The following is a 193,392-nucleotide window of genomic DNA, read 5'->3' on the forward strand; positions in this document are numbered from 1 at the left end:
CGCCTTGGTCGACAGGGCTTCGGCGAGGTCGATCCGACGCACGTCGAGATTCGCCACCTCGTTGGCGAGCGTCCGGCTGAAGGCCCAGACACCGGCCTCCACCGATCCGGTCGGGTCTCCACCGTCGCGGGTCGCGCCGGGACAGACCACCCAGAGTCGGGTCTGACGGTTGCCGAGATGCTCGACGCAGCGCTTCAGGCTGAGACAGCGCTCACGCAGACGATCGGCCGCCGCGCCATCGTGATTGAAAGCGCCGGCAAGGAACACGACCGTATCGGGTGTCTCGCGCTCGAGTTCGAGCAGCGACTGCTCGGAATCGAGAATGATCGAGACGTGGACGCCGCTCGCCACGAGGAGTGTCGCCAGCGAAGACGCCGTCTCCGCCGCGACGGCATCGTGCGAGCCGATCACGAAGGCGAAGGTCTGCCCCGGAGCCGGCCGTGCCCGTACGGGAGCCTCGGCGAAGAACAGGAGATCGTCGCCGTTGCCAGAGACGGCGCGATCGACCGCCACCCGAACCAGTCCGGTATCGCTCAGGGCGCGCTGCCAGCCGGTGATGTCGTCGAGGCGGCCCACCGGCATGTCGGCGGCGATGTCGAACCAGTCCGGCGTCAGTCCGAAGACCAAGTCGCGGAACAGCGAGGCACCGGGCTCGACGGCGACGAGGAAGCCACCGGTGGCCAGGGCATCGGCGATCTTGCCGAGAAGCGGGCGCTCGAACCGGTGCAGAACGTTGCTCGCCAGAATCGCATCGAAGCTCCCGGACGCCAGTTCCGCCGCATCCTCGATGACGGTGACCCCGCGCGGCAGGGCAAGACGTGCCCGCTCCGCCAAGCGCCGGTCGGCCTCGAACACGGTGAGTTGGGCCTCGACGGTTCCGGCGAAGGCGGCGGCCTGGGCCGAAAGCGGGCCGAAGCCGACCTGCAGGACCCGGAGCGCGCGGTCACGGGGCAGGGCCTCACGACCGGACTCGGCGAGGGTCGCGATGACATCGGCCGAAGCCCGAGCCGTCGCACTGCGCAGGATGAAAGCGTCGAGGGCATTCTGCGACAGGGTCGGCGCCTCGGCCAAGTCACCTGCGAGCAGGCGGCCGACGACGGCCCCGATATCCGCGGTGAGCACGAGTTCGGCCGACAGCTCGGGATGATCCGCCGCGATCCAGCGCATGATCTCGTCGGGCGCCGGAAGGGTCACGTCCTTGCGCAGGATCCAGCGCTCGCCGTCGAGGGTGGCGAGATCGCTGCTCTCCAGGGCGAAGAGCGCATTGAGGAGCCAGGGGCGCATCGCCTCCGGGACCCGATCGTCGATCGCCACGGTGCCGGAGCGCTGCAGGCCCTCGGCGAGGCGGTAGGCCATTGAGGTGGCCCATCCTTCGAGGAGGAGATGGCCGGGCGCCAAGGGAGCTTCCGCCGGAGCGACGGACGCCTTGAAAGCCGGACGCACCGCATCCGCGATGCGCTGCCCGCGCACCATCGGAATCGCCGTCGGCTCGGTGGCCAATTCGGGCCGCTGTGCGATGGCGTAGGCCGCGAGATCGCTGCCGTTCTTGGCGCGCAGGGCCTGGAACCGCCCCTCGCGCAGGGTCGCGACGACAGCGCCGTCCGCATCCACGAGGGTGAAGTCGGCCAGGATGCTGCGCTCGTTGGCGCGCCGGGTCTTGATCATCGCTCGGGCAACGACGGCACCGGGCTTCACCAAGCGGATCTCGCCGAAGCGAACCGGGACATAGGCCTTGGTGGAGCCTTCGCCCATCAGGCCGGCAAACAACAGGATGAGGCCATGGAAGCAGGAATCGAGTCGCGCCGGCACCAGTCCGAAGCGAGGATCGGCGTCCGCCGGCACCAATTCCGAGACGATGGTGGTCTCGTCGAGGCGTGCGCTGATCGCGACTTGGCGGAAGCTCGGACCGAAGCCGAGGCCGGAGGCGGCCGCCAGTCGGTACAGGGCAGCCCCGTCGACCGCGTGTTCGGCCGGAACGTGGATATCCACCGGCGCGGGCGCCGGGAAGCTGCCGTCGATGATCTTGGCTGCGGCATGGATCTGCCACGCCGCCTGGGTCAGGCGCGGGCGGCTGAGGATCTGAATCGCATTGCCGGACCCGGCGACGCGGACCGCGACCTCGCGCAGGGATTCTTCGCCGAACACCATCGGCGACTGGATCTCGAACTCGGCGAGAACCACAGTGTCGCTCTTCATCACCTCACGGGCGACGCCGAGCGCCATCTCGATGAAGGCCGCACCAGGCAGGATCGCCTGCCCATCGATGCGGTGATCGTCGAGATCCGGCACTGTCGCGATGTCGACGTGACCGTGCCATTCCAGGCCGTCCGGTGCGACGCGGGAGCCGTAGAGCGGGTGATAGGGGCGGGGGGTGGCGGCGCCGACGCCTTCGGTGGTCTCGGCGAGGCGGAACGGGCGGCGCTGCCAGGGATAGAGCGGCAGCGGGACGTCGCCCTTCGGATTGTGGCCGAATACCGTATCCTCGTCGACGGCAGCCCCCTGGACGAGGGCGGCCGCCACGGTGCGGGCAATCGGATCGCCGCCAGCCGGCTTGCGGTGCAGGACGCCGATGGTGGCGTTCTCGATACCCAACGGCTCGATCGCGTCACCGATATGCGACAGGAGGGTCGCGCGCGGGCCGACCTCGATGAAGACGCGGGCACCCTGGCGGGTCGCCTCCTGCACGGCCTCGCTGAAGCGGACCGGCTCGCGGATGTTGCGCCACCAGTAGCCGGCCCCGAACTGGTCGCCCGCCAGCACCTTACCGGTGACGGTGGAGACCATCGGAGTCGTAGCGGCCTGCGGCTTCAACCCGGCGAGGTCGCGCAGGAGCGGCTTCTCGGTCGGGTTCATCAGGCGACCGTGGAAGGGATATTCCAGGTCGAGCTTGCGCCCGCGCCGGCGCTTGCGCGACAGCGCCTTCATGGCGGCGTCGATATCCTCCACCGGCCCCGCCACCGTGATGGCCTTGGGGCTGTTGTAGGCGGCGATGTCGAGACTTGGATAATCCTTCAGGAACAGCTCGATCTCGTCGGCCGGCGCCAGCAGAACCGCCATGGTGCCGAAGCCGCGCGTCGTCTCCTGGTGCTTGCTGCGATAGAAGATGACCTTCACGGCCTGTTCGAGGCTGAGGATGCCGGCGGCCTCCGCGGCGGCGATTTCGCCGACGCTGTGGCCGAGGACGTAGCTCGGCTTCAGGCCACGCGACCGCAGCGCCGTCGTGGACGCGCTCGAAATCGCGAAGATCAACGGCTGGGACACGCGGGTGAGGACGAGGCGCGCGTCGAGATCCTCGGCGAACAGTGCCTCCTTCAGCGACCAGTCGGACAGCTTGAAGAACAGACCATCGATCCGGTCGAAGGCGTCGCGGAACGCGCCGTTCTCCTCGTAGGCCTCGCGGCCCATGCCGGCCCACTGGCTGCCGTTGCCGGAATACACGAAGGCGACCTCGGCCGCGCGGTCTACCGCGGTCCCCAGGAGAGCGTCCGGCGCGTCTTCCGCCTCGCCGACGGCGCGCAGGATGGCGGGAAGGTCGGCATCGAGGGAGACCGCCAGGCGCGAGGACAAGCGCTCGCGGCGGTGAGCGGCGGCGGCGGCGATCCGGGCGATGTCGCCCTTGTCGGCGCCGTCGAAACGCTCGGCATAGTCGAGGGCGAGTTCATTGAGCGCGGCGCGGCTCTGGGCGGAGAGCAGCAGCACCTCGGGCATCCGCACCGTCTCGGGCGCACCCGCATCCGTACGTACGGGCGGAGCATCGGTGAGGACGACGTGCGCGTTCGTGCCGCCGAAGCCGAAGGAGTTCACCCCGGCGAAGCGGACCTTGCCATCGCGTGCCAGCGGCAGGGGCTTGTTCGTGACCGAGAGATTGAGATCCCGGAACGGAATGTCGGGGTTGAGCTCGGCGGCATGCAGCGAGGTCGGGAACAGATCATGCTCGAGAGCGAGGCTCGCTTTGAGCAGGCCGGCGAGACCCGAGACCGGCTCGGTGTGACCGATATTGCTCTTGATCGAGCCGATGGGCAGGGGCTCCCTGCGTGGCCGACCGAGCTTTCCACCGATGGCGCTGGCCTCGATCGGGTCGCCGACGGGCGTACCGGTGCCGTGCGCCTCGACGAAAACGACCGAGTCGAGATCGATCTCGGCCTCACGATAGACCTGCTCCAGCAGCGCGCCCTGCGCGTAGCCGGAGGGTAGCGAAATGCCGGTGGTGCGACCGTCCGAGTTGACGCCGCTGGCTGCGATCACGCCGCGCACCGTGCTGCCGTCGCGCAGGGCCGCCTTGGCGGATTTGAGCACGAGGACGACACCGCCTTCGGAGCGCACGTAGCCGTCGGCGCTCGACGAGAAGGCTTGGCACAGACCCGTCCGGGAGAGCATCTGCGCGTTGGAGAAGCAGATGAAATTGAACGGGCTCGCCAGCAGGTTGACGCCGGCGACGACGGCGGTGTCGATCCGGCCGCTGGCAAGGGCTGCCACCGCGGCATCGAGCGCCACGAGCGAGGACGAGCAGGCCGTATCGACCGTGAAGCTCGGGCCCTTCAGGTCGTAGATGTAGGAAATGCGGTTGGAGAGGATCGAGAGCGTGTTGCCGGTGGCCGCATAGGCATCGCCCGAAGAGGTATCGAGGACGCGCAGGTTACCGTAATCCAGCGAGGAGGCGCCGACGAAGACGCCAATCGGGCTGCCGGCCACATCCGAGGGACGCAGGCCCGCATCCTCCAGGGCCTCCCAGGTCAGTTCCAGCAGCAGGCGCTGCTGCGGGTCCATCTGCTCCGCTTCGCGGGGCGAAATTCCAAACACGCCCGGATCGAACGACCAGATGTCGTCGAGGACGCCGGCCGACCACGTGTAGCTTTTGCCGCGCTCCTGCGCCCGCGGATGCCCGAACCGCTCGAGTGACCAGCGATCATCCGGAATGCGGCCGACCGCGCATCGCGCTTCGGTGAGGAGCTGCCAAAGACCTTCGACACTGGAGGCGCCGGGGAGCCGGCAGGCGCGGCCGACGATGGCGATGTCTGTTCGTTGTGTCACGTTCGGTTCGCACACGCTCTTGAACGGGGGGTAGGATCGACTGGTCGCACCGGGGCATCCAACCGATTCCTTAGTATGGCTCCAGGCTAGTGTCCAACCTGCGAGCCCCAAACCGACGGGATCAACGCTCGGTAACATCGACCCTGTTGCACGTATTCATCAATCAATCTGAGCAGTTGAACGCTTCAAAGGCCCCAAGGACCGTCAGCCGTCCTCTCGCTCCACCGCGATCTATTTCCCACAATTACCACATTCCCGGTGGCCGGGCGAAGTTCACACCAAGTCTCGGCAAGAACGACTCACGGCAACCTGGACACCGCACGTCCGTCGCTCCGGCGCCAGACCCTACCACCGGGAGCGGATCAGGCATGAACATTGAGTTTCGATGTCGAAAGACGCGCCTCGCCACTCCGGCGTAGGCACAGCGGACGCCGCTGCGGCATGAGGCCATCGGGATTAAGCGGCTGAATACGGCGACTTTGCGGTGCGACGCGCTGTCGCCGCGTCGCAGCATCAGAGGCGGTAACGCGCCGCATCCCGCGACAGATTGGGATTGTAATAGGGATCGGCCCGCAACTCCGGTCCCCAGCGGTCCTGCATCACCCGGACCTCGCTCTCGAAGCGCGCTCGCTTCTCGGGCGTATCCTCGGGACCGCGGCTCTTCGATTCGTGGTGAATCAAACGGGCATGGGGCGTCCAAACGTTGCGATATCCCTGCCTCCGCAGGCGCAGGCAGAGATCGACGTCGTTGAACGCCACGGCGAGGCGTTCGGCGTCGAAGCCCCCGCTCGCGGCGAAGACCTCCGTCCGCACGAGCATGCAGGCACCGGTCACGGCCGAGACCTCCTGGGTCAAGACCATGCGGGCGAAGTAGCCGGGATCGCCGTCCGGCAGTCCGGGATGGCTGTGACCGGCGACGCCGCCGATCCCCAGCACGATCCCTCCATGCTGCAGCGTCCGATCGGGATAGAGCAGCTTGGCCCCGACGGCGCCGATATCGGGCGTGAGGGCGATCGACACCATCTCGCGGAGCCAGCCCGGCTCGATCACCTCGATATCGTTGTTGAGGAACAGCAGGAGGGCGCCGCGGGCGTCTGCCGCCCCTCGGTTGGACAGGGCGGAGAAATTGAACGAACCCGGCACCGGGAGCACGCGGACGCGGACATCCCCGGCATGGCGTGCGAACAGGGCGCGCGTCCGCGCATCCTGGCTGTCATTGTCCACGATGAGGATTTCGAGCGCCGAGTACGTGGTTCCGGACAGAAGCCCATCGAGGGCGACGGCCAGCAGATCCGCGCGGTCCCGGGTCGGAATGATCACGGAGACCAGGGGAGCGGGTTCCGGGACCGGACGGACCAGCCTGTTGAAGCCCAGAGGCCCGCGCGTCGCAGTCGCCCCCGTGGGCGCGACGACTTCCGCGAGGGCTCTCAGGCGCGCCACTTCCGTTCGCTCCGACGCCCGGTCCGAGAAGGTGCCCGAGCCACCGGCGGCACGCCAGTGATAGAGCACGCGCGGGATGTGCCGGATGCGTTCAGGTGCCAGCCGAGCGCCGACCCGCAGGAGGAGGTCGTGATCCTGGCTCCCTTCGAACCCGGGTCGCAGACCGCCCGCCGCCCGGATCGCGTCGACTCGGATCACCGTGAGATGGTTGATGTAATTCTGGCCATAGAGGAGTTCGCGGTCGAACCCCGATTTGAAGTGAGGCTCGAACCGGCGCCCGCGTCCATCGATCTTGTCCTCGTCGCTGTAGATCACCACGAGGTCCGGCGCAGCGCGGATCGTACCGGCCACGTGGTAGAGCGCCGCCTCGGCCAACACGTCGTCGTGATCGAGGAAGGCTACGAACTCTCCGCTCGCCTCCGCGAGGGCGTCGTTGGTCGCACGGGCGATATGCCCGTTCTCGGGCCGGCGGCGGACGCGAATACGCGGATCGTCCGCGGCATGGCGGGCGAGGAGGCGGGGAATTGCCGGATCGGTCGAGGCATCGTCGGTGATGCAGAGATCCCAGTTCGGATAGAGCTGAGCCCGAACCGAGCGGATGGCGGCGTCCAGAACGCGCGGCGCGGGGTCGTGGACCGGCATCACCACCGAAATCCGCGGCGGGTCGACCCAGGCGGCGATCTCGTCACGAATGCGGCTGCGGTCGGCATCCGTCAGGGTGTCGAAACGGGCGACCCAGGTCTCATAGCCGGTCTCGCACCGGTCGTTCAGGGCGCGCAGAAGCAGGGCGCGGCCGCGGACCTTGAGGCCGAGGGCGCGCCAGTACGCGGCGCGGGCCGCCAGAGCCGGGTTCCGGCGCAAGCCAAGGGCGAACAGGGCGAATGGGCTCCTGCGCCGAATGGTCAATCCGTCGAGCCGAAACGGCGTCTCGCGTGACAGGGGCGACAGCCGCAGAGCGCTCAGACCGTCGGGCAGACGCCCGGTCCAGGAGAAGCGGTCGCCGCCCTCGGCGTCCTCGGACAGAGCCACGAGGCCGGTCTGTCCGTCGGGACCAACGAACCGCGCACTGAGAACCAGACGGCAGACACCAGCGCTGCCCACATCACGGAAACGGATCGTCGCCCAGACACCCCCGAGATCGGCCGCCCCCAAATCAAGGTCGAAGGCAGGTCCGTCGGGCACGAGGTCACGCATGACCGGGGGCATGAGGGCGCATATGAGCCAGCCCGTGCCAGGCCGGGGGAGGGCGGCTGCAGGCGGCATCGCGCCCATGGTCAGCGATCCCATCCCCGGCTCACCGCATCCCGCACCGCGTCCGTCATGGCGATGTCGAACACCAACATCTCCTGGGCGAACTTCAGGTGACGCAGGCGCTCGGCGAGGGCCAGCGTCTCGGTCGGGATCGGCGCGGGCATGGGGATCGGGGCATCGACCCCGAGGCGATCGAACAGCGTGGCGGCGAAGGCCTCGAAATAATCGCGATGTCCCACGATGCCGATGCGGGCGAGAATCTCGATTGCCACGATCGAATTGCCGGGCAGCAGGCGGTCATCCGGCAGCTTGGTGCCGAATTGCCGGGTGAGGGGATTGTAGAGCAGCCGGTAGGCGCCTTCGGGAAGCATCCGGAAGAAGCGCTTGAGGCTCTTGCCATCCGCGAAATCGTAATCGGCGGTGAAGGCGGCAGCCTCGGCCATGATCCCCAAGCGCCAGGCCTGCGCCGGATCCGCGCCGATCGCAGTCCGCGCCTTCAGCCAGCGCAAACGGCTCGCCATCTCGATGAAGGGGTCGTGGACCAGGGCGGTGGTGAGGAAGTTCACGCCGCTGAAGAAGCCCTCGTAGCGCGGCACGACGATCGCGCCCGACAGGAATGACGAGGTCAGCCAGGGGCTCTCGAACAGCACCCGCAAGACCTCGTCCGAGAGCTTGCCGATGCTGAAGTAGCTCTGCTGGAACCGTTCGAACAAAATCGACTGGAGGGCGCTGTCGCTGTTGATGCTGGTATCGACGAGGAGCACCTTGCCACGGATAACGTCCGGGCGCGGCGCGCGTCGATAGACGAGCACATTGGTGTCGGCATCGTAGATCTCCACGCGCTGCGCCGCGCTGATCCCCGGAACTTCGGCCTCGGTGGCCTCGAAGATGCAGCGGCCGGTGGCGTGCCAGCCCTGTGCGCGGATCGATTCATCCGTGATCGTGGCCTCGAGGTCGGTGACTCGACGGCCGTCGACGACCACACGGACGCGGCTGATCGCCATGGGGTTGTCAGGCACGACCCAGCCCCTGACGAGGTGCCCCAGATCATAATCGACGTAGAACCGCATTCCCCAACCGTTATCCCGAAGCTTGACCTGGCGCGGAACTCTCCCTGACCCGGAAGCAGAATCGCACGATGCGACCCCGATCTCCGAGGCGACGTCCCCGTCGCTCCCCGGGTAGGCGCGCCGGCTTACCGCATTTTTGATGCCGGTGCAGCGCCCTCGGCTGAACACGGCCCAACTCTCCGAATCCCCCGCGAGATTCCACTCCGCAGGGGCCTTGCGCCCCCCGAAACCCCACGCTATAGCCCCCTCCATCGGCGCCGGACGGCACCGGTGAGGGCGCGTAGCTCAGCGGGAGAGCACTACCTTGACATGGTAGGGGTCACAGGTTCGATCCCTGTCGCGCCCACCATCTATCTCCTTCATGTCACAGGTTTTTGCCTGCCGGGAGATAAACCTACGATAAGTGAGCGTAGGTTCTGCGAACCCGATTGAGGTTCGGTATCAGCCATATCTAGGTTCGTAATCACGCCCGAACCCCTTCGTCTCCCGTCGCCCTGGCAACTCGTCAAATTCGCCGAAGCATCGGGGATTGAAGACGCACGCGGGATCGCCGTGAGCATGGCGCGGTTGGCCCGAATGCTTGAAACTGGCGAGAACACGCCCGTGTGTAATCCGCCCGATCGCTCAGCGCCTGTTATCTAGACGTATTCGCCACGCGGATGAACGCCGGAATGGACGGACGGTTCTGCGGGTGGAGCCGCCACGCATCGCCCGCCATCGTGAACCCGCATCGTGACCAAAAATCTCGGCACAGCAGGTTTGATGGCGTCTCTTTGAACGTAGCCGTTACCGCCTCGTCGCCGGGGATAGCGGCCAGGATCGTAGCGAGGGCAGCCATCTCAACGTCGAGGCCGTTCACTCGGCAGCTCATCACGAACTAGTCGATGTTCCGCCTCGATTGCAGGCATACCCCCACCAAGCCATAGCTGGTCAGACGATCGCGAACCTCGAAGGCGTCCAAGGTCATGCCGGCGTCCATCGCCGCCTTGATCGCATCGGCCGACCACCGCCGTCCCGTCGTGTTGAACTGGTTGGTTTTATTGATGAGTTCGAAAGCCCTCGCGAACCGAGCCGAACCATAGGACACTGGGAATACCGAAACCTCAATCTCCAGCGTAGCGAGGAACACGGATCGGGGCAGCGTCGCCCGGGCTTCCTCGCGCACGACCTGGGATTGGATCATCTGCGTTCGACGGCCCGACTCGTCGGTGATGCTGGCGACCTGGGTTTCCGGTGCCCACGCGAGTGTCCGCCGGAGATAGAACGGATAGCGGCCCAGGACCCGTATGCCAGGATAGGCGTGGGCCATCTCGGCGCGCTCGACCGGGTTATCATCGACGTAGACCACGGAATGGGGGAGCACGTTCACTGCGCGTAGGATCGCAGCCATGTTCTCGGATTTGGGAGTCCAATTGATCCGTACGACGGCAAAATCGTCGAGCGACATGTGCGATCCGAAGATGCGCGGCCAGATCGAGCGGATGCGGGCCTCGTCGTTCTTGCTGATGATGCCGAGCATCACGCCGCGCTTTTTCAGGTGCATCAGCGTCTCGATGATGCCGAGGGGCCACCCTTCGATCATCTCGGGGCCAATCACCGCGTCGTCGCCGCTCACACCGCGCCAGAGCGTATCGTCAAGGTCGACGACCACCAGCTTGACGGCATCGGCCGCCCGGAGGGTCCGGTAGGACGCAGCAATCTCGCGCCAAAGAGCGCTCATGAACCCGCGAACTTCTGTGTGATAGTGCTCGTAGACGTGAGCCATCGGCTCGATGCGGACATCGTGATCCGGGTCCATCGGCATGAGCGAGCCGTGGGCGAACCAAAAGACTCCGTCATCCTGCGCATATCGGCGCCCCACCGAAGCCGAGACCTTGTCGACGTCGAGCAGGTAGACGTTGGTGTATTGCTGAATTGTCCGGCCTATATGCCGGTTCAATTCCTCGACGAAATACATCGTGTTGCGCAGATCGTACCTGGGCAGAAGGCGTCCCGTCAGGTCAGATTGCGGCACCATAAGATTGCACACGAGGGTCGGGATGCCGTGGGCCAACGTCCACTTGAGATTTTCAGCAACGTAGTCGTCGATCATCCGACACGCGTGCTCGAACACGCGGTGATGGCTCGCCTCGTCGTCATAGTCGAGCGACCAAATCGCATTCGCAGGCAGCAGGCCACGAAACGGGATTTGCAGGACGATCAAGTCGTAGTCAGGTGCCGGATGCGGCATTGCGTCGGGGAGCTTGGCGTGAAAGTTCGCGAGCCAGAAATCGCGCGTTCCATCCAGCGCATCGGACGCGTGTCCGGCGATCGGCTCAAGAAAGCATGACCCAATCAGCAGGATTCTGTTGGCACTCACTCTGGTGACGGCGAGGTCACCGGGCGTCAGGTAATGCTCTCCCCCGTGGACGTCGCGCATCGCCCGAAATTGAGCCGCGGCCTTGTCCGAGTCGGCACCGTTCGGTTTTCGCCCCTCGTCTTTTCCGAACAAAACGTAGTGCTGATAGGCGCCGGCCAAGTGTCCCGCCGCAATAGCAGTGGCAACGTCCGGGTATTCGTTCGCGTACCAATCCGCGTCGAAATCAGCAGGAGGGGTCGACTTCCAACGCATGGATCATTCCGAATCGTTCAGGCGAAGAGACAACCATTCCGCTCGTCTTAAGGCGTGCGCGCAGCCTGCGATATTGCCTGGACGCAACAGGCCGTCTGAGCGGACGTGGCGCCTGCCAAAAGCCTTCCCGTGCGGGCGGCTCTCCAGGACTGCGTCAAGCACCTTCTTACAGGTCGCCCGTACCTCGTTCTGGATCAACGAAATCAGCCCGCAGAGCCGGCCCTCAAGCCGGGGGATGGCGTCTCCGATCAAGGATGGGCAAACGACCTCAACCTCAAAGGCGTTGCGCTCCTGGCCCTGCCGCTCCAGGCCGAGTTTCACGTTCACTAGGCCGGGTTGCAGCGGCGAGACCGCGGCTCTGGTCCCCGACGTGAACCGAGACATGAAGCAGCTCAACCCTTGAGACGCGCGACAACAGCTGCCGCAACCCAACGAACGCCGGTCAGGTCATCGTGGCACCGGAAAGGAGTGAAATGTCCATCATGAACCGCTTCCGGGAATGAAGGCCTGCCAGTGTTTGGTCGCGCGGAAGAGAATCAGCGCGACCGGTCGCGGTGTACGCTGGCGATTCAGACACGCTCCGAGTGCCACAGGAGGATTTTGCCCGGTCGAGGCCCCCGGCCTCCGTGATAAACCGAACCCGGTAGTCACCGGACAGCGCCCCGTCAGGGATTTCGGGGAGGGCCGTTGCGAGCACTCGGCCACGCAGTCGGGGACGGATGCCAACGTCACGCGCACGCTTTGCCTAGTGGCGCTGGAGTGCTCGCAGCCGGCGAGCATTCTCGCCCGAAGTGCAGCGATGATCCTGCTCCGGGTCCCGAGCCAAGTTTAGGCCCATGTCATCGAGAAGGTTCCGCAGTTTCAGGTTGTTTGCGTCTACGGCGGTGAGGTCTCGAATGGCCTGGCCGACGACGCACTCGGTGATGCTCTTCGCGATCCGGGTGCGGTCCGACGAAGCACAACCGCATACGGAGCCGGGTCCTAAAGGAATTCCAGCGGAAGGCATCGGGCAAGCATCAGTTCGGCCCGCTAAGCGGCGGACCGCCGTTGCGGTGTAGAATTCGGCAGCAAGGATCGGGATGCGGTCCGGCTCGGATCGGGGCTAAGGTCCGAGCGTCGGGGGGACGCCGCTTCGGGTCACTCGCGGAGAACGGAGCACGCATCGTCATGCAGCGGGTCAAAGCGGAGTCCACACCGACGCTTCCCGAGGTCGAGGATGCGGCGCGATGGACGGCTCTGGCGACCCGCGATGCCCGGGCTGATGGCCGTTTCGTGTATGCGGTCCGCACCACCGGCGTGTATTGCCGCCCGAGCTGTGCCGCACGCCCAGCGAAACCCGGCAACGTCAGCTTTCACGCGACCTACGCCGAGGCCGAAGCGGCGGGGTTCCGCCCCTGCCGGCGCTGTCGGCCCAATGAGGCGGCCTTGGCCGACCGGCAGATCGAGGCCGTCATCCGGGTCTGTCGGATGATCGAAGCGTCGGACAGCATCCCCTCCCTCGACGTGCTGGCGAAGGCGGCCGGAATGAGCGCGTTTCATTTTCACCGGGTGTTTCGCGCCAGCACCGGGATCACCCCGAAGGCGTACGCGGACGCGAAGCGCGTGGAGCGCTTGGCGCGAAGCCTGCCGCAGGCCGGTTCGGTCACCGAAGCCGTGTTCGAAGCTGGGTACAATGCGGCGAGCCGCTTCTATGCGCAGGACTCGCAGCGGCTCGGCATGAGCCCGTCGACCTACCGGAAGGGTGGGACCGGCATCGCGATCCGGTTCGCGGTGGGGCAATGTTCGCTCGGGGCGATTCTGGTCGCGGCCACGCCCCGGGGAGTCTGCGCGATCCTCCTCGGGGACGATCCCGAAGCCCTGATGCGGGACCTGGAGGACCGGTTTCCCAAGGCCACGCTGTCGGCCGGCGATCCCGAGTTCGACGGCTGGGTGGCGCAGGTCGTTGGCTTCGTCGAGGCGCCCGGCCTCGGGCTGGAGTTGCCCCTCGATATTGGCGGCACCGCCTTTCAGCAACGGGTCTGGCAAGCCCTACGGGCGGTGCCGGTCGGTACCACGACAACCTATGCGGAGGTCGCCCGGGCCATTGGATCGCCCAAGGCCACGCGTGCGGTGGCACTGGCCTGCGGGTCCAACCGGCTGGCGGTCGCCATCCCGTGCCATCGCGTGGTGCGGTCGGATGGGTCGCTCTCCGGCTATCGCTGGGGCGTTGGCCGCAAACGCGATCTCCTGGACCGTGAGAGGAGCGCATGCGTGGGCGATCCCGGCGATTGTGACGACGCCGCGTCCTGAAGAGGCCACGGCCATCCATCTGCCGGCGTGATGCATGCGCCACACTCCGCTGCATGCGCTGTCGCCACAACCGAATCAGGGGTTACAACACACCTCCATACTTTAGGATGTGCCTGCCGGCCGAACACCCGTTCGAATCCTGGCCGCGACAGCCCGCGTTTCCCCGCCGACCCACACGGCGCGGCGTCACCCGCGGGCCCTTGGTGGTCGAGACACAACATGGCCGCTCTCTCCCCTGACTGCCGGTGCCCGGCGATGCCGCCCGGTGCCATCGGGGGAGCCGCATGGCTCGCGGTGCTGACAGCGGTGCCGACCCTGATCTTGCAACCGGTCGTCGTCCTGGCCGAGGCGGCGGCCGACGGTATCGTCCTGGAGGAACTCGCGGTCGCGGGTGAGTCCCGTAACGCCGTGCCGTTCGCCGGGTCGGCTCCGCCCGGGTCAGCGCTGGGCGTGATCGAGCAGCCGGCGGGAGCGGCCGCGAACCGCATCGCGGGGCCCGGCACCATCGTCGAACGTGCGGCGACCAGCATTGGATCGGTGCTCCTCGACAGCCCGGGCGTCAGCGTGCGCCAGGGCAATGGCGGCCGCGACGTCGTCATCTCCATCCGCGGCAACAATGCCCGGTCCACCGGCGTCATCCGCAACATGGTCGTGCTGGAGGACGGATTCGTTCTGACCCAGCCGGACGGCGCCTCGCGCTTCGACCTCGTGGACCCGCGTGCCTACGGACGCATCGACGTGTTCCGGGGGCCGCAATCGGCCCTGTTCGGCAACTACGCCACCGGCGGCGCCCTCGCCTTCCGCACCCGGACCGGGCGGGAGATCGACGGTTATGAGATCGGCACCGATGCGGGCAGCTTCGGCTCCCTGAGCAACGCCTTCACCGTCGGCGGCGTCAGCGGGCCCATCGAGATCAGCCTGTTCGCCAGCAATGTGCGGGCGGATGGCTATCAGGACCACAGCGCCTACGACACGCAGACCATCAATGTGCTGGCGAGCTACACCCCAACGCCGGACAACCGCTTCACGCTGAAGGTGATCAACAATCAGCTCAGAACGGAGCTGCCCGCCCGCTCCTCCCTCGACCAGTACCGGCTCAACCCCTATCAACGCGGCTGCGCCGTCGCTGCGACGGCGGCGCCGGGCTGCACGCTCACGAACCTGCTGCGCAACGGGGCCTTCGGCGCCACCGTGCCGGTCACCGCCCCCGAGGGCGCGTTCGGGCGCGACGATCGACGCACGGTCGTGGCTCTGCGCTGGGAGCACGATTTCGAGGGTCAAACCACCTGGCGGACTCAGCTTGGCTTCGACGAGCGCAACTTCGATCAGCCGTTCTACACCTCGGCCTTTCGCGGGTCCTATCCGTCCCTGACCGTCCTCACCGATCTGACGAGCCGTTACGATCTGATGGGTCGACCGGCAATCGGATACATCGCCTTCAACACTGATATTCTTGTCAACCATCTCACCACCTTCAACCGCACTCTGGGGCAGGGTCCCGCCCTGGGAGCGCAGATCGGCGATCTCCGCGGCGACCAGAGCAATCTCGGCGGCCGCGCCCGCACGGAGGTGGCCCTGTCCGAGTCCTGGATCGGCATTCTCGGGTTCAGCGCGACGAACACCACCATTACCGGGCGGAACGTCGCCTACGGTTACAGTGCGACCGGCCGCACGGCGGCGGTGATCGACGCCTCGCGGAGTTTCCTCAACGTCGCACCGGAGCTTGCTCTGGTTTTCCGAGCGGGGGAGCCCTGGAGTATCCGCGCCCGGGTCGCTTCGGGCTACGCGACGCCGACGGGCAGCAATCTCTTCGTCACGAGCGCCGGCCTCCCTGGCAACAACACCCAACTCCAGGCACAGGAGAACCTCGGCTTCGATCTCGGGGCCGACTGGACGCCGGCGGCATCCCTGCGCGTCAGCCTCACGGGCTTCTACGAGTTCTTTCGCAACGAACTCCTGTCGCAAGCTCCGGGCGGCGGACGGTTGAGCTCCTTCGTCAACGCACCGGCCTCCGAACATCGCGGGCTCGAACTCGGCGGCGAATGGGCCTTCGCCCCCGGTTGGCGCGGAACGCTGGCCTATACCTTCGACAACCAGATCTACACGCGCTTCTCCGAGTCGGTGAGCACGGGAGCGTTCGCGGCCCGCCTCAATCGGGCCGGAAAGTTCATTCCCGGAGTTCCGCAGCACCAAGTCCTGGCCCGGGTGGGGTACGAGCAGGTCGGCGGCCTCTTCAACGGGGTCGGGGCCTTTCTCGAAACCGTGGTGCAGGACGGCGTCTTCATCGACAATGGAAACCAACTCAGGGTGCCGGGCTACGCCCTCCTCAACGCCAATCTTCACTACGCGACGGACTTGGCGGGCGGCTACGCCAAGCGCCTCAGCCTCTATCTTGAGGTTCGCAATCTGCTCGACAGAACCTATGTCGCGTCGGCCCAGAACCTTGCCAGCTCGCTCAATCGCGTCACAGGTTTGGAGAGCGGCGCGGATGTTCTCTCGGCCACCACGGGCTCGATCTTCGCCGGAGCGCCGCGCAACGTCGTCGGCGGGATGAAACGGTCGTTCTGACGGTCCGGATCTGTGGGCCCCAGCATCGACAGAAATGCTTATTATTGAGGCACTTGCTGCGCCTAAATGGCCGGATTGCGCTTGGGCTCCGAAATTTTGAGCCGGATCGGAGCCATACAAGCGCCGTACCGACGGGGTTGCCTCCTACCTGAGCAACCTATCGCGACGTCTGAATGAGCAAGTGCCGAAGACGGCGTCACGGTCGATCGTCCTCACGACTCCGCGGACGTCAGACGGGTTGGCCGGCGGTTTGCATTCACGGCTTCGTCAGCCGCTGGCTCCCCCAGGAAACCTCCCGTCGCATGTTTGCTCCAGTCTCTCGTTGGTCGAAGTCCCGCCTCCTCGCAGCGGCCCTGCTGTCCGGCGCGATGATGCCTGCCGCTCTGGCCCAGGGCGTCCTCAAGATCGGCATGACCGCCTCAGATATCCCGTTGACGACCGGTCAGGCCGACAATGGCGGCGAGGGCATGCGGTTCATGGGCTACACCGTCTATGACGGGCTGATCAATTGGGACCTCTCCTCCGCAACGAAGCCGTCGGTGCTGGTGCCGGGCCTCGCCACCAGCTGGACCGTCGATCCCGCCGACAACACCAAGTGGACGTTCAAGCTGCGCGAGGGCGTGACCTTTCATGACGGCTCGCCCTTCACGGCGGAGTCGGTGGTCTGGAACCTCGACAAGCTCTTGAAGACCGACGCGCCGCAATTCGATCCGCGCCAGTCGGCCCAGGGACGCTCGCGCATCCCGGCCGTCGCCAGCTACCGCGCCATCGATCCGACCACCCTCGAGGTCATCACCAAGAACCCGGACGCGACGCTGCCCTACCAGATCGCCTGGATCATGATCTCGTCGCCGGCCCAATGGGACAAGCTCGGCAAGAGCTGGGACGCGTTCGCCAAGACCCCCTCGGGTACGGGTCCGTGGAAGCTGACCCTATTCGCCCCACGCGAACGCGCCGAAATGGCGCCGAACAAGGAGTACTGGGACAAGGCACGGGTGCCGAAGCTCGATAAGCTGGTGCTGGTGCCGCTGCCCGAGGCCAATGCCCGCGTCGCAGCCCTCCGGTCCGGTCAGGTCGACTGGATCGAGGCGCCCCCGCCGGACGCCGTCGCCTCGCTCAAAGCTGCCGGTTTCGGCATCGTGACCAACGCCTACCCGCATAATTGGACCTGGCACCTCTCACGCGTCGAAGGCTCGCCCTGGAACGACATCCGCGTCCGCAAGGCGGCCAACCTCGCCATCGACCGGGAAGGCATGAAGGAGTTGCTCAACGGTCTGATGATCCCGGCGCAAGGCTTCATGCCGCCGGGCTCGGCCTGGTTCGGCAAGCCCACCTTCAAGCCGACCTACGATCCGGAGGCCGCCAAGAAACTGCTGGCCGAGGCCGGCTACGGCCCCAACAAACCCATCGTCACCAAGATCCTGATCGCGCCCTCGGGCTCCGGCCAGATGCAGCCTCTGCCGATGAACGAATTCATCCAGCAGAACCTCGCGGATGTCGGCATCAAGGTCGAATTCGAAGTGGTCGAGTGGAACACGCTGATCAACCTGTGGCGCGCCGGCGCGAAGTCCGACATGTCGCGCAAGGCGACGGGCATCAACTTCTCCTACTTCATCCAGGATCCCTTCACCGGTTTCATCCGGCACCTGCAATGTAACCTGGCGGCGCCGAGCGGTACCAACTGGGGCTATTACTGCGACCCTGAGATGGACAAGCTGTTCGATCAGGTCCGCACCACCTTCGATCCGGCCGAGCAGACCAAGGTCCTGGAGAAGGTCCACGAGAAGTACGTCAACGAAGCTCTGTTCCTGATGGTGGCCCACGACACCAACCCGCGCGCCATGAGTCCCAAGGTGAAGGGCTTCGTGCAGGCGCAGAACTGGTTCCAGGACTTCTCGCCGATCTCGATGGGCAAGTGATGCGACGGGTCATGGGCTGAACACGCCTCCCTCCCCCTTGCGGGGAGGGATTGAGGGTGGGGGTGGTTGGGTGACCCTCACGGTGCGAAGGCCGGCGGAGCTACCTCCACCTCCAACTCCTCCCCACAGGGGGAGGAGTGCCGCGTAACCCGAGAGGAAATTCGGATGCGCTCATGCTGAAATTCATTGTCCAGCGCCTGCTCACCGTCACGCCCGTGGCACTCGGTGTGAGCGTCGTCTGCTTCATGCTGGTTCACCTCGCCCCCGGCGACCCCTTGAGCGCCGTGCTCCCGGTGGACGCCACGCAGGAGACCATCGACGCCATGCGGGCGGCCTACGGCTACGACAAGCCGTTGCCGGTGCAGTACGTGATCTGGCTCTGGCACGTGCTCCAGGGCGACCTCGGCACCTCCATCGCCACCGGCCGTCCCGTGGTGCAGGAAGTCGGCCGGGCGGTGGTCAACAGCCTGATTCTGGCCTCCGTGGCGACGCTGATCGGCTTCACCTTCGGCTGCCTGTTCGGCTTCGTCGCCGGCTATTTCCGCAATTCGATCCTGGACCGGCTCGCCTCGGCGGTCTCGGTCTTCGGGGTGAGCGTGCCGCATTACTGGCTCGGCATGGTGCTGGTGATCGTGTTCTCGGCCCAGCTCGGATGGCTGCCGCCGACCGGCGCCGGCCCGGATGGCTCGGGTAACTGGCGACCCGATTTCGACCATCTGCGCTACATCATCCTGCCGGCCCTCACGATGTCGGTGATCCCCATGGGTGTCATCGCCCGCACGATCCGCGCCCTGGTCGGCGACATCCTCGCCCAGGACTTCGTCGGCGCGCTCCGGGCCAAGGGCATGAGCGAGTTCGGCGTGTTCAAGCACGTGGTGAAGAACGCCGCGCCGACGGCACTCGCCATCATGGGCTTGCAGCTCGGCTACCTCCTCGGCGGCTCGATCCTGATCGAGACCGTGTTCGCCTGGCCCGGCACCGGCTTCCTCCTGAATGCCGCGATCTTCCAGCGCGACCTGCCGTTGCTTCAGGGCTCGATCCTCGTCCTGGCAATGTTCTTCGTCGCCCTCAACCTCATCGTCGACGTCGTGCAGACGGCACTCGACCCGCGCATCGAGAGGGGCTGATGGCACTCGCGACACAGGCCGCAGCGCCGGTCCTCGACATTGCCGGCGGAGCCGCCCCGGCCCCGGCCGCGGCGGACGCCTTCGTGCCCTCGCGGGGGTTCTGGGGACAGGTCGGCCACAAGCTCCTGCGCGATCCCGTGGCGATGGTGGCCGCCTGCATCATCCTGGCGATCATCGCCATCGCGGTGCTCTCGCCCTGGATCACCCCGATGGACCCGTATCGCGGCTCGATGCTGCGGCGGCTGAAGCCGATCGGTGATGCGACCTACATCCTCGGCTCCGACGAACTCGGCCGCGACATGCTGAGTCGCCTGATGCTGGGCGGCCGCCTGTCGCTGTTCATCGGTGTGACGCCGGTCATCCTGGCGTTCATCATCGGGTCCGCCATCGGGATCCTGGCTGGCTATGTCGGCGGCTGGGTCAACACCGTCCTGATGCGCACGGTGGACGTGTTCTTCGCGTTTCCCTCCGTGCTGCTCGCCATCGCGCTGTCGGGGGCGCTGGGGGCCGGCATCTTCAACTCGATCGTATCGCTGACCTGCGTGTTCGTCCCCCAGATCGCTCGGGTGGCCGAGAGCGTGACGACTCAGATCCGCGCCCGGGACTACGTCGACGCGGCCCGGCTGTCGGGCGCCTCGACCCTGACGATCCTGCGCGTGCAGGTCCTCGGCAACGTGCTCGGGCCGATCTTCGTCTACGCCACCAGCTTGATCAGCGTATCGATGATCCTGGCCTCGGGCCTGTCCTTCCTGGGCCTCGGGGTGAAGCCGCCGGAGCCCGAATGGGGCCTGATGCTCAACACCCTGCGCACGGCGATCTACGTGAATCCGATGGTCGCGGCCCTGCCGGGACTGGCCATCTTCATCGTCTCGATCTCGTTCAACCTGTTCTCCGACGGATTGCGGTCTGCCATGGAGGTGAAGGCATGAGCATGACCATCGGCAGCCCCACCGTTCCGCTCGCCCGCGACCGGGGGGGGCCGGCTCAGCCGCTTCTCACGGTCGACGGCCTCGTGAAGCATTTTCCGGTCAAGAAGGGCTTTGGCGGCGCCAAGGCCGTGGTACGCGCTGTCGACGGCGTCGATTTCGCGATCCTGAAGGGGGAAACCCTCGGGGTGGTCGGCGAATCCGGCTGCGGAAAATCGACCACCGCCCGGCTGATCATGGGCCTGATCGCACACGATCAGGGAAACCTGCTGTTCGACGGCGAGCGCATCGGCAGCCGTGCGCTTCCGCTGCGCGACTTCCGCGCTCAGGCCCAGATGGTCTTCCAGGACAGCTACTCCTCCCTCAACCCGCGCATGACCGTCGAGGGCTCGATCGCCTTCGGCCCGCGGGTGCACGGGGTGCCGAAGCGGCAGGCCATCGAGCGCGCCCGCAGCCTGCTCGCCCGGGTCGGGTTGGAGCCGGCGCGCTTTGCCGCGCGCTATCCGCACGAACTCTCCGGCGGCCAGCGCCAGCGGGTGAACATCGCCCGCGCACTCGCTCTCGAGCCGCGTCTCGTGGTCCTCGACGAGGCCGTGTCCGCCCTCGACAAGTCGGTGGAGGCACAGGTGCTGAACCTGCTGATGGACCTGAAGCAGGAGTTCAACCTCACCTACCTGTTCATCAGTCACGACCTCAATGTCGTGCGCTTCATCTGCGACAGGGTGGCGGTGATGTATCTCGGCCAAGTGGTGGAGATCGGGCCGGCGGACACGGTGCTGGCGGCCCCCGCCCACCCCTACACGGCGGCCCTCCTGTCCTCGATGCCCTCGATGGACCCGGATGCGCGCACGCAAGTGGCGCCGCTCGCCGGCGACCCGCCGAACCCGATCGACCCGCCCGCCGGGTGCCGCTTCCATCCGCGCTGCGCGCTGGTGGAGCCCGTCTGTCGCGGCACGGTTCCGCCGTTGGACGCCCTCGATTCCATCCATCGGGTCGCCTGCCTCGCTCGCCAGCCGAATTCGGGGCATTCCCTGGCACAAGCCCGGAGGGTCGCCGCATGAGCGCATCCGAACCCGCGGTCGCGATCCGGGGTCTGACGGTCGTATTCGGCGGCGTGGTCGAGGCCGTCGACGGCGTGGACCTCACTCTGGAGCGCGGCCAAGCTGTAGCGCTGATCGGTGAATCCGGCTCCGGCAAGAGCGTGACCCTGCGGGCGATCATGCGCTTGAACCCGGAGCGCAAGACCAGGATCGGCGGCGAGATCCGGGTCGGTGGCGCGGACGTCATGGCGATGTCGCCCAAGGCCCTGCGGGCGTTGCGCGGCCGCGCTGTGGCGATGATCTTCCAGGAACCGCTGCTGGCCCTCGACCCGGTCTATACCGTCGGCCAGCAGATCACCGAGGCAATCCGCCAGCACGAGCGGATCAGCGCCGGGGCGGCACGCCAGCGTGCCTTGCAACTGTTCGAGCGGGTGCGCATTCCGAGCCCGGAGCGGCGCCTCGACGCCTATCCACACGAGATGTCGGGGGGCATGCGCCAGCGCGCGATGATCGCCCTGGCGCTCGCCTGCCGACCCCAGGTCCTGCTCGCCGACGAACCGACCACGGCGCTGGACGCCACGGTGCAGATCCAGATCCTGCTGCTGCTCCGCGAGTTGCAGGCCGAACTCGGCCTCTCAACGATCTTCGTCACGCACGATCTCGGCGCCGCCGTGGAGGTCGCCGACCGGATTGCCGTCATGTATGCCGGCCGCATCGTCGAGGAAGGCTCCGCCCGTGACGTGGTGCTGAATCCACACCATCCTTATACGATCGGCCTCCTGCGCAGCCGCGCCGACGGAGCGCTCGCCAAGGGCACGCGCCTCAAGACGATTCCGGGCAGCCCTCCCGATCTGGCCAATCGCCCGCCGGGCTGCCCCTTCGCGCCGCGCTGCTTCCTGGCGGAGGAACGTTGCCGGATCGAGGCGCCTGCTTACGTGGACGTGAAGCCCAGCCACCGCGCCGCCTGCTGGCGCACGGACGTGGCGCACGCGGCCTTCCAGGCGGACAAAGCACCGGTGCTGGAAGGGGTTTCGTAACGCGAACTTGAGGTCACAGGCCTGCCGTCTCTGGGCAGGCGGCGTTTGCAGGCAGAGAGAGAGCTTCGTGCCAATGCGACCGTGAAACATGGCGCATCGTCATTCCGCGGCGGCGCAGGCGAGCCCGGAATCCAGAGCCGCCGACGGCGTAAAATCTTGCACGACCTGCGTTTTTGGATCCCGGGCTCCGCTCCGCGGGTCCGGGATGACGTAGCGCTACGCGTAGGTTTCGACAGGCAAATCGGTCGATGCGATCGCTGATCCCGCGTGAGGAACGCCGCGGCGAATGTCAGTCTGCGAGGGCGATCCGCCCCGGACCTCCGACGTCACCCCAGCCGCAAGCCAGCCCTCGCCTTGCGCCGCTGGAGGTATAGGCTTGTCCCCAGCGCCAGACTGATCACTGCCAGCGACATGCCGGTGGTAAGGGTGCCGAGCGCATAGATCTCCGGCGTGGTCACGGTGGTGGTGAGGCCCTGCAGTTCCAGCGGCAGAGTATTGCGGCCGCCGATGGCTTGGCTGGTGCGGGCGAGTTCATCGAAGGACAGGGTAAAGCCGAACAGGGCGACGCCGACCAGGGACGGCCCCAGGATCGGTACCACCACGTGGCGCAGGGTCTGGGAACCGGTGGCGCCAAGATCACGGGCGGCCTCTTCGTAGGCCGGATCGAACCGGTTGAAGACCGCAAACATGATCAGAAGACCGAAGGGCAGCGTCCAAGTCAGGTGCGCGCCCAGCGCCGAGGTGTAGAGCCCCATCAGGGTGCCGTGCTCCTGCAGCCAGCCCCAGCCGGTCGCGGCCGCGGCCCAGTTGACGGCGTCGTCGAGGAGACGGAATTCCAGGCCGATGCCGAGGGAGACCACGATGGACGGCACGATCAGGCTCGCCACGGCAATCGTGAACAGCATGCCCTCACCCCGGAAGCGCTTGCGGAAGGCGAGGCCGGCGTAGAACGCGATCACGACGGTCAGTCCCATCACCACGAGGCCGAGGCGGAGCGAGCGCCACAGCGCCCCCCAGATGTCGACGATGCCGAGGCCCGCCCAGAGCTTTCCGAACCAGTGCGTCGAGACGCCGTTCATCGGAAAGGTCAGGCCACCCTGCGGTCCCTGAAAGCTGAGGACGAGGATGGTCAGCGTCGGCCCGTACAGAAAGGCGACGAACAGGGCGAAGAACGCCGCTAACGCGTAGAAGGCCGGGGAGCGGGGCCGGTCGCTCAACTCAGAGTTCCTTCCGGAGGTCGATCAGGCGGGTCATCGCCACGATCATCAGCATCACGGCGCCGAGCAGCACCACGGCATTGGCAGCCGCCGCCGGCAGCTGCAGCGCGGACATCTGGACCTGGATGACCTTGCCGACCGAGGCGATCTGCTGGCCGCCCATGACGCCGACGGTGACGAAATCGCCCATCACCAAGGTGATCACGAAGATCGACCCGATGGCGATGCCGGGTTTGGCGAGCGGCACTACCACGTTCCAGAGAGTCTGCCATCCGGTGGCCCCGGAATCATAGGCCGCCTCGATCAGCGAGCGGTCGATGCGCGCCATGCTGTTGAAGATCGGCACGATCATGAAGACCGTGTTCAGGTGGACGAAGGCGAGCACCACCGAAAAGTCGGAATACAGCAGGCCCTCGATCGGGGCCCGGATCAGGCCCAGTCCCATCAGCGTGTCGTTGACGAGGCCGTTGCGGCCGAGCAGTGGAATCCAGGAGATCATCCGGATCACGTTCGAGGTCCAGAACGGAATGGTGCAGACGAGGAACAGCGCCATCTGCATCGTCTTCGAGCGGACGTGGAAGGCGACGAAATACGCCACCGTGAAGCCGATCACGAGGGTGCAAGCCCAGGTCAGGGCGCAGAACTTCAGGGTCGACAGGTAGGTTCGAACGGTGGTGCAGGCATCGGCCGTGTTGAGGCAGCCCTCGAACACGTCGATGTAGTTCTGCACCGTGAAGGCCGGGATGATCTCGTATTCGTTGTACGACCAGAAGCTGACGATCAAGGTCAGCGCCAGCGGCACCACGAAGAAAACCAGGAATACCAGCGCCATCGGGGCGGCCTGAAGATAAGCCAGCACCCGGCGCCGACGCATCTTGGCCGTGAGGCTTGTGGTCGATGCCGATTCGGTCGCGGTGTTCGCGATGGCGGGGAGGGCGATGTCGGTCATGGCTCAACCCTCGTGAGACACCGATCCCTCACCCCTTGCGGGGGGAGGGGGCCTGCGGAGCAGGCGGGAGAGAGCAACGTCACACGCCCCGCTCACGCGGCGATGAACTCGTTCCACTTGCGGACCATGTAGGTGTTCTCGTCCATGACGGCGTTCCAGCAGGCGACCGAGCCCATACGGGTCTCGAAGGAGCCGCCGTCGCGGGTGGCGCCGGCCTTCTCCAGCACGCTGCCATCCGGCCCCTTGATGTCCTTCTCGGCGGGCTTCCCCTCCATCCAGTAGGCCCACTCGTAGGGTTCCATGTTCGCCTTGGCGGTCTCCAGCACCGCCGAGTAATAGCCCTGGCGGTTGAGGTAGGCGCCGGCCCAGCCGGACAGGAACCAGTTGATGAAGTCGTAGGCGGCGTCGAGCTTGCGGCCGGTCAGAGTCTTGGGCAGGCCGAAACCCGTGGCCCAGGCGCGGTAGCCTTCCTTGAGGGGCTGGTAGGTGCAGGCCACGCCCTGGGAGCGCACCTTGGTGACGGCGGGCGACCACATCGACTGGATCACCGTCTCGCCCGACGCCATCAGGTTCACGGATTCGTTGAAGTCCTGCCAGAAAGCGCGGAACTGACCGGCGCGCTTGGCCTCGATCAGCACCTTGATGGTGCGATCGATCTCGGCCTTCGTCATGTTGCCCTTGTCGGGATAGGTGTAATCGCCGGTCGCCTCGATCACCATGGCGGCGTCCATGATGCCGATGGACGGGATGTTGAGGATCGAGGCCTTGCCCTTGAACTCGGGGTTCAGAAGTTCCTTCCAGCTCGAGATCGGGCGCTTGATCAGGTCGGGTCGAATGCCCAGCGTGTCGGCGTTGTAGGTGGTCGGGATCAGCGTGATCCACTCGGTGGCCGAACCGGCGAAATTCTTCGAATTTTGTCCCTCGAGGTAGAATACCTTCTTGGGGGCCGTACCCTGGTCGCCGATCTTTTTGCCTGCGACTTCTCCCTTGGTGAAGACGGGCGTGATGTTGTCAGCCTGCTTGATCCGGCGGGCATCCATGCCCTGGATGTTGCCCGACGGGATCAGCTTCTTCAGGCTGAAGAATTCGGTATCCAGCAGGTCGAAGGAGTTCGGCTGCGTCACCACGCGCTTCGTCACCTCGTCGGTGACGACGGGGATGTACTCGATGGTGATCCCGAGATCCTCCTTCACCTTCCGGGCGATGTCGCCCGACTGGTTCACGGCGGTGCCGAGGTAGCGCAGGGTCACCGGCTCGGCGGCGATCACGTTGGGAAAGCCCGTGATCGGACCGGCACCGAGTGCCAGTCCGGTGGCACCCGCACCCTGGAGGAGGGTGCGGCGGCTCAGCTTGATCGTGGTCGTCATGCAGGGTCCTCTACGGAACGGAGATCGGGTCAGGCACCCAACCGGTGGGCGGCATCGGCATCCCAGCCGAGCGGCACGGTCTGGCCGAGGGCGAGGGGGTGCCCAGCATAGGCCGCATCGTCGATGACGGCCGTGAGCGGCGTGGCGCCGGTGCCCCCGACCCCGTCCGCCTCGAAGCCCACATGCACGCTGGTGCCCTGATACTCGACCGAGACGACGCGGGCCGGCACAGCCTCCGGACCGGCATCCGGACCGAGGCGCATCCGGTCGGCGCGCACGGCGACCTCGGTCGCATCGGGCAGGCGGATGATGTTGTGGCCGCCGATGAAGCGGGCGACGAAGGCAGTGGCGGGGCGCTCGAACACGTCGCGCGGGGCCGCCGCCTGCTCGATGCGCCCGCCATTCATCACAACAACGATGTCGGAGAGGGCCATCGCCTCCTCCTGGCTGTGGGTGACGTGGATGAAGGTGATCCCGAGTTCGGCCTGTAGCCGCTTGAGCTCGGTCCGCATCCGCACGCGCAGGAACGGATCGAGGGCCGACAGGGGTTCGTCGAGGAGCAGAACCTTTGGTCCGGTGACCAGCGCGCGGGCGAGGGCCACGCGCTGCTGCTGGCCACCGGAGAGCTGGGCCGGCAGACGTTCGGCCAGATGCGCCATCTGCACGAGGTCCAGCATCGCCAGCGCCTTGGCGCGGCGCTCGGCCTTGGCGACGCCCCGCATCTTCAGGCTGAAGGCGACGTTGTCGCGGCAATTGAGGTGGGGGAACAAGGCGTAGCTCTGGAACATCATCGCTGTGCCCCGCTCGGCCGGCGTGGCATCGCCCACGGCGCGCGGACCGATGACCACGTCGCCGCCGGACACGGTCTCGTGGCCGCCGATCATCCGCAGGGTTGTGGTCTTGCCGCAGCCGGAGGGGCCGAGCAGGCAGCAATAGGCGCCCGAACGGACCTTCAGGTCTATGCCATCCACCGCAACGGTGTTGCCGTAGCGTTTGGTCAGGCAGATCAGCTCGACGTCCATGTTGGCCTCCCGATGCGTGTCCAGCAAGCCGCGGGCCAGACGCTATCTGATTCGCCCCGGATGTCGCGGCGTTCGATCAGGACAACGGCGCGGATTGAACAGCCCGGTCGATCACCCGGCCTTGCCCGAAAGCGCCGGTGATCCGCCCATCCTCGGCGACGATCTCGCCGCGCGCGATGGTCATCACTGGCCAGCCCGTCACCGCGAAGCCCTCCCAGGGCGTGTAGTCCGAACCATGGTGGAGGTTCGCCTGCCGGATCGTCTCGCGGCGGTTCGGGTCCCACAGCGTCAGGTCGGCATCGAACCCGACGCCGATCGAGCCTTTGCGCGGGTAGAGACCGTACAGTTTGGCGTGGTTCGTGGCGGTCAGTTCCACGAAGCGGTTGAGGGAGATGCGGCCGGCCGAGACCCCCTCCGAAAACAGGATGGGCAAGCGGGTTTCGATACCCGGGATGCCGTTCGGAACGTAGCGGAAGGAGGTCCGGCCCTTCGCGGTCAACTTGCCGGCCGGATCGTCGTAGCGGAACGGGCAATGGTCGGACGAGACCACGTCGAACAGGCCGGACTGGATGCCGCGCCAGATCGCCGCCTGGTTGGAGGCCTCGCGCGGGGGCGGCGAGCACACGTATTTTGCCCCCTCCATCGGGTCGTCGGAGCCGAGACCCTTCATGTGGTCGGCCGTCAGCGTCAGGTACTGCGGGCAGGTCTCGGCGTGGACCTTCAGGCCGCGCCCCCGAGCCCAGGCAATCTGCTCCATCGCCTGCTCGCCTGAGACGTGGACGATGACGATCGGCAGGTCGACAAGTTCGGCATGGGCGATCGCTCGATGCGCCGCCTCGCGCTCGACCAGTTGCGGCCGGGACAAGGCATGGCCGAAGGGGCGGGTCTCACCGGCCTTCTCGAGCCGCTCGGTCATGTACCGGATGGCGTCGTAGCCCTCCGCGTGGACCATGACGCGCGCGCCCTCGCGACGGGCGAGGTCGAAGACGTCGAGGATCTGGCGGTCGTTCAGGACGAGGTCGTCATAGGTCATGAAGACCTTGAAAGACGTGTAGCCCTCGGCGATCAGGGCTGGCAGCTCCTGCCCCAGCACCGCGGGGGTCGGGTCCGAGACGATGAGGTGAATGGCCACGTCGATGTGACACTGCCCTTCCGCCAGCGCCCGGTAGGCGTGCGTCGCCTCCCGCAGCGATGCACCGCGCGGCTGAAGCGCGAACGGCATCACGCAGGTGTTGCCGCCGGCCGCCGCCGCCCGGGTCGCCGAGGCGAAATCGTCCGCCATGACGATACCGGGGCCAGATGCCTGCGCGATGTGGACGTGGCTGTCGATGCCGCCGGGCAAGACGAGGAGGCCGGAGGCGTCGAGGGCGCGGGCCGCATCGGTGATGCGCTCGGCCACCGCCGCGATGCGCCCATCGCGGATCCCGAGATCCGCGCGAAACGTGTCGCTGGCGGTGACCAGGGTGCCGCCCCGGATGGCGAGGTCGAACGCGGGCATGTCTCAGGTCCTCACGCGGGCGATGATCGCCACCGGCCCGCCGCCATCCGGGCCCTGGTGCTCGGCGCCGCCCGAGACGAAGAGGTCGGTCCGCCCGATCGCAGCGGCGGCAACCCCACCCACGAGGGCGCGGGCGTGCCGCGTGGCGTTGATGTCGCTGTCATCGTTCATGATGTGGCGCCGCCCGCGGATCAGCCCGTCTCGTGAGGGTTCGGCCTTCGCCAACAGGGCGACGACGCGCTCGGAATCCTCGGAACTCAGTTGGCCCGCAGCGCCGAACCCAAGATCCGCCAGCACGCCGAGGATCGCAGAGACATCGATGCCGTCGCGCATGACCCGGTGGGCGATGGCGTAAGGGCCGGCCCAACCCAAGGCGTTGCCGAGGACGATGATCTCGTTGCGCATCAGCTCGATGCCGGCCGAGGCGCTGGCACGGCCTGAGAACAGGTCCGGCCGCACGCCGATGACCGCGTCCGACAGATGTTCGGCCGCCACCTCGCCGAGGGCGAGCGCGATGCCGAGCGCCGAGGCGCCGCGCGACAGCCCCATCGACGCATAGGTGTCGTGGGTGGCGACGTCATGGCCGCGCGCCGCGGCGGCCTGAATGCGCGCACTGGTGAGGAGCGGGCATTTAACCTGGACGAAATGGACGTCGTCGGGACCGTCGATCCCGGCCCGGGCCATGGCCAGAGCGACAGCATCGGCCGTCGCCCGCACTTGCGCCATGCGGCCGATCTCCTCGGGCCGAAAATCGGCGGTGAAGGCGGTACCGACGGCGAGCGCCGTCGCACCGGGGATCGGGGCATCGCCGCGACGGCCGAGAACCAGCAGGTGAGGGGACAGGCCGCCCTCCGTCCCACCCGACATCACCAGGGCGATACGCGCGCCGACATCGTCCGGCGAGCAGCCGATGGCGCCGGCCAGAGCGGTTTCCAGCGCCATCACGGCGAGCTGGCGGGTGAAATCGTTGACGCAGCCGTTGCCCTCGGTCTTGCCGAAGATCGCAACGATCTCCGACGCCGCGAGGGCTCCGGACGCGATGAGGTCCATCACACCCGAGACATCGGCGGGATGCCGCGTCGGCACGCGGAAGACGAGACATTCGGGCATGGGACGATCGGATGAGAGCGGGAACGGACCCATAGGCTAGGCCGACCGAACGACCCACGCGAGTGCTGGTTTGCGCACGCCGCGCTCCCGAACCGGCAACGGCGATCGGAGCCGGAACGGTATGGCTCTTGCCGATACGGCGGAGCCGGGTGCGATCGGCGCTCGATGCAAAGCGGGGCGAAGCCCTGGGGCTGGGGGCATCGGTCGTGCGCGGTTTGTGGCTTTCGAGGCGGCACTGATGGCGCCGGTTTGTCCGATCTGACCATGCGGGCGGCAATCCATCCGTTCCTTCGTCCGAATGACCGATCTGTGGGATTTGTTGGCATTGGTCTTGCCACGTCGGATTTCGAGGGGTCCCAACGCCGCCCGGCGGACGAGACCTCCCGGCCGCAATGCCATGGAGCGCGTACGCATGACCCATTCGACGATCAGCCGACGTGGCGCGCTCAAGCTGGGGACCGCCGCTGCCGCAAGCGCGGTGGCCATGCCGTTCTTCGCGCGCAACGGCCTCGCCGCCGGTGAGCCGATCAAGCTCGGGAGCCTCCTCGACGGCAGCGGCGCCCTCGGCCTGGAAGGCAAGCGGATGATCGAGACCACCGAATACGCGGTGGACCTGATCAACAAGGCTGGCGGCCTACTGGGTCGGCCGATCAAGATCTTTGCCTACGATACGCAGTCGAGCATGCAGCTCTACACCCAGTACGCCCAGCAGCTGGCGTTGAAAGAGAAGGTCGACGTCATCCAAGGCGGCATCACCTCGGCGTCGCGCGAGGCCATCCGGCCGATTTTCGGTCGTTCCAAGACCCTGTACTTCTACAACACCCAGTACGAGGGCGGCGTCTGCGACCGCAACGTCTTCTGCACGGGAACCACGCCGGCCCAGACGGTCAACCACCTCGTCGACTACGCGCTCAAGACCTGGGGCAAGAAGGCTTACATCATCGCGGCGGATTACAATTACGGGCACATCACCGCGAGTTGGATGACGAAGTTCATGAAAGAGGGTGGCGGGTCGGTCGCCGGCACTGACTTCTTCCCCCTCGACGTGACGAACTTCTCCTCCGCGATCAGCCGGATCCAGCAGGCCCAGCCGGACCTCGTGCTCTCGGCCTTGGTCGGCGCCAACCATTCGGGTTTCTACCGTCAATGGGACGCTGCCGGCATGAAGAGCCGGATTCCCGTCGCCAGCTCGGTCTTCGGGCTGGGCGACGAACTCACCACCATGGACGCCTCGACCACCAACGGCATCGTCACCTGCTACGGCTGGTACAACGACCTGCCGGACGCCCGGAGCGTCGAATTCGTGAAGGGCATGCAGGCGAAGTTCGGCGCCGATGTCACGGATCTCAGTGAACTCGACACCGCCACCTATGACGGCATCATGCTCTGGGCCGAGGGCGTGAAGAAGGCCGGCTCCCTCGACCGCGACAAGGTCCTCGCCGCCCTTGAATCCGGCATCTCCTACGAGGGGCCGACCGGCAAGGTGACCATGGACGGGGCGACCCATCACACCATCCGCAACACCTACCTGGCCCGGCCGAAGGACAAGAAGTGGGAGATTCTCGCGAGCTTCCCGGAGCAGTTTCCCGCCGACACGGCCGGCGCCTGCGACCTCCTGAAGAATCCGAAGACCAACAAGCAATTTACCCCTGACCTGAAGGGTTGAGAGCCGAGCATGGCGCCCGATCTCGTCGGCCTTTTATCCTTCAACGTCCTGGCGGGCATCGCCACGCTGGCGCTGATCACCCTCGGCCTCGGGGTGATCTACGGCATGATGCGGATCATCAACCTCGCCCATGGCGAGTTCATGATGCTCGGGGCTTACACAGCGGTCGCCGCCACCGATGCCGGCCTCAACATCTGGGTCGCCATGCTGGTGCTGCCGCCCCTGGTGGTCGGTCTCATCGGCCTCGTCCTCGAGCGCACCGTCATCCGCTTTCTCTACGGGCGCATGATGGACACGATGCTGGCGACCTGGGGCATCAGCCTCGGGCTCATCGGCCTCGTGACGTCGGTCTACGGCAACGTCGTTCGGGGCGTGTCCACGCCGGTCGGCAGCTTCGAGATCGGACGCTACGGCGCGAGCCTCTACAGCCTGGTCATCGTGGCGGTGGCCTGCGCGGCGCTGGCCGGATTGTACCTGCTGCTGCGCCTCACGAAGTTCGGACTGATCCTGCGCGCCACCATGCAGAACCCGCGGATGGCCGCTTCCCTGGGGGTCTCGCCGGACCGGATCTACATGGCGACCTTCGCCCTCGGGGCGGGCCTCGCCGGTCTCGCCGGCGGCGTGCTCGCACCGATCTCCGGCATCTCCCCGGCCATGGGGGCGGCCTACATCTCGCGCGCCTTCATCACCGTGCTGGGCGGCGGCCCGGCGATCATCACCGGCACGGGGCTCGCATCTACCCTGTTCGGGTTCATCAACGAACTCGTCTCGTTCAAGACCACCCCCGTCATCGGCGATGTGGCCCTTCTGGTCGCCGCAGTCCTGCTCATCCGGGTGCTGCCCCAGGGGATCACCGGCCGCTACCTGAGGCGCAGCCTATGACCCGTCCCCCGTCGCCGCTCCGCGCCCTGGCTCGTCCGGCGGCCCTGAGCTTCCTCGCCATGGTCGCGTCGGGTGCCGTCATCCTCTTCGGCGCACCGCACGTCCTCGACACCTTCGGCCTCGTGCAGATGACGAGCTTCGTGGCCCTGGCGATGTTCGCCCTCAGCCAAGGCTTCATCTGGGGCTATGGCGGCGTGATGTCGTTCGGACAGGCCGCCTTCCTGGGGCTCGGAGGCTACGCCTATGCCATCGCGGTCCTGAACCTGGGCGACTCGACCCTGCCGGTCCTGCTCGCCATCGTGGTGCCGATGCTGTTCGCGGGACTGCTCGGCTACTTCATGTTCTACGGCCGGATCTCGGACGCCTATATCGGGGTGATCACCCTGACGGTCTCGGTCATCCTGTTCCAGCTCGTGAACACCACCTCGGGCAGCCAGTACCGGATCGGAGAGGCCGAACTCGGGGGCTTCAACGGCATCCCGGCCATTCCCGCCCTGAACCTGCCGGGCGACGCGGGAAACCAGCTTGATCCGGAAGGCATCTGGTACGCCGCAATGGGCAGCCTGATCGTCGTCTACGTGGTCCTGCGCGCCATCCTGGCGAGCCGGTTCGGCCGGGTCGTCGTGGCGATCCGCGAGAACGAGACCCGGGCGCAGCTCATCGGCTACGACCCGCGCCTCTACAAGCTCCTCGCCTTCATGATCTCGGCCGGCATCGCGGGCCTCGCCGGCTGCCTCTTTGCCAACTGGGGCGGCTTCATCAGCCCCACGGTGTTCGGCCTGACCATGTCGGCCCAGGTCATCATCTTCGTGCTCGTGGGTGGGCTCGGCACCCTCCTGGGGCCGATCCTCGGGGCGGTCCTGATCCAGTGGCTGACCATCGAGGCCGGCTCCCAGAGCGTCATCGATTCCAATCTTGGCCTGGGCGCCATTCTCGTCATCTTCGTGCTGCTCATCCCGCAGGGGCTGGTCCCGGTCGCCCGCAACCTCCTCCAGCGCGCCGGCGCCTCTCTGACCGGACGACGACTGAGGACCAAGCCGATCGGACCGGCTCCGGGTGCGGCGCTTGCCGGGGAGGTCCACCGATGAGCATGGCGCCCATGCCGAACCCCATCCGCCCCCTGCTGGAAGCGAAGGGCGCCACCATGCGCTTCGGTGGCGTGACCGCCGTCAACGCGGTCGACTTCGTTCTCGGCGAGGTCGAGCTGCGCTGCCTGATCGGCCCGAACGGCGCGGGAAAGAGCACCTTCTTCAAGATGCTCACCGGCCAGCTGACCGCCAGCGCGGGCAGAATCCACCTCCGCGACACCGACATCACAGCCGCGCACCCGCACGAGATCGCGCGCCTTGGGGTCGGCATCAAGACGCAGGTGCCCAACGTCTTCAACGGCCTCTCGGTGCGCGAGAACGTGTTCGTCGCCGCCGGCCGCAAGAAGTCCCTCGCGCGCACCCGCGCGATCGTCGAGGAGACGCTGACCCGCCTGAAGCTCACCGAGATCGCCACGCGCCTCGTCGGCCAGCTCGCCCACGGCCAGCGCCAATGGGTCGAGATCGCCACGGTGCTGGCCCAGGAACCCGAGCTGATCCTCCTCGACGAACCCGCCGCCGGGATGACCAAGGAGGAGGTCGAGCGCACCGCCGCCCTGATCCGCGAGATCAACCGGACCCACGCGGTCATCGTGGTGGAGCACGACATGCCCTTCATCCGAATGATCGCCAAGACCGTGACGGTGTTCAACCAGGGCCGGATCCTGATGGAGGGGGATGTCGACGCCGTGCTGGCCGACACCCGCGTCCGCGACGTCTACCTGGGCAAGCAGGCCGCATGACCGCTCCGCTCCTGAACGTCCACGACCTGCATGCCGGCTACGGCCGCATTCCGATCCTCGGCGGCGTCTCGCTGCATGTCGGCGAGGCCGAATTCGTCGGCATCCTCGGCCATAACGGCATGGGCAAGTCGACCCTGCTGCGGACGCTCACCGGCAACCTGCCCGCCACCGCCGGATCGATCACCTTCGATGGGCGCGACATCACGCGCCTCTCGCCAACGGCCAGAGCCCGAGCCGGAATCGGCTACGTGCCGCAGGGGCGCGAGATCTTTCCGGCGCTCAGCGTCCACGAGAATCTGCGGATGGGGTGCCTTCTCGGTCCGGAGAAGGAGGACGCCACGATCATCGACATCCTGACTCTCTTTCCCCGCCTGAACGCCTATCTCGACCGGCCGGGCGGCGCCCTCTCGGGGGGCGAGCAGCAATTGCTGGCGCTGGCCCGCTGCCTGTGCGGATCGCCCCGCATCATCCTCCTGGACGAGCCCACGGAAGGCATTCAGCCCTCGATCATCGAAGAGATCATCGAGACGCTGCAGGCGATCGGTCGGCAGCGCGGACTCACGGTACTGCTGGTGGAGCAGAACCTGAACTTCATCGCCTCGCTCTCGCAGCGCGTGCTCATCCTCCAGAAGGGCCGCATCACCCGCGAGGTGCCGCCCGACATCGCCCGCGACCGGACGATGATCGACGAGTTCCTGGGCATGGCCTGAGGCCTGCCCATCTGCCTTGGACCGCTGCCTCTTCCGCCACAGGAGACATCCGGCATGGATGCCAAGACACCCGCTCCCTTCGACGTGATCGAGATGACACTGGCCGATGCGGCCGAAGCCTTCGCCAGCGGCGTCAGCGCCGAGGCGTTGACGCTGGCCTTCCTCGACCGCATCGCGACCCACAATCCACGCTACAATGCCCTCATCATCATGAACCCGGACGCCCTGTCCGATGCCCGGGCCATCGACGCGCGTCGCGCCGCCGGCGAGGCGCTGGGTCCCCTGGCGGGAGTACCCGTGGTGATTAAGGACCCGATGGACATGGCGGGGCTGCCGACGACAGCGGGCTGGCGCTGTCTCAGCGCCCGGGCCGGCGGGGTCGATCTCATCCCGGAAACCGACGCGCCCGTGGTGGCGCGGATGCGAGCCGCCGGCTGCGTCATGCTCGGCAAGACCAACGTGCCGGTGCTGAGCGCCACCGGCAGCCACGCCAATGACAGCTGGGCCGGCCCGACCCTGAACTCGGCCGCCCCCGGGAGCCTGCCCGGCGGCAGCAGTGCCGGGACGGCGACGGCCGTCGGCGCCAGCCTCGCGGTGCTGGGCCTCGCCGAGGAGACCGGCGGGTCGATCCAGAACCCCGCCTCGGCGCAAGGGCTGGTCGGCATCAAGCCGACCTTCGCCCTGGTGCCCAATGCCGGCGTCGTGCCGCTCGCCGGCAGCACCCGCGACGTGGTCGGCCCAATCGCCCGCTGCGTCCGCGACGCCGCACTCACCCTCGACGTGCTGGCCGGCTACACCCCCGCCGACCCCAAGACCGTGGCGGGCATCGGCAAGCGGCCGAAGGGTGGCTACGCATCGCGCCTTGATACTGAAGCGCTGAGAGGCAGACGCCTCGGCCTGTACGGACCGGGCTGGCGCGACCTGCCGCTCTCGGCCGAGGCGACGGACCTCTATGCGCACGCGCAAGGAGAGATAGCCGCGCGCGGCGCCACCCTGGTGGCCGATCCCTTCGTGGAGACCGGCTTTGCCGCGCTCGCTCGTCCGACCCCGGGCCTGAACCACTTCGATGCGCGCGGCATGGAATCGGTGCCCTACGATCTGCACCTCTACCTCCAGCGCCTCGGTCCCAGCGCCGCCCTCCGCAGCGTCGAGGCCTTCGCCGATGCGACGAAGGACGAGGATGCCTTCGGCCCGAACGGCGTGCTGCGCCATCTGCACGCCATTCCGGCCTTCGCGCCGATCCTCGCCCACCCGACCTCTCCGCCCGATCTCTCGGCCTTCCTCACCCTGCGCGAAGCCTACCTGGCGATCTTCGACGCGGTCCTCGAGGCGAACGCCCTCGATGGCCTCGTCTTCCCACAGATGCGCGACGAACTCCCGCCCCTTCACAGCGGGCAGGCGATCAACGAGACCACGGTGTGCGAGATCAATATCGCGGGCCTGCCCGGCGTGACGGTACCGGCCGGCTTCTACGCCTCTGGCGCGCCGTTCAACCTGATTTTCGTCGGCCGGATGTGGAGCGAGGCTGACCTCCTCGGCTACGCCTACGACTACGAACAGGCGACGCATCACCGGCGCGCCCCCGCCCTCATCGGCTGAGGCACCCGGCGCGATCTGCCTCATGCCCTCCGCCGTAGGCGGAGGTTCGTATCAGACCGTCACGACGTCACCGATCTGCAGGTCTCCGTCGTTCAGCACCTCCAGATATACGCCGAGGTCGACATGCCCGAAATGCTGGCGGATCGCCCGCGGCAGGTTGGCGTCGCGCTCGGCGGTGACCGAATTCACGTTGACGGCCGCGCAGCGGGGTGTGCGCGCGAGCCCGCGGAAGCGGACGCCCCCGATCCGCACCGGGCGGTCGACCCAGTTCAGCTCAACCCAGGGCTCCAAGCCTTCGAGGTGGATGTTGCCGCGAAAACGCAGCGGGTCCAGGGTCCGGCCGGTTGCAGCCTCCAGGACTCGGACCGAAGCGAGGTTGATCACCGAGACGGCGCGCATCATCACCGGCGACAGCACGCTCGCATCGGTGAACTTGTGGCCATCCGCTCGTACCACGCGCGGAGGCCCCTTGGTCGCCGCCCCGAGATACGCCGCGAAATAGGCCTCCGTGTCCGCGCGGCCCTCCGGCGTGGACAGGTCTGCGCTGAAAGACGGATGCGCTGCGCGCTCGATCGTCAGGCGATGCGTGTCGGGATCGACGCGCGTCCGCAGGGCCGCCAGTGCCTCGTTGTTGCGCAGCATCAGGAAAGCCCCCTTGTCGAGGGGTTCCGGCCGCTCCGGATCGAACGCCGTCGTGCCCAGCGCCAAGGCATAGACGCGGTCGAACGGCAGACCGTGCGCGGCGCTCAAGGACATTGCCGTGAGGGGTTCGGGCGAGAGGCCCTTGACGGGGTAGCGATAGAGATCGGTGATCGCAGCCATGCATCCTCGCCGGCGTTAAAGTGGAATCGCACGTTCGTGCGGGGCCGGGGCCGGCAAGGCCATACGCGTTTCTGCGTAGGCGCAGAGACCTGGAATATCCCGTGGGCACGCCTGCCTAGATCGCGAGCAGAGCGCCGCGATTTTAAGCACTTAAACCACAAATCCCACAAAAACCAAAAAATCCAGATTGACGCTGTCGATCAGGACCGGCGTAGATAGTCCCATGATTTCTGCGCGATCCTCGATCGTCCGGCCGGACCGCTGGGCTCCAGGAAGATACCCGGTGGGTGTGGGTTCTGACCGATCCGGCACACCTATGCGGAAGGCTGACCCGAGCGTTTCCGGGCCGCTCGGTTGCACTACAACGCAAACGAGCACGGGATACCGCGTCCCGCCCCTACATTCCCGCGCGACCGCAGGCATGGATCACCGCTATCATCGGGACGACGGTAGGACGGCCATCGAGCATGCTGACGGATCATCGCCACCAGGAAATCCTGTCCCGCGTCCATGGGATGGGCCGGGTCGGTGTCGCGGATGTGGCCCTGTTCCTGAAGGTCTCGGAGGAGACCATCCGGCGCGACCTAAAGATGCTGGAGGAGCGTGGCCTGCTCCGGCGCATCCACGGGGGGGCCGTTCCGCCTCGGCTGGACCAGGAACGCCCGCTGCAGGAGCGTGGCAAGCTCAACACCCGCGAGAAGGGACGCGTAGCCGTGGTGGCCGAGGCCCTGGTGCTCGACGGTATGTCGATCTTCATCGACACCGGCACCACCACGCTGGCGCTGGCGCGCCGGCTGACGGGGCGCAATCTGACGGTGACCACCAACTCCGTCGATGTCGCACTGCATCTCGGCGGAGGCCCGGCGCGGGTCAACCTGACGCCCGGTACCCTGCGGAGCAACGACAACGCGCTGGTGGGCTACGAGACGGTGGCCTACGCCCAACGCTACTTCTTCGACATCGCCTTCATGGGGATCGCCGCCTGCGACCTCGATCACGGCTGGATGGATTACGAGGAGCACGAGTCAGTCCTGCGGCGTACCCTGAGGGCCCAATCGCGCCGCGCCGTCCTGCTCGCCGATTCGCGCAAGTTCGGGCGCCAGGCCAATCTCTGCACCTTCGGGCTGCGCGAGACGCTGAGCGTCGTCACGGACAAGCCGCCGCCGGAGGCATTCCAGGATGCGTTCGCCCGGCATGACATCGAGGTCCTTCACACCTGAGGTCGACGGGCCGCAACGTCTCGAAGAGCTGCTCGCCCGGTTCTCAGCCTGCGGCGCCACGCCCGGCGGTGGGGTGACCCGGCTCTGCGCCAGCCCCGCGGACGGTGCGGCACGCGACATTTTCGGAGACGAGGTTCGCGCCGCCAGCGGCAACCTGCGCGTCGATGCGGTGGGCAACCAGTTCGGGCTGTTCTCGCTGGCGGATCAGGCGGATGCGCCGCTGGTCATGATGGGCTCCCACCTCGACAGCCAGAGCCGCGCCGGCCGCCTGGACGGCACCTACGGCGTCGCCGCCGCCCTGTGCGTCGGTGCGGGGCTGATGCGGGCGCGGCGCGCGGGCCGGCGCTTCACCGCCGATTTCTGCGCCGTGAACTGGACCAACGAGGAGGGCGCGCGCTTCCGGCCGAGCCTCCTCGGCAGCGGCACCTATCTCGGGCGGCACGCCGTCGCCGAGGCTTTGTCCTGCCGGGACGAATCCGGCACCACCTTGAGCGAGGCGTTGGATGCGATCGGCTATCGCGGCGGCGATTCGCCCCCTCCGCGTCCGGCCTGCTACCTCGAGGTGCATGTGGAGCAGGGGACCGTCCTTGAGGAGACGGGACGGACCATCGGCATCGTCACCCGGAACTGGGGAGCGACCAAGATCGAGGCCGCGTTCCTCGGGGTCCAGGCCCATACAGGTCCGGGCAGGATGGAGGTTCGGCGCGATGCGCTGCTCGCCGCCGCCTATGCCATCGCGGAGATCCGGGCGCTGGCAGATGCGTGGCCGGGGCTGCTGTATACCGCAGTGGGTCGCGTCGCGGTCACACCCAATTCCGCCAACGTGGTGCCGGCACGCGTCGAACTCTCGGTCGAGTTGCGATCCGCCGACGACGCGGTCCTGGCCGAGGCCGGGCGGAGGGCCGACCGGCTCCTCGACGCCGCGGCGGTGCGAGCCGGAACCGGCCTGACGATCCTCGCCCGGAACGAGCGTCCGATCCGGGCCATGCCGGAGGCGGTCTGCGACCTGGTCGCGGTCTGCGCCGAAGCCCGGGGGCTCGGGGCCCTGCGGATGGACACCGTGGCGGGGCACGATGCCCTGAGCTTCCTCGGGATCTGCCCGACCGGGCTGGTCTTCGTCCCGAGCATCGGCGGCATCGCCCACAACGAGGCCGAGGCCACCGACCCGGCGGATCTCGCCGCCGGCCTTGCGCTGATGCGGGAGGCGGTCGACCGCCTGTGCCGAAGCGGTGGCGATCCCGTCCGGGCCGCCCGACCGGAGCATGCAGGATGACGTCTCCCGAACCGGCTTTCGAAGATCGGATCGCGGCAGCCCTGGGGCGGATGCCGGACTGGCAGGCCAGGATGACCCGCATCGCCTGTGCGGCCCCCCCTGTCGCATCCCCGACCCACCGGGCGGTCGCCTCGGACTGTGCGCGGGTGTGGCTGGAGGGAACCGGACCGGTCTTCCTGAAGGTGCGCCACGCCGACATGGCCACCGACGTGCTGCCGGCCATGCCCGAGGCGACCCGGAAGGCCGGCGCCCTCGGGCTCGGGCCGGCGGTGCTGGCGCAGGCCGAGGGGACGATCATCCTCGCCGACCTGGCCGAGCCCTGGGCCTACGCCCGGGTCGGCGATCTGCAGGACGGGGATACCATGGCGCAGGTGCTCGGCGCCCTGCGCCGGCTGCACGGGGCCGAGCCCCTCGGCCAGGCCTTCTGCCCGTTCGACCGGATCGCGGCCCTGGCGGCGGAGGCCAGGGCCTGCGCCGCGCCGCTGCCGGACGATCTCGACGGCCTGCTGGCGAGCGCCGACCTGATCCGGGCGGCGATCCGCGCGGTCGGCTTCGACCGGGCGTTCTGCCGCAACGACGGCACGGCCTCGAATCTCATGCTGCTTCACCGGCCCGGGGGCGGCCTGGCGCCGGACGGCGTCCGCCTCGTCGATTTCGACCTCGCCGGCGATTACGATCCCTGGTTCGAGATCGGATCGCTGCTCAACGAGGCCTACGTGTTCGAGGCCGAGCGCCGGCAGGCGATCGAAATCTATGCCGGCCGCTGCACCGAGGCGTTGTTTCACCGCTGCCGCCTCTACGGCGCGGTCGACGACCTGATGTGGGGCCTGTGGGGCATCACCCGGGCGATCACGTCGCGCCGGCCCGGCATCGAATTCTTCAAGTACGGCCAGTGGCGCCTGCTGCACGCGCGCACCACCATGGCGGCGCGCGATTTCGAACTCTGGCTGCGCCGGCTGTGACGGATCGGGCGGGTGACGGGCCGGAGCCCGGCGTGAGGAGGGGGCGATGAGCTGGACACGCAGGGGCGAGGGCGCGAGTCCGCCCGAGCAGGCTCTGGAGGCGATCCTCGCCCGAATTCCCGGCTGGGCGGACGCGCCCCTGCGCTACCGGCCGGTCTCCGGCGGAATCAGCAACACCAACTGGCGTGTCCAAGCGGGGAGCGGAGCGGGAGACGGAACAGGCGCGGACGTCTTCCTCAAGGTGCCGGGGCGCGGGACAGAGATGTTCATCACCCGGGCCGCCGCTCACGAGGCGAGCCGGCGGGCGGAAGCCTGCGGCTTCGGCGTGGCGGTGCTCGACTACCTGCCCGAGGACGGCGTCGAGATCTTCGCCTTCCTGGAAAGCTTCCGCGCCTCCTCGAACCTCGATTTCCTGCGCTCCGGCGTGCGCCACAACGCGGTGCGGGCGCTGCGTGCCTTCAACGATTCTCCGGCCCTGACCCTGACCAAGACGATCTTCGACATGATCGAGGAACATGTCCGCCAGGTGGATACGGTCGGCGGCCGGGTGCCCCAGGATGCGGCCTTCCTGATGCGCCGCTACGGCGAGGCCAAGGCCGCGCTTCTCGCCTCCGGCCTCGACCTCGTGCCCTGCATGAACGACACGCTCGCGGGCAACTTCATGCTCGACGCCGCGGATCAGGTCCGCCTCGTGGATTTCGAGTACGCCTCCAACAACGAGCGCGCCTACGAGCTTGCCCTGTGGTTCGACGAGATGGCCTTCCCGGCCGATGTCGAGCGCGAAATGATCGAGGCCTATTGGGGCCGTTGGGATGTCGGGGTCGCCGCCCGCACCCAGGTGTTGAAGGCGCTCGGCGATCTCAAATGGGCGACCTGGGCGATGATCCAGGACAGCGTCTCGACCCTCGACTTCGACTATTACAAGTACGGGACCTGGAAGCTGTCGCGGGCCCGGACCCTGTTCCACCATCCCGACTGGCCGCGCTGGCTGAGGCTGCTGTGAGCGGCTCCGTCCAGGGCGCCTCCGTCCGGTTCCGGATGCCCCCTTTCCCGCAATTCCCCCTTCCAGCAAGGCCCCCTTCCAGCAAGGCCCCCGCCATGATTCCGACCTCCACCGCGCCGGTGACCTTCGACGCCAGCGCCGACGGGTTGATGGCCTTCGCCCATCACCTCGCCAACACCGTGCGGCCCCTGGCGCGCCGGCATTTCCGCACGCCGCTCGCGGTCTCGACCAAGGCCGACACCAGCCCGGTTACCGAGGCGGATCGGGGCATCGAGGCCCGCCTGCGCGCCGAGATCCGGCTGGCTTATCCGGATCACGGCATCCTGGGCGAGGAGGAGGGCGGCGACTTCTCGCGCGACCTGACCTGGGTGGTCGATCCGATCGACGGAACCCAGAGCTTCATCACCGGGATGCCGCTGTTCGGCACTTTGATCGCCCTGGTGCGGGACGGGCGGCCGCTCCTGGGCCTGATCGACATGCCGGCGCTGGCCGAGCGCTGGCACGGCAACGGCACAGGCGCTTGGTTCGGCGGCAAGCCGATCCGCACCAGCCGGCGGTCACTGCGGGAGGCCCGTCTGTTCGCCACCTCGCCGGACCTGTTCCAGGGCACCGATGCGGACGCTTTCGCATCCTTGAGCGCCGCCGTGGGGATGCGACGCTTCGGCGGCGACTGCTACGCCTACGGGCTTCTCGCCTCCGGCCATTGCGACCTCGTGGTGGAAGCCGGCCTGAAGGTCTACGATGTGATGGCGCTCGCCCCCGTGGTGGAGGGCGCCGGCGGCGTGATGACCGATTGGGCCGGGCGTCCGCTCACCCCGGATTTCGATGGCCGCGTGGTCGCCGCGGCCAATGGGGAGCTGCATGCGGCGGCCCTGCGCCACCTCGCGGGCTTCGCCTGACCCCGCCGGGCGGCCGGAGCCCTAAGGCCGCGCGCCGGAGGCCACCACCGGCGCCGCGTCCGAGCCATCGGCCGGAGCCGCGCGGAACAGACGTCGGCCGGGCTTCTCCACGAGGCGAAAGGAGGCCAGCGACAGGAGCACGGTCACGGGGATCAGGATCGCGGCCGACATCAGGTGCGGATGCGCCACCTGCGCGCCCTCGAACAGCGCCGCGAGCCGGGGCTCCAGGTGGGTGAGGATCGGGAAATGCACCAGGTAGATTGAGTAGGATAGAACCCCGAGCCGGTGGATCGGCGCCAGCGCCAGGATCTGGGCGGACAGGCTCGTCCCCGTCGCCAGCGCCATGATCAGGGCCGGGAACAGCAGGATCAGGATCAGGTCGCTGCTCGGAACCGCCATCAGCAGCAGCACGCACAGCACCAGGGTATCACCCGTGCCCCGCCACGCCATGACGCGCCGGCACACCGGGAGGCTCGTCAGCCGCCAGGCGACGACCCCGAGGCTGAAACCGACCAGGCATCGCAGCAGGGGATAGGCGGTCTCGCCGATATACAGATCCAGGGGACCGAAGCGGACATCCTGGTGGACGGCCTGATCCGGCAGCCGGCCGAGGGTCCACAGCAGGGCGGCCGCCAGCGCCAGGAAGGGCGGGATCGCGCGCCGGGGGCCGTGCAGCAGGCCGAAGGCCAGAATGGGAAACACCAGGTAGGCGAAGAACTCGGTGCTGATCGACCAGCCCGGCCCGTTGAGACTCGGGCCGATGGCCCAGGACTGGACCAGCACGACGTTCGACGCGATCGTCAGCAGGGACGGCGCCGGGATCCGGTCGTGCACGGAACCATCGACGAGCCAGAGCGCCAGGCAGGCGAAGCTGGTGACGATGTAGAGCGGATAGATGCGGGCGAAGCGCTTCGTCAGAAAGCGGCGGAACGGCGCGAGCGCGTATCCCGATGGAAAGTCCCGGCCGTGGCTCAAGGCCATCACGAAACCGCTGAGCACGAAGAACAGGTCGACGGCGAGGTATCCGTGCTTGATGAAGGCTCCGCCGAGGCCCGATCCCGCCCCCAGGGCCAGGTAATGATACACGACCACCAGGATGGCGGCCGCGCCCCGAATCCCGGTCAGAGCTCGGATCTCCTGCTGTGACGGCATCGCTGCATCGGGTCTCGCGGTCCAGACCGAACCATAGGCGGGACCGCGTTAAGGCTTGGTGCCCGGCCGATCCTGGCACGACACCGGACGGACGATCCCGGTCGACGTCCGCACCGATCCCCGGCACGCCCACAGGACGACCCGCGCCCGACCCGACGTCTCCGCGAGGCCGGCGTTTTCGCGAAGCCGGTGTCGCCGCGAGGCCGGTGTCTTCGCAAGGCCGGTGTCGCCGCGAGGCCGGATCACGTTGAGGACGGGCCGGAGGACGGCCTGTGGGCCGCGCCCCGGCGACGCCGTCGCCCCGAAGGGCGGCGGCCTACGGGCGATCCGAGAGGGACGGTGGCCCTCACACCTTGACGAAGTTGATGGCCGCCAGGGGGCCGAAGGGCAGTTCCGCCAGCGGGCCGCCGGTGTCGAGGGCGCCGAGATCGACGGGGAAGAACTGCATGGCCTCGATCAGCGCGCGGATCTCGGCCTTCGCGGCTGCGTCGTCGCCGGAATAGAACAGCACCCGCTGCCCGCCGGAGAGTTGGGGCTGGGGCAGGGCGTTGACGTCGAGGTGGTTGAAGGCCTTCACCACGCGCGCCCCGGGGACGAGGGCGCGGATCAGGCTGCTCGACGCGCGGCCGCCGAGATCGACCGCCTTGATGCCGTAGGCCGCCAGCGGGTTGGCCGGATCGTTGGCGTCGGGCGAATTGGGGTCGAGGAACTCGACCGGATTGGTGCCGTCGACCACGATGCGGTTGTTCCAGGCCGGTAGGCGGCTCAGCACGGCCTCGGTGTCGGTCCAGCGCACGGCGACGAAGACGATGTCGGCGCTGGCCGCCTCGGCGACGGTGCCCGCCGTGATGGAGGGGCCGAGTTCCGCGACGAGGCCCGCCAGCGAGGCCGGACCCCGGCTGTTCGCCACGGTGGCGGCGATGCCGTTGCGGGCCAGGGCCCGCGCGAGGTTGGAGCCGAGGCCGCCGGAACCGAGAATGCCGATGCTCATGGTGTCACTCCTGTTGTGAAGGGTTGATGCCGGGGCTTGATGCCCGGAGCCTGATTCCGGGGGCTTGCGTCTTCGAGCCGTCCGCGCCCCCGCGGCGAACGGTTCGCATTCGGTACCGACCGCATCCATCTCGACTGTTGCTATGTCGACGACGCGATGACACTTCAGGGCGAAGAAGGATTACCAGGTGAGGGGGATCGTGAACTTGCCGAGTCGCGCCACCTCGGCGGCGACGTCTGCGACGGTGACCTTTGCCAACTCCGCCTCCAGGGCCTCTCGAGCCCGCCCGAGGATCGGGCTCAAGGCGGCCTGAATCTGCCCACCGACCGCGCAGGTCTCGCAGGGCGGCGTTCGATGCAGGGTGAACAGCGCCGTATCCTCCACCGCCCCATAGATGTCGAGGAGACGGATGCGTTCGGCCGGTCTGGCCAGCAGCGCTCCACCGCCCGCCCCCATCTGCGAACGGGTCAGCCCCGCCTCTCCGAGACGGGACAGGAGTCCCCGGATCACCACCGCGCCCGTGTTGACGGAATAGGCGAGATCCTCGGACCGGAGCGGCTTGCCGCCGCTCACCGCCAGGGCGGCGAGGATATGGACGGCGACGGCGAATCGGGTGGTGGTGGGCATGTCCAATTCCGCTTGTGTGTTGACGACACTACGACATATTTTCCGTGTGTCAACGGGTTTGTGCGCGCTTTCATGCCTGCACTGTCGAGGCCCATAGCAAAAAGGCCGGCTCCGCGCGAAGCGGAGCCGGCCTTTTTGAGGGTATCACGCGGGCGCTTGCGCCGGATCAGGCCGGATCGGGCGGACCCTCGCCCTTGCCGACGAAGGGGATGCCCTCGATCGGACATTCCTCGGTGCCGACGCTCGGGCGGGTGATGGCCCGCACGGCGTCGCGGGTGCCGTCGGGGTCCTCGATCCAGCGGCGGTAGAAGTCGTAGGGGCATTCCGACAGGCCGTGCCGGTTCTCCTTCGAGGCGATCATGCCGGTGTAGCCACGGTGGAGCAGCTTGAAGAGGTGGTTCTCGGATTGCCCGTGGGCGCGGGCATCGCGGATCAGGAACTTCGACAGGGCCGCGTACTGGATGCCCATCTCCTCCTCGCCGCACTCGCCCAGCGTCCGCCCGTCGAAGCCGATGATCGCCGAGTGGCCGAAATAGCTGTAGACGCCATCGAACCCGGCGGCGTTGGCCACCGCCACGTAGGTGTTGTTGGCGAACGCCATCGCCTTCGACATCAGGACCTGCTGCTCCTTGGCCGGATACATGTAGCCCTGGCAGCGGATGATGAGTTCGGCGCCCCGCATGGCGCAGTCGCGCCAGATCTCCGGGTAATTGCCGTCGTCGCAGATGATGAGGCTGATCTTCAGGCCCTTGGGGCCGTCGGAGACGTAGGTCCGGTCGCCCGGATACCAGCCCTCGATCGGAGTCCAGGGCATGATCTTGCGGTACTTCTGCACGATCTCGCCCTGGTCGTTCATCAGGATCAGGGTGTTGTAGGGCGCCTTGTTCGGGTGCTCCTCGTGGCGCTCGCCGGTGAGCGAGAACACGCCCCAGACCTTCGCCTTGCGGCAGGCGGCGGCGAAGATGTCGGTCTCCGGCCCCGGGATCGAGGTGGCGGTCTCGTACATCTCGGCCGCGTCGTACATGATCCCGTGGGTCGAGTATTCGGGGAAGATCACCAGGTCCATGCCGGGCAGGCCGGACTTCATGCCCACGACCATGTCGCCGATCTTGGCGGCGTTCGCCAGAACCTCGTCCCGCGTGTGCAGACGGGGCATCTTGTAGTTCACGACGGCGACGCCGACGCTGTCGGCGCTGGACGAGATGTCTCCGTGCATCATGGCGCGATCCTCCGGTTTCTTGAGATGGGGCGCGTGCCGCCGCGTTGGGCGGCACGCGCGGGTCAGCCCGCCCGGGCGTCAGCCCGGCGCGAGACCCAGGAGGGTTCCGAGGGGAACCACGAGGGTGAAGCCGCCGTAGACGCCGTCCTTCGGGCGCCGGGCGGTATAGGGATTGAAGAACGAGTTCGGATTGACGACGTACTGGACCACGGGCTCGAGAATCACGCCGGCGCCGATGTCGATGTGGGCGTTGGCCTCGAAGATGAACTTGTCGCGCGAGAACGGTGCGCCCGAACCGCCCGAGATGAAGTTCGCGTCCGCCAGGAAGTCGGCGTAGTTGGCGTTGATCCGCTGCCAGTTCGCCTTCAGCCCGTAGGTGTCGTTGGGCCGGGACTGGTCGGGCGATTGCAGCAGGATGCCGGCGAAGGAGTTGAACCGGATCGGGATGGTGGGATCGAAGGCGTAGCCGGTGCCGGTATAGACCGAGACCGAGGCCGGGTGCGGGTTGTCGGCTTCGCGCCCGCCATCGGCACGCCACACCGTCTGCGAGGCGGTCAGCACCACGCCCGAGGTGCCGGATTTCTGCAGGACCGGATCGCCGGGGAACAGCCCCTTGGAGCGCCCGAGCGCCGTCTTGAAGTTATCCTCGTGGTCGGCGGTGTTGTAGAAGCCGGTCAGGGAGACGCGGCCCGGATAGGCCTCCTGCGTGAAATCGGTCTTGCGGCCGATCTCGGTCATCACCACCGCGCCGGCGAGGCGCTCGTAGCCGAAGTCGTAGCCCGACAGCCCGTTGGTGTTGGGGTTCACGCTGAAGGCGCCCGCCTGGATGTAGGTGGTCGGCGAGAGCTTGTAGGCCACGTTGGCGCCCCAGACACCGTAGAGCGGCGAGGTGAAGCCGGCGTTGAAGTAGAACATGTCCTGGAAGCAGGAATTGATCGAGTTGCACGGCGGCAGGCCGTAGTACCGGTCCGGATGGGTCCGGCCGACCTCGACCACGAGGCGGTCGTCGAGCAGCTTCTGCTGATAGGTGAACAGCGAGAGCCGGGCGAAATCGGGGTTGTAGGGCGGCTGATACCCGACCGTGGTGTCGCCGATGTCGGCGGCCATGTTCAGGTTGCGCACCAGGCCGAAGAAGGTCTGGGTGAAGTTGATCGTCCCGCCCGAGATGCCGGCGATCTTCTGCATGTCGGCCGTCATCGACAGCACGAAATAGGCCGAATTCGACTGCTCGCCGGGTCGTAGGCCCATGGTCGGGTTGGCTTGGTAAAAATCGTAGATGTTGACGTCGAAGGTGATGCCGCGGGCCGCCATCTCGGTAGCCCAGAGGGCCAGCGGTCCGACGCGGACCGGGTCCGCCGGCTTGGCGGCGACGGCCGGATCGGTGCGCGGCTGCGTCTGGTCGTTGAGCTGGCCCACCGGAGAGGCCGTCTGCGCCTCGGCCGAGGCGGCGGCCATCAGGAACGCCGCCGAAGCGGCGAGGCCCCGAAGGGCGGGTCTCCGGTGGCCCGGCACCGGCCTGATCGTGCTTGTCGGTCTCATCATGCACCCCCGCATCCTAGCATTGATCCTGCCTGAGCCCGCCCCATCCACTTTTCCTGTGGAATTATATCTCGTTAGGCCCAGACAATAGGCAGATCACCCGCCAAGCAATACTTTGCAATTAGGATGCCAGTGCTGAAATCAATGACTGATCATCCAGGGACGCGCGGAAGGAAAGCTTTTCACGGCCGGACTTGCTTGCGATTTGGTCTTCGCCGATCCGCTGCAGCATCCGCATCCGGCACCGTGACCCGAGACCTTGCGCGGGGCGTGGCGGCTGCGCTCGTTGGTGGCGTGTGCCTTGCGCAATCCGGCATCCATGGAAGCGAGGTTCGGCGCTGTGAGGAAGGCGCGGCCACAGGACGATCCGCAATCCGGGCAGTCGTGGGGGTCGCGGAACTCGGCCATCGGGCGCAGCACCGTGAACGGGCCGCAGGCGTCGCAGGCGTAATCGTAGACGGGCATCGGGGCCTCTCGGTGATTTCTGCGTGATGAGAGGGTGGGGCGGCACGGCCCTCCTCCCCAGCGGATCCCGGGCCTGCCCGAGATCCGTCGAACTGGTGGAGAGGAGTGGGAGGTGGGGCAGGTCCGCCAGCCTCCGCATCCTGAGGATGGCCAATCACCCCCAACTCCTGCTCCCTCCCCACAAGGGGGAGGGGGCTTCGCGCCGATTCGGGCGCGACCCGGCCCTCAAAGATCGGGCGAGAGCGGCATCTGGATCGAGCCGTCGAGAAACTTCGTCGGACCGTCCGCACCCGGATTGATGTCGAAGTCGAAGATCTTGGTCGGAATCCACAGGGTGGCGCAGGCGTTCGGGATGTCGACGACGCCCGAGATGTGGCCCTGCACCGGCGCGGTGCCGAGGATCGAGTAGGCCTGGGCGCCCGAGTAGCCGAACTTCTTCAAGTACTCGATGGCGTTGAGGCAGGCCTGGCGATAGGCCACCGTCACGTCGAGGTAATGCTGCTTGCCGTACTCGTCGACGGAGACCCCCTCGAAGATCAGGTGGTCGTCGAACTTCGGTGTGATCGGCGACGGCTTGAAGATCGGGTTCTTGATCCCGTACTTCGACATGCCGTCCTTGATCAGGCTGACCTTGAGGTGGACCCAGCCCGCCATCTCGATCGCGCCGCAGAAGGTGATCTCGCCGTCGCCCTGGCTGAAATGCAGGTCGCCCATGGAGAGGCCGGCCCCCGGCACGTAGACGGGGAAGTAGATCTTCGAGCCGCGCGACAGATCCTTGATGTCGCAATTGCCGCCATGCTCGCGGCCCGGCACCGTGCGGGCGCCCTCGGCGGCCGCCTTGTCACGGCCCTCGCCCTTGAGTCGACCCATATGGGCGGTGGGCGCGAAGGGGAGGGTGGCCAGAGCCGGCACCCGGTTGGGGTCGGTGTCGAACAGGGCCTTCTCGCGGGTGTTCCAGGTCCCCAGCATCTTGGGATCGGGCAGGCAGCCGATCAGCCCCGGATGGATCAGGCCGGGGAAGCGCACGCCGGGGATGTGGCGCGACTGGGTGAACATGCCCTCGAAATCCCAGATCGATTTCTGGGCCTGGGGGAAGTGTTCGTCGAGGAAGCCGCCGCCGTTCTTCTTGGAGAAGAAGCCGTTGAAGCCCCACTGGCTCTCGGGCTTGGCGCCGATGTCGAGGAGGTCGACCACCAGGAGGTCGCCCGGCTCGGCGCCCTCGACGCCGATCGGGCCGGACAGGAAGTGCACGATCGACAGGTCGATGTCGCGCACGTCGTCGGCCGAATCGTTGTTCTTGATGAACCCGCCGGTCCAGTCATAGGTCTCGACGATGAAGTCGTCGCCGGGCTTCACCATCGCCACCATGGGGATGTCGGGGTGCCAGCGATTGTGCACCATGTCGTTGTCGTAGGCCGATTGGGTCAGATCGACCTTGATTAGGGTCTCTGCCATCGTCACGTGCTCCCTTCCCTGGGTGAGGACATGCGTCCCCGTTCGCGCCGGCGGTCCGATCCTCCGGCGTGCGATGTGGCGGTGATCGTTGGGCCGGTCCGGCCCCGGTCTCCGTCAGCGTGCGAGCAGCTCCTTGAGGGCCGCATCGAGTGTGGCGATGTCGTCGGGGCTGGTGCCCGGCCCGCCGGCGAAGTGGCCCCACCAGGTCTCGATGACGCGCAGCTCCGCGTTCGGCATGGCCGCCGCCTCGATGGCGTTGTCCTCGGGGGGAAAGTACAGGTCGGTTGAGGCCGGCATCAGGATCGCCCTGGCGCGGATGGCCCCGAGGGCGGCCTTGAGATCGCCGTTGAAGCGGTCGTTGGCGCTGATGTCGCCGTTCTGCCAGGTCCACAGCATCGCCAGCAGGTCGTTGGCGTCGCGGGTGTAGAACAGACCTTCCCAGAACCCGATCAGAAAATCCTCGAGCGAGGCGTAGCCCATATGCGTCTTGTCGGCCTCGATCCGGTAGAACGTCTGCGACAGGCCCCAGCCGGCATAGACCCGGCCGAAGGCGCGCAGGCCCCGGTTCGGCGGGTTTGTGTACCAGCCCTCCGCGTAGGCGGCGTCGGCCTGGAGCGCGGCCTTGGCGCCTTCGAGGAAGACGAAGTTGTGCCGGGAGCACTTGGCCGAACCCTGAAACGGCAGGATGCGGGGCACCATGTCGGGGTAGAGGGCGCCCCAATGGTAGGTCTGCAGGGCGCCCATCGACCAGCCGGTCACCAGCACCAGCGTTTCGATGCCGAAATGCTCGGTGACGAGGCGGTGCTGGGCCGTGACGTTGTCGTAGGCCGTGACGTTGGGGAATCTTGGCCCGTTCCAGGGCGCCGGCGTATTGCTCGGCGAGGACGACAGCCCATTGCCGAACATGTTCGGGATGATGATGAAGTACCTGTCCGGGTCGAGGGCCTTGCCGGGACCGATCAGCCATTCGTTCTCGGTGTGCTGGCCCGAGTACCAGGTCGGGTAGACGATGGCGTTGTCCTTGGCGGCATTGAGCGTGCCGAAGGTCTTGTAGGCGAGCCGGGCGTTGCGCAGCGTCTTGCCGCACTGGAGGACGAAGTCACCGAGCTCGAAGATCTCGTAATCGACCATTCCGACCTCCGTCAGACCGAGAGGAAGCGCGCGACCTGGGCCTCGTCGATGTCGGCGCGCAGGGACTCGTGCACGATCACGCCGTTCTCGATGACCAGAACCCGGTCGGCGACGTCGAGGGCGAAGCTCAGCACCTGCTCGGAGACCACGATGGAGAGGCCTCGGTCGTCTCGGATCTTCTTGAGGGTGCGGCCCATCTCGCGGATGATCGAGGGCTGGATGCCCTCGGTCGGCTCGTCGAGGAGGAGAACCTTGGGCCGGCTCGCCAGCGCGCGGGCGATGGCGAGCTGCTGCTGCTGGCCGCCCGAGAGATTGCCGCCGCGCCGGCCCTTCATCTCCAGCAGCACCGGGAACATGGTGTAGAGATCCTGCGGCACCCGGCGCTCGTGGGTGACGGTGAGCCCCGTCTCGATGTTCTCCTGCACGGTCATGGCCGAGAAGATCATGCGGCCCTGCGGCACGTAGGCGAGACCGCGTGCCACGCGCTGGTGGCTCTTCAGGGCGCCGACATCCGCACCGTCGACCCGGATCGAACCGGATTTCACCGGCACGATCCCCATCAGGGTCTTCATCAGCGTGGTCTTGCCCATGCCGTTGCGGCCCATCACGGCGACGATCTCGCCGGGCGCCACCGCGATGTCGAGGCCGTGCAGAACCTCGCTCTGGCCATAGGCCGAATGCAGGTCGCTGACCGCCAGCATCGGCTGGACGCCGCCCTGACGATGAGGCGCGGGGGAGGAGGCAGGCGCGGTCTGGAGCATGAGCCTGTTTCCCTCAATGGCCGAGATAGACTTCGATGACCTTGGGGTCGTTCTTGACCCGCTCCATCGACCCTTCCGACAGGACCTTGCCCTGGTGCAGCACGGTGACCCGGTGGGCGATGTCCTCGACGAACTTCATGTCGTGCTCGATCACCAGGACCGAGCGGCCCTTGATGATCTCGTTGAGGAGTTCGGCGGTCTTGATGCGCTCCCCGACGCTCATGCCGGCCACCGGCTCGTCGAGCATCAGCAATTCCGGGTCCTGGATCAGCAGCATGCCGATCTCGAGCCACTGCTTCTGGCCGTGGCTGAGGAACTCGGCCCGCTCCAGGAGCTGATCCTTGAGGAAGATCATGCTGGCGACCTCCTCGATGCGGTCGCGGACCTGGGCGTCGCGCTTGAAGGTCAGCGCCCCGAACACCGAGCGGCCGCGCGGATAGGAGATCTCCAGGTTCTCGAACACGGTGAGGTCATCGTAGATCGACGGCGTCTGGAACTTGCGGCCGACGCCGGCCAGCACGATGGCGCTCTCGGACAGCTTGGTCAGTTCCTGGCCCTTGTACTTGATCGAGCCGGAGCTGGCCTTGGTGCGGCCGCAGATGAGGTCGAGCACCGTGGTCTTGCCGGCGCCGTTGGGGCCGATGATGACCCGGATCTCGTTGGGATCGACGTAGAACGAGACGTCGTTGACCGCCTTGAAGCCGTCGAACGAGACGGTGAGGGATTCCACCGCCAGCAGGAAGTCCTTCTCGGCCGGATCGGCGCCGATGAGGTGCGAGGGCAGGGTGGCTGCGTTCATCGGAGATCCTACTCGGCCGCGTGGGACAGGGCGACGGCGGGCGCGGGCTCGAGAGCCTTCACGCGCCGGGTCAGGCGGGGCTCGACATAGGTGCGGTAGATGCCCGCCAGACCGTTGGGGAAGGCCAGCACCACGAGGATGAACAGGCCGCCGAGGCCGAACAGCCAGAGTTCCGGGAAGCTCTCCGAGAAGGTGGTCTTGGCCCAGTTGACCAGGAGCGTGCCCCAGACCGCGCCGAACAGGGACAGGCGCCCGCCGACGGCGGCGTAGATCACCATCTCGATCGACGGCACGATGCCGACGAAGGAGGGCGACATGAACCCGACCTGGAGGGTGAACATCGCGCCCCCGATGGCGGCGAACACAGCCGCGAGGCAGAACGCGAAGGTCTTGAAGCTCGCCACCTGGTAGCCCGAGAACCGGACCCGGTCCTCCTTGTCGCGCATGGCGAGCAGGATGCGCCCGAGCTTCGACTTCTTCACGGCCTGCGCGAACAGGATGCAGGCGACAAGCAGGCCGGCGTTGACGAAGTAGAGGATGTTGTGGGCGCTGTCGGTGCGGATGTCCCAGCCGTGCAGGGTGCGCAGATCGGTGATGCCATTGATGCCGCCGGTGTAGCCCTGCTGGCCGACGATCAGGATCGTCAGGATGGCGGCGATGGCCTGGGTGATGATGGCGAAGTAGGTGCCGCCGACGCGGCGTCGGAACATCGCCGTGCCGATGACGAAGGCAAAGAAGGCCGGCACCACCAGCACCGCGATCAGCGTGAAGGGCAGGCTGGTGAAGGGCTTCCAGAACCACGGCAGTTCGGTGATCTGGTTCCAGTCCATGAAGTCGGGAATGCCCGGGGTCGACTGGATCTTGGTATTCTCGACGCTGGACGCTTCGAGCTTCAGGTACATGGCCATCAGGTAGCCGCCGAGGCCGAAGAACACGCCCTGGCCGAGCGAGAGGATGCCGCCGAAGCCCCAGCAGATGACCAGGCCGAGGGCCACGAACGAATAGGTCAGGTACTTGCCGACGAGGTTGAGCCGGAAGGCGTCGAGCAGCATCGGCAGCAGGATGAAGATGACGCCGACGAGGAGCGCCAGGCTCACCCATTCCATCGGCTTCATGAACGGGTTGTCGTTGACGATCGTCTTGGGTGTGGAGCGGGTCATGACGTTCAGGCTCCTCAGCGCCGGACCTTGAGGGTGAAGAGGCCCTGGGGCCGCAGCATCAGGATGCCGACCACCGCCAACAGCGTGAGCACCTTCGCGGTGGAACCCGAGAGGAAGAATTCGAGGGTCGATTGCGTCTGCGAGATCGAGAAGGCGGACGCGATGGTGCCGAGCAGCGAGGCGGCGCCGCCGAACACCACGATCAGGAAGGTGTCGACGATGTAGAGCTGGCCGGAGGTCGGCCCGGTCGAGCCCACCATGGTGAAGGCCGAACCGGCGATGCCCGCGATGCCGCAGCCGAGGCCGAAGGTGAGGCGGTCGACCCGTTCGGTGTCGATGCCGACGGCGCCCGCCATGGCGCGGTTCTGCACCACGGCGCGAACCTGGGCGCCGAAGCGCGAGCGGTACATCAGGAGGGCGACGCCGACGGTGATCAGCGTCGTGATGGCCATGACGAACATGCCGTTGATCGGGATCTCGATGGTGTCGGTGACCTGCACCGAGCCGATCAGCCAGGACGGCAGCTCGACGCCGACCTCACGGGCACCGAAGATCGAGCGGTAGGCCTGCTGCAGGATCAGCGACAGGCCCCAGGTGGCCAGCAGCGTATCGAGCGGGCGCTTGTAGAGGTGGCGGATCAGGGCCCATTCCACCAGCATCCCGAGCGCCCCCGAGGCCAGGAAGGCGAGCGCCATCGCGATGAAGAAGTAAGCCGGGAACAGGGCCGGCAGTTGGGTCTGGAAGAAGTTCGAGCAGAGATAGGTCATGTAGGCGCCGAGGATCATGAACTCCCCGTGCGCCATGTTGATCACCCCCATTTGGCCGAAGATGATCGCCAGCCCGAGCGCCATCAGCACGTAGACCGAAAACAGGATCAGTCCGGCAAAGCCCTGCATCGCGAAGATCGCGCCGAGATCACCGAGCGAGTAGTCACCGAACATGGGTCCGTTCTCCGAAGGATGCCGCGCGTGTCGTGCAAGCATCAGGCCGTCGCGGACAGACGCGCCCTCTCATGAGACGCGCTCCCTCCCCCTCGTGGAGGGGTAGGGGTGGGGGTGGCGCCGCCAGCCTCCGCCGGTCGAGGGTCACCCAACCACCCCCACCGCCAACTCCTCCCCACAAGGGGGAGGAGGGCACGTTGGAGCCCTACTGGTAGCCCTTGGGGAACGGGTCGGGCTTGATCAGTTCGGGGCTGGTGTAGACGATCTCGAACTGGCCATCCGGCAGGGCCTTGCCGACGCGGGTCTTCGACCAGAGGTGGTGGTTCGGATCGACCCGGACGTAGCCTTCCGGCGCGTCCTTGTATTCGAGGCCCGGCGAGGCGGCGACGACCTTGTCGACATCGAACGAGCCGGCCTTCTCGCAGGCCATCTTCCACAGGTGGGGCCCGAGATAGGCGGCCTGGGTGACGTCGCCGATGACGGTCTTCTCGCCCCACATCTTCTTGAAGGCGGCGACGAAGGCCTTGTTGTTCTCGTTCTCGATCGACTGGAAGTACTTCATGCAGGAATAGGCGCCGGCGATGTTGTCGCCGCCGATGCCGTCGATCTCGTCTTCCGTCACCGAGATCGTCAGGAGGATCTGCTTCGACAGGTCGATGCCGGCGGCCTTGAGTTGCTTATAGAACGCCACGTTCGAGCCGCCGACCACGTCGGCGAAGATCACCTTCGGCTTGGTGAGCTTGATCTTGTTGATCACCGAATTGAACTGGGTGTGGCCGAGAGGGAAGTACTCCTCACCGACGACCTTGCCCTTGAGCACGTTCTCGACGTGCTTTCGGGCGATCTTGTTCGAGGTGCGCGGCCAGATGTAGTCCGACCCGATGAAGAAGAACGAATCGCCGCCCTTCTCCTTGTGGACCCAGTTGAGGCCGGCGAGGATCTGCTGCGTGGCTTCCTGGCCGGTGTAGAAGACGTTCTTGGACTGCTCCAGGCCCTCGTAGAAGGTCGGGTAGTACAAGAGGCCGTTATACTGCTCGAACACCGGCAGCGCGGCCTTGCGCGAGGCCGAGGTCCAGCAGCCCATCACGGCGGCGCAATGGTCGTTGACCAGGAGCTTCTTCGCCTTCTCGGCGAAGGTCGGCCAATCGGAGGCGCCGTCCTCCTGGATGATCTTGATCTTGCGGCCGAGCACGCCGCCCGCCTCGTTGATCTGCGAGATCGCGAGCTTTTCGGCCTGAATGGAGCCGGTCTCGGAGATCGCCATGGTGCCGGTGGCCGAGTGCAGGATGCCGACCGTCACCTCGGTGTCGGTCACGGCGAGGCCGGTGGTGTTCACCGCCGACGTCGCCGGTCCCGCCGCGAAGCTCATGCGCGGCATCAGGGCGATCGCCGGAGCGCCGGCGAGCCCCATCAGAAGCCTGCGCCGCAGCGCCGATTGCAGGCCCTTGCCCTTGTCCTCTGCCATCGTGCCCAAACCCCTGTCGGTCGTCGCGCGGCGCTCGGGACGGCCGCGGATCGACGGAGCGGAGGCTAGGCTGCAGGGTGCCGTGCGGCCTATACGCTGTATTGCGTATGTCGGAGCCCGGCGCACAGGCCCATGCTGGTGAACTTGCTCGCGCGAGTCCGTGGCCCGGACCGCGCCGTCCGAAGCGCCGGGTCGCGCCCGGCATCGGGGCACGGTCCTTGCTAAGCTGGGGACGACGGACCGCCATCGTCACGGACGGGCCGGGATGCCGCGCCATCCCCCGTGCCGCATGATACCGTCCACCCCGAAGACGATGACCGAGCACCAGCGTATCCTGCCGATCCGGCGCGACTACAATCGCCTCGTCGCCGACGAGACGCTGGAGGATTATGCGCTCCGCTTCACCGCCAAGAAGGCGCGGCGGTGGTCGGGCTTCCGGGTCGCCCAGACGGCGCTCGGCTCCCTCTCGTTCCTGGCCCTGGAGGCGATCGGCGGCACCCTGGTGCTGAGTGTCGGGTTCACCAACACCCTGGCAGCACTCCTGCTGGTGAGCGCGATCATCTTCGCCACCGCGACGCCGATCAGCCTCTACGCCGCGCGCTACGGCGTCGACATCGACCTCCTCACCCGGGGCGCCGGCTTCGGCTATATCGGCTCGACGGTGACCTCGCTGATCTACGCGAGCTTCACCTTCCTGTTCTTCGCCATCGAGGCCGCCATCATGGCTCTGGCGCTGGAGCTGTGCTTCGGGCTGCCGCCGAGCCTCGGCTACCTCGTCAGCGCCCTCGTGGTGATCCCGCTGGTGATCTACGGCATCGCGATGATCAGTCGCTTCCAGCTCTGGACGCAGCCGGTCTGGATCGTGCTTAACCTCGTGCCGCTCGCCTGCATCGCCTTCGCCGGGGACGCGCCGGTGGCGACCTGGCTCGACCATCCAGGCAGCGACGGCCTCGGCGGCTTCGATTGGCCCCGCTTCGGTCTCGCCTCGGGCATCCTGCTGGCGCTGCTGGCCCAGGTCGGCGAGCAGGTCGACTTCCTGCGCTTCGTGCCGGAGCGCGAACCCGGCCGTTCGGCCCGCTGGTGGGCGGCGGTGCTGAGTGCCGGCGGCGGCTGGATCCTGCCCGGGATGCTCAAGATCCTGCTCGGCTCGTTCCTCGCCGTGCTCGCCCTCGCGCACGGGGTGCCCGCCGAGCATGCCGCCGAGCCGACGCGGATGTACGCGGTGGCCTTCGGCTACGTGGTCTCCCCCGGGGCCGGCGCCGTGGCGCTGATGACGCTGTTCGTGGTGGTGTCGCAGCTCAAGATCAACGTCACCAACGCCTATGCGGGCTCCATCGCCTGGTCGAACTTCTTCTCGCGCCTGACGCATAGCCACCCGGGCCGGGTCGTCTGGCTGGTGTTCAACGTCGCCATCGCGCTCCTGCTGATGGAGCTCGGCATCGACAAGACCATCGCCAGCACGCTCTCGCTCTACGCCGTGGTGGTGTCGGCCTGGGTCGGCGCGCTCGCGGCGGACCTCGCCATCAACAAGCCATTCGGCCTGTCCCCGCCCGGCATCGAGTTCAAGCGCGCCCATCTCTACGCCATCAATCCCGTCGGCACCGGCGCCATGGCGCTGGCGATCCTCACGGGGTTCGTGGCCCATGCGGGCTGGATCGGGGCGATGGCCGTGCCGTTCGCGCCGCTGCTGGCGCTGACCGTCGCCGTCGCGGGGGCGCCCGCGATCGCGCTCGCCACCGGCGGGCGCTACTATCTCGCCCGAACTCCGCGGACCGACTGGCACGGTGCGTCCGAGATCACCTGCCGCGTCTGCGAGCACCCGTTTGAGCCGGAGGACATGGCCCAGTGCCCCGCCTATGCGGCTCCGATCTGCTCCCTGTGCTGCTCGCTCGACGCCCGCTGCGGCGATCTCTGCAAGCCGCACGGGCGCCTGGAGGCCCAGGCCCAGGCGGTGCTCGCGCGCGTCGCCCCGGCCCGCACCGCCGCCTGGATCGGCGCGCCCCTGGGGCGCTACCTCGCGCTGATGCTGACGCTGGTGGCGGCGATCGCTCTGATCCTCGGTATCGTGCATGCGGGCGCCAGCGCCGAGCATCCCGAGCACCGCGCGGTGCTCGGCGCGGCGCTGACCAGCGTGTTCCTGATCCTCATCGTGATCCTGGGCATCGTCGCCTGGCTGTTCGTTCTGGCGCAGGAGAGCCGGCGGGTCGCCCTCGAGGAGACTGCGCGCCAGACCGGGCTCTACCAGGCCGAGATCGAGGCCCATAAGATCACCGATGCCAAGCTGCAGCAGGCCAAGGAGACGGCGGAGGCCGCCAATCTCGCGAAAAGCCGCTACGTGGTCGGCATCAGCCACGAGTTGCGCACGCCCCTGAACGCGGTGCTGGGCTACGCGCAGCTGCTGGAGGGCGACCCCAGCATCCCGGCCCCGCGCCAGAACGGCATCCGGGTCATCCGGCGCTCGGCCCAGCACCTGTCGGGCCTGATCGACGGCCTCCTCGATATTTCCCGGATGGAGGCGGGTCGCCTCCAGATCCACCGCAACGAGGTACGTCTCGCCGACTTCCTCGACCAGATCGTCGACATGATCCGGCTCCAGGCGCAGGGCGCTGCCCTCGATTTCCGCTTCACCCGACCCGAGGCCCTGCCGGCGGTGGTCGCCACCGATGAGAAGCGTCTGCGCCAGATCCTGCTCAACCTCCTGTCGAACGCGATCAAGTTCACCCCCGCCGGCACGGTCACCCTGGATCTGACCTACCGCAATCAGATCGCGGTGTTCACGATCAGCGACACCGGCCTCGGCATCCGCCGGGACGATCTGGAGCGCATCTTCGAGCCGTTCGAGCGCGGCTCGCTGGCGGCCGCCCGCTCGACGCCCGGCACCGGCCTGGGGCTGACCATCGCGCACCTGCTGGCCCAGGTAATGGGCGGCGAGATCACCGTCGAGAGCGAGGTCGGGCGCGGCACCCGCTTTCGCGTGCGCCTGATGCTGGCCTCGGTGGCCCGGCCGAAGCCCGTTCTGGCCGCGCCCGCGAGCGCGCCGGTGCGGGCCTATGCGGGCGCCCGGCGCACCATCCTGGTGGCCGACGACGATGCGGCCCATCGCGGGCTGATGCGCGACATCCTCGAACCCCTCGGCCTGGTGGTGTGGGAGGCCGGCGACGGCCCGGCCTGCCTCGCCCTGGCGGAGACCCGGCCGCCGGACCTGTTCCTCCTCGACATCGCCATGCCGGGCATGAGCGGCTGGGTGCTGGCCAGAGCGCTGCGGGAGGCCGGCCATACCGCCCGCATCGCCATGATGTCGGCCAACGTCCACGAGATCAGCCCGGTGCGGGGTGACGACGCGCCCCACGATGCGATCATCGCCAAACCCTTCGACCTGCGCGACTTCCTTGAATGCGTCACCGGCCTGCTCGGCCTCGCCTGGACCGCGCAGGAGCCTCCCGGGATCGACGCCGCCGCACCGATGCCGGAGGCGTCCCCGGCCCCGCCGCCCGGGCAGGTGGCCGATCTCCTGCGCCTCGTGCGGATCGGCCACGTGCGCGGGATCGAAGCCAAGCTGGCCGAGATGGAGGCCGAGGCGGACGCCCCGACGGCCTTCATCGTGCAGATGCGGGGCCTCGCCGCCGCCTTCGACCTGCGCCGGGCCCGCACCGTGCTGGAAGCCCTGAGCCCTCCGCAGGACGTGGCGGAAGGCGTGTCGGATGTCTGAAGCCCAGCGCGACATCGTCCTCGTGGTGGACGATTCCCCCGAAACCCTGAGCTTCCTCACCGAGGCGATCGAGCGCTCGGGCGCCACCGTCCTGGTGGCGGTGGCGGGCGACCTCGCCCTGGCGCTGGTCGACGAGATCACCCCCGACGTCATCCTGCTCGACGCGATGATGCCCGGCATGGACGGGTTCGAGACCTGCCGTCGCCTCAAGGCGAAGGGCCATCTCGCCCACGTGCCGGTGATCTTCATGACCGGCCTGTCGGAGACCGAGCACATCGTGAAGGGCCTGGAGGCCGGCGGCGTCGACTACGTGACGAAGCCGATCGCCCCCGACGAGATCCTGGCCCGCATCCGGGTCCATCTCGCCGGCGCCCGTGCGGCCCAGAGCGCGCGGGCGGCCCTCGACACCACCGGCCGCACCCTGTTCGCGGTGGACCGCGACGGCGCGGTCCGGTGGTGCACGCCCCAGGCCGCGCGCCTGCTCGGCGGGGTCACCGAGCCCGGCGCGCCCCTGGGCCTGCCGCCGCAGGGCGGGGCCTGGCTGAAGGCCTGCCTGGGGGGCGCGTCCACCGCCCCTCTGAGCCTCGTGGACCGGGCAGGCACCGCCTACACTCTGAGCTTCATCGGCGGCACCGGCGACGAGATCCTGCTGCGGCTGGCCCGGGACGGTACCCAGGCCGGTCTGGAGCGCCTGCGCCTGCGCCTGCGCGTCACCGGGCGCGAGGCGGAGGTGCTGCTCTGGCTCTCGCGGGGCAAATCCAGCCGCGACATCGGCGAGATCCTGGGCTTGAGCCCCCGCACGGTGACCAAGCACCTTGAGGGCATCTACGAGAAGCTCGGGGTCGAGAATCGCACGGCTGCGTCAGTCATCGCCGCACGCCACCTGCAGGATCTCGATTGAGGGTCGCCCGGTCGGGCCGTGGGCCGGATATTTGTGTGGTCGGCCCTCGCTTTGGCGCGGCGGCACCCGATCTATCTCATGAGAGACAGCTGGGAGCTTCGCAATGAACTGGATGACGTGGTTGGTCGGCCGTTGCGTGGATCTCACGGAGCGCGTCGTCCCGGGTCTCGACCGGCGTGAGCCGGGCCGAACGGGTGGGACCCAGAGCCTGCGGGGCCGGGTCCGGGGTTCAGGCTCGGAACCGACTGTGATTCAGCCGGCAATCGGAGCCCGGCCGGATTGACGGGCGGCGCGTCCGCTCAGGCGAGCGCCCGGGCGGCGGCGCCGGCCTTGCGCACGGAGCCGTCGACATCGTGGGCGGCCTGGGCGATGCCGTCCATGCTCTGTCGGACCTGCTCGACGCTCCGAGCGGCGGTCTGCATGTTCACCGACATGTCGCGTGTCACCGCCGCCTGTTCGGTGACCGCCGACGAGACGCTGAGTGAGATCTCGCTGAGATGCGCGATGGTGCGGGCGATGGCCTCGATGGCGTTCACCGCCTGGCTGGTAGAGGTCTGAACCGCCGCGATCTGGGTCCCGATCTCCTCCGTTGCCCGCGACGACTGGTTGGCCAGGGCCTTCACCTCGCTGGCGACCACCGCGAAGCCCCGGCCGGCCTCGCCGGCGCGGGCGGCCTCGATGGTGGCGTTGAGCGCAAGCAGGTTGGTCTGGTCGGCGATCGAGCGGATCACCGAAACCACTTCGCCGATCTTGGTTGCGGCCGAGGTCAGGCCCGCGACGATCCCGCCGGCCTCTTCCGCCCGGATCACGGCCTCGTCGGAAGCGGCCTTCGCCTCGACGGCGTGGCGATTCAATTCCTCGATCGAGGCCGAAAATTCCTCGGCACCGGCCGCCACGGCCTGCACGTTGCCCGAGGTCAGGGCCGCGGCCTCGGCGGTGGTGCTCGCCTGGCGGCTGACCTCGGCGATGGAGTCGGTGATGCCGCCGAGGTCCCGGTCGATGGCGCGCTGGCCCTCGAGGCGGCGGAGGCGATCGGCGACCTGATGGGTCACGTCGTTGGCGAACTTGACCACCGCCACGGGCTTACCGTCCGGGCCGAGGACCGGATTGTAGGCCCCGTAGATCCAGACCTCGCGTCCGCCCTTGGCCATGCGGCGAAACTCGCCGGCCTGGTACTCGCCGCTGGCGAGCGCCTTCCAGAAGGCCGCATAGGCCGGCGTGTCCCGGTCCTCGGGCGCCATGAATTGGCTGTGGTGCCGACCCTTGATCTCGTCCAGGGTATAGCCGAGCGCGGCGAGGAAATTCGGGTTGGCATCGGTGACGAGGCCGTCGGGCGTGAAGTGGATCACCGCCTGCGAGCGGTTGATCGCCGCGATCTGGCCCTCGTAGGCCGCGTTGCGCCGGGTCTGCTCGGTGATGTCGGTCGCGAACTTGACCACCTTCACGGGCTTGCCGTGCCGGTTGAGGATCGGGTTGTACGACGCCTGTATCCACCGGCTGCGCCCGTCCTTCGCGATCCGGCGAAACTCCCGGCTCTGGAACTCACCCCGGCGCAGGCTGTCCCAGAACTGGCGATAGGCGACGGTCTCTCGCTCCTCGGGCGCGACGAACAGGCTGTGGTTCTGGCCACGGACCTCGTCCAGCGTGTACCCGACCAAGTCGAGGAAGATCTTGTTCGCATCGCGAACCGTCCCATCCATTTCGAACTCGATCCGACCCTGCGATCGATCGAGTGCGGCCAAGGTGGCGCGAAGACTTGATCCCAGCATGTGGTCTTCTCTTACCCGGTCGGCGAAGCGAAAGGCGTCGCCAAATCTATCCCCGGCGCACCGTACCATATGGGAATTATAATTGTAAAATTCGTATTAAAAACAATAATCATTCCGCTGTTCTCGGCGTATGAGCTGTCTTTCGTTGAAATTCGACATTGCCTGGCCCAATCCCCCACCCGCCGACGATAGGGTCGGTTGCAGGTGCGGGCTTGTAGTTGGGGGGCATTTCTCGGCGCGGGGCTTGCCGGTTCCCGTGCCAAGGCTGGCCCGCGTCCGGGGCCGTGACATCCGGCCGGACCTGCAACCGCGGCGTTTCGGGATGAACCTTGCCGGGATGAACCTTGCCGGGATGAACCTTGCCGGGATGAACCTTGCCGGAATGAACCTTGGCCGCCCCCTCGTGCGTTAGGCCGTCGATGACCCATTCCGATTCGCGCCGCACGAAGAGTCGATCGATGCCCCGCCGCACGTCCGTTTCCGTGACGATCAGATCCGCAGACGCCCGGCGGAAAGGCGAGTTCCTGCGCACCGCGCTCTGCGCCGTCGCCCTGGCGAGCACGCTGACAGCATCGCCAAGTCGGGCGCAGACCGCGCCGGTTGCACCCGCCCCAACTGCCTCAACCCCGACTGCCGCGACCCTCACCAAGGTGGCGAGCTTCGAGCATCAGGTGACCGGCGTCACCGTCTCGAAGGACGGACGCATCTTCGTCAACTTTCCGCGATGGACCGAGGACACCGAGGTATCGGTGGCCGAACTCAAGGATGGCAAGCTGGTGCCGTTCCCGGACGCGGCCTGGAATTCCTGGCGCAACGCCAAGAAGGACGAGGTCACGGCCAAGGACCATTGGGTCTGCGTCCAGAGCGTGGTCGCCGGTCCCAACGGCAATCTCTGGGTGCTCGATCCGGCCGCTCCCGCCATGGCGGCCCTGGTGCCCGGCGGTCCCAAGCTCGTCGAGATCGACCTGAAGACCAACCAGCCCGCGCGCACCGTCGCGTTCGACGACAGCGTGGCGCCCCAGGGCTCCTACCTCAACGACGTGCGCTTCTCCCCCGACGGCAAGACCGCCTACCTCACCGATTCCGGCGCCCGGGGCGCCCTGGTGGTGGTCGACCTCGACAGCGGCCGCGCGCATCGGGTGCTCGACGGCGATCCCGCGACGCAGCCCGACCCAAGCGTCACCGTGACCTATGACGGCAAACCCCTGCGCCGCCCGGACGGGCGCGGCGTCGAGTTCGCGGCCGATGGCATCGCTCTCTCCCCCGACGGCAAGACGCTCTACTGGCAGGCGATCAAGGGCAAGACGCTCTACAGCCTGCCCACCGAGACGCTCGCCGGCGGCATCACCACGGCGCTGATGCCGGCGGCCCTCGCGGACAAGAGCGTGGCCGGCCGGATCGAGACCGTGGGCGAGAACGGCCCGGCGGACGGGCTGATCATCGCCCGCACCGACGGCCGGATGTACGTGACGTCGCCGCAGGATGATTCGATCAAGGTCCGCGACCTGTCGGGCAAAGGGAACAGCCTGAGCACCGTCGTGCAGGACAAGCGCCTGCGCTGGCCCGACACCTTCGCGGAAGGACCGGACGGCACGCTCTACGTCACGACCTCGCACATCCAGGACTCGGCCTTCTACAAGCCGGACGCGCCGGCAGCCCTGCCGACCGAGTTGTGGAGTTTCAAACCCAAGGCCATGGAGGCGACCGGCGCGACAGGCGCTCCCGCGACCCCCGCCCAGCGCTGAGACCTGTCACCCCCGAGGCTTATCCAATCCCAGGCTTGGCGCACGCCGAGGCCCGGCGCATCGGCCGGCGCAAGCCGGTGCGTCCCCTTGCCCTCCCAACCGTTCCGGAACCGGATGCCGACGATTCGACGACGCACGTTCCTCGGCACCGCTCTGGCGGCGGTTGGCCTGTCGGCCACCCGCGTCGCGGCTGCGCCGATCCTGCGCAGCGACGACCCGCGCTTTTCCGCGGTGGTCGCGCCTGACACGCCCCTGCGCACCCTCTACGCGGCCGGGCGCTGGTGCGAGGGCCTGTGCTACGCACCGGCGCTCGGCGGCCTGATCGTCAGCGACGTCCGGGCCAACCGGATGCTGCGCATCGGCGACGATGGCGCAACGCAGGTCTTCCGCGATCCGTCGAACAACGCCAACGGCAATACCCTCGACGGCGAGGGCCGTCTCGTCACCTGCGAGCACCGGGGCCGGCGCGTGGTGCGGCGCGAGCCGGATGGGCGCCTCACGGTGCTGGCGGAGACCTATGAAGGGCGGCCGCTCAATTCCCCCAACGATGCCGCCCTGGCGCCGGACGGCGCGATCTGGTTCACCGATCCGGTCTTCGGCATCACCATGCCGGACGAGGGCCTGATGGCAGCACCCGCCCAGGCAGCCCGGCGGGTCTATCGGATCGATCCCGGCTCCGGGCGGGTCGAGGCGATGACCGACGCGGTGGGGCAGCCCAACGGGATCGTGTTCAGCCCGGATGGCACGCGCCTCTATGTCAGCGACACCAGCGCGGCCCTGAAGAACCCAGAGGGCGCCCGGACGATCCTGACTTTCCCCGTCGAGCGGGGGCGCCAGCTCGGCAACCCCCGGGTGTTCGCCAGCGTGGAGGCCGGCGTTCCGGACGGGCTCGCGGTCGATGCCGGGGGCCGGCTCTACGCGGCCTGCTTCGACGGCGTGCGGGTGTTTGATTCCGACGGGACCCGGCTCGGCCGCATCGCCACCGCCACCGATGCCGCCAACGTCGCCTTCGGGGGACCAGACGGCAACCGCCTGTTCATCGGCGCCGGCCCGATCGTCCACGCCATCGACCTCGCGGTCCGCGGCCCCGCCCGGGGCTGACCCGTCTCATCTCCCGTCCGAACCGGAACCCCGCCATGACACTCGCTCGCCGTGATCTCCTTGCCGCCGGCCTCACCGGCGCGGCGGCTCTCTCCCTTGGATCCGAAGCGCGGGCGGCGGCGGAGGCGCCGGTCACCACGGAACGCGCCATCGGCGGCCTTGAACTCGCCTTCACGGCGGATGCGCCCTCGACCCCCACGGGCCTCGCCATCTCGGCGCAGGGCCGGCGCTTCGTGATGATGCCGCGCTTCAACGCGACGGTGCCCTACACGCTGGGCGAAGTGCTGCCGGACGGCGCGGTCCGGCCCTATCCGGACCTCGCCACCAACCAGCCCGACCCGGATCAGCCGCAGGCGTGCCTGTTCCACGTGCCCAACGGCGTCTTCGACCGCGACGATACCCTGTGGTGCCTCGATGCCGGTCTGCCGGACGGCTCCGGCCCGCCGGTGAAGGGCGGCGCGAAGCTCGTGCAGATCACCCTCTCGGACAACCGTATTCGTCGGGTGGTGCCGCTGGACGCGGGTATCACCCCGACCTCCTCGCTCAACGACCTGCGGGTGGACATTCGCGACGGGTACGCCCGGGCCTACATCACCGATCAGGGCCAGGACGGGGAGGGCGCCATCCTGGCGGTCGACCTCGCGACGGGCCGAGTGGTGCGACGCCTCGCGGGCCACGCCAGCACCAGGTCGCAGAAGGGACTCCTCAAGATCGTCGAGGATCGTGCCGTGGTGCAGCGGAAGGGGGACGGGCCGCCGCGCCCGGTCCAGGGCGGCGCCAATGGCATCGCCCTCAGCCCGGACGGTCGTCGCCTTTACTACGCGCCCCTGATCGGACGCCGACTCTACGCAGTGGAGACCGCCGCGCTCCTCGATCCCGAGACCAGCGATGCCGGGGTGGCGGCCGGGGTCGAGGACCTTGGCGAGAAGGGCATGACCGGTGGTCTCACCACCGATTCGAAGGACCGGGTCTACCTCGCCATGCAGGAGTTCAACGCGGTCGGCCGCCGCGATCCCGACGGCACCGTCACCCTCATCGCCTCGGACCCGCGCCTGATCTGGGCCGATACGTTCTGGATCACGCCCGATCGCTGGCTCCACATCTCGTCCGCCCAGGTGAATCGGCGCCCGGAATACAACGGCGGCCAGGATCTCCAGAAACCGCCCTACGCCATCCTGCGGATGCGCATCGACGCCGACCCGGCCTGACCGCCCAAGGCAGTCCCTCGGGATGGCGAAGCCGGCGAGTAAAACCAGTCGGGCGCAATGCACTCATGGGTTGCAACACACCCTTAAGACTCATCCCTTATCACGGACTCGTGACACAGGCGGCAGGGTCGGGAGATGCAGCAGCGAAGCACGACGATCGACGCAGTCCGGGGGATCTGCCTCGTCAACATCTTCGTCAATCACATCGAGAACGGCTATCTTACCAACCTGTCACCTTCGGGGCTCGGATTCTCCGACAGCGCAGACATCTTCGTGCTGCTCAGCGGGATTTCTGTTGCGTTGGCAGCCCGGCAGACCGAAGCACGCTGCTTTGGGGAGATCGTCGTACACCTCTGGCGGCGCGCAGCTTACATCTATGGGTTTGAGGTCCTTCTCGTTCTGGCAACCCTGGGTCTCCTCTCGGCGATCTTTGCCCTCCGCGGCGTGGAAGGGATTCATGCCCCGGAGACGCGTCTGCTTCGGGATTACGGCCTTCGCGACCTCCTCTGGCACGCGCTGACGATGAGGCAGACGGTCGGATACTCGTCCGTCCTGCGCCTCTACGTCGCCCTGATGCTGCTGGCGCCTTTCCTGCTCCGTCTGGCCGCCTGGCGTTTCTGGGCACCGCTGCCCCTGGGGCTCCTGATCTGGATTCCGGCCGGTCACTTCGCATGGGTCATCCCGAACAGCCTGACGGGTGCGCCTTTCACCCTGACAATCTTGCCCTGGACCCTGCTGTTCGCGATCGGGATCGTGGTCGGTCAGGGTATGATCCGCGGCATCGTCCTGCCACACAGCCGGCTCATCACCTGCGTCGCCTTCGCCTTTCTGGCGACCTACCTGATTATCGTCGTTGTGCTGGGCAACATCTGGCCTGCCGTTCACCAATGGGTCACGACGCGCAACGACCACTTCTGGCTCGGCGCGAGCAAGACCTATCAATCCCCTCTCCGGGTCCTGCACGTTCTGGCGCTCGCCTACCTGGTGATGGCATTGCCGAACGCGCCGCTGATTCGCCTGCTGCATCAGATGCCGCGCAACCACCTTCTCGCCCGTCTCGGCTGTCGATCTCTGCCTGTCTTCACCGGTGGCGCTCTCGGGAGCGTCATCGCCAGTGAGGGGCTTGATCTCGCGGCGATCCCACTCAGTGGTGCATGGCTTCCAATGCTCCTCCTTGAGGCCTCAGCGATCGCCCTGTTCGTCGCCCTCGCGCTGCAGCGCGATGGTCACCGGGGCAGGATCTTACAGTGGTTCGCCATCCTACGCCCGCGTCGCGATCGATGCCGTACCGAATCAGCTTGCAGGGAAGAGCCGTCCGCACCGATTCGACCGCAGTTCGTCCTTGGCTGAACGCAGACGCCTATTCCGACCAGCGCAGGGCCGCGGCGGCGGCCAGGGTCCCGATCACGCCCGCGATCAGGCTGAGGGCGCACAGAATGGCGAGCGGCGTGGTGAAGGGTACGGTACCACCGAGGGCTGCTTCGCTCGCCGAGACGCCGAAGATCAGCGTTGGGATCATCAGCGGCAGCACCACCACCGCCAGGATCAGCCCGCCGCGACGGATCGAGGCGGTGAGCGCAGCGCCGACCGCGCCCACGAAAGTCAGCGCCGGGGTTCCCACGAGGAGGGTCAGGGCGGTCGCCGCCATCGCCCGGCCGTCGAGGGCGACGAGGAGGCCGAACAGGGGCGAGGCGAGGGCGAGCGGCAGGCCGGTGGTCAGCCAATGGGCCAGCACCTTGGCGAGCACGATGCCCTCCAGGGGGGCCGGCGAGCCGGTCATCAGGTCGAGGGAACCGTCCTCCTCGTCGGCCTGGAATAGCCGGTCGAGGCCGATCAGGGTCGAGAGCACGGCGGCGAGCCACAGGATCGCGGGGCCGATCCGAGACAGCAGGTTGAGATCCGGGCCGAGGGCGAACGGCACCAGAGCGACGATCATCAGGAAGAACACGAGGGAAAGCGCCCCCGACCCACCGACCCGGGCGGCCAGCGCAAGGTCGCGGGCGACGAGGGCCTTCAGCGCGCGCATCACCACCACACCTCGTCGGCTGCGACCGTGGACCGGGCCGCGCCCGGTGCGGTGGTCCGGGGCGCCTCGATTCGCAATTCCTGCGCGTCCTCCAGGCCGAGAGGCTGATGAGTCGCCGCGATGACGAGGCCGCCCTCGGCCCGGTGGCGTGCCATCATCCCGGCGAGGACCGCCTGAGAGGCCGTATCAAGGGCGGCCGTCGGCTCGTCGAGGAGCCAGAGCGGGCGCCGGCAGACGAGGAGGCGGGCCAGGGCCACGCGCCGGCGCTGGCCGGCGGAGAGATAGCCGACCGGCAGCCGCAGGGCGTGGCCGAGGCCGAGTTCCTCCAGGGCGGCGCGGGGGCTCGCGGTCGGTGCGCCGAGGAGGTCGCGGGCGAAGGCAAGGTTCTCCTCGGCCGTGAGCGGACCCTTCAGGCCGTCGCGATGGCCGACCACGTGCAGGCATTCCGACAGGGTCGCCTCGCCGACCTCCCGCACCGTGACCGTTCCGGACTCGGGCTTGAGCCGGCCGGCCAGCACCGCCAGCAGCGTCGACTTGCCGGCGCCGTTGCGGCCCGTGACCATCAGGGCCGCGCCGGGGCCGAGTTCGAAGGACAGGTCCGAGAAGATGCGGCGGCCTGAGCGGCGGACGGCGAGATCTTGGGCGGTCAGCCGCACGGGGGGTCCTGCATCATGAGCCCGGGATTTTGAGCCTCGTCGAACCGGCTACCGGTCGACGTCGCGCCGATGGCCGATCTTCATCACGAGGATGCGCAAGGCGTCGTCCGCGATCGTGGCAATTCCGCGAAAGTCACCGATCGGTATTTTCAGATGTTGCCCAACCGAGAGCCCTTCAGGGCTTCGCCAATGGCACGCGAATCGTCCAGTGGCGAGACCCGGTGGCGCAGAAAGCCCAGGATGCGCCTGACCGCCTCACGGTCGAGCTTGGCGAGTTCGCGTTCCACGGAACGCGCGAACGCGATCCGCCACGCCCTAGCGCGACAGCAGGTCTTCGAGAGGCTATGGTGTCGCTTTCGCCGCTTCGGACGGCCGCGGGGTGCTGCTCGGCGGCCTTGAGGTTCTCCAGGTGCGCGAAATTCTCAAAGTGCTCGAGGATGGCGTCGCGCGCGTGGTCGTCCTTGCTCCGGCCGGTATGCCGCGCCAGGGCCTTCAGGCGGTCTTCGATCTCGGGCGGCCGGCGCAGGGCGAGCATCGGAGGCTCCTTCGCGGGATCAAAGTCCAGCGTGGGCGCCCTCCGCTGGCGAAGGTACGACCGAACAGAACCGTAGCACTGTCAGCCCCCCGGTAGCGGCCAGTTTCGAAGTGTTCTATAACGCGCGCAGGCTGCGCCGCGCGAGTTTCAGGGCGTCCAAATCGCCCTTCGCGCATCATCCTCACTCGGGCACCCCCGGGGCGGCGCGCGCTTCACAGCGCTCCCAGCCGAACACGTGTTTTCGTGGCGCAGGTTATGCCTGCGCGTGTTCGACCAACCGCTCGCGAGGAAATATAACGCCGTGGCATCGCTCGACAGCTTCCAGTCCCGCCAGACCCTGACGGTCGGCGACAAGGCCTATACCTACTATTCGATTCCGCATGCCGAGAAGGCCGGCCTCGCCGACGCCACCGCGTTGCCCTTCTCCATGAAGGTGCTGCTCGAGAACCTGCTGCGCTTCGAGGACGACCGCTCGGTCAAGAAGGACGACATCTCGGCCACCGTCGCCTGGCTCGGCAACAAGGGCAAGACCGAGACCGAGATCGCCTTCCGCCCCTCCCGTGTCCTGATGCAGGACTTCACGGGTGTGCCGGCCGTGGTCGACCTCGCCGCCATGCGTGACGCCATGGTCGCGCTCGGCGGCGACCCCCAGAAGATCAACCCGCTGGTGCCGGTCGATCTCGTGATCGACCACTCGGTCATCGTCGACGAGTTCGGCACCCCGAAGGCGCTGGCCGACAACGTCGCGCTCGAATACTCGCGCAACGGTGAGCGCTACACCTTCCTCAAGTGGGGCCAGTCGGCCTTCGACAATTTCTCGGTTGTCCCGCCCGGCACCGGCATCTGCCATCAGGTCAACCTGGAATACCTGTCGCAGACCGTGTGGACGAAATCGGAAGACGGCACCGAGCTGGCTTATCCGGACAGCCTCGTCGGCACCGATTCGCACACCACCATGGTCAATGGCCTCGCCGTGCTGGGCTGGGGCGTCGGCGGCATCGAGGCCGAGGCCGCGATGCTCGGCCAGCCGCTCTCCATGCTGATCCCGGAAGTCGTCGGCTTCAAGCTGTCGGGCAAGCTGCCCGAGGGCACCACCGCCACCGACCTGGTGCTGACGGTCACGCAGATGCTGCGCAAGAAGGGCGTCGTGGGCAAGTTCGTCGAATTCTACGGCCCCGGTCTCGACGACATGGCGGTGGCCGACCGTGCCACGATCTCCAACATGGCCCCGGAATACGGCGCCACCTGCGGCTTCTTCCCGATCGACCAGAAGACCATCGATTTCCTCACCGTCACCGGCCGCGCCGACGACCGGATCGCCCTGGTCGAGGCCTACGCCAAGGCGCAGGGCATGTGGCGCGACGCACAGACCCCCGATCCGGTCTTCACCGACACGTTGGAGCTCGACATGGGCGACGTGCGCCCATCGCTCGCCGGCCCCAAGCGCCCGCAGGACCGGGTGCTTCTCGACGGCGCCAAGCCCGGCTTCGCCGCCTCCATGGAGACCGAGTTCAAGAAGGCGGCGGACATCGCCCGGCGCTACCCGGTGGAGGGCGCCAATTTCGACATCGGCCACGGTGACGTGGTGATCGCCGCCATCACGAGCTGCACCAACACCTCGAACCCCAGCGTGATGATCGGCGCCGGCCTGCTCGCCCGCAACGCGGTGGCCAAGGGCCTGCGCTCGAAGCCCTGGGTGAAGACCTCGCTGGCACCCGGCTCCCAGGTGGTGGCCGAGTACCTGGAGAGCGCCGGCCTGCAGACACCCCTCGACGCCCTGGGCTTCAACCTCGTCGGCTTCGGCTGCACCACCTGCATCGGCAACAGCGGCCCCCTACCGGCCCCGATCTCGAAGGCGATCAACGACAACGACGTCGTCGCCGCCGCCGTGCTGTCGGGCAACCGCAATTTCGAGGGCCGGGTGAATCCCGACGTGCGGGCGAACTACCTCGCCTCGCCCCCCCTGGTGGTCGCCTACGCGCTCGCCGGCTCGATGCAGATCGACATCACCACCGAGCCGCTGGGCACGGGCTCGGACGGACAGCCCGTCTACCTGAAGGACATCTGGCCCTCGACCGCCGAGGTGCAGGAATTCATCGAGGCCAACATCACCTCGACCCTGTTCAAGTCGCGCTATGCCGACGTGTTCGGCGGCGACGATTACTGGAAGGCCGTCGAGGTCACCGAAGCCGAGACCTTCAAGTGGGATTCGACCTCCACCTACGTGCAGAACCCGCCCTACTTCGTCGGCATGCAGAAGACGCCGGCCCCGGTGGAGGACGTCATCGACGCCCGCATCCTCGGCCTGTTCCAGGACTCGATCACCACCGACCACATCTCGCCGGCGGGTAACATCCGGGCGAATTCTCCGGCTGGCGCCTACCTGCAGGAACACCAGGTTCGGGTGCAGGACTTCAACCAGTACGGCACCCGCCGCGGCAACCACGAAGTCATGATGCGGGGCACCTTCGCCAACATCCGCATCAAGAATCAGATGGTGCGCGACGCGTCCGGCAACGTGGTCGAGGGCGGCTGGACCCTGTTCCAGCCCACCGGCGAGCGGATGTTCATCTACGACGCCGCGCAGAAGTACCAAGCCGAGGGCACGCCGCTGGTGGTTTTCGCCGGCAAGGAATACGGCACCGGTTCATCGCGCGACTGGGCGGCGAAGGGCACCAAGCTGCTCGGCATCCGCGCCGTGGTGGCCGAGAGCTTCGAGCGCATCCACCGCTCGAATCTAGTCGGCATGGGCATCGTGCCCCTGGTCTTCCAGGGCGAGACCTCCTGGGCCTCGCTGGGCCTGAAGGGCGACGAAACGGTCTCGATCCGGGGTCTGTCGGGCGAATTGAAGCCGCGTCAGACCATGATCGCCGAGATCACCTCCGCCGACGGCACGAAGCGGGAGGTGCCGTTGACCTGCCGCATCGATACCCTCGACGAGCTCGAATACTTCCGCAACGGCGGTATCCTCCCTTACGTGCTGCGCTCGCTCGCGGCGTAAAACTCTCCAGATCGCGATGACGAGGCCTCGCCCGTTCGGGCGAGGCCTTTTTCATGTTGGAGCAGCGCGTTCGGACAAAGGAGATCACAGCTTACGCGCAGCGATTACACGCATTCCCCCAATGGCTCCGTCGTGATCGACGACAAAGCCGATTCCCGCCAATTCCTGCGTGACTGATGCCGAGTCGAGACGTAATTTTCTGTAGCTGCTCTTGTGAAGCGTCCACCCATTCTCCGCATGGATATGAATCAGGTCTGTCACCACAACACGATCGGGCTCGTACTCCAACGCGCACGTCATGATGCGCTGATCATCAGCGCGAATGGGAAGGAAGCGATCGAGTCCGGTCAGCTCGGTCGAAAGATCGCGGAATGTCAGGGCCAAACGCCCATCCGAACGCAACACCTCGTGCGCGTCTTGGAACAGCGTCCAGACGTCGGACAGGTCGTTCAGATGGGTCAGAGTATCTCCCATACAAACAACAGCATCGACGCTGGTTTTCTCGACAAACGTCGGAAAATCACGCAAGTCGGCCAGTATCGCTCGGATCGGATAACGGTCGTTCGCCGCCTCCAGCTCATCTAGGAGAGGACGGCTGGTATCCAACGCTAAGATCGTTTCAAAGCCAATTTCGCCCAGGGCGTGGGCTTGATAGCCCGGACCGGCGCCGAGATCGATGGCCAGTCCTTTTGACCCCATGCCGATGCCAAGGCTAGTCAGAAGTGCCCGTTGCTCGGCAACCTTCTCCTCGAACGGCATCCCGTTCATCCAGGAATAGTGAGCGGCGAGCAGGTTACAATAGTGATCTTGGACTTGGCTCATCCTGACCCCTTGCAGTTCCTCTATGCGCTATACAACCTTTGGTTTCGCAATGTCGAGGCGCCATGTATGGAAGCTGCTTGTGGCGATCGAGATCGGCCGGCCTGCCGTTTCGGCAACATCCGACCCACCCCGGATCTGATTGGACGGCCATTGTTGCTTGACGCCGCGCCGCGCGCAGTCGAAACGCGGGCGCAGTTCTAAAGCCGCGACGGAGCAAGGATTCTCAGGTGCCTCGCTTATCCGATGATCTCATCCCGTCCGCGCCGTGCCTGAAGCCTTCCGTCACTGCGGGTCGAGGGTAATGAGCGTGCGCCCCATCCTCCTGACCAACGCCACCTTGTGCGATCCGGCCACGGGCCGGCAGGCGCCCGGCCACGTCCTCGTCCGCGACGGCCTGATCCACGATGTCGGCTGGGGGCCGCTGGCCGGAGTGCCGGACGAGGCCGAGACGATCAATTGCGGCGGCCACGTTCTCAGCCCCGGCCTGATCGATCTGCGCGCCTTCGTGGGCGAGCCCGGCGCCGAGCATCGCGAGACCCTGGCGAGCGCCAGCGCGGCGGCCGCGGCTGGAGGCGTCACCACGCTGGTCTGCATGCCGGACACCAATCCCATCATCGACGGGCCGGCCATCGTCGACTTTGTCCTGCGCCGGGCGCGCGACACCGCCAGCGTCCACGTCCTGCCGGCCGCCGCCATCACCAAAGGCCTCGCCGGCCAGGAGATGACCGAGTTCGGCCTGCTGCAGGAGGCCGGCGCCGTGGCGTTCACCGACGGTCTCAAGGCGGTGGCGAACGCCCAGGTCATGCGCCGCGCGCTCACCTACGCCCGCGATTTCGGCGCCCTGCTGATGCAGCACGTGGAGGAGCCGGACCTCGTCGGCGACGGCGTGATGAACGAGGGCGAGATGGCCTCGCGGCTCGGACTGCTCGGCATCCCGCGCGAGGCCGAGACGGTGATGCTGGAGCGTGACATCCGCCTCGTGCGCCTCACGCAAGCCCGCTACCATGCGGCGATGATCTCCTGCGCCGACTCGGTCGAGATCGTGCGCCGGGCCAAGGCGGACGGGCTGCCCGTCACCTGTGGCGCCTCGGTGAACAACCTCGTCCTCAACGAGGGCGACATCGGCCATTACCGCACCTTCTGCCGGCTCTCGCCGCCCCTGCGCCACGAGACCGACCGGCTCGCCCTGGTGGCGGCCCTGAACGACGGGGTGATCGACGTCATCGTCTCCGACCACAACCCGCAGGATGTGGAGACCAAGCGCCTGCCCTTCGCGGAGGCCGCCGACGGCGCCCTCGGCATCGAGACCCTGCTGGGCGCGGCCCTGCGGCTGGTCCATACCGGCGATGTCGGCCTGCCGCGCCTGCTCGCGGCCCTGACGGCGAACCCCGCCCGCCTGCTCGGACGCCAGGCCGGACGGCTCGCGGCGGGCGCCCCCGCCGACCTTGTGCTGATCGACCCCGACCTGCCCTACGTGCTCGACAAGCGCCAGCTGAAGTCGCGCTCGAAGAACTCGCCCTTCGACGAGGCCCGCCTGCAGGGAGCCGCCATCCTGACGATGGTCGAGGGACGGATCGTCTTCCGCGCCCCCGCCGAGACCGAGGCCGCCGCGTGAGCCCGATCGATTCGCAACTCTGGCCTGTCCTGCTGGCGGCGCTCGCGGGGGGCTACCTCCTCGGGTCGATCCCGTTCGGGCTGATCTTCACCCGATTTGCCGGGCTCGGCGACGTGCGGGCGATCGGTTCGGGCAATATCGGCGCCACCAACGTGCTGCGCACCGGGCGAAAGGGGCTGGCCGCCGCCACCCTTCTGGGGGATGCGCTGAAGGGTACCGTCGCGGTCCTCCTCGCCGGGCGATTCGGAATGGAGGCGGGTCTCGTGGCAGGTCTCGTGGCAGGTTTCGGCGCCTTCCTCGGGCACCTGTTCCCGGTCTGGCTCGGGTTCAAGGGCGGCAAGGGCGTCGCGACCTTCCTGGGCGTCCTTCTGGCCCTGAGCCCGCTCGGCCTCCTGGCCTTCGCGGCAATCTGGCTCGGCCTCGCCTTCACGCTGAAATACTCGTCCCTCGCGGCTCTGGCCGCATCGGCCCTGACGCCTCTGGTGCTATGGACACTCGGACAGCCCTCGGTTGCATTTTTGTTTCTCGTGCTTGCAGCCCTGCTATGGTGGAAGCATGCGCCCAACATTCGCCGGCTGATCGACGGAACCGAGGGGCGCATCGGGCAGAAGGGCTGAGGCCGGCTGCCCGCTCCGGAGGGGGAGGGCAATGCAGCTCACCGATGCCCAGCGTCTCGACTGGCTGCGCCTGATCCGCACCGAGGGCATCGGCCCGCGCAGCTTCCGCACCCTGATCAATCGCTTCGGCGGGGCCGGTGCGGCCCTCGAAGCCCTTCCGGGCCTGACCGGCCGCGGCGGCCAGCGCATCGTGCCTCCGGGCCGTGCGGAAGCCGAGGCCGAGATTGCCGCCGCCGGCCGCCTCGGTGCACGCCTCGTTGCCCTGGGGGAAGCCGATTACCCGAAGCTGCTGCAGGCGGCCGATTCGGCTCCCCCCCTGATCGCGATCCGGGGGCCGGCCGCGATCCTTCACCGCCCCGCAATCGCCATTGTGGGATCGCGCAACGCCTCCGCCGCGGGGCTCGCCTTCACCGAGCGCCTCGCGCGCGGGCTCGGCGAGGCCGGGCTGGTCGTGGTCTCGGGGCTGGCGCGCGGCATCGACGCGCGGGCCCACAAGGCCGCGCTGGTACCGGGCACCGTCGCGGTGCTGGCCGGAGGGCAGGACCGGATCTACCCGACCAACCACGCCGCCCTGGTGGATGCGATCCTGGAGGCGGGGGGCGCCATCCTGGCCGAGATGCCGATGGGCTGGGTGCCGCGCGGACGTGACTTCCCGCGGCGCAACCGCATCATCTCGGGCCTCGCCTACGGCACCATCGTGATGGAGGCCGCCCGCCGCTCGGGCTCGCTGATCACCGCCCGCTTCGCCCTCGAACAGGGCCGTGAGGTCTTCGCCGTGCCGGGCTCGCCCCTCGACCCGCGGGCGGAGGGCACCAACGACCTGATCCGCCAGGGCGCCACCCTGGTCTCCGAGGTCGCGCACGTCACGGAGGCGATCGCACCGCTGCTGGAGGAGGGCGGCGCGGGCGGACGGGACGCCCTGGCGGTCGACCGCCCGGACCTCGCCGACGCCCCGATCTTCTGGGACGAGCTCGATGTCGACGGAATCGTCCTGCCGATGCCCGCCGAGGAGATCGAGGCGCCCGACGCCCGCGATGATCGCACCCGGCTCATCGGGTTCCTGAGCCCGACGCCGATCGGGACCGATGAACTGGCGCGCACCGCCGGCCTCAGCGTCCGCGTCGTCCAGACGACCCTGCTCGAACTCGAGCTCGACGGGCGCATCGAGCGCCACGGCAGCGGGGCGGTGTCGCTGGTGGGATAGGGCGGCTCAGGGTTCGTCGCCGGACTCCGCGTCGTCGGCAAGGGCGCCACGCATCTGGTCGAGGCAACCCTGCAGGATGTAGGCGGCGGCCAGCATGTCGACGACCTCGCCGCGCTTGGCCCGCGAGGCATCCGCGGCGATCAGCGCGCGGGTGACGGCGGCGGTGGACAGGCGCTCGTCGCAATAGAGGACGGGCAGGGGCAGCAGCGGCTTCATGTTGCGCACGAAGGACCGGGTCGACTGCACCCGCACGCCCTCGCTGCCATCCATGTTGAGGGGCAACCCGATCACGAGGCCGCCGACGCCGTGCCGTTCGCACAGGGCCGCGAGGTGCTTCACGTCCGGGGTGAACTTGACCCGGCGGATGGTCTCGAGCGGCGAGGCGATCTGGCGCCCGACATCCGACAGGGCGAGGCCGATCGTCTTGGTGCCGAGATCGATCCCGATCAGGCGGGGCCCGCCTTGCGAGGCCTCCGCGAAGGCCCGCATCTCGGCCACGTCCATGTGCCATCCTCTCCTGTGCGCCCGCTCCTCCTGATCGATCCGGCGCGGAACGGCAAGGAATCCCGATGCGGGGCGCCGGTGGCCATGCCGGCTTAGTGCAGGCCGGCCGCGCCCGCAGTGCCGTCGCCGACGAAGCTGGCGGGGAGGGGGGCTGCCCCCATGCCGAGGATGCCACGCACCGCCGGTCCCTGGCTCCGGCGCATCAGGTCGACGAGATCGGCGCCCCCGAATCGAACCGATTCGAGGTCGGCGCCCAGCACCCAGATCTCGTACTCGTCGCGGCCCGGCACCACGTCCCAGAACAGGAACTCGCCGGCCTCCGAGCGCCCGAAGAAGCCGGCCCGCTCGACGACGGCGGGATCGTCGCCCTCGACCTCGAAGCGATGGTCCGGTCGCTCGCCGATGACGGAGGCGATGCTGTGCGCGATCAGTTCGGAATTCGCGAGGAGATCGGTCTCCGGATCGTCGCTCGGGACGGCGACGCGGAAATAGCCGTTGGCGAGCCCTGCCCCGAGGGTCCGGCAGAAGGCGCGATAGCTCTCCGGCAGGCCGTATCCGAGCTCGGCCTCGGCCCGTTCGAGGGCCGCCTCCGTCGCCACCGGCCCCGGCGCACAGGGCGAGAAGACCGCTTCCCACATGTGAATGACCCTCCTGGTCCGCATTAACCTTAAAGAAGTGTTGTCATAGCCTTGCGCGGACCCCGTGAGCCAGAGCATCGTTAACGCATCGTTAAGATCCTGGATGCGGCCCGAATGACTCCGACCTTTTCCGATGCCCCTCCCACACTTCTTGCTCCTCGCGCGCGTCCTGCCTCCGCGGCGAGCCCTGCGCGGCGTGCGATGCCCCTGCGGCACAAGCTGATGCTGGCCCTGGCCCTCGAAATCCTGGTGCTGGGATTCCGGCAGGCGGAGCCGAACGCAGCCCGGTCCGGCATCCTCATCGAATCCCCGTTGCTGCCCCACCACATCATCACCTGACGGGTGCGGGGCTCGGGCGGAGCGACCCGGCGTTGCGAGCGCGGGAAGGCGGGTGCTATAGCCCGCCCGAGGCCCCATCGCCCGCGAGCCTCGCGGGCCGGCGCAGGGGTGCCTGAGGATCTGAAGACAGCATGTCGGTCGACGCAACGACGGTGAGGCGCATCGCGCACCTGGCGCGCATCGCGGTGAGCGAGGACGAGGTCGCTCCCCTGCAGGGTGAACTCAACGCGATCCTGGCCTTCGTCGAGCAACTCGGCGCCGTCGACGTGACGGGCGTGGAGCCGATGACCTCGGTGACCCCGATGGCGATGAAGAAGCGCCGGGATGTCGTCACCGACGGGGCCAAGGCCGACGCCATCGTGGCCAACGCGCCCGAGACCGAGGACCATTACTTCCTGGTCCCGAAGGTCGTCGAATAGGCGCGCGATCCGCCCCCTAGCGAACGAGGCCGCCCCGAGCGACGGTCCGCCCGGCGCCCACGGGATGGCGACGGCGGAGCATCGGGGCTCAACAGGACGAGCGCCCATGACTGCCTCCGGTACGACGATTCTGAATGAACTCACCCTGGCGGAAGCCCGCGACGGGCTGAAGGCCAAGGCCTTCTCCGCTGCCGACCTGACCCGGGCGCATCTCGCCGCCATGGAGAAGGCGCGCGGCCTCAACGCCTATCTGGTCGAGACGCCGGATCAGGCCCTGACGATGGCGCAGGCCGCGGATGCGAAGATCGCCGCCGGCGAGGCCCGCCCGCTCGAGGGCATTCCCCTCGGGATCAAGGACCTGTTCTGCACCGAGGGCGTGGCGACCACCGCCGGCTCGAAGATCCTCGAGGGCTTCACGCCCGCCTACGAATCGGCCGTGACCGCCAACCTGTGGCGCGACGGCGCGGTCCTGCTCGGCAAGCTCAACCTCGACGAATTCGCCATGGGCTCGTCCAACGAGACCTCCGCCTATGGCGACGTGGTCTCGCCCTGGCGCAGGGCCGGATCGGACACCCGGCTGGTACCGGGCGGCTCGTCCGGCGGCTCGGCGGCGGCGGTGGCCGCGCATCTCTGCCTCGGCGCCACGGCGACGGATACCGGCGGCTCGATCCGCCAGCCCGCCGCCTTCACCGGCACCGTCGGCATCAAGCCGACCTACGGCCGGGTTTCGCGCTGGGGCACGGTGGCCTACGCCTCCTCCCTCGACCAGGCCGGGCCGATCGCCCGCACGGTGCGCGACTGCGCCATCCTGCTCGGCTCGATGGCGGGTGCGGACGCGCGCGACACCACCTGCGCCGACCTGCCCGTGCCCGACTTCGAGGCGGCGGTGGCCCGCGGCGTGAAGGGCCTGACCATCGGCATCCCGAAGGAGTACCGGGTCGAGGGCATGTCGGCCGAGATCCAGGCGCTGTGGGACCAGGGCGCCGCGATGCTGAAGGATGCCGGCGCCACGATCCGCGAGATCTCGCTGCCGCATACATCCTACGCTCTGCCGGCCTATTACATCGTCGCCCCGGCCGAGGCCTCCTCGAACCTCGCCCGCTACGACGGCGTGCGCTACGGCCTGCGGGTGCCCGGCAAGGACATCGCCGGAATGTACGAGAACACCCGCGCCGCCGGCTTCGGCCGCGAGGTCAAGCGCCGGATCATGATCGGCACCTACGTGCTCTCGGCCGGCTACTACGACGCCTATTACGTGCGGGCGCAGAAGATCCGCACCCTGATCAAGCGCGACTTCGAAGAGGCCTATGCCGCCGGCATCGACGCGATCCTGACGCCCGCCACCCCAGCGGCGGCCTTCGGCGTCGGCGAGAAGGGCTCCGGCGACCCGGTCGAGATGTACCTGCAGGACGTGTTCACCATCACGGTGAACATGGCGGGCCTGCCCGGTATCTCGGTGCCGGCCGGCCTCGACGCGCAGGGGCTGCCCCTCGGACTCCAGCTCATCGGCCGACCCTTCGACGAGGAGACGCTGTTCGCCGCCGCCCAGGTCATCGAGGACGCGGCCGGGCGGACCCGGCTGCCGCCCGCGTGGTGGGCATGAGGCGCAGCCGATGACCGTCCCGGTCTATCCCTTCGACGTCTGGATCTGGGCCGCCTTCGATCCCGTCCTGATCGCCATCGCGCTGATCATGGGCTGGAAGTCGGACCAGTTCGTGAAGATCATCCTCGTCTCGCTGATGGCGTTCGCGGTCTCGGTGCTGGTGTCGTGGGGCGTCACCGCGATCGGCATCCCGTGGCCGGCGCCGGTGAGCCACGACGGCCCGACCTTCTTCCCCGTGCGCTGGATCGCCGCCTTCCTGTGGGGCGCTCTCGGTTTCCTGGCGCACCAGCTCTACCGCCTGCGCGCTTGACCGCGCCGGCCGGCACTTCCACCCTTCAGGCGCGCATTCGCGCCCCGCAACGCTGAATCCGGGCCATCATGACCGCTGCCGTGAACCCCAAGAAGCTCATCAAGGGCGGCCTGCACGACTGGGAGGTCGTGATCGGCATGGAGATCCACGCCCAGGTCACCAGCCGATCCAAGCTGTTCTCGGGCGCCTCGACCGAGTTCGGCGGCGAACCGAACGACCACGTCTCTCTGGTCGATGCAGCCATGCCCGGCATGCTGCCCGTGATCAACGAGGAGTGCGTGGCCCAGGCCGTGCGCACCGGTCTCGGGCTGAAGGCGCAGATCAATCACCGCTCAGTGTTCGACCGGAAGAACTACTTCTATCCGGACCTGCCGCAGGGCTACCAGATCAGCCAGTTCAAGGACCCGATCGTCGGCGAGGGCGAAGTGCTGGTCGACTTAGCCGAGGGCGAGACCATCACCGTCGGGATCGAGCGCCTGCACCTGGAGCAGGATGCCGGCAAGTCCCTGCACGACCAGAACCCGACCCAGAGCTTCGTCGACCTCAACCGCTCGGGCGTCGCCCTGATGGAAATCGTGTCCCGACCCGACCTCCGCTCGTCGGAGGAGGCGCGGGCCTACGTGACCAAGCTGCGCACCATCCTGCGCTATCTCGGCACCTGCGACGGCGACATGGAGAAGGGCTCGCTCCGCGCCGACGTCAACGTCTCGGTGCGGAAACCCGGCGCCCCGCTCGGCACCCGCTGCGAGATCAAGAACGTCAACTCGATCCGCTTCATCGGTCAGGCCATCGAGACCGAGGCGCGGCGCCAGATCGCCATCATCGAGGATGGCGGCACCATCAGCCAGGAGACCCGCCTGTTCGATCCCGGCAAGGGCGAGACCCGGTCCATGCGCTCGAAGGAAGAGGCGCACGATTACCGCTACTTCCCCGACCCGGATCTGCTGCCGCTGGAATTCGACCAGGCCTATGTCGACGCCCTGGCGGCCGGCCTGCCGGAGCTGCCCGACGCCAAGAAGGCGCGCTTCATCGAGACCTACGGCCTCAGCTCCTACGATGCGGGCGTGCTCATCGCCGAGCGCGCCTCGGCCGATTACTTCGAGGCGGTGGCCACGGGCCGCGATGGCAAGGCCGCGGCGAACTGGGTCATCAACGAGCTGTTCGGGCGCCTCAACAAGGAGGGCCACAGCATCGAGACCAGCCCGGTCTCGGCGACCCAGCTCGGCGCCATCGTCGACCTGATCGGCGAGGGCGTGATCTCGGGCAAGATCGCCAAGGACCTGTTCGAGATCGTGTGGTCCGAAGGCGGCGACCCGCGCGAGGTCGTCGAGTCACGCGGCATGAAACAGGTGACCGACACCGGCGCCATCGAGGCTGCGGTGGACGCGATCATCGCCAAGAACCCGGACAAGGTCAGCCAAGCGCGCGAGAAGCCCACCCTGCTCGGCTGGTTCGTCGGCCAGACGATGAAGGCCACCGGCGGCAAAGCGAACCCGGCGGCCGTGAACGCCCTGCTCAAGGCGAAGCTCGGCATCGAGTAGCCTCCTGCCGGACGGACGAAGGGGATGCGGTTCATGGGTTCCATCCGCAGGCTTGAAACCCGGGATGCGGCTGCGTTCCGAGCCCTTCGCCTCGACGGCCTCGCCCGACACCCGGAGGCCTTCGGCGCCTCCTGGGAGTCAGAGGCCGAACAGCCGCTCGAGTGGTTCGGCGCCACGCTGAAGACCCACGCCGTATTCGGCGCCCCGGATGGAGACGGGCTCGTCGGTGCAGCCGGGCTCTTCATGCCGGACTCACCGAAGCTTCGGAACAAGGGGACGCTCTGGGGCGCCTATGTCAGGCCAGACGCGCGCGGCAAGGAAATCGGAACGGCGCTTATCTCCGCCGTGATCGACCAGGCGACGAGCCGCGTTGAGGATCTCAACCTGTCGGTTGGGGCAACCAACACGCGTGCGATCCGGCGTTACGAAGCAGCCGGTTTCAAGCCATACGGCCTGGAGCCACACGCCTTGAAGGTCGGTGAGCAATACTATGCGGAAGTCTTGATGATCTTGAATCTCAACCAAAGCGGTTGAGTTCGCGTGATCGGCGGCGGAAGCGGCCGAGATGGAGCCTGGTGCATGTCTGAAGTCGTGCCGTTCCGGCCGCTTCTGCGCTCCTGAGACCGCTTCCGTCCCGATATTCGCGTGTGCGCTGCTCAACGTCCGGGTCGAATCAACCCCGGATGATCGCCGCAGCTGCCTGCTGGGGTGGCGTCATTCCCATATCTCCTGCTTCTCGTTGGTCATGATCGTCGGACGATCAAGCCTCCTCGTTGCTTGAGCTGTGCTTTGCCGTCGAAGCACCACAACAAGGTGCGACCCAATCGAAGATGCGTCAAGACCCTATTTTCGCGATTTCGCGACAGTCCTCCTTCCCATCGCCACAGCCTGAAGAATCCCTGCCGGGGCGCCTATCGCTCAGGGGGTCGGCGCAGCCGCGCCGCTGAAGCGGCCGCGCAGGCGGGCGAGCCAGTCGTCGCGATGCCGGCCGGGCTCCCCCACCGAGACGGTGGCGGTCATGCCGGCGACCAGGGTGACGCCCTCGGGTACGCGCGCGATGCGGATCCGCACCGGCACGCGCTGGGCCAGCCGCACCCAGGTGTAGACCGGGTCGACGTTGGGCAGTCCCTGGGTGCTCGCGGTGGCATTGGCGGTGCTGATGCCCAGCGTGATGCTCTCCACGATGCCGTGGATCAGCGGGTCGTAACCGAGGAGTTCGGCCGAGACCGGATCGCCGACATGGATGTGGGCCATCTTGGTCTCCTCGAAGTAGCCGTCGATCCAGAACGAGTCGGTGTCGATGACGGCGATGTTGACGGTGCCGGTGGTGGCGTAGTCGCCCGGCCGCAGGAGCAGGTTGGTTACCCGCCCGTTCACCGGCGCGCGCACCTGGGTGCGCTCCAGGTTGATCTTGGCCTGGGAGAGCTGTGCCTTGGCCGAGGCGAGGGCTGCCTCCGCGATCTTGGCGGTGCCGGCATATTGCTGCTTCTCCTCCACCGAGGTGGAGAGGGTGGTGAGGGCCTCGCGGCGTGCGGCCTGGGTGCGCTTGACCTGAAGGTCGGCCTCGCGGTTCTCGAGTTCGGCCTGGGCCGACGCCACCGAGACCTCGAAATCGAAGGGGTCGATGACGTAGAGGATGTCGCCCTTCTTCACCTGCTGGTTGTCGGCGACGCGGAGCTCCGTGATCTGTCCGGAGACCTGGGGGGCGACGGCGGCGACCTGGACCCGCACCCGCCCGTCCCGGGTCCACGGGGCGGTGACGTAGAACTGCCAGACGAGGGCGGCCGCCACCGCCGCGCAGGCCAGGATGATTCCCGTCACGACGAGGCGCAGGAGGCGGCGGCCGCGGCCGGACCGGCGCGGGCTGGTGTCCGGTCCGCGTACCTGCGGGGCCTGCTGGGGCGTATCATCGGGTTTTTGGTCGGCCATCGTCACAGGAACACGATCAGGAGGGCGAGGATGCAGACGTAGAGGCCGGCCTCCGCAAGCGGTGGATTGGCGACGTAGCGGCTGACGCGGAAGCGCGCGAACAGGAGACGCAGGAGCACGAGGATGGCCAGGGCCCCGGCGGCATAGGTCACGAAGGGCGAGATCAGGATGCCGCCGACATTCAGGTCGCTGCGCATCAGGCGGCCCCGATGCCGAGGCGGCGCAGGAACCGTCCCTGGCTCTCGATCACGTGCGCGGCGGTGGTCAGGTCGCTCACCGCGCGGGCCAGATGCATCCGCGTCGCCGGCACGGCATCGCGTCCCGCCGCCAGCAGCGCTCGGGCGGAGGCCCGCATCCCGGCGGCATCCACGGCCGTGATGGCGGCGGCCGCCAGCACGGCAAGGGCGGCGAGCGACGGGTCCTGCGCCAGACCGCGCAATTGCGCGTGGGCGCGGGCGGCGGCCGATTCCATCCGCGCCAGGTCGAAGGCCCGGTTGAGGCTGGCGGCGCGCACGGCGCTGCTGCCCGAACTCCAGTGGGCGAATTGCAGCAGGCGGTCACTGTTGAGGCTGGTCCGCGTCGTGGCGTCGCCGCCGCGGCCGGCGAGCGCATCCACCAGGGCGCGCCGGGCCGAATCGAGGGCAAAGATCCGGTGGCGACCGGCGGAGATGGGCAGGATGATCCGAACGGTGAAGAACAGGATCAGCGCCGCGACGATGACCAGGAAGGCGTTGGTGAGGAAACCCTGCGGATCGTAGGTCTGCGGGTTCGAGGGGGAGAGCAGCACGGGGAAGAACACCAGCAGGATGAAACCGATGCCGAAGGTCGGCGGATTGAGGCTGAGGAAGCAGGCCGTGAACACCACCGGCGCCATGGCGATGGCCAGCAGGGGGAAGCCCTGCACCCCCGCGAGGGCACCGTACAGCACGAGGCCTGCGCAGAGGGCCGCCAGCGGCATGCCGATGAGCACGCCCTTGGCGAAGGCTCGCGGGTCCGGCGTGATCGACGACAGGGCACAGGTGGAGGCGACCTGCACCAGCGCGAAGGAGGTCGCAGGCCAGCCGGCATGGATGAGGAGGAGGGCGCTGAGGCCGAAGGCGATCGCCACCCGCATCGCCCCCCGAAGGGCTTCCGGCACGTCGCGGTGCGTCGGGAGGGGAACGTCTCGACGTGGCCGTCCGCCCTCGGCCAGGGATCGGTAACCGTCCTGCGCGAAACCGGCCGCACGGGCGAAATCGAGGGCGCGCTGCAGGGCCAGGATCGCATCGAGCGGCACTGCGCCGTCGCGCATCGCAGACTCGACGAGGTCGGAGAGCCGGTCCACCGCCCGGTCCGGATCGCCCTCCGGCTCGGTGAGTTCGAGGCAGAGGCGGCGCGCCTCCTCCAAGGCGGCCGACGTTTCGTCCAGGCGCGCCAGGGCGGCCCGGAGATGGCGGGCGGCGGCGGCCATCACGTAGAGGCCCGCGATGGCGCTGCGGGCGCCGGCGGCTCGATCCGGGCCGTCATCGAGTTCGCCCGCGATGGCGCTGGCATCGCCCCGCATGGCAGCGATCCTGCGGATCAGCGCCGCCGCGCGCTCGGAGCCGGGATCGCCCCGCATCAGGGTCTCACGGGCGAAGGTCCGGGTTTCCCCGATGGCGCCCGCAAGCGCGTCGCGCACCGAGCGCCAGATGCTCGGAGATCCGAGGGCATCGTTGATGAAGGTGATCGCCACGATGCCGAGGGTGATCGCCGCGACGCGGTCGACGGCGGCATCGAAGGTGTTCTGCGGACTGTCGATATGCGCAATGGCGATGATCGCCACGGTGTAGCCGGACAGCATGGCGCCGTAAGCGCGGGTGTCCTGGAGGAAGTGGGCGGTGAAGACGCAGAGGCCGAGCCAAGTCGCGAAGGCCACGAGGAGCACGACACGGTCCTGCGCGAACAGCGCCATCAGGACGATTGCCACGACCGCGCCCACGAGGGTGCCGAGGAAGCGGTAGACCGCCTTCGAGAGCGCCTGGCCGCGGGTCGGCTGCGCCAGGATGGCCACGCAGACGGCGGCCGAGGATGCGCTGGAGAGCTGCAGCCAGAAAGCCGCGTACAGAGCCAGGATCATGGCCAGCCAGATCCGCACGGCGAAGGCCCAGGCGCTGGGCTTCGGGACGAAGCGCTCCAACAGGGCGAGGCCCCGATCCACCGGGCGGAGGCGTGCCTCGGCGAGGTCGCTCACCCGGCGGCCCTGCGCGATGTGGCCTGACGGGCCAGCCCCTCATGAGAGAGGTCTCGATGAGTGAGGTCCGGACCGGACGGGTCGGCCCCATACCGCGCCGCGACCCGGGCCTGCCACAGGCAGAGCAGGGGCGTGACAACCAGTTCGACCGCGAGGGCGGCCAGCATCAGGACCGACGGCAGCCCGGTCAGCGCCCACCCGAGCAGGCGGGCGAGCCCGCCGAGGGCCACCACCAGCGTGAGAAACCGAAACAGCGTCGTCTTCGCCGCGATGCCGGGCACGCAGGTCCAGAACAGGATGCCGATGCCCATGTGCAGGCCGGACAGGTAACGGAAGTGGCTGTCGGCGGACACGTCGACGAGCCCGGTACGGCCGAGGCCGTTCACGCCGAACAGCACGCCGTAGAGGCCGGAGGCCACCGGAACCAGGGCCACCAATGCCACCGCACGCTGCAGCGCCCGCCGCTCCCGCATCGTTCCATCCCGCCACCGCATCACCCGACCGCTTCGGAAACCGGTGCGGTCAGGCTTGCGTTCCTTACACGCTCAGGAAAGCATCAGGTCGGCGAAGGGAAACGGGCGTCGACCCCCTCAGGCCTTCACCTGCTTCAGGCGCTTCACGCACTTGCTATAATATTGCGGCCATTTCGGTCCCTGGGCGGCCTTGTCGGCGACCGAGAGAGCGCGCCACTCGGCGCCGCACTTCTTCTGGCGCTCGCGCGCGGCACTCTGGCCGACGCTGAGTTCCTTCGCGGGCTTCGGCGCGGCCTGCGCCAGCGCACCGCCGGTGATGACGGGACTCGTCAGGATGAGGGGACTTGCCAGAAGCCCGAAGGCCGCGAACAAAGCAGCGGTGCGACGCGAACGGAATGACAGCATGACGACCCCCGGGACGCTTGGGCGCCGCCGTGCAGCGGGCCGGCCGCATCACAGCCACAACCCTGAGCGGTGGCAAGCACCATTCTCGCGGCTTCCCGGGCGATCCACTGCTCGTGTCGCCGCCTGTGCCACGGCCCCGTGTCCATGGCACGGAGTCTGCAACCTTCCGCCCGCATCCCGGATTGTTTCGGCGAATCGAGCGGGCCTGAACTGGGCTGGATAAGAACCGCATGGCACACGCGCCGGGAAAACCCATCGACGTGCACACCTGGAGCACGCCGAATGGCTGGAAGATCCCGATCATGCTGGAGGAGTGCGGGCTGCCCTACCGGGTGGTGCCGGTGAACATCGGGCGCGGGGATCAGATGGCCCCGGACTTCCTGAAGATCTCGCCGAACAACAAGATCCCGGCCATCGTCGATCCCGACGGGCCGGGGGGCGAGCCCATCACGGTGTTCGAATCGGGCGCCATCCTGCAATATCTCGGGCGCAAGACCGGATGCCTGTATCCGGCCGACGAGCGGGCACGGGTGGCGGTGGACGAGTGGCTGTTCTGGCAGGTGGCTGGCTTCGGGCCGATGCTTGGCCAGGTCCACCATTTCCGCATCTACGCACAGGAGAAGATCCCCTATGCCATCGAGCGCTTCACGACGGAGGCCCAACGCCTCTACGGCGTGCTCGACCGGCACCTCGCGGAGCGGGACTACGTGGCGGGCGATTACTCGATCGCCGACATCGCGATCCTGCCCTGGGCTAAGTACCACGAGAAGCAGAGCATCGAACTGGCCAGCGTGCCCCACGTGCGAGCCTGGCTCGATCGCGTGATGGCACGGCCGGCGGTTCAGCGCGGGTTCGCGGCGGTCTGAGACCGCCGCTCCGCGCCGGCCGGACTACTCGGCGGGAACGACCGCCGGCTTGGCCGGGGCCGCCTTGGGTGCCTTGGGCGCGGCCTTCACGGCGGGGACCGGCTCCGGCTGGGCGGAAGCCTGCTGGTTCACGTCCGGCACCCGGGTCCAGGTCTGCGAGCCGCACAGCACCTTGAGCAGGCACCCCGAGACCGACAGCTCGGAGCTGCTCTCGCGCTCCAGGCTGACCTGGTACATCTTGCCCTCGTCGGCGTTGTAGATCTCGCCGGAGAACTTGGTTTCCTCGGGCTTCAGGTTATCGAGGAGCGTCAGGCCGACCACCGGCCGGCTGCGCTTCTTCGGATCGGGATTCTTGAAGTCCGTGCGCGGGCTGCCATCCTCGTTGGTGGCGGTCTTGGCCCAGACCACCTTGCCGCAGATGTTGGCGGCACCCGGCCCGCATCGGTCGATGCGCACCTTGGCGCGGCCATCGCCGGTGAGCCAGGTGCCCGTCGGGTCCTGGGTCGGTACCGCGGCGGCGGGAGCGAGGCCGGCGAGGATGAAGGCGGCGGTGAGGGCGACGCGCATGTCCTGGTCTCCGTATGGCGTTTTATTGCGGAAGAGGGGGCCGTGATCGTCTGGCCACAGGAGGCCTCCGCAATCGGGCGTTTTTCCGGCATTGTTGCGCCAAAGCCATGTTCGCCGAGAATCGCGCTCCGTCGGACCGGTTATCCCCAGTAATCCCGCCTCGGGTTGAGGGGAGGGAGCCTGCCCGCTATAAGCCCGGCGCCGAAGCCATTTTCGGCTGAGCGATCACACCCGGACGGACCATGGCCACCGAGCGCACCTTCTCCATTCTCAAGCCCGACGCGACGAAGCGGAACCTGACCGGCGCGGTCAATGCCGTGATCGAGAAGGCGGGCCTGCGCATCGTCGGCCAGCGCCGCATCCAGATGAGCCGCGCCCAGGCCGAGAAGTTCTACGAAATCCACAAGGAGCGCCCGTTCTTCGGCGAGCTGGTCGAGTTCATGACCTCGGGTCCGGTCGTCGTGCAGGTGCTCGAGGGCGACAACGCCGTCGCGAAGTACCGCGAAGTGATGGGCGCCACCAACCCGGCCAATGCCGACGAGGGTACCATCCGCAAGACCTTCTCCGAGTCGGTCGGCGAGAACACCGTCCACGGTTCGGACAGCCTCGAGAACGCCAAGGCCGAGATCGCCCAGTTCTTCCAGGATTCCGACATCGTCGGCTGATGCCGAAAGCCCGATCGCATCGGTTGATCGAAGATTCCGACAGCGTCGGATAGTCTGGATACGCGCGCCGCGGCCCCTTCGGGGCGGCGGCGTTTGCGTCTCCACTGTGGCCCTGGCGCCCTTGCGCGGGCGGGACCCTCACGGGAAACCGGTTCGTTCCCGAATCGCTTTCACGGACCCATCGATCCCATGCGCCTCATCGCCCCGCGCACCGGCCGGCTCCTCCTCGCCGCTGGCCTGCTCTCGCTCGTTGCCGCCTGCAATGCCAACAAGCCCGGCCCGACCGCGTCGCTGGAAGGCTACACCCCCGATCCGGCGCTGAAGACCGCATCGGCGAGCAACCTGACCGGCCGCGTGCGTCACGCCTGCACCGTCACCCAGGCCCGCCTGCAGAATGTGTCCGAGGTCTCGCTGGCCCGCCCCTGCGGCTGCTACGCGAACCAGACCCTCGCCACCCTCGACAAGTCTGAGCTGGATGCCTACCGCAGCACCGGCTACTTTAACGACTCCGCCCGGGCCAAAGCCCTGAACGCCCTCGACAGCTGCAAGCTGCCGCGCCCGGCCTGAACCGCCGCGCCCCCGGGCTCAGGCCCGGGGCTCCTCGATCTCTGCGCCGTGCGTGAAATCCCGCCACAGCAGGATCAGCGCCGCCATCACGGCCGGGCCGAGGAACAGGCCAAGCAGCCCGAACGTCTCGACCCCGCCCAGGATGCCGAGCAGCACCCAGAGGAAGGGCAGGCGGGTGGTGCCGCCGATCAGCGCCGGGCGCACGAAGTGGTCCGCCACGAAGGTGACGACGAGGCCCGCCGCCACCACGACCGCCGCCGGTACCACCGCACCGTTGGCGAGTAGGAACGCCGCCCCAAGGCCGAAGACCAAGGGTGCGCCGAACGGGATCATGGCGGCGACCGCCGTCAGCGCCCCGAGCAGCACCGGATGCGGTACACTGGCAAAGAAATAGACGATTCCGAGCAGCACGCCCTCGCCGAGTCCGACCAGGACCAGTCCGTTCACGGTGCCGTGAACCGAGGCGACCATCTGGCGTGCCACCCGCTCGCCGCGCGGGCCGAACAGCTTGGCGCTGGCCGTGAGAACCTGAGCCACGACCGTGCGCCGGTCCCGGAACAGGAAGAACAGGGCCACCAGGCTGAAGCCGAACAGCACGGTGCGGCGGACGATCTCGGCCCCGAGGCTGCGCGTCGCGCCGAGCACCGCCGACTTGTCGAAATGCTGCAGCAACTCCGAGCCCGCCGCCGGGTGGCTCAGGGTCTCCGCCCACCAGGCCTGCGCCTGCGCCGCCCCGAAGGGCAGATGACCCAGCAACTCCGGCACGGGAATGCCGGTCTTCTCGAAGGAGCGGACCCAACCGGCCACGTCGTGAGCCTCGCGGGCCGCCTGCACCCCCAGCACGACAAGGGGTATCAGAAAGACCAGCGCCACGCCCGCCGTGAACAGGGCCGGCAGGGCGATGTTGTGGCCGCCCGGCGGCCACCGTCGTTCGGCACGGGCGTAGAGGGGACCCAGCGCGATCGCCAGGATCACCGCCCAGACCAGGGCCGGGATGAAGTGGTGCAGGACCCAGAGGCCGAGCCCCGCGAGAACGACGACGAGGGTGAGTCGGGCGACGCCCTGTGCTGCCCCGGACAGGGGGTGTGCCCCCGCACTCGGCGGAAGGTCGGGTTCGACGCGTGGGTCAAGGACGCCGTCGGGATGCGTCACTGGGGACGTAAGGGAGGGAGGGTGTGCCATCGTCCTGCTCGACCTTATGCGGAACGGCCGCCCGCGCGGCATCCTGGCGTCCCTCGGCGTGCATCTAGGCCATTCGCGCCGGATCGGAATGGAGACGAGGGCCGGATCGCGACGCCGTGATGGCCAAGGTTGCCCGTCCTACCCCCCTCGTGTAAGGGACCGCCTTCCCTGTCCAGGGTCGGCGGAGACGCCGACTCACGGGGCATGCTGCGCGACCGGGGGCACCGGGCATCATGCGCCGGATCATTCCGGCCCCCGATCGGCATGGGCCGATTCCGGCGGGATACCCAGTCACACGGCGAGAACGCATGTCCGACCAGACCCATACCGCCACTTTCGACCGCGTCGCGGACATCATCGCCGACACCGCCGACATCCCGCGCGACACGATCACGCCCGAGAGCCACGCCATCGACGATCTCGGGATCGATTCGCTCGCCTTCCTCGATATCGCCTTCGCGGTGGACAAGGCCTTCGGCATCAAGCTCCCGCTCGAGCGTTGGACCCAGGAGGTCAACGAGGGCAAGGTGCCGGCCGAGGAGTACTTCGTCCTCAAGAATCTGTGCGCCCGCATCGACGCCCTGGTGGCCGAGAAGGCCGCCAAAGCCTGACCGCAGGCGTGATCTCGGCCGTCCCGACCATCCGGCGCGGCCTCTTCGAAAACCCGCCCGCACGGGATCTGGACGCCATGCGCCTCGAATACTTCGAGATGATCGATGCCGTGACCCGGTTCGACCGCGAGGCCGGCCGGATCGAGGCCCTGGCCCGCGTGCCGATGGAGAGCCCGGTCTTCGAGGGGCATTTTCCCGACCATCCGCTGGTGCCCGGCGTGCTGCTCACCGAGACCATGGCGCAAGCCTCGGGCTACCTCGTCCTCGCGCATCTGGGCTTCCGGCAGATGCCGTTCCTGATGGGCGTCGACAAGGCGCGTTTCCGTGCCTTCGTCGGCCCGGGCGCCGAACTCCAGATCGAGGCCAGCCTGGAGCATGACGGTTCGGGCTACGCGGTGACCAAGGCGGCGATCCGCCACGACGGCAAGCCGCTGGCCAATGCCGAACTGCGCTTCCGCACCATGCCGTTCCCGGCCGGGCTGGACGGGCCGATGCGCGAGCGGGCCCGCAGGATCGGCCTGTTCGATCTCGCGGGGGAGCCTGCATGAGCGTCCTGACATGAGTATTGCGCGCGACGTCGTCGTTACCGGCATCGGTCTCGTCTCCTGCGCGGGCGAGGGCGTTGTGGCCCATCTGGCGGTCTTGGCAGCGGGTGCCCCCGCGCGGACGGACACCGAGACGTTCGCGCCCTACACGGTGCATCCGGTCGCGCCGATCGCCCTCGACGGACAGATCCCGAAGAAATCGGATCAGCGCCAGATGGAGCCCTGGCAGCGCCTCGGCGTCTACGCCGCCGGCCTCGCCCTCGAATCCGCCGGGGTGAAGGGCGATGCCGACCTCAAGAGCCGCATGCACCTCGTGGTCTCGGCGGGCGGTGGCGAGCGCGACACCGCGGTCGACGGCGCCATCCTCACCGGCCTGCGCGAAGCGGCCGATCCGGGCGCCTACCTCAACGAGCATCTCCAGAACGACCTGCGTCCGACCCTCTTCCTGGCCCAGCTCTCGAACCTGCTCGCCGGCAATATCGGCATCGTCCACGGGGTCACGGGGGCCTCGCGCACCTTCATGGGCGAGGAGGCCTGCGGCACCGACGCGCTGCGCATCGCCCAGGCGCGGATCGCCTCGGGGCAGGTCGAGTGCATGCTGGTGGGCGGCTCCTACAGCGCCGAACGTCCCGACGTGATGGTCATTCACGAGATGGGCGGCTACCTGCGCGCCCACGATTTCCGCCCGGTCTTCGACCGGACACCGGACAGCGAGGCCGGCTTCATCCTCGGAAGCGCCGCCGCCTTCCTGGTGCTGGAGACGGCCGAGCATGCGGCAGCGCGCGGGGCAAAGGCGCTGGCACGCCTCGACATCGTGGCGAGCGACCGAACCCGGCGGCAGCCCGGCAGCACCGAAGCCAGCCTCGCCGCGCTCTGGGCCAGCACGGGCCTCGACGCCCCGGACGCCGTGATCTCCGGCGCCACCGGAGTCGCCCCGATCACCGCGGAGGAGGGCGCGGCCCTGGCGCGCCTCGCCCCGGGAATTCCCGTGACAGCGCTGGGCGACGTGACGGGCCACAGCCTCGAGACCACGGCGCCCTTCGGGGCGGCGCTGGCGGCGGCCCTGGTCTCGGAGACAGGTCTGCGCGAAGTCGCCGTGACGGTGGTGGGCCATCGCCGCGGCGAGGGCGTGATCCGAGTCACGGCGCCCTGAGATGCCGATTCGATCGGAGCGGCCACAATGGGCGAAGGGCCCTTGCAAAGAACGGTGTAGAACGGCGCGATGACGAACCCATCTCCCCGGCACGCGACGAATCGGGACACGAAGGGCCGGCCGCTGGTGGCGGTGACAGGTCTCGGCATCGTCACCTCCCTCGGCCAGGGGCAGGCCGACAACTGGGCCGCCTTGACGGCCGGCCGCTCAGGGATCCACGCCATTCGGCGCTTTCCCACAGAGGGCCTGCGCACCCGCATCGCCGGCACCGTCGACTTCCTCGACACCGATCCGCTGGTCGCCCCCGCCCTGTCGCAGCGCTTCGCGGAGGAAGCCGCCGACGAGGCTATCGCGCAATCGGGCCTCGGCCGCCCCGGCGACTTTCCCGGCGCCCTGTTCATCGCCGTGCCCCCGGTGGAGATCGAATGGCCGCAGCGCCAAGCCCTGGCCGAGGCCTCTGGCCAGAACGGCCCGATCACCTATACCGACCTGCAGCGCGCCGCCGCGAGCCGGCGCTTCGACGCCTGGCACGACCTCTTCATCTTCGGCACGGTGGCCGACCACATCGCCGACCGCTTCGGCACCAAGGGCTCGCCGATCTCGCTCTCCACCGCGTGCTCGTCGGGCGCCACCGCGATCCAGCTCGGGGTCGAGGCGATCCGGCGCGGCGAGGTGAAGGCCGCCCTCTGCATCGGCACCGACGGCTCAGTGAACCCGGAATCGCTGATTCGCTTCTCGCTGCTCTCCGCCCTCTCCACCCAGAACGACCCGCCGGAGGCGGCCTCGAAGCCGTTCTCGAAGAATCGTGACGGCTTCGTGATGGGCGAGGGCGCCGGCGCCCTGGTGTTGGAGGACGCGGAGGCCGCACGCGCCCGGGGCGCGAAGATCCTTGGCTACGTGCTCGGCTGCGGCGAGAAGGGCGACGGCTTCCACCGCACCCGGTCGAGCCCCGACGGCGCCCCCGGCATCGCAGCGATCCGCGCGGCCCTGGACGATGCCGGTACGGAACCCGACGCCATCGACACCGTGAACGCCCACGGCACCTCGACGCCCGAGAACGACAAGATGGAAGCGATGAGCTGCGCCGCCGTCTTCGGCGACCGCATCCGCACCCTGCCGGTGTCCTCCAACAAGTCGATGATCGGGCACACCCTCACGGCCGCCGGAGCGGTGGAGGCGGTGATCTCGCTCCTCACCATCACGTATGGCCGCATTCCGCCGACCATCAACTACGCGATGCCCGACCCGGCCATCCCCCTCGACATCGTGGCGCAAGCCCGCGACGTTCCGGTGCGCCGGGTTCTCTCGAACTCGTTCGGCTTCGGTGGCCAGAACACCTGTCTCGTGCTGGCGGACGAGCCGGCATGAAGACGGACCTGCGCCCCGAATCCCATACGCGCGTCCTCGTCACCGGCGGCGCCTCGGGCCTCGGAGCCGCCATCGTGCGGGCGCTCGCCGCCGCCGGACACGATGTCACCTTCACGTATCGCTCCTCCGGCGCTGCGGCCGAGGCCCTCGTGGCGGATCTCGTCGCGACGTATCCCGGCCGCGCGATCACCGCCGAAGCCCTGGACCTCGCGGACCGGCCCGCGCTCGACGCCTTCTGCGACCGGATCGAGGACGAGCGCTTCTACGGCTATGTCCACAATGCCGGCCAATCCTCCGATGCACTCGCGGCGATGCTGGACCAGGACCGGGCCGAGGCGGCCATGCAGGTAAATTTCTGGTCGCTCACCCGCCTGGCGAAATCCCTCGTGCGGGGCATGATCCGGGGGCGTTCCGGGCGCATCGTCGCCATCGGCTCGGTGGCGGCCCTGCAGGCCAGTCCGGGCAACGCGGCCTATGCCGCCACCAAGGGCGCCCTGATCGCCTATTGCCGGACGCTCGCGATCGAATCGGCCAAGCGCGGTGTCACCGTCAACGTGATCGCGCCGGGCTTCATCGACACCGAGATGATGGCGCCTTATGCCGCCTATCGCGCCACCATGGAGCGCCAGATTCCCGCTGGCCGCTTTGCGAGGCCCGAGGACGTGGCGGCCCTCGCGGCTTTCCTGATGGGCGAGGGCGCGGCCTACATCACCGGGACGGTTCTGCCGGTCGATGGCGGCCTCACCGCCATGATGGGCGTCCACCGCACCTGAGACCAAGCCGTCCCATGTTCTCGCGCCTCTCGTCCGCCATCCCAGCCGCGCTGGTCCTGGCCCTGCTTGCCGCTGTCCCGGCCTCGGCCGCCGAGGCGTACCGGGTCGACGGCCTTCCACGCGGCGAGACCCTCAGCATCCGCGAGACGCCGGACGCGGCTGCCCCCGCCCTTGGGCAGGCGCCGGTGGGCGCCCGCCTGCGCGGCTTCGGCTGCACCGCCGACACCCCGAGCGGGCTGACCTGGTGCCGGGTCAAGGCCGGCCCGATCCTCGGCTGGGCCCGGCGGCGCTATCTGTCGCCGGAGTGAATGCGGGCCGACGGGTTGATGCCCCGTGCCGCGAAGGTTAGCCAGAGCGGCATCACCGCATTCCCCTCTCCCCTCCGCGGGAGAGGGGGGCCCGCACCAGCGGGTCGGGTGAGGGGAGCGCCATCTCCGGACAGGGCGCCCCTCGCCCGCCTGCTCCACAGGCACCCTCCTCCGCAGAGGGGGAGGGTATTCGGATGCGCCCGCGAAGAGAAAAGAGCCCCATGCAAGCCCTTCAGCTCCACGGCGACCGCGACCTGCGCCTCGAAGACGTCGCGGAGCCCGCCGCCCCCGGCACCGGCGAGGTCCAGATCCGCGTGCGCGCCGTGGGCCTCAACTTCATCGACGTCTGGGGCTTTCGCGGCATGGCCTTCGCCAAGCGCAAGCTTCCCCTCGCCGTGGGGGCCGAAGCCTCGGGCGAGATCGTCTGCATCGGCGAGGGCGTCACGAATCTGGCCGAGGGCGACCGGGTGGCGATGTACGGCGCCCAAACCTGCGGGCGGTGCAAGGCCTGTCGGGAGGGGCGTGACAACCTGTGCGAGGACGTCTCCGGCGTCATGGGCTTCCACATCGACGGCTTTGCCCGCGAGCGCGTCACCATGCAGGCCCGCCTCGTGGTCAAGATCCCGGACGGCGTCAGCTTCACCGATGCGGCCTGTGCCCCCGTGGCCTTCGGCACCGTGCAGCACATGCTGTTCGACAATGCCCGCCTGGAGCCCGGCGAGAGCATCCTCGTCCATGCCGGCGGCTCCGGCATCGGTACGGCGGCGATCAAGATGGCCAAGGCCATCGGCTGCACGGTGTTCACCACCGTGGGCGACGACGCCAAGGGCGAGAAGGCCAGGGCGCTCGGGGCCGACCACGTCATCAACTATCGCGACGAGCGCTTCGAGGGCGAGGTGCGTCGCCTGACCAAGCGCAAGGGCGTCGACGTGGTGTTCGAGCATGTCGGACCGGACACCTGGAACGGCTCGCTCCTGTGCCTCAAGCGCGGCGGCCGCCTCGTCACCTGCGGCTCGACCTCGGGCGTCTCGACCACCATGAACCTGATGCAGCTGTTCCAGCAACAATATCGCATCACCGGCTCGTTCGGCTGCTCCATGGCCAATATCCGCGACGCCATGGCCAAGATGGCGCAAGGCATCACCCCGGTCGTGGACACGGTCCTGCCGCTGGCCGATTTCGCGCAGGGCCTGGAACGCCTGGAATCCCGCAAGGTCTTCGGCAAAATCCTGGTGACGCTCTGAGTTGCGGCGCACACGGGTGCCGTCAAAGGCTAAAATGAATTATGCCAGGGATCAGGGTCGTCAACGGAACGCCCCGCGTCACGGGATTCGTTTTGCTCCGCCTTGCCCTCGTTCTGAAGCGTCACCTGCCGCGGCTCGCCGGGCTCGCGATGATCCCCCTGATCCGGGGTCTGTTCTGGCTGGCGCGCCTGCTCGGGGCGGAGCGGGCGAGCCGGGTCGGCGGATGGGTCGCCCGGACGGTCGGGCCGTTCCTGCCGGCCCACCGCACCGCGGTCGCCAACCTGCGCGCCGCCTTCCCTGAACGCGATGCGGCGGCGATCCGCGCGCTCGCCTTGGAGGCGTGGGACAATCTCGGCCGCACCGGCGCGGAATACGCCCATCTTCACACCCTGTTCGATCTCGATCCGGCGGACCTCACGGCCCCCGGACGCATCACGGTCGCGGGCGAGACCCACTTCGCCGACCTGCGCGACGACGGCAAACCGGGCCTGATCTTCTCCGCCCACCTGGCGAACTGGGAATTGCCCGCGATCTGCGCGGCGCAGTTCGGCCTCGACGCGACGGCGATCTTCCGTCCCCCCAACGATGCGGCTTCCGCCCGCCTCGTGCAGGAGGTCCGGCGCCAGACCATGGGGGGCCTCGCGGCGGCCGGGCAGGGCGCGGTTTTCGCCATGCAGGGCGTGGTCGAGCGCGGCGGCCATCTCGGCCAGCTCATCGACCAGCACTTCACCCGGGGCGTGGTGGTGGAGTTCTTCGGCAAGCCCGTGCTGGTCAACCCGCTGCTCGGCAAGCTCGCCCGCCATTACGAGTGTCCGGTGCACGGCGCGCGCGTCGTCCGCCGCGGGGGAACCCGGTTCCACCTTGAACTGACGCCTCCCCTCGACCTGCCGCGCGATGCCTCCGGCGCCATCGACGTCCAGGGTGCGATGCAGGCGATGACGCGGGAGATCGAGGGGTGGATCCGCGAGAATCCCGGCCAGTGGCTCTGGATGCATCGGCGCTGGCGCCCCGCGATGCTGCCGAAGCCGAAGTTGAAGCCCTCGCACGATCCGGTGCATGGCTCGGCCGGGGACCCGGCGCCGACGAGCCCGGCCGCGGATCGAGCGACCGTGATGCCGGAGAACGGCCAACCGTCGGTATCATGACGGCATGAGGCTCGCCGCGATGTTCCTGCTGCGCTGTACCGGCAGCCTGCCCCTGGCACTGGTCCTGGCACTGGTCCTGGCCGGCGCCCTGACGGCCGTCGCGACGATGGCCCGTGCGGGCGAGCGCTCGCCGGTGGTGATCGAGCTCTACACGAGCCAGGGCTGCGCCGCGTGCCAACCGGCCTCGCGGGTGCTCGGAGACTTCGCGCGGGAGCCCGGCGTCATCGCCCTGACCTTCCCGATCACCTATTGGGACTATCTCGGCTGGAAGGATGCCTATGGCCAGCCGGCCTTCACGGCGCGGCAGCAGGCCTATGCGTCCCTGCGCGGCGAACGGCAGATCTTCACGCCCCAGGCCATCGTCAACGGCGAGCCGTCGATGATCCGCTCCGACCGGAACTCCCTGGAGCGCGCCCTGCGGCGCGCCCGGGCGAGCAGCGTGCCGTCGGTCTCGGTGAAGAGCTGGGAGGAGGGAGACCGGATCTGCATCGACGTCGGCGCGAGCACCGGGCCGGAGGCCAAAGCCGACCTGTGGCTCCTGCCGGTCATGCGCCGGCGCCGCCTCGCCATCGGCGGCGGCGAGAACAAGGGGCAGGTCTTCGACTACATCAACGTGGTGCGGGGGATGCACCGGATCGGCGCCTGGACCGGACAGGCGGCGCATTTCGAGATCCCGCACCGGATGGCCGAGGTGACCGAGGCCGACACCTACGTCGTGGTGCTCCAGGGCGGCAACGAGGGTCGCCCGACTCGCATTCTCGGTGCCGCCAAAGCGCCAGGGTTCTGAAGGCCCCCCGGCTTCCGGGAACGCCCCCTGTCCTCAGGACCCGATGCGGGCGCCGCCCGAGCACGGCTCCCCGGGTCGCCGCCGCCCGAGCGGCCCGTGGTTCGAGGCTGACCTCACGCGGGTTGAGGTTGAATCAGGCCACGGTTCCGATCCGGGCTCACGCCACCCATTCGCCGGCCCGCATCACCGGAATCGCGCGGCCCTCGGCGGAGAGACCGTCGACGTCGATCTCCTTCGAGCCGATCATCCAGTCGATGTGGATGAGGCTGCGATTGGCCCCCCGCGCCGCGAGGTCGTCCTCGCTGAAATCCGCGCCGCCATTGCGAAAACACTTGCTGTAGGCTTGGCCGAGGGCGATGTGGCTGGCGGCGTTCTCGTCGTAGAGGGTGTTGTAGAACAGCAGCCCTGAGGCCGAGATCGCCGAGGAAGCCGGCACCAGCGCGACTTCGCCGAGGCGGCGCGCGCCCTCGTCGGTCTCCAGGACCTTGGCCAGGACGTCGCCGCCAGTGCGGGCGGTGGCCTCGACGATGCGGCCGTCCTCGAAGCGCACGCGGATGCCGTCGATCAGCGTGCCCTGGTAGGACAGGGGCTTGGTGCTGGTGACCGTCCCGTCGACCCGGTCCTTGTGCGGGGTGGTGAACACCTCCTCGGTGGGGATGTTGGCGTTGCAGACGATGCCGCTGCGCGAGGCCGAGGCGCCGCCGCACCATTCGTGATCATCGGCGAGGCCGACCGTAAGATCGGTGCCGGGACCGAAGAAGCGCAGAGCCGCGAAGCGGTGCGCGTTGAGGGCGTTCATGCGCGTGTGGAGAGCGGCATTGTGCGCCTCCCAGGCCGCGACCGGGTCGGGACCGTCCACGCGCGAGGCCGCGAAGATCGCATCCCACAAGCGGGCGACCGCCTCGGCCTCGGGCAGGTCGGGGAACACCGTCCTGGCCCACGGCGTGGTCGCAGCCGAGACGATGGTCCAGTTGGTGGAAAAGTTGGCGATGAGTTCGAGAGCCGGCACATAGGCCTTCGAGCGGGCGCGATTGGCGCGCGCGACCTTGCCGGCATCCTGGCCCGCCAGCAGGGACGGGTCGTCCCCCGCGATGGCGAGGCGGGCCGCGCCGTTGCGGTAGGCCTCGGCCATGCCGCTGTAGAGCCAGCCGGCGGCCGTGTCGAAGGCGTCGTCCGGCGCGTGGGCGAACCGCGCCAGGGTGGCGGCATCGTCCGCGTAGAAGGTGGTGACGAGCGAGGCTCCGGCCTTGTAGGCCTCCTCGGTGATGGCGCGAGCCAGCGGCACCGTTTCGAGCGGCGCCGTGATCACCAGTTCCTGTCCCGGCCGCAGACCGAGGCCGACTTTCACGGCGACTTCCGCAAGGCGCTGGAGCCGCTCCGCATGCGGGGCCGCGCCCGAAGGTGCCGCTCCGTGCGTCGTCTGCGCGATCCCGTCCATCCCGTGTCTCCCGGTCCTGCCTGAAGCGTCTCGCGCTCAAGATCAGGTCTCGGGAGGCCAGGTCAAGCGCTGCGCGCGCCGCCCCCGCGCCAGGTCAGGCCGCGCGCGACCAAGTGATCTGGCCGAGGTTCTCCCGGAAGGCAAAGCGCAAGAGGTGGTCGGAGACCACGTTCTCCAGGCGTGTGAGGGCAGCCGGATCGGGAGTGGCCACCCGCATCAGGAGCGCGTCGGGACCGGCCTCGAAGGTACAGACCCGGTCCTCGCCGAAGGGCACGCGACCGGCAGCCTCGGTGGCCTCCACCGGGAACTTGTGGCTCCAGTGACGGCAGAGCTGCTTGAGATAGCGGCTCGCCTCGGCGGTCGGAACTCTCGCCTGGGAAGTCGGCATCGAACGTGTCTCCTGCTCGGTCTTCGGTTGCGAACCGCGTGGTGCTGCCTCTCCGCAGGAGAGGACAAAGCGGTTAAGGGAAGCCTAACTCGCCGCACTGCACCCAATCGGCCGTCGTTGCGGTTCAGCCTCTTCAGTCCACAGAACAGCCGATTTATGGCGCGCTGCCGTCGACAATCTGACAATCCTTTGTGCGGCGCACAATAGTAATCCGACGGGATGCGACAGGGTTCCGGCTAAATTTTTGTTGAGGCCTCCGATCAGACGTATGACGCCGCGAAGCGGGGAGGCGCTGCGGCTACTCACGATCGAGCATTCGAGATCAGCCGGGGTTCAGAATCTTGCTCGGGTCGAGGATTTTACCCGGGTTCAACAGATCGCCCGGATCGAGGGCGGCCTTGAGGCGGCGCATGAGGTCGAGGGCGACCGGGTCGGCGTAGCGCGCCAGTTCGTCTTTCTTGAGCAGGCCGACTCCATGCTCGGCCGCGATCGATCCGCCGAGGGCGTCGACGATGTCGTGGACGATCCGGTTGAACCGCCCCCAATCCGCCAGGAAGGCGGCGCGGTCCATGCCAACGGGCTGACTTAGGTTGAAGTGGATGTTGCCGTCACCGAAATGCCCGAAGGCGCAGACGCGCAGGCCCGGCATCTCCGCCTCGCAGGCCTGCGTCGCGCGCGCGAGAAACTCGGGCAAGCGGGAGAGCGGCACCGAGACGTCGTGCTTGATCGAGCCGCCCTCGGCTTTCTGGACTTCGGACAGGCTCTCGCGCAGGTCCCAGAAGGCGTTCGCCTGCGCCTCGCTGGCCGCCAGTGCGGCATCGTCGAGGCGGCCTTCGTCCTGGGCCCGGGCGAGCAGCGTCTCCATCAGGGTCGCGGCCTCCTCGCCCGGGCGCGTGGTCGAAACCTCCACCAGCGCGTAGGCCCCGTGGCGTCCGGCCAGGGGCGCGCGCGCGCCGGCCCGGTGGCGCAGCACGATCTCCAACCCGAAGGGCGCGATGTACTCGAAGGCGGTGAGGCCGGCCCCGGCCTCCGCCCGCAGGCGCCGGAACAGGTCCAGGGCGGCCTCGGCCGAGGTGAGGCCGAGGAAGGCCACGGCGCGGGAGGTCGGCCGGGGAAAGAGTTTCAGCACCGCGGCGGTGATCAGCCCGAGCGTTCCTTCCGAGCCGAGGAACAGATGCTTGAGATCGTAGCCCGCATTGTCCTTGCGCAGGCCCTTGAGCCCGTTCCAGATCCGGCCATCGGCCAGCACGACCTCGAGCCCAAGGACGAGGTCGCGGGCGTTGCCGTAGGCCAGCACGGCGGTCCCACCCGCATTGGTGGAGAGATTGCCGCCGATGCGGCAGGAGCCCTCGGAGGCCAGTGAGAGCGGAAACAGCAGGCTGGCGGCCTGGGCCGCCGCCTGAACGTCGGCCAGCACCATGCCGGCCTCCACGGTGATGCTGGCATTGACGGGGTCGATCGCCCGCAGGCGCGTCAGGCGTGCCATCGACAGCACGATGCCGCCCTGCGGCAAGCCGCCTCCGACATGACCGGTGTTGCCGCCCTGGGCCACCACCGGCACGCCGGCCTCGGCGCAGGCCCGGACCACGCCGGCGACCTCGGCGGTGTCGGCAGGCCGCACCAGCGCCAGGGCGTGCCCACGCTGCAAGCCACGGGTCTCGGCGAGGTGGGGCGCGAGGTCGGTCGCGTCGGTCAGGACATGGGTGGGGCCGAGCCGCGTGGTGAGGTGTGCCAGCAGGCGGGAAGGATCGGTCACCACAGGTCTCGCACGTTGGATCTCATCGGCCCGGACCCGCACCGCGACGGGATGGCGCGGCCGAGCCTGCAGCCTATGATAGGGATGGCGGGACGTCCTGTGCAGGGCGGGCGACCGGGCGCCGCGCCGCATCGGCCCGGAAATGAGGTTGGCTTCCCATGTTGTCCGTGATTCCAAACCCACCCCGCATCGCCCTGCCGATCGTCGGCAGCGACGACCTGTTCCCCGTGCGGCGGGTCTACTGCGTCGGTCGCAACTACGCCGCCCATGCCCGCGAGATGGGCAAGGACCCTGACCGGGAACCGCCGTTCTTCTTCATGAAGCCCGCCGACGCCCTGCAGATCGTCACGGGCGACGATCCGGTCGACCATCCGTATCCGCCGCGCACCGAGAACTACCATTTCGAGGTGGAGATGGTGGCGGCCCTCGGCCTCGGCGGTCGCGACATCGCGGAGGCATCCGCCCTTGACCATGTCTACGGCTATGCGGTCGGCCTCGACATGACCCGGCGCGACGTCCAGGACGAGGCCAAGCGCCTGGCACGGCCCTGGGACCTCGCCAAATCCGCCGACGCCTCGGCGCCGATCGGACCCTTGCACCCGGCCTCGGCCATCGGTCACCCCGCGCGGGGCGCCATCACCCTGGCGGTGGACGCGCGGGAGCGCCAGCGCGGCGACCTCTCCGAGATGATCTGGTCGACCCAGGAGCAGATCGCGCTGCTCTCGACCTATTTCGAGCTGCACCCGGGCGACCTCATCTTCACCGGCACGCCGTCCGGCGTCGGCGCGGTGTCGCGCGGCGAGACCATGACGGCCGCCATCGACGGCCTGGGCGTCATCCGCCTGCGGGTCGTCTGAGGCGGATGCTCCTCGACCGATCCTGGATGCGGCGCCTGATCCAGTATGGCGCCCTCGCGACGCGCGGCATGACGCTCGGCGTCCGGGGCGCCGCCCTCGACGCGGAGGGCCGGGTTTGCCTCGTGCGCCACACCTACGTGGCGGGCTGGCACCTGCCGGGCGGCGGCGTCGAGGCCGGCGAGAGCGCGGCGGCGGCGATGATCCGCGAGTTCCGCGAGGAGGCCGAAATTGTGGTCGATCCCGACCGACCGATGCGGCTGCATGGGTTCTACCACAACCGAACGGCGGCGGGGCGCGACCACGTCGCTCTCTACGTGGTGCACGCCTTCTCGGTTCGGGTTCCGAAGGCGCCGGACCGCGAGATCGCGGCCTGCGGGTTCTTCGCCCTCGACGCGCTGCCGCCGGAGACCACCGCCGCGACCCGCGCGCGCCTGCGCGAGATCCGCGAGGGTGTGCCGTCATCGGCCCACTGGCAGGCCTGAGGGCCGGACGCGATGCCGGCAAACCGCCCCGGCGATTCAGCGCTTGCAACGCCCGGCGGAATGGTGTTTAGAGACGCCGTCCGGGGCCGCCGGCGGGTCTTTCCCACCAGCGGTGCGGTTGTGAGCGGGTGTAGCTCAGGGGTAGAGCACAACCTTGCCAAGGTTGGGGTCGAGGGTTCGAATCCCTTCGCCCGCTCCAATTGACAGACCGGGACGACCGGAGCGACAGCCGCTGCAAGGCGGCTTTTTGCTTCGTTAAGACGACGATCCGTCCGGCCGGGAGCAACGCCTGGGCCACGACGGGTGTGAGCGGGTGTAGCTCAGGGGTAGAGCACAACCTTGCCAAGGTTGGGGTCGAGGGTTCGAATCCCTTCGCCCGCTCCAGTTTTCCAGCCGAAGTCTGATCGACTTGACGCCCCTCGGGGCGTTTTTGCGTTTGAGGGCCGTGCGTTGCCAGCGCCGGCTCAAGGACCGCGGGATCGTCCGAGACAGCTTTCCCGATAGGCAGACGGCGTCACCGCGAAGCGGCGGCGGAACTGCTGGCGAAGGGCTGCGGCCGTGGTGAAGCCGGCCGCTTCGGCGACGGCCTGGAGGGGGTGATCCGCCTGCTCGAGCAGGTCGCGGGCACGGGCGAGGCGTAGCTCGAGAAGCCAGCGGGCGGGCGTCGTGCCTGTCGCTGCGGAGAAGCGCCGCAACAGGGTCCGGGAACTCATGCCGGCGCGGGCGGCGAGATGGGCGACCGGCCAGGCGCCGGCCGGGTCCGCCCGCATCGCGTCGAGGAGGGGGCCGATCCGGGCGGCCTCGTGCAGCGACGGCACCGCGCCCATGACGATCTGGGTCTGTCCGCCGTCCCGGTGGGGCGGGACCACGAGGCGTCGGGCGACGCGATTGGCGGCGACCGGGCCGAAATCGCGCCGCACCAGGTGCAAGCAGAGGTCGATCCCGGCGGCACTGCCGGCCGAGGTCAGGATCGCGCCCTCGTCCACGTAGAGCACGTCCGGAGTGAAGCGGATGCCCGGATGGCGGATGGCCAGGGCCTCGGCGTGGCGCCAGTGCGTGGTGGCGCGTCGGCCGTCCAGCAGCCCGGCCGCCGCGAGGACGAAGACGCCCGAACAGATCGACAGGATGCGCGCGCCCCGCGCGGCGGCCGCCCGGAGGGCCGACACGAGGGCCTCCGGCACCGGGATTTCCGCACCCCGCCAGCCCGGCACCACGATGGTGCCGGCCTGATCCAGGAGGTCGAGCCCGCCGTCGACGAGGAAACGGACTCCGCCCTCGGCCTGCATCGGGCCGGGATCGAGGGCCGCCACCGCGAATCGGTACCAGTCCGCTCCCATTTCCGGACGCGGCAATCCGAAGATCTCCACGGCGACACCGAACTCGAAGGTGCAGAGCCCGTCATAGGCCAGCACCACCACGAGACGGTCGGCTGGGGAAAGGCGCACCTGCAGCTTTGGCATGATCGCAACGCTAACTGGCAATCCGGCCCGCCGCCAAGCCGCCCGGGCGTTGGTAGGTTGGTCGTCCACGTTGGAGGAAGATCACCGATGAGCCTCGTCAGCGCCATTCCCACCTGTTCGCCCGCCATCGCACGCGCGCATTTCCGACGCCGTCTGGCTTTGGAGACCGATTGTGCCGACGTGGCTGCGGCCCTTCGGGCGGGTGCGCCCGACTTCGTGCTGCTGCACGCGGTCGGGTCGGAGGCCGCATTCCGCAAGCGCCATATCCCCGGGGCGCTGCATCTGCCGGCTCGCGGGATCACGGCGGAGCGCCTGGGCGCCTGGCCCGCGGACACGCTCTTCGTGGTCTATTGCGCCGGGCCCCACTGCAACGGCGCCGACCGGGCCGCCCTGCGGCTCGCCGAACTCGGCCGCCCGGTGAAGGTGATGCTCGGGGGTCTGACGGGCTGGGCCGATGAGGGCCTGGGCTTCGCAAGCGAGATTTGACCTTCTCAGGCGAAATCTGACTTGCGCAGGCGAGGCCTGACCCGCGCGGGAGATGCGTCTGCGCAGCAGAAGGAACCCGGAATTCGGACGCGATCCTGAAATCGGGCAAGATCAGGACCGCACTCTTCAATCTTCCTTTACCATAGAGCGAACAAAGTTGCCCTCGGGGCGTCGCCAGGGTCCGCCTCCAGCCGGACGTCCATGTTCCTGTTCACCACGCCCCCCGCCAATTCCCGCGATTCCGGCGCAAGCCGGGATGCGGGATTGCGCGACACGCCCCCCGCCGGGCGCGCGACCGCACCGGGCGGCGTGATCGAGGCGATCCGGGACGGGGCGCAGACCTCCGGGACCGGCTTCGACTATCTCCTCGCCACAGCGCAGCGGGAATCCTCGCTCGACCCCTCGGCCAAGGCCGGCACCTCCTCGGCCACCGGCCTGTTCCAGTTCATCGAGCAGACCTGGCTCGGCACCATGAAGAATGCCGGGCCGCGCCTCGGCTTCACCACCTACGCCGATGCGATCACCAAGGGGACCGACGGCACCTACAGCGTGAGCGATCCGGCCGCCAAGCAGACCATCCTGGACCTGCGTCGCGATCCCCGGATCGCCGCCACCATGGCGGGCGCGCTGACCGAGCGGAACCGCGAGACGCTGACGGCCGCCCTCGGGCGCGAGCCCACGGGGGGCGACCTCTACGCCGCCCACGTCCTCGGCGCGCGCGGGGCCGCCGCTCTGATCAACACCGCGCAGGCGAGCCCCGCCCGAGTCGCCGCCCTCGACATGCCGGAGGCGGCCGCAGCGAACCGCAGCCTGTTCTACGACAAGGCCGGGCGTCCGCGCGGAGCGGCCGAACTCTACGCCCATCTGGCCGCGGTACGCCCCGCAGCGCCGCAGGCGGTGTCCGGCACCCAGGCAGTCTCCGGCACCTTGGCAGTCTCCGGAACCCTGGCGCTGCCCGAGGGTACCACCGCCTACGCCTCCCTCAACGAGGGTGGCCTGCGCTCGATGTTCCAGACCGATCCGCGCCAGCAGGGTGGCGTCTCGGCCGGCGTCGCCCGCCTCTGGCAGGGGCGAAACGCCGGCCAGGATGCGGTTCGGGCGGAGCCGCCGCGAGCCGCGCCGACCTACTTCCCCCGCTCGGACGGCACCGAGACCGGGAGCGCCGCCGTCGCCCCGGCGGTATCGACGCCCGCTCTCCCGGTCCCCTCGGCGGCCCTCGTCGGCGCGCCGCAGCCGCCGCGCCGGCCGGCGGAGTTCGGCGGGTCCGGACCATCGGCGCGGGCCGGCGCACCCCTCGATTTGTCCCTCTTCACCATTCGGAGCGGCTCATGATCATCCGCCAGTTCCTCACCTGGACGCAGCACACCTCCGCCGCGCGACGGGCGGAGGCGGCCGGTGCCCTGGCCCGTGCCTACCTGTATGGCGGCCTCGGCGAGGACGTCGCCTGGGAGGCGGAAGCCGCGCTCCTCGCTCTCCTCGACGATCCCTCGAGCCTAGTTCGACGCGTCCTGGCCGAGGCCTGCGCCGCGTGCGCGAACGCCCCCCGTACCCTGATCGTGGCCCTGGCGAGCGACCAGGCCGAGATCGCCACCCTGGTGCTGGCCCGCTCGCCAGTGCTGAGCGACGCCGACCTCGTCGACGGCGTCGCCATCGGCTGCCCCGCCACCCGCCGCGCCATCGCGAGCCGGGTGGACCTGTCGCCCGCCGTCGCCGGGGCGCTCGCCGAAATCGCCGAGCCCGAGGCACTGGTCGTGCTGGTTCGCAACCGCAGCGCCCACATCACCACCGGCAGCCTGATGCGGATGGTCGAGCGCCACGGCGACGTGGCCGCCCTGCGCGAGGCAGTCCTGGCCCGTCCGTACCTGCCCCTCGAGGTGCGCCAGTGCGTGACGATGCGTCTCGCCGAATCGCTCTCCGCCTTCGCGGTGTCCTCCGGCTGGCTCACGCCGGCCCGTAGCGCGCGCGCCAGCCGCGAGGCCCAGGAGCGCACCACCCTGGCCTTCTGCGCCGAGGCCCATCCGATCGATCTCGCCCGCCTCGTGGCCCACCTCAAGGCCTGCGGCCAGCTCAATGCCGGCCTGCTGCTGCGAGCGATCCTGTCCGGCCACATGGCCTTCGCCGAGATGGCTCTGGCCGATCTTGCCGGCCTTCCGGCCCGGCGGGTGGCGGGCCTGATGCAGGAGGCCTCGAGCGCCGCCTTCGCCGCCCTCCACCGCAAGGCTGGCCTGCCCGCCGTGCTTCTGCCGGCCTTCAGCGCCGCCCTCTCGGCCTGGCGCGAGGCCGGCCAGGGCACCACCACCAGGGCGGGCGCCGGCCTGTCGCGCCTGATGATCGAGCGGGCGCTGACCGCCTGCGAGACGATGCCCTTCGCCGAGGCGCAGAGCGTCATGGCCTTGCTGTCCCGCTTCGAAGCCGAAGCGGCCCGCGACGAGGCGCGGGTGCTCGCGCGCGAACTCGCGGCGGAAGCGGAGCAGACCGAAATCCTGCGGATCGAGCGCGAGATCCTCGATGCCGAATGGCGCGAGGCGCAGCGCCAAGTCATCGCCCGCTGGGACGAGCCGGAGCGTCCGGCCGTTGCGGTGGCCGCCCCGGCACCGGTCGAAGCGCCCGTGGTCCAAGCACGCGACGTGGAATTCGCCTTGCCCGCTTCTCCCTTGCCCGCTTCTCCCTTGCCCGCTTCTCCTTTGCCCGAATCCGATTCGGCCCGCACCGATCCGGTCGGCCTCATCCTCGATGGCCTGTCCGACTCGATCATGGCCGAGTTCCAGGGTAGCCGCGCACGGGTCCACGCGGTAACCGTCGAAGTCGTGCTGGACGCAATCCCCGACGCCCTGATCGCGAGCTATCGCGACGACCGGGCGCGGATCGCCGCCTGAGGCATTGGCAGCCCTGGCCGCCGAGCCGGCCGGGGGATGCTCGGCCGAGCCTCAGCCGAACTGCTCGCGCAGGATGCGCTCGTCGAGGCTGTGGCCGGGATCGTGCAGCAGGGTCAGGTTGGTGGCGTGGTCGAGCCAGGTCTCGACCGTGCAGACCCGGCGGAATTCCGTATGGTCGGCTACCGCCGCCACCGGGCGATGCGCGGGATCCAGCACCTCGATGTGGATGCGCGCGTAATCGGGCAGCAGCGCCCCGTGCCAGCGCCGCGGCCGGAAGGCCGAGATCGGCGTCAGGGCCAGGAGCCGGGCGTTGAGGGGCAGGATCGGGCCGCCGACCGAAAGGTTGTAGGCCGTCGAGCCGGCCGGAGTCGCCGCCAGCACACCGTCGGCGATCAGTTCGGGCAGGCGCACATGTCCATCGACCGAGATCCGCAGCTTGGCGGTCTGATGGGTCTGGCGCAGCATGTAGACTTCGTTGAGGGCGCGCGCTTCGTGCCGGCGCCCCTCGGTGTCCACCGCCTCCATCATCAGCGGGTGGATGATGCTGCGCTTGGTGTTCTCCAGGCGCTCGATCAGGCCGTCCTCGCGAAACTCGTTCATGAGGAAGCCGACCGTGCCGCGATTCATGCCGTAGATCGGCGTGCCGGCATGCATGAAGCGGTGCAGGGTCTGGAGCATCAGGCCGTCACCGCCGAGCGCCACCACCACGTCGGCCTCGTCGGGGGGCACGTGGTCGTAGCGGCGCATCAGGATGGCGGCAGCCTGCCGGGCGTCCTCCGTGGGACTCGCGACGAAGGCAAGCCGTTCGAACCGCCGCGCCATGGGCCTACATCCGCCTTGCCGAACAACCGACCGGTCACCTTGCCGGACACTTTGCCGAACGCCCCTCCGAGGCGGAGCGTCCGCTTCGGCGTTCGCGTTAAAATCCCATCGGCATTCCGCCGATACGCTCCCGCCTGGGGAGCGGCAGAACCTTGGTCGGAGACCCATAGCATGGAGCGACCGCTTCTCGTCTACACCACCTTCCCGGATGCCGGCACCGCCCTGGCGATCGGCGAGGAACTGGTGCGCCTCAAGCTGGCCGCCTGCGTCAACGTCCTGCCCGGGATGCTGTCGGTCTATGCCTGGAAGGGTGTGGTGGAGCGGGGCGAGGAGGTGGCGGCCATCCTGAAGAGCCGGGAGAGCCTGGCCGAAGCCCTCGGCGCAGCCTTGAAGGCGCGTCACCCCTACGAGACGCCGATCATCCTGCATCTCCCGGTGACGGGGGCCGACCCCGACACCGCGGCCTGGATCCTCGCCGAGACGGACGCCAATATTCAGGAATCACCGACCGGATAGCTGCGGCCCTTCCACATCGGGGTTCCGGCCCCCTTGCGCCGCAGCAGCGCGGTCCACTGGATCGCCAGTGCCACCAGCACGGTCAGGGGATGCAGCAGGATGGTGCCCGCCGGCTCGCGGGTCACCAGGGTAATCGCGGCCCGGGTGGCCAGCGAGAGCAGGGCAGCGGCGAAAGCCAGGAAGGCGGCGGTCCCCGAACCGATACCGCACAGGGCCAGGATCAGGAGAAGCCAGGGCAGGACGTGTCCGCCCGCCAGCAGCAGGGTCCAGACCGGCAGGGCTCCGGGCGTCGCCATGCCCTCGCGCGCGTTCTTCGAGAAGCCGGCCCAGCTCTGGCCGAACCCGCGATACATCCGGCAGGTGGCGAGGGCGTGCGCGGCCACGAGGTCGGTCCGGTAGCCGGCCGAGCGGAAGCGGCGCGGAAGCACGACACCGTCGTGGAGACTCATGCGCAGGGCGCCGTGGCCACCGATGTCCCGGTAGGCGCTGCGCGCGACCAGTACGAGCTGGCCACAGGCGGCCCCAAGGCTGGGGCGCAGGGAGGCTCGCATCATCGCCATCGGCAGGTAGCCGACGAGCAGGAAATTGATCATGGGCACCGTCAGGCGCTCGCCGAGGGAGCCCATATGCTGGCGCGGAACCCCGCTGACCAGGGCCGCATCGGTCCGACGGGCATGGGCGGCCAGCGCGGCGGCGGCGGCGGGGGCCAGGGTCACATCCGCATCGACGAACAGGAGATGGGTGCCCTGTGCCGCCTCGGCGAGGCGGGCGCAGGCGTGGTTCTTGCCCGTCCAACCGTCCGGCAAGGGCGGGATCTGGACAAGGCGCAGGCGCGGGTCGGTGGCGGCAATGGCGAAGACGATCGCGGCGGTGTCGTCGGTGGACTGGTCGTCGCCGACGAGCACCTCCAGGGCGACTCCCGCGCTGGCCAGGGCGGCCCGCACCGTCGCGGCGATGACCTCCGCCTCGTTGCGAGCCGGGATCAGCACAGAGACCTTGGCCCGGACGTCGAGATCCGGTTCGGGGGTTCGCAGGATGGACAGGTTGATCCAGGCGATCAGGCCCGGCAGCAGGGCGCAGACGAGCGCCAGGATCGCGAGGCCGAACATCACGGGACCAGATCTCCCTTGCGGCTGGGTGCATCCCCCGCCTGATGGGCCGGCTCGAAGCGCCGGCCGCCGAGGACGGCACGCAGGCGCCGCCAGACATCGTAGACCCCGCCGATCCCCTTGGCACCGGAGGCGACGGCCGTGAAGCGCGCGGCGTCGCGGGACACGACGTCGGCGCTGAGGCGATCGAGGGTGGCGGTCAGGTCGGCCTCCATCCGGGCGAGCCGCTCCGGCCGGGGGAGGGCGAGCAGTTCGGCACCGGACACCGGCTTGCCGAAGGCCGCGAAGGCCTCCCCGCCGCGCTCCTCCCAGAAGGCGTATTCGAGGGCGAGGGGCACGAACAGGGCTTCGGGCGCGATCTCGGGCAGGCGTCCGACGCCGCCGCGCAGGGCCAGCGGACGCGCGCGGACATCCTGGAACCGTCCCTGCGCGGTGATCCAGATCATCCGGTTCGGCACCCCCAGGATGCGCCGGCTCGCCTTCAGGAACTGGGCGGCGCCGCGCGCCGATTCGAGATCCACCGCGAAGGCCCCCATCCGGGCGAACACCGCGTATTTCTCCAGCATGCGCGCATCGAAGGGCGCGTAGCTGTCGCGGCTCGGAAACAGCCGCCCGGCCAGGAGGATGACCACGGCGGCATCCCACCAGGCCGGATGGTTGCAATACACCACCACCGGACCGGGATGATCCGCGCAAGCCGGCACGCCCCAGCGGGCGAGCCGTAGGGCGTTGAGGTGGCGCCGCAGGTAGCGGTCGAAATACCCGACCATGAACCGCCACAGGGCGGGTGATCGGGCCGGAACGTCCTCGCGGGACACGCGTCGGGCCTCAGGCGCTGGCGCGCACCTCGCTGCTCGCGTCGCTGCCTCGCGCATCGGTGTCGAGGGCGTCGGCCGCGATCCAGCCCGACATCATCACCATGGGCATGCCCGGCCCCGGATGGGCGGCGCCGCCGGCGAGGTAGAGGCCGCGCACCTGCCGCGAGCGGTTGCCGGGCTTGAAGGCGCCCATGAACTTGCCGTGCGAGGCGAGGCCGTAGATCGCGCCGTTCAGCACCTTGTAGCGCTCGTGGATATCCTGCGGTGTCAGGTGCCGCTCGACCACGATGCGCTCCTCGAGGTCGGGCATGTTGCCGGTGCGCTTGAGCTTGTCGAGGATGACCTGGCGGTAGGCCGGGAACATCTTCGACCAGTCGTGGTGCGGGCGCAGGTACGGCGTATGGACCAGGACGTAGAGCGCCTCGCCGCCCTCGGGCGCCACTGAGGGATCGGTGGAGGAGGGGGCCGCGAGGTAGGCGGTCGGGTCCGGGGCCGGCTCGCCCTTGTGATAGATGTAGTCGAACTCCTCCTCCGGATCGCGGGAGAAGACGAAGTCGTGGTGGTTCAGGTGCTCGTAGCGCTTGTTCAGCCCGAGATAGAGCACCACGCCGGAACAGGCCGGCTCGAAGCTCTTCTTCTCGTAGGTCTTGCCGACGTCGCCGCCGACGAGTTCGCGATAGGTCCGCACCGAATCCATGTTGGAGATCACGGCGTCGAACGGAGTGATGCCGGCGGCGGTCTTCACGCCCTTCACCGCGCCCTTCTCGATGGCGAGGCCGGTGACCTCGTCGCCGGGACGCAGGGTCGCGCCGAGTTCACCCGCGAGCTTCGTCAGGGCCTCGGCCACCGCGCGGGTGCCGCCCATCGGGTACCAGACCCCCTCCGCCGTCTGCATATGCGCGATGGCGCAGAGCACGGCCGGTGCGCCGTAGGGCGAGGAGCCGACATATTGCACGAAGTGATCGAGCATCTGTGCGAGGCGCGCGTCCTTCACCTTCGACCGGATTGTGCCCGCCACCGACGAGCCCATGCGCAGGGAGAGCACATCGCGCAGGGTGCCGGGGTTCATGTTGGCGCGGATGTTGATGGTGTCGAACAGGTCCTCGACCGGCTTCCAGAAGAAGAACTTGTTCGAGACGTCGTGCAGGTGCTCGGAGATCTCGAGGAACTTCTTGTAGCCCTCGCCGGCGCCGGTGTTGGGCGCGAAACGCTCCATGTCGGCCGCCATGGTGGGGACGTCGGCCATGAGGTCGAGATGGGTGTTGTCGTCGAAGAAACAGCGCCATTGCGGATCGAGGCGGCGCAGGTCCAGGTAGTCGTGGATGTTGCGTCCGGCCTCCTGGAAGATCCGCTCCAGCACCTTCGGCACGGTCAGGATGGTCGGCCCCATGTCGAAGCGGAACCCGCCCTCGTGCAGGACCGCGGCTTTGCCGCCGAGCCAGTCGTTCTTGTCGTAGAGCGTGACGGTGTGGCCGCGCGCGGCGCTCACACAGGCCGCCGCCAAGCCGCCCAACCCTGCGCCGACGACGGCGACCGAAGACCCAGCCCGCATGTTCGTGTCACTCCCCGGGCCGGTTCGAAAGCCCTTATCCGTCATGAAGCTAGACCGGATGGGCGCGCGGTCAACGCGCTAACCGGTCGCGGCGCGGACTTTCACCGGCTTTGGCTCCGCAATCTACCCCGCCCGCCGCGACACCAGCCTCAGCGCGAGACCCAATCCCACCGCCGCCACGATCCCCATCACGCCCCAGGCGGGCAGGGCAGCGGTCCAGCCCTCGCTCAGGGCGTTCTGGTAGCCCTCGATCGCCCAGGCGTTGGGGGTCAGCCAGCCGGCCTGCTGCAGCCAGGGCGGCATCAGGAAGCGGGGCACCATGCTGCCGCCCACTGCCGACAGCAGCAGCACGCCGAAGGTGGCGGCCAGATGCGCCTGCTGGCGTGTGGCCGAGGCCGCGCAGGCGGCCAGCGCGAGGCCGGCGGCCATGGCGGAGACCAGCAGCGAGGTCACCAGCCAGGCACCCAGGTGGGGCAGGATGTCGACTCCGTGCAGCAGGGCGGCGGCGCTGAAGATCAGGCCGGCCTGGACCAGGCCCTGGCCGACCAGGAACAGGAACTTGCCCAGCACCACCACGGCGAGGCCGCCGGGCCCCGCCATCAGACGGTCGGCGAGGCCCGACTGGCGCTCGTCGACGAGGGAGAGGGCGCCCTGCATGGCGGCGAAGAGCAGGAAGACGGCGGTGATCGCGCCCGCGTAGTAGCTGACGCGGTCGTTGGTGCCGCCGGAAGCGGTGCTGCGCCGCTCGACCAGGGTGGCGAAGGAGAACGGCTCCTTGCGGGCGCGCTGCTCCGCGAAGGCCTGGTTGAGGAAGGCGCGCTCGTCCGGACCGATCTTGCCCGAACGCTCCACGTCGGCGACGATCCGGGCCAGGACCACGTCCGGCAGGGCCTCGTTGAGGACGCGCTGGAGTTGGCCGAGGGCGATCGGGGTCGCCAGCGCTTTGGCGGGGTTCTCGATCAGCACCACGGGCTGGTCGGCGCGCGTCGAAGCACCTCCCGGCGAGCCGGCCTCGAGGTCGCCGCGCAGCACCAGGGCGACATCGACCTCGCCGCGCCGCACCGCCGCGAGCGCGCCGTCGAGATCGGTGGCGGAGAGGCGCCCGACCCGCAAGGACGGATCCGCCTCCAGGGCCTGCATCAGGCGCTGCGTCGTCGGCGTCCGCGCAAGGTCGAGCAGGCCGAGATGGATGCGGATGCGGTCGCCCAAAGCGCCGGAGAAGATCGCGGCGAAGATCACGAAGATCACGGTGGGCAGCACGAAGGCCATCACCAGGGCGGCGCGGTCGCGCACCAGCCCGAGCAGCATCACGCGGAAGGCGGCCGAGATCATGCGGTGCGCTCCCGCGCGACGGCCCCGTCGCCGGCCTGCGCCGAGGACTGCGCCAACGCATCGCGATAAACTGCCTCCAGGCCGGGCGCGCGGATGCGGATCTCGGCGATCGGCACCCCGGCATCCCGGAGGGCGGCGAGCAGGTCGGCGCCATCGCGCGGCGTGTCGGAAAGCCGGCGTGCCCGCCAAGTCGAGCCGGTATCCACGGGCAGGAAGCCGGTCCGGCGCAGCACCGCCTCCGCTGCCGCGTCGGCGGGGGCGACCAGGGCCGCCTCGTGCTCGGGCGCATCGGCGCGGAGGCGCGCCAGGAGTTCGGCCAGGCGTCCGTCGGTGACGATCCGGCCCCGGGCCAGGATGACGACCCGGTCGGCCAAGCGCTCGGCCTCGGCGAAGTCGTGGGTGGCCACCATGAGGGCTGTGCCCGCTTCACGCAGGCGCCCGAGTACGGCGTGGATCGCCGCCCGTGCATGAAGGTCGACCCCCTGCGTCGGCTCGTCGAGGAGGACGAGGCGGGGCCGCGCCATCAGGCTGGCGGCGATGTTGACCCGGCGCTGGTAACCGCCGGAGAGCAGGCCGACCGGGCGCTTGGCGACCTCGGCAAGCGCGCAGAGCGAAAGCCCGCGGGCCACCGCCTCCGCCCGCTCGCGCCGCCCGACCCCCGCGAGCTGGGCGAACACCGACAGGTTTTCGGCCACCGACAGGCGGGGATACAGCGCGATCTCCTGCGGCACCCAACCGATGGCCCGCCGGGCGGCCGGACTGCGATGCGGATCGTCGCCGGCGAAGCGGACGGTGCCGACCTGCGGGGCCAGACGACCGGCGATGAGGCGCATCAGCGAGGTCTTGCCGGCGCCGTTGGGTCCGAGCAGGGCGAGGGTCTCGCCGGCGCCGAGGGTCAGATCGACGCCCTCCAGCACCGGGGTGCCCCGATAGGCGAGGGCGGCGCCGGCCACCCGCAGGAGCGGCTCGGAACGGGCGCTCACGCGGTTCTCAGCGGCGGGGCAGGGCGCGCGACAGGCGGACCCGGACGGTCGCGCCGGGCTCGCGCACGGAGAAGCGCGCGCGCGCGAAGTCCGGGCGTGCGGAGCGGGCGGTCTCGCCGGAGAACCCGTAGGGCTCGAGCGGCAGGCCGAGGCCGGTGCGATCGAGGCGGCCGTTGCCGTTGCTGTCCTGATAGGCGACAGCCGCGTAGACCCCGGGCGCCACATTCGCGAACACGAAGCGCTGCGCCACGGCCTGGGGTGGGGCCTGCTGTCCCGTCTGGCAATCGGCCTCGGTCAGGCCGTCCTGGCACAGGGCGACCGAGAGCAGGCCGGCGGGTTCTATGCCTTCGACCTCCACCGCCACGGTGGCGGCCGGCGCTGCACCCGCGCCGAGACAAAGAGCGCAGACGCCCGCCGAGGCCTGCGACAGGAGCCGGGCCGAGCGCCTCAAGAGGCGTCGCCCGAGGCGGCGAGCGGGGCGGTGGTGGGGATGCCCGCGCTCGTCGCGCCGACGCGCCCTGCGGAGAGTTCCTCGATGAGGAGGCGGGCGGTGATGCGCGCGCCCTCGTAGATCACCGGCAGGCCGGAGCCCGGATGGGTGCCGCCGCCGACGAGATAGAGCCCCGGCCCGAAGCGATTGTGCGGCCGGAAGTAAAGCATCTGCATTAGGTCGTGCGCGAGATTGAAGGTGGCGCCCTCGTGCACGAAGAAGTCGTCGCGCCACTCGGTCGGATCGACGATGCGCTCGTAGCGGATGCGTGATTCGATATCGCCGAGCCCGAGCAGTTTCAGGCGGTCGAGGACGAGTTGGCGATAGGTCTCCCGCAGCCCGCTCCAGTCGATGCCCGCCTTGAGGTTCGGAACCGGAACCAGAACGTAGAGGCTGGTCTGACCGGGAGGCGCCATGCCGCCGTCGGTGAAGCCCGCATGCTGCACGTAGAGGGAGGGCTGCATCGGCAGGATGCCGTCGGTGATCTCCCGGATGTTGCGGGCGTAATCCTCCGACAGCAGGATGGTGTGATGGCCGAGCGCCTCTGGCATCGGCCCGTCGAGGCCGAGATACAGCATGAAGGTCGAGCAGGAGAGGCGCGCCTTGGCGATCTTGGCATCGCGCCAGCGCGGGCGATGCTCCTGCGGCACCAGATCCTGGATGACCTTGGCGAAGTCGCCGTTGATGACCACCGCGTCGGCATGGATCGTCTCGCCGTTGCAGACGACCCCGCTGGCGCGCTTGCCTTCGAACAGCACCCGATCGACGCCGGCCCCGAGCCGGATATCGACGCCCATGCGGCGGGCGAGCCCCGCCATGGCCTCGGAGACCGCGCCGCAGCCGCCGACCGGATGGTAGACACCATGCTCGTATTCGAGGAATGACAGGATGGTGAACAGGCTCGGGCATCGGAACGGCGACATGCCGAGGTATTTGGTCTGGAACGCGAAGGCGAGGCGGACGCGCGGGTCCTTGAAGTAGCGTTGCAGGTCCTTGTCGACGCTGCGGCCCGGATGGAGATGGGGCAGGGCGGCGATCATCGCCGGGGACGCCATGGCCCGCAGGGTGTGGAAGGCCTGCTCCAGCACCGGCTTGAAGAACTTCAGCTTGACCCGGTTGTCGGCGAAGAACTTGCGCACGTTCTTGGCGTCGTCCGGCGCGATGCGCGCCACCTCGGCCTCGAGCCGGTCCATGTCGTTGGTGGCGCGGATCTCGCCGCCGGCCTCGAACACGAGATGGTATTGCGGATCGAGCCGCTCGAGCTTGACGTGGTCCTCGAGGCGCTCGCCGCAGGTCTCGAAGATGTCGGCGAGAATCTGGGGATAGAGGAAGAAGGTCGGCCCGATATCGAAGCGGAAGCCGCCCGGAGCCTCGATGGTCTTGGTGCGGCCGCCCACCGCCGGATCCTTCTCCAGCAGCGTGACGTGAACGCCCGCTCGGGCCAGGAGGAGGGCGGTGGCGAGGCCGCCGGGACCGGCGCCGACGATGATGACGCGGCGTCCGGACAAGGTCCGCAAGCCATCCCGTGACTGCAACAACGCTACCTACTCCTTCGTCTGCGCCCTCACCCCTGCCATGTGGCGCGGAACGATGGTCCGTCCAGGGCTCGAAAGCCGTGCGCGTAATCTTGACCGTAGCAGCGCGTGCGGCAATGGGGGCGCAATGTCGCGCGTAATCGTGGTCCCGCGTCATCCTGATCGCGCGTCATCGTGGTGTCGGCGCCGTATTCGTTCGGCGCTCAGCGCGAGGTTGTCAGGTGGTGGAGCGCGATGGCGCCCGCCGTGGCGACGTTGAGCGAGTCGAAATCGGCCGCCATGGGGATGCGCACGGTGCGCAGGCGCGCCATCAGAGCCGGCGGAAGACCTGGCCCCTCGGTGCCGAGGATCAGCAGGGTGCGGTTCGGGCGGGCCAGACCGGACAGGATTTCGCCACCGCCCGGGCTGAGGGCGAGCGGGGTCAGCCCGTGACGATCCGCGTAGGCCAGGAGCGCGTCGGCATCGTCCAGGCGGCGGAACGGCACCGTCAGGGCTGCGCCGGCCGAGACCCGGATCGCCTTGCGGTAGAGCGGATCGCAGGTGGCCGCATCGAGCAGGACCGCGTCGGCGCCGAATGCGGCCGCGTTGCGCAACAGGCCGCCGACATTGTCGTGGTTGGTCAGGCCGACGAGGCCGATCACCAGGACGGATGCGGGCGCGGGCGGCAAATCCGGCTCGACCTCGGGTCCGCGCAGGCCGACCGCGAGCACGCCCCGATGGATGGGAAAGCCGGTGATCGCGCTCATCACCGGCTTCGTCGCCGTGTAGAGCGGCACCCCCTCGGGCAGGCGACGCAGGACTTCTTCGAGGCCGTCGAGCCGCTCCGGCGCGAGCAGGACCGATTCGAGCCCGAAGCGCGCCCTCCCCGAGAGCATGACCCGCAGGGTTACCTCGCCCTCGACGATGAAGCGGCCGGCGCGCCCGACGAGGTCGCGCTCGCGCATCGCCGTATAGGGCGCGAGGCGCGGATCGGCGGGATCGTCGATGGCGACCGGCGTGGGGGCGGCGCTCAAGGCGGGGTCAGGCGCCCGCCGGACGTCCACCCATGCGCACCGCGAGCGGATCGGCCTCGGCCTTGGTCGGCACCTTCACCAGGGCCTCGCCGTCGAGGACGACCTCGCCGGCCACCGAGCAGGTGCATTTCAGGCGCGCCCGGCGGCGCTCCGGCACCAGTTCGGCCACCTCGACGGTGACCTGGACCGTATCGCCGATGCGAACCGGTGCCCGAAAGTTCAGGGTCTGGCTGATGTAGATGGCGCCGGGGCCCGGCAGGCGGGTGCCGAGCACCGCCGAGATCAGGCCCGCGGTGTAGAGGCCGTGGGCGATGCGGGTGCCGAAGGGCGTGCGGGCCGCGAAGTGTTCGGAGAGGTGGATCGGGTTGCGGTCGCCGGTGATCTCGGCGAAACCCACCACGTCGGAGGAGGCGATGACCTTGTTCAGCGTCTCGGACAAACCGAGTTCGAGGTCCTCGAAGTACAGGACGCGCAGTTCGGGCATCATCGGCGTTTTTCCCTGATCGCGATTGGTGGCACGACGATCGCGTGCGGCGTGAGTGTCTTGCAGCGTCGCTGTCGGACGGCTTGGCTTTTCGCCTCGCACAGGCGGCGGGCCAAATCCAGTATCAGCCTCGCGAAAAGCCGAGGGTCGACAAGCAACGCTTCGCACGAGGTCTCGACAGGGGGACGCCTCTCGCGTCAAGGAGGGCGTCACCGGGCGGAGGTCCCGACCAACCGCGAGCCTTGCGCCCGCGCGATCACCCCTCCGCCACCTCCAGTCGAGCAGCGTTCCGTGCCCGCCACCCCCTCCGCCACCCTGCGCCCGGTCGTCGCCCGCGTCGCGGGATTGAATCTCGGGTATTTCGCCGTCGAGATCAGCGTCGCGCTGGCGATCGGTTCGCTGGCGCTGATCGCCGACAGCCTCGACTTCCTGGAGGATGCGGCAATCAACCTGCTGATCTTCGCCGGGATCGGCTGGAGCGTGCGCAACCGGGCCCGCCTCGGGGCGGTGATGGCCGGCATCCTGCTGCTGCCCGCGCTTGCCACGGCCTATGCGGCCTGGGCGAAGTTCGCCACGATGGCGCCACCCGCCCCGGTGCCGCTCACGCTCACCGGCCTCGGCGCGCTGGCGGTGAACCTCACCTGCGCGATGATGCTGAGCCGCCACCGCTCGGGCGGCGGCAGCCTGACCCGGGCGGCCTACCTCTCGGCCCGCAACGACGCCTTCGCCAACCTCGCCATCATCGCCGCCGGTCTCGCCACCGCCCTGACCCTGTCAGCCTGGCCGGACCTGATCGCGGCTGCCGGCATCGCCATCCTCAATGCCGATTCGGCCAGCGACATCCTGAAGGCGGCGCGGGCGGAATGGCGGGCGGCCAAAGCCGCGCCCGAAACCGAATCCGGTTCATCGCTTCCCTGAGAGGTTCCGCGCCGTCATGCGCCTGTTCCCGATCTCCGACCTGCACCTGGAACGCCGTCGCCTCGAGGTCATCCCGCGCCCGGGTGCGCCCTTCGACGTCCTGGTCTGCCCCGGCGACCTGCACGAGGGACGGCCCGAATCGGGGCTCGCGGCGCTGCTGGCCCTGGCGCAGGGCCGTCCGATCGTCCTGGTCCCGGGCAACCACGAGCATTATGCGCCGACCGGGGACGGGCGCACCGCGCCGGACCTCCTCAAGGCCCTGGAGGCCGAGGTGGCGCGGCTGAACCGGGCGGGCGCGGCGATCCACCTGCTCCAGCGGGCTTCGTCCATCCTCCTCGACGGCGTCCGCTTCGTCGGAACCACCCTGTGGAGCGACTGGTCGCTGGCCGGTCGCTGGCTCGACGAGACGGTGCCGGACCATCCCCCGGACCCGGTCGCGTTCGCAGCCGCGCGCATGACCGACCCGGTGACCGGCTCACGCGAGTTCCGGGGTTCGATCCGCAACGGCGACGGCTCGGTCTGGTCGCCGGCCGACGCGATGGCGGCCCATGCGGAGGAGCGCGCCCTGCTGATCGCCGCCCTGTCGCAGCCCCATGACGGCCCGACGGTCTGCATCACGCACCATCCGGCGAGTCCGCGGGCAGCGGATGCGTTCCGCCACGTGCCCGGCGTCCCGTGGTGGGTCCCGGCCTTCTACGCCACCACCGTGCTGGAAGACCTCCCCGAGGCGGCGCGGCCCGACCTCTGGGTCTCGGGGCATTTCCATGCCGGGCACGACCTGCGGGTCGGCCGCACCCGCTGGGTCGCCAACCCGGTCGAAGGCCGGGATTTCTCGGCCGATCACATTCTCACGATCGGGTGAGACCCGAGGCCTGGCGCGGGCGTACCGTATCCGAGCCGTGTCGGAGCCCCCCAGGAAAGCCCCCCATGAACGCCTTCATCGCCGTGGTCCTCGTCTGCGCCAACGGCATCCCGATCGAGGGCTGCACCGACGACCGGGCGAGCGAAGTCCGCAAGGTCCGCGTCTCCAACGAACTCGGTTGCACCAACGGCTGGCAGGAGATCATCGCCCGCACCGACCTGCGGGACGAGGTCGGCAAGACCAGCTACCTCAAGACCGAGTGCCGCCGGGTGAAGCAGGCGGACTGAACCGCCCGCTGCGCGGTCGGGCTACCGGTCGTGCTTGATGTAGGCGAAGCGCGGGTCGGTCGGGGTGCCCTCCAGGGCTCCACCCTCGGTTCCGGGCTGCCACCCCACGACCTCCTCGATCTTGGCGGCGAGGGCGAAATCCTTCTCGGTGACGCCCTTGGCGGCGTGGTTGGTCAGCCGCACCTCGACCCACGCATAGGAGGCGGTGATGTCCGGGTGATGCCAGGCGGCCTCGGCGAGGTGCCCCACCGTGTTGATCACCATCAGCGTGCTCTTCCAGCCCGCGGTCTTGTAGGTCCGCTTGATCCAGCCCTCGTCGAGGCGCCAGGCCGGCAGTTCCTCGGCGAGCCGCGCCGTGATCGTTGCGTCGTCGATGACGTCGTCCCGTGTTCCGGCCATGATTCCGTTCCTCCCGGTAAGATTTCAGGGCAGCCTGCGCCGCACTCCTGAAGCATGCAAGGTGGTCCGGACCCACTGAATTCGGTCCGAGGCGTCGACCGAAAGCCCCCGGGGGCGACCATCGGCCTCCGGCACCCGCCCGATCGGCCAGTGGACGCTCTCCACCCGAACTCCTATGAAGAGCGCCAACCAGCGCCGGCCCTCTCGGGACAGACCGGACGTTCGACCGAGAATTCAGGGAGAGTCCCTCATGCTGTCACGGCGCGCACTGCTCGCGACGGCGGCTCTCTGGCCCCTGCCTTTCGGCCTCGCCAGGCCGGCCCGCGCAGCCGCGTCGACGTTCCGGGTCGGGAGCCTGCCGTTCGGGACGGTGTCCTGGGAAACCGCGGTGATCAAGGCCCGCGGGCTCGACAGCGCCAATGGCTTCACCCTCGACGTGGTCAAGCTCGCCGGCAACGACGCCGCGCGGATCGCTTTCCTGGGCGGTCAGGTCGACACCATCGTGGGCGACCTGCTCTGGGCGGCGCGCCTCGGCAACGAAGGCCGGTCGATCCGCTTCTTTCCCTACTCGACCACCGAGGGCTCCCTGATGGTTCCGGGCGACAGCCCGATCCGGACGCTCGCCGACCTCAAGGGCAAGCGCCTCGGGGTCGCCGGCGGCCCCCTCGACAAGAACTGGCTGCTGCTGAAGGCGCAGGCCCGGGACACCGCCGGGATCGACCTCGAGACCCAGGCCGATCTCGCCTTCGGCGCTCCGCCGCTGCTGGCGCTGAAGCTCGAGCAGGGCGAGCTCGATGCCGGGCTGCTGTACTGGACCTACTGCGCCCGCCTCGAGCCCAAGGGCTTCCGCCGCCTCATCGGCTCGGACGACATCATGCGGGCCTTTGGCGCCACCGGCTCGATGGCGCTGATCGGCTACCTCCTCGACGGCGAGACCGTGAAGGAGAAGCCGGAAACCGTCGAGGGCTTCGCCCGTGCCTCCAAGGCCGCCAAGGAGGCGCTCGCCAACGATCCGAAGGCATGGGACGTGGTGCGCCCCCTGATGGCGGCGGACGACGAGGCCACCTTCCAGGCCCTGAAGCGCGACTTTCTCGCCGGCATCCCGCGCCGGCCGCTGGCGACCGAGCGGTCTGACGGCGAGAAGCTGTTCGGCGTGATGGCGCGCCTGGGCGGCGAACGCCTGGTCGGGCCGGGCGCGACCCTTCCGCCGGGCCTCTATTTCGATGGCGGCGGGAATGGCTGAGGCGCCGGGCGCGGCGCGCGCCCTCCGAGGCCCCGGCGCCATGACGCCCTGACCCATGGGCTTTGCCACCCGCCTCGTTTCCGTGCTGATCCTCCTTGCCGGGTGGCAGGTCGCGGCCTCCGCTGCCGGCTCGCGGCTGCTGCCGCCCCCCCTCGCGATCCTGGACTTCATCGCGCGGGAATCGGCGCGCGGCGACCTCTGGTGGAATGTCGGCATCACCCTCTCGCGGGTGGGCATCTCCTTCTTCCTGGCGATGACGCTGGGCGTGCTGCTGGGCATCGCGCTCGGCCGCTCCCGCCGCCTCAACCTCGTCCTCGACACGCCGCTTCTCATCCTCCTGAACACCCCGGCCCTGGTGCTCACGGTGCTGGCCTACATCTGGGTCGGCCTCAACGAGGCGGCCGCGATCGTCGCGGTGGTGCTCAACAAGCTGCCGAACGTCGCCGTGATCCTGCGCGAGGGCGCCCGCGGCCTCGATCCGCAATTGGAGGAGATGGCCCGGACCTACCGCTTCGACCGGCGGACCTGGATCGCCCACGTGCTGGTGCCCCAACTCCAGCCCTTCGTGGTGGCGGCGGCGCGCTCAGGCCTGTCCCTGGCCTGGAAGATCGTGCTGGTGATCGAACTTCTGGGGCGCCCGAACGGGGTCGGCTTCGCGATCAACTACTACTTCGTCCAGAGCCTGAACGTGGCGGCCATCCTCGGCTACAGCCTCGTCTTCATGAGCGTGATGATCGCCATCGACATCCTCATCCTGCAGCGACTGGAAGCCTATGTCCGACGCTGGCGCTGAGGGGAGCGGTTCGGCCGATCGCGGCGATGCGGCCCTGCGCGTCGCCATCGCCCGCAAGGTCTACGGTGCCGGCGGTCCGGAACCGGTGGAGGCGGTGCGCGATCTCGCCTTCTCCGTCGCCGCCGGCCAGATCACCTGCCTGATCGGCCCCTCGGGCGCCGGAAAGACCACGACCCTGCGCATCCTCCTCGGCCTCGACCCCGATTACGAGGGCAGCGTCACGCCGCACCCGGACGAGGCCGGCATCGCCATGGCGTTCCAGGAGCCGCGCCTGCTGCCGTGGCGCACGGTGGAACAGAATGTCCGCCTCGCCCTGCCGCGCACCGCGCGCCGGCAGGATCTCGACGCGCTGTTCGCCTCACTCGGGCTTACGCCGTGGCGGAGTCGCTATCCCGGTGCGTTGTCGCTCGGAATGGCGCGGCGGGTCTCTCTGGCGCGGGCGCTGGCGCAGAAGCCCGGCATCCTGATCCTGGACGAGCCCTTCGTCTCCCTCGACGATACGTCCGCGGCAGCACTGCGCGCCCTCGTGGTGGAGGCGGTCGATCGCACCCGGATGGGCGTCCTGATGGTCACCCACAACGTCGCGGAGGCTATCGAGATCGCCGACCGGCTGCTGCTGGTGTCCGGCCGGCCGGCGACGCTGCTGGGCAGCATCCCCCTCGAAATCGCCCGGGGCAGCCGCGAGCGGTCTTGGATCGAGGCCCGCCGAACGGATCTCGCGAAGCGATTCCCCACCGTCATCGCCGGCTGATTCTCAGGGCGGACCCACGAAGGCCCGCCCGTGACGCGAAGCCTCCGGCGGAACTCCTCGACCGGATGCGGCGAGACCGCGCATCGAAACCTCTCGACTCGGGCAGATTCGGCAACGGCTCAGTTCCTCGGATGGCCGGCGCATCGGCCACGCCTTCTGAATTATTGTTCTACTTCTCTCGCCGATCTTGGCAGACGCTTGGTATGCCACCGTACCGTCGCCAAGGTCAGCGTGCCGGAAGCATGCCAGAGAAGCTTTCGCGACAGCCCCATGCACCCCTCGCATGAAGGATGTCGGAAGGTGATAAAAACTCTTTGTCTTAGCGCCAGCCTGTATTGCACCGCACCATATGATGTTGCGCAGCCTGCGCCATGTCGTTCCCTTGGAATCATTCACGAGGACTTGTGCGTGTCGCAGGTAGAGGGCGCGCAAGCGAGTTGACGCCGGCGGAATTTTTCTTAGAGTTCATTCAAGCTTCGGTTTCGAGGGGCGCCGCAAAGGGATAGCGGCCCCTGACCGTAAGGTTCTTGCAACCATCCTCTCAAGGATGGGAAGCGAAGGACTTGGCGTCCGCTACCGTAGCGAACCTATCCCTGTCGCAAACAGTCAGATCACAGCGTGATCATGCGGATTTTCCGTAGGATCGCAGCTGTAAGATCTGTCGGAGGAATCCATGAGAGCGGTACATCTTCTCGCACTCGGCGCCGGCATGGTCGCTTCGACCACGGCGTTCGCCAACGAAGACGTCCTGAAGCGCACGGCCAACCCGGCCGAGCAGGTCCTTCAGACCGTCGATTACGCCAACACGCGCTATTCGAAGCTCGACCAGATCAACGCCAGCAACGTGAAGCAGCTCCAGGTCGCCTGGACCTTCTCCACCGGCGTGCTGCGCGGCCACGAGGGCTCCCCGCTCGTCGTCGGCAACATGATGTACGTTCACACCCCCTTCCCGAACATCGTCTACGCTCTCGACCTCGACAAGGACGGCGTGATCGTCTGGAAGTACGAGCCGAAGCAGGACCCGTCGGTGATCCCGGTGATGTGCTGTGACACGGTCAACCGTGGCCTCGCCTATGCCGATGGCAACATCATTCTGCACCAGGCCGACACCACCGTCGTCTCGCTCGACGCCAAGTCAGGCAAGGTGAACTGGTCCGTCGTCAACGGCGACCCCAAGAAGGGTGAGACCAACACCGCCACCGTTCTCCCGGTGAAGGACAAGATCATCGTCGGCATCTCCGGTGGCGAGTTCGGCGTGAACTGCCACGTCACGGCCTACGATTCCAAGACGGGCAAGATGGCTTGGCGCGGCTACTCCCAGGGTCCCGACGACAAGATGTTGATGGACCCCGAGAAGACCACGTCGCTCGGCAAGCCGGTCGGCAAGGACTCCTCGCTGAAGACCTGGGAAGGCGATCAGTGGAAGACCGGCGGCGGTTGCACCTGGGGCTGGTTCTCCTACGATCCCAAGCTCGACCTGATGTACTACGGTTCGGGCAACCCCTCGACCTGGAACCCCAAGCAGCGTCCGGGCGACAACAAGTGGTCCATGACCATCTGGGCGCGTAACCCCGACACGGGCGCCGCCAAGTGGGTCTACCAGATGACCCCGCACGACGAGTGGGATTACGACGGCATCAACGAGATGATCCTCACGGATCAGAAGGTTGACGGCAAGGAGCGTCCGCTCCTGACGCACTTCGATCGTAACGGCTTCGGCTACACCCTCGATCGCGCCACCGGCGAGCTCCTGGTCGCCGAGAAGTTCGATCCGGTGGTGAACTGGGCCTCCAAGGTCGACATGGACAAGGGCTCGAAGACCTACGGTCGTCCGCTCGTCCAGGCCAAGTACTCCACCGAGCAGAACGGCGAAGATACCAACTCTAAGGGTATCTGCCCCGCGGCTCTCGGGACCAAGGACCAGCAGCCTGCTGCGTTCTCGCCCAAGACCAACCTGTTCTACGTGCCTACCAACCACGTCTGCATGGACTACGAGCCGTTCCGGGTGAGCTACACCCCGGGTCAGCCCTATGTCGGCGCGACGCTGGCCATGTACCCGGCTCCCAACAGCCACGGCGGCATGGGTAACTTCATCGCCTGGGACGGCGTCGCTGGTAAGATCAAGTGGTCGAACCAGGAGCAGTTCTCGGTGTGGTCGGGCGCTCTCGCCACCGCCGGTGACGTGGTGTTCTACGGTACCCTCGAGGGCTACCTGAAGGCCGTCGACTCCAAGACCGGTAAGGAACTGTACAAGTTCAAGACCCCGTCGGGCATCATCGGCAACGTGATGACCTACCAGCACAAGGGCAAGCAGTTCGTCGGCATCCTGTCGGGTGTCGGTGGCTGGGCTGGCATCGGCCTCGCGGCCGGCCTGACCGACCCGAACGCCGGTCTCGGCGCGGTGGGTGGCTACGCTGCCCTCTCGAACTACACCAACCTCGGTGGTCAGCTGACCGTCTTCTCGCTGCCGAACTAATCGGTCGCACGTAGCGGTAGATCAAAGGGTGCCGGCGCGGGTTTCCGCGCCGGCACCTTTATGATTAGAATTGGAAGAACAACACGCGAAACACGCGGCTCGTGAGCCGACGTGGTGTTCCTGGGAGAAACGTCGTTGTACACCATTAGCAAAGCCGTCATCCGTCCTCTCGCGGCAGCGATTGCCCTTGCGTCGGTCTCGACGCTCGCCGTGCAGGCCCAGGATGCGAAGAAGGCTGATCCGGCCCTCGCCAATCAGCTCGATCCCAACGCGTCCGAGAAGGACTCGAAGCTGATCGACAAGTTCGCGGCCGTGAAGGTCGAGGACGGAAAGTATCAGGACGCCGAGGGTCACCCGACCTATCACATCACCAATGACGGCAAGAAGTTCGACTGGTACGCCTACTCGGGCTACCGCCGCTATCATGCCGAGTGCCACGTCTGCCACGGCCCCGACGCCATGGGTTCGACCTATGCTCCGGCCCTGAAGGACTCGCTCAAGACGATCAACTACGAGGAGTTCATCGGCATCCTCGCGGGCGGCAAGCGTGACTCGCAGGCTGGCCAGGAGCGCGTGATGCCGGCCTTCGGCGATAACAAGAACGTCATGTGCTACGCTGACGATCTCTACGTCTACCTCAAGGCCCGTGCCTCCGGCGCCATGCCGCGCGTGCGCCCGACCGACAAGGAAGACAAGCCCGATGCCGCCAAGGCGGCCGAGAAGGAGTGCCTGGGCGGCTAATGACCCGCTCACGCATACGGACACATGTCGCGCTCGCGCTCCTGCTGCTCTCGGCAGGGGCGCGACCCGCCTTGGCACAATCGCTGCCGGATCTGGTGACGACCGATACGCTGCGGGTCTGTGGCGATCCGGGCAACATGCCGTTTTCGCAGCGTAAGGAAGACGGCTTCGAGAACAAGATCGCGGCGATCATCGCCGACGAACTCAAGGTCAAGATCCGCTATTACTGGCTGACGCAGGGGCCGGGTTTCGTCCGCAACACCCTCGGCACCGGCCTGTGCGACCTCATCATCGGCTCGGCCGCCGGCGGTGAACTCGTCCAGCACTCCAATCCCTATTATCGTTCCGCCTACACCCTGGTCACCCGCAAGGGTGAACTCGACGACGTGACGCGTCTCGACGATCCGAAGCTCAAGGGCAAGTCGATCGGCGTCATCGGCGGTACGCCGCCGGTCAACCGGATGGGCGAAGTCGGCCTGATCAATGCGATGAAGGCCTACGCACCTTACCAGCTCGATCCGTCGCGTAAGCACCAGACGGTCTCGGCCGAGGTCATCGCCGATCTCGCCGAGAAGCGCATCGACGCCGCGATCCTGTGGGGACCCGCCGCTGGCTGGCTCGCCAAGCAGAGCGGCGTGCCGATGAGCGTCGTACCCCTGTTGCAGGAACCCGACCGCCCGCCGCTCACCTTCCGCATCGCGCTCGGCGTGCGGCTGGAGGAGAACGACTGGAAGCGGACACTGAACACCATCCTGCGCAAGCGTCGGACCGATATCGAGCGGGTCCTGCGGGATTACGACGTGTTGCTGCTGGAGGAAGAGGGCAACAAGCTCCTCGAGACCCCGGCGCCCTGAAGCGGCTCCCTCGGACCTGACGAACCACACGGGCGGCGGAGAGAATCCGCCGCCCGTGTGGTTTCCGGACTGTCCCGGCGTCTCGCAGGTTAGACGCGTTCGATTCCGGTGGGGTCGAGCTTCGCCAGGGCCTCCGTCACGGTCTCGGGGCCGATGCGCAGGTCCGGTGCGATCTCGGCGAGCGGCACCAGCACGAAGGCGCGCTCGCGCACGAACCGGTGCGGCAGCACCAGGCGCTCGTCGGAGATCGCGGCCCCCGCATAGGACAGGACGTCGATATCGATCACCCGTGGCCCCCAGCGGCGCTCGCGGACCCGCCCCATGGCCGTCTCGATGGCCAGGCCCGCCTCCAGCAGCGCATGGGGCGTCAGGGTGGTCTCGACGCCGATGGCCGCGTTCAGGAACCAGTCCTGATCGGTGTCGCCCCAGGGCGGCGTGCGGTAATTCGAGGAGCGCGCGACCACGCGGATACCCGGCGTCGCGGCGAGTCGCGCCACCGCGTCGGCCAGGGTCGCGGCCTTGTCGCCAAGATTGCTGCCGAGGCCTAGATAAGCCGCGTGCGCCAACGTGTCCGCGGCCGTCATCGGCCGCCCGCCCGCGTTCGGACGATCTCGATGGCGACACCCTCGATCACCGCCGGCACGGGAGCGCTCGGCTTGTCCACCCGCACCCGAACTTCGGTGATGGCCGGGTGCTGGCCCAGGATGTCTTCGGCAATCGCCTCGGCCAGCGCCTCGATCAGGGCGAAGCGCCGCTCGGTGGCGATGCGGGTGACGATCTCGGTGAGATCGGCATAGCTCACGGTCCGGGCGACGTCGTCGGACCGGCCGGCGGGAGAGAGATCGAGCCGGCAATCGAGGGAGATGTAGAAGCGCTGACCGAGGCGGGCCTCCTCGGCCAGGAGACCATGATAGGCGAAGACCGCGATGCGGGTGACGAGGATGCGGTCGCTCATGCGGGCCTCCGAAGCACGGCATCGACCACCCGAAGGGCATCGACATGGGGTCGCACATCGTGGACGCGCACGATCTGTGCCCCGAGCGTCGCCGCCAGGACGTGGCTGCCGATGGAGCCGAACAGCCGGTCCACCGGGCGGGTCTCGGCATCGTGCAGGCGCCCGAGCAGCGACTTGCGCGAGACCCCGACGAGGACCGGGTAGCCCAGGGCAACGATCTCGGGCAGGCGCCGAAGGGCTTCGAGATGCTGCTCCCAGCTCTTGCCGAATCCGATGCCGGGATCGAGCACGATGTCGCGGTCCGGAATGCCGGCCGCCCGGGCGATCGTCAGCGAGCGTTCGAAAAACCGCAGCATGTCGGCCACGATGTCGATCGACGCGTCGATGCTCTCGCGGTTGTGCATCACCATCACGGGCGCGCCGTGATCGGCCGCGACTCGGGCGATGTCGGGCTCCCGTTGCAGGCCCCAGACGTCGTTGACGATGCGGGCGCCGGCCTCCAGCGCCACGCGCGCCGTCGAGGCCTTGTAGGTATCGATGGAAATCGGCACCGGCAGGCGCGGGGCGAGATCGCGGATCACCGGGAGGATCCGGGCCTGCTCCTCCTCGGCCGAGACCGGCACGTGGCCGGGGCGGGTGGATTCTCCGCCGATATCGACCAGGGCCGCTCCCTCCGCCACAAGTGCCTCGGCTTGAGCGCGCGCGGGATCGAGGTCCGCGAACCGACCGCCATCGGAAAACGAATCGGGTGTGACGTTGAGGATGCCCATCACGAGCACCCGCCGCCCGAGATCGGGCAGGAGCGTCGTCAGCGAAGCCGGCAGATCTGGGGGCACGGGACTCTCACGGTCGGAGCGGCCGGGGCGGGCACGCCGCACGATCGACCGGGATGCCGCTGTCTTTGAACGCAATGCGGGGCCGGAGCAACGCCGGAGGCAGTCGATCGCGGACCACGGCGTTCCGTCAGCCCGGTCTTCGGCTCTTGCCGCGACCCCGAACGTCTGGGGGCGTCGCGGCGCATACGTGGGGCCGACATCCGGTTACGCCGACCGTTACTGGAGCATACGCCTCTCAGGACGATCCTTCATTGTCGGCAACCATGGGCGGCACCCCAAGACGCTGGGGCACCACCCCGGTTTCTCTCGACGCGCCGACCCGCATGGGCCGAGATTCCAGCGCGTGCGAGCGGCACCGTGCGCCCGTCAGGTCCCGCCGCGATAACAGCGGATCTCGGCCTCGGCCTGGGCCCGGCGCAGGTCGGCGACCTGGTCGTCGAACACCTTCGTCGATTTGAACTGGGTGGTGCGCTGGCCGATGCCCTGGCGCAGCGACAGCACCGTGCTGGCCTGGACGTACTTGTCGTAGGACAGCAGCGACGCGAGGGCATCGAGGGAGCAGGAGCAGCGCGACAGGGATTCGCGCGACTGCCCGTTGGCGGCCATGCAACCGAAGATGTAATCGGCGCGCGCCTCGGTGGGATAGTCGTTCTCGAGCTCGGCGGCGGCCAAAGGTCCGGCCAGGAACGCGACGGCGCAGGCCCCGGCGGCCACGCCGCGGGAGAGCTTAACCAGCGTTCTGATCATAGGTCAGGTTCTCTTGCAGGAGTTCGCCGCCCTCGGCGTTCTTGGACGAGGCTTCGATCGAGACCAACTCGCCCGGGACCGCGTCGGACGTGACGAAGGTATAGGTCAGGTTCTCGAAGCCACGCATACGCTCCTTCATCTTGTCGCCGACGAAGGGCTGGGTCGTGATGCGCCAAGCGTCCACCTTCCGGCCTTTATAGTCGACCTGCGTCGGCGTCACGGTGGCGTTGTCGCGCAGGCCCTTGCGGATCGCGTTCTTGATGTAGCGCGGGTTGGCCATCAGCACGCGGGCGAGATCCATCAGGTGATGCTCGAGGAAGAGCGTCATCACCGGGTTGCCCGGCATGTCCTCGAACGGGCCGGCCGGGAAACGGTTGGCTCCGGAAAACATCTGCACCCGGATGTTGCGGTTCTCGGCGGCGTTGCCCGGCTCGATGCCGAGCTTGATGGTATCGTCGAGCGGCGGTCCGAACGGCCCCTTCGAGATGCCGCTGCGGCGCAGGTAGGTGTAGGTCAGGCTCGTTCCGGGCGGGACATTCTTCATTTGCGGCTGCTCGAAGAGCAGGTCCGAGGCATTGGGCGCCGTCGTGGTGTTGGTCTTGGTGACGGCAGGCACCTCGGGACTCGCGGGCGTGGCCGGCGCGGTCTGGGCGAGGGCGGGTGCGCCTGCGAGCATCAGCAACGCGGCAAGTGTGACGGGCTTCAAAGCGGCGCTTCCTCATTCAGCGGCGTACGCACATTGGGCTGCACGTTACTGCCGATGGTCCGGTAGACGTAGTCGGGCGGGGTCTCGGCCGCCTCTTCGACGGCGAGGTCCCGCACCTTGGCGTGGAGAGGCGAGAGCGAGCAGGCCGGGTCGGTCGCCGCCGCATCCCCGGCGAGTGCCAGGGCCTGGCAGCGGCAGCCGCCCCAATCCTTCTCCCTCCGGTCGCAAGAGCGGCAGGGCTCCTGCATCCAGTCCGTACCCCGATAGGCCGTGAAAGCCGGCGAATGCGCCCAGATATCCCCGAGCGAATGATCGGACACGTACCAGAATTCGAGGTTCGGGATCGTCTCGGCCGCGTGGCACGGCAGCACCTTACCCTGCGGCGTCACGTTCATGAGCTTGCGGCCCCAGCCGCCGGCGCAGGCCTTGGGGTATTTCGCGTAGTAGTCCGGCACCACCAGATCGATGACGAGCTGCCCCTTGAGGCGCTCGCGAGCGGCCTCGACGATCCGGATCGAGCGATCGACCTCGGCCTTGTTCGGCATCAGGGCGGCACGGTTCACGTAGGCCCAGCCGTAATACTGGGTGTGGGCGACCTCCAGGCGCTTGGCCCCGAGCTTGACCGCGAGGTCGATGAAGCCCTCGACCTCATGAATGTTACCCCGGTGGATCACCGAATTCAGCGTCAGCGGCAGGCCGAGGTGAGTCACCCGCTCGGCGAAGGCGAATTTCTGCGGCTGGGCATTCTTGAGGCCGCCGATCTTCTCGGCGTTGGCGGCATCGACGCCCTGAACCGAGAGCTGCACGTGGTCCAGACCTACGTCATACAAGGCGTCGAGCTTGGCGAGCGCGCCGCCGACGCCGGAGGTGATGAGGTTGGAGTAGAGCCCGAGCTTGGCGCAGGTCTGGGTGATCTCGACGATGTCGTTGCGGGCCGTCGGCTCGCCGCCGGAGAGATGGACATGGAGCACGCCGAGGCCCGCCGCTTCCGTCAGCACCCGCTGCCACGTGGCGGTGTCGAGTTCGCCCGAGCGCCGATCGAGTTCGAGCGGATTCGAGCAATAGGGACAGCGCAGGGGGCAGCGATGGGTGAGCTCCGCCAGGAGCCCGACCGGTGCGGGCAGAGTGGGGACGTTCGGCGTGATCGCGTTCATCGCTCCAGAACCCGTTTCGTGGCCAGATCGTTCAGCATCACGAGGATGTCGGCCTCGATCACGGCGGGGTCCGCCGTGAACTTCTCGCCGAGCAGGGTGGCGATGTCGCGCACGCTGCGCTGGCCGTCGACCAGTTCGAGAACCGCCACCGCGTTGGCGTCGAGGTCGAAGGTTCGCTCGGGCGCCAGCAGGACGTACTGATCGCGCACGGCGTCATGGCGCAGGCGCACGCCGCGGGGTAGGCGCGGCACGTCGTGGGCCGTGACCGTGCCGGTGCCGGCCGCCTGAGAGATCGCCCGCTCCGGCACCAGGCCGGCGCCCGGCGTCCAGGCATCCGGCGGAATCATGCCGGGGGCGACGTAGGCGAAGTACAGGGCGTCGAGCTGAGTCCACAGCACGTTGCACTTGAAGGTCAGGGCGTCCATCGCCTGACGCTGCAACGCCGGCGTGGTGGCGTGCTCCTTGACATACGCGATGGCAAAGTCGGCATCCCGCGGCGCCTGGGTCAGACGCTTGTCGAAATAAGCCAGCGTGTCCTTGGTGATGAAATCGTAGTTCTTCAGCATCCCGGCGACGCGCTCGGAGATGATGGTCGGCGAGAACATCTCGGTCAGCGACGAGGCGATGGCCTCCAGCAGCGAACGCTCCTTCACGAAATGCACGTAGGCGTCGACCGAGAAGCGGGTCGCCGACAGGATCCCTTGCGTGGATTCCACGTAGTCGCGTGCGAAGCCGACGCCCTCGGCGAGCTTCAGCCAACGTTCAATGCCGCCATCGCCGGGCGCATCGCCGTCATGATCGACGATGCGCTGGCGCCAGACCCGGCGCAGGGACGCGTCGGTCATGCGAGCCAGCACGGCGGCGTCCTTCACCGGGATCATCGCCTGGTAATAGTAGCGATTGAGCGCCCAGGCCCGGACCTGATCCTTGTTCAGCTTGCCGTCGTGCAGCAGGCGATGAAACGGGTGCAGGTTGTGGTAGCGGCGCGCGCCGATGTCGCGAAGCGCCGCCTCCAATTCCTCAGGCGAGAGCAGGCGCTGCGCCTCGTCGGTCTTCGGGGTCGGAAAGGGCGCGGTCATGGCGTGGCTCGCGGATCTGCGGGGTCGGTTTTAGGAACTTTTCTTATCCTTTGCGGACCGAGCCGTGAAGGGATCGGCTCAGATCACGCAATTCAATCGGACACAATGTATGGTGCCGGCACTAAATTGCCAGCCGGACGCGTCACGAAAGGTCGAGCGTCAAACCGTCATGGGCCACGGTCCAGCCCTCGGACTCGACCCGGCGGCGCTCGTCCGAGCCTTCCACCAGCACCGGGTTGGTGTTGTTGATGTGAACGAAGACCCGGTGCCCGATGGCCACGTCGGCGAGCGCCGCGATGGAACCGCCCTCGCCGGTCATGGGCACGTGCCCCATGCGCCACCCGGTCTTGGTGCCGACACCGGCCCGGATCATGTCGTCGTCGAGGAGAACGGTTCCATCGAACAGCAGGGCCTCGACACCGCCGATCCGGGCCTTCAGCCCCTCGGTGACGCGGGCACAGCCGGGGATGTAGGCGAGGCGGCGCCCGTTCGATTCGATCATCGCCCCCACGGTGGTCTCGGTCTCGGCGCCGAGTTCCAGGGTCTCGTCCTCGAGCCAGAGCGGCACCTTGCCGGGTACGGCGAACAGCGTCACCGTCAGGCCGGGCACCGGCTCGAAACTGCGGTCGAGGGCGATCGGTTCGCGCGCGACCACGCCCGACGCCATCACGTCGAAGACCCGGTTGGCATTGACCGAGTCGAGGATGCCGGCGGTGCCGTAGAGCGTGAAGGGCTGCCCCTCGCGCAGCGTCAGCAGCCCGGCGACGTGGTCGACGTCGCCGTTGGTCAGCAGAACCGCGTGGATCGGCGAATGGCGCAGGCCTTCGCGCGGATGCATCGCGGGATTGTCGAACAATTGCTGGCGGATATCCGGGGAGGCGTTCACCAGGAGCCAGCGTTCCCCATCGGGGGAGACGGCGATGCTCGACTGGGTCCGCGGCCTGACGCGGGTGGCGTCCTCACGGGCGAGGGCGCAGATCGGGCAGCGGCAATTCCACTGGGGAAGGCCGCCGCCCGCGGCCGAACCGAGGATCAGGACATGCATGGGGAAACCGACGCTGCCTCAAGAACCCTCGGGTTCAACGAATCTCAGTTGCGAGAGATCAGTTGAAGGTGTCGATCTCGGCGGACTCGTAGCTGGTGACTTCCATGCCGACGCAGATCTCGGAAACGATGGGGGCAGCCCAGGTCATGGTGTTTCTCCTGAAGGTTTCTTCTGAACGTCAGCAGCATCCCGATCCCATAAGAAGATCGTAAGACACTGACGGCGCAGTGGTTTCTGTCGCCGGAGTGATATCGACAATTTGGCTCGGCAGTTCAAGCGCTAAATTGCCGGTTTCTCCCATCGACCCCTGCGAATCCGCGGCCGGCGTTAACGCGGGGTGCCGCCTCGGTGCCGGAAATCCGGGCTCAGTGCCGGAAATCCTGACCTTTCAGGTCCAGCATGAAGCCCCGTCCCCGGACGGTGACGATGACCGGACCGCCGAGGCGGACGAAGTCGGAGAGCTTCGTGCGCAGGTAACCCACGTAGACATCGACGACATTCAGCGACAGGCCGCCCTGGCCGGCCCAGAGCTTGTCGAAGATGTCGCCCCGCGTCACCGGATGGTTGGCGTTGTCCATGAGCAGGGCGAGCAGTTCCGCCTCGCGGGGGGTGAGGCGCGCCGTCGCATCCAGGAATCCGACCTGCCGGATGTTGAGATCGAGGACGAGCTTCCCGGCCGTCACGATGGTGCGCGGCTCCTCCGACGCCTTGCGGCGCAGGAGATGGGTCTGGAGCCGGGCCAGCAATTCGTCGAAGACGAAGGGCTTCACGATGTAGTCGTCGGCGCCGAGCGCCAGCCCCTCGGCCCGGTCGCGGACCTCGTCGCGCGCCGAGAGGAAGAGAATCGGTCCCGGATAGCCGCCTTCGCGCAGCGAGCGGCAGACATCGTGGCCCGACCCGTCCGGCAAGGTGATGTCGAGCACCACGGCTTCGGGTGAATCGGCCCGAGCCGCCGCCAGGGCGTCGTCGACGCAGCCGGCGACGCCGACCGAGAAGCCTTCGGCCTCGAGTCCCCGGGCCAGCATGGCGCGGATGTCGCTGTCATCCTCCACGATCAATACGCGCGTCATGCCGCGGTCTCCTTTCCGACCCGATCCGGGCCGTCCTGATGCTGCGTCCCGGGATCGGATTCGGTCACGGCGGAGTCCATGACCGGCAATTCGAGGGCGACCTGAGCGCCCCGGCCGTCGGGTCCGCTACGCAGGTGGATCGACCCATCATGGCGCTCCACCACCCAGCGCGCCAGGGCCAGACCGATGCCGAACCCCGTTTCGCCCGACGGGCTCTCGCGGCGGAAGCGCTCGAACAGCCCATCGCCGAGATCGGGGAAGCCCGGCCCGTCATCCGTGATCGTCACCACGCCGCGCAATCCCTCCACCGCCGCCAACGCCACGGTCACGCGCGTGAGCCCGGTGGCGTGGCGCAGGGCGTTGTCGATCAGGCTTTCGATCACCTGGCGCAGCCACTCCCGGTCGGCGAGCAGCCTGGGGTCGTGGCCGGAGGGGGCCAGGCTCAGCGCCACGCGCCGGCGCGCGGCCTCCGACGCCATGCCGTCGACGGCGTCGGACAGGATCGCCGCGACGGCGACCGGGCGCCGGTCCAGTTCGATCTGGCCGGATTCCGAGCGGGCGACCCGCAGCAGATCCTCGACGCGGCGCTGCAGACGCAGGGCCCGCTTGCGGATGGTGGCGAAGACCGGACCGAAATCGACCTGACGCCCGGCCGAGCGGGCGGCGATGTCGCACTCGCCCAGGATCACCGTGAGGGGCGTGCGCAGCTCATGGCTGACATCGGCGAAGAAGCGCCGGCGCGAACGGTCCACCGCCTCCAGGCGGGCATTGGCCGCGCGCAGGTCGAGCGTACGGGCCGCAACGGTGTCCTCGAGCGAGGCCCGGTCCGCCGCGAGCCGGCCCTCGCGCCGGGCCAGACGGGCGGCCATGCGGTTGAAGTTCGCCACCAGCAGGCCGAGCTCGTCCCGGGTCGCCACCGACAGGCGGGTGTCGAGTTCGCCGCGCCCGACCGCGCTGGCGGCGCGGCGCACCGCCTCGATCCGGGCCAGCACCGGCCGGGTCACCGCCCGGTAGAGCAGCAGCACGAGGGCGAGGGCCCCCGCCACGGCGGCGAGGGAGGCGATCCGCAGGGTACCGGACAGGGCGCGCGCCGCGTCGGAGCCGGCGATCATCGAGCGGCGCTCGACCTCGATCAGGAAAGAGAGGGGCTGGCCCGTCATGGCCCCGAAGCCGTTGAGGGCACCTCGGATCGCCGCCCGGCGGGATTCATCCTCGGACTGGCGCAGCACCTGCGTCACCTGCCGGTCGAGCACGGCACGCGCCGCGCGCAGCTGGGCCAGGGGCCGGGTGCGGGCGGCATACTGGGTTCGGTCGAGGGGATCGTCGCTCGCCGCGATGCTGCGCCCCAGAGCTTCGTCGACCGCCACCAGGGCGCGGTCCACATTGGCGCGCGCCACCGCGAGTCCCTCCGGCTGCGCGTCCGGGTTGCTCACCGCCTCCAGGGCGGCGAGCCCGTACTGGGTCATGCGGCCGGAGAGTTCGACCAGGAGTTCCAGGCGCCCCTGCGCTGCCAGCGTCCGGTCGATGGTGCGCTCGGCGGCGCTGATCGAGGCGAGGACGCCGATGGCCGCCAGGACAACGAGGAGCGCGGTGCCCCCGAGCAGCAGGGCGAATCGGACCTTCAGCGAGCGCATGGTGGTGCCGACATCGTCCTACCCGATCATCTTACCGAACCGCTTTGCCAAATCGTCCCGAGATGATTCCCCGGGCCTCACCAGGACTGCACTGCCATCCGTGCTTACCTGATCATCCCGTCTGCTCCGGCGATCTTGCGAACAACATCGCGGATGCAGGCTCTGTAGGCTCAGGGCCGGCTCCGTTGCAAGCGCTACCGTGTGGGAGCGTCATCCCGTGGAAGCGTCCCGGCGCGGACAGGAGATGCGGGAAGCGCGGGCGTCCCGGTCACAGGTCGCGCGGCTGGCTGCCCCGGACGGCACAGCGCCACTTGGTCACCTGCCATTCGGGATGGTCCGCCTGCCACTTGGCGATGGCGCTCTGGGAGTTGCGCAGGCAGATGTTCGGGCTGCGCGCTTCGAACGACAGGTCGATCTTGTCCTCGCGGCACTGCGAGGGCTGCGACAGGAGGCAGATCGAGAGCAGAATGAGCATCGGGAGGCCGGGTTCGCGCTGCGGAAACGCGGAACGCCGGCACTATGCTGCCGCCCGCGGAGGCAGAAAATCGACCGATCGGGAAGATTGTGCAAGTCCGGATGGCGATTGGCCCCGGATCGCCCCCGGCTCGACCGAGGGCGAGGGGATCGGCGCATTCCGCCGGGCCGCCCCGGCAGGCGAGCCCGGACGGCGGTCGACGGCCTCAGGCCGTCACCCAGAGCTCGCCCTTGCCGAGGGTCGCGAGATCCCCCGAGTAGCGCGTCAGGGCTCCGGCGGCGAGATCCGCATGGGCGGGGCTGAGGGGCCGCAGGGCGCGGGCGAGGAGGCGCAGGAACACGAGATCGTGCGAGCCGGTCTCGACGAAGCTGGGGCTGAGCGCCCCGACCGCGCCGGTCAGGATGGTGCCCCTGCGCATGCCGAAGCCCGGATGATCGCCGAGACTCGTCGCCGCGATGGTGCCGGCGATCATCCGCGCGCCCGCATGGGCGCCCGCCCGGCCGACCAGGATGAGTCCGCGCCGCATGCGGTCGCCGAGATAGTCGCCGGCGCTGCCGCGGATCACCAGGGTGGCACCGTCGAGACCGGCCTTGGCGGCGTAGACCGCACCGCCGGCATGGTCGCCGGCATCGCCCTCGATGGTGATCGTACCGCCGGTGGCGCCCGAACCCGCGAAGGGGCCTGCCGAACCGGTCACCGTCACCGAGCCGCTGCTCATGCCTTCGCCGAGGCGCTGTCCGACATCGCCGGTGACGCGGATGGAACCGCCGCTCAGCGACGCGCCGACCCGGTCGAGGCGCGACGAGCCCCCCTCGATGACGAGTTCGTCCGAGCCGTCGAGGGCGAGCGTGAAGCAGTCGCCCAGGGTCAGGCCGCGCCGGCCGGTGCCGACGGGGAGCCTGGCCGCCTCGGCCTCGGTCAGGCCGCTGAGCGCCAGCGGATTGACGTGCAGGAAGTCGAGCCGCTCCGGCGGCTCCTGGCGCAGGGTGAGGGTGCTCATGCCGCTCCAGCCTCGCTGCCCGGCTCCTTCGAGAGCAGGTTCTTCAGGTGATAATGGTGGCGGCCGAGATTGCCGCCGTAATTACCGGCCGTGACGGCCACCAGCCCGTGCGCCGCACCGACTTCAGTGGCCGCATGCAGGGCCGCGCGCATCGATTCCGCCACCGCATCGGAGGTCAGCGCGTCGATGACGATCTCCAGGACGACGCCGACCTCGGCCGAGAGTTCGGTGCCGGCCCGGCCCTTGAGGGTCGGGCAGTAGGCATCGTTGGTCGAGGCCATCATGCCCTTGGTGCGGGCGCCCACCTTCGAGCCGGAGCGGACGATGCCGCCCGGGAAAGGCAGGATCGCGCCCGAAACCGAACGGGCGGCCTCGACCGCGATCTCGGCGACCTTCAGGGTGTCGGCGTGCTTGCGCCCGAGGAACAGCAGGTTGCCGCCGCCGACCGCGCCGTCCACCGCGCGGACGAAGTCCTCGCACAGGAACTCGCCGTCCATGACGGGGATGCGCCAGTAGCGGCGGGCCTTGCCGGTGACCGGGTCGGTCAGGCGCTTGGCCACCGCGAAGCCGTCGCCGAAATAGCGGATCGCGCCCCCGAGCTTGATCTTCGTGGGGCCTTCCACGCCGGCGTAGCAGGCGGTGCCCGGGCAGGTGAGGATGCACTGGCCGACGCGTTTGAGGAGCTGGTCCTTGAGGCCGTTCGGCTCGAAGCCGAACAGCAGCACGCGCACGCCGGGGCGCCCGTCCGGGGTTTCCTCCGGAGACAGCTCGCAGTCGATTCCGGCCTCGGCGCCGCAGCCGATCACCGAGGTGGCGAAGCCCGTCATCACGGTGGCGGCGATCATCGCCCACTTGGCCGTGTCGTTGGTGATGATGATCGCCGTTCCGGCGACGTCGAACGCCTCCGCGAAGGTGTCGATCACCGGAATGCCGTTGAGGGTGAGGTCCGTCATCTCAGTCACCGGTCCTCACGCGTTGCGCGGAGCGCACATCCGATTTCGTTCATGACCGACATGCGACCTCCGCGAACACGTCCGGTTTCGGGAAGGCCTCGTCCGGCACCGCAAAGCTCTTCAGGCCCGTGCCGAAACGGTCCTGCAGATAGGTTTCGGAGCGGGCCACCATCGCCTTGTCGGACTCGACGGCGAGTGCGAGGGTGCGGCCAGAGCGCCAGGCCACCACCTCGCCGTCCTCCACGATGGTCTCGCCGTCCTTGAGCACCAGCTTGGCGCGGGCGAACATGGCGGTGCGGTTCGGGTCGTCGCGGTAGATCGCGACGTCGGCCCGGGCGCCCTCGCGCAGGTGGCCGCGATCGGCGAGCCCGAGCAGCTTGGCCGGCCCCGAGCGCGTCAGCTGGGCGATCTCGGAGAAGCTGTACTCGCGCTCGATGGCACAGAGGCCGGAGCGCTCGGCAATGACCTTGTGCAGGCCGGCGATCTCGCGGTCGCGCTCCTCCTTGTCCATCAGGAAGTGGATGATGCGCGGGTAATCGGTGAACGGGCCACCGTTGGGGTGGTCGGTGGTCAGGATGGTGCGCTCCGGCTCCTTGGACAGCAGCATCAGCTCGAGGCCGATCGCCCATTGCAGGGAGCTCACGGGGCCGCGCGGCTTATACAGGAACGGCACCACGCCACCGCCCTCCGCATCCCCCGCGTTGACGATCCACTTCTTCGGGTTGGCGCCCTTGCGGCCGGCGAACTGGCGCAGGATGTCCAGCGAGATCGTCACGGTCTGGCCAAAAGCGACCTGGCCGACGTCGTAGGTCGCGTTGGGGTGCGCCTCCATCGCCTCGGTGATGCGCTCGGCCGCCGAGCGGAAGCCGCCGGTCAGCGGATTCTCGGGGTCGGCGACGCCGTAGCCGTAGAACTGGGCGTGGGCGAAGTGGATGCGCCGCCCTTCCGCCGCCTCCAGGGTCGCGACGAACGACTCGTCTGCGCCCGGGATGCCGAGATTGTTACAGTGGACGTGCAGCGGGTGCGGCACGCCGATCTCCTCGACCGCGTCGAGGAGGGCGCCCATGATCTTGCGCGTCGACAGGCCGTAGACCGGGATCTCGTCGTCGAGGCTGAGCTTCAGCATCCCGTCCTTGAAGGCCGAGGCGCCGCCCGCGTTGATGCACTTGACGCCCAGGCCGCGCGAGGTCGCCACCGAGAGGGCGACGAGATCGCGCACCGCGGCCTTGCCCTCACGCTCCCGCAGGAGCTGGAGCAGGTGGTCGTCGTTGCCCATCACCGTCAGGGCGCCGCGATCGAGGAGCGGGATGTCGGCGAGTTCGAGCTGGGTCGCCAGGGCGTTGGCGGGCGGCATCGCCGGCTCGACCGCGAGGGTGTAGCCCATCCGGGCGTAGTTCGCGCCGATCCAGGCGGCCGAGCCGCCCGCATGCGCGAACGGATGACCCTCGGGCGCGGCCTCGCTGGCGTAGAGCTCGGGCAGCAGCAGGCGGCTCATCACCACGTTGCCGCCGGCGATGTGCGAATGAACCTCGACGCCGCCGGCCATCACCACGCAGCCGGCGGCGTCGATGGTGCGGTCGGGCGCACGGTCCGAGGCGGGCACCACGCGCCCGTTCTCGATCCAGACCTCGCCGACCGCGTCGCAGCCGGCCGTCGGGTCGACGACCCGGCCTCCGTGAATCCGGATCAGCATGCGGCGGCCTTCTTCTGCATGAGGCGTTCGTGAATGGCGGTGAGGATGCCGGCCGCGCTCAGTTCGGCCGTCGGGCCAGGAGCCGGCGCATAGGTGATCGCCGCCCGGCGCTCGTCCCACAGGGTTCCGCCGGCGCTCTCACCGGGGACGCCCACGGCGAAGACCACGTCGGCGACGTCGCCGCCGGCCTCCGGGCTGCCGACGCCCACGATGGCGACGCTGGGCAGGGTGCCGAGCCAGTCGGGGCGCGGGGCGGGCAGGGAGGCGAGCCACAGGGCCGCATCGGCCTCGCCGGCGGCGATCTGGCGGGCGCTGTCGAAGCGCCAGGGATCGTGCTCGGGCACATGACGGCCGAACCCGACGCGGGGGGCCTGGCCGGTGGTCCAGGCGGCGAGCTGCAGCAGGGCGCGACCCTGGAAGGGATCAGCCAGGGGCAGGCCGAAGAAACGCGTGACCTCGTTGAGATCCTTGATCATGCCCTGGAGCATCTCAACGCCGAGTTCGCCGATCTCGGCCGGGTCGTACAGGACGACGCCGTACTGAGCGGCGGCGAGGCGCCGGGCCAGATCGGCATAGGCCGCCTCGCCGGCGAGGTTGCCCTTGAGGAAGGCGCGCAGGTGCGCCACCGAGACGGCGAGGCCGCCGGCCTCCGCCGGGTAGGCCACGTGCCGGGTGGCGCCGTTGCGCGGACCACCCAGGGACAGGATCACCCGTTCGGCGCCGGCGGCGCGGCCCCGCGTCGCCTGCGTGCCGGCGATGTCCTGCACGATGGGACGGTCCCACGGGGCGTTGCCCACGATGAGGACCGCATCGGCCCGGCCGACCGCCTCGGCCGGCGTCGTCGTCATGGCCCCGGTGCGGCTGAGGGCTCCGAGTTCGGCATAGAGGCTCGGGCCGGCCACGGGATCGACGGAGGCGCCGAGGGCGTCGGCGAGGTGGTACGCGGCGCGCACCGCGCTCAACTCGGCGCAGAGCCCCGCCAGGACAGCATTCTGCGCTGAAGCGAGGAGCGTGGCGGCGGCCTCCACCGCCGCGTCCGCGTCCGTCGCACCACCCTTCACCCAGGCCGCCATGCGTTGCACCTTGGAAAATCGAGGGCCCGGCGCGCACCGTGTTCGGCGTCGCGCACGGCGGGACTGAGCCAGTCCATGTCGTTGGGGCGGCACGTTTGCATCGCGGCCGCTTTCCAGGCAACCCCCCCGGACCCCTTCGGGCGAATCAGGGTCCCGGCGCCGCGCCGGAAGATTTGACCGATGCGCTTGCGACGGGTCGCCGCTCCGTGGGAGAAGCCGCCGGGCGCAAGGGTCGCGGGCCGGGGTCATGACCGAGGGGTCGTGACCGAGGAGTCGTGGCGGAGGCGTCATGGCAGAGGCGTCATGGCTCGCCGAGTGATCCGAGGCACGAGGTCGGATGGGACAGGACCGCGTGGGACAGGGACGTGTCACGATGGAGGGACTCGACGTGATGCGGCCGACGAGCGGACCGGGCGCAGCCGCTGCCGGCCTGCGCGTCCATGCCCCGGCCCGTCTGCATTTTGGGTTTCTCGACCTGCATGGCGGCCTCGGCCGGCGCTTCGGCAGCATCGGCCTCGCCCTCGACGCCCCCGCCGTGGACCTCACGGCACGGCCGAGCGACCGCCTCGACGTCACCGGGCCGGAATCGCGCCGTGCGGCGGCCTACGCCCTGGCGGCGGCGACGCATCTCGGCATCCCCGGTCACGCCGCGCTCACCATCGACTCCGCCATTCCCGCCCATGCGGGCTTCGGCTCGGGCACGCAGCTCGCGCTCAGCGTCGCGGCGGCGCTCGCCGGCCTCGCCGGGCGCCCCTTCGCGCCGGAGGATTTCGCCGACGCCCTCGACCGGGGCAACCGGTCGGGCGTCGGCCTTGCGGCCTTCACCCAGGGCGGCCTCATCGTCGACGGCGGGCGCGACCCCGAGGGCAACCCGCCCCCGGTGATCGCCCGGCTGGCCTACCCGGAGGCCTGGCGCGTCGTGCTGATCCTCGACACCGGCATGACCGGCGTCCACGGCAGCCGCGAGGTCGCGGCGTTCCGCGATCTGCCGCGCTTTCCGGAGGCCCAAGCCGCCGAGATCTGCCGCATCGTGCTGATGCAGGTGCTGCCGGCGGCCGTCACCGCCGAACCGCTCGGGTTCGGGTCCGGCATCACCCGGATCCAGCAGCTGATCGGCGACCATTTCGCCCCGCACCAGGGGGGACGCTTCGCCAGCCCCGCCGTGGCCGAAGCCCTCGCGGCGATCGCGGCGGAGGGCGTGGCCGGCTACGGCCAGAGCTCATGGGGGCCGACCGGCTTCGCCCTGATGCCTTCGGAGGCCGAGGCGCGCGCCCTCGTGGCCCGGCTGGAGCGGCCCGGTCCCTTGAAATTCCTGATCGCCCGCGGGCGCAACACCGGCGCGTCGGTGACGACGCTTTAAGACGAAGCCCGCTAAACCGAAGCTTCGGGGCACCCGGACCGGGTCGCCTTTGACAATTCGACGCCTCGGCGCACGATCGGGCCGCGTCACAGCATGAAGGGAGTCCGACGATGGCCCGCTCGATCCTGCACATGATCACGCCCCTGAAGCATATGAGCCCGTTCGACGTGAACATGGCGGCGGATGCGGGCTTCGAGACGATCGCGACCTACACCAACGCCACGCTCGCGGACGTGACGACCCTGGTTCAGGACTCGATCTTCTCGCGCAGCCCGCAGGATGGCGTCCGCACCGGCATCTTCATCGGTGGCAAGAACGCCGAGGACGCCCTCGACATGGTCGACCGGGCCAAGAAAGCCCTGGTGCCGCCCTTCGCCAACCACATCTTCGCCGACCCCGCCGGCTCCTTCACCACCGGTGCCGCGATGGTGGCCGAGGTGACCCGCGCCCTGAAATCGAAGTTCGACACCGGCCTCGAGGGCAAGCGCATCGTGATCTTCGGCGGTGCCGGCGTCGTCGCCTATGTCGCCGCCGTGATCGGCGCCCTCCACGGCGCCAACGCGGTGATCGTCGGCCATGACGGCGAGGAGCGTGTCAGCAAGATCGCCAACACCATGCGGTGGCGCTTCGGCGTCGAGGTCGAGGCCGTGGACGGCTCCACCGTTGCCGCCCGACGCGCCGCGATCGGCAAGGCCGACGTCATCCTGTCGGCCGGCCCGGCCGGCATCCCGATCCTGACGGCGGAGGATCTCGAATCCGCCCCGAACCTGCTCGTGGCCTCGGACGTCAACGCCGTGCCGCCGGCGGGCATCGCCGGCATCGACGTCAACGCCGTCGACGTGCCGCTGCCCACGGGCCGCGGTGTCGGCATCGGCGCGCTGGCGGTCGGCAACGTCAAGTACCAGACCGAATCCCGCCTGTTCCGCCGCATGCTCGACGCCGACGAGCCCCTCTGCCTCGATTTTCGCGATGCCTACACGCTGGCCGTCGAGGTGGCGGGCTGAGAGCGGCTCAATTGGAGCCGGGTGCCGGACGGACCCTCCTCATCGCGGCCCAGTCCGGCCGGGCCCTGGCCCAGGCGGCCCGGCGGGCGGGTCTGCGGCCCCTCGTCCTCGACCTGTTCGGCGATGCCGACACGCAGGCGCTCGCCGAGGGCTACCGCCAGGCCGAGGGCCGCTTCGGGGCCGGGCTCGCGGGTGATGCCCTCGTCGCCCGCTTGGACGAACTCGCGTCCCTCGGATCGGACAAGCCCCTCGGCATCGTGCTGGGCAGCGGCTTCGAGGCGGCGCCCGCGCTGATGCGGGCCATCGCGGGTCGCTACCTTCTCCTCGGCGCCGGCCCGGATTGCGTCGGTGCGCTGAAGGACCCGCTCGCCTTCGCGGCCCTGTGCCGGGCGCACGGCGTGCCGCACCCGGCCGTCACCCGCGACCCCGTGCCGGACCGGTCCGCCTGGCTCCTCAAGCGGGCCGGGGGCTCGGGCGGCACCCATATCCGCCGGGCGACCGCCGGTGCAGCGCCGCCCGGTGCCTATTTTCAGGCCCGGGTGCCGGGCCGCGCCGTCGCAATCTCGGTCCTAGGGGCCGGCGGCGCCGTCCGGGTGGTGGGCGTCACCGAGCAATGGTGCGCCCCGTCTCCCCTGCATCCCTTTCGCTATGCCGGCGCCCTGGAGCGCGGCCGCCACGAACCACCGATCCTCGAGCCCCGTCTGCAGGCGGACATCGTCGCAGGCGTGACCCGCCTCGCGGCGGCGACCGGCCTCACGGGCCTCGCCAGCGCCGACTGCCTCGTCGACGGCGAGGCCTGGTGGCTGACCGAGATCAATCCGCGCCCGGGGGCGACCCTCGACGTGCTTGACCGGCGCGCGACACCCCTGCTCGGCCTGCATATCGCCGCGAGCCTCGGCCACCTCGGCGATCCCGAACCCGCACCGGTGGATGCGGCGGCGTCCGAAATCTGCTACGCGGCCAGCGGCTACGCGCCGATACCGCCGATCACCTGGCCGGATTTCGTGCGCGACCGCCCAAGACCCGGCACCACGGTGGCGCGCCACGCGCCCCTGTGCACCCTGTTCGCCACAGGGCCGGACTCGGCCGCCACGAGAGCGATGTTGCGAGGCCGGGCCGCCGAATTGCGGACCCAGCTCGCCCTGACGGAGGGACACCCATGACCACGAGCCCGAGCGGCGCGAAATTCCCGTTTCCGAGCGTCAACGCTCTGACCGCTCCCCTGGTGGAGCGGCTGGTCGCCGATGCCGAGGCCCTGCGCCTGTCCGTGACCACCGAGAACGGCGCCCGCATGGTCGATGCCGGCGCCACCGTGCGCGGCTCCATCGAGGCCGGCCGCCGCATCGCCGAGATCTGCCTCGGCGGCCTCGGCACCGTCTCGATTGCGCCGTCCGGCCCGATCGCGTCCTGGCCCTATTCGGTCATCGTGCACGCCGCCGATCCGGTCATCGCCTGCCTCGGCAGCCAGTATGCCGGCTGGTCGCTGGCCGACGAGACCGGGGATTCGGGCTTCTTCGCCCTCGGCTCCGGCCCCGGCCGCGCCGTCGCGGTGGTGGAGGACCTCTACGGCGAGCTCGGCTACAAGGATTCCGCGCAGCAGACCGCCCTGGTGCTGGAAGCCGCCGGCGGCCCGCCGGCCTCCGTCATCGCCAAGGTGGCCGAGGCCACCGGCCTGGCGCCTGAGCAGCTCACCTTCATCTACGCCCCGACCCAGAGCCTGGCCGGCTCGACCCAGGTCGTCGCCCGGGTGCTCGAAGTCGCCCTGCACAAGGCCCACACGGTCGGCTTCGATCTGCACAAGATCGTGGACGGCATCGGCACCGCCCCGCTCTCGCCGCCGCACCCGGATTTCATCCAGGCCATGGGCCGCACCAACGACGCCATCATCTACGGCGGCCGGGTGCAGCTCTTCGTCGAAGCCGACGAGGCCGATGCCCAGCAGCTCGCCGAGCAGATCCCGTCGTCGAATTCCGCCGACCACGGCGCGCCCTTCGCCGACATCTTCTCCCGGGTCAACGGCGACTTCTACAAGATCGACGGCGCCCTCTTCAGCCCCGCCGAAGTCATCGTCACCTCGGTCACCACCGGCAAGAGTTTTCGCGGTGGCAAGCTGATGCCGGAGCTGGTCGAGGCGTCGTTCCGGTAAAGCGCCGATGCATGAACCCTCCCCCTTTGCGGGGGAGGGTGGTCGCGGAGCGACCGGGAGAGGGGCCACATCCTCTCCGAATCTGGCCCACCCCTCTCGCGGGATTTAGTCCCGGCCCGACCCGCCTGACGGGCCACCGTCTCCGGCGGTGGGGAGACGGGATCGACGTCGAGGTTTACGAAGAACAATGCGGATCGGGCTCGCGGCCGATAACGGCAACTGGCACAAGGCGCGCTTGAAGGCCGCCCTCGAACAGCTCGGCGCCGAGCCGGTGCTGTTCTCCCTGGCGGACGTCGCGGTGGTGACCGGGGGCCCCGAGCCCCTGCGCGTGCCGGGTTTCCAGACCCTGCCGGACGGCGTCCTCCTGCGCACCATCGCGGGCGGCACCTTCGAGGCGACCACCCTGCGCCTCGGCGTCCTGCACGCGCTGGCTGCCACCGGCACTACGCTGTGGAATTCCCCCGGCGCCATCGAGCGCTCGGTCGACAAGGCGATGACCAGCCTGCTCATCGACCGCGCCGGCCTGCCGACCCCCGAGACCTTCGTGGTCTCCCGGCGCGAGGCCGCCGCCGAGTTGGTGGCACGGGAGGCGGGGCCGGGCCGGCCCCTGGTGCTGAAGCCGCTGTTCGGCTCGCAGGGGGAGGGGCTCCAGCTCATCGAGCGTCCGGAGGACCTGCCGGACGAGGAGGCGGTGTCCCGGGTCTACTATCTTCAGCGCTACATCGCCCGCACCGACGGGCTGTGGCGCGACTACCGGGTCTTCGTCTGCGAGGGCCGCGCCATCGCGGGCATGATTCGCGAGGGCGACGGCTGGATCACCAACGTCCATCGCGGAGGCCGGCCGCTGCCCTGGGCGATGCCGGAGGCCGCGGCCGAACTGGCCGAGCGCGCGGCGGCGGCGGTCGGCGTCGACTACACCGGCATCGACCTCGTCGAGGACGGGGCGGGCGGCTACCTCGTGCTCGAGGTGAACTCGATGCCGGCCTGGTCGGGGCTGCAGCGGGTCACCGAGGTCGACATCGCGCTCGCCGTGGCGCGCGGCTTCCTCAACGCGGTGCGGGCGGCGCATCCGCCCCGCCTCGTCTCGGCCCTGGGATGAGCGGGCTCGATCCGGGCACGATCGCGGAGGCCTATCGGGCGAGCTGCCGCGACGAACTCGACGCCCTGAAGCCCGGCAACGTCCACGCCTTCGCCGACGGCCACCGGATGGCGGTGGCGGATTTCGTGGCGAGCGCCGAGATCTCGGCGCCGCACCTGACGGATGCCGGCGCCCCGGTCGGCCGGCGCGTGCTCCGGGCCGTCGAGGCGACGATGGAGCGCGTCGGCCAGAACACCAACCTGGGCATCCTGCTGCTGTGCGCGCCCCTGGCGAAGGCGGCGGAGACCGGTCGCCCGCTGCGCTTAGCGCTTCAGGCGGAACTCGACGGCTTCGACGAACAGGACGCGCGCGACGTCTTCGCGGCGATTCGCCGGGCCAACCCGGGCGGCCTCGGCCGGGCCGAGCGCCACGACGTCACCGATCCGGCGGTCCCCCTCTCGCTGCGGGCCGCCATGGCGGAAGCCGCGCCGCGGGACGCCATCGCGCGCGCCTACGTCACCGGGTTCGCCGATCTCTTCGCCATCGGCCTGCCGGCCCTGACGAGCGCCGCAGCGCGTGGTCTGGCGCCGCCCTGGAGCACGACGGCCCTGTTCCTGGCCTATCTGGCCCAGGTGCCCGACAGCCACGTGGCGCGCAAGCACGGCCCCGAGCGGGCGGAAGCCCTGCGGATCGAGGCCGAGGCTCTGCTGTCCCTCGACCTCGCGCAAGCGCCGGTGACGGTCCTGCTGGCGCAGGACACGGCCTGGAAGGCCGCGCGCCTCAACCCCGGCACCAGTGCGGACTTCACCGTGGCCACGCTGTTCCTGGCGCGGCTCCTCGGCGGGCTGGGCGAAGCGGACGCGACGGCCGCGTCCGGAAACGATGCGAAGAAAGCCGACGCGGATCGCCGGTTTTCCTAACCTCATGCGAAGGTTCCGTCCGGACACGAATAAATTGCCGGCCTGCACCGTCCGCATAGGGTTGTTCCCGGCCAGACCCCAGAGTAGGGTCCGCGCCGCGATCCGGGCTAACCGGTCCGGTCCCTCGATGGACTGGACGCCGTGAACAAGGATAGCTGCCGGCCGCCCCCTGAGCTCGGGAGCGGCCACGTCTTTTCAAGACTTTGGGAGAAACCCCACATGGCGAAGATCAACAAGGTTATGGTCGGCGAAGCCCTCGTCGGCGATGGCAACGAAGTCGCCCACATCGATCTGATCATCGGACCGCGCGGTTCGCCGGCCGAGGCCGCTTTCTGCAACGGCCTCGTGAACAACAAGCACGGCTTCACCAGCCTGCTCGCGGTCATCGCGCCGAACCTGCCCTGCAAGCCCAACACCCTGATGTTCAACAAGGTCACCATCAACGACGCCCGTCAGGCCGTCCAGATGTTCGGCCCTGCTCAGCACGGCGTTGCCAAGGCCGTTCAGGATTGCGTGGCCGAGGGCACGATTCCCGCCGATGAGGCCGACGACCTGTTCATCCTGGTCGGCGTGTTCATTCACTGGGAAGCGGCCGACGACGCCAAGATCCAGAAGTACAACTACGACGCCGTGAAGCTCTCCATCGAGCGCGCCGTCAAGGGCGAGCCCACCGCTGCCGTCGTCACCGAGCAGCGCAACTCCGCTTCGCACCCCTTCGCGTCGAACGCTTAGATCGGGGGCAGTCCTGGGCAGAGCGCGCCTCCGCCCGCACCGCGGGGCCTGCTCCAGCGACTGGCTTCCATCTTCCTCGGACGATGAACATGAGACGGGGCGGCCTTCGGGCCGCCCCTCTTTTTTGTCCGGTGCCTCAGAGCCTTGTAGGCCCGCGCAGGGCGCCGTCGTGGATCGCCGAGGCGATCAGGGCTCCGGCGATGCCGTGCGCCTTCAAGGCGGCCACGTCGGCCCAGCCCCGCACCCCGCCCGCCGCGTAGAGACGCGTCGAAGGATTCGAAGCCGCCAGGGCCGCGAGCCGGTCGAGGTCCGGTCCGGCCCCGATGCCGATCCGCCCCAGGGTCATCACGATCACGTCGCGCGGCCAATGCGCCGGCGCGTCGTGCAGGGCCGCCGGGCCGAGACGCTCGCCGCCGCGCGTGTCGAGGGAGAACACCGCCCGGTCACCGAGCGTCCGAACAAGATCCGCATCGGCCTGGCTCTCGCTGCCGATCACCGGTCGGCCGAGATGGGCCGCCAGGAAGGCCTCGACCCCGGCCGGTCGCGAAAATCCCGCATCGACCCAGAGGGTGGTGCCCGGACAGGCGGCCACGATGGCGGAAAGGCTCGCGATGTCGGGCGGCGCCCCATCGACGATCGCGTCGAGGTCGGCCACGTAGAGGATGCGGGCCGGCACCGCCCCCAGCAGCCCGCGGGCGACGTCCGCCGGCGCCGACCCCTTTGCCAAGGGCGTCCTGATCGGGGCATAGGAGTCGCGGTCCCCGGCCCGTGCCCGCACCACCGCTCCGTGGCGCAGATCGATCACCGGAATGATCTCGAATTCGTCCGCCATCCGGCTTCCTCCGATGTTCAGGCCCGCCCGTGACACCACAGACTCCATCCCCTGACACGCCGGTGATCGGCTGGGATCTCGGCGGGGTCCATGTCAAGGCAGCTTTGGTTCGCAACGGCGGCGTCGAGACCGTGGTGCAGGCGCCCTGCCGGCTCTGGCGCGGGTTGCCGGCCCTCGACGAGACGTTCGCGCAATTGCCCGATTGGGCCCGGGCCGAGGCCCACCACGTCGTCACCATGACGGGGGAACTCACCGACTGCTTCGCCGACCGGCAGGACGGGGTGACGCAGCTCGCCGGCTGGGCCGGGCGGACCCTTCCGGGCACGGTGCGGATCTACGGCGGCCGCGCCGGGCTGCTCGATCCGGATATGGCTCCGGCGCACGCCGCCGCCATCGCCTCGGCGAACTGGCACGCCACGGCGGCCCTGATCGGACACCACCTCGCTGACGCTCTCCTGGTCGATATCGGCTCCACCACCGCCGACCTGATCCCCATCGTGAGCGGCCAGCCGGCGGCGACCGGCTACAGCGATGCCGAGCGCCTGGAGACGGGCGAACTCGTCTATACGGGCGTGGTCCGCTCGCACCTCGTCGCTCTGTCCGACCACGCTCCGTTCCAGGGCCGCCGCTCCCGGCTGATGGCCGAGACCTTCGCCACCACCGCCGACATCTACCGCATCCTCGGCGACCTGCCGGAGGGGGCCGACCAGCAGCACAGCGTCGACCTGAAGGGCAAGTCGCTCCCCGAGAGCGAGACCCGGCTGGCCCGCATCGTCGGCCGCGACCATCGCGAGGGCAGCGCCGCCGACTGGCGCGCCCTGGCGGCGCATTTCTCCGAGAGCCAGATGCGGCTGCTGCACGATGCGGCCGCCCTGCTGCTGTCGCGGCCCGACCTCCCGGCCGATGCGCCCCTGGTGGTCTGCGGCGCCGGCCGCTTCCTCGCCGAGCGCCTGGCCGCGCGCCTCGGCCGGCCGGCGGTCGCCTTCACCGACCTGATCGCCGAAAACCTCGCCGAGGCCGGCGCCGACTGGGCCTCCACCTGCGGCCCCGCCGTGGCGGTGGCGCTGCTGGCCGCCCATCCATCCTGGAACCCCGGAGAGAGACCCCGCGCATGAGCACGACGCAGAAACTCGCCCGCATCCTGGCCGCCCGCTCAGGCAGCGGAATCGAGCTGGCGCTGGCCACCGAGTCCGGCCAGACCCTCAAGGTGCTGGCCACCTCCGAGCAGATCGACATGCTGGTGGACGAGCTGGAGGACATCCTGAACTCGCCGGAAGAGCCCGAGGCCCCGGAGCCACCGGCTGCGGCGTGAGGTGCGGGCGGTCGTAAGCGCTCGTGGTCAGAGCTTGACGCTCGGTCCCGTCCGTTTGCGACCCTTTGGAGATGCCCGGAACGTCCGCTTGCAGGCGACATGGTGCGGCTGCGTTCTGCGTCCGGGACGGGTGGATTTTTGCCAGTCTGATTTTGAAGCATAAACGCCTTTGATAGACATCGTTGAAAGCTTCAAAACACCGAACAAATTTTAATCCAGAAAAGTTTGAAATTAAGATATCAATTTCTAACGGCCTAGATAATTACTCTCACTAGCGAGAAAGTGACCAGATAACTCAATATATTATAACTTTCGAAGCCTGAAACCTTCTTGGTTAACCATACGTAACAACCTCGCTGCCGACCTGCGAGCCGCATGTGCATCTCAGGCGGCGAGCAAGGGAGAAGACGTAATGGCTACGATCAATGGCGATGGCGGCAATAACTTCCTGAATGGTACCGAAGAAGAAGATGTGATTAACGGCCTGGGCGGCAACGACACGATCGACTCGATTGATCGCCCGGAAAACATCTTTGCGGGATCAATCAATCCAAGGCGCGACCTTGTCAACGCTGGCTCAGGAGACGACTTCGTTACCGGCGGAAAACTAGATCAGCTTGATGGTGGCGAGGGCAACGACTTTCTACTTGTCAATTTCAATTTTAATGGTCCGGTTGCCGGCTCGGCTCAAGCAATATCGTTGACCCTTGATGCCAATGGAACTGGCACGGCATCTGACGGCACCTTCGTCACCGGCTTTGAGTCAGTGAACTTCAACCTGTCTGATACCGGCAACAACGTCGTGAACACCAGCAATGTTCAGGCGCAGATCACGGGTGGAAACGGGAACGACACGCTCACAACGGGATCCTCGGACGACTTCGTGTTCGGGGGCGGCGGCAACAACATCATCTCGACCGGTAGCGGCAACGATACGATCAGTGCCGGCTCGGGGAATGACACGGTGCTCGGCGGTGATGGCGACGACACCTTCGGCGTCAACGTTTACACCGACGGCAGCGACCAGGTGAACCTTGGGGCGGGAAACGACACGGTCCGTTTCGATCGCTTCGATGGCGGCACCGGCAACGTCCGGCTGACCTTTACTTCGGCCGAAGTGGGTAACGGCAACACCAATGACGGTGGAAGCGCGGCAAACCAGGATGGGGGCCTTGCTGTCCGTGTCCAGGCCGAAGATGCGGGCGGCAACCTCACGGGAGCGGTTTCCCGCTACGATGATGAGGGCATGACCTTCGTTGCCGGAACGCAGGGGGTCACCTTCGATGTCCGTGACCTCGTATCAGGTGCGGCGCGCGGCAACACCTTCGAGGGCGTTGTACTCGGAACCAATGGGAACGACGCACTGACGTTCTTCCCGCCTTTCCGCGCTGGGCAGGACTTCTACTACAACGCAGGGCAGGGCGATGACACGATCACCGCCGGGGCTGGCAACGACTTCCTGGTCGGTGGTCTCGGAAACGACCAGATGTTTGGCGGCGGTGGTAACGACACCTACATCGTCGACTCTTTGCGCGATGTCGTGACCGAAGCAGACAGTGGGGGTACCGATACGATCCTGACAGGCTTGGGTCGGTATGGACTCGCAGCCAATGTCGAGAACCTAACCTACACCGGTCAGGGGAACTTCACCGCCGTCGGCAACGATCTGGACAACCGCGTAACCGGCGGCGTCGGCAATGACATCATCCGCAGTGGCGCCGGCAACGATACGATCATCGGCAACGGTGGTGACGATACCCTCGACGGGGGTACAGGTATCGACACGATGGTCGGGGGTGCCGGTAACGACACCTACATCGTCGACGATGTTGGAGACATCGTCGACGAGACAGGCGCGACGGGCATCGACAGCGTCGGCAGCTCAGTGAGCTACACGCTTGGTACCAACGTCGAGAATATGTCCCTTATCGGCATGGGTGCCATCAACGGCACCGGGAACGAACTCGACAATCGGGTCCTTGGAAACGACGCTGCAAACGTGCTCGTTGGTGGCGGCGGAAATGATCAGCTGATTGGGGCTGGTGGTGACGACACCCTACGTGGCGGCACAGGCAATGATTCCCTGAGCGGCGGCTCCGGCAACGACATCATTGCGGGTGATGCTGGAAACGACGTCATCACAGGTGGTCTTGGTGCTGACCGCCAGAGTGGCGGTGCAGGGGATGATACCTTCGTCATCGATTTTGGCGACCTGGCCATACGAGGCGCTACCGATCTGATCGTGGACTTCCAGGGCGCAGGCCAAGCCGGGGGCGATGTGATCCGGTTCAGCGGCTTTGCTGCAGACTCGACCCTGGAGCTGGTTGGCACCTCGGGCAACGCGCGGGTGTACGAAGTGCAGGACGGTGCGGGTGTGTCCGAGGGACAGCTTCTGATCAGTGCAGGTGGTACGCTGGGTCAGGTGCTCACCACGAGCGACTACGCCTTCGCCTGAACCTCGGAAGGGACCCGGCTTAGTCCGGGTCCCTTACTTTGGAGCCCCCGGACGCAGAACCGCAACGTCCACTTCGCCAATCACCCGCTCAAAAGTGGATCGGCAAGAATCACCCGACCTTGTCGTACTCTCTGCCCCCTCAGTAATTTGAAGGCGGACCTACACAAAGTCTGCTGAGGGTCAGAGATAGAACGTCCGCATCTGGACGAATGGTCAGAGTCCGCTCCCCACCCAGAGCCGAATTTGCCGAAAGGATGAGGAATGGCCGCTTTGGAGAAGCGACGGCGGCGGTCCTGGCGGCCGGGTTGGGTCGGAGACCGAACGTCCGCTTGAGAGCGGAGGGCCAGGGTCCAGTGCCCAGCCGCTCCAACCCTTCACGCGCGGTGCACCCAGCCTCCGACACTCACCGCAAAAAATCCCCGAACGCCCGTGGGCCGTCCGGGACCTTGATCTCGCCCGTCACCTTCAGGGTGGTGGCGTCGATCACGCTGAGGGTGTTCGAGCCCCAGTTCGCCACCGTGAGGGTGCGGCCGTCGCGGGAGGCGGCGATGCCCTCGGGGTGGTCGCCGACCTCGATGGCGGCGACGTTGGTGAGCGTCTTCAGGTTGAACACCGTGACGGTGCCGGAATACTGGTCGGTGACGAAGCCGCGCGGGCCGGCCAGCGCCACCACGTAGGGACGCTCGCCGGTGGTCACCCGGCCGAGTTCGCGTCCGCCGGTCACGTCGATGACCGAGACATCGTTGGAGGTGACATTGGCGGTGTAGGCGCGGGCGCCGGCCGCATCGAGGGTGATGCCGAAGGGATGGCGCCCGACCGGGATCTTGCGGGTCTCCCGGGCCGTGGCAACGTCGACCACCGAGACCGAATCACCCTCGCGGTTGGCGACCAGCAGCGTGGCGCCGTCGGGCGTCACGGCGATCCCGGACGGGGAGGCGCCGACCTGGATCTCGGTCTCCAGCGTGGCACCGTCGGGCGAGACCACGAAGATCCGGCTGCCATACCAGTCGGCCACGTAGACGGCGCCGGATTTCGGGTTGACCGCGATCCCCAGAGGACCGCCGGGCAGGGCGAGGGTGCGGGTCACCGTGCGGGTGGCGAGATCGACCACCGCCAGCCCCGGCCCCTCGGGGCGGGTGACGTAGGCGGTCCGGCGGTCCGGCGAGAGGGCGATGCCGGCGGGCGCGCCGTCGATCGGCACCTGCGCGGCCACCGTGCCGGCCTCGAGATCGACGATCGCCAGCACGTTCGCGCCCTGCGCGGTGACGAGGGCCTCGTCGGCTCGGGCGGGCGCACCGAGCCACAGGAGGCTCAAGAGGAGAGGGCCGGCAAGGCGCCGGCCCGTCCCCGTTCTCCAACGTGGAGCGATCAAGAACCGCTCTTCTCGAGCTTGGCCTTCAGGGCGTCGAGGCCCGTGCGGTAAAGGCCGCGCACGGCCTTCTGGGAGGCCTCGTCGTTCAGCTCGGGCGGCGGATCGTTGTTCATGTAGCCGCGGTAGAAGGCGCCGTCCCAGACGACCTTGGACCTGCCGCCGCCGGCATCCTCGACCTTCAGGGTGGACGAGTAGTCGTTCACCGGCAGGGTCTTCACATCGACCTTGTTGATCCGGTACGAGTAGCTCATCTTCTCGGCGGAGTACTTGTACAGCTCTTCGTCGACGGTGGCGCCGCCCTTGAGCGTCAGGGTCCGGGTGGCCTTGATCTCGTTGCCGCCCTTGCCCTCGGTCTTCTCGACCGGCGGCAGCCAGCTCATGTCCTGGAAGTTGCCGATCACGGCCCAGACCTTGTCGGGGGCCGCGTTGATCTCGACGGTCTCCTCGACCTTCTTGCGGGTCGGGCCGTGCGCCTGGGCGCCGAACGACACGACGGCGAAGGCCGCCGCACTCGCCAGAGTGAATAGCTTCATCGGGTCCTGGTCTCCTCGGGAACGCACATTCTAGGGTGCTGGGGGGGAACGCTCGAGGATGCGGTCGTCGCGGCCCAGGGCCGTGGCCACCTTGTCCTCGATCCAGTCCCAGGCCTCGCGCTCGGCGGGCCCGGCGGTCTTGGCGATCGCGATGGCGTGGTAGCGCATCTCGGTCAGGATCTTGTCGGGCTCCAGCATGTGGAGGCGGGTGGAGAGGATCGCCGCCTCCAGCACCGCCGCCTGTGCCCGGTTATAGCCGAAGAACGGCATGTGCGCGGCCGAATGGACCATCCGTCCCCTGTAACGCGGCCGCACCGGGTCGTCCTCGATGGCCACCACCTCGAATTCCGCGTGGCCGAAGCTCTTGGCGAGGCGGCGGCCGTCGATCCGGTCGCAGGGCAGGGTGACCCAGTCGCGCCGGCCGGTCACGGCCCCGGCGATCACGCGTACGTCGCTCGGGCTGGAAGCGGCGAAGACCGGGTTGTCGGCGAGATTGAGGATGGTGGGGGAGGGCCGGAACGGGGCCAGGATCCAGTCCGCCCCGTCCTGGATCAGCCCGAACGGCACCAGATGCAGCGCGCCGTCGCGGGCGGTGGTGGTCACCACGGTCTCGAGGATCAGCGGCACGGGATCAGGCCTTTCCCGTCGCGGCGGGGGTCCGGTCGGGCACGAACGTGCCGCAGACGATGCGGCCGCCGCCCTCCGGGGGCGTCTCCGGCACCGCGTCGGCGGACGGCTCCTCGCCCGGTCCCGTGGTCTCCGGCGCAGTCGCGCCGGCCTCGACCGGAGTCGCGTCGCGGGCGACCGTCTCGGCGGCGGCGGGACCGGAATGCTTGGTGTGCCCGGCCTTCTTGAAGGCGGTGGTGTCCTCTACCTCGGCATCGGCGGCCGCGCCCCAGACCAGGGCCTCGTCCTGGACATAGCGCTTGCCGAGGCGCCAGGCGGTCTCGGCCTTGGTCAGCTCGCCGCCGAGATAGAAGGCGTGGGCACCGTCGCTGGCCACGTCGAGGCGGGGGAAGAACGCCATCGCGTCGGTGCCGATCGTGTGAACGTCGCGGTTGAACACGTGGATGCCGTCCTCGGCCACGGCGATGCGGTAGTTCGGGTCCTTCACCTCGGCCGCCTGGGCCGCGATCTCGTCCGGGGTCTGCACATAGGGCCGCTTGTCGTGCAGCGCCAGCAGGCTCCGTCCATAGCCCTTGGGCAGGGCCGAATCGGCATGGGCCGCGAACATCACCCGGCGGGCGGCGTCGTGCTCCTCCACCGTGCGGCGGGTGTGGTTCGAGACCTGGACGATGAGCACGTTGCGGATGGCGAGTTCCGAGCACATGCCCACCAGCAAGGCGGTGACGCCAAGGCTGTCGGCCTCGGTGAGTTCGGTGAGGTTGCCGGTGCCCATCATCATCTCGATGCCGGGCCAGCGCCTGCGGGTCTCGTGATAGCGGGTGATCGACTCGACGAAGCCGAAATGGATCGGCTCCAGGATCGGGTCGGCCATGTAGGGCCGCCCGGCCTTCTCCATCCTGTCGATGGCGCGGTCGAGGGAGGGCAGGTCGTCGGGCCGCACCGGCACCAGAACCGGCACGGCGTCGGTCTCGAAGGCGAGGTCGAGAGTGTTCTCGTTGAGGCTGAGCAGGTAGTCGGCCCCGGCCCGGGCGCCGCGCGTCAATTCGTCGAGGGAGAACGAATCGACGCTCACCCGCAGTCCGGCGCCCTTCAGCAGGCGCACGCACTCCTCGAGATGCGGGAAATCGGTGTCGGGCAGGCCGCCGAGGTCGATCACGTCGGCGCCGCGCCGGGCGAGGTCGAGGCCCTTGGCCAGGATCTGCTCGGGCGTCATCTTCGAGGCGTCGACGATCTCGGAGAAGATGCGCAGGTCGTGGCGGGAGAGATCGACCGTGCGCCCGGCCAGCCCGAGATAGGCCGGCAGGTCGACGATCTCGTCGGGGCCGCGCTCCACCGGCAGACCGAAATGCTGGGCCAGCGCCTCGGGATTCGCCCGGCAGCGCCCCGGCAGGACGATGCGGGTCGCGCCCTCCGGGATCGTCACCCGGCGCCGGATGATCTCCTCCGTCATCAGGGCGGCGACCTTCACGCCGGCATCGGCGATGCTCCAGGCGTAACGCTCCGGCGGCAGGGTGGCGGCGACCTTCTCCAGCCGCGCCTTGGCCATGCGGCCGGTGATGAAGACGAGGTGCTCGGGCGAGACGGGCTCGGACGAAGTCGGGTCGGGCGAGATCGGATCGGATGCCGTCGGGCTGCTCATGCGGCGGCCCTCCGCAGGTCCGTGCCGGGGCCGAGGATCTCGATGCGCCCGGCATAGCGTTCGGCGAAGGTCGGGAAGGCCGCATCGACCAGTCCCATCCGGGCGAGGTCGGTCCAGCGGGTGCGCAAGGGGCGGTCGACCGACTTCACCAGCAGGCAGACCGGCGCCCCCACGGTGCCGGCGAGCCAGAGGGCGAGGCTGTCTGAGGTGACCTCCCAGGTTTCCGGAATATCGGGATGCCCGGCCTTGAGGGCGACGGGGTCCCAGACCGGCACCCGCCCGGCCGCGAGGGCGTCCGCGATGGAAGCGAGGTCGCGGGCGACGACGAGACGGGGCTCCACCTGCGAAACGATCTCGGCCATGTGGCCCATGGCGTCGAGGGCGAGGCGGTGGGCGAGGGCATCGGAGAAGCCCAGGGCGCTCTGCGTCGTCCGCACCGCATCGGCGAACGGACCGCCGCCGGGCACGAGGAGGCAGGGGCCGAGCTCGCCGTCGGCGAGGCGTGCGAGCTGCGCCCGCAGGCGGCGGGCATCGGCCACGAGGCTGCCGCCGATCTTCACCACGGTCGGGGCGGCGCCGAAGCCCATCAGGCGGCGTCCCGCCGCGACAGGGCGCGCAGGAGGCGCACGGCCTCGGTCACCCGGGCGGGATCGAGGCCGCGCCTGCGGTCGCTGGCCGCGCAGAGGCCGCCGCGGAACCCGAGATAGCCGGCCCCGAGGGGGGCCAGCGCGGCGATGTCGGTGAGCGCCAGGGAGCCGGCAAGTCCCGAGACCAGGCCGTGCGACCGGCAGGCCCCGGTAAAGGCCGCCAGGGCCGGAAGGGGCAGGTGGTCGGTGAGGCGGCGGCCGTCCTTGCCGGCCGTGTCGATCATGGCCCCAAGGAAACCGGCGCGGGCCAGGCGCGGCACCAGGTCGAGGGCGCCGCCCGCCTCGGCGAACAGCACCGCGATCAGGCGACCCGGCGCCGCGGCGGCGGCCTCGGCGAGATCGTCGTCCGCCCACCCGGAGCGCACCGCCACCTTGACGAAGCCGACACCGGTCGCCGCCATGGCGTCGATGCAGGGACGCAACGCCGGCCGGTCCGGCTCGCCCGCCACCGCGCTGGTCAGCGCACCGCCCTCGACCCGCGCCACGATGGCGCGGACGCGGTCGGGCGAGAGGGCGCCGAGCGCCCCGCGGTCGGGGTCCTTGGCATCGACGAGATCGGCCCCCGCGCGCGCCGCCAGGGCGGCCTCGTCCCCATCGCGCACGCTCACGAGGAGGCGCGGCGCGGACGCGGCGGGATCGGAGGGAGGACAAACGCGGGACGAAGACATCAGCGCGGGTTTCGGTTGCCTGGGGTCTTGAGCGGGGTCTTGGGCAGGATCTTGGGCGGGATCGCGGGAGAGACCAACGACGACGCCCGGGTCGGGAAGCGCCGCGCCCGTGACGGCGCGGCCGGGGCAGGTTGGGCCTCGAGCGGACGCTTCCGGCCTGTGCGGGGGCCTAGCGCATGGACCGCAGGAAGGGAAACCCCTTTGAAGACAGGAGATCCCTTCGAAGATCCCTTGCAGGTAGATCCCTTCAAGATAAGGAGATCTCAGGAGCGGGATTCCCTGATGTCGAAACGCCGCCCGGTCACGACCGGTTCGGCAGCGGCTCGGCCAGGATGCGATTCTTCACCACCCAGCGCATGGCATGCGCCCAGGTGTCGTCGGTGTCGGCGCGGATCACCACGCGGCCGCCGCGGATGATCTTGCCGGTGCCGGCCTCCGCGACGGTGACGGTGAGATTGAAGATCTGGTTGGAGCCCTTCTCGACGTAGCCGCTGACCGCGAGATCGGCCCCGAGGCTCTTGGCGATGGCGGCGGCGCAGCCGTCGCATTTGTAGAGCGGCGCCTGCTTGGCGATCTCGGCGGCCTGGGGCGCCACGTCGACAGCCTCGACGCTGTCCCCGAGGGCCTTGCGCAATTCGTCGGTGACGAGCCCGAGGCGCCGGACCTCGTCGGGCCGGGCCTTGCGGCCACCGACCACGCCGGGATCGAACAATTCCACCCCGAAGATGGCGGCCTTCTCGGGCGCCGCCTGCGCCGGAGCCGCGAGGGCAGCGACCGCCACCAGGGCGGCGAGGGGCCAGCCCAGCCAGGAGCGGACCGACGACCGGTCGTTGGAGAACAGAGCCATGGGCAGACCTCTCCGGGTGAAGCCGGACGCGACGGGCATCGGAGAACGCGCCGGCGCGTTCGGCGATCCCACGCCCGTCATCAGTTCTACGAGATCGGCCCGGAAACGGGCGGGCGGGTAATTGCCGCGCGAGGGCCGAGCTCGGTCCCGAAGTTCCCTGAAGGACGGGACGAGACTCCTTAGGAACCCCTTATCAATCCGCGATTGAGCGCAGGTCCGCAATGTTGTTAGCCTGCCCGCCACATGCACAATCCTGCTCGCATCCTTCTCGCCCCGCTTGCCCTCGGCCTCAGCCTTTCCGGCCTTTCGGCCGCACGGGCTCAGGAACCAGTCGCCCGGGAACCTACGGCCGCGATCGCCCCCAGCGAGACCGCGATCGGGCTGATCTACCGGCCGGAGGCGGCGCCGTCCTCCTACGACGCCGAGGCCGTGCCGGAGGACGAGGGCGTCGCCGGCGCCCGGATGGCGGTGAAGGACAACAACAACACCGGCCGCTTCACCAAGCAGACCTACCGGCTGGACGAGGTCGCCCTGGAGCCCGGCACGGGCGGCGATGGCGGCCAGAAGGCGGCGGCGGCCGCCCGCGACCTCGCCGGGCGCGGCATCCGCTACCTCATTGTGGCGCTGCCGGCGGACGAGGTGCTCGCCGTCGCGGATGCGGTGAAGGGGCAGGGTGTCACGATCTTCAACGTCGCGGCGCCCGACGACCGCCTGCGCGGGGCCGATTGCCGGCGCAACGTCTTTCACGTCATCCCGAGCCGGGCGATGCAGACCGATGCCCTGGCGCAGTTCTTCACCCTGATGCGCTGGCGCAAGATGTTCCTCATCGTCGGCCCGCAGGAGAACGACCGGCTCTATGCGGACGCCTTCAAGACGTCCGCGAAGAAATTCTCCCTCAAGATCAACGCCGAAAAACCCTGGACCTTCGGGCCGCTCGCCAAGGCGCGCGGCGATACGCCGACCCGCTCCGAGGCGATGGTGTTCACGCGGGGCGTCGATTACGACCTCGCCATCGTGGCCGACGAGGCCGGCGACTGGGGCGATTACGTCCCGTTCCGCACCGTCGACCCGCGCCCGGTGGCCGGCACCCAGGGCCTGATCGCCACCACCTGGCACCCGATGCTGGAGACCTGGGGGGCGGCCCAGGCCCAGAACCGGTTCCGGCGCCAGAGCGGCCGGCTGATGCGCCCCCTCGATTACCAGGCCTGGGAGGCGGTGCGCTCGGTCGGCGAGGCGGCGACCCAGAAGAAGACCGCCGATCCGGCGGTGCTGGCCCCGTACTTCGCCGAGCCGGGCTTCAGCCTTCCGGCCTACAAGGGCGTCTCCCTGACCTATCGCCCCTGGGACCACCAGCTGCGCCAGCCTCTCATCGTGGTGCAGCCGAAGGCCCTGGTCTCGGTGGCGCCCGAGCAGGGCTTCACCCACCAGCGCACGCCCCTCGACACCCTCGGCATCGACCTGCCGGAAACCACCTGCAAGTTCGCGGATTGAGCAAGTTCGCGGATTGAGCCCTCACGTTCGCGAGAGACCCGGACGGGCTCTCGCCCACCTGCGGCAACACGGTCCTGTGCCCGCTTGCAGTCCTGCGCTCCCCGTGAGACGGGGCTGCACTATAATAACGCCCCATCAATCGCGGACGACACAGCGATGGCCCCGAGGAGGAACCCCATGAGCCGCGGCTTCAGGGCAGGCGCGCCCGGTACGGTACTGGGCCTGGCATTGCTGGCCGGCACATCGTTGGCAGGCTTCGGGCTCGCAGGCGTATCGCCGGCGCAGGCCTACACGGTCTACGTCACCAACGAGAAGGGCAACTCGGTCAGCGTCATCGACACCGAGACGATGGCGGTGACCGGCACCTGGAAGGTCGGCCGGCGCCCGCGCGGCGTCACCACCAGCAAGGACGGCAAGGAATTGTTCGTCTGCGCCAGCGACGACGACCGCATCGACGTGCTCGACACCAGCTCGGGCAAGGTGGTGCGCTCGCTCCGCTCCGGTCCCGATCCGGAGCAGTTCATCCTCGGGCCTCAGGGCAACCTGCTCTACGTCGCCAACGAGGACGACAGCCAGGTCACCGTCATCGACGTCGAGAAGAACAAGGTCATGGCCGAGGTCCCCGTGGGCGTCGAGCCGGAGGGCATGGGCCTGTCGCCGGACGGCAAGGTCCTGGTGAACACCTCCGAGACCACCAACATGGCCCACTTCATCGACACCACGACCTTCCAGGTGATCGACAACATCCTGGTGGATGCCCGTCCGCGCTTTGCCGAGTTCACGGCGGACGGGAAGTATCTCTGGGTCTCGGCCGAGGTCGGCGGCACCATCAGCGTCATCGACGTCGCCGCCCGCCGGGTGATCAAGAAGATCACCTTCAAGATCCCGAGCGTGAACGACGAGGCGATCCAACCGGTCGGCATCCGCATCACCCGGGACGGCACCAAGGCCTTCGTGGCGCTCGGCCCGGCCAACCGCATCGCGGTGATCGACGCCAAGAGCTACGCGGTGGAGAAGTATTTGCCCGTGGGCCAGCGCGTCTGGCAGCTCGCCTTCACGCCGGACCAGAAGCTGCTGTTCTCCACCAACGGCTCCTCCAACGACATCTCGGTCGTGGACGTGGCGGCGGAGAAGGTGGTGAAGAGCATCCCCGTCGGCCTGCTGCCCTGGGGCGTCGCCGTCTCGCCGAACTGAGCAATCGGTTCGTCGACAGAGCTGTAGGAGATCGACGCATCCCTCTCCCCTGTGGGGGAGAGATCGGAACCGGGGATCGTCGGGTGACCCGCAGCCGGGTAGCTTGGCAGCCCCCACCTCCGACACTGCCCCACAAGCGGGCGGAGGGCGCGGAGCGACCAACGAGACACGTCCGCCCCAAGGCGGCACCGCCCTGAGGCGGCAAACGGGAGGACACCGAATGAAGCGGACGATGCGGATCACCGCGCTCGCCCTGGCGACGCTCCTCGGCGCGGGGTCAGCCCAAGCCCTCGATCTCACGAAGAAGCGCCAGAACCTGCCCGACCTCGTGCTCGGCAACGAGGAGGGCAACGACTTCGTCGTGGAGAACAAGGAGATCGAGATTGAATCCGGCAAGGCCTATCGCCTGCGCATCGTCGCCAAAGGCCGGCAGGAGTACAAGTTCTACGCCACCGAGTTCTTCCGCAACATCTGGTTCAACCAGATCGTCATCCAGCACCTGGAGATCCACGGCAGCGGCCCGCCGGACCACCTGGAATTCGACGATCCGGGCGAGATCGCGATCGAATTCGTGGCGATCAAGCCGGGCGAGTATCCCTGGTCGGTGCATGGCCTCGAATCTAAGGGCATGACCGGCAAGTTCGTCGTCAAGTAGGAGCCCCCGTCGATGCGCCTCGCCTCCCTCGCCCGCGCGTGCCTCGCCCTCGCCCTGGCGTCCCTGGTCACGGCCGCCCCCGCCCTGGCGGACGACAAGGCCGCCTGCCTCGACGGCATCGCGATGATCAAGGCCGAACTCGCCAAGCCCGCCCCGGAGGCCGTCCAGCCCAGGCTGAAGAAGGCCCTGCGGGTGGCCGAGCGCGAGTTGGGGGAGGGCGAGTTCGACGAGTGCCTGGACGCGGTCGGCGACGCCCGGCGGGCCTTGAAGCCGTGAGCGCCGGTCCCGCCCTCGACGTCGCCCATGTCAGCCACCGTTTCGGCACCCGGGCGGCCCTGTCCGACGTGTCGCTCAGCGTGGCGCGCGGACATTTCACCGCCCTGCTCGGGCCGAACGGGGCGGGCAAGACCACCCTGTTCTCGGTGATCACCCGGCTCTACGCCAACCAGGACGGCCGGGTCTCGATCCTCGGCCATGCCCTCGACCGGGAGCCGAGCCGGGCGCTGGCCCGCCTCGGCGTGGTGTTCCAGGCCCGCACCCTCGACACCGACCTCACCGTCGCGCAGAACCTGCTCTACCACGCCAGCCTGCACGGCATCACCCGCAAGGCCGCCCAGGCCCGGATCGCGGTGCTGCTCGCCCGGGTCGGGCTCAGCGACCGGCGCGACGACAAGGTCCGCACCCTGTCGGGCGGCCAGTCCCGCCGCATCGAGATCGCCCGCTCCCTGGTGCACGAGCCCCGGCTGCTGCTCCTCGACGAGCCCACCGTCGGCCTCGACCTCGAATCGCGCGCCGATATCGTCGCCATCGTGCGCGCCCTGGTGCGCGAGGAGGGATTGTCGGTACTCTGGGCCACCCACATCTTCGAAGAGATCGACGCGGGCGACGACGCGGTGGTGCTGCACAAGGGCCGCATCGTGGCGCGCGGCACCGCCGGCTCGATCGCCCGGGGTGACGAGACCCTGGAGGCCGCCTTCCGCCGCCTCGTCGCCGAACCCGCCCGGCAGGCCGCATGAGTACGATCAAGAGCACGCTCAAGAGCACGCCCCCGCACCCGCCCGTGTCGGCCGCGGCCGAGGCGCCCGTGCCCCATCTCGGGCGCCTCGACACAATCGGCTACCTGATCTGCCTCGGCGGCATCGTGCGCCGCGAGCTGCTGCGCTTCTTCAATCAGAAGGAGCGCTTCTTCTCCGCCCTCGTCCGTCCGCTGGTCTGGCTGTTCATCTTCGCCGCGGGCTTCCGCAACACGCTCGGCGTCTCCATCGAGCCGCCCTACCAGACCTATGTGCTGTACGAGGTCTACGTGGTGCCGGGCCTCGCCGTGATGATCCAGCTCTTCAACGGCATGCAATCCTCGCTCTCGATGGTCTACGACCGCGAGGTCGGCTCGATGAAGGTGCTGCTGACCAGCCCCTATCCGCGCTGGCTGCTGCTGCTGGCCAAGCTGATCGCCGGCGTCACCGTCTCGGTGGTGCAGGCCTACGCCTTCCTGGCCATCGCGTGGTTCTGGGAACTGGACATCCCGGCCCTCGGCTACGTGGCGGCGCTGCCGGCCTTCATCGCCTCGGGGCTGATGCTCGGCGCCATCGGCCTGCTGCTGTCCTCGATGGTCAAGCAACTCGAGAACTTCGCCAGCGTGATGAACTTCGTGATCTTCCCGATGTTCTTCGCCTCCTCGGCGCTCTACCCGCTCTGGCGCATCCGCGAATCCTCCGAGACCCTGTACTGGATCTGCCAGCTCAATCCCTTCTCCCACGCGGTGCAGCTCGTGCGCTTCGCCCTCTACGGGCAGTTCGAGCCGGTCGCCTGCGCGGTGGTCGTGGGCACCACCCTCGTGTTCTTCACCCTCGCCGCCGTCGCCTACGATCCCGGCCGTGGCATCATGGCCCGGCGCGGCGGCCCGGCCGGAGACAATTCCTGATGAGCCTTCACATCACTTCCCTGCGCATGACATCCCTGCGCATGACATCCCTCCGAGCCCTCGCGGGCCTCGCCGTCCTCACCCTCGGGGTCGGCTCCGCCGTCGCGCAGCCCAAGTCCGATCCCGATTGGCCCTGCGTCCAGCGCAAGGTCTCGACCCTCAGCCCCGGCTCGGTCTGGACCGGGCCGGACCTGGAGGCCGCCGGCCCCTGGGGCGACGATTTCGAGGCTGCGGCGCTCGCCCAGAAGATCGCCTCCCGCCGCACCGCCCTCAATGAGGTCGACCCGCTCCTCGACGACTTCGTCGCCAAGGCCGGCGCCGAGAAGGACAAGCGCCTGACCCGCGTCTTCGCCGGCGTGTTCGAGGTCATCAACGGCGAGCGCAACAAGGTGATCTCGGGCATCGGCCGCTACGCCCAGGGTCAGCGCCGCATGGCCGAGCGCATCCGCGACGAGGCCGACCAGATCAGCGCCACCAAGGACGGCCCGAGCGCCCAGGATGCCCGCGACATCCCCAAGGATGCGTCGGAGCTGGAGACCAAGTTCACCTGGGACCGACGCATCTTCCAGGAGCGCAGCCAGTCGCTGACCTATGTCTGCGAGGTTCCGACCCTGCTGGAGCAGCGTCTGGGCGAGATCGCCCGCCGGATTCAGGCGCGCCTCTGAGACGATCGCAGAGCGGGATCGGCGAAGCGCGGATCGGGTTGCCACTTTATCCCGATCGGCTTGCTGAAACGTCCCTAAGGCCTTGAAATCAGACCGAAAAATGTGTCCGCGATGACACGCCGAACGGGCAAGCAAGGTTTGGCACGGTAAATCCACGCAAACGGCCCGCCGCGCGATTGTTCTTCGTCACCGATCCTCTCAAAAGTGTGACCGAAGCCCCGGACAAGGGGCAGGGACACGAAGACGACCGAGGGGCTTGGGGATGAAGAAGCGGACCTTGCGCGGCAGCTTGTTGCTGTCGGTGGCACTGATTCCGGGCGCGGTTTACGCTCAGGGCGCGGCGCCGGCGGGTGGACAGCAGGCGGTCACGCTGTCGGAACTCGACGTGGTCGCGACCACGCCGGTCAGCGCCACCGGCGGTGGCGGCGGCCAGTCGCTCTACAAGATCCCCAACACGGTCGAGACCGTGACGGCGGCCGACTTCGCCCAGGACCGGGCGACCCTCGACCCGACCTTCACCCTGGCCCGCAAGACGCCGGGCGTGAACCTGTCGGACGGACAGGGCAATGGCTTCCGCCAGACCCTGACCTATCGCGGCTTCGACGCCTCGCCGCTGCAGGGCGCGCCGCAGGGCCTCGCCGTCTATCAGAACGGCGTCCGCATCAACGAAGCCTTCGGCGACGTGGTGAACTGGGACCTGATCCCCTCGGTGGCGATCAACCGGATCGACATCGTCACCGGCAACCCGGTCTTCGGCCTCAACGCGCTCGGCGGCGCGGTCAACATCGAGATGAAGAACGGCTACACCTGGCAGGGCAAGGAGATCACCGTCAGCGGCGGCTCCGACGGGCGCATCAGCGGCTCCCTGCAATACGGCGAGGTCATCGGCCCCTGGAGCTTCTACTTCGCCGGCGAGGGCCTGCGCGACGGCGGCTGGCGCTTCCGGTCGCCCTCGGAAATCGGCCGCGTCTACGCCGATCTCGGACACAAGACCCTCGATTCCGAGTTCCACATCATCGCCTCGGGCGCCAAGACCTTCTTCGGTGCCGCCGCCGCCACGCCCGTCGACTTCACCCACGTCAACGAGCGGGCGATCTTCACCTCGCCGCAGACCATCTCCACCGAGCAGGGCCAGATCCAGGTCACCGGCAAGGTCGCGGTCTCGCCGACCTGGGACCTCCAGGGCAACGCCTACGTGCGCCGCCTGAGCCAGTTCGTGATCGACGGCAACGACGGCAATTTCGAGCAGTGCAGCACCCGCTCCAGCAACCGCGGCTTCCTGTGCTTCGAGGATGACGGCTTCGAGCGCGGCGCCCTGAGCGACCGGGCCTTCCGCGATCAGTTCACCATCGTCGGCCGCCAGGGCCAGCGCATCCCGTTCACCACGGGCGTCCCCTACGGCACCCTCGACACCATCCGCACCGAGGCGGTGGGCTACGGCGGAACCCTGCAGGCCACCAACCGCGACCAGGTCTTCGGCCACAACAACACCTTCGTGGTCGGCGGCAGCATCGATGCGGCCAACTATTCCTACAAGTCCTCGAGCACGCTCGGCGTGATCAACCCGGATCTCAGCGTCACCACCGATCCGCTGAACCCGAATTACGGCACCATCCCGGGCCTCGGCACCGAGGCGATCCGCACGGCGGCGGCGCTGGGCATCGCGCCCAGCAACGTCACTGGCTCGAACCTCTACATGGGCCTCTACGCCCTCGACACCTTCGACGTCACCGACGCCCTGTCGCTCACCGCCGGCGCCCGCCTGAACTTCGCCCGCATCTCGACCCAGGACCAGACCGGCTTCTCGCCGGACGTGACGGGCACCCACTACTTCACCAAGGTGAACCCGGTGGTGGGCGCGACCTATCGCTTCTTCCCCTGGCTCAACCTCTACGGCGGCTATTCCGAGTCGAACCGCGCCCCGACGCCGCTCGAACTCGCCTGCGCCAATCCCGACCGTCCCTGCCTGCTGCCGAACTCGCTGGTGGCCGATCCGCCGCTCAAGCAGGTCACCGGCCAGACCTACGAGGTGGGCTTCCGCGGCACCGTGCCGAACTTCTACGAAAACGGCCTGTTCAACTACAAGATCGGCGCCTTCCGCACCGACCTGCGCAACGACATCCTGCAGGTCGCGGTGCCGGGCAACGCCGCGCGCGGCTACTTCGTCAACGTGCCGGCCACCCAGCGCCAGGGCATCGAGGTCTCGGGCGAGTATGTCGGCGAGCGCCTCAGCCTCTATGGCAACTACGCGCTCATCGACGCGACCTTCCAGTTCGACGGCGAGCTGTCCTCGCCGAACAACCCGCTGGCCGATGACGGCCTGATCAACGTGCGCCGCGGCAACAACGTGCCGCTGATCCCGAACCACCAGTTCAAGGCCGGGTTCAACTACCTGATCACGCCGATCTGGACCTTCGGCATGAACCTCTCGGCCTTCTCCTCGTCCTACTTCCGGGGCGACGAGTCGAACATCAACCGCAAGCTGCCGCCCTACTTCACCGCCAACCTGAACACGAGCATTCAGGTCACCCAGAACGTGCAGGTCTTCGCGCTGGTCACCAACCTGTTCAACAACCGCTACGCCAACTTCGGCACCTTCGCCGAGACGGGCTCGGTCGCGGGCAACTTCGTGATCAACGATCCCCGCACCACCACCCTGGTGCAGCCCCTCTCGGCCTATGGCGGCGTCCGCGTCACTTGGTAAACCCGCCCGACGCGGCGCCGACCCCGGGTCGGCGCAGCCGCCATACCAAGGGCCGTACCAGCGGCCATGAACCAAGCAACGGCGCGGATCCCCGAGATCCGCGCCGTTCGTCGTTGGAGACCCGAGCGATGCGGCGCAATGAGGCGCGATGATCCCCACGGCAGGGTGATCCTGCCGACGACGCCCGCCGCCGTTGCGGCCGACGGATCGGCCTTCGGTCCGGATCGCAACGGCCCGCTCGGGAAGGCGGAGCACCGCGCGGGGGTGGCGGCGCGCTTCAAAGCCGCAGGCCCGGAGGCCGCAGGGACCCTCGATACAAAGGAACTCTCGTCGCCCGCCGGCGCTTCCTTGGCGACCCTGACGAAGTCGGCCGCCCATCGGGGGCGGCCGCCCCTCTGGAGAGCCCATTCATGCGAATCACCCTCGCCCTTCCGGCGGCCCTCATCCTCCTCGGCACCGCCGGTCCGGTCCTCGCCTCCTCCTGCTCCGAGCAGATCGCCACCATCGAGCGCCGCCTCGACAGTGCCGGCGCCGAGCAGGTGACGGGCAAGGAGCCGCCCGGCGGCCCGACCTCCTCGCACTCGGACAAGGCCCTCGACCACGCGCCCAAGGGCAAGCCGACCGACCCGTCCACCACCGCCAGCGCCGGCGGCGTCGCCGAGGCCCGCGACCTGATCAAGAAGGCCCGCGCCCAGGACAAGGCCGGCGACATGAAGGGCTGCGAGGACACCATGACCGAGGCCAAGAAGAAGGCCGGCGCCCTGCCGTAGGGCACCCGACACCCGAGGCGTCCGGGCAGGCTGAACCGAGCCGGACGCCCGATCGACCAACGACGACATCGGCTGCGCCTCTCGGGGGCGCAGCCGATGTCGTTTGGAACCCAGGACCTCAGCCGCCGGGCACGCTCCCGGACCGGGCTGTGGCCCGGTGCAGGATGCGGGCGATCTGCTCGGCCGAGTAGGGCTTGTGCAGCAACTCGAAATCCTGGGCGCCTTCCTCGGCGAGGACGTGGCTGTATCCGGAGGCCAGGACCACGGGCAGGTGCGGCAGATGGCGGCGCAGGTGGCGGGCCAGCGCGATGCCGCCCATGCCGGGCATCACCACGTCGGAGAACACGACGTCATAGCCCGCGCCCCGGTCGCCGAGCCGCTCCAGGGCCTCCTCGGCATTGGCCGCCCAGGTCGTCTCGTAGCCGAGGTCCTGCAGGATCTGCGTGGCGAAGCGCCCCACCTCGACATTGTCCTCGACCACGAGGACGCGCTGGCCGGACCCGACCGGGGAGGGCGCCTCGGCCGGGGCGGCGGAGCCTTCGGCCGGGGCCGGCGCCACCTCCGGCAGATAGAGCGTGAAGGTGGCGCCGAGGCCGGGCCGGCTCGTCACGTCGACGTCGCCCCCCGACTGCTTGGCGAAGCCGAACACCTGGGAGAGGCCGAGGCCGGTGCCCTTGCCGACCTCCTTGGTGGTGAAGAACGGCTCGAAGATGCGCCCGAGCTGGCCCGGCGCGATGCCCGGGCCGGTATCGCTGAGCGCGATCGCGGCGAACGGCGCCCGCGCGCCCGCATGCCCGCGGATCGGCGGGATGCCGTTCGCGCAGGTGAGCCGCAGGGTGAGACGGCCCTCGCCTGCCATGGCGTCGCGGGCGTTGATCGCCATGTTCACCAGGGCGGTCTCGAACTGGCTCAGGTCGGCGCGCACGAAGCAGGGCGCCTCGGGCAGCTCCGTTGCCACCCGGATGCGCGCGCCCATCACCGGGTCGAGCATTTCGGCCAGGGCCCGCAGGCGCGTACCGACCTCGAACACCTCCGGCTTCAGCGTCTGGCGCCGGGCGAAGGCGAGGAGCTGTCCCGTCAGCTTGGCGGCCCGGTCCACCGTGTCGGAGACCGCATCGAGGTAGCGCCGCTTGCGCACCTCCGGCAGGTCCGGCCGGCGCAGGAAGTCCACCGACGAGCGGATGATGGTCAGGAGGTTGTTGAAGTCGTGGGCGACGCCGCCGGTGAGCTGTCCCACCGCCTCGAGCTTCTGCGACTGGCGCAGCTGCTCCTGGGCCACCGCGAGGGCGGCGGAGGCTTCCTTCTCCCGGGTGATGTGGCGGCCATAGGCGTAGATCAGCGCGCCCTCCGCCGAGCTGTGCCAGGAGATCCAGCGCGGGCTGCCGTCGCGGTGGCGGTAGCGGTTCTCGAAGCTGGTGAGGTCATCCTGCATGGCGGCCTGGTCGACGGCCCTCTGGGTCAGGTCGGCATCCTCGTGCCAGACGAAGTCGCGGAAGCTGCGGCCGACGATCTCCTCCGGGGCGAATCCCAGGATCTCGTCCCAGGCCGGGTTGACCGCGCGGAAAATCCCGTCGGTGCCGACCACCGCCAGGAGGTCGCGGGAGTTGCGCCAGACCCGGTCGCGCTCGGCGGTGCGCTCCTCGACCCGATGCTCCAGGGTCTCGTTCATCTCGCGCAGGCCGCGCTCCGACAGCACCCGTCGCGTGGTCTCGTTGGTGATGCAGAACATGCCCGCGATGGCGCCGGCATCGTCGTAGACCGGCGAGTAGGAGAACGACCACCAGGTCTCTTCCGGGACGCCGTAGGACGCGGTGGTCAGCGGCAGGTCCTCGAAGCGGCTCGCCTCGCCGGCCAGCGCCTTCTCGACGATGGGCAGCACCTGGTCCCAGACATCCGCCCACAGCTCCGCCAGCGGCTGGCCCTGCCGCTGGGAGCGCTGGGGACCGAGGAGGGGCCGGTAGGTGTCGTTGTAGAAGAACAGCAGGTCCGGCCCCCAGGCCAGGCACATGCTCTCGGGCGAGTTCAGGACGAGGCCGAGGGCGACCCGGAGGGCGCAGGGCCAGGTCTCCAGCGGCCCGAGCGGGGAGGCCGACCAGTCCTCTCCGCGGATCGCCGCCCCGGACGCGCCGCCCCCGACCAGGAAGGCGCCGGCCTCAGCCGACATCGGGACGGCCTCTCTCAGCAACGCCCCCCCAAGCTCGGGGCCGTGACGGTCCAGGGGCTCGGGGAGCCGGCGCGCGCAGGCGGGCAGGGCGGGAAGATATCACGAAAACGGCTTGCACCCTCGAATGGATTCAAGCCCCGTTCCATGGCCAAGCCGCCGGCGCCGGTCAACAAATTCCACGCCCGCAGCGTTGACGCAGGGCGGCGGCAAGAAAGGTGAGCCCCGCAGCAGCCCGTCGCAGCGTCATCGGCGCGCCGCTCAAACCGCCGGACCGGTCTCGCGCTGCCGGGAAGCGGGCCGGATCAGTAGGCGTTCTTGGTCCGGAACAGCGAAAGCGGGGTCGCCAGCATGATCTTCACGTCGAACAGGATCGACCAGTTCTCGATGTAGTGCAGGTCGTGCTCGACGCGCTTCTGGATCTTGTCGCTGGTGTCGGTCTCGCCGCGCCAGCCATTGACCTGGGCCCAGCCGGTGATGCCGGGCTTGACCTTGTGGCGGGCGAAGTAGCCGTCCACCACCTGGTCGTAGAGGGTGTTGGCGGCCTTGGCCTGGAGGGCGTGGGGCCGGGGACCGACCAGGGAGAGCTCGCCCTTGATGACGTTGAAGAGCTGCGGCAGCTCGTCGAGCGAGGTCTTGCGGATGAACCGGCCCACGGGGGTGACGCGCGGGTCGTCGCGGGTGACCAGCCGCGCCGCGCCGGCATCGCTCTGGCTGACATACATCGAGCGGAACTTGAACACCTCGATCAGCTCGTTGTTGAAGCCGTAGCGCTTCTGCCGGAACAGCACCGGGCCGGGCGAGGTCAGGCGCACCGCCAGGGCGACGGCGAGCATCACCGGCGCCAGGACCAGAAGCATCGCGCAGCCGACCACGCGGTCGAAGATGGTCTTGGCCACGATGTCCCAGTCGGCCATCGGCTTGTCGAAGATGTCGAGCACCGGCACGCCGCCGAGATAGGAATAGGCGCGCGGCCGCAGGCGCAGCTTCGAGGCCTGGGCCGAGAGGCGGATGTCGATCGGCAGCACCCAGAGCTTGGCCAGCATCTGCAGGATGCGGTCCTCGGCGGCGATCGGAATGGTGAAGATGATGAGGTCGAGGCGCGTGGTTCGGGCATAGGCGACGAGGTCGGTCACGGTGCCGAGCTTCGGGTAGCCCGCCACCACCGTGTCGGAGCGTGTGTCGCCCCGGTCGTCGAACACGCCGACGATGCGGACGCCGGAATCCGGCTGCCCGTCGAGGGCGCGGATCAGTTCCTCGGCGACGGGGCCGCCGCCCACGATGGCGGTGCGCCGGTCGAAATGGCCGCGCTGCATCTGGGCGGTGATGAAGCGCGCCAGGGTGAAGCGCCCGACCGCGAGGGCGGCGAGCCCGGTGACGAAGAAGCTCGCCAGCCAGATCCGGGAATAATGATCCGCGATCTTGGCGAAGACCATGATGGCGGCCACCACCAGGAAGGCCAGGGACCAGGCGCCGGCGAGCCGCAGGGCCGATCCGGGCAGGGACCGGAAGGCCGCCATGCCGTAGGCCCCGGTCACCTGGAGCAGGAGCACGGCGAGGCCGGCGATGCCGAGGGCGGTGGCGAGGTAGCGCGGCGACAGCGCCACGATCCCGGCGAGCTGCAGGCGCTGGATCACGAGGCCGATGGCTGCGACGCCGACGAATTCCGCGATTCGGACACAGCCCGCGAGCACCACCGGCGAGTGCAGGGCCGGCGCCGGTGCCGGCATCGGGCCGGGCGCCCGCGCCTCGGCGGGCGGCAGGGCGACGGAGAGGCCGCCCTCGGGCTGGGGCGCGAACCGGCCGGCAGCGTCCAGCAGGTCACGGACATCGAAGGCGCTCATACGGGCTTCCGGGCTTTGTTTCGGGCGCAAGGGACAGCGGGGGCGGCGATCGGGCGGGCAGGGGACAAGGCCGTCGCGTCACGGTCCCGCCGAGGCGACCGCGGGGCGGGCGGCCTCCGCCCGGGCGCGCTGGGCCGCAGCATAGCCCGACAGCACGTCCGAGCCCATCCGGGTCATCGAAAACCGCGTCCGGACCGAAGCCGCCAGGGCCTCGAAGCGCTGGCGGCTGGCGGCGGGCTCCTCGTCGAGGACGCGGGCGATCGCGGCCGCGAGGGCCTGCCCGTCGCGGGGCGGCACCAGGTCGGAGGCGGCGGCCCCGAAGATCTCCGGAATGCCGCCCACATCGGTGGCGACGAGAGGCTGGCAGGCGGCGGCCGCCTCCAGCACCACGTAGGGGAGGGATTCGGCGAGCGAGGGCACTACCATGATCCGGCCGCGGGCCAGCACCGGGCGGATCGCCTGCGGCGGCTCGAATGCCACCGCGTCCCGCAGGCCCATCGCCGCGACCCGCTCGGCCAGAACCTCGGAATCGGGGCCGGAGCCGACCATCAGCAGGCGCAGGGGGCGGCCCTCGGCGCGCAGGCGCAGGAGGGCGTCGAGGAGGAAGGGCACGCCCTTCGCGTCGCGCAATTCGCCGATATAGACGAGGTCGGCGCGCTCCTCGGCCGGCACGATCGGGGCGAATTCCGCCTCGCTGATGCCGTTGTGGACGATGCGGGTGATCCGGCCCGGGTCGCCCGCATAGGTGCGGTGCCGCCCGGCGACGTACTCGCTCTCGAACAGGAAGACGTCGGTGCGCAGGGCCATCAGGCGCTCGACGCCCATATAGACCCGGTGGGGCAGGGTGCCGGGCTTGTAGTTGTAGCTCCCGCCATGGGGGGTATAGGCGCGGATCGGCCCGCGGTCGCGCAACGGGGCCATGCGGGCATAGACGCCGCCCTTGGCGCCGTGGCCGTGCAGCACGGTGGCGGCCACGGCCTCGGCGTGCCGGGCGACGGCGCGCAGGATCCTCAGGTCCGAGACATGCGGGTTGCGGTGCATCGGCAGGCGCATCAACCCCAGGGCGAGGCAGGGGGCGAGGTCCGCCAGGGCCCGGGCGGCGCGCTCGCCGCCGGTGGCGGCGTCGCAGAGGATGCCGACCTGATGGCCCGCCGTGGCCTGGAGGCGGGCGAGGTCGAGGACGTGGCGGAAGAGACCGCCGACGGGCGCGCGGAAGATGTGGAGGATGCGCTGCGTGGCGCTGCCGGACCCGCCGGTCAGGACCGATGCGGACAGGTCGGACCCGGCGATGGGCGCGGCGAGGCCAGAGGTGGCAAGGCTGGACCCCGAGACGCCGGAGCCGATCAGACCAGGGGCGAACGCACGCACGACAAGCTGCTCCACGCGACACGGGACCAGCGGTCAGACCGCATGTCCGTCGGAGGAACCTGGCGTCCGAGAGGTGGGCGGACCGTTAAACGGACCTCCGCGCGGCCCCGTCCGGCCGAAGATCGGCAGAATCCTTCGCGGTTCGGTTAGGCGAGTCCTAACTTCCGGAACAGTATTGCGAAGATCGCGGCCCGAAGCCCGGCATTCGGAAATCCGGCATTCCAAAATCCGGCATGCCGATCAGAAGAAGCGCTCCTTGATCACGATGGTGTCGCCGGGACGCACCGGATAGGTCATCGGCACGATGCCCGAGACGAGGCCGTCCCGGCCCTCGCGGGTCAGCACCGCGTAGTCGCGGGCGGCGCGGGGCCCGAAGCCGGCCGCGATCGCCACCGCGGTCTCGACCGCCATGCCGTTGACGTAGGGATACTGGCCCGAGGTCGTGACCTCGCCGAGGATGTAGAACGGCCGGTAGGCGTCGACCTCGACGGTGACGTGGGGCTCGCGCACGAAGCCGGCCGAGAGCTTGGCCTCGATGGTGCGCGCGGCCTGGGCGGTGGGCTGGCCGCCCACCTTCACCAGGCCGATGAGCGGCATCGCGATGTTGCCCGCGCCGTCGACCGCGTAGATGTTCGACAGGTTGTCCTGGCCGAAGACGATGACCCGGAGGCGGTCGCCGGCGGAGAGCGTGTAGCGCGCCCCGATCGAGCCGGTGCCGGTCGCGTCGAGTTGATCGGTCCGGAAATCCGGGCGCAGGCAGCCGCCGAGCATCAGGCTCGACGTCAGCGTTATGAGAAGTGATCGCCGGTTCATCACTACTGCCGTCGTGAGGAAGATTCGATCCAACTTCTAGGGCGGCATGGTTAACGAACACTGACGTCCCGCAACGATCCGTGCGAAACCCCGCCTCTTAACGTCCGATCAACCTTAACGCGCTCTATTCGCATCAGAGCCGGCCCGCCCGCGGTCGACCTCCTTGCCTTGCGTAAAGATCGAGCCATGCCCCGCTCTTCGCCGTTCCAGCCCACCCGCGACGCCCCGCCCGCCGAAGGCGAGGGGTTGGGGTTGGCGCAACTCGCCGGCCTGCTGCGCCGGTCCTGGCGCTGGATCGTCATCCCGACCGCCCTGGCGACGATCGGTGCCATCGCGTTCGTGCAGGTGGTGTCGCCGCGCTACACCGGCGAGGCGAAGATCCTGCTCGAGAGCCGCGACACGCCCTACACCCGCACCGCCCAGGAACGCGGCGAGCAGCCCCAGCCGATCGACGAGCAGGCGGTGGCGAGCCAGGTCCAGGTGGTGATGTCGCGGGACCTCGCCCGCGATGCGATCCGCCGGCTGTCGCTGGCCGGCAACGCCGAATTCGATCCGAGCGTCGCCGGCTTCGGCCCGCTGCAGCGCGCCCTGATGATGATCGGGCTGGCCCGCAATCCGATGGAGCGCCCGCCCGAGGAGCGGATCCTGGAGACCTATTTCGACCGCCTCAGCGTCTACCCGGCCGGCAAGTCGCGCATCCTCACGGTGGAGTTCCGCTCGCAGGATCCGCACCTCGCGGCCCAGGCGGCCAACACCATCGCGGAACTCTACATCGGCTCCCTCGAAGCGGCGAAGACCGACACCGCCCGCTACGCCTCGAGCTGGCTCGGCGGCAACATCGAGGCCCTGCGCACCCGCGTCGCCGAGGCGGAATCCAAGGTCGAGGCCTACCGCGCCAGCCATGGCCTGATCGCCACCGGCGGCGCCGCCGGCCAGCCTCTCGGCGCCCAGCAGCTCGGCGAATTGTCGACCCAACTGTCGCAGGCCCGAACCGCCAAGGCCGATCTCGCCGGGCGCGCCAAGCTGATCAAGGAGATGATCAAGGACGGCCGCGCCTTCGAGATCCCGGATGTGGCCAACAACGAGATCATCCGCCGCACGGTCGAGCAGCGCATCACCCTGCGCAACCAGCTCGCCCTCGAATCCCGCACCCTCCTGCCCGCCCATCCGCGCATCAAGGAACTGACCGCGCAGATCTCGGACCTCGACGCCCAGATCAAGGCCACCGCCGAGCGGGTGGTCCGCACCCTCGAGAACGACGCCCGCATCGCCGAGGCCCGGGTCGAGAGTCTGAGCGCCGCCGTCGACGCCCAGCGCGACGTGGTCTCGAAGGGCAATTCCAGCGAGGTCCAGCTCCGCGCCCTGGAGCGCGAGGCCAAGGCCGAGCGCGAACAGCTCGAATCCTACCTCGCCCGCTATCGCGAGGCCTCGGCCCGCGACGCCGAGAGCGCCGCCCCGGCCGATGCCCGCGTGGTCTCGCGCGCCATCACGCCCGAGACCCCGTCCTTCCCCAAGAAGCTGCCGATCGTACTGCTGGCGGCGGTGCTCGGCCTGCTGTTCTCGATGGGCGCCGTCATCGCTCGCCACCTCCTCACCGATCCCGACGGCTCGGGCCGGCGGCGGCGGAGCGAGACGGACTCCGAGTCCGGCTCGGAGCGTCCGATCCACCGGCACCAGCCCTTCGCCTTCCCGGAAGCCTCCCTGGCCATGGCGCGCCAGGGTGGGCACGGCCCGGCCCCGCTCACCGCCGGCACGCTCGGGGAGCCTGAGCGCACGGTCCTCACGCCGGAGGTTCCGGTCGCGGACACCGTCGCCACGCGCCCGATTCTGTCGGCGGCCGGCATGGAGCCGGACAGCCCCAGGCCGGCGCAGCCCGAAGGCTTCAGGCCGGCGCAGCCCGAAAGCTTAAAGCCGGCGCAGCCTGAAAGCGCAAAGCCGGCGCAGCCCGAAAGCCTCACGCCGGCGCAGGCAGAAAGCCTGCCGCAGGCCCGGGGCGCCGGAGCCCCGAAGGCCGGGGAGGCGGGCAGCTACGCTCTCGACCCGCTGGTGGCGCGCCTGCGCGACGGCGCCGCGCCGGCCCGGGATGGGGCGGGCCGCACCGTCCTGGTCATGGAGGACGCGCCGGTCCGGCGGGCGGAGGCCGGGCTGGCCGTCAGCCTCGGCAGCGCGCTGACGGCGGGCGCCAGCGTCCTCGTCCTCGATCTCAATGGCCCTGCCTGCGGTCCGGACGAGGCCGGCCTGACCGACCTCGTGGCGGGCGAGGCCGCCTTCCTCGACGTCATCCAGGCGATCCCCGGCTCGCGCCTGCACGCGATCCCGCGCGGCTTCCTCGCCGCCGGCATCCTGCTGGAAGAACCTCAGGCCCTGGCGATCACCCTCGACGCCCTGGCCCAGGCCTATGACTGGGTGGTGTGCCGCCTCGGCGCACCGCAGACCCGCACCGCCCGCGCGATCCTGGAGATGGCCGGACACCAGATGGACGCGGTGGTCATCGCCTCCGACCGCGATCCCGAGGATGCCGACCTCCTCGACCTCTACGGCCTGGCCGAAGCCTCCGGCGCGGGCCAGATCCTGGTGGCCCAGGATTTTGCAGCCCAGGATTTGGCAGCTGCGACCCTCGCTCCGGCGGGCCCGGCTATCGCCGAGCGCCCCGCTTTCGCGGACGAGGCGGCGATGCCGCTGCGCCGCTCGGCGGCCTGAGCCCAGCCGCCGCTCGTCCCCCTCCCTCCAGGCTGAACCACCCCGCCCTTCGCGTCGGACGAAGGGCGGGGTCTTGCGATGGGCGGGGTCTTGCGAAGGGCGGGGTCTTGCGAAGGGCGGGGTCTTGCGAAGGGCGGGGTCTTGCGAAGGGCGGGGTCTTGGCGTTCCGCCGTCCGATCGGACGAACGCGCGGCGATCACTCCACTCCGCAACGCCTCGGAATACGACGCCCGGTTGACCGATCGGGAATCTTGCGACCTAAGATGGCTGTCCTTCGGCCATGCCGATCCCGTCGTCCGCGGAGAAGCGCCCCGAGCCCCGGCACCCCGCTGCCATCGAGACGTACCTCCGAGCCTGTGCGGCCGAGACCGATGCTGCGCCGAACGCGGTCGGCACGCCTGCGGCTGCCTCCGGGGTTGGCACGCGTCGCACCCGACGCAGGGACTGTCTTCGGCTCAGGCCGTCCGCGAGATGTCATTCGATCCCGAAGCAGGACTGGATCACGATGCTGCGTCCGATCAATCCGCCCGGTCCGTCCATTCCCGGCATCTCGCAAGCCATGCTGCTCTCGGAGGGGCGACTTCTCATCCTGTCCGGCCATGTTCCCTTCGATGACACGGGCACGATCGTCGCCGGTGATCGGGCGACGCAGCTCGATCAAGTCTTCCGGAACATGCAGGCGACGCTCCATGCGGCCGGCGCCGATTTCAGCGCCGTCGCGCGCCTCACGATCTACGTCCGTGACTACGATCCGGCCGAGCTGCCGGCGATCCGGGCGGTGCGGGATCGCTGGATCAATGCCGCATGCCCACCCGCCAGCGCCCTGATCGGTGTCGCGGCGCTCGCCTTCCCCGACATGCTGGTGGAGGTGGATGCGATGGCGTTCCTGCCGCCGTAGTCCAGCCTACTCGGTCGCGGCCCGGTGGCGGCGCAGGCGGGACACGAGCGCCATCAGGCGCGGGTCGCGCTTGATGCGGCGCTTGAGGCGGGCGGCCGCGATGATCCGCAGGGCGAAGACATGGCCACGCAGGGTCACCGGCAGGGTCACCTCGCCGAGTTCGATGGTCTCGTCGCAGATGCTGCTCTTGTAGCGGGCCTCGCCGACGCCGAGGTCGAAGCTGCGCCGGCCCCGCGCCGTCTGGTCGGCGATGAGGTGGTGCAGGAGGATGTCGCCGGGGCTGGACCGGCTCACCGCCGGATCGGCGTCGAAGGACGTCATCATGCCGCTGTAGCGCTGCGCATCGACGGCGCCCGCGAAAACCGCGAAGACCCGGCCGGTCCCGGCGGCCACCAGCGCGGTGACCTCGATGGCGGGGCTGGCCCCGGGAACCGTCGCCCGCGCCAGGAAGGCCCGCACGGCGGGATCGGCATAGGGGTTGGCGAGCCCCATGCCGGCGAAGCGGGCGGCCTTCTGTTCGTAGAACGCGGCCAGATAGCGCTCGACCGCCTCCGGGGTCTCGGCCCGTTGGCACGCCACCGGCCCGAACGCCTCGACGAGCTTCTTCTCCTTGGCCCGCAGCTTCTTGCGCGCATCGCTGCTGAAGACCCGCTTGAGGGTGGCGTCGGGGTCGGGTCCGAGCATCAGCCCGTAGGCGTCGCTCGGGGCCGGCTCGGCCTCGTGGTGCAGGGGATTGGCGGCCCCGTCCCAGAAGCGGGGCTGGTGCGACAGGGCGAAGACGTCGATGCCGGCCTTGCGTCCGATCAGGCGCAGCGCGTCGGACAGGTCCTCCGGACGCATCGCCGCCGCCTCGCGCGAGGCGAAGAGCGGCATGTGGTAGTTGGCGTGCTTGGCGCCGATCACGCGGGCGACCCGTGCGCCGCCCTCGCGGGCGACCACCAGGGGGATCAGCACGCGCGCGCGCCCGGCGGGATCGCGCAGCACCACGACGCGCAGATCCGCCTCGGCCACCCCGGTTCCGGCGACGAAGGCCGCGACCCAGTCGAAGCGCTGATAGGGCGTCGCCAGCGCGGCCGGATCGGATTCCATCGCGCGCCACAAGGCCTCGGCGGTGCCGAGATCGTCGAGGATATCGGCCCTGAGGCCGTGCTGCACCCGCGCCCGCATCGCTCCGGCTCCAGTCAGGTCATGAGCGAGAACAGCCATGGGATCATCCTGGGCCCGCCGCGCGGGCCATCGGTCCGGTTGACCGGCGGATCGGAACCCGCCGGATCGTTCGGCCGACCCTGCGCCGCCAAGCCTTAACCCGTCCGTGACGCCGGGCCGACGAGGACCGCCTGTCTGCCCACGTGGGTAACGAAACCTTGCCGGTTGGCGTGCTCCCCTGGCGTCCCGCCCGATCGGATTCCCCATGTCGGCCACCGAAACGCCCGCGCTCAGCCGGCGCCACCGCCTGTTCGCCGCCGGCTTCCGCGCCATCGCGGCGAGCCGGGCCGACCTGTGGCTCGGCCCGGTGGCGCGCGGGCGCGGGCTGATCCTCACCTTCCACCATGTCCGCCCGGAGCCGCCGGCGGCCTATGCGCCGAACGGTCTCCTGGCGATCACCCCGGACTTCCTCGACCGGACCGTCACGCTGGTGCGGAAGCGCGGCTTCGAGATCATCGCCCTCGACGCCGTGCCCGAACGCCTCGCTCGCGGGGGACGGCCCTTCGCGGTGCTCACCTTCGATGACGGCTACCGCGACAATGCCGAGCATGCGGCCCCCGTCCTGCGCCGCCACGACGCCCCCTGGACCCTGTTCGTCACCAGCGCTTTCGCCAGCGGCCACGGGCGCCTGTGGTGGCTCGAACTGGAACGGGCGATCGGCCGCCTCGACCGGGTGCGGGTGCCGGACGGCGATCTCGACCTGCCCGCCCGCGATGCGCTGGACAAAACCGCGGCCTTCGCGGCGGTCTACCGCCATCTGCGGGCCGGACCCGAGGCGCGGCTCCTCGCCGTCATCGCCGGCCTCTGCGCCGAGGCCGGGCTGGTGCCGGGCAGGCTGGCCGCGGATCTGTGCCTGTCCTGGTCCGAGCTGCGCGACCTCGGCCGCGACCCCCGCGTCACCTTCGGGGCGCACACGATCAGCCACCCGATGCTGGCCAAGCACGATGCGGCGGTGGCGCGGCGGGAGATCGAGGCGGGGCGGGCGCGGATCGCGGCCGAACTCGGGCGCCCGGTCACGCACCTGTCCTACCCGGTGGGCGATCCGACCTCGGCGGGGCGGCGCGAATTCGCCCTGGCGCGAGACCTCGGCTTCGCCACGGCGGTGACGACCCGGCCGGGCCACCTCTTCGGGGGCCATGCGGCCCACCTGCACGCGCTGCCGCGGGTCTCGGTCAACGGTCATCACCAGACGGAGGCCGCGCTCTCGGCGCTGCTCTCGGGCGTGCCGTTCCTGGCCTGGAACCGGGGGCGCCGGCTCAACGTCGACTGATGGGATTCAGCGCCGGCGGCGGTGGCGGCGATACGAGCGGCTCTCTCCGCCCGCGACGGCGAAGCTGGCGCTCTGGCGGCCGTGGCGCGCGTACCGCCCGCGCCGTCCGCGATGCCCGATCGCGGCGATCGCCGCCCCGGTGGCGGCCGCGCTCGCCTCCAGGCGCTGGGGGATCGCCGCCAGCGCGGAGGCGACCGAGGCCGAGGCGGAGGCCGCCCCGGCGGCGGCCCCGCTGGCGACGTTCTTGGCGGCCGGCCCGAACATCGCGAGGCACTGGTTGTAGGCGAGGTCGTTCTTCAGGCGCTCGCAATCCGAGACCGAGCGCGGCGTCGATTGCGCCCCGGCCGGCCGGGCCGACAGGACGGGAACGGCCACCAGGAACGCGAGGCCGAGGGCGAGCGAGGACGGGCACAGACGCGGCATTGAGCGGGACAACGGCCTCTTAACGAATGACACGCCGCGCTTCTGGGCCGCGAGTGCGGCGAAAACCCGACGTCACCCGGCGATTCTGGCGCCGAATGGGGCGTCAGCCCCGGTCGCCCGCATCGTTCGTCGCATCGTTCGTTGCATCGTTCTTGCCCATCCAGCTGATCAGCGGCATCAGCGGGAAGATCCAGGCGATGCCGAGGAGGGCGTACAGCACCGCCTGCACGGGGGCCGGCGTCTGCGAGATGCGGCTGTCGGCCAGCGCCATCGCGAGCGGCGCGTAGAGGATGATGAAGGCCAGCATCACGATCGTGCCGATCAGCGAGCGGGTGCGGCGGCGCATCGGCCAGGTCCTTGCAGCGAACGGGGGCTCCCGCCGGGGTAGAGCCCCGGGCCCCCGATGGCAACGGCCGCGCCCGCGACCCTTTTGGCATCCCGTGCCGTCAGAGTTCCGACGAGCGGTTCGACAGCTCCATCCGCAATTGCCGGGCGGCCTCCTGCAGGGCGGCATCGCGCCGGCGCCGGGGCCGGGGCACGGTGATGGGCATCTCGGCGGCGAGGTGGCCGGGGCTGCCGGCCAGCACCACCACCCGGTCGGCCAGGGTCACCGCCTCGTCGATGTCGTGGGTGACGAACAGGATGGTCTTGCCCGTCGCCGCCTGGATGCGCTGCAACTCGTCCTGCAGGCCCTCGCGGGTGAAGCTGTCGAGCGCCGAGAACGGCTCGTCCATCAGGAGCACGTCGGGGTCGACCGCGAGCGCCCGCGCGATGGCGACGCGCTGGCGCTGGCCGCCGGAGAGCTGGTGCGGCCAGCGCTGCCCCAGATCGCCGAGACCGACGAGGTCGAGCATCGCCTGCGCCTTGGCCAGGCGCTCGGCCTTCGACAGGCCGCTGCCCTCGAGCCCGAAGGCCACGTTGGCAATGACCCGGCGCCAGGGCAGCAGCCGCGCATCCTGGAACACCAGGGCCATCGGCGTGCGGCAGCCCGGCCGGGCCTCGATCCGCACGGTGCCGGCGCTGGGCTGAGCGAGCCCGATCAGCACCCGCAGCACCGTCGACTTGCCGACGCCGGATTCGCCCACGATGACGAGGAACTCGCCCCGCGCCACCGCGAGGTCGAGGTCCCGCAGGATGACCGTCCGGGCGCCGTCGCGCGCGTAGGCGAGTTCCAGCCCCGCGATGGAGATGATCGGCTCGGACATCAGGCGCGCCACCGGAGAAGCCAGCCCTGGAGGGCGACGAAGGCCGTATCGAACAGGCCGTAGAGGGCGGCCATGGTGAGCATGTAGACCACGACGATGTCGGTGGAGAGCAGGCTGGAGGCCTGCATCATCCGGGCGCCGACGCCGGGCACGCCGAAGATCTCGGCGGCCACCACCGCCATCCAGGCCTGGCCGAGCGCGGTCCGCAGGCCGACCAGGATGCCGGGGGTCGCGGCCGGCAGCAGGATCTTGGTGAGCCGCGCCCAGGGCGAGCCGAAGCCGAAGGCCTGGGCCACCTCGACGAGGTCGCGGTCGACGCCCCGCACCGCCCCCTGCGTGGCGAAGAACACGATCCAGAACACCCCGATGGCGATGATGAAGACGGCCGCCTCCGGCTGGACGCCGAACCAGATGATGGCGAACGGCACCCAGGCCAGGCCCGGAATCGGCCGCAGCAGGCGCACGATCCAGGCGGTGAAGGCCTCGAAGCCCCGGAACATGCCGCTGAGCAGGCCGAGCGCGATGCCGGCTCCCGCCCCGACCCCGAGGCCCGCCACGTAGTGGCTCAGGCTCGACAGCACCGCCTCGCCCCAGACCCCGAGGCGGACCTCGTTGAGGAAGGCGGCCGGAATGGTGCTCGGCGGCGGCAGGAAGGCCGGGTTGATCAGGCCGAGGCGCGGCATGGCCTCCCAGAACAGCAGGAAGGCGAGGAGCCCCGCCGCCGCCAGGGCTGTCGAGCGCAGGGCCGTCATCGGCGGGCCACCGGCGCGGCGCGCCCGGGCGAGAAGGGTCTGGAGATCATCGGGCGGCTTAAGCTCGGCAAGTTGGGCTCGGCAAGAGGTTGGCGTCCGGGGAGAGGGAGCTGAGAGAGAGGCGGGTTCGACGAGGTCACCCGCCATGGGGTGGGCCGGATCAGGCCCCGTAATAGTCCCGATACCACGCCACGAAGGCGGCGATCCCGGTGCTCAGCGGGGTGTCCGGCACGGCGCCGACGAGGGCGCGCAGCAGATCGGTGCTGGCCTCGGTGCGCGGCACGTCGCCGGGGGGCAGGGGCTGGAGGATACGTTCGGCGCGGCGCCCCAGGGCGCGCTCCAGCTCGTCGATCATCGCGTCGATGCGGACCGGGCGCCCCCCGCCGATATTGACCAGCCGGAACGGCGCCACCGGACTCAAGGTGTCGCCGGGACAGACCGGCCCCTCGGCGGGCGCCGGCGGCCGGTCCATCAGGCCCCGGATCGCCGCCACGAGGTCGTCCACGTAGGTGAAGTCGCGCTCGGCCGCACCCCCGGCATAGACCGTGATCGGCGCGCCGGCCAGGATCTTGGCGGTGAACAGGAACAGGGCCATGTCCGGCCGACCCCAGGGGCCGTAGACGGTGAAGAACCGGAACGCCGTGGTCGGAATCGCGAACAGGTGGCTATAGGCATGCGCCATCGCCTCGCCGGCCAGCTTGGAGGCGGCGTAGAGGGTGAGCGGTGTCACCGCCGGGTCGGTCTCGCGGAACGGCAGCGCCGTGTTGCCCCCATAGGCCGAGCTGGTGGAGGCGAACAGGAGGTGGCGCACCGGATGCGCCCGCACCGCCTCGATCAGGTTGGCCATGCCGACGAGGTTGGCCTCCACGTAGGCCCCGGGATTCTCCAGGCTGTGGCGCACGCCCGCCTGAGCCGCGAGATGCACGACGATGTCGGGCGCGGCCCGTTCGACCGCCTCCCGCAGGGCACCCGGGGTCTCCAGCCGGGCCTCGACGGCGGTGAAATCCGGGCTCCGCGCGAGGTCGGCATGGCGCGCTCGCTTCAAAGCGACGTCGTAATAATCGCTGAACCCGTCGAACCCGGTCACGGCGTGGCCCTCCGCGAGGAGACGCCGCGCGAGATGGTAGCCGATGAAGCCGGCGGTGCCGGTCACGAAGACGCGCATGCAATCCCTTGCGGCCGTCCGAACCGGATCGCGCCTGCCCCCGACCTACACGCAGCGCCGCGCGACCTCAAGAAAGCGGGGGGTGCGGGCGATTCCGACGGCCGCGACGCGGCCCTCCGCCCGAGAATGGCTGTTGGATTCATCCAGCGCTCTCGGGTGCGCTGACGCGATTCGCCCAGGCGCGGGTTCGCCCCTTCCTCTCTGCGGAACAGGCGGGACAGGGGACGACTTCTCGAACCGCGCGTTCCCCTCTTGCGGGACGTCGTGCCGGCCCGACCCGCTACGCGGGCCACCCGCTCCCGCAGGGGCTACTGGATTCACGCAACTCTGACGGGGCAAACCTCGATCGGGAACAGTGTGATGGCGGTCATCTGCGGGTGGGCGTGAGACGCACCGGGTCTCCCTCTGCTGGAAGGAAAGGGGACCCCTGCAGCCCGCGCGTTGTGGGAAGGCCGTAGCCCAGCGGCGGATAGGGCGACGCGCGCGAAATTCACGCCCCGCGAGCCGGTTGGCGGCGAAGCGCCCAGCCCTCAGAACACCTGCCGCAGGATGAAGAACAAGCCGCCCGCGAGGGTGATGGCGGCCGGCAGGGTCAGGACCCAGGCGAGCGCCATGTTGCGCACGGTGGCGACCTGGAGGCCCGAGCCGTTGGCCGCCATGGTGCCGGCGACGCCGCTCGACAGGATGTGGGTGGTGGAGACCGGCAGGCCGTAGAGTTCGGCGAGCCCGATCGTGCCGGCGGCCACCATCTCGGCCGAGGCGCCCTGGGCGTAGGTCAGGTGGGTCTTGCCGATGCGCGCGCCCACCGTGACGACGATGCGCTTCCAGCCCACCATGGTGCCGAGGCCGAGCGCCAGGGCGACGCAGACCTTCACCCAGGTCGGGATGTAGCGGGTGCCGTCGTTGAGGAGGCCGGCATAGGCCTTGAGCACCTTGCCCTCGGCCTCCGGGAAGCCCGCCCCGGTGCCCGGCAGGAGGCGCACCGCGTCGGCGGCGAGGTACATGTCGTTGCGCAGATTCGGGGTGGCGGCGGCCGGCACCTGCCGGATCGCGCCGTGGCGCTGGACCGAGGCGGCGATATCCTCCGAGAGGGCGGCGAGCGCCGCGTAGACGGCAGGCGTGTTCAGCGCCTTCGTGCGCAGGGCGTCGGCGACCTGGACCCTGGCGGCGGCCGCGTCGGGGGGCGCCATGGTCCCGGCCCGGGCGGCGAACACCGCGCGCGCATCCTGCGACTGCTTCACGAAAACCGGCGTCATGTCGTCCGACATGGTGCGGTTGAGGGCATAGGCGGTGGGCGCCGCGCCGATCAGGATCAGCATGATCAGGCCCATGCCCTTCTGGCCGTCATTGCCGCCGTGGAAGAACGACACCAGGGTGCAGGTGAGAATGAGCAGGCCGCGGATCCAGAGCGGGGGCGGGGCCTCGCCCGCAGGCGCCTCGTACAGGTCCCGGCGCTTGACGACGGCCTTCATGGCCACGAGCAGCAGGGCCGCCAGGACGAAGCCGAGGACGGGCGAGATCAGCAGCCCCTCCAGCACCGTCACCGCCTGCCCCCACTCGACGCCGGAGGTACCCTGGCCCTCGGGCGCCATCAGCTGGTTGGCGAGGCCGACGCCGATCACCGAGCCGATCAGGGCGTGCGAGGAGGAGTTCGGCAGGCCGAGCGCCCAGGTGCCGAGATTCCACAGGATCGCGGCGATCAGCAGGGAGAAGATCATCGCGTAGCCGGCCGACGACCCGACCTGCAGGATCAGTTCCACCGGCAGCAGGGTGACGATGGCGTAGGCCACCGCGCCGGAGGACAGCATCACCCCGAGGAAGTTGAAGGCGCCGGACCAGATCACCGCGACCAGCGGCGGCAGGGCATGGGTGTAGATCACCGTCGCCACCGCGTTGGCGGTGTCGTGAAAGCCGTTCACGAACTCGAAGGCGAGGGCGATCAGGAGAGCCAGCGCCAGCAGCGCGAAGGCTCCGATCGCCAGCGGCGTCTCACCGACCGCGTTCATGTCGTGAACGAGGCCGTATCCCGCATAGGCGAGGCCGCCGAGGAGGACGAGCGCGAACCCGATCAGGCCCGAGACGTGGAGGCGCCCGTCGAGCTGCGGCCCGCCATCCAAGCCGATCGGTCGCCCGGCGGCGATCACGGGGGATAGGCGCGCGTCGGACATGATTCGGGCCCTCGCGAGTCATTCACGCCAGCGGGATGATCCACCGACGCCCCTCGCATGGTCCGCCTCTAGGAGTCGCGTGTCACAGTTCGATGACAGGCCGGGATTCGTCTTCCGCAACAGGGATGAGACCCGCCGTCCCAGCCGTGCGAACTGGGCGATGCGGTGCCGGCCCCTGTCCCGGAAGCCGGGAAACCTGTGCGCTGCAACGCATCCATGCGTCGGCACTTGTTTGCCGGAGCCCAAACCCCAGATATAACAGCATCATGACGCTGTCGCGCCCGGTTTGGTCGCGTGTTCGACCCGATCCGGGTCGGCGAATATCCCGAGACGTGCGGCGGTGCATCCTTCGTACCCGTGCGGATCGGGGGGCCTTTCGGACGCGACGCGCTTCTCATCTGCCACATTCCGCAGGGCTCAGCCCGCGAAAGCCAGTCCGCGAGTCATTCGATCCATGAACCAGCTTGTCCGCATGTCACAGGTCGGCGAGGCCGATGCCATCGCCGAGCCCTCCGCCGAGCTGCGGGTGCCGTTCGCGCAGTCCGGCGCCTTCGTGTGCAAGTTCATCATCGGCGAGCCCAATGACCGCGCCGTCTGCTGCGGCGCCCCCGCGCCGGACGGCAAGAGCTGGTGCGCCTTCCACCGCCGCATCGTGTTCGAGCCGGCCCGGCCCGGCCGCCTGCGCTGACGCGCGCGCCCGTCCAACCCGCTCTCCACCCCGATTTCCCGAACCCCGCCGGTGCTGCCGGCGGGGTTTTTCGTTGCGGTGCGCCGGCTCGGTCTAGTCGTCGCTGTCGTCCTCGATCGGGCGGTAGGTGCGCAGGCGCCGTCCGTCGGGGAACTCGACGCTGCGGGAGCGCACCACGAGGTAGCCGGCCTCCTGGGCCTGCCGGATGCGGCGGGCGCGATCGTCTCCGTCCACGAAGGCGCCGGTCGCCTCCGCGCGCGATCCGTCGCCGTAGCCGTATCCAGAGATGTCGCCGTTCCGGACGAAGCCCGGCGGCAGAGGCCGGACGACCGGTCGGGCCGCGAATTTGCGCGGCGCGACCGGCGTTGCGACACGCGCGGCCCGTCGACGCGAGACGACAGTGCTTCGACGCGCGACCTCGACACGACCCTCGGCGTATACGCGGGGGCGTTTGGGGGTCCGGGCGACGCTGCGAACCGGTCGGGTCGCCCGGGCCGGCGCCGGGGCAGCCTCGGCGCGCCGTCCGGTCTCGGGTGCCACGGCAACGGGGTCGGACCGGGCCTCGGCGGTGCCACGGGCGGGTGGATCGGTCCAGGTCCGCCCGGATTGGGGAGCCGACTCCGCCAGGGCCAGGCCCGGGAACAGACCGAGCGCGAAAGCAACGCCCCGGATGCGGCGAGACATCAAGACCGTCATGACGACCTCCCAACACGCTCTGGGCGAAGTACCGAGGCGGGACGGGTCCCTCATCGGTCTGCGACGCCGGCCTCGGATCACCGCGAAAGAACCTCATCTCAGCGAAAGACTTGACGGATCGGGATCACGATCCGGGCTCTCACTGTGGAAACCTAGCGAAACCTTGAGAGTTCGTCCACGTGCTGCCGGTTCGACCGTCTTCCTCGGCCGGCCGATCGACCTCGCGTCACCCCGCTCGGGAAACCTGGCGCCCGTCCGGCATTGTCGTGGATCGCCCCGGCACCATCTTCGTTGACGCTCCACAGGCGTACCCGGCGTGGAGAGGAGAGCCAACTCATGAGACGACTTCCGTCGGTCCTCGCCCTCGCGGCGAGCTCGGCCATCGCTGCCCACACCGCCCTCGCGCAGCCCGCTCCGGCCGCGCCCGCTGAGGCAGCGCCCCCCGCGGCCCCGCAGACCTTCGAGAGCCCGATCCAGAACGGCAAGGGCGAACCCATTGGAAAGATTATGATTCGCGACGGTGCGAGCGCGCTCGTCATGCGGGTGACGATCCAGCCCGGCGGACTCCCGCCCGGCTGGCACGGCATCCATTTCCATGCCGTCGGCGACTGCTCGGACACCGCCAAGTTCGAGAATTCGAAGGCGCACGTGAATCACGACCAGAGCAAGCACGGCCTGCTCAATCCCGAAGGCCCGGACGAGGGCGACCTCCCCAACGTCTTCGCCAACGCGGACGGCTCGGTGAACGCCGAGGTGTCGAGCGAGACGCCGCTGACCGGCGAGGGCGCCCTCAAGGACGGCGACGGTTCAGCCCTGATCATCCACGCCAACGAGGACGATCACGCCACCCAGCCCATCGGCGGCGCCGGGGCCCGCATCGCCTGTGCGGTGATCAAGTAGCCGCCCGATTCGGACCGGCCCCGCGGAGCGCAACCGCTCCGCGGGGCAAGGGTCGTCCTCAGTTCTGGGCGACGCTGACGAGCTTGGCGCTGCGCATCTTCCGTTCGGGCAAGGCGGCCTTGACGGTGTTGAGGATGCCGGCGGCGTCGAGGCCGGCCTCGGCGTACATCGCGTCCGGCGCATTGTGGTCCTGGTAGCTGTCCGGCAGGGTCATGGATCTTCGGCACACCGCTGCGGAGCACATCCTCGGTCACGGCCAGCACNCTTCCGTTCGGGCAAGGCGGCCTTGACGGTGTTGAGGATGCCGGCGGCGTCGAGGCCGGCCTCGGCGTACATCGCGTCCGGCGCATTGTGGTCCTGGTAGCTGTCCGGCAGGGTCAGCGTGCGGACCCGCACCCGACCGGCATCGAGCGCACCGCGCTCGGCCAGCAGATGCAGCACCATGGCGCCGAAGCCGCCCACCGAGCCCTCCTCCAGCGTGACCAGAACCTCGTGGTTCGCCGCCAGGTCCAGGATCATCGCCGCGTCCAGCGGCTTGGCAAAGCGCGCATCCGCCACCGTCACGGCGATGCCCTCCGCCTCCAGCAGGTCGGCCGCCTTCAGCGCCTCGGACAGGCGCGTGCCCAGCGCCAGCAGCGCCACCCGCGCCCCCTCCGGCGCACGCACGATCCGGCCCTTGCCGATCTCCAGCACCGAGCCGCGCTCGGGCAGGTCGACGCCCACGCCCTCGCCGCGCGGGTAGCGCAGCGCGATCGGGCCGGTGTCGTGCGCGTGGCACGTCGCCACCATGTGCACCAGTTCGGCCTCGTCCGAGGCCGCCATCACCGTCATGTTCGGCAGGCAGCACAGATAGGCCAGATCGAAGGCCCCCGCATGGGTCGCCCCGTCCGCCCCCACCAGGCCGGCCCGGTCCAGRCAGAAGCGCACGGGCAGGTTCTGCAGCGCCACGTCRTGCACGACCTGGTCGTAGGCCCGCTGCAGGAAGGTCGAGTAGATCGCCACGAACGGCTTGTAGCCCTCCGTCGCCAGCCCGCCCGCGAAGGTCACCGCGTGCTGTTCGGCGATGCCGACGTCGAAGGTCCGGTCCGGATGCGCCTTGCCGAACAGGTCGATGCCGGTGCCGCCCGGCATCGCGGCGGTGATCGCCACCACCCGGTCGTCGGCATCCGCCGCCTTGATCAGGCTCTCGCCGAACACCCGGGTGTAGGCCGGAGCGTTGGGCTTGGCCTTGGCCTGCACGCCGGACAGCACGTCGAACTTGACCACGCCGTGGTAGCGGTCGGCCGAGGCCTCGGCCGGCGCGTAGCCCTTGCCCTTCTGGGTGACGACGTGGAGCAGGATCGGGCCCTGCTCCGAGTCGCGCACGTTCTTGAGCACCGGCAGCAGGTGGTCGAGGTTGTGACCGTCGATGGGCCCGACATAGTGGAAGCCCATCTCCTCGAACATCGTGCCCGAGCCCACCACCAGGGAGCGGGCATATTCCTCGGCCGCGGCCGCGCGCTGGTAGAGTGCCTTGGGCAGGAGCTTGCCGAGCTGCTTGGCGGTCTCGCGCAGGGACTGGTAGGTGTCGCCCGAGGCCAGCCGCGCGAAGTAGGCCGACATGGCGCCCACGGGCGGGGCGATCGACATGTCGTTGTCGTTGAGGATGACGATCAGGCGGGATTTGAGCGCGCCGGCATTGTTCATGGCCTCGTAGGCCATGCCGGCCGACATCGAGCCGTCGCCGATCACCGCCACCATGTTGCGGCGCTTGGGGGCGGGGGCGCCCYTGGCCTGGGCGGCCGCGTCGTCGAGGTCGCGCGCCACGGCCATGCCGAGGGCCGCCGAGATCGAAGTGGACGAGTGGGCCGCGCCGAACGGATCGTAGACGCTCTCCGAGCGCTTGGTGAAGCCCGACAGGCCGCCGGGCTGGCGCAGGGTCCGGATGCGGTCGCGCCGGCCGGTGAGGATCTTGTGCGGATAGGCCTGGTGGCCGACATCCCAGACGATGCGGTCGTCGGGCGTGTCGAACACGTGATGCAGGGCCACCGTCAGCTCGACCACGCCGAGCCCGGAGCCGAGATGCCCGCCCGTCACCGAGACCGCGTCGATCATCTCGGTGCGGACCGCATCGGCCACCGCCTGCAGCTGGCTCTCCGGCAAAAGCCGCAGGGCSGCKGGCTCGGACAGACCGTCCAGAATCGACGGACCCTCCGACAGCCCCGACGCGGACGCGGAGGACGCTGGCGAGGTTTCGCCCGTGGTTTCTTGCCGTGACACCGATGCACTGAGCCGGCGCCCGAAGAATTCCCAACCGTCCGGCCGCGTCGTCTGTCCCA

The 193,392-nt window shown here is 68.9% G+C and carries 176 protein-coding genes, 3 tRNA genes and 1 pseudogene (1 of these 180 cut by a window edge); 88 read left to right on the forward strand and 92 right to left on the reverse strand.

From position 1 onward, the window contains the following. The 3 genes from ASF57_RS09570 to ASF57_RS09580 all read right to left on the reverse strand — a co-directional run. Positions 1–5,031, reverse strand: the 5' portion of a protein-coding gene (locus ASF57_RS09570) for a type I polyketide synthase (protein ID WP_156376037.1). 2,391 nt of this gene lie to the left of the window's left edge; 5,031 of the gene's 7,422 nt are visible here — the first part of the coding sequence; the start codon lies at positions 5,029–5,031; its stop codon lies off the left edge, out of view. 513 nt (positions 5,032–5,544) lie between these two features. Beyond that, a complete protein-coding gene (locus tag ASF57_RS09575) occupies positions 5,545–7,665 on the reverse strand; it encodes a glycosyltransferase family 2 protein (RefSeq protein WP_244476878.1) in 2,121 nt (706 codons plus the stop codon). Between the two features lie 80 nt (positions 7,666–7,745). Beyond that, a complete protein-coding gene (locus tag ASF57_RS09580) occupies positions 7,746–8,792 on the reverse strand; it encodes a hypothetical protein (RefSeq protein WP_056482346.1) in 1,047 nt (348 codons plus the stop codon). Positions 8,793–9,066: 274 nt separating this feature from the next. Between ASF57_RS09580 and ASF57_RS09585 the strand changes: the two genes are divergently transcribed. Next, positions 9,067–9,141, forward strand: a tRNA-Val gene (locus ASF57_RS09585). A gap of 528 nt (positions 9,142–9,669) precedes the next feature. Here the strand turns inward: ASF57_RS09585 and ASF57_RS09590 are convergent. Next, the gene (locus tag ASF57_RS09590) at positions 9,670–11,403 is read right to left on the reverse strand and encodes an HAD-IIIC family phosphatase (RefSeq protein WP_082503806.1); all 1,734 of its coding nucleotides are present in this window, start codon (positions 11,401–11,403) and stop codon (positions 9,670–9,672) included. 1,167 nt (positions 11,404–12,570) lie between these two features. On the opposite strand from ASF57_RS09590, the gene ada reads away from it, so the two are divergent. The 7 genes from ada (at position 12,571) to ASF57_RS09630 (ending at position 22,309) form a co-directional block, all read left to right on the forward strand. Beyond that, the gene (gene ada / locus ASF57_RS09600) at positions 12,571–13,692 is read left to right on the forward strand and encodes a bifunctional DNA-binding transcriptional regulator/O6-methylguanine-DNA methyltransferase Ada (RefSeq protein ID WP_056482357.1); all 1,122 of its coding nucleotides are present in this window, start codon (positions 12,571–12,573) and stop codon (positions 13,690–13,692) included. Between the two features lie 219 nt (positions 13,693–13,911). Further along, on the forward strand, positions 13,912–16,260 hold the full coding sequence (locus ASF57_RS09605) for a TonB-dependent receptor (protein ID WP_244476879.1): 2,349 nt from the start codon (positions 13,912–13,914) through the stop codon (positions 16,258–16,260). 368 nt (positions 16,261–16,628) lie between these two features. Further along, positions 16,629–18,179 (forward strand): ABC transporter substrate-binding protein, encoded by a 1,551-nt coding sequence (locus ASF57_RS09610; RefSeq protein ID WP_244476894.1) that lies wholly within the window; start codon positions 16,629–16,631, stop codon positions 18,177–18,179. A 173-nt stretch (positions 18,180–18,352) separates the two neighbouring features. Continuing rightward, complete coding sequence (locus ASF57_RS09615) at positions 18,353–19,306, forward strand: ABC transporter permease (protein ID WP_056183962.1); 954 nt, start codon at positions 18,353–18,355, stop codon at positions 19,304–19,306. Then, the gene (locus ASF57_RS09620) at positions 19,306–20,235 is read left to right on the forward strand and encodes an ABC transporter permease (protein WP_056183960.1); all 930 of its coding nucleotides are present in this window, start codon (positions 19,306–19,308) and stop codon (positions 20,233–20,235) included. Before ASF57_RS09615 ends, ASF57_RS09620 begins: the two co-directional genes overlap by 1 nt. Further along, positions 20,232–21,293 (forward strand): ABC transporter ATP-binding protein, encoded by a 1,062-nt coding sequence (locus ASF57_RS09625; RefSeq protein ID WP_056482371.1) that lies wholly within the window; start codon positions 20,232–20,234, stop codon positions 21,291–21,293. The genes ASF57_RS09620 and ASF57_RS09625 overlap by 4 nt, the downstream gene beginning before the upstream one ends. Further along, entirely contained in the window at positions 21,290–22,309 is a 1,020-nt protein-coding gene (locus ASF57_RS09630) for an ABC transporter ATP-binding protein (RefSeq protein WP_056482374.1), read from the forward strand. The genes ASF57_RS09625 and ASF57_RS09630 overlap by 4 nt, the downstream gene beginning before the upstream one ends. Positions 22,310–22,635: 326 nt before the next feature. Here ASF57_RS09630 and ASF57_RS09635 read toward each other — a convergent pair whose 3' ends face one another. The 6 genes from ASF57_RS09635 to ASF57_RS09660 all read right to left on the reverse strand — a co-directional run bounded on the left by ASF57_RS09635 (position 22,636) and on the right by ASF57_RS09660 (position 29,472). Further along, a complete protein-coding gene (locus tag ASF57_RS09635; protein WP_056482377.1) occupies positions 22,636–23,526 on the reverse strand; it encodes an ABC transporter permease in 891 nt (296 codons plus the stop codon). A 1-nt stretch (position 23,527) separates the two neighbouring features. Further along, a complete protein-coding gene (locus ASF57_RS09640) occupies positions 23,528–24,475 on the reverse strand; it encodes an ABC transporter permease (protein ID WP_056482383.1) in 948 nt (315 codons plus the stop codon). Between the two features lie 92 nt (positions 24,476–24,567). Then, the gene (locus tag ASF57_RS09645) at positions 24,568–25,842 is read right to left on the reverse strand and encodes an extracellular solute-binding protein (protein WP_056183949.1); all 1,275 of its coding nucleotides are present in this window, start codon (positions 25,840–25,842) and stop codon (positions 24,568–24,570) included. A 29-nt stretch (positions 25,843–25,871) separates the two neighbouring features. Further along, the gene (locus ASF57_RS09650; RefSeq protein ID WP_056482809.1) at positions 25,872–26,864 is read right to left on the reverse strand and encodes an ABC transporter ATP-binding protein; all 993 of its coding nucleotides are present in this window, start codon (positions 26,862–26,864) and stop codon (positions 25,872–25,874) included. A 76-nt stretch (positions 26,865–26,940) separates the two neighbouring features. Beyond that, positions 26,941–28,362 carry a dihydropyrimidinase gene (gene hydA, locus ASF57_RS09655; protein WP_056482386.1) on the reverse strand — a complete coding sequence of 474 codons (1,422 nt, stop codon included), beginning with the start codon at positions 28,360–28,362 and terminating at the stop codon, positions 26,941–26,943. A gap of 3 nt (positions 28,363–28,365) precedes the next feature. Continuing rightward, positions 28,366–29,472, reverse strand: coding sequence for a ring-opening amidohydrolase (locus ASF57_RS09660; protein WP_056482389.1), 1,107 nt, complete (start codon positions 29,470–29,472; stop codon positions 28,366–28,368). A gap of 412 nt (positions 29,473–29,884) precedes the next feature. Between ASF57_RS09660 and ASF57_RS09665 the strand changes: the two genes are divergently transcribed. From ASF57_RS09665 to ASF57_RS09690, 6 genes are read left to right on the forward strand one after another with little or no spacing between them, the layout of a single operon-like run. After that, positions 29,885–31,138, forward strand: a complete 1,254-nt coding sequence (locus tag ASF57_RS09665; protein ID WP_056482812.1) for an ABC transporter substrate-binding protein — start codon at positions 29,885–29,887, stop codon at positions 31,136–31,138. 9 nt (positions 31,139–31,147) lie between these two features. Next, entirely contained in the window at positions 31,148–32,020 is an 873-nt protein-coding gene (locus ASF57_RS09670) for a branched-chain amino acid ABC transporter permease (RefSeq protein ID WP_056183941.1), read from the forward strand. Further along, the gene (locus ASF57_RS09675) at positions 32,017–33,108 is read left to right on the forward strand and encodes an urea ABC transporter (RefSeq protein ID WP_056482392.1); all 1,092 of its coding nucleotides are present in this window, start codon (positions 32,017–32,019) and stop codon (positions 33,106–33,108) included. The genes ASF57_RS09670 and ASF57_RS09675 overlap by 4 nt, the downstream gene beginning before the upstream one ends. Then, entirely contained in the window at positions 33,105–33,848 is a 744-nt protein-coding gene (locus ASF57_RS09680) for an ATP-binding cassette domain-containing protein (protein WP_244476880.1), read from the forward strand. The genes ASF57_RS09675 and ASF57_RS09680 overlap by 4 nt, the downstream gene beginning before the upstream one ends. Next, positions 33,845–34,558, forward strand: coding sequence for an ABC transporter ATP-binding protein (locus tag ASF57_RS09685; protein ID WP_056183936.1), 714 nt, complete (start codon positions 33,845–33,847; stop codon positions 34,556–34,558). Before ASF57_RS09680 ends, ASF57_RS09685 begins: the two co-directional genes overlap by 4 nt. Positions 34,559–34,612: 54 nt before the next feature. Then, complete coding sequence (locus ASF57_RS09690; protein WP_056482394.1) at positions 34,613–36,157, forward strand: amidase; 1,545 nt, start codon at positions 34,613–34,615, stop codon at positions 36,155–36,157. Positions 36,158–36,208: 51 nt separating this feature from the next. Here the strand turns inward: ASF57_RS09690 and ASF57_RS09695 are convergent, their stop codons facing one another. Next, a complete protein-coding gene (locus ASF57_RS09695; protein ID WP_056482397.1) occupies positions 36,209–36,979 on the reverse strand; it encodes an MOSC domain-containing protein in 771 nt (256 codons plus the stop codon). Positions 36,980–37,446: 467 nt separating this feature from the next. Between ASF57_RS09695 and ASF57_RS09700 the strand changes: the two genes are divergently transcribed. From ASF57_RS09700 to ASF57_RS09720, 5 genes are all read left to right on the forward strand, one after another. Continuing rightward, positions 37,447–38,199, forward strand: a complete 753-nt coding sequence (locus ASF57_RS09700; RefSeq protein WP_056183929.1) for a DeoR/GlpR family DNA-binding transcription regulator — start codon at positions 37,447–37,449, stop codon at positions 38,197–38,199. Next, a complete protein-coding gene (locus tag ASF57_RS09705) occupies positions 38,174–39,472 on the forward strand; it encodes a Zn-dependent hydrolase (protein ID WP_056482400.1) in 1,299 nt (432 codons plus the stop codon). Before ASF57_RS09700 ends, ASF57_RS09705 begins: the two co-directional genes overlap by 26 nt. Continuing rightward, the gene (locus tag ASF57_RS09710) at positions 39,469–40,434 is read left to right on the forward strand and encodes a phosphotransferase (RefSeq protein WP_056482403.1); all 966 of its coding nucleotides are present in this window, start codon (positions 39,469–39,471) and stop codon (positions 40,432–40,434) included. The genes ASF57_RS09705 and ASF57_RS09710 overlap by 4 nt, the downstream gene beginning before the upstream one ends. Before the next feature lie 46 nt (positions 40,435–40,480). Continuing rightward, the gene (locus ASF57_RS09715) at positions 40,481–41,437 is read left to right on the forward strand and encodes a phosphotransferase (RefSeq protein ID WP_056482406.1); all 957 of its coding nucleotides are present in this window, start codon (positions 40,481–40,483) and stop codon (positions 41,435–41,437) included. A gap of 95 nt (positions 41,438–41,532) precedes the next feature. Then, entirely contained in the window at positions 41,533–42,336 is an 804-nt protein-coding gene (locus ASF57_RS09720; RefSeq protein WP_056183921.1) for an inositol monophosphatase family protein, read from the forward strand. A 21-nt stretch (positions 42,337–42,357) separates the two neighbouring features. On the opposite strand, the gene ASF57_RS09725 is transcribed toward ASF57_RS09720, so the two are convergent. From ASF57_RS09725 to urtA, 13 genes are all read right to left on the reverse strand, one after another. Next, positions 42,358–43,488 (reverse strand): acyltransferase, encoded by a 1,131-nt coding sequence (locus ASF57_RS09725; protein WP_056482409.1) that lies wholly within the window; start codon positions 43,486–43,488, stop codon positions 42,358–42,360. 346 nt (positions 43,489–43,834) lie between these two features. Next, positions 43,835–44,479 (reverse strand): NAD(P)-binding domain-containing protein, encoded by a 645-nt coding sequence (locus ASF57_RS09730; protein ID WP_056482412.1) that lies wholly within the window; start codon positions 44,477–44,479, stop codon positions 43,835–43,837. A gap of 180 nt (positions 44,480–44,659) precedes the next feature. Next, positions 44,660–45,106 (reverse strand): Rrf2 family transcriptional regulator, encoded by a 447-nt coding sequence (locus ASF57_RS09735; protein WP_056482416.1) that lies wholly within the window; start codon positions 45,104–45,106, stop codon positions 44,660–44,662. Between the two features lie 166 nt (positions 45,107–45,272). Continuing rightward, positions 45,273–46,325: an aliphatic amidase gene (locus ASF57_RS09740; protein ID WP_056482419.1), complete on the reverse strand. Its 1,053-nt coding sequence runs from the start codon at positions 46,323–46,325 to the stop codon at positions 45,273–45,275. 78 nt (positions 46,326–46,403) lie between these two features. After that, complete coding sequence (locus ASF57_RS09745; protein WP_244476895.1) at positions 46,404–47,780, reverse strand: carbohydrate porin; 1,377 nt, start codon at positions 47,778–47,780, stop codon at positions 46,404–46,406. A gap of 225 nt (positions 47,781–48,005) precedes the next feature. Further along, positions 48,006–48,329 carry a zinc ribbon domain-containing protein gene (locus ASF57_RS09750; protein WP_056183909.1) on the reverse strand — a complete coding sequence of 108 codons (324 nt, stop codon included), beginning with the start codon at positions 48,327–48,329 and terminating at the stop codon, positions 48,006–48,008. A 225-nt stretch (positions 48,330–48,554) separates the two neighbouring features. Beyond that, positions 48,555–49,784, reverse strand: a complete 1,230-nt coding sequence (fmdA, locus tag ASF57_RS09755) for a formamidase (RefSeq protein ID WP_056482425.1) — start codon at positions 49,782–49,784, stop codon at positions 48,555–48,557. A 114-nt stretch (positions 49,785–49,898) separates the two neighbouring features. Further along, positions 49,899–50,915: an alpha/beta fold hydrolase gene (locus ASF57_RS09760; protein ID WP_056482428.1), complete on the reverse strand. Its 1,017-nt coding sequence runs from the start codon at positions 50,913–50,915 to the stop codon at positions 49,899–49,901. A gap of 11 nt (positions 50,916–50,926) precedes the next feature. Next, positions 50,927–51,616 carry an urea ABC transporter ATP-binding subunit UrtE gene (gene urtE, locus ASF57_RS09765; RefSeq protein ID WP_056184329.1) on the reverse strand — a complete coding sequence of 230 codons (690 nt, stop codon included), beginning with the start codon at positions 51,614–51,616 and terminating at the stop codon, positions 50,927–50,929. Between the two features lie 73 nt (positions 51,617–51,689). Further along, entirely contained in the window at positions 51,690–52,475 is a 786-nt protein-coding gene (gene urtD, locus ASF57_RS09770) for an urea ABC transporter ATP-binding protein UrtD (protein ID WP_056482431.1), read from the reverse strand. 8 nt (positions 52,476–52,483) lie between these two features. Continuing rightward, the gene (gene urtC, locus ASF57_RS09775) at positions 52,484–53,635 is read right to left on the reverse strand and encodes an urea ABC transporter permease subunit UrtC (RefSeq protein ID WP_056183902.1); all 1,152 of its coding nucleotides are present in this window, start codon (positions 53,633–53,635) and stop codon (positions 52,484–52,486) included. Between the two features lie 14 nt (positions 53,636–53,649). Beyond that, the gene (urtB, locus tag ASF57_RS09780) at positions 53,650–54,576 is read right to left on the reverse strand and encodes an urea ABC transporter permease subunit UrtB (RefSeq protein WP_056482434.1); all 927 of its coding nucleotides are present in this window, start codon (positions 54,574–54,576) and stop codon (positions 53,650–53,652) included. A gap of 205 nt (positions 54,577–54,781) precedes the next feature. Then, complete coding sequence (gene urtA / locus ASF57_RS09785) at positions 54,782–56,041, reverse strand: urea ABC transporter substrate-binding protein (RefSeq protein WP_056184327.1); 1,260 nt, start codon at positions 56,039–56,041, stop codon at positions 54,782–54,784. A gap of 313 nt (positions 56,042–56,354) precedes the next feature. On the opposite strand from urtA, the gene ASF57_RS09790 reads away from it, so the two are divergent. Together ASF57_RS09790 and ASF57_RS09795 are read left to right on the forward strand one after the other, a co-directional pair. Further along, positions 56,355–59,750, forward strand: a complete 3,396-nt coding sequence (locus ASF57_RS09790; RefSeq protein WP_056482819.1) for an ATP-binding protein — start codon at positions 56,355–56,357, stop codon at positions 59,748–59,750. After that, complete coding sequence (locus ASF57_RS09795) at positions 59,743–60,651, forward strand: response regulator transcription factor (RefSeq protein WP_056183896.1); 909 nt, start codon at positions 59,743–59,745, stop codon at positions 60,649–60,651. Before ASF57_RS09790 ends, ASF57_RS09795 begins: the two co-directional genes overlap by 8 nt. Before the next feature lie 299 nt (positions 60,652–60,950). Here ASF57_RS09795 and ASF57_RS09800 read toward each other — a convergent pair whose 3' ends face one another. Continuing rightward, positions 60,951–62,420, reverse strand: coding sequence for a PAS domain-containing methyl-accepting chemotaxis protein (locus ASF57_RS09800; protein WP_056482438.1), 1,470 nt, complete (start codon positions 62,418–62,420; stop codon positions 60,951–60,953). A 109-nt stretch (positions 62,421–62,529) separates the two neighbouring features. Further along, positions 62,530–62,892 carry a hypothetical protein gene (locus tag ASF57_RS25580; RefSeq protein ID WP_156376038.1) on the reverse strand — a complete coding sequence of 121 codons (363 nt, stop codon included), beginning with the start codon at positions 62,890–62,892 and terminating at the stop codon, positions 62,530–62,532. A gap of 10 nt (positions 62,893–62,902) precedes the next feature. Here ASF57_RS25580 and ASF57_RS09805 point away from each other — a divergent pair, with 10 nt between their 5' ends. The 4 genes from ASF57_RS09805 (at position 62,903) to opgC (ending at position 67,824) form a co-directional block, all read left to right on the forward strand. Beyond that, the gene (locus ASF57_RS09805; RefSeq protein WP_244476881.1) at positions 62,903–64,165 is read left to right on the forward strand and encodes a major royal jelly family protein; all 1,263 of its coding nucleotides are present in this window, start codon (positions 62,903–62,905) and stop codon (positions 64,163–64,165) included. A gap of 114 nt (positions 64,166–64,279) precedes the next feature. Beyond that, complete coding sequence (locus tag ASF57_RS09810) at positions 64,280–65,266, forward strand: SMP-30/gluconolactonase/LRE family protein (protein WP_082503809.1); 987 nt, start codon at positions 64,280–64,282, stop codon at positions 65,264–65,266. 35 nt (positions 65,267–65,301) lie between these two features. Continuing rightward, the gene (locus ASF57_RS09815) at positions 65,302–66,474 is read left to right on the forward strand and encodes an L-dopachrome tautomerase-related protein (RefSeq protein WP_056482441.1); all 1,173 of its coding nucleotides are present in this window, start codon (positions 65,302–65,304) and stop codon (positions 66,472–66,474) included. Positions 66,475–66,609: 135 nt separating this feature from the next. Beyond that, positions 66,610–67,824 carry an OpgC domain-containing protein gene (gene opgC, locus ASF57_RS09820; RefSeq protein WP_082503810.1) on the forward strand — a complete coding sequence of 405 codons (1,215 nt, stop codon included), beginning with the start codon at positions 66,610–66,612 and terminating at the stop codon, positions 67,822–67,824. A 10-nt stretch (positions 67,825–67,834) separates the two neighbouring features. Here the strand turns inward: opgC and ccmB are convergent, their stop codons facing one another. The 3 genes from ccmB to ASF57_RS26865 form a co-directional block, all read right to left on the reverse strand. Further along, the gene (gene ccmB / locus ASF57_RS09825; protein ID WP_200935841.1) at positions 67,835–68,500 is read right to left on the reverse strand and encodes a heme exporter protein CcmB; all 666 of its coding nucleotides are present in this window, start codon (positions 68,498–68,500) and stop codon (positions 67,835–67,837) included. Then, a complete protein-coding gene (gene ccmA, locus ASF57_RS09830; protein WP_056183888.1) occupies positions 68,500–69,156 on the reverse strand; it encodes a heme ABC exporter ATP-binding protein CcmA in 657 nt (218 codons plus the stop codon). The genes ccmB and ccmA overlap by 1 nt, the downstream gene beginning before the upstream one ends. 175 nt (positions 69,157–69,331) lie before the next feature. After that, positions 69,332–69,691, reverse strand: coding sequence for a hypothetical protein (locus tag ASF57_RS26865; protein WP_244476882.1), 360 nt, complete (start codon positions 69,689–69,691; stop codon positions 69,332–69,334). A 301-nt stretch (positions 69,692–69,992) separates the two neighbouring features. On the opposite strand from ASF57_RS26865, the gene acnA reads away from it, so the two are divergent. Further along, the gene (gene acnA, locus ASF57_RS09840; RefSeq protein ID WP_056183884.1) at positions 69,993–72,692 is read left to right on the forward strand and encodes an aconitate hydratase AcnA; all 2,700 of its coding nucleotides are present in this window, start codon (positions 69,993–69,995) and stop codon (positions 72,690–72,692) included. A gap of 84 nt (positions 72,693–72,776) precedes the next feature. Here the strand turns inward: acnA and ASF57_RS09845 are convergent, their stop codons facing one another. Further along, on the reverse strand, positions 72,777–73,514 hold the full coding sequence (locus ASF57_RS09845) for a class I SAM-dependent methyltransferase (RefSeq protein WP_056482444.1): 738 nt from the start codon (positions 73,512–73,514) through the stop codon (positions 72,777–72,779). Positions 73,515–73,821: 307 nt separating this feature from the next. On the opposite strand from ASF57_RS09845, the gene ASF57_RS09850 reads away from it, so the two are divergent. Genes ASF57_RS09850 through dprA form a run of 3 tightly spaced genes read left to right on the forward strand, consistent with a single transcriptional unit; the run spans position 73,822 to position 76,950 of the window. Next, complete coding sequence (locus ASF57_RS09850; RefSeq protein ID WP_156376058.1) at positions 73,822–75,129, forward strand: dihydroorotase; 1,308 nt, start codon at positions 73,822–73,824, stop codon at positions 75,127–75,129. Next, on the forward strand, positions 75,126–75,746 hold the full coding sequence (gene plsY / locus ASF57_RS09855) for a glycerol-3-phosphate 1-O-acyltransferase PlsY (RefSeq protein WP_056482451.1): 621 nt from the start codon (positions 75,126–75,128) through the stop codon (positions 75,744–75,746). Before ASF57_RS09850 ends, plsY begins: the two co-directional genes overlap by 4 nt. A gap of 31 nt (positions 75,747–75,777) precedes the next feature. Continuing rightward, a complete protein-coding gene (gene dprA, locus ASF57_RS09860; protein ID WP_056482454.1) occupies positions 75,778–76,950 on the forward strand; it encodes a DNA-processing protein DprA in 1,173 nt (390 codons plus the stop codon). Positions 76,951–76,956: 6 nt separating this feature from the next. On the opposite strand, the gene ruvX is transcribed toward dprA, so the two are convergent. Both ruvX and ASF57_RS09870 read right to left on the reverse strand, forming a co-directional pair. Next, on the reverse strand, positions 76,957–77,454 hold the full coding sequence (gene ruvX / locus ASF57_RS09865) for a Holliday junction resolvase RuvX (protein WP_056482457.1): 498 nt from the start codon (positions 77,452–77,454) through the stop codon (positions 76,957–76,959). Positions 77,455–77,546: 92 nt separating this feature from the next. Then, a complete protein-coding gene (locus ASF57_RS09870) occupies positions 77,547–78,092 on the reverse strand; it encodes an SMI1/KNR4 family protein (RefSeq protein WP_056482460.1) in 546 nt (181 codons plus the stop codon). Between the two features lie 201 nt (positions 78,093–78,293). On the opposite strand from ASF57_RS09870, the gene ASF57_RS26385 reads away from it, so the two are divergent. The 6 genes from ASF57_RS26385 (at position 78,294) to ASF57_RS09900 (ending at position 82,838) form a co-directional block, all read left to right on the forward strand. After that, positions 78,294–78,431 carry a hypothetical protein gene (locus ASF57_RS26385; RefSeq protein WP_200935842.1) on the forward strand — a complete coding sequence of 46 codons (138 nt, stop codon included), beginning with the start codon at positions 78,294–78,296 and terminating at the stop codon, positions 78,429–78,431. Between the two features lie 131 nt (positions 78,432–78,562). After that, positions 78,563–78,850 carry an Asp-tRNA(Asn)/Glu-tRNA(Gln) amidotransferase subunit GatC gene (gene gatC / locus ASF57_RS09880; protein ID WP_056482465.1) on the forward strand — a complete coding sequence of 96 codons (288 nt, stop codon included), beginning with the start codon at positions 78,563–78,565 and terminating at the stop codon, positions 78,848–78,850. Between the two features lie 106 nt (positions 78,851–78,956). Beyond that, a complete protein-coding gene (gene gatA / locus ASF57_RS09885; protein WP_056482468.1) occupies positions 78,957–80,453 on the forward strand; it encodes an Asp-tRNA(Asn)/Glu-tRNA(Gln) amidotransferase subunit GatA in 1,497 nt (498 codons plus the stop codon). 10 nt (positions 80,454–80,463) lie between these two features. Then, positions 80,464–80,763, forward strand: a complete 300-nt coding sequence (locus tag ASF57_RS09890; RefSeq protein WP_056482471.1) for a hypothetical protein — start codon at positions 80,464–80,466, stop codon at positions 80,761–80,763. A gap of 68 nt (positions 80,764–80,831) precedes the next feature. Further along, complete coding sequence (gene gatB, locus ASF57_RS09895; protein ID WP_056482474.1) at positions 80,832–82,304, forward strand: Asp-tRNA(Asn)/Glu-tRNA(Gln) amidotransferase subunit GatB; 1,473 nt, start codon at positions 80,832–80,834, stop codon at positions 82,302–82,304. Between the two features lie 33 nt (positions 82,305–82,337). Beyond that, the gene (locus ASF57_RS09900; protein WP_200935843.1) at positions 82,338–82,838 is read left to right on the forward strand and encodes a GNAT family N-acetyltransferase; all 501 of its coding nucleotides are present in this window, start codon (positions 82,338–82,340) and stop codon (positions 82,836–82,838) included. Positions 82,839–83,222: 384 nt separating this feature from the next. Here the strand turns inward: ASF57_RS09900 and ASF57_RS09905 are convergent, their stop codons facing one another. The 5 genes from ASF57_RS09905 to ASF57_RS09925 all read right to left on the reverse strand — a co-directional run bounded on the left by ASF57_RS09905 (position 83,223) and on the right by ASF57_RS09925 (position 87,323). Beyond that, a complete protein-coding gene (locus ASF57_RS09905; RefSeq protein WP_056482480.1) occupies positions 83,223–84,233 on the reverse strand; it encodes an efflux RND transporter periplasmic adaptor subunit in 1,011 nt (336 codons plus the stop codon). Between the two features lie 2 nt (positions 84,234–84,235). Continuing rightward, a complete protein-coding gene (locus ASF57_RS09910) occupies positions 84,236–84,430 on the reverse strand; it encodes a DUF1656 domain-containing protein (RefSeq protein ID WP_056482483.1) in 195 nt (64 codons plus the stop codon). Next, entirely contained in the window at positions 84,430–86,445 is a 2,016-nt protein-coding gene (locus tag ASF57_RS09915; RefSeq protein ID WP_056482486.1) for an FUSC family protein, read from the reverse strand. Before ASF57_RS09915 ends, ASF57_RS09910 begins: the two co-directional genes overlap by 1 nt. After that, positions 86,442–86,918: a DUF4345 domain-containing protein gene (locus ASF57_RS09920; protein WP_056482489.1), complete on the reverse strand. Its 477-nt coding sequence runs from the start codon at positions 86,916–86,918 to the stop codon at positions 86,442–86,444. The genes ASF57_RS09915 and ASF57_RS09920 overlap by 4 nt, the downstream gene beginning before the upstream one ends. Positions 86,919–87,035: 117 nt before the next feature. Further along, positions 87,036–87,323 (reverse strand): hypothetical protein, encoded by a 288-nt coding sequence (locus tag ASF57_RS09925; RefSeq protein ID WP_156376040.1) that lies wholly within the window; start codon positions 87,321–87,323, stop codon positions 87,036–87,038. Between the two features lie 230 nt (positions 87,324–87,553). On the opposite strand from ASF57_RS09925, the gene ASF57_RS09930 reads away from it, so the two are divergent. Next, complete coding sequence (locus tag ASF57_RS09930; protein ID WP_056183854.1) at positions 87,554–88,189, forward strand: glutathione S-transferase N-terminal domain-containing protein; 636 nt, start codon at positions 87,554–87,556, stop codon at positions 88,187–88,189. Between the two features lie 24 nt (positions 88,190–88,213). Here ASF57_RS09930 and ASF57_RS09935 read toward each other — a convergent pair whose 3' ends face one another. Continuing rightward, the gene (locus ASF57_RS09935; protein WP_056482492.1) at positions 88,214–88,756 is read right to left on the reverse strand and encodes a DUF2147 domain-containing protein; all 543 of its coding nucleotides are present in this window, start codon (positions 88,754–88,756) and stop codon (positions 88,214–88,216) included. Positions 88,757–88,998: 242 nt separating this feature from the next. Here ASF57_RS09935 and ndk point away from each other — a divergent pair, with 242 nt between their 5' ends. Beyond that, on the forward strand, positions 88,999–89,421 hold the full coding sequence (gene ndk, locus ASF57_RS09940) for a nucleoside-diphosphate kinase (RefSeq protein WP_056183849.1): 423 nt from the start codon (positions 88,999–89,001) through the stop codon (positions 89,419–89,421). A 189-nt stretch (positions 89,422–89,610) separates the two neighbouring features. Beyond that, on the forward strand, positions 89,611–89,988 hold the full coding sequence (locus tag ASF57_RS09945) for a hypothetical protein (RefSeq protein WP_056183847.1): 378 nt from the start codon (positions 89,611–89,613) through the stop codon (positions 89,986–89,988). An 18-nt stretch (positions 89,989–90,006) separates the two neighbouring features. Here the strand turns inward: ASF57_RS09945 and ASF57_RS09950 are convergent, their stop codons facing one another. Then, positions 90,007–91,170 (reverse strand): AI-2E family transporter, encoded by a 1,164-nt coding sequence (locus tag ASF57_RS09950; protein WP_082503811.1) that lies wholly within the window; start codon positions 91,168–91,170, stop codon positions 90,007–90,009. 308 nt (positions 91,171–91,478) lie between these two features. On the opposite strand from ASF57_RS09950, the gene ASF57_RS09955 reads away from it, so the two are divergent. The 9 genes from ASF57_RS09955 (at position 91,479) to ASF57_RS09995 (ending at position 99,104) form a co-directional block, all read left to right on the forward strand. Further along, positions 91,479–91,781 carry an acyl carrier protein gene (locus tag ASF57_RS09955; RefSeq protein ID WP_055949487.1) on the forward strand — a complete coding sequence of 101 codons (303 nt, stop codon included), beginning with the start codon at positions 91,479–91,481 and terminating at the stop codon, positions 91,779–91,781. Positions 91,782–91,858: 77 nt separating this feature from the next. Then, positions 91,859–92,329, forward strand: coding sequence for a 3-hydroxyacyl-ACP dehydratase FabZ family protein (locus tag ASF57_RS09960; protein WP_056184313.1), 471 nt, complete (start codon positions 91,859–91,861; stop codon positions 92,327–92,329). A 10-nt stretch (positions 92,330–92,339) separates the two neighbouring features. Next, complete coding sequence (locus ASF57_RS09965; RefSeq protein WP_056482495.1) at positions 92,340–93,479, forward strand: beta-ketoacyl-ACP synthase; 1,140 nt, start codon at positions 92,340–92,342, stop codon at positions 93,477–93,479. Between the two features lie 69 nt (positions 93,480–93,548). After that, complete coding sequence (locus ASF57_RS09970; protein ID WP_056482498.1) at positions 93,549–94,847, forward strand: beta-ketoacyl-ACP synthase; 1,299 nt, start codon at positions 93,549–93,551, stop codon at positions 94,845–94,847. Continuing rightward, complete coding sequence (locus tag ASF57_RS09975; protein WP_056183842.1) at positions 94,844–95,620, forward strand: SDR family NAD(P)-dependent oxidoreductase; 777 nt, start codon at positions 94,844–94,846, stop codon at positions 95,618–95,620. Before ASF57_RS09970 ends, ASF57_RS09975 begins: the two co-directional genes overlap by 4 nt. Before the next feature lie 14 nt (positions 95,621–95,634). Beyond that, on the forward strand, positions 95,635–95,928 hold the full coding sequence (locus ASF57_RS09980) for an SH3 domain-containing protein (protein WP_056482501.1): 294 nt from the start codon (positions 95,635–95,637) through the stop codon (positions 95,926–95,928). Positions 95,929–96,149: 221 nt separating this feature from the next. Beyond that, entirely contained in the window at positions 96,150–97,172 is a 1,023-nt protein-coding gene (locus tag ASF57_RS09985) for a zinc-binding dehydrogenase (protein ID WP_056482504.1), read from the forward strand. Between the two features lie 92 nt (positions 97,173–97,264). Beyond that, complete coding sequence (locus tag ASF57_RS09990) at positions 97,265–98,317, forward strand: lipid A biosynthesis lauroyl acyltransferase (protein ID WP_082503812.1); 1,053 nt, start codon at positions 97,265–97,267, stop codon at positions 98,315–98,317. A 4-nt stretch (positions 98,318–98,321) separates the two neighbouring features. Beyond that, a complete protein-coding gene (locus tag ASF57_RS09995) occupies positions 98,322–99,104 on the forward strand; it encodes a DUF1223 domain-containing protein (protein ID WP_244476883.1) in 783 nt (260 codons plus the stop codon). A gap of 157 nt (positions 99,105–99,261) precedes the next feature. On the opposite strand, the gene ASF57_RS10000 is transcribed toward ASF57_RS09995, so the two are convergent. The 3 genes from ASF57_RS10000 to ASF57_RS10010 all read right to left on the reverse strand — a co-directional run bounded on the left by ASF57_RS10000 (position 99,262) and on the right by ASF57_RS10010 (position 102,686). Then, complete coding sequence (locus tag ASF57_RS10000; protein ID WP_056482507.1) at positions 99,262–100,542, reverse strand: aminopeptidase; 1,281 nt, start codon at positions 100,540–100,542, stop codon at positions 99,262–99,264. A 94-nt stretch (positions 100,543–100,636) separates the two neighbouring features. After that, positions 100,637–100,930 carry a DUF2218 domain-containing protein gene (locus ASF57_RS10005; RefSeq protein WP_056482511.1) on the reverse strand — a complete coding sequence of 98 codons (294 nt, stop codon included), beginning with the start codon at positions 100,928–100,930 and terminating at the stop codon, positions 100,637–100,639. 322 nt (positions 100,931–101,252) lie between these two features. Continuing rightward, the gene (locus tag ASF57_RS10010; RefSeq protein WP_244476884.1) at positions 101,253–102,686 is read right to left on the reverse strand and encodes an FAD-binding oxidoreductase; all 1,434 of its coding nucleotides are present in this window, start codon (positions 102,684–102,686) and stop codon (positions 101,253–101,255) included. Positions 102,687–102,844: 158 nt separating this feature from the next. Here ASF57_RS10010 and ASF57_RS10015 point away from each other — a divergent pair, with 158 nt between their 5' ends. The 4 genes from ASF57_RS10015 (at position 102,845) to ASF57_RS10030 (ending at position 104,409) form a co-directional block, all read left to right on the forward strand. After that, complete coding sequence (locus ASF57_RS10015) at positions 102,845–103,543, forward strand: fumarylacetoacetate hydrolase family protein (protein ID WP_056482517.1); 699 nt, start codon at positions 102,845–102,847, stop codon at positions 103,541–103,543. A 5-nt stretch (positions 103,544–103,548) separates the two neighbouring features. Further along, entirely contained in the window at positions 103,549–104,025 is a 477-nt protein-coding gene (locus tag ASF57_RS10020; protein WP_056183827.1) for an NUDIX domain-containing protein, read from the forward strand. Positions 104,026–104,149: 124 nt separating this feature from the next. After that, a tRNA-Gly gene (locus tag ASF57_RS10025) sits at positions 104,150–104,224 on the forward strand. Positions 104,225–104,334: 110 nt separating this feature from the next. After that, a tRNA-Gly gene (locus ASF57_RS10030) sits at positions 104,335–104,409 on the forward strand. 80 nt (positions 104,410–104,489) lie between these two features. Here the strand turns inward: ASF57_RS10030 and ftrA are convergent. Then, on the reverse strand, positions 104,490–105,485 hold the full coding sequence (gene ftrA / locus ASF57_RS10035; RefSeq protein WP_156376041.1) for a transcriptional regulator FtrA: 996 nt from the start codon (positions 105,483–105,485) through the stop codon (positions 104,490–104,492). An 87-nt stretch (positions 105,486–105,572) separates the two neighbouring features. On the opposite strand from ftrA, the gene ASF57_RS10040 reads away from it, so the two are divergent. From ASF57_RS10040 to ASF57_RS10050, 3 genes are all read left to right on the forward strand, one after another. Beyond that, positions 105,573–105,971, forward strand: a complete 399-nt coding sequence (locus ASF57_RS10040; RefSeq protein WP_056482520.1) for a rhodanese-like domain-containing protein — start codon at positions 105,573–105,575, stop codon at positions 105,969–105,971. Positions 105,972–106,172: 201 nt separating this feature from the next. Next, positions 106,173–107,303: a lytic transglycosylase gene (locus tag ASF57_RS10045; protein ID WP_056482523.1), complete on the forward strand. Its 1,131-nt coding sequence runs from the start codon at positions 106,173–106,175 to the stop codon at positions 107,301–107,303. After that, positions 107,300–108,847 carry a DUF2336 domain-containing protein gene (locus tag ASF57_RS10050; protein ID WP_056482526.1) on the forward strand — a complete coding sequence of 516 codons (1,548 nt, stop codon included), beginning with the start codon at positions 107,300–107,302 and terminating at the stop codon, positions 108,845–108,847. Before ASF57_RS10045 ends, ASF57_RS10050 begins: the two co-directional genes overlap by 4 nt. 51 nt (positions 108,848–108,898) lie before the next feature. Here ASF57_RS10050 and ASF57_RS10055 read toward each other — a convergent pair whose 3' ends face one another. Beyond that, on the reverse strand, positions 108,899–109,669 hold the full coding sequence (locus ASF57_RS10055; protein WP_056183818.1) for an NAD kinase: 771 nt from the start codon (positions 109,667–109,669) through the stop codon (positions 108,899–108,901). A gap of 171 nt (positions 109,670–109,840) precedes the next feature. On the opposite strand from ASF57_RS10055, the gene cutA reads away from it, so the two are divergent. Continuing rightward, the gene (cutA, locus tag ASF57_RS10060; RefSeq protein WP_056482529.1) at positions 109,841–110,185 is read left to right on the forward strand and encodes a divalent-cation tolerance protein CutA; all 345 of its coding nucleotides are present in this window, start codon (positions 109,841–109,843) and stop codon (positions 110,183–110,185) included. On the opposite strand, the gene ASF57_RS10065 is transcribed toward cutA, so the two are convergent. The 9 genes from ASF57_RS10065 to croR form a co-directional block, all read right to left on the reverse strand. After that, on the reverse strand, positions 110,164–111,294 hold the full coding sequence (locus tag ASF57_RS10065; protein ID WP_056482532.1) for a glycosyltransferase: 1,131 nt from the start codon (positions 111,292–111,294) through the stop codon (positions 110,164–110,166). The genes cutA and ASF57_RS10065 overlap by 22 nt on opposite strands. Beyond that, positions 111,294–112,064: a lysophospholipid acyltransferase family protein gene (locus ASF57_RS10070; protein WP_056482535.1), complete on the reverse strand. Its 771-nt coding sequence runs from the start codon at positions 112,062–112,064 to the stop codon at positions 111,294–111,296. Before ASF57_RS10070 ends, ASF57_RS10065 begins: the two co-directional genes overlap by 1 nt. Positions 112,065–112,122: 58 nt before the next feature. Next, on the reverse strand, positions 112,123–113,664 hold the full coding sequence (gene crtI, locus ASF57_RS10075) for a phytoene desaturase family protein (protein ID WP_056183811.1): 1,542 nt from the start codon (positions 113,662–113,664) through the stop codon (positions 112,123–112,125). Positions 113,665–113,787: 123 nt separating this feature from the next. Then, positions 113,788–114,996 (reverse strand): ABC transporter permease, encoded by a 1,209-nt coding sequence (locus ASF57_RS10080; protein WP_056482538.1) that lies wholly within the window; start codon positions 114,994–114,996, stop codon positions 113,788–113,790. Beyond that, positions 114,993–115,979: an ABC transporter ATP-binding protein gene (locus ASF57_RS10085; RefSeq protein ID WP_056482543.1), complete on the reverse strand. Its 987-nt coding sequence runs from the start codon at positions 115,977–115,979 to the stop codon at positions 114,993–114,995. Before ASF57_RS10085 ends, ASF57_RS10080 begins: the two co-directional genes overlap by 4 nt. 7 nt (positions 115,980–115,986) lie before the next feature. Then, the gene (locus ASF57_RS25590; RefSeq protein WP_056482839.1) at positions 115,987–116,409 is read right to left on the reverse strand and encodes a DUF2141 domain-containing protein; all 423 of its coding nucleotides are present in this window, start codon (positions 116,407–116,409) and stop codon (positions 115,987–115,989) included. A gap of 17 nt (positions 116,410–116,426) precedes the next feature. Beyond that, on the reverse strand, positions 116,427–118,007 hold the full coding sequence (gene crtI, locus ASF57_RS10095; protein ID WP_056482546.1) for a phytoene desaturase family protein: 1,581 nt from the start codon (positions 118,005–118,007) through the stop codon (positions 116,427–116,429). Between the two features lie 200 nt (positions 118,008–118,207). Continuing rightward, positions 118,208–118,948: an RNA methyltransferase gene (locus tag ASF57_RS10100; RefSeq protein WP_056482844.1), complete on the reverse strand. Its 741-nt coding sequence runs from the start codon at positions 118,946–118,948 to the stop codon at positions 118,208–118,210. Between the two features lie 76 nt (positions 118,949–119,024). Beyond that, the gene (croR, locus tag ASF57_RS10105; protein ID WP_056183799.1) at positions 119,025–119,504 is read right to left on the reverse strand and encodes a 3-hydroxybutyryl-CoA dehydratase; all 480 of its coding nucleotides are present in this window, start codon (positions 119,502–119,504) and stop codon (positions 119,025–119,027) included. A gap of 288 nt (positions 119,505–119,792) precedes the next feature. Between croR and ASF57_RS10110 the strand changes: the two genes are divergently transcribed. From ASF57_RS10110 to ASF57_RS10120, 3 genes are all read left to right on the forward strand, one after another. Further along, complete coding sequence (locus ASF57_RS10110) at positions 119,793–120,419, forward strand: cation transporter (protein WP_056482549.1); 627 nt, start codon at positions 119,793–119,795, stop codon at positions 120,417–120,419. Positions 120,420–120,435: 16 nt separating this feature from the next. Then, positions 120,436–121,281 (forward strand): metallophosphoesterase, encoded by an 846-nt coding sequence (locus ASF57_RS10115; RefSeq protein ID WP_056482552.1) that lies wholly within the window; start codon positions 120,436–120,438, stop codon positions 121,279–121,281. 65 nt (positions 121,282–121,346) lie between these two features. Beyond that, the gene (locus tag ASF57_RS10120; protein ID WP_056183792.1) at positions 121,347–121,568 is read left to right on the forward strand and encodes a hypothetical protein; all 222 of its coding nucleotides are present in this window, start codon (positions 121,347–121,349) and stop codon (positions 121,566–121,568) included. A 21-nt stretch (positions 121,569–121,589) separates the two neighbouring features. On the opposite strand, the gene ASF57_RS10125 is transcribed toward ASF57_RS10120, so the two are convergent. Beyond that, on the reverse strand, positions 121,590–121,967 hold the full coding sequence (locus tag ASF57_RS10125; RefSeq protein ID WP_056482555.1) for a 4a-hydroxytetrahydrobiopterin dehydratase: 378 nt from the start codon (positions 121,965–121,967) through the stop codon (positions 121,590–121,592). A 250-nt stretch (positions 121,968–122,217) separates the two neighbouring features. Here ASF57_RS10125 and ASF57_RS10130 point away from each other — a divergent pair, with 250 nt between their 5' ends. The 6 genes from ASF57_RS10130 to xoxJ all read left to right on the forward strand — a co-directional run bounded on the left by ASF57_RS10130 (position 122,218) and on the right by xoxJ (position 128,825). Next, positions 122,218–123,210 (forward strand): ABC transporter substrate-binding protein, encoded by a 993-nt coding sequence (locus ASF57_RS10130; RefSeq protein WP_056482558.1) that lies wholly within the window; start codon positions 122,218–122,220, stop codon positions 123,208–123,210. A 55-nt stretch (positions 123,211–123,265) separates the two neighbouring features. Then, positions 123,266–124,003 (forward strand): ABC transporter permease subunit, encoded by a 738-nt coding sequence (locus ASF57_RS10135; protein ID WP_056482562.1) that lies wholly within the window; start codon positions 123,266–123,268, stop codon positions 124,001–124,003. Next, positions 123,984–124,754, forward strand: coding sequence for an ATP-binding cassette domain-containing protein (locus ASF57_RS10140; RefSeq protein ID WP_056482565.1), 771 nt, complete (start codon positions 123,984–123,986; stop codon positions 124,752–124,754). Before ASF57_RS10135 ends, ASF57_RS10140 begins: the two co-directional genes overlap by 20 nt. 673 nt (positions 124,755–125,427) lie before the next feature. Continuing rightward, entirely contained in the window at positions 125,428–127,230 is a 1,803-nt protein-coding gene (gene xoxF1 / locus ASF57_RS10145; RefSeq protein WP_056482568.1) for a lanthanide-dependent methanol dehydrogenase XoxF1, read from the forward strand. Between the two features lie 135 nt (positions 127,231–127,365). Beyond that, positions 127,366–127,971, forward strand: coding sequence for a c-type cytochrome, methanol metabolism-related (locus ASF57_RS10150; RefSeq protein ID WP_082503815.1), 606 nt, complete (start codon positions 127,366–127,368; stop codon positions 127,969–127,971). Then, on the forward strand, positions 127,971–128,825 hold the full coding sequence (xoxJ, locus tag ASF57_RS10155; protein WP_056482571.1) for a rare earth element methanol dehydrogenase accessory protein XoxJ: 855 nt from the start codon (positions 127,971–127,973) through the stop codon (positions 128,823–128,825). The genes ASF57_RS10150 and xoxJ overlap by 1 nt, the downstream gene beginning before the upstream one ends. Positions 128,826–128,914: 89 nt before the next feature. Here xoxJ and folK read toward each other — a convergent pair whose 3' ends face one another. The 16 genes from folK to ASF57_RS10235 all read right to left on the reverse strand — a co-directional run bounded on the left by folK (position 128,915) and on the right by ASF57_RS10235 (position 143,245). Then, a complete protein-coding gene (folK, locus tag ASF57_RS10160; protein WP_056482574.1) occupies positions 128,915–129,409 on the reverse strand; it encodes a 2-amino-4-hydroxy-6-hydroxymethyldihydropteridine diphosphokinase in 495 nt (164 codons plus the stop codon). Beyond that, positions 129,406–129,780: a dihydroneopterin aldolase gene (folB, locus tag ASF57_RS10165; protein WP_056183776.1), complete on the reverse strand. Its 375-nt coding sequence runs from the start codon at positions 129,778–129,780 to the stop codon at positions 129,406–129,408. The genes folK and folB overlap by 4 nt, the downstream gene beginning before the upstream one ends. Next, complete coding sequence (gene folP, locus ASF57_RS10170; protein ID WP_156376059.1) at positions 129,777–130,550, reverse strand: dihydropteroate synthase; 774 nt, start codon at positions 130,548–130,550, stop codon at positions 129,777–129,779. Before folP ends, folB begins: the two co-directional genes overlap by 4 nt. Before the next feature lie 432 nt (positions 130,551–130,982). Then, a complete protein-coding gene (locus ASF57_RS10175) occupies positions 130,983–131,363 on the reverse strand; it encodes a hypothetical protein (protein WP_056183771.1) in 381 nt (126 codons plus the stop codon). Then, positions 131,344–132,069, reverse strand: a complete 726-nt coding sequence (locus tag ASF57_RS10180) for a hypothetical protein (RefSeq protein ID WP_056482580.1) — start codon at positions 132,067–132,069, stop codon at positions 131,344–131,346. Before ASF57_RS10180 ends, ASF57_RS10175 begins: the two co-directional genes overlap by 20 nt. After that, the gene (gene pqqE, locus ASF57_RS10185; RefSeq protein WP_056482583.1) at positions 132,066–133,223 is read right to left on the reverse strand and encodes a pyrroloquinoline quinone biosynthesis protein PqqE; all 1,158 of its coding nucleotides are present in this window, start codon (positions 133,221–133,223) and stop codon (positions 132,066–132,068) included. Before pqqE ends, ASF57_RS10180 begins: the two co-directional genes overlap by 4 nt. Next, complete coding sequence (pqqC, locus tag ASF57_RS10190; RefSeq protein WP_056482586.1) at positions 133,220–134,302, reverse strand: pyrroloquinoline-quinone synthase PqqC; 1,083 nt, start codon at positions 134,300–134,302, stop codon at positions 133,220–133,222. The genes pqqE and pqqC overlap by 4 nt, the downstream gene beginning before the upstream one ends. Before the next feature lie 142 nt (positions 134,303–134,444). Then, complete coding sequence (gene pqqB / locus ASF57_RS10195) at positions 134,445–135,347, reverse strand: pyrroloquinoline quinone biosynthesis protein PqqB (protein ID WP_056482589.1); 903 nt, start codon at positions 135,345–135,347, stop codon at positions 134,445–134,447. A gap of 58 nt (positions 135,348–135,405) precedes the next feature. After that, a complete protein-coding gene (gene pqqA / locus ASF57_RS10200; protein ID WP_055889187.1) occupies positions 135,406–135,495 on the reverse strand; it encodes a pyrroloquinoline quinone precursor peptide PqqA in 90 nt (29 codons plus the stop codon). A gap of 217 nt (positions 135,496–135,712) precedes the next feature. Then, positions 135,713–136,417 carry a response regulator transcription factor gene (locus tag ASF57_RS10205; protein WP_056183761.1) on the reverse strand — a complete coding sequence of 235 codons (705 nt, stop codon included), beginning with the start codon at positions 136,415–136,417 and terminating at the stop codon, positions 135,713–135,715. Then, on the reverse strand, positions 136,414–138,051 hold the full coding sequence (locus ASF57_RS10210) for a HAMP domain-containing sensor histidine kinase (protein WP_056482592.1): 1,638 nt from the start codon (positions 138,049–138,051) through the stop codon (positions 136,414–136,416). Before ASF57_RS10210 ends, ASF57_RS10205 begins: the two co-directional genes overlap by 4 nt. A gap of 268 nt (positions 138,052–138,319) precedes the next feature. Continuing rightward, positions 138,320–138,526, reverse strand: a complete 207-nt coding sequence (locus tag ASF57_RS10215; RefSeq protein WP_056183757.1) for a hypothetical protein — start codon at positions 138,524–138,526, stop codon at positions 138,320–138,322. Positions 138,527–138,731: 205 nt separating this feature from the next. Continuing rightward, the gene (locus ASF57_RS10220; RefSeq protein ID WP_056482595.1) at positions 138,732–139,526 is read right to left on the reverse strand and encodes a formylmethanofuran dehydrogenase subunit C; all 795 of its coding nucleotides are present in this window, start codon (positions 139,524–139,526) and stop codon (positions 138,732–138,734) included. After that, positions 139,523–140,479, reverse strand: coding sequence for a formylmethanofuran--tetrahydromethanopterin N-formyltransferase (fhcD, locus tag ASF57_RS10225; protein ID WP_056482598.1), 957 nt, complete (start codon positions 140,477–140,479; stop codon positions 139,523–139,525). The genes ASF57_RS10220 and fhcD overlap by 4 nt, the downstream gene beginning before the upstream one ends. Positions 140,480–140,528: 49 nt before the next feature. Beyond that, entirely contained in the window at positions 140,529–142,172 is a 1,644-nt protein-coding gene (locus ASF57_RS10230) for a formylmethanofuran dehydrogenase subunit A (RefSeq protein WP_056482601.1), read from the reverse strand. Then, positions 142,166–143,245, reverse strand: a complete 1,080-nt coding sequence (locus ASF57_RS10235; RefSeq protein ID WP_056482604.1) for a hypothetical protein — start codon at positions 143,243–143,245, stop codon at positions 142,166–142,168. The genes ASF57_RS10230 and ASF57_RS10235 overlap by 7 nt, the downstream gene beginning before the upstream one ends. A 391-nt stretch (positions 143,246–143,636) precedes the next feature. Here ASF57_RS10235 and ASF57_RS10240 point away from each other — a divergent pair, with 391 nt between their 5' ends. The 7 genes from ASF57_RS10240 (at position 143,637) to fae (ending at position 150,485) form a co-directional block, all read left to right on the forward strand. Next, the gene (locus ASF57_RS10240; protein ID WP_156376060.1) at positions 143,637–144,605 is read left to right on the forward strand and encodes a beta-ribofuranosylaminobenzene 5'-phosphate synthase family protein; all 969 of its coding nucleotides are present in this window, start codon (positions 143,637–143,639) and stop codon (positions 144,603–144,605) included. Positions 144,606–144,715: 110 nt separating this feature from the next. Continuing rightward, positions 144,716–145,609 carry an NAD(P)-dependent methylenetetrahydromethanopterin dehydrogenase gene (locus tag ASF57_RS10245; protein ID WP_056482610.1) on the forward strand — a complete coding sequence of 298 codons (894 nt, stop codon included), beginning with the start codon at positions 144,716–144,718 and terminating at the stop codon, positions 145,607–145,609. A gap of 11 nt (positions 145,610–145,620) precedes the next feature. After that, positions 145,621–146,772: an ATP-grasp domain-containing protein gene (locus ASF57_RS10250; protein WP_156376042.1), complete on the forward strand. Its 1,152-nt coding sequence runs from the start codon at positions 145,621–145,623 to the stop codon at positions 146,770–146,772. Continuing rightward, positions 146,769–147,755 carry a methenyltetrahydromethanopterin cyclohydrolase gene (mch, locus tag ASF57_RS10255; RefSeq protein ID WP_056482613.1) on the forward strand — a complete coding sequence of 329 codons (987 nt, stop codon included), beginning with the start codon at positions 146,769–146,771 and terminating at the stop codon, positions 147,753–147,755. The genes ASF57_RS10250 and mch overlap by 4 nt, the downstream gene beginning before the upstream one ends. 187 nt (positions 147,756–147,942) lie before the next feature. After that, complete coding sequence (locus tag ASF57_RS10260) at positions 147,943–148,854, forward strand: RimK family alpha-L-glutamate ligase (RefSeq protein ID WP_056183742.1); 912 nt, start codon at positions 147,943–147,945, stop codon at positions 148,852–148,854. Then, complete coding sequence (locus ASF57_RS10265) at positions 148,851–149,753, forward strand: triphosphoribosyl-dephospho-CoA synthase (RefSeq protein WP_082503816.1); 903 nt, start codon at positions 148,851–148,853, stop codon at positions 149,751–149,753. Before ASF57_RS10260 ends, ASF57_RS10265 begins: the two co-directional genes overlap by 4 nt. Positions 149,754–149,972: 219 nt before the next feature. Next, entirely contained in the window at positions 149,973–150,485 is a 513-nt protein-coding gene (gene fae, locus ASF57_RS10270) for a formaldehyde-activating enzyme (protein ID WP_056183739.1), read from the forward strand. A gap of 136 nt (positions 150,486–150,621) precedes the next feature. On the opposite strand, the gene ASF57_RS10275 is transcribed toward fae, so the two are convergent. Continuing rightward, positions 150,622–151,317, reverse strand: coding sequence for a HisA/HisF-related TIM barrel protein (locus ASF57_RS10275; protein ID WP_056482616.1), 696 nt, complete (start codon positions 151,315–151,317; stop codon positions 150,622–150,624). A 29-nt stretch (positions 151,318–151,346) separates the two neighbouring features. Here ASF57_RS10275 and ASF57_RS10280 point away from each other — a divergent pair, with 29 nt between their 5' ends. From ASF57_RS10280 to ASF57_RS26870, 3 genes are all read left to right on the forward strand, one after another. Continuing rightward, a complete protein-coding gene (locus ASF57_RS10280) occupies positions 151,347–152,432 on the forward strand; it encodes a hydantoinase/oxoprolinase family protein (protein WP_056482619.1) in 1,086 nt (361 codons plus the stop codon). Beyond that, positions 152,429–152,629: a hypothetical protein gene (locus tag ASF57_RS10285; RefSeq protein WP_056183735.1), complete on the forward strand. Its 201-nt coding sequence runs from the start codon at positions 152,429–152,431 to the stop codon at positions 152,627–152,629. Before ASF57_RS10280 ends, ASF57_RS10285 begins: the two co-directional genes overlap by 4 nt. Positions 152,630–153,041: 412 nt before the next feature. After that, the gene (locus ASF57_RS26870; RefSeq protein WP_082503817.1) at positions 153,042–155,084 is read left to right on the forward strand and encodes a calcium-binding protein; all 2,043 of its coding nucleotides are present in this window, start codon (positions 153,042–153,044) and stop codon (positions 155,082–155,084) included. Positions 155,085–155,487: 403 nt separating this feature from the next. Here ASF57_RS26870 and ASF57_RS10295 read toward each other — a convergent pair whose 3' ends face one another. From ASF57_RS10295 to ASF57_RS10325, 7 genes are all read right to left on the reverse strand, one after another. After that, positions 155,488–156,399 carry a YncE family protein gene (locus ASF57_RS10295; protein WP_244476898.1) on the reverse strand — a complete coding sequence of 304 codons (912 nt, stop codon included), beginning with the start codon at positions 156,397–156,399 and terminating at the stop codon, positions 155,488–155,490. 53 nt (positions 156,400–156,452) lie between these two features. Beyond that, on the reverse strand, positions 156,453–156,989 hold the full coding sequence (locus tag ASF57_RS10300; protein ID WP_056482625.1) for an SRPBCC family protein: 537 nt from the start codon (positions 156,987–156,989) through the stop codon (positions 156,453–156,455). Positions 156,990–157,019: 30 nt separating this feature from the next. Then, positions 157,020–157,616 (reverse strand): DUF447 domain-containing protein, encoded by a 597-nt coding sequence (locus tag ASF57_RS10305; RefSeq protein WP_056482628.1) that lies wholly within the window; start codon positions 157,614–157,616, stop codon positions 157,020–157,022. A 4-nt stretch (positions 157,617–157,620) separates the two neighbouring features. After that, positions 157,621–159,255: a DUF6513 domain-containing protein gene (locus ASF57_RS10310; protein ID WP_280138752.1), complete on the reverse strand. Its 1,635-nt coding sequence runs from the start codon at positions 159,253–159,255 to the stop codon at positions 157,621–157,623. Then, entirely contained in the window at positions 159,252–159,842 is a 591-nt protein-coding gene (locus ASF57_RS10315; protein WP_056183727.1) for a uridylate kinase, read from the reverse strand. The genes ASF57_RS10310 and ASF57_RS10315 overlap by 4 nt, the downstream gene beginning before the upstream one ends. Beyond that, the gene (locus tag ASF57_RS10320; RefSeq protein WP_056183724.1) at positions 159,842–160,570 is read right to left on the reverse strand and encodes a (5-formylfuran-3-yl)methyl phosphate synthase; all 729 of its coding nucleotides are present in this window, start codon (positions 160,568–160,570) and stop codon (positions 159,842–159,844) included. Before ASF57_RS10320 ends, ASF57_RS10315 begins: the two co-directional genes overlap by 1 nt. A 301-nt stretch (positions 160,571–160,871) precedes the next feature. Continuing rightward, positions 160,872–161,417, reverse strand: coding sequence for a DUF3280 domain-containing protein (locus tag ASF57_RS10325; RefSeq protein WP_082503839.1), 546 nt, complete (start codon positions 161,415–161,417; stop codon positions 160,872–160,874). A 243-nt stretch (positions 161,418–161,660) separates the two neighbouring features. Between ASF57_RS10325 and ASF57_RS10330 the strand changes: the two genes are divergently transcribed. From ASF57_RS10330 to ASF57_RS10370, 9 genes are all read left to right on the forward strand, one after another. Further along, positions 161,661–162,908: an ABC transporter substrate-binding protein gene (locus ASF57_RS10330; protein WP_056482631.1), complete on the forward strand. Its 1,248-nt coding sequence runs from the start codon at positions 161,661–161,663 to the stop codon at positions 162,906–162,908. 177 nt (positions 162,909–163,085) lie between these two features. Continuing rightward, positions 163,086–164,102 (forward strand): YVTN family beta-propeller repeat protein, encoded by a 1,017-nt coding sequence (locus tag ASF57_RS10335; protein WP_056183720.1) that lies wholly within the window; start codon positions 163,086–163,088, stop codon positions 164,100–164,102. A gap of 232 nt (positions 164,103–164,334) precedes the next feature. Next, positions 164,335–164,757 carry a hypothetical protein gene (locus tag ASF57_RS10340; protein WP_200935850.1) on the forward strand — a complete coding sequence of 141 codons (423 nt, stop codon included), beginning with the start codon at positions 164,335–164,337 and terminating at the stop codon, positions 164,755–164,757. Positions 164,758–164,769: 12 nt separating this feature from the next. After that, entirely contained in the window at positions 164,770–165,033 is a 264-nt protein-coding gene (locus tag ASF57_RS10345) for a hypothetical protein (protein ID WP_056183716.1), read from the forward strand. Continuing rightward, positions 165,030–165,773: an ABC transporter ATP-binding protein gene (locus ASF57_RS10350; protein WP_056183714.1), complete on the forward strand. Its 744-nt coding sequence runs from the start codon at positions 165,030–165,032 to the stop codon at positions 165,771–165,773. The genes ASF57_RS10345 and ASF57_RS10350 overlap by 4 nt, the downstream gene beginning before the upstream one ends. Continuing rightward, positions 165,770–166,678, forward strand: a complete 909-nt coding sequence (locus tag ASF57_RS10355; RefSeq protein WP_056183712.1) for an ABC transporter permease — start codon at positions 165,770–165,772, stop codon at positions 166,676–166,678. Before ASF57_RS10350 ends, ASF57_RS10355 begins: the two co-directional genes overlap by 4 nt. A gap of 41 nt (positions 166,679–166,719) precedes the next feature. Continuing rightward, on the forward strand, positions 166,720–167,343 hold the full coding sequence (locus ASF57_RS10360) for a hypothetical protein (RefSeq protein ID WP_056482860.1): 624 nt from the start codon (positions 166,720–166,722) through the stop codon (positions 167,341–167,343). Positions 167,344–167,605: 262 nt separating this feature from the next. Then, a complete protein-coding gene (locus ASF57_RS10365; RefSeq protein WP_056183710.1) occupies positions 167,606–170,047 on the forward strand; it encodes a TonB-dependent receptor in 2,442 nt (813 codons plus the stop codon). A gap of 410 nt (positions 170,048–170,457) precedes the next feature. Further along, positions 170,458–170,817: a hypothetical protein gene (locus ASF57_RS10370; RefSeq protein WP_056183708.1), complete on the forward strand. Its 360-nt coding sequence runs from the start codon at positions 170,458–170,460 to the stop codon at positions 170,815–170,817. A gap of 118 nt (positions 170,818–170,935) precedes the next feature. Here the strand turns inward: ASF57_RS10370 and ASF57_RS10375 are convergent, their stop codons facing one another. The 4 genes from ASF57_RS10375 to ASF57_RS10390 form a co-directional block, all read right to left on the reverse strand. Beyond that, on the reverse strand, positions 170,936–172,981 hold the full coding sequence (locus ASF57_RS10375; protein WP_056482637.1) for a PAS domain-containing sensor histidine kinase: 2,046 nt from the start codon (positions 172,979–172,981) through the stop codon (positions 170,936–170,938). A 302-nt stretch (positions 172,982–173,283) separates the two neighbouring features. After that, positions 173,284–174,822, reverse strand: coding sequence for an undecaprenyl-phosphate glucose phosphotransferase (locus tag ASF57_RS10380; RefSeq protein WP_056183703.1), 1,539 nt, complete (start codon positions 174,820–174,822; stop codon positions 173,284–173,286). A 78-nt stretch (positions 174,823–174,900) separates the two neighbouring features. Continuing rightward, on the reverse strand, positions 174,901–176,112 hold the full coding sequence (locus ASF57_RS10385; RefSeq protein WP_156376063.1) for a glycosyltransferase family 4 protein: 1,212 nt from the start codon (positions 176,110–176,112) through the stop codon (positions 174,901–174,903). Between the two features lie 318 nt (positions 176,113–176,430). After that, positions 176,431–177,003, reverse strand: a complete 573-nt coding sequence (locus ASF57_RS10390; RefSeq protein WP_056183701.1) for a polysaccharide biosynthesis/export family protein — start codon at positions 177,001–177,003, stop codon at positions 176,431–176,433. A gap of 186 nt (positions 177,004–177,189) precedes the next feature. Between ASF57_RS10390 and ASF57_RS10395 the strand changes: the two genes are divergently transcribed. Beyond that, positions 177,190–179,703: an exopolysaccharide transport family protein gene (locus ASF57_RS10395; RefSeq protein WP_056482641.1), complete on the forward strand. Its 2,514-nt coding sequence runs from the start codon at positions 177,190–177,192 to the stop codon at positions 179,701–179,703. Between the two features lie 505 nt (positions 179,704–180,208). Next, positions 180,209–180,601 (forward strand): RidA family protein, encoded by a 393-nt coding sequence (locus ASF57_RS10400; protein WP_056183696.1) that lies wholly within the window; start codon positions 180,209–180,211, stop codon positions 180,599–180,601. A gap of 6 nt (positions 180,602–180,607) precedes the next feature. On the opposite strand, the gene ASF57_RS10405 is transcribed toward ASF57_RS10400, so the two are convergent. After that, positions 180,608–181,807, reverse strand: coding sequence for a GNAT family N-acetyltransferase (locus ASF57_RS10405; RefSeq protein WP_056482644.1), 1,200 nt, complete (start codon positions 181,805–181,807; stop codon positions 180,608–180,610). A gap of 205 nt (positions 181,808–182,012) precedes the next feature. Between ASF57_RS10405 and ASF57_RS10410 the strand changes: the two genes are divergently transcribed. Beyond that, positions 182,013–183,077, forward strand: a complete 1,065-nt coding sequence (locus tag ASF57_RS10410; protein ID WP_056482647.1) for a polysaccharide deacetylase family protein — start codon at positions 182,013–182,015, stop codon at positions 183,075–183,077. A 6-nt stretch (positions 183,078–183,083) separates the two neighbouring features. Here ASF57_RS10410 and ASF57_RS10415 read toward each other — a convergent pair whose 3' ends face one another. The 6 genes from ASF57_RS10415 to ASF57_RS10440 form a co-directional block, all read right to left on the reverse strand. Continuing rightward, positions 183,084–183,512, reverse strand: a complete 429-nt coding sequence (locus ASF57_RS10415; RefSeq protein WP_348528122.1) for a hypothetical protein — start codon at positions 183,510–183,512, stop codon at positions 183,084–183,086. Positions 183,513–183,603: 91 nt separating this feature from the next. Beyond that, on the reverse strand, positions 183,604–183,846 hold the full coding sequence (locus ASF57_RS10420; protein ID WP_056183688.1) for a DUF2842 domain-containing protein: 243 nt from the start codon (positions 183,844–183,846) through the stop codon (positions 183,604–183,606). A 100-nt stretch (positions 183,847–183,946) separates the two neighbouring features. Further along, positions 183,947–184,705, reverse strand: coding sequence for an ABC transporter ATP-binding protein (locus tag ASF57_RS10425; RefSeq protein ID WP_056184296.1), 759 nt, complete (start codon positions 184,703–184,705; stop codon positions 183,947–183,949). Then, positions 184,705–185,457 (reverse strand): ABC transporter permease subunit, encoded by a 753-nt coding sequence (locus tag ASF57_RS10430; protein WP_056183686.1) that lies wholly within the window; start codon positions 185,455–185,457, stop codon positions 184,705–184,707. The genes ASF57_RS10425 and ASF57_RS10430 overlap by 1 nt, the downstream gene beginning before the upstream one ends. A 160-nt stretch (positions 185,458–185,617) precedes the next feature. Next, the gene (locus ASF57_RS10435; RefSeq protein ID WP_056183684.1) at positions 185,618–186,622 is read right to left on the reverse strand and encodes an NAD-dependent epimerase/dehydratase family protein; all 1,005 of its coding nucleotides are present in this window, start codon (positions 186,620–186,622) and stop codon (positions 185,618–185,620) included. Positions 186,623–187,152: 530 nt separating this feature from the next. Next, the gene (locus tag ASF57_RS10440) at positions 187,153–188,790 is read right to left on the reverse strand and encodes an inorganic phosphate transporter (RefSeq protein ID WP_056482650.1); all 1,638 of its coding nucleotides are present in this window, start codon (positions 188,788–188,790) and stop codon (positions 187,153–187,155) included. 340 nt (positions 188,791–189,130) lie between these two features. On the opposite strand from ASF57_RS10440, the gene ASF57_RS10445 reads away from it, so the two are divergent. After that, entirely contained in the window at positions 189,131–189,478 is a 348-nt protein-coding gene (locus ASF57_RS10445; protein ID WP_274533550.1) for a GcrA family cell cycle regulator, read from the forward strand. Between the two features lie 93 nt (positions 189,479–189,571). Here the strand turns inward: ASF57_RS10445 and ASF57_RS10450 are convergent, their stop codons facing one another. Then, positions 189,572–190,174 (reverse strand): hypothetical protein, encoded by a 603-nt coding sequence (locus tag ASF57_RS10450; RefSeq protein WP_056482653.1) that lies wholly within the window; start codon positions 190,172–190,174, stop codon positions 189,572–189,574. 336 nt (positions 190,175–190,510) lie between these two features. Here ASF57_RS10450 and ASF57_RS10455 point away from each other — a divergent pair, with 336 nt between their 5' ends. After that, positions 190,511–191,074, forward strand: coding sequence for a superoxide dismutase family protein (locus ASF57_RS10455; protein WP_056183677.1), 564 nt, complete (start codon positions 190,511–190,513; stop codon positions 191,072–191,074). Between the two features lie 58 nt (positions 191,075–191,132). Here ASF57_RS10455 and ASF57_RS25595 read toward each other — a convergent pair whose 3' ends face one another. Then, a complete protein-coding gene (locus tag ASF57_RS25595) occupies positions 191,133–191,288 on the reverse strand; it encodes a hypothetical protein (RefSeq protein WP_156376044.1) in 156 nt (51 codons plus the stop codon). 50 nt (positions 191,289–191,338) lie between these two features. Continuing rightward, positions 191,339–193,252, reverse strand: a pseudogene (gene dxs / locus ASF57_RS10460) (1-deoxy-D-xylulose-5-phosphate synthase); the annotation flags it as partial. Between the last annotated feature and the right edge of the window lie 140 nt (positions 193,253–193,392).

This window comes from Methylobacterium sp. Leaf117, from assembly GCF_001422985.1.
Taxonomy (GTDB): Bacteria; Pseudomonadota; Alphaproteobacteria; order Rhizobiales; family Beijerinckiaceae; genus Methylobacterium.

Coding starts and splice junctions, on each gene's coding strand:
- folK (WP_056482574.1), bottom strand. CDS start 129,409: ATGACGGCCGCGGACACGTTGGCGCACGCGGCTTATCTAGGCCTCGGC.
- urtE (WP_056184329.1), bottom strand. CDS start 51,616: ATGCTGGCGGTCAGCGACCTGCATTCGGCCTATGGCCAGAGCGAGGTT.
- ASF57_RS10370 (WP_056183708.1), top strand. CDS start 170,458: ATGCGAATCACCCTCGCCCTTCCGGCGGCCCTCATCCTCCTCGGCACC.
- ASF57_RS10135 (WP_056482562.1), top strand. CDS start 123,266: ATGGGCTTTGCCACCCGCCTCGTTTCCGTGCTGATCCTCCTTGCCGGG.
- ASF57_RS09705 (WP_056482400.1), top strand. CDS start 38,174: ATGACATCGAGGTCCTTCACACCTGAGGTCGACGGGCCGCAACGTCTC.
- ASF57_RS10125 (WP_056482555.1), bottom strand. CDS start 121,967: ATGGCCGGAACACGGGACGACGTCATCGACGACGCAACGATCACGGCG.
- pqqC (WP_056482586.1), bottom strand. CDS start 134,302: ATGACCGCGCCCTTTCCGACCCCGAAGACCGACGAGGCGCAGCGCCTG.
- ASF57_RS10285 (WP_056183735.1), top strand. CDS start 152,429: ATGAGCACGACGCAGAAACTCGCCCGCATCCTGGCCGCCCGCTCAGGC.
- ASF57_RS09930 (WP_056183854.1), top strand. CDS start 87,554: ATGGCACACGCGCCGGGAAAACCCATCGACGTGCACACCTGGAGCACG.
- urtB (WP_056482434.1), bottom strand. CDS start 54,576: ATGTTCGGTGACTACTCGCTCGGTGATCTCGGCGCGATCTTCGCGATG.
- ASF57_RS10045 (WP_056482523.1), top strand. CDS start 106,173: ATGTTCCTGTTCACCACGCCCCCCGCCAATTCCCGCGATTCCGGCGCA.
- ASF57_RS09900 (WP_200935843.1), top strand. CDS start 82,338: ATGGGTTCCATCCGCAGGCTTGAAACCCGGGATGCGGCTGCGTTCCGA.
- gatB (WP_056482474.1), top strand. CDS start 80,832: ATGACCGCTGCCGTGAACCCCAAGAAGCTCATCAAGGGCGGCCTGCAC.
- ASF57_RS09870 (WP_056482460.1), bottom strand. CDS start 78,092: ATGTGGGAAGCGGTCTTCTCGCCCTGTGCGCCGGGGCCGGTGGCGACG.
- ASF57_RS10400 (WP_056183696.1), top strand. CDS start 180,209: ATGCTGCGTCCGATCAATCCGCCCGGTCCGTCCATTCCCGGCATCTCG.
- urtD (WP_056482431.1), bottom strand. CDS start 52,475: ATGAACGCAGCCACCCTGCCCTCGCACCTCATCGGCGCCGATCCGGCC.
- hydA (WP_056482386.1), bottom strand. CDS start 28,362: ATGCCCGCGTTCGACCTCGCCATCCGGGGCGGCACCCTGGTCACCGCC.
- croR (WP_056183799.1), bottom strand. CDS start 119,504: ATGATGCCCGAACTGCGCGTCCTGTACTTCGAGGACCTCGAACTCGGT.
- ASF57_RS10220 (WP_056482595.1), bottom strand. CDS start 139,526: ATGAGCACCCTCACCCTGCGCCAGGAGCCGCCGGAGCGGCTCGACTTC.
- ASF57_RS26865 (WP_244476882.1), bottom strand. CDS start 69,691: ATGCTCGCCCTGCGCCGGCCGCCCGAGATCGAAGACCGCCTGAAGGCC.
- ASF57_RS10210 (WP_056482592.1), bottom strand. CDS start 138,051: ATGCGCTCGCTGAAGGTCCGATTCGCCCTGCTGCTCGGGGGCACCGCG.
- ASF57_RS10410 (WP_056482647.1), top strand. CDS start 182,013: ATGTCGGCCACCGAAACGCCCGCGCTCAGCCGGCGCCACCGCCTGTTC.
- ASF57_RS10070 (WP_056482535.1), bottom strand. CDS start 112,064: ATGGTCGGGTATTTCGACCGCTACCTGCGGCGCCACCTCAACGCCCTA.
- pqqB (WP_056482589.1), bottom strand. CDS start 135,347: ATGCATGTCCTGATCCTCGGTTCGGCCGCGGGCGGCGGCCTTCCCCAG.
- ASF57_RS10215 (WP_056183757.1), bottom strand. CDS start 138,526: ATGCTCATTCTGCTCTCGATCTGCCTCCTGTCGCAGCCCTCGCAGTGC.
- fmdA (WP_056482425.1), bottom strand. CDS start 49,784: ATGGCAGAGACCCTAATCAAGGTCGATCTGACCCAATCGGCCTACGAC.
- ASF57_RS10080 (WP_056482538.1), bottom strand. CDS start 114,996: ATGATCTCGGCCGCCTTCCGCGTGATGCTGCTCGGGCTGGTGCGCGAC.
- dprA (WP_056482454.1), top strand. CDS start 75,778: ATGCAGCTCACCGATGCCCAGCGTCTCGACTGGCTGCGCCTGATCCGC.
- ASF57_RS10005 (WP_056482511.1), bottom strand. CDS start 100,930: ATGCCGACTTCCCAGGCGAGAGTTCCGACCGCCGAGGCGAGCCGCTAT.
- ASF57_RS09935 (WP_056482492.1), bottom strand. CDS start 88,756: ATGCGCGTCGCCCTCACCGCCGCCTTCATCCTCGCCGGCCTCGCTCCC.
- ASF57_RS09815 (WP_056482441.1), top strand. CDS start 65,302: ATGACACTCGCTCGCCGTGATCTCCTTGCCGCCGGCCTCACCGGCGCG.
- ASF57_RS10320 (WP_056183724.1), bottom strand. CDS start 160,570: ATGTCTTCGTCCCGCGTTTGTCCTCCCTCCGATCCCGCCGCGTCCGCG.
- ASF57_RS26385 (WP_200935842.1), top strand. CDS start 78,294: ATGCCCCTGCGGCACAAGCTGATGCTGGCCCTGGCCCTCGAAATCCTG.
- ASF57_RS09975 (WP_056183842.1), top strand. CDS start 94,844: ATGAAGACGGACCTGCGCCCCGAATCCCATACGCGCGTCCTCGTCACC.
- ASF57_RS10395 (WP_056482641.1), top strand. CDS start 177,190: ATGCCCCGCTCTTCGCCGTTCCAGCCCACCCGCGACGCCCCGCCCGCC.
- ASF57_RS09725 (WP_056482409.1), bottom strand. CDS start 43,488: ATGCCGTCACAGCAGGAGATCCGAGCTCTGACCGGGATTCGGGGCGCG.
- ASF57_RS09610 (WP_244476894.1), top strand. CDS start 16,629: ATGATGCCTGCCGCTCTGGCCCAGGGCGTCCTCAAGATCGGCATGACC.
- ASF57_RS09890 (WP_056482471.1), top strand. CDS start 80,464: ATGACCGTCCCGGTCTATCCCTTCGACGTCTGGATCTGGGCCGCCTTC.
- ASF57_RS10335 (WP_056183720.1), top strand. CDS start 163,086: ATGAGCCGCGGCTTCAGGGCAGGCGCGCCCGGTACGGTACTGGGCCTG.
- ASF57_RS09605 (WP_244476879.1), top strand. CDS start 13,912: ATGGCCGCTCTCTCCCCTGACTGCCGGTGCCCGGCGATGCCGCCCGGT.
- ASF57_RS09625 (WP_056482371.1), top strand. CDS start 20,232: ATGAGCATGACCATCGGCAGCCCCACCGTTCCGCTCGCCCGCGACCGG.
- ASF57_RS09740 (WP_056482419.1), bottom strand. CDS start 46,325: ATGATGCACGGAGACATCTCGTCCAGCGCCGACAGCGTCGGCGTCGCC.
- ASF57_RS09640 (WP_056482383.1), bottom strand. CDS start 24,475: ATGACCGACATCGCCCTCCCCGCCATCGCGAACACCGCGACCGAATCG.
- ASF57_RS10440 (WP_056482650.1), bottom strand. CDS start 188,790: ATGTCCGACGCGCGCCTATCCCCCGTGATCGCCGCCGGGCGACCGATC.
- ASF57_RS09690 (WP_056482394.1), top strand. CDS start 34,613: ATGGATGCCAAGACACCCGCTCCCTTCGACGTGATCGAGATGACACTG.
- ASF57_RS10100 (WP_056482844.1), bottom strand. CDS start 118,948: ATGCGCGAGCGCGACCTCGTCGGGCGCGCCGGCCGCTTCATCGTCGAG.
- ASF57_RS09580 (WP_056482346.1), bottom strand. CDS start 8,792: ATGCGGTTCTACGTCGATTATGATCTGGGGCACCTCGTCAGGGGCTGG.
- mch (WP_056482613.1), top strand. CDS start 146,769: ATGACCACGAGCCCGAGCGGCGCGAAATTCCCGTTTCCGAGCGTCAAC.
- ASF57_RS10265 (WP_082503816.1), top strand. CDS start 148,851: ATGAGCGGGCTCGATCCGGGCACGATCGCGGAGGCCTATCGGGCGAGC.
- xoxJ (WP_056482571.1), top strand. CDS start 127,971: ATGACCCGCTCACGCATACGGACACATGTCGCGCTCGCGCTCCTGCTG.
- ASF57_RS09750 (WP_056183909.1), bottom strand. CDS start 48,329: ATGCCCGTCTACGATTACGCCTGCGACGCCTGCGGCCCGTTCACGGTG.
- ASF57_RS10050 (WP_056482526.1), top strand. CDS start 107,300: ATGATCATCCGCCAGTTCCTCACCTGGACGCAGCACACCTCCGCCGCG.
- folB (WP_056183776.1), bottom strand. CDS start 129,780: ATGAGCGACCGCATCCTCGTCACCCGCATCGCGGTCTTCGCCTATCAT.
- ASF57_RS09905 (WP_056482480.1), bottom strand. CDS start 84,233: ATGGCCGACCAAAAACCCGATGATACGCCCCAGCAGGCCCCGCAGGTA.
- ASF57_RS10450 (WP_056482653.1), bottom strand. CDS start 190,174: ATGACGGTCTTGATGTCTCGCCGCATCCGGGGCGTTGCTTTCGCGCTC.
- crtI (WP_056183811.1), bottom strand. CDS start 113,664: ATGCGGGCTGGGTCTTCGGTCGCCGTCGTCGGCGCAGGGTTGGGCGGC.
- ASF57_RS10435 (WP_056183684.1), bottom strand. CDS start 186,622: ATGCGCGTCTTCGTGACCGGCACCGCCGGCTTCATCGGCTACCATCTC.
- ASF57_RS10230 (WP_056482601.1), bottom strand. CDS start 142,172: ATGCTGATCCGGATTCACGGAGGCCGGGTCGTCGACCCGACGGCCGGC.
- ASF57_RS10020 (WP_056183827.1), top strand. CDS start 103,549: ATGCTCCTCGACCGATCCTGGATGCGGCGCCTGATCCAGTATGGCGCC.
- pqqA (WP_055889187.1), bottom strand. CDS start 135,495: ATGACCTGGGCTGCCCCCATCGTTTCCGAGATCTGCGTCGGCATGGAA.
- ASF57_RS09910 (WP_056482483.1), bottom strand. CDS start 84,430: ATGCGCAGCGACCTGAATGTCGGCGGCATCCTGATCTCGCCCTTCGTG.
- ASF57_RS09650 (WP_056482809.1), bottom strand. CDS start 26,864: ATGGACGTCGAGCTGATCTGCCTGACCAAACGCTACGGCAACACCGTT.
- ASF57_RS09795 (WP_056183896.1), top strand. CDS start 59,743: ATGTCTGAAGCCCAGCGCGACATCGTCCTCGTGGTGGACGATTCCCCC.
- ftrA (WP_156376041.1), bottom strand. CDS start 105,485: ATGCCAAAGCTGCAGGTGCGCCTTTCCCCAGCCGACCGTCTCGTGGTG.
- ASF57_RS10015 (WP_056482517.1), top strand. CDS start 102,845: ATGTTGTCCGTGATTCCAAACCCACCCCGCATCGCCCTGCCGATCGTC.
- ASF57_RS09965 (WP_056482495.1), top strand. CDS start 92,340: ATGAGTATTGCGCGCGACGTCGTCGTTACCGGCATCGGTCTCGTCTCC.
- ASF57_RS10390 (WP_056183701.1), bottom strand. CDS start 177,003: ATGAACCGGCGATCACTTCTCATAACGCTGACGTCGAGCCTGATGCTC.
- ASF57_RS10175 (WP_056183771.1), bottom strand. CDS start 131,363: ATGATCAGAACGCTGGTTAAGCTCTCCCGCGGCGTGGCCGCCGGGGCC.
- ASF57_RS10040 (WP_056482520.1), top strand. CDS start 105,573: ATGAGCCTCGTCAGCGCCATTCCCACCTGTTCGCCCGCCATCGCACGC.
- ccmB (WP_200935841.1), bottom strand. CDS start 68,500: ATGCGCGCGCTGAAGGCCCTCGTCGCCCGCGACCTTGCGCTGGCCGCC.
- ASF57_RS09760 (WP_056482428.1), bottom strand. CDS start 50,915: ATGGTCGATTACGAGATCTTCGAGCTCGGTGACTTCGTCCTCCAGTGC.
- ASF57_RS10275 (WP_056482616.1), bottom strand. CDS start 151,317: ATGGCGGACGAATTCGAGATCATTCCGGTGATCGATCTGCGCCACGGA.
- urtC (WP_056183902.1), bottom strand. CDS start 53,635: ATGACCCGCTCCACACCCAAGACGATCGTCAACGACAACCCGTTCATG.
- gatA (WP_056482468.1), top strand. CDS start 78,957: ATGACTGCCTCCGGTACGACGATTCTGAATGAACTCACCCTGGCGGAA.
- ASF57_RS09810 (WP_082503809.1), top strand. CDS start 64,280: ATGCCGACGATTCGACGACGCACGTTCCTCGGCACCGCTCTGGCGGCG.
- ASF57_RS09710 (WP_056482403.1), top strand. CDS start 39,469: ATGACGTCTCCCGAACCGGCTTTCGAAGATCGGATCGCGGCAGCCCTG.
- ASF57_RS09680 (WP_244476880.1), top strand. CDS start 33,105: ATGAGCATGGCGCCCATGCCGAACCCCATCCGCCCCCTGCTGGAAGCG.
- ASF57_RS09730 (WP_056482412.1), bottom strand. CDS start 44,479: ATGAGCATCGGCATTCTCGGTTCCGGCGGCCTCGGCTCCAACCTCGCG.
- fhcD (WP_056482598.1), bottom strand. CDS start 140,479: ATGACGGACCTCACCCTCAACGGCATTCCGGTGATCGACACCTTCGCG.
- ASF57_RS09790 (WP_056482819.1), top strand. CDS start 56,355: ATGACCGAGCACCAGCGTATCCTGCCGATCCGGCGCGACTACAATCGC.
- ASF57_RS10300 (WP_056482625.1), bottom strand. CDS start 156,989: ATGAAGCTATTCACTCTGGCGAGTGCGGCGGCCTTCGCCGTCGTGTCG.
- cutA (WP_056482529.1), top strand. CDS start 109,841: ATGGAGCGACCGCTTCTCGTCTACACCACCTTCCCGGATGCCGGCACC.
- ASF57_RS09665 (WP_056482812.1), top strand. CDS start 29,885: ATGACCCATTCGACGATCAGCCGACGTGGCGCGCTCAAGCTGGGGACC.
- ASF57_RS09620 (WP_056183960.1), top strand. CDS start 19,306: ATGGCACTCGCGACACAGGCCGCAGCGCCGGTCCTCGACATTGCCGGC.
- ASF57_RS09660 (WP_056482389.1), bottom strand. CDS start 29,472: ATGCCCGAATGTCTCGTCTTCCGCGTGCCGACGCGGCATCCCGCCGAT.
- ASF57_RS10425 (WP_056184296.1), bottom strand. CDS start 184,705: ATGTCCGAGCCGATCATCTCCATCGCGGGGCTGGAACTCGCCTACGCG.
- ASF57_RS10420 (WP_056183688.1), bottom strand. CDS start 183,846: ATGCGCCGCCGCACCCGCTCGCTGATCGGCACGATCGTGATGCTGGCC.
- ruvX (WP_056482457.1), bottom strand. CDS start 77,454: ATGGACGTGGCCGAGATGCGGGCCTTCGCGGAGGCCTCGCAAGGCGGG.
- ASF57_RS09670 (WP_056183941.1), top strand. CDS start 31,148: ATGGCGCCCGATCTCGTCGGCCTTTTATCCTTCAACGTCCTGGCGGGC.
- ASF57_RS09985 (WP_056482504.1), top strand. CDS start 96,150: ATGCAAGCCCTTCAGCTCCACGGCGACCGCGACCTGCGCCTCGAAGAC.
- ASF57_RS09945 (WP_056183847.1), top strand. CDS start 89,611: ATGCGCCTCATCGCCCCGCGCACCGGCCGGCTCCTCCTCGCCGCTGGC.
- ASF57_RS09800 (WP_056482438.1), bottom strand. CDS start 62,420: ATGCTGGGATCAAGTCTTCGCGCCACCTTGGCCGCACTCGATCGATCG.
- ASF57_RS09920 (WP_056482489.1), bottom strand. CDS start 86,918: ATGCGGGAGCGGCGGGCGCTGCAGCGTGCGGTGGCATTGGTGGCCCTG.
- ASF57_RS09970 (WP_056482498.1), top strand. CDS start 93,549: ATGACGAACCCATCTCCCCGGCACGCGACGAATCGGGACACGAAGGGC.
- ASF57_RS09960 (WP_056184313.1), top strand. CDS start 91,859: ATGCGCCTCGAATACTTCGAGATGATCGATGCCGTGACCCGGTTCGAC.
- ASF57_RS10000 (WP_056482507.1), bottom strand. CDS start 100,542: ATGGACGGGATCGCGCAGACGACGCACGGAGCGGCACCTTCGGGCGCG.
- ASF57_RS10235 (WP_056482604.1), bottom strand. CDS start 143,245: ATGGCGGCCTGGGTGAAGGGTGGTGCGACGGACGCGGACGCGGCGGTG.
- folP (WP_156376059.1), bottom strand. CDS start 130,550: ATGGGCATCCTCAACGTCACACCCGATTCGTTTTCCGATGGCGGTCGG.
- ndk (WP_056183849.1), top strand. CDS start 88,999: ATGGCCACCGAGCGCACCTTCTCCATTCTCAAGCCCGACGCGACGAAG.
- ASF57_RS09615 (WP_056183962.1), top strand. CDS start 18,353: ATGCTGAAATTCATTGTCCAGCGCCTGCTCACCGTCACGCCCGTGGCA.
- ASF57_RS10240 (WP_156376060.1), top strand. CDS start 143,637: ATGCGGCCGACGAGCGGACCGGGCGCAGCCGCTGCCGGCCTGCGCGTC.
- ASF57_RS09720 (WP_056183921.1), top strand. CDS start 41,533: ATGATTCCGACCTCCACCGCGCCGGTGACCTTCGACGCCAGCGCCGAC.
- ASF57_RS09590 (WP_082503806.1), bottom strand. CDS start 11,403: ATGCGTTGGAAGTCGACCCCTCCTGCTGATTTCGACGCGGATTGGTAC.
- ASF57_RS10360 (WP_056482860.1), top strand. CDS start 166,720: ATGACATCCCTCCGAGCCCTCGCGGGCCTCGCCGTCCTCACCCTCGGG.
- gatC (WP_056482465.1), top strand. CDS start 78,563: ATGTCGGTCGACGCAACGACGGTGAGGCGCATCGCGCACCTGGCGCGC.
- ASF57_RS10140 (WP_056482565.1), top strand. CDS start 123,984: ATGTCCGACGCTGGCGCTGAGGGGAGCGGTTCGGCCGATCGCGGCGAT.
- ASF57_RS10345 (WP_056183716.1), top strand. CDS start 164,770: ATGCGCCTCGCCTCCCTCGCCCGCGCGTGCCTCGCCCTCGCCCTGGCG.
- ASF57_RS09700 (WP_056183929.1), top strand. CDS start 37,447: ATGCTGACGGATCATCGCCACCAGGAAATCCTGTCCCGCGTCCATGGG.
- ASF57_RS10115 (WP_056482552.1), top strand. CDS start 120,436: ATGCGCCTGTTCCCGATCTCCGACCTGCACCTGGAACGCCGTCGCCTC.
- ASF57_RS10405 (WP_056482644.1), bottom strand. CDS start 181,807: ATGGCTGTTCTCGCTCATGACCTGACTGGAGCCGGAGCGATGCGGGCG.
- ASF57_RS10245 (WP_056482610.1), top strand. CDS start 144,716: ATGGCCCGCTCGATCCTGCACATGATCACGCCCCTGAAGCATATGAGC.
- ASF57_RS09645 (WP_056183949.1), bottom strand. CDS start 25,842: ATGACGACCACGATCAAGCTGAGCCGCCGCACCCTCCTCCAGGGTGCG.
- ASF57_RS10380 (WP_056183703.1), bottom strand. CDS start 174,822: ATGAGCGCCTTCGATGTCCGTGACCTGCTGGACGCTGCCGGCCGGTTC.
- ASF57_RS09995 (WP_244476883.1), top strand. CDS start 98,322: ATGAGGCTCGCCGCGATGTTCCTGCTGCGCTGTACCGGCAGCCTGCCC.
- ASF57_RS09950 (WP_082503811.1), bottom strand. CDS start 91,170: ATGGCACACCCTCCCTCCCTTACGTCCCCAGTGACGCATCCCGACGGC.
- ASF57_RS25595 (WP_156376044.1), bottom strand. CDS start 191,288: ATGACCCTGCCGGACAGCTACCAGGACCACAATGCGCCGGACGCGATG.
- xoxF1 (WP_056482568.1), top strand. CDS start 125,428: ATGAGAGCGGTACATCTTCTCGCACTCGGCGCCGGCATGGTCGCTTCG.
- ASF57_RS09745 (WP_244476895.1), bottom strand. CDS start 47,780: ATGGCCGCCGCCTCGGCCGAGGCGCAGACGGCCTCTCCGGTGGGCCAG.
- ASF57_RS09735 (WP_056482416.1), bottom strand. CDS start 45,106: ATGCCCACCACCACCCGATTCGCCGTCGCCGTCCATATCCTCGCCGCC.
- ASF57_RS09630 (WP_056482374.1), top strand. CDS start 21,290: ATGAGCGCATCCGAACCCGCGGTCGCGATCCGGGGTCTGACGGTCGTA.
- urtA (WP_056184327.1), bottom strand. CDS start 56,041: ATGGCAGAGGACAAGGGCAAGGGCCTGCAATCGGCGCTGCGGCGCAGG.
- ASF57_RS10310 (WP_280138752.1), bottom strand. CDS start 159,255: ATGAGCAGCCCGACGGCATCCGATCCGATCTCGCCCGACCCGACTTCG.
- ASF57_RS26870 (WP_082503817.1), top strand. CDS start 153,042: ATGGCTACGATCAATGGCGATGGCGGCAATAACTTCCTGAATGGTACC.
- ASF57_RS09685 (WP_056183936.1), top strand. CDS start 33,845: ATGACCGCTCCGCTCCTGAACGTCCACGACCTGCATGCCGGCTACGGC.
- ASF57_RS10205 (WP_056183761.1), bottom strand. CDS start 136,417: ATGACGCGCGTATTGATCGTGGAGGATGACAGCGACATCCGCGCCATG.
- ASF57_RS09575 (WP_244476878.1), bottom strand. CDS start 7,665: ATGCGTGACCTCGTGCCCGACGGACCTGCCTTCGACCTTGATTTGGGG.
- ASF57_RS10065 (WP_056482532.1), bottom strand. CDS start 111,294: ATGTTCGGCCTCGCGATCCTGGCGCTCGTCTGCGCCCTGCTGCCGGGC.
- ASF57_RS09675 (WP_056482392.1), top strand. CDS start 32,017: ATGACCCGTCCCCCGTCGCCGCTCCGCGCCCTGGCTCGTCCGGCGGCC.
- ASF57_RS10430 (WP_056183686.1), bottom strand. CDS start 185,457: ATGACGGCCCTGCGCTCGACAGCCCTGGCGGCGGCGGGGCTCCTCGCC.
- ada (WP_056482357.1), top strand. CDS start 12,571: ATGCAGCGGGTCAAAGCGGAGTCCACACCGACGCTTCCCGAGGTCGAG.
- ASF57_RS10130 (WP_056482558.1), top strand. CDS start 122,218: ATGCTGTCACGGCGCGCACTGCTCGCGACGGCGGCTCTCTGGCCCCTG.
- ASF57_RS09925 (WP_156376040.1), bottom strand. CDS start 87,323: ATGCTGTCATTCCGTTCGCGTCGCACCGCTGCTTTGTTCGCGGCCTTC.
- ASF57_RS09845 (WP_056482444.1), bottom strand. CDS start 73,514: ATGAGCCAAGTCCAAGATCACTATTGTAACCTGCTCGCCGCTCACTAT.
- ASF57_RS10120 (WP_056183792.1), top strand. CDS start 121,347: ATGAACGCCTTCATCGCCGTGGTCCTCGTCTGCGCCAACGGCATCCCG.
- ASF57_RS10455 (WP_056183677.1), top strand. CDS start 190,511: ATGAGACGACTTCCGTCGGTCCTCGCCCTCGCGGCGAGCTCGGCCATC.
- pqqE (WP_056482583.1), bottom strand. CDS start 133,223: ATGAACGCGATCACGCCGAACGTCCCCACTCTGCCCGCACCGGTCGGG.
- ASF57_RS10330 (WP_056482631.1), top strand. CDS start 161,661: ATGCACAATCCTGCTCGCATCCTTCTCGCCCCGCTTGCCCTCGGCCTC.
- ASF57_RS10365 (WP_056183710.1), top strand. CDS start 167,606: ATGAAGAAGCGGACCTTGCGCGGCAGCTTGTTGCTGTCGGTGGCACTG.
- opgC (WP_082503810.1), top strand. CDS start 66,610: ATGCAGCAGCGAAGCACGACGATCGACGCAGTCCGGGGGATCTGCCTC.
- ASF57_RS09715 (WP_056482406.1), top strand. CDS start 40,481: ATGAGCTGGACACGCAGGGGCGAGGGCGCGAGTCCGCCCGAGCAGGCT.
- ASF57_RS10355 (WP_056183712.1), top strand. CDS start 165,770: ATGAGTACGATCAAGAGCACGCTCAAGAGCACGCCCCCGCACCCGCCC.
- ASF57_RS10315 (WP_056183727.1), bottom strand. CDS start 159,842: ATGGGCTTCGGCGCCGCCCCGACCGTGGTGAAGATCGGCGGCAGCCTC.
- ASF57_RS10325 (WP_082503839.1), bottom strand. CDS start 161,417: ATGGCTCTGTTCTCCAACGACCGGTCGTCGGTCCGCTCCTGGCTGGGC.
- ASF57_RS10260 (WP_056183742.1), top strand. CDS start 147,943: ATGCGGATCGGGCTCGCGGCCGATAACGGCAACTGGCACAAGGCGCGC.
- ASF57_RS10340 (WP_200935850.1), top strand. CDS start 164,335: ATGCGGATCACCGCGCTCGCCCTGGCGACGCTCCTCGGCGCGGGGTCA.
- ASF57_RS10055 (WP_056183818.1), bottom strand. CDS start 109,669: ATGGCGCGGCGGTTCGAACGGCTTGCCTTCGTCGCGAGTCCCACGGAG.
- fae (WP_056183739.1), top strand. CDS start 149,973: ATGGCGAAGATCAACAAGGTTATGGTCGGCGAAGCCCTCGTCGGCGAT.
- ASF57_RS09980 (WP_056482501.1), top strand. CDS start 95,635: ATGTTCTCGCGCCTCTCGTCCGCCATCCCAGCCGCGCTGGTCCTGGCC.
- ASF57_RS09955 (WP_055949487.1), top strand. CDS start 91,479: ATGTCCGACCAGACCCATACCGCCACTTTCGACCGCGTCGCGGACATC.
- ASF57_RS10375 (WP_056482637.1), bottom strand. CDS start 172,981: ATGTCGGCTGAGGCCGGCGCCTTCCTGGTCGGGGGCGGCGCGTCCGGG.
- ASF57_RS09695 (WP_056482397.1), bottom strand. CDS start 36,979: ATGGCTGCGATCACCGATCTCTATCGCTACCCCGTCAAGGGCCTCTCG.